General features: G+C 33.8%; 165 protein-coding genes, 2 pseudogenes and 1 other annotated feature (1 of these 168 cut by a window edge). Of the genes and pseudogenes, 22 read left to right on the top strand and 145 right to left on the bottom strand.

The window, feature by feature from the left end:
• The 6 genes from LC076_RS09515 to LC076_RS09495 all read right to left on the bottom strand — a co-directional run.
• Nucleotides 1-1,078 carry the 5' portion of a flotillin family protein gene (locus LC076_RS09515; protein WP_226668016.1) on the bottom strand. It extends 410 nt beyond the left edge of the window, so the window shows 1,078 of its 1,488 coding nt (coding positions 1-1,078); the start codon lies at nucleotides 1,076-1,078; the stop codon falls past the left edge of the window.
• A 261-nt stretch (nucleotides 1,079-1,339) separates the two neighbouring features.
• Nucleotides 1,340-2,311, bottom strand: coding sequence for a S8 family peptidase (locus LC076_RS09510; RefSeq protein WP_226668014.1), 972 nt, complete (start codon nucleotides 2,309-2,311; stop codon nucleotides 1,340-1,342).
• Between the two features lie 142 nt (nucleotides 2,312-2,453).
• Nucleotides 2,454-2,582 carry a hypothetical protein gene (locus LC076_RS24140; RefSeq protein WP_264191486.1) on the bottom strand — a complete coding sequence of 43 codons (129 nt, stop codon included), beginning with the start codon at nucleotides 2,580-2,582 and terminating at the stop codon, nucleotides 2,454-2,456.
• A gap of 1,157 nt (nucleotides 2,583-3,739) precedes the next feature.
• The gene (pruA, locus tag LC076_RS09505; RefSeq protein ID WP_226668012.1) at nucleotides 3,740-5,287 is read right to left on the bottom strand and encodes an L-glutamate gamma-semialdehyde dehydrogenase; all 1,548 of its coding nucleotides are present in this window, start codon (nucleotides 5,285-5,287) and stop codon (nucleotides 3,740-3,742) included.
• Between the two features lie 119 nt (nucleotides 5,288-5,406).
• Nucleotides 5,407-6,324: a proline dehydrogenase gene (locus LC076_RS09500; protein WP_319005506.1), complete on the bottom strand. Its 918-nt coding sequence runs from the start codon at nucleotides 6,322-6,324 to the stop codon at nucleotides 5,407-5,409.
• A 507-nt stretch (nucleotides 6,325-6,831) separates the two neighbouring features.
• Nucleotides 6,832-8,271, bottom strand: coding sequence for an RNA-guided endonuclease InsQ/TnpB family protein (locus LC076_RS09495; RefSeq protein ID WP_226668545.1), 1,440 nt, complete (start codon nucleotides 8,269-8,271; stop codon nucleotides 6,832-6,834).
• 257 nt (nucleotides 8,272-8,528) lie between these two features.
• Here LC076_RS09495 and LC076_RS09490 point away from each other — a divergent pair, with 257 nt between their 5' ends.
• From LC076_RS09490 to LC076_RS09480, 3 genes are all read left to right on the top strand, one after another.
• Nucleotides 8,529-8,714 carry a hypothetical protein gene (locus tag LC076_RS09490; protein WP_226668007.1) on the top strand — a complete coding sequence of 62 codons (186 nt, stop codon included), beginning with the start codon at nucleotides 8,529-8,531 and terminating at the stop codon, nucleotides 8,712-8,714.
• Between the two features lie 294 nt (nucleotides 8,715-9,008).
• Entirely contained in the window at nucleotides 9,009-9,188 is a 180-nt protein-coding gene (locus LC076_RS09485; protein WP_226668006.1) for a hypothetical protein, read from the top strand.
• 126 nt (nucleotides 9,189-9,314) lie between these two features.
• Nucleotides 9,315-9,491: an SE1832 family protein gene (locus LC076_RS09480; protein ID WP_226668562.1), complete on the top strand. Its 177-nt coding sequence runs from the start codon at nucleotides 9,315-9,317 to the stop codon at nucleotides 9,489-9,491.
• A gap of 160 nt (nucleotides 9,492-9,651) precedes the next feature.
• Here the strand turns inward: LC076_RS09480 and LC076_RS09475 are convergent, their stop codons facing one another.
• From LC076_RS09475 to LC076_RS09420, 12 genes are all read right to left on the bottom strand, one after another.
• Nucleotides 9,652-10,287 carry an FMN-dependent NADH-azoreductase gene (locus LC076_RS09475; RefSeq protein ID WP_226668004.1) on the bottom strand — a complete coding sequence of 212 codons (636 nt, stop codon included), beginning with the start codon at nucleotides 10,285-10,287 and terminating at the stop codon, nucleotides 9,652-9,654.
• Between the two features lie 244 nt (nucleotides 10,288-10,531).
• Nucleotides 10,532-10,681: a hypothetical protein gene (locus LC076_RS09470; protein ID WP_226668002.1), complete on the bottom strand. Its 150-nt coding sequence runs from the start codon at nucleotides 10,679-10,681 to the stop codon at nucleotides 10,532-10,534.
• Nucleotides 10,682-11,135: 454 nt separating this feature from the next.
• Nucleotides 11,136-13,898 (bottom strand): phosphoenolpyruvate carboxylase, encoded by a 2,763-nt coding sequence (gene ppc / locus LC076_RS09465; RefSeq protein ID WP_226667999.1) that lies wholly within the window; start codon nucleotides 13,896-13,898, stop codon nucleotides 11,136-11,138.
• 225 nt (nucleotides 13,899-14,123) lie between these two features.
• Nucleotides 14,124-14,870 (bottom strand): alpha/beta fold hydrolase, encoded by a 747-nt coding sequence (locus LC076_RS09460; protein ID WP_226667997.1) that lies wholly within the window; start codon nucleotides 14,868-14,870, stop codon nucleotides 14,124-14,126.
• A 136-nt stretch (nucleotides 14,871-15,006) separates the two neighbouring features.
• Nucleotides 15,007-17,211: a sensor histidine kinase gene (locus LC076_RS09455; RefSeq protein WP_226667995.1), complete on the bottom strand. Its 2,205-nt coding sequence runs from the start codon at nucleotides 17,209-17,211 to the stop codon at nucleotides 15,007-15,009.
• A complete protein-coding gene (locus LC076_RS09450; protein ID WP_226667994.1) occupies nucleotides 17,189-17,881 on the bottom strand; it encodes a response regulator transcription factor in 693 nt (230 codons plus the stop codon). Before LC076_RS09450 ends, LC076_RS09455 begins: the two co-directional genes overlap by 23 nt.
• Nucleotides 17,882-18,082: 201 nt before the next feature.
• Nucleotides 18,083-19,105, bottom strand: a complete 1,023-nt coding sequence (locus LC076_RS09445; RefSeq protein WP_226667992.1) for a Gfo/Idh/MocA family protein — start codon at nucleotides 19,103-19,105, stop codon at nucleotides 18,083-18,085.
• A gap of 24 nt (nucleotides 19,106-19,129) precedes the next feature.
• Complete coding sequence (locus LC076_RS09440) at nucleotides 19,130-19,951, bottom strand: carbohydrate ABC transporter permease (RefSeq protein ID WP_146948624.1); 822 nt, start codon at nucleotides 19,949-19,951, stop codon at nucleotides 19,130-19,132.
• Nucleotides 19,948-20,895, bottom strand: coding sequence for a carbohydrate ABC transporter permease (locus tag LC076_RS09435; RefSeq protein WP_226667990.1), 948 nt, complete (start codon nucleotides 20,893-20,895; stop codon nucleotides 19,948-19,950). Before LC076_RS09435 ends, LC076_RS09440 begins: the two co-directional genes overlap by 4 nt.
• Nucleotides 20,896-20,947: 52 nt before the next feature.
• Nucleotides 20,948-22,258, bottom strand: a complete 1,311-nt coding sequence (locus LC076_RS09430; RefSeq protein WP_226667988.1) for an ABC transporter substrate-binding protein — start codon at nucleotides 22,256-22,258, stop codon at nucleotides 20,948-20,950.
• 26 nt (nucleotides 22,259-22,284) lie between these two features.
• Nucleotides 22,285-23,049 (bottom strand): sugar phosphate isomerase/epimerase family protein, encoded by a 765-nt coding sequence (locus LC076_RS09425; protein WP_226667986.1) that lies wholly within the window; start codon nucleotides 23,047-23,049, stop codon nucleotides 22,285-22,287.
• 105 nt (nucleotides 23,050-23,154) lie between these two features.
• On the bottom strand, nucleotides 23,155-24,186 hold the full coding sequence (locus tag LC076_RS09420; RefSeq protein WP_226667985.1) for a LacI family DNA-binding transcriptional regulator: 1,032 nt from the start codon (nucleotides 24,184-24,186) through the stop codon (nucleotides 23,155-23,157).
• A 336-nt stretch (nucleotides 24,187-24,522) separates the two neighbouring features.
• Here LC076_RS09420 and LC076_RS09415 point away from each other — a divergent pair, with 336 nt between their 5' ends.
• From LC076_RS09415 to LC076_RS09400, 4 genes are all read left to right on the top strand, one after another.
• Entirely contained in the window at nucleotides 24,523-25,554 is a 1,032-nt protein-coding gene (locus LC076_RS09415) for a LacI family DNA-binding transcriptional regulator (RefSeq protein ID WP_226667983.1), read from the top strand.
• An 88-nt stretch (nucleotides 25,555-25,642) separates the two neighbouring features.
• Nucleotides 25,643-26,806: a Gfo/Idh/MocA family protein gene (locus tag LC076_RS09410; RefSeq protein WP_226667981.1), complete on the top strand. Its 1,164-nt coding sequence runs from the start codon at nucleotides 25,643-25,645 to the stop codon at nucleotides 26,804-26,806.
• 21 nt (nucleotides 26,807-26,827) lie between these two features.
• Entirely contained in the window at nucleotides 26,828-27,556 is a 729-nt protein-coding gene (locus LC076_RS09405) for a ThuA domain-containing protein (protein WP_226667979.1), read from the top strand.
• Between the two features lie 51 nt (nucleotides 27,557-27,607).
• Nucleotides 27,608-28,684, top strand: a complete 1,077-nt coding sequence (locus LC076_RS09400; protein ID WP_226667977.1) for a Gfo/Idh/MocA family protein — start codon at nucleotides 27,608-27,610, stop codon at nucleotides 28,682-28,684.
• Between the two features lie 268 nt (nucleotides 28,685-28,952).
• On the opposite strand, the gene LC076_RS09395 is transcribed toward LC076_RS09400, so the two are convergent.
• From LC076_RS09395 to LC076_RS09370, 6 genes are all read right to left on the bottom strand, one after another.
• Nucleotides 28,953-29,987, bottom strand: coding sequence for a SepM family pheromone-processing serine protease (locus LC076_RS09395; RefSeq protein WP_226667975.1), 1,035 nt, complete (start codon nucleotides 29,985-29,987; stop codon nucleotides 28,953-28,955).
• A gap of 191 nt (nucleotides 29,988-30,178) precedes the next feature.
• Nucleotides 30,179-32,935, bottom strand: a complete 2,757-nt coding sequence (locus LC076_RS09390) for a GTPase domain-containing protein (protein ID WP_226667973.1) — start codon at nucleotides 32,933-32,935, stop codon at nucleotides 30,179-30,181.
• 701 nt (nucleotides 32,936-33,636) lie between these two features.
• Nucleotides 33,637-34,104: a hypothetical protein gene (locus LC076_RS09385; RefSeq protein ID WP_226667972.1), complete on the bottom strand. Its 468-nt coding sequence runs from the start codon at nucleotides 34,102-34,104 to the stop codon at nucleotides 33,637-33,639.
• Nucleotides 34,105-34,541: 437 nt separating this feature from the next.
• Nucleotides 34,542-34,946: a DUF350 domain-containing protein gene (locus LC076_RS09380; RefSeq protein WP_226667970.1), complete on the bottom strand. Its 405-nt coding sequence runs from the start codon at nucleotides 34,944-34,946 to the stop codon at nucleotides 34,542-34,544.
• A complete protein-coding gene (locus LC076_RS09375) occupies nucleotides 34,943-36,217 on the bottom strand; it encodes a glutathionylspermidine synthase family protein (RefSeq protein ID WP_226667968.1) in 1,275 nt (424 codons plus the stop codon). Before LC076_RS09375 ends, LC076_RS09380 begins: the two co-directional genes overlap by 4 nt.
• Nucleotides 36,217-36,564, bottom strand: coding sequence for an aminotransferase yhxA (locus tag LC076_RS09370; protein ID WP_226667966.1), 348 nt, complete (start codon nucleotides 36,562-36,564; stop codon nucleotides 36,217-36,219). Before LC076_RS09370 ends, LC076_RS09375 begins: the two co-directional genes overlap by 1 nt.
• Before the next feature lie 87 nt (nucleotides 36,565-36,651).
• Here LC076_RS09370 and LC076_RS09365 point away from each other — a divergent pair, with 87 nt between their 5' ends.
• Complete coding sequence (locus LC076_RS09365) at nucleotides 36,652-37,092, top strand: hypothetical protein (protein WP_226667964.1); 441 nt, start codon at nucleotides 36,652-36,654, stop codon at nucleotides 37,090-37,092.
• A 20-nt stretch (nucleotides 37,093-37,112) separates the two neighbouring features.
• Here the strand turns inward: LC076_RS09365 and LC076_RS09360 are convergent, their stop codons facing one another.
• The 14 genes from LC076_RS09360 to LC076_RS09295 form a co-directional block, all read right to left on the bottom strand.
• Nucleotides 37,113-37,868 (bottom strand): LamB/YcsF family protein, encoded by a 756-nt coding sequence (locus LC076_RS09360; RefSeq protein WP_226668542.1) that lies wholly within the window; start codon nucleotides 37,866-37,868, stop codon nucleotides 37,113-37,115.
• Complete coding sequence (locus tag LC076_RS09355) at nucleotides 37,855-38,889, bottom strand: biotin-dependent carboxyltransferase family protein (RefSeq protein WP_226667962.1); 1,035 nt, start codon at nucleotides 38,887-38,889, stop codon at nucleotides 37,855-37,857. Before LC076_RS09355 ends, LC076_RS09360 begins: the two co-directional genes overlap by 14 nt.
• On the bottom strand, nucleotides 38,889-39,599 hold the full coding sequence (gene pxpB, locus LC076_RS09350) for a 5-oxoprolinase subunit PxpB (protein WP_226667960.1): 711 nt from the start codon (nucleotides 39,597-39,599) through the stop codon (nucleotides 38,889-38,891). The genes LC076_RS09355 and pxpB overlap by 1 nt, the downstream gene beginning before the upstream one ends.
• A 282-nt stretch (nucleotides 39,600-39,881) precedes the next feature.
• On the bottom strand, nucleotides 39,882-41,129 hold the full coding sequence (locus LC076_RS09345; RefSeq protein ID WP_226667959.1) for a glutamate-5-semialdehyde dehydrogenase: 1,248 nt from the start codon (nucleotides 41,127-41,129) through the stop codon (nucleotides 39,882-39,884).
• Nucleotide 41,130: 1 nt separating this feature from the next.
• On the bottom strand, nucleotides 41,131-42,246 hold the full coding sequence (gene proB / locus LC076_RS09340; protein WP_226667957.1) for a glutamate 5-kinase: 1,116 nt from the start codon (nucleotides 42,244-42,246) through the stop codon (nucleotides 41,131-41,133).
• A 242-nt stretch (nucleotides 42,247-42,488) separates the two neighbouring features.
• Nucleotides 42,489-42,722 (bottom strand) — a binding site (T-box leader).
• A 130-nt stretch (nucleotides 42,723-42,852) separates the two neighbouring features.
• Nucleotides 42,853-44,193, bottom strand: a complete 1,341-nt coding sequence (locus tag LC076_RS09335) for an MATE family efflux transporter (protein WP_226667955.1) — start codon at nucleotides 44,191-44,193, stop codon at nucleotides 42,853-42,855.
• Between the two features lie 261 nt (nucleotides 44,194-44,454).
• Nucleotides 44,455-45,027: a TetR/AcrR family transcriptional regulator gene (locus LC076_RS09330; RefSeq protein WP_226667953.1), complete on the bottom strand. Its 573-nt coding sequence runs from the start codon at nucleotides 45,025-45,027 to the stop codon at nucleotides 44,455-44,457.
• Between the two features lie 103 nt (nucleotides 45,028-45,130).
• The gene (locus tag LC076_RS09325; protein ID WP_226667951.1) at nucleotides 45,131-45,841 is read right to left on the bottom strand and encodes an MBL fold metallo-hydrolase; all 711 of its coding nucleotides are present in this window, start codon (nucleotides 45,839-45,841) and stop codon (nucleotides 45,131-45,133) included.
• A gap of 310 nt (nucleotides 45,842-46,151) precedes the next feature.
• The gene (locus LC076_RS09320; RefSeq protein ID WP_226667949.1) at nucleotides 46,152-47,825 is read right to left on the bottom strand and encodes a glycoside hydrolase family 13 protein; all 1,674 of its coding nucleotides are present in this window, start codon (nucleotides 47,823-47,825) and stop codon (nucleotides 46,152-46,154) included.
• A gap of 297 nt (nucleotides 47,826-48,122) precedes the next feature.
• Nucleotides 48,123-49,142, bottom strand: coding sequence for a LacI family DNA-binding transcriptional regulator (locus LC076_RS09315; RefSeq protein ID WP_226667948.1), 1,020 nt, complete (start codon nucleotides 49,140-49,142; stop codon nucleotides 48,123-48,125).
• 146 nt (nucleotides 49,143-49,288) lie between these two features.
• Nucleotides 49,289-50,104: a carbohydrate ABC transporter permease gene (locus LC076_RS09310; protein WP_226667947.1), complete on the bottom strand. Its 816-nt coding sequence runs from the start codon at nucleotides 50,102-50,104 to the stop codon at nucleotides 49,289-49,291.
• Complete coding sequence (locus tag LC076_RS09305; protein WP_226668540.1) at nucleotides 50,104-50,964, bottom strand: carbohydrate ABC transporter permease; 861 nt, start codon at nucleotides 50,962-50,964, stop codon at nucleotides 50,104-50,106. Before LC076_RS09305 ends, LC076_RS09310 begins: the two co-directional genes overlap by 1 nt.
• Nucleotides 50,965-51,249: 285 nt before the next feature.
• Nucleotides 51,250-52,572 carry an ABC transporter substrate-binding protein gene (locus LC076_RS09300; protein WP_226667945.1) on the bottom strand — a complete coding sequence of 441 codons (1,323 nt, stop codon included), beginning with the start codon at nucleotides 52,570-52,572 and terminating at the stop codon, nucleotides 51,250-51,252.
• A 597-nt stretch (nucleotides 52,573-53,169) separates the two neighbouring features.
• On the bottom strand, nucleotides 53,170-53,421 hold the full coding sequence (locus LC076_RS09295) for a GlsB/YeaQ/YmgE family stress response membrane protein (RefSeq protein ID WP_226667944.1): 252 nt from the start codon (nucleotides 53,419-53,421) through the stop codon (nucleotides 53,170-53,172).
• Between the two features lie 178 nt (nucleotides 53,422-53,599).
• Here LC076_RS09295 and LC076_RS09290 point away from each other — a divergent pair, with 178 nt between their 5' ends.
• Together LC076_RS09290 and LC076_RS09285 are read left to right on the top strand one after the other, a co-directional pair.
• Nucleotides 53,600-54,214 (top strand): YesL family protein, encoded by a 615-nt coding sequence (locus LC076_RS09290; RefSeq protein WP_226668538.1) that lies wholly within the window; start codon nucleotides 53,600-53,602, stop codon nucleotides 54,212-54,214.
• Between the two features lie 427 nt (nucleotides 54,215-54,641).
• Nucleotides 54,642-55,349: an SGNH/GDSL hydrolase family protein gene (locus LC076_RS09285; protein ID WP_226667942.1), complete on the top strand. Its 708-nt coding sequence runs from the start codon at nucleotides 54,642-54,644 to the stop codon at nucleotides 55,347-55,349.
• Between the two features lie 289 nt (nucleotides 55,350-55,638).
• On the opposite strand, the gene LC076_RS09280 is transcribed toward LC076_RS09285, so the two are convergent.
• Nucleotides 55,639-56,391 carry a sugar phosphate isomerase/epimerase family protein gene (locus LC076_RS09280; protein WP_226667940.1) on the bottom strand — a complete coding sequence of 251 codons (753 nt, stop codon included), beginning with the start codon at nucleotides 56,389-56,391 and terminating at the stop codon, nucleotides 55,639-55,641.
• A 304-nt stretch (nucleotides 56,392-56,695) separates the two neighbouring features.
• Here LC076_RS09280 and LC076_RS09275 point away from each other — a divergent pair, with 304 nt between their 5' ends.
• Together LC076_RS09275 and LC076_RS09270 are read left to right on the top strand one after the other, a co-directional pair.
• On the top strand, nucleotides 56,696-57,466 hold the full coding sequence (locus LC076_RS09275) for an AraC family transcriptional regulator (RefSeq protein ID WP_226667938.1): 771 nt from the start codon (nucleotides 56,696-56,698) through the stop codon (nucleotides 57,464-57,466).
• Between the two features lie 82 nt (nucleotides 57,467-57,548).
• On the top strand, nucleotides 57,549-57,752 hold the full coding sequence (locus tag LC076_RS09270; RefSeq protein ID WP_226667936.1) for a TMEM199/VMA12 family vacuolar ATPase assembly factor: 204 nt from the start codon (nucleotides 57,549-57,551) through the stop codon (nucleotides 57,750-57,752).
• 300 nt (nucleotides 57,753-58,052) lie between these two features.
• Here the strand turns inward: LC076_RS09270 and LC076_RS09265 are convergent, their stop codons facing one another.
• The 22 genes and pseudogenes from LC076_RS09265 to LC076_RS09160 form a co-directional block, all read right to left on the bottom strand.
• Complete coding sequence (locus LC076_RS09265) at nucleotides 58,053-58,310, bottom strand: DUF6171 family protein (RefSeq protein WP_226667934.1); 258 nt, start codon at nucleotides 58,308-58,310, stop codon at nucleotides 58,053-58,055.
• A gap of 123 nt (nucleotides 58,311-58,433) precedes the next feature.
• Nucleotides 58,434-59,918, bottom strand: a complete 1,485-nt coding sequence (locus tag LC076_RS09260) for an alpha-N-arabinofuranosidase (protein WP_226667933.1) — start codon at nucleotides 59,916-59,918, stop codon at nucleotides 58,434-58,436.
• Between the two features lie 161 nt (nucleotides 59,919-60,079).
• Nucleotides 60,080-61,564: an L-arabinose isomerase gene (gene araA / locus LC076_RS09255; RefSeq protein WP_226667931.1), complete on the bottom strand. Its 1,485-nt coding sequence runs from the start codon at nucleotides 61,562-61,564 to the stop codon at nucleotides 60,080-60,082.
• A 24-nt stretch (nucleotides 61,565-61,588) separates the two neighbouring features.
• On the bottom strand, nucleotides 61,589-62,302 hold the full coding sequence (gene araD, locus LC076_RS09250; RefSeq protein WP_226667929.1) for an L-ribulose-5-phosphate 4-epimerase: 714 nt from the start codon (nucleotides 62,300-62,302) through the stop codon (nucleotides 61,589-61,591).
• Between the two features lie 23 nt (nucleotides 62,303-62,325).
• Nucleotides 62,326-64,035: a ribulokinase gene (gene araB / locus LC076_RS09245; protein ID WP_226667927.1), complete on the bottom strand. Its 1,710-nt coding sequence runs from the start codon at nucleotides 64,033-64,035 to the stop codon at nucleotides 62,326-62,328.
• Nucleotides 64,036-64,330: 295 nt separating this feature from the next.
• Entirely contained in the window at nucleotides 64,331-65,644 is a 1,314-nt protein-coding gene (locus LC076_RS09240; RefSeq protein WP_226667925.1) for an arabinan endo-1,5-alpha-L-arabinosidase, read from the bottom strand.
• Between the two features lie 10 nt (nucleotides 65,645-65,654).
• On the bottom strand, nucleotides 65,655-67,136 hold the full coding sequence (locus LC076_RS09235) for an arabinan endo-1,5-alpha-L-arabinosidase (RefSeq protein WP_226667924.1): 1,482 nt from the start codon (nucleotides 67,134-67,136) through the stop codon (nucleotides 65,655-65,657).
• A gap of 251 nt (nucleotides 67,137-67,387) precedes the next feature.
• Nucleotides 67,388-68,347, bottom strand: a complete 960-nt coding sequence (locus LC076_RS09230) for a family 43 glycosylhydrolase (protein WP_226667922.1) — start codon at nucleotides 68,345-68,347, stop codon at nucleotides 67,388-67,390.
• 62 nt (nucleotides 68,348-68,409) lie between these two features.
• A pseudogene (locus LC076_RS09225) lies at nucleotides 68,410-69,911 on the bottom strand (alpha-N-arabinofuranosidase).
• Between the two features lie 367 nt (nucleotides 69,912-70,278).
• Nucleotides 70,279-71,130, bottom strand: coding sequence for a carbohydrate ABC transporter permease (locus LC076_RS09220; protein ID WP_226668536.1), 852 nt, complete (start codon nucleotides 71,128-71,130; stop codon nucleotides 70,279-70,281).
• 69 nt (nucleotides 71,131-71,199) lie between these two features.
• Entirely contained in the window at nucleotides 71,200-72,093 is an 894-nt protein-coding gene (locus LC076_RS09215; protein WP_226667921.1) for a carbohydrate ABC transporter permease, read from the bottom strand.
• Nucleotides 72,094-72,379: 286 nt separating this feature from the next.
• Nucleotides 72,380-73,696: an ABC transporter substrate-binding protein gene (locus LC076_RS09210; RefSeq protein WP_413465969.1), complete on the bottom strand. Its 1,317-nt coding sequence runs from the start codon at nucleotides 73,694-73,696 to the stop codon at nucleotides 72,380-72,382.
• 659 nt (nucleotides 73,697-74,355) lie between these two features.
• The gene (locus tag LC076_RS09205) at nucleotides 74,356-75,048 is read right to left on the bottom strand and encodes a YesL family protein (RefSeq protein ID WP_226667917.1); all 693 of its coding nucleotides are present in this window, start codon (nucleotides 75,046-75,048) and stop codon (nucleotides 74,356-74,358) included.
• 45 nt (nucleotides 75,049-75,093) lie between these two features.
• Nucleotides 75,094-75,795 (bottom strand): HAD family hydrolase, encoded by a 702-nt coding sequence (locus tag LC076_RS09200; protein ID WP_226667912.1) that lies wholly within the window; start codon nucleotides 75,793-75,795, stop codon nucleotides 75,094-75,096.
• A complete protein-coding gene (locus tag LC076_RS09195; protein WP_226667911.1) occupies nucleotides 75,788-77,002 on the bottom strand; it encodes a sn-glycerol-1-phosphate dehydrogenase in 1,215 nt (404 codons plus the stop codon). Before LC076_RS09195 ends, LC076_RS09200 begins: the two co-directional genes overlap by 8 nt.
• Nucleotides 77,003-77,187: 185 nt before the next feature.
• Complete coding sequence (locus tag LC076_RS09190; RefSeq protein ID WP_226667908.1) at nucleotides 77,188-78,318, bottom strand: GntR family transcriptional regulator; 1,131 nt, start codon at nucleotides 78,316-78,318, stop codon at nucleotides 77,188-77,190.
• Nucleotides 78,319-78,669: 351 nt separating this feature from the next.
• The gene (mmsB, locus tag LC076_RS09185) at nucleotides 78,670-79,893 is read right to left on the bottom strand and encodes a multiple monosaccharide ABC transporter permease (RefSeq protein ID WP_146948721.1); all 1,224 of its coding nucleotides are present in this window, start codon (nucleotides 79,891-79,893) and stop codon (nucleotides 78,670-78,672) included.
• Nucleotides 79,894-79,895: 2 nt separating this feature from the next.
• Complete coding sequence (gene mmsA, locus LC076_RS09180) at nucleotides 79,896-81,431, bottom strand: multiple monosaccharide ABC transporter ATP-binding protein (RefSeq protein ID WP_226667906.1); 1,536 nt, start codon at nucleotides 81,429-81,431, stop codon at nucleotides 79,896-79,898.
• A 99-nt stretch (nucleotides 81,432-81,530) separates the two neighbouring features.
• Nucleotides 81,531-82,610, bottom strand: a complete 1,080-nt coding sequence (chvE, locus tag LC076_RS09175) for a multiple monosaccharide ABC transporter substrate-binding protein (RefSeq protein WP_319005501.1) — start codon at nucleotides 82,608-82,610, stop codon at nucleotides 81,531-81,533.
• A gap of 389 nt (nucleotides 82,611-82,999) precedes the next feature.
• Complete coding sequence (locus LC076_RS09170; RefSeq protein WP_319005500.1) at nucleotides 83,000-84,220, bottom strand: response regulator; 1,221 nt, start codon at nucleotides 84,218-84,220, stop codon at nucleotides 83,000-83,002.
• Between the two features lie 12 nt (nucleotides 84,221-84,232).
• Nucleotides 84,233-86,044 (bottom strand): sensor histidine kinase, encoded by a 1,812-nt coding sequence (locus tag LC076_RS09165; RefSeq protein WP_226667904.1) that lies wholly within the window; start codon nucleotides 86,042-86,044, stop codon nucleotides 84,233-84,235.
• A gap of 26 nt (nucleotides 86,045-86,070) precedes the next feature.
• Nucleotides 86,071-87,081 (bottom strand): substrate-binding domain-containing protein, encoded by a 1,011-nt coding sequence (locus LC076_RS09160; RefSeq protein WP_226667903.1) that lies wholly within the window; start codon nucleotides 87,079-87,081, stop codon nucleotides 86,071-86,073.
• A 323-nt stretch (nucleotides 87,082-87,404) separates the two neighbouring features.
• Here LC076_RS09160 and LC076_RS24355 point away from each other — a divergent pair, with 323 nt between their 5' ends.
• The gene (locus LC076_RS24355; protein ID WP_226667901.1) at nucleotides 87,405-89,222 is read left to right on the top strand and encodes a methyl-accepting chemotaxis protein; all 1,818 of its coding nucleotides are present in this window, start codon (nucleotides 87,405-87,407) and stop codon (nucleotides 89,220-89,222) included.
• A 478-nt stretch (nucleotides 89,223-89,700) separates the two neighbouring features.
• Here LC076_RS24355 and LC076_RS09150 read toward each other — a convergent pair whose 3' ends face one another.
• Complete coding sequence (locus LC076_RS09150; protein ID WP_226667899.1) at nucleotides 89,701-91,980, bottom strand: glycoside hydrolase family 127 protein; 2,280 nt, start codon at nucleotides 91,978-91,980, stop codon at nucleotides 89,701-89,703.
• A gap of 150 nt (nucleotides 91,981-92,130) precedes the next feature.
• On the opposite strand from LC076_RS09150, the gene LC076_RS09145 reads away from it, so the two are divergent.
• Nucleotides 92,131-93,003, top strand: coding sequence for a helix-turn-helix domain-containing protein (locus LC076_RS09145; protein ID WP_226667897.1), 873 nt, complete (start codon nucleotides 92,131-92,133; stop codon nucleotides 93,001-93,003).
• A 177-nt stretch (nucleotides 93,004-93,180) separates the two neighbouring features.
• Here the strand turns inward: LC076_RS09145 and LC076_RS09140 are convergent, their stop codons facing one another.
• Entirely contained in the window at nucleotides 93,181-94,467 is a 1,287-nt protein-coding gene (locus LC076_RS09140) for a glycoside hydrolase family 27 protein (RefSeq protein ID WP_226667895.1), read from the bottom strand.
• A gap of 287 nt (nucleotides 94,468-94,754) precedes the next feature.
• Between LC076_RS09140 and LC076_RS09135 the strand changes: the two genes are divergently transcribed.
• Complete coding sequence (locus tag LC076_RS09135) at nucleotides 94,755-95,645, top strand: helix-turn-helix domain-containing protein (protein WP_226667892.1); 891 nt, start codon at nucleotides 94,755-94,757, stop codon at nucleotides 95,643-95,645.
• Nucleotides 95,646-95,939: 294 nt separating this feature from the next.
• On the opposite strand, the gene LC076_RS24350 is transcribed toward LC076_RS09135, so the two are convergent.
• Nucleotides 95,940-99,470 carry a LamG-like jellyroll fold domain-containing protein gene (locus tag LC076_RS24350; RefSeq protein ID WP_319005498.1) on the bottom strand — a complete coding sequence of 1,177 codons (3,531 nt, stop codon included), beginning with the start codon at nucleotides 99,468-99,470 and terminating at the stop codon, nucleotides 95,940-95,942.
• A 426-nt stretch (nucleotides 99,471-99,896) separates the two neighbouring features.
• Between LC076_RS24350 and LC076_RS09120 the strand changes: the two are divergent.
• Nucleotides 99,897-100,811: pseudogene (locus LC076_RS09120) on the top strand (glycoside hydrolase family 43 protein); the annotation flags it as partial.
• 18 nt (nucleotides 100,812-100,829) lie between these two features.
• On the top strand, nucleotides 100,830-101,258 hold the full coding sequence (locus LC076_RS09115) for an RICIN domain-containing protein (RefSeq protein WP_226668522.1): 429 nt from the start codon (nucleotides 100,830-100,832) through the stop codon (nucleotides 101,256-101,258).
• Between the two features lie 94 nt (nucleotides 101,259-101,352).
• On the opposite strand, the gene rhaA is transcribed toward LC076_RS09115, so the two are convergent.
• The 14 genes from rhaA to LC076_RS09045 all read right to left on the bottom strand — a co-directional run bounded on the left by rhaA (nucleotide 101,353) and on the right by LC076_RS09045 (nucleotide 122,194).
• On the bottom strand, nucleotides 101,353-102,606 hold the full coding sequence (rhaA, locus tag LC076_RS09110; RefSeq protein WP_226667889.1) for an L-rhamnose isomerase: 1,254 nt from the start codon (nucleotides 102,604-102,606) through the stop codon (nucleotides 101,353-101,355).
• A gap of 5 nt (nucleotides 102,607-102,611) precedes the next feature.
• Nucleotides 102,612-104,027 carry a rhamnulokinase gene (gene rhaB / locus LC076_RS09105; RefSeq protein WP_226667887.1) on the bottom strand — a complete coding sequence of 472 codons (1,416 nt, stop codon included), beginning with the start codon at nucleotides 104,025-104,027 and terminating at the stop codon, nucleotides 102,612-102,614.
• A gap of 465 nt (nucleotides 104,028-104,492) precedes the next feature.
• Nucleotides 104,493-105,455: an AraC family transcriptional regulator gene (locus LC076_RS09100; RefSeq protein ID WP_226667885.1), complete on the bottom strand. Its 963-nt coding sequence runs from the start codon at nucleotides 105,453-105,455 to the stop codon at nucleotides 104,493-104,495.
• A 292-nt stretch (nucleotides 105,456-105,747) separates the two neighbouring features.
• Nucleotides 105,748-106,512 carry a DeoR/GlpR family DNA-binding transcription regulator gene (locus LC076_RS09095; RefSeq protein ID WP_226667884.1) on the bottom strand — a complete coding sequence of 255 codons (765 nt, stop codon included), beginning with the start codon at nucleotides 106,510-106,512 and terminating at the stop codon, nucleotides 105,748-105,750.
• Between the two features lie 391 nt (nucleotides 106,513-106,903).
• The gene (locus LC076_RS09090; protein WP_226667882.1) at nucleotides 106,904-108,973 is read right to left on the bottom strand and encodes a bifunctional aldolase/short-chain dehydrogenase; all 2,070 of its coding nucleotides are present in this window, start codon (nucleotides 108,971-108,973) and stop codon (nucleotides 106,904-106,906) included.
• A 107-nt stretch (nucleotides 108,974-109,080) separates the two neighbouring features.
• Nucleotides 109,081-109,800, bottom strand: coding sequence for a LutC/YkgG family protein (locus tag LC076_RS09085; RefSeq protein ID WP_226667880.1), 720 nt, complete (start codon nucleotides 109,798-109,800; stop codon nucleotides 109,081-109,083).
• A gap of 3 nt (nucleotides 109,801-109,803) precedes the next feature.
• Complete coding sequence (locus LC076_RS09080) at nucleotides 109,804-111,228, bottom strand: LutB/LldF family L-lactate oxidation iron-sulfur protein (RefSeq protein WP_226667879.1); 1,425 nt, start codon at nucleotides 111,226-111,228, stop codon at nucleotides 109,804-109,806.
• A gap of 1 nt (nucleotide 111,229) precedes the next feature.
• Nucleotides 111,230-111,952: a (Fe-S)-binding protein gene (locus tag LC076_RS09075; protein ID WP_226667878.1), complete on the bottom strand. Its 723-nt coding sequence runs from the start codon at nucleotides 111,950-111,952 to the stop codon at nucleotides 111,230-111,232.
• A gap of 407 nt (nucleotides 111,953-112,359) precedes the next feature.
• Nucleotides 112,360-115,137: a glycosyl hydrolase 53 family protein gene (locus LC076_RS09070; RefSeq protein ID WP_226667875.1), complete on the bottom strand. Its 2,778-nt coding sequence runs from the start codon at nucleotides 115,135-115,137 to the stop codon at nucleotides 112,360-112,362.
• A 176-nt stretch (nucleotides 115,138-115,313) separates the two neighbouring features.
• Entirely contained in the window at nucleotides 115,314-117,380 is a 2,067-nt protein-coding gene (locus LC076_RS09065) for a beta-galactosidase (RefSeq protein ID WP_226668520.1), read from the bottom strand.
• Nucleotides 117,381-117,405: 25 nt separating this feature from the next.
• On the bottom strand, nucleotides 117,406-118,257 hold the full coding sequence (locus LC076_RS09060) for a sugar ABC transporter permease (RefSeq protein ID WP_226667874.1): 852 nt from the start codon (nucleotides 118,255-118,257) through the stop codon (nucleotides 117,406-117,408).
• Nucleotides 118,258-118,260: 3 nt separating this feature from the next.
• Nucleotides 118,261-119,517 carry a sugar ABC transporter permease gene (locus LC076_RS09055; RefSeq protein WP_226667872.1) on the bottom strand — a complete coding sequence of 419 codons (1,257 nt, stop codon included), beginning with the start codon at nucleotides 119,515-119,517 and terminating at the stop codon, nucleotides 118,261-118,263.
• A gap of 112 nt (nucleotides 119,518-119,629) precedes the next feature.
• Nucleotides 119,630-120,913 (bottom strand): extracellular solute-binding protein, encoded by a 1,284-nt coding sequence (locus tag LC076_RS09050; RefSeq protein WP_413465966.1) that lies wholly within the window; start codon nucleotides 120,911-120,913, stop codon nucleotides 119,630-119,632.
• A gap of 288 nt (nucleotides 120,914-121,201) precedes the next feature.
• The gene (locus LC076_RS09045) at nucleotides 121,202-122,194 is read right to left on the bottom strand and encodes a LacI family DNA-binding transcriptional regulator (protein ID WP_226667871.1); all 993 of its coding nucleotides are present in this window, start codon (nucleotides 122,192-122,194) and stop codon (nucleotides 121,202-121,204) included.
• 542 nt (nucleotides 122,195-122,736) lie between these two features.
• Here LC076_RS09045 and LC076_RS09040 point away from each other — a divergent pair.
• Nucleotides 122,737-123,354: a LysE/ArgO family amino acid transporter gene (locus LC076_RS09040; RefSeq protein ID WP_226667869.1), complete on the top strand. Its 618-nt coding sequence runs from the start codon at nucleotides 122,737-122,739 to the stop codon at nucleotides 123,352-123,354.
• A 492-nt stretch (nucleotides 123,355-123,846) separates the two neighbouring features.
• On the opposite strand, the gene LC076_RS09035 is transcribed toward LC076_RS09040, so the two are convergent.
• From LC076_RS09035 to LC076_RS08935, 20 genes are all read right to left on the bottom strand, one after another.
• Nucleotides 123,847-126,417, bottom strand: a complete 2,571-nt coding sequence (locus tag LC076_RS09035) for a rhamnogalacturonan lyase (protein WP_226667867.1) — start codon at nucleotides 126,415-126,417, stop codon at nucleotides 123,847-123,849.
• A 945-nt stretch (nucleotides 126,418-127,362) separates the two neighbouring features.
• Complete coding sequence (locus tag LC076_RS09030; RefSeq protein WP_226667866.1) at nucleotides 127,363-128,739, bottom strand: alpha-glucosidase/alpha-galactosidase; 1,377 nt, start codon at nucleotides 128,737-128,739, stop codon at nucleotides 127,363-127,365.
• A gap of 28 nt (nucleotides 128,740-128,767) precedes the next feature.
• A complete protein-coding gene (locus LC076_RS09025; protein WP_226667864.1) occupies nucleotides 128,768-130,753 on the bottom strand; it encodes a beta-galactosidase in 1,986 nt (661 codons plus the stop codon).
• A gap of 64 nt (nucleotides 130,754-130,817) precedes the next feature.
• Nucleotides 130,818-131,495 (bottom strand): rhamnogalacturonan acetylesterase, encoded by a 678-nt coding sequence (locus LC076_RS09020; protein WP_226667862.1) that lies wholly within the window; start codon nucleotides 131,493-131,495, stop codon nucleotides 130,818-130,820.
• A gap of 50 nt (nucleotides 131,496-131,545) precedes the next feature.
• Nucleotides 131,546-132,580, bottom strand: coding sequence for a glycoside hydrolase family 88 protein (locus LC076_RS09015; protein ID WP_226667859.1), 1,035 nt, complete (start codon nucleotides 132,578-132,580; stop codon nucleotides 131,546-131,548).
• 22 nt (nucleotides 132,581-132,602) lie between these two features.
• A complete protein-coding gene (locus LC076_RS09010) occupies nucleotides 132,603-133,853 on the bottom strand; it encodes an ABC transporter substrate-binding protein (RefSeq protein WP_226668517.1) in 1,251 nt (416 codons plus the stop codon).
• A 191-nt stretch (nucleotides 133,854-134,044) separates the two neighbouring features.
• Complete coding sequence (locus LC076_RS09005; RefSeq protein ID WP_226667858.1) at nucleotides 134,045-134,710, bottom strand: YesL family protein; 666 nt, start codon at nucleotides 134,708-134,710, stop codon at nucleotides 134,045-134,047.
• Nucleotides 134,711-134,785: 75 nt separating this feature from the next.
• Nucleotides 134,786-135,619 (bottom strand): carbohydrate ABC transporter permease, encoded by an 834-nt coding sequence (locus LC076_RS09000; protein WP_413465968.1) that lies wholly within the window; start codon nucleotides 135,617-135,619, stop codon nucleotides 134,786-134,788.
• A gap of 62 nt (nucleotides 135,620-135,681) precedes the next feature.
• Entirely contained in the window at nucleotides 135,682-136,581 is a 900-nt protein-coding gene (locus LC076_RS08995; protein ID WP_226667856.1) for a carbohydrate ABC transporter permease, read from the bottom strand.
• 421 nt (nucleotides 136,582-137,002) lie between these two features.
• The gene (locus LC076_RS08990) at nucleotides 137,003-138,319 is read right to left on the bottom strand and encodes an ABC transporter substrate-binding protein (RefSeq protein ID WP_226667854.1); all 1,317 of its coding nucleotides are present in this window, start codon (nucleotides 138,317-138,319) and stop codon (nucleotides 137,003-137,005) included.
• A gap of 602 nt (nucleotides 138,320-138,921) precedes the next feature.
• A complete protein-coding gene (locus tag LC076_RS24345) occupies nucleotides 138,922-140,460 on the bottom strand; it encodes a response regulator transcription factor (RefSeq protein ID WP_319005497.1) in 1,539 nt (512 codons plus the stop codon).
• A complete protein-coding gene (locus LC076_RS08975; protein ID WP_226667851.1) occupies nucleotides 140,453-142,219 on the bottom strand; it encodes a sensor histidine kinase in 1,767 nt (588 codons plus the stop codon). The genes LC076_RS24345 and LC076_RS08975 overlap by 8 nt, the downstream gene beginning before the upstream one ends.
• Before the next feature lie 287 nt (nucleotides 142,220-142,506).
• Nucleotides 142,507-142,878: a sensory rhodopsin transducer gene (locus tag LC076_RS08970; RefSeq protein WP_226667849.1), complete on the bottom strand. Its 372-nt coding sequence runs from the start codon at nucleotides 142,876-142,878 to the stop codon at nucleotides 142,507-142,509.
• A gap of 75 nt (nucleotides 142,879-142,953) precedes the next feature.
• Nucleotides 142,954-144,309 (bottom strand): MATE family efflux transporter, encoded by a 1,356-nt coding sequence (locus LC076_RS08965; protein WP_226667847.1) that lies wholly within the window; start codon nucleotides 144,307-144,309, stop codon nucleotides 142,954-142,956.
• Nucleotides 144,310-144,595: 286 nt separating this feature from the next.
• Nucleotides 144,596-145,531, bottom strand: a complete 936-nt coding sequence (locus LC076_RS08960) for a glycosyl hydrolase (RefSeq protein ID WP_226667844.1) — start codon at nucleotides 145,529-145,531, stop codon at nucleotides 144,596-144,598.
• A gap of 676 nt (nucleotides 145,532-146,207) precedes the next feature.
• Nucleotides 146,208-147,038 carry a 5-dehydro-4-deoxy-D-glucuronate isomerase gene (kduI, locus tag LC076_RS08955; RefSeq protein ID WP_226667842.1) on the bottom strand — a complete coding sequence of 277 codons (831 nt, stop codon included), beginning with the start codon at nucleotides 147,036-147,038 and terminating at the stop codon, nucleotides 146,208-146,210.
• Between the two features lie 230 nt (nucleotides 147,039-147,268).
• Complete coding sequence (gene kduD / locus LC076_RS08950) at nucleotides 147,269-148,024, bottom strand: 2-dehydro-3-deoxy-D-gluconate 5-dehydrogenase KduD (protein WP_226667840.1); 756 nt, start codon at nucleotides 148,022-148,024, stop codon at nucleotides 147,269-147,271.
• 129 nt (nucleotides 148,025-148,153) lie between these two features.
• Nucleotides 148,154-148,918, bottom strand: coding sequence for a DeoR/GlpR family DNA-binding transcription regulator (locus LC076_RS08945; RefSeq protein ID WP_226667838.1), 765 nt, complete (start codon nucleotides 148,916-148,918; stop codon nucleotides 148,154-148,156).
• A gap of 136 nt (nucleotides 148,919-149,054) precedes the next feature.
• Nucleotides 149,055-149,696 (bottom strand): bifunctional 4-hydroxy-2-oxoglutarate aldolase/2-dehydro-3-deoxy-phosphogluconate aldolase, encoded by a 642-nt coding sequence (locus tag LC076_RS08940; protein WP_226667835.1) that lies wholly within the window; start codon nucleotides 149,694-149,696, stop codon nucleotides 149,055-149,057.
• A gap of 15 nt (nucleotides 149,697-149,711) precedes the next feature.
• Nucleotides 149,712-150,662 carry a sugar kinase gene (locus LC076_RS08935; protein ID WP_226667833.1) on the bottom strand — a complete coding sequence of 317 codons (951 nt, stop codon included), beginning with the start codon at nucleotides 150,660-150,662 and terminating at the stop codon, nucleotides 149,712-149,714.
• 263 nt (nucleotides 150,663-150,925) lie between these two features.
• On the opposite strand from LC076_RS08935, the gene LC076_RS08930 reads away from it, so the two are divergent.
• On the top strand, nucleotides 150,926-151,573 hold the full coding sequence (locus tag LC076_RS08930; RefSeq protein WP_226667831.1) for a pentapeptide repeat-containing protein: 648 nt from the start codon (nucleotides 150,926-150,928) through the stop codon (nucleotides 151,571-151,573).
• Between the two features lie 333 nt (nucleotides 151,574-151,906).
• Here LC076_RS08930 and LC076_RS08925 read toward each other — a convergent pair whose 3' ends face one another.
• The 28 genes from LC076_RS08925 to proV form a co-directional block, all read right to left on the bottom strand.
• Entirely contained in the window at nucleotides 151,907-153,616 is a 1,710-nt protein-coding gene (locus tag LC076_RS08925) for a SulP family inorganic anion transporter (RefSeq protein ID WP_226667829.1), read from the bottom strand.
• 192 nt (nucleotides 153,617-153,808) lie between these two features.
• The gene (locus tag LC076_RS08920; RefSeq protein ID WP_226667827.1) at nucleotides 153,809-154,480 is read right to left on the bottom strand and encodes a serine/threonine protein kinase; all 672 of its coding nucleotides are present in this window, start codon (nucleotides 154,478-154,480) and stop codon (nucleotides 153,809-153,811) included.
• A gap of 640 nt (nucleotides 154,481-155,120) precedes the next feature.
• Nucleotides 155,121-155,309: a hypothetical protein gene (locus LC076_RS08915; protein ID WP_226667826.1), complete on the bottom strand. Its 189-nt coding sequence runs from the start codon at nucleotides 155,307-155,309 to the stop codon at nucleotides 155,121-155,123.
• Nucleotides 155,310-155,336: 27 nt separating this feature from the next.
• Nucleotides 155,337-155,822 carry a nitroreductase family protein gene (locus LC076_RS08910; protein WP_226667824.1) on the bottom strand — a complete coding sequence of 162 codons (486 nt, stop codon included), beginning with the start codon at nucleotides 155,820-155,822 and terminating at the stop codon, nucleotides 155,337-155,339.
• A 427-nt stretch (nucleotides 155,823-156,249) separates the two neighbouring features.
• Nucleotides 156,250-156,456: an L-rhamnose mutarotase gene (locus LC076_RS08905; RefSeq protein WP_226667823.1), complete on the bottom strand. Its 207-nt coding sequence runs from the start codon at nucleotides 156,454-156,456 to the stop codon at nucleotides 156,250-156,252.
• Between the two features lie 225 nt (nucleotides 156,457-156,681).
• Complete coding sequence (rhaS, locus tag LC076_RS08900; RefSeq protein WP_226667821.1) at nucleotides 156,682-157,734, bottom strand: rhamnose ABC transporter substrate-binding protein; 1,053 nt, start codon at nucleotides 157,732-157,734, stop codon at nucleotides 156,682-156,684.
• Between the two features lie 70 nt (nucleotides 157,735-157,804).
• The gene (locus tag LC076_RS08895; RefSeq protein WP_226667820.1) at nucleotides 157,805-158,827 is read right to left on the bottom strand and encodes an ABC transporter permease; all 1,023 of its coding nucleotides are present in this window, start codon (nucleotides 158,825-158,827) and stop codon (nucleotides 157,805-157,807) included.
• Between the two features lie 3 nt (nucleotides 158,828-158,830).
• A complete protein-coding gene (locus tag LC076_RS08890; protein ID WP_226667818.1) occupies nucleotides 158,831-159,868 on the bottom strand; it encodes an ABC transporter permease in 1,038 nt (345 codons plus the stop codon).
• A 27-nt stretch (nucleotides 159,869-159,895) separates the two neighbouring features.
• Nucleotides 159,896-161,407 carry a sugar ABC transporter ATP-binding protein gene (locus LC076_RS08885; protein WP_226667816.1) on the bottom strand — a complete coding sequence of 504 codons (1,512 nt, stop codon included), beginning with the start codon at nucleotides 161,405-161,407 and terminating at the stop codon, nucleotides 159,896-159,898.
• A gap of 267 nt (nucleotides 161,408-161,674) precedes the next feature.
• The gene (locus LC076_RS08880; RefSeq protein WP_226667814.1) at nucleotides 161,675-163,330 is read right to left on the bottom strand and encodes a response regulator transcription factor; all 1,656 of its coding nucleotides are present in this window, start codon (nucleotides 163,328-163,330) and stop codon (nucleotides 161,675-161,677) included.
• A complete protein-coding gene (locus LC076_RS08875; protein WP_226667812.1) occupies nucleotides 163,323-165,137 on the bottom strand; it encodes a sensor histidine kinase in 1,815 nt (604 codons plus the stop codon). The genes LC076_RS08880 and LC076_RS08875 overlap by 8 nt, the downstream gene beginning before the upstream one ends.
• Entirely contained in the window at nucleotides 165,127-166,173 is a 1,047-nt protein-coding gene (locus LC076_RS08870) for an autoinducer 2 ABC transporter substrate-binding protein (RefSeq protein ID WP_226667810.1), read from the bottom strand. The genes LC076_RS08875 and LC076_RS08870 overlap by 11 nt, the downstream gene beginning before the upstream one ends.
• A 235-nt stretch (nucleotides 166,174-166,408) precedes the next feature.
• A complete protein-coding gene (locus LC076_RS08865) occupies nucleotides 166,409-168,232 on the bottom strand; it encodes a heparinase II/III family protein (protein WP_226667808.1) in 1,824 nt (607 codons plus the stop codon).
• Nucleotides 168,233-168,278: 46 nt separating this feature from the next.
• Nucleotides 168,279-170,117, bottom strand: a complete 1,839-nt coding sequence (locus LC076_RS08860; protein WP_226667807.1) for a DUF2264 domain-containing protein — start codon at nucleotides 170,115-170,117, stop codon at nucleotides 168,279-168,281.
• Nucleotides 170,118-170,282: 165 nt separating this feature from the next.
• Nucleotides 170,283-171,893, bottom strand: coding sequence for a response regulator transcription factor (locus LC076_RS08855; RefSeq protein ID WP_226667805.1), 1,611 nt, complete (start codon nucleotides 171,891-171,893; stop codon nucleotides 170,283-170,285).
• A gap of 7 nt (nucleotides 171,894-171,900) precedes the next feature.
• Nucleotides 171,901-173,706, bottom strand: coding sequence for a sensor histidine kinase (locus LC076_RS08850; RefSeq protein ID WP_226667803.1), 1,806 nt, complete (start codon nucleotides 173,704-173,706; stop codon nucleotides 171,901-171,903).
• A gap of 370 nt (nucleotides 173,707-174,076) precedes the next feature.
• A complete protein-coding gene (locus tag LC076_RS08845; RefSeq protein ID WP_226667802.1) occupies nucleotides 174,077-175,201 on the bottom strand; it encodes a glycoside hydrolase family 88 protein in 1,125 nt (374 codons plus the stop codon).
• Between the two features lie 464 nt (nucleotides 175,202-175,665).
• Nucleotides 175,666-177,030 carry an ABC transporter substrate-binding protein gene (locus LC076_RS08840; RefSeq protein ID WP_226667800.1) on the bottom strand — a complete coding sequence of 455 codons (1,365 nt, stop codon included), beginning with the start codon at nucleotides 177,028-177,030 and terminating at the stop codon, nucleotides 175,666-175,668.
• A gap of 152 nt (nucleotides 177,031-177,182) precedes the next feature.
• Complete coding sequence (locus LC076_RS08835) at nucleotides 177,183-178,016, bottom strand: carbohydrate ABC transporter permease (protein ID WP_226667798.1); 834 nt, start codon at nucleotides 178,014-178,016, stop codon at nucleotides 177,183-177,185.
• Nucleotides 178,017-178,198: 182 nt separating this feature from the next.
• Nucleotides 178,199-179,137: a carbohydrate ABC transporter permease gene (locus tag LC076_RS08830; RefSeq protein WP_226667796.1), complete on the bottom strand. Its 939-nt coding sequence runs from the start codon at nucleotides 179,135-179,137 to the stop codon at nucleotides 178,199-178,201.
• A gap of 393 nt (nucleotides 179,138-179,530) precedes the next feature.
• Nucleotides 179,531-180,154 (bottom strand): YesL family protein, encoded by a 624-nt coding sequence (locus LC076_RS08825; RefSeq protein WP_226667794.1) that lies wholly within the window; start codon nucleotides 180,152-180,154, stop codon nucleotides 179,531-179,533.
• A 277-nt stretch (nucleotides 180,155-180,431) separates the two neighbouring features.
• Nucleotides 180,432-180,959 (bottom strand): ThuA domain-containing protein, encoded by a 528-nt coding sequence (locus LC076_RS08820; protein ID WP_226667792.1) that lies wholly within the window; start codon nucleotides 180,957-180,959, stop codon nucleotides 180,432-180,434.
• 183 nt (nucleotides 180,960-181,142) lie between these two features.
• Nucleotides 181,143-184,937 (bottom strand): S-layer protein, encoded by a 3,795-nt coding sequence (locus tag LC076_RS08815; RefSeq protein WP_226667790.1) that lies wholly within the window; start codon nucleotides 184,935-184,937, stop codon nucleotides 181,143-181,145.
• Nucleotides 184,938-185,447: 510 nt separating this feature from the next.
• Nucleotides 185,448-186,440: an alpha/beta hydrolase gene (locus tag LC076_RS08810; protein ID WP_226667788.1), complete on the bottom strand. Its 993-nt coding sequence runs from the start codon at nucleotides 186,438-186,440 to the stop codon at nucleotides 185,448-185,450.
• A 150-nt stretch (nucleotides 186,441-186,590) separates the two neighbouring features.
• On the bottom strand, nucleotides 186,591-187,694 hold the full coding sequence (locus LC076_RS08805) for a glycoside hydrolase family 105 protein (protein WP_226667787.1): 1,104 nt from the start codon (nucleotides 187,692-187,694) through the stop codon (nucleotides 186,591-186,593).
• Between the two features lie 455 nt (nucleotides 187,695-188,149).
• Nucleotides 188,150-189,061, bottom strand: a complete 912-nt coding sequence (locus tag LC076_RS08800) for a glycine betaine ABC transporter substrate-binding protein (protein WP_226667785.1) — start codon at nucleotides 189,059-189,061, stop codon at nucleotides 188,150-188,152.
• Complete coding sequence (locus LC076_RS08795; RefSeq protein WP_226667783.1) at nucleotides 189,061-189,909, bottom strand: ABC transporter permease; 849 nt, start codon at nucleotides 189,907-189,909, stop codon at nucleotides 189,061-189,063. Before LC076_RS08795 ends, LC076_RS08800 begins: the two co-directional genes overlap by 1 nt.
• 1 nt (nucleotide 189,910) lies before the next feature.
• Nucleotides 189,911-191,143, bottom strand: a complete 1,233-nt coding sequence (gene proV / locus LC076_RS08790; protein ID WP_226667781.1) for a glycine betaine/L-proline ABC transporter ATP-binding protein ProV — start codon at nucleotides 191,141-191,143, stop codon at nucleotides 189,911-189,913.
• 257 nt (nucleotides 191,144-191,400) lie between these two features.
• On the opposite strand from proV, the gene LC076_RS08785 reads away from it, so the two are divergent.
• Nucleotides 191,401-191,952, top strand: coding sequence for a GbsR/MarR family transcriptional regulator (locus tag LC076_RS08785; RefSeq protein WP_226667780.1), 552 nt, complete (start codon nucleotides 191,401-191,403; stop codon nucleotides 191,950-191,952).
• A gap of 506 nt (nucleotides 191,953-192,458) precedes the next feature.
• Here LC076_RS08785 and LC076_RS08780 read toward each other — a convergent pair.
• The 11 genes from LC076_RS08780 to LC076_RS08730 all read right to left on the bottom strand — a co-directional run bounded on the left by LC076_RS08780 (nucleotide 192,459) and on the right by LC076_RS08730 (nucleotide 214,451).
• The gene (locus LC076_RS08780) at nucleotides 192,459-195,536 is read right to left on the bottom strand and encodes an MMPL family transporter (RefSeq protein WP_226667778.1); all 3,078 of its coding nucleotides are present in this window, start codon (nucleotides 195,534-195,536) and stop codon (nucleotides 192,459-192,461) included.
• 76 nt (nucleotides 195,537-195,612) lie between these two features.
• Nucleotides 195,613-196,221, bottom strand: a complete 609-nt coding sequence (locus tag LC076_RS08775) for a TetR/AcrR family transcriptional regulator (RefSeq protein WP_226667776.1) — start codon at nucleotides 196,219-196,221, stop codon at nucleotides 195,613-195,615.
• 488 nt (nucleotides 196,222-196,709) lie between these two features.
• Nucleotides 196,710-199,037 carry an alpha-xylosidase gene (gene yicI / locus LC076_RS08770; protein WP_226667773.1) on the bottom strand — a complete coding sequence of 776 codons (2,328 nt, stop codon included), beginning with the start codon at nucleotides 199,035-199,037 and terminating at the stop codon, nucleotides 196,710-196,712.
• A 500-nt stretch (nucleotides 199,038-199,537) separates the two neighbouring features.
• On the bottom strand, nucleotides 199,538-201,199 hold the full coding sequence (locus tag LC076_RS08765; protein ID WP_226667770.1) for an ABC transporter substrate-binding protein: 1,662 nt from the start codon (nucleotides 201,197-201,199) through the stop codon (nucleotides 199,538-199,540).
• A 115-nt stretch (nucleotides 201,200-201,314) separates the two neighbouring features.
• A complete protein-coding gene (locus tag LC076_RS08760) occupies nucleotides 201,315-202,229 on the bottom strand; it encodes a carbohydrate ABC transporter permease (protein WP_226667769.1) in 915 nt (304 codons plus the stop codon).
• Between the two features lie 15 nt (nucleotides 202,230-202,244).
• Nucleotides 202,245-203,207, bottom strand: coding sequence for an ABC transporter permease (locus LC076_RS08755; RefSeq protein WP_226667767.1), 963 nt, complete (start codon nucleotides 203,205-203,207; stop codon nucleotides 202,245-202,247).
• Between the two features lie 308 nt (nucleotides 203,208-203,515).
• Nucleotides 203,516-205,063: a response regulator transcription factor gene (locus tag LC076_RS08750; RefSeq protein ID WP_226667765.1), complete on the bottom strand. Its 1,548-nt coding sequence runs from the start codon at nucleotides 205,061-205,063 to the stop codon at nucleotides 203,516-203,518.
• Complete coding sequence (locus tag LC076_RS08745) at nucleotides 205,056-206,843, bottom strand: sensor histidine kinase (protein WP_226667763.1); 1,788 nt, start codon at nucleotides 206,841-206,843, stop codon at nucleotides 205,056-205,058. Before LC076_RS08745 ends, LC076_RS08750 begins: the two co-directional genes overlap by 8 nt.
• Nucleotides 206,844-206,965: 122 nt before the next feature.
• Nucleotides 206,966-208,999 carry a beta-galactosidase gene (locus tag LC076_RS08740; RefSeq protein WP_226667761.1) on the bottom strand — a complete coding sequence of 678 codons (2,034 nt, stop codon included), beginning with the start codon at nucleotides 208,997-208,999 and terminating at the stop codon, nucleotides 206,966-206,968.
• A gap of 25 nt (nucleotides 209,000-209,024) precedes the next feature.
• Nucleotides 209,025-211,373, bottom strand: a complete 2,349-nt coding sequence (locus LC076_RS08735) for a glycosyl hydrolase family 95 catalytic domain-containing protein (protein WP_226667759.1) — start codon at nucleotides 211,371-211,373, stop codon at nucleotides 209,025-209,027.
• 234 nt (nucleotides 211,374-211,607) lie between these two features.
• Nucleotides 211,608-214,451: a glycoside hydrolase family 3 protein gene (locus tag LC076_RS08730; RefSeq protein WP_226667758.1), complete on the bottom strand. Its 2,844-nt coding sequence runs from the start codon at nucleotides 214,449-214,451 to the stop codon at nucleotides 211,608-211,610.
• 469 nt (nucleotides 214,452-214,920) lie between these two features.
• Between LC076_RS08730 and LC076_RS08725 the strand changes: the two genes are divergently transcribed.
• Together LC076_RS08725 and LC076_RS08720 are read left to right on the top strand one after the other, a co-directional pair.
• The gene (locus LC076_RS08725) at nucleotides 214,921-215,598 is read left to right on the top strand and encodes a YesL family protein (protein WP_226667756.1); all 678 of its coding nucleotides are present in this window, start codon (nucleotides 214,921-214,923) and stop codon (nucleotides 215,596-215,598) included.
• A 1,124-nt stretch (nucleotides 215,599-216,722) separates the two neighbouring features.
• Entirely contained in the window at nucleotides 216,723-218,840 is a 2,118-nt protein-coding gene (locus tag LC076_RS08720) for a cellulase family glycosylhydrolase (RefSeq protein WP_226667754.1), read from the top strand.
• A gap of 274 nt (nucleotides 218,841-219,114) precedes the next feature.
• Here the strand turns inward: LC076_RS08720 and LC076_RS08715 are convergent, their stop codons facing one another.
• From LC076_RS08715 to LC076_RS08680, 8 genes are all read right to left on the bottom strand, one after another.
• Nucleotides 219,115-220,824 (bottom strand): methyl-accepting chemotaxis protein, encoded by a 1,710-nt coding sequence (locus LC076_RS08715; protein WP_226667752.1) that lies wholly within the window; start codon nucleotides 220,822-220,824, stop codon nucleotides 219,115-219,117.
• Nucleotides 220,825-220,898: 74 nt separating this feature from the next.
• Nucleotides 220,899-222,074: a sugar ABC transporter permease gene (locus LC076_RS08710; protein ID WP_226667751.1), complete on the bottom strand. Its 1,176-nt coding sequence runs from the start codon at nucleotides 222,072-222,074 to the stop codon at nucleotides 220,899-220,901.
• Nucleotides 222,075-222,085: 11 nt separating this feature from the next.
• Nucleotides 222,086-223,606 carry a sugar ABC transporter ATP-binding protein gene (locus LC076_RS08705; protein ID WP_226667749.1) on the bottom strand — a complete coding sequence of 507 codons (1,521 nt, stop codon included), beginning with the start codon at nucleotides 223,604-223,606 and terminating at the stop codon, nucleotides 222,086-222,088.
• Between the two features lie 91 nt (nucleotides 223,607-223,697).
• Nucleotides 223,698-224,816, bottom strand: coding sequence for a sugar ABC transporter substrate-binding protein (locus tag LC076_RS08700; RefSeq protein ID WP_226667748.1), 1,119 nt, complete (start codon nucleotides 224,814-224,816; stop codon nucleotides 223,698-223,700).
• Nucleotides 224,817-225,130: 314 nt separating this feature from the next.
• Nucleotides 225,131-226,201 (bottom strand): sugar ABC transporter substrate-binding protein, encoded by a 1,071-nt coding sequence (locus LC076_RS08695; protein ID WP_226667746.1) that lies wholly within the window; start codon nucleotides 226,199-226,201, stop codon nucleotides 225,131-225,133.
• A 57-nt stretch (nucleotides 226,202-226,258) separates the two neighbouring features.
• The gene (locus tag LC076_RS08690; RefSeq protein ID WP_226667744.1) at nucleotides 226,259-227,800 is read right to left on the bottom strand and encodes a response regulator; all 1,542 of its coding nucleotides are present in this window, start codon (nucleotides 227,798-227,800) and stop codon (nucleotides 226,259-226,261) included.
• On the bottom strand, nucleotides 227,797-229,239 hold the full coding sequence (locus tag LC076_RS08685) for a sensor histidine kinase (protein WP_226667743.1): 1,443 nt from the start codon (nucleotides 229,237-229,239) through the stop codon (nucleotides 227,797-227,799). Before LC076_RS08685 ends, LC076_RS08690 begins: the two co-directional genes overlap by 4 nt.
• Nucleotides 229,236-230,213, bottom strand: coding sequence for a sugar ABC transporter substrate-binding protein (locus tag LC076_RS08680; RefSeq protein ID WP_226667741.1), 978 nt, complete (start codon nucleotides 230,211-230,213; stop codon nucleotides 229,236-229,238). Before LC076_RS08680 ends, LC076_RS08685 begins: the two co-directional genes overlap by 4 nt.
• Nucleotides 230,214-230,686 lie beyond the last annotated feature (473 nt).

Below are 230,686 nucleotides of genomic sequence, written 5' to 3'. Positions count from 1 at the left end.
TTCCTTCTTCTCTGCGAATTTTTGCTTTTGCTTCCCCATCAATTTCAGCTTTACGCGCCTCTGCTTCTGCTTTTCGTGTTGTTTCATAATATTCAGCATCTGCTTTTGTTTTACGAACTTTTGTTTCTTCTTCCTCTAATTTAACCGCGCGCTCTCGCTCTAAGAATTTTAATGTTAATTCTTCTTCTTTTACCTCTTTTGATAATTTTGCTTTTTCTAATTCATAAGATTGTTCAGATTTTGCTCTAGCACGTTCGGTTTCTTCCTTGAATGCAGCATCTTTTATATCCTTTTCCTTCTTAGATTCTGCCACTGAAATTTGACGCTTATATTCTTCTTCTTTTGCTTCTTGATCAGTTTGTGCTCGGTGAATACGTGTTTCGCGTTCACTATTTGCTTCAGCAATTTCGGCTAATTTACGAACTTCAGCAATTCTTGGACGACCTAAGTTTTCTAAGTAACCGTTCTCTTCATCTGCGTCACGCAAATCAGTTAAACCTAAAGATGTAATTTTAAAACCCATTAAATCTAATTGCTTTTGTGCTACCTCTGATACATCATGATTAAACTTTTCTCGATCACTATTAATATCCTCAACTGTCATTTTAGAAAGAATAGCTCGAAGATTACTTCCTAGAACCTCAATAATTTCTGATTCAATTTCATCCTGCTCTTTTCCTAAAAACTGCTCAGCATAGTTTGCAATTCCATTTAAAGTATCTGCAACCTTTACCATTGCAACAGCATCTGCAACAATTGGAACACCACCATTAGTGTATACTCTAGGTGTTGAAAGCTTTAATTGAAATGACGTTAAATTGACTGGTGTTGAGGTTTGAAAACGTCTTAAGCGATAGCCTCCACCTCTAATAATTTTCATCGAACGTCCTTCAAGGTCAGTAAATATATTTGTTTCTTTTTCAGGATCTCCTAGCTTTGGACCTGTAATAATCAAAGCCTGGTTTGATCTTGCCGTACGATAACGAATTTTCACCCAGAAGAAATAACCTATTCCAGCAATAGCTCCGATAATTAATATTGGAATTAAAATCATAAAAAACCCAATAGTCGTTAACATTTAACCATCCTCCTAAATATGTATTGATTAAAGACTCTTTTCTGAAAAATTAAAACATGTAGTACGTTAAAAAGGAATCATAATAGCTATTAATTATCCACAATATGTAATACGAACAGGTCAATGGAAAGTTTCAAAATATTAAAAACTTATGAACGAAAAGAAAAAAGGTGCTTCTTCATTAAATTGAGAAGCACCTGTAATAAACGTTCTATTTGTATTTTAGCTAGTAGAAAATGAATCAAGTAGCTATCAAAAGTTTTATTTCGTAACAGTTAATTCTCCATCTTGATGGGACTTAGATGTAAAACCAATTGATAAATCTAATAATCCATTACCTTGATAACGTCTACTAAAATCTAATTCAACTGTTCTTTTAATCATTTGTGCATAGCTCTCAGTTTCTGTAAGAGAGCGTTCAAATTCTTGTTCACATTGTTGGATGATTAGAGCTGCTGCTGCAGAAATATGTGGTGTTGCCATTGAGGTTCCTGATAATACGGCAAATTCATTGTTAAGATATGTTGAGAGGATTTCTTCACCTGGTGCAACGAGATCAACTTCAGTATTCGTGTTACTGAATTTGGACATTTCCTTCTTTAAATTTACTGAACCCACTTGTACAACTTCTGGATAAGCACCTGGGTATGCATATTCATTAGTCTCATGATTTCCGTCTCCTTCATTACCTGCTGCACAAATCACTAGAATGTTACTCTTTACAGCTTCTTGAATTACTTTGTGAAGCTCTGGACTATCTTCACTGCTTCCAAGTGACATAGAGATGATTCGGATTTTTTCATCATTTGGACCACGCCAATTCATCGCATATCTAATACCTTCTATAACCCATTTAGTTTCTCCATATCCTTTTTCTGTTAACACCTTTACAACTAAGAGTTTCGCATTTGGTGCTACACCAACTACACCATTATCATTCTTGGTAGCACATATTGTTCCACACACATGTGTACCATGTCCATTGTAATCTTCAAAATTCGTTGGATCTCCTTGATCATCTGTCGTAAAATTTCTTCCATCAAAAATTTGTTCCTTTAATTCGATATGATTAGTTTCACAGCCAGTATCTAGAACAGCAATAACTATACCTTCACCTTTATATCCGTTATCCCATGAAGTTGGTGCATTAATTAATTGAATTCCAGGTGGGATTTCCTTTGTACTTTTAATAATCGTTTGTACAGTGTAAGGAATTAAATTAACATTGCTCATCATGATTCCTCCCTTAAAATATGATTAAAGACAATATTCCATAAAATCCTTTAGCACCTAAAAATTTCATCCTAAATAATTTAATATTAATCATTAATCTGTTATAATTTAACTGAAAAATTTTTTATTCCTTTCGCCTTCCTTATAGGAGGCGCTTTTTCTTTTTTTTCCGCTTTAAATCATCTAAATTTTTCATTCCTAGTGTGATGGAAGAGAACAATGTGGCAGCAGCAACTAACACTTTGAGAAGCAGCTCTAACCACTCCAACACTTTTAACACCCCCTTCTTAAGACAAAAATAGCCCTACACAGTGACAAATATGACTGGTAGAGCTAAGGTGTATGATAATGACTAAACTCCTAGGTACTAATAGAGGTTGTTTAAAAAGTTGATAAAAGTATTTCTGATCAACTTTAGCACAACATAATAAGGATAATTATGGAATATTTGTCACTATGATTGTACCACTTTTTATCTTGATAAACATCATGATTCTGAATTTTCGTACAATTATACTGGGTAAAATAAACTCAACTCTACCTAAATTCCTAGTCTTACTTTAGCTAAAAGATAAAAGGGGGATATTTGGTAGATAAATAGAGGTATGCCATAATGCCTTAATAAGAGAATATTTTTAGATTTGATATTTCTATAGGCTCTATCATTTCCTTTTTTATACTGTGATTAGCAGCCTTCGAAATAATTCCCTCTTTTCCTTTCAACATAGCAAAAAGCCTGCTTTCTCAACCAAATAGTAAAGAAGCAGACGCTTTTTTAAAACCCAACTAACAATAACATCTATATATAATATTTACTAAACTTTGTTCATGAAAGACTCTTTTCTGATTGATTGTTGCTAATAGACCTAATTATGCAGTGGAGACATTGTTGTTATAGCAAAATAGGTACTATCTTATGAAGTAAAGATGCCACTATGCTATATATAGTAATGTTTACTTGGAGTTGTTAAAGCAACAAAGTTAACGAAAACAGCCTCATGAAAAGAAGTTTACGTTTATCTGCTTTGGGTCTCCCTTTGACATAAAGAGAATATTTTAGATGCTGGGACATAAGTATTTAAGCTAATGATAAACCCGAAATATTAGGAGATATTTCAATTAATTATTCGCCTAATATTTCGGGTTTTTTATTTACTGTCTTCAATCAGATTTTTTGATTTTGCATACTATTTTTAAGAACTGGTGGAATGAAGCGGAAGACATTTGACTCCTGCGGGTGCAGAGGAAAGGCTGAGACCCCACAGGCGCTTGCGCCGAGGAGGCATAGCTTCCTCCCCGGCGAATCTTATGTCTGCAGCGCAATGGAACGAACTTGTTTCTTTCAACTTAACTGAATTTTGATTTATTCGTCTTTTTGTATGACATCTTTAATTATGTCCCAGCCTTATTCCCGTTATTAAATACTTTTTACAGCATTTCACTTATTGTTTTAGCTTGCATGTGTAGAGCTAAATAATCTGGACCACCGGCTTTTGAATCTGTACCTGACATTTTGAATCCACCAAACGGGTGATATCCAACGATTGCACCAGTACAATTTCGATTAAAATAAAGATTACCAACATGGAATTCTTGTTTTGCACGTTCAATATGTTTTCTATTTCTAGTTATAACAGCACCTGTTAAACCATATTCTGTGTTGTTTGCAATTTTAAGAGCTTCATCAAAGTTTGCTGCATTTGAAAATCCTACAACAGGTCCAAAGATTTCTTCCTGCATTAATCGAGATTTCGGATCAAGATCAGCGAAGATCGTTGGTTGGATAAAGTAACCTTTCGAATCATCCCCTTTACCACCAGTCATTAATCGTCCTTCTTCATTACCTACACGAACATAATCCATGATTTTATCAAATGAAGCTTGATCTATAACTGGTCCCATATAGGTGTCACCATTTTCAGGATTACCGACAATTTTTTCTTCAGTAATTTCTACAACACGTTGAAGAACTTGATCGTAAACATCTTCATGAACAACTGCTCGTGATCCTGCAGAACATTTTTGACCTGAGAATCCAAATGCAGAAGTAAAGATAGATTGAGCAGCAAGCTCTATATCACAATCTTTGTCAACTACAACAGTATCTTTACCACCCATTTCAACAATGACACGTTTTAGATGCATTTGTCCTTCTTGAACCTTAGCAGCACGTTCAAAAATACGTGTACCTACTTCACGTGAGCCTGTGAATGTGATAAGGCTTGTTTTTGGATGATCAACTAAATAGTCACCAACTTCAGATCCACTACCTGGAACAAAGTTTACAACTCCTTTTGGTAAACCAGCTTCCTCTAATACTTCAACAAATAGTGCCGCAATAACTGGTGTTGTACTAGCAGGTTTTAAAACAACTGTATTACCCGTTACAATTGGAGCTGCAACTGTTCCAGCCATAATTGCAAATAAGAAGTTCCATGGCGAGATCACAACTGTTACACCAGTTGGCGTATAGACATATTGGTTAATTTCACCTTCACGGCTATTAATCGGCTTACCTTTAGCTAATTCAATCATTTGTCTTCCATAATACTCTAAAAAGTCAATTGCTTCAGCTGTATCAGCATCTGCCTCTTTCCATGGCTTTCCACCTTCTTTTACTAATAAAGCTGAAAAGTCGTGTTTCTTCCGACGAATAATAGCTGCTGCTCTAAATAGAATATTTGCTCTTTCCTCTGGATTCCAATATCTCCAATCTTCAAACGCTTCAGATGCTGCTTGAATGGCTTGTTCAGCATGTTCTTTATTAGCTTTTGAAACTTTTCCAACAACTTCTTCTTTATTTGCTGGGTTATAAGATATGATCTTATCATCTGTTGAAACTCTCTCACCATTAATAACCAGTGGATAATCTTTTCCCATAATTTCTTTAACATTAGCTAATGACTCTTGAAATTGTTTACGGTTTTCCTCATTACTAAAATCAGTAAATGGTTCATGTTTGTAAGCTGTTGTCATTTAGATCGACTCCTTTGTTGTTTATATGTTTCTTAAGTAAAAGTAGCTAGTCAGTTTTTATAGTGACTTTCATTTTTCCCTATGCTTATACATAGTCATAATTTACATGATTGATAGAATTATTTTTTGGTCATTCCTTTAAGTACAAAAGCAAGATTTGCTGGGCGTTCAGCTAATCTTCTCATAAAATATCCATACCAATCCTGACCATAAGGTATATACACTCGCATGTTATATCCTTCTTTCACCAATTCTCTTTGTGTTGTTGCTCTCATACCGTATAACATTTGAAATTCGAATTGATTTTTAGGGATATTATGTTTATCTACTAACTCTTTTGTATACTCAATAATCGCATCATCATGTGTGGCGATTGCAGTAAAGTTTCCATTTAACAAATGCATTTTAATTATTTTTTTGAAATTATTATCTACATCTATTTTTTCAGGAAATGCTACATCAGCTGATTCCTTATAGGCACCTTTTACTAATCGAAGGGATGGATGATATTGATTTAACTCTTCTATATCATTAGTTGTTCGATAAAGGTATGCTTGTAAAACTGTACTAATATAGTTATATTTTTGTTTGAAATCTTTAAATATATCTAGTGTTTTTTGACAACGTTGTTCATCTTCCATATCAATCGTGACCATAATTTGATGCTTTTCAGCAGTATCAAGTATTTTTGTCATATTTTCATAAACTAATTGTTCGTCAATATCTAGACCTAAAGAGGTTAGCTTTAAAGAAACCTGTGAATTTATCTTTTGAGCTGCAATGGTCTCAATTGTTTGGATACATTCCTCTGTACGTTCCTTTGCAACAGCTTTACTTGTAACAAACTCACCTAAATGATCGACTGTTACAGCTAACCCATTCTCATTTAACTCTTTAATAAATTTAACCGAACTAGGAAAATCAATTCCACCAACAATCTTACCGGAGGCAATTCCACCACCCCAACTTTGAGCGGCACGATTCAACGTTTTATTTTTTGATAGAAATAGGAAGAAATCCCTTGAATTGACTTGCAAAATAAACACCTCCATAAAAGAAACAAAATATGAAATTCACTTCTTAAATATCATTTTACATATGTGCATTAACCGGAACAATGTATCAAAAATACAAAGATTTTGACTGTTCCTTGTGTGTAGAACACAAGATCACTAGAAGCGCTTCTTTTTTAAATAAACTCAAGTACTTGTACAACTCATGAGTGTGTTATATAAATACAATTCCACACTTAATGATAAGTTAAACCCTCATCATTCATTTCTTTTAAACAGGAAACATTGTACCTAAGCATGTTTATAGCAATAAAAGGTGATTATTTACTCATTTTTCAGGAGACACATAATTAGTCAGTTTCTTAGTATAATGAACACTCCCACCACTTAATTCTTTCATAATTTGAAGTGGGGGTTTCTAGGGTATCGACTTGAAACCTGACGATTAACCACTAGTGGAGTTGACACTTTGGTGTGCTAAAAACACCCAACCCCTTTATCCCATTGGTCTTGCCTTTGGGATTACTTTTTTTATTTCAAAACCAATACTTGTGGTCTCAACAATGATTCAACTTCTGAAAACATCTCTTTAAAAGCATAATCAAAGACTTTTCTCATGATGTTAGCCGCACCATTTACATCGGCGTTGATAATTACTCCGTTCTTCGAACGGTAAATTCCACGTTTAATACGCTTACCTGAAAATGATTTTTTTGACTCATTTTCGGAGTAAACGGGAATATTATCACAATCTAGAAAGCTTGCTTTTGAAGTGTATGATTCTTCCGTTATGAGGACTTGAATACCATGTCTTTGGAGTTTATATGTAATCATTTGAATCAAAAGACTGTGCGGAATCGTCACGAATGTTTGATTATTCTTCTTACCCATATTTGATTTTTGTTTCCAATCTTTATTTTGTCCAATAACAATGGTATCTATATCTTCTTCTAAAGCAATTCTCTCAATTTGATGACTTGCTTTATGAAACAAATCTTTGATTTTATTGAAACGTTTATTGTGAATTTTTTCTAACCGTTTGGATGTAAATTGTCCTTCTTTTGGATTTTTACCATGACGAAGAACGCCCGTATAGTGGGCTTTTAATTTATTGTATTGTTGGTTGATTGCTTTGATATTTTCGCCCTTCACTAAAATAGGTCTTCGACCTGTATTTGTGACGATGGTTGCAATATTATCAATGCCTAAATCAATTGACATCAAACGATTTTTAGATGGTTTTACTTCAAGCTCCGAAGGAACTTCAAAAATTATTTCTACTACATAATGGCCATATTTAGGATTTACACGAACTTGCTTTAATTTTCCATTCGTAAAGCCTAATTTACCGATATTCAAACGATCCTTAGTTTTAGGAAACTTTAAGAACTTATCCTCTTTGATCACGCAATCTTGGTTAGAGAACGAAACCTCTTTTTCTTTGGAACGACTGTACCCAGGTATTCTAGGTCTTGCTTTAAATTTAGATGGGTTTGTTTTAAAGTCACGTAAACTAGCATAAAAAGATTTCCAATTTTGAAAGACCACTTTCATAATCGCTTGACTTGATTGAGTTGGTAATGAACGATAATCATTTTGCATCATTACTTTGAAAAGAGAATCTAAGAAATGATAATCAACATAAGGTTTTTCCTTTGAAGGTTTAACAAATAAATTACACTTAATTTCTTTACGTTTTTCAATCGGTTTCATCTTTTCTTTAGTTAAATTCTTTTGGTAAGCTAAAAGCTGATTATCGTTCATTCTTGGGAAAAAATTATCAATATTAGCTAATGCTTCTATTTGAAGAGGTAGAAGCTCCTTTTCTTGCGTTAATCCAGTGTATATTTGACGGATATAAAAATTAGTAACATTGTGCATGTTTTTTGCATTTTCACACATTTTCTGAAAGTAATCGTGCATTCTATGACCTTTTTTTATCCATATTTGCATTGTTTTGTAGTTCGTCATTTGATTTTCACCTCCTATTGTATCAGAACAAGCGTTTCTATACTTCATAATATCAGAAATGGCAGTGAGATTCTGCTTAAAAATTAAAATCACCAATTCACCTCCCACCTATAATTCTAACGAATTTTTGTGGAAGGAGTCCTCTTGGCATTAATGATAGAAATAACTTTAAATATAGGCTAAGATATGATTATGTAATAGATGAATCTATTACTTTGATGCAAAAGATGAAAATATCTGTTTAAAAGGAGTACCTTATGAAAATACTTATGATGTTAGTTGTTATTATTGGAGTGCTAGCTTTATTAGGAACGATTTTATTGGGCGGAAAAGGAGATAATAATTATGATGAAAAAACAAAAGGAAATATTTCAAGGCTGTCACTAATTTATATTATCCTTGCAATATCAATTATTATTGCGTTTGCCGTTTATTTATTTTAGTGAAGGCTCTTTTCTGAAAGATTGATGCATTGAAATAATTATTTCTTAAAATTCTTTTACTTCATAGAAAAAGTACCAGTAGACTTTATACAGTGCTGTTTCCGTATACCGCCTTAGTGAATATTGCTATTCACTAAACAAATTATGAAAACGTATTCACAAATTGTTCATACTTTTTTGAAAGCACTTACACACAATGGTGCCATTTTATTTTATAATGAATTTATTACAAAATATTTAATTTAATACTAAATCTAAATAAAACTTAATACATCTCAGGAGGTCTAACATCAAATGAAACACTTTGTATTTTTAATTGATAATGGTAATGAAACAAGTGAACAGAAAATTAGTGCATCTGGTATGACAGAAGCTGTAAATAGAATTAAAGAATTAAAAAAGAATTTAATGAAAGAACAACAAACGAAATTAACGATCACATTTAAAGGTGTGATTTATGAAAACGCTTACTGATAGAACTCTAATTCAAACCTAAAAAGCAACCAACTAGCAAAGTCTAATGGTTGCTTTTTTACTTATTTCAGATTAGTTGTTACTATTATTATAATCAATTTAAAAACAAGAATAGGAGAATGCCAATTGACTACTAGTGAATTTAATCAAAAAATTGATGAGTTAAAAATGGAGTATATAAGAGTTCAAGGAGATATTGAAAAACTTGAATCTACTGGTCACTCAACTGAGAAACTGGAAATGAAATTAAATGAAATTGAAGAAACGATTAAAGAATATAGGTTAAAGTTAGACTTCAAATAAAGAAACAAATCAACAGCAGGATACAAAGTTACTCAATTGATTTTCTATCCTGCTGTTTTAATATTTTTTTATGTTTGAAAATATGTTATAAATTTATACCTTTCAAAAAACATCTCCCCTAATGTAGTTTTAGGGAAGATCTAAAAATTAGGCTACTTTATTAAAAAGTCTTAGCTAAATCCTTAGCACGAGCAATTCCATTTTCTTTAATTTCTTCTGCTTTATCTGGCATTGCAGCGTGTCCTTCAATGAATAATCCCTCAAATGATGGCACACCAAAGAAATTCATAATAACATTTAAGTAGCGATGTCCCATCTCTAATTCAGCTGCTGGCCCTTCAGAATAAATTCCACCACGTGCTTGAATGTGTAGTGCTTTTTTATCTGTTAATAATCCAACAGGACCTTGCTCAGTATATTTGAATGTTTTACCTGAAACAGCCACTGAATCGATATATGCTTTCATTACTGGAGGAAATGAGAAGTTCCACAAAGGTGTTACGAATACATATTTATCTCCAGAGATAAACTGCTCACACAATTCGCTTAATCTGCTCACCTTTGCTTTTTCTTCATTTGATAATTCATCAAAAGCATTGCCTGTTTGTAGCTTACCCCAGCCACTAAATACATCAACATCAATATGTGGAATATCTTCTTTATACAAATCAATGTGAACAATTTCATCACTAGGATTTGTTTCTTTATATGAATCGATAAAAGCTTTTCCTGCTGCCATACTAAATGATTGTGCTTCGTCGTGTGGATGTGCTGTAATGTATAGAATTTTTGTCATTAGTTATTCTCCTTTTATTTTGTCACCTTATTTTGAATCAAAATTACATAAAAAATACATGTTATATTATATTCAATTAAAATATTTTCAATTCGAGACAATTATATTAAAGGTATTAATTAATGTCAACTATTTCACGTTGAACTTCAACTTATCATTATCCTAACAAACTTTTGCACTATAAAGAGTTGCATAAAATAAAAAAGGGATTTGTCAAAAAAGAAAGACATTCCCCTTTATAATTCTATTCAGTTACATTTACATTGTAAGGATTTACAGCAATATTCTTTCTCATTTCATCTGTGATTTGTAATTCCTCAATTTCATTTACAGCAGTTGATCCAGTATAATCAGCTTGAACACTACCATCATAATGAGATGGTTTACTCTCCATTATTTCAACCTCCTATTTTTTTCATCTTATGTAACTATTTTACTATTTCTACACAAGATAAACGATAGATTTTGGAAAATTCATTAAAATAAACATGTTACTATGTGACATGTTTATTTTTGGGTTATATTCTATATTCTATTCCTACCTCTTAATATTTAGACAAAATCGTTAGAACTGTTTCCAATAAGGCATTCGCACCTTACTTAATATTTAATGCTTGTATATGATTCATTTCCATTTTGTAAGATTTTTCATATGTATATAACTTCATCCTTACAATCAACTAAATTTACGTTAGATTACCTTACACATTTCTATTCATATACATATTGATTTCTTTATAATAGAGAGACATTGCTAAATCAAGTACTGAAATATGATAATGGTGTTTTCTTTAAAAACGTAAAAAAGACTATCGATAATAATCGATAGTCCATAAAATCATATAAAATCAACCAGTATTACGTAAACCTGCAGCAATACCACTAATTGTTAACAATACTTCTGTTAATAATTCATCATTTGGTTCTTCTTGTTCACGAAGTTCTTTAATTAGCTCCACTTGTAAGAAGTTTAATGGATCAACATAAGGGTTACGTCTATGAACAGATTCTTTAATATTCGGCGTGTGATCTAATAATTCTTCATCACCTGAAATTTGGAGTAAAATTGTTTTCGTTTTATTATATTCTTCAACAATATTTCCAAAAATACGTTCTGCAATATCTTTATCTTTAACAAGTGATGTGTATTCATTAGCTGTTGTAATATCAGCCTTCATTAAAGCCATTTGTAAATTATCGATTGTTGAACGGAAAAATGTCCATTCACTATACATTCGTTGTAACAGTTTAAGATTTTCTTCACTTTTTGAAGCAAAGCTTTCTAAACCTGATCCTGCAGCATACCAAGCTGGTAATAGCTGACGACTTTGAGTCCACGCAAAAACCCATGGAATCGCTCGAAGATCTTCAAAACGATTTCGGTTTTTACGCTTCATTGGACGTGATCCGATATTTAGTTCAGCTAACTCATTTAGCGGAGTCGCTTCAGTAAAGTATGTTAAAAAGTCTGGATCATTAAATACTAGTGATTGATATTTCTTAAGAGAAACAATTGAAATCTCTTCCATCGCCTCTTCCCAAGCTTGTTCACGTAAATGTTTTTGTTCTGATCCCTCTGATAAATTAACAGATGCTTCTATTAGTGTAGATGTTGCTTGTTCTAAACTACGGTAAGCAATATCCTCACTTAAGTAGCGTGAAGACAACACTTCACCTTGCTCTGTAATTTTCACACCATCACCTAGTGTTTCAGCTGGTTGTGAAAGAATGCTACGGTTTAATGGACCGCCACCTCGTCCTAATGATCCACCACGACCGTGGAAGAACTTTAACCCAATTTTATGACGTTTTGCCATATCATGAATTTCTAATTGTGCTTTATAAAGCTTCCAATTAGCTGTAATTGTTCCGCCATCTTTACTACCGTCAGAATAACCAAGCATAATTTCTTGTGAATCACCAAGTATTTTTAAATGATTACGGTAAACATCCATTGTAAATAATGTTTCCATAATTTTTGGTCCTGCAATTAAATCATCAACAGTTTCAAGAAGAGGAGCCACATTTAAATCGCTTTCTACACTTCCATCAACATGTAGTCTATAAATTCCAGCTTCTTTAGCAAGTACCAATACTTCAAGTAAATCACTTGCAGATTGTGTCATACTAATAAGATATACAAGAATTGAGTTTTTCCCAAAAGTATCATGCGCTTTTTTAATCATTGTAAATACTTTAATCATTTCTTGTGTTTCTTTAGAATAATCTTCATTTAATAAAAGAACAGGACGTGGATCTTTTAACACTTTTTCAAGAGTTTTAAGTTTTTCTTCCTCTGAAAGTGTTGAATAATCATCTGCAACTTTAACTTTTCTTAAAATTTCTGTTATAGCAGCTTCATGCTCACCACTATGGTTTCGAATGTCTAATGTAGCTAAATGGAAACCAAATAATTGAACTTGACGAATTAATTTCTTTAGCATTTTCAGTTCACGTTGTGCTGGCTGATGCTTGTTAACACTTCTTTGAATTAAGTAAAGATCTTCTAATAATTCATCAGATGATTTATATCCTAAATCTGATTTTCCAACTTCTTCAAGGCGCAATAAAACGACAGCAAGCTTACGACGGTAAACTTCTGTTTCCACCGGCCATTGCTTTCCACCTGATAAATAAAACTTTTCCTCTTCTTCTACATTAGCAAATAATTCTTCACTTACTTCTACACGAGTAATTGAATGACTAAAGCGCTTCATCAATTCGATTAATGATTCTTTATATTTCTTTACAGCTAACTCTCTATGACTCTCTAACGTTTCCCATGATATTTCTGGGGTTACGTTTGGGTTTCCATCACGGTCTCCGCCAATCCATGATCCAAATCTAAGGAAATTCGGAACATTCCATTTGTGATCAGGAAATTGCTCCCCTAATCCTTCTTCTAGATCTTGGTGGATATCTGGTAGAACATCGAAAAACGTTTGATCAAAATAATACAAACCATTTCGAACTTCATCCATTACTGTTGGCTTACGATGACGTAATTCGTCAGTTTGCCAAAGTATTGTTACTTCATTAAGTAAGCTATCTTCTAACTTTTTGCGTTCTTTTTTTGTTAAGATTGGATTATCCAAGCTTTTTAAAATCATACCAATACGCTTTTGGATGTCTATAACCGAACGTTTTGTTGCTTCAGTTGGATGTGCAGTTATAATTAGTTCTAATGATAACGTATTCAGTACATTTTGAATTGTCGCCTCATCAATTTGATTTTCCTTTAGTGACAATAGTGCACTCTCTATTGAGGCAGATTGTACGACATGATCGTCTTGTAGCTGATATTCACGGCGCCTGCGAATTCGGTGATTTGATTCTGCGGCATTAATTAAATGGAAATAGATTGAAAATGCGCGAATAACTTGTTTTCTCATTGGTGGATCTAAATTTACTATTTCATTTTTCATCTCATTGTATGTTTGTTTATCAAAGTTATTTCGAAGATCTTTTGCCATCATTCTAAGTTTTTCTACTTTTTCAAGTAGTTCGGTACCACCATGATGAACAATAATCTCACCTAGTATATGTCCTAGTGCTTTTACGTCCTTACGTAGTGGTAAACTACTATCATTTGTTTCGACTCTTGATGTCATCGTGTCACCTTCCTCTAAATATTTGTTAGTCTATGAAATTTTAAGATAATTCTATCATATCATCTTTTGAAAAAAATTTCATCTTTAAATCTATAAATCTATACTAATATAAGATCATTTATAGTTTTTTCATCTAATAATTGTATTAATTAGATGAATTAACACCTATTTACCATTAATTACCTTAGTGAAGTTTACTATATTATTACAAATTTTAGTGATTAGTCATTTTTCATGTTGGTATTGCACTAAAAATCCTTCATAAATATCTTTGAAGCAATTAGGTCGATATAAGTTTGCGGCATGACCTGCATATTTAATTTCCCTATAAATCACATGTGGAATATCCTTATTTAGATCTTTTAGTGATGATTTATACAAATAATCATGGTCACCCATCACCCATAAAATAGGAACTTCTAATTTTCGAAGCTCACTACGTAGGTCATACGATAATCTATGTTCAATCGCCCTTTTTAAAATCGTTTCTTCTAACTCAAGACCATATTTATAGTAAATTTTCTTTGAAAGTGTTGAATAATGATCAAATAATTTACCTTTCGGATAGATTGCATTTGTATATTTCTTTAACCACGTCGAGTAATCTCCATACCGATTATCTCTATAGTGCATGAATACCTCAAATAACTGTGATGGGAAATTGTAGTGTCCACCAATAAAGCATAAACTACTCACCTTATGTTCCCACTTTGTGGTAAAAATTGTACCAGGATAGCAACCATAGCTAAGTGTACAAATATGAGCTTCATCAATTTCTTTCGTTTCATAAAATTTCTCTAATTGCTTTACTAAATTATCTAGTGAAAAATCAACCCATTTTCCTCTATCATCACCATGTCCTAGTAAGTTATAAGAATATGTATTATATTTACCTTTAAAATAATTCATTTGTTTATTGAACGCTCGTTGATTCCCTGTTAAACCATGAATAAATATAATATTTTCTTTCATTACTCCTCCATAGAAAGACTCCCTACAAATTTTTATTCAATTCTATTTTAGAGAAAGAATGTAAAGGAATTATATGGTACTCGTTAAGTTAATGTAATAAAGGGGCCAGACCCTTGTCTGACCCTAAACATAAAGTTTATTTTTTTTCTTCCATTTTATCCAACAGAATTGTCACTTTATATAAATCACCATCAACATCTATATTAAGTTGGCCTTCATGAAGATCGATGATTGACTTCGCAATGGCAAGACCCAATCCTGATCCCTCCGTTTGTCGTGACTTATCTCCTCTTTTAAATCGTTCAAATAATTCCTCAACATCATCGTTTAGTTCATATTTTGATATATTCTTAAATGTAATACATACTTGATTATTTTCTTCCTTCACTTGAATATAAGCTCTTGTATGCTCTAGTGAATATTTAAGAATATTGCCAATTAAATTATCAAAAACTCTCCAAAGCTTTTGACCATCTACATATGAGAAAACAGAGCTTTCTGGATTCATTACTCTAAATTGAATAGTCGACTCCTGAATACTTTCGTTATACTCTGCTAATGCCTGTTGAAGCAGTTGAACAATATCAACTTTTGCCTTAGATAGTTCAATGTTTCCACTAGCCATTTTTGACGCTTCAAATAAATCATCAATCAAACTCTTAAGTCTTTTAGATTTACGGTCAATAATTTCTATATATGTTTTCCGTTCATCTTCTTCTATATTAGGATTCTTTAATAGCTCAGAATAAGTGATGATTGATGTTAATGGAGTACGTAAGTCATGGCTTACATTCGTGATTAATTCTGTTTTTAATCGCTCACTTTTCACTTGTTCTTTTTGTGATCTTTTCACACCATGTTTCATACTATTTATATCTTCTGCAAGCTTTGCCAACACAGATTTACCAGTTATTTTTAAATCCGGTTCAAAGTGACCATTTGCTAAAGCATTAGTATTACTGGTTATCTCATTAAAATATGCAGTACGTTTCACAATTAGTAAGAAAATCGGCAAACCTAAAACGATAAAAACAGGTATATAAACAAGTAAAATTTCAGGTTCATAAAGTACAAGGCCAAATCCTGCTCCAAACACAAAAACAATTGCTAATAAGATAAATACTTGCCAACCTACAGCTTTATTCAAAAAAGCCACTTGAACCATTTTAATTAACTTACTTGTAAGTGTATTTTCTAGATTCTCTTTATGAGAAAAGACATTTATTACTCTAGGATATAAATAGATTCCTTGAACAAGAGATAAACCTAGAAATAGCGACAACCACCCTAGCTCAAAGACAAACCATACAAAATCATAATACATGTAATCTAGAGAGTCCAAAAATAAGATCCACCAAAAAAATGTTGTACAAACGAAAAAGAAAAATGCTACATCTATAGGTAGTTTGTCAGCGATTTCTTTTATTCGATTTGATTGAATTTGAATAATAACATTTAATTTTTTCCCAATAAAGAAACTAGTAAATAAAGCAATAATTGCGGCAATGACTTTCCCCCAGAAAAGCTTCTGCTGGGTTTTAAATTCTTGGTAATTCGCTAAAACAAAGTTATTATTTCCAGAATTCTTAACAACTGCAATTGTACCCTCATAAAGATCATCTGAATTTTCGTCACCTACATGAAGGTATTCCTCGTCAGGATAAAGTACCCTATTATTCAACGACAAATATGTGTTTTGTTTTGAAGGGTATTCTATCACATGATGTGTTGTTTCTTCATTAATATATTTTTCAATACTTCCATCATCTTTAATTGGTAAATTGGTATAAACATCACCTGATGAGGTATTTTTTAAATAATAGAAAAATGCTTCCTTGTATGATTGATATTCTCCGCGATAGCTCTCAAGATCATCAAAGTGTTCATCAATGGCTTGCTCTTTTTCTTTTATAATTTTTTCTTTAACATACTCATCACTTTCGAAATTCTTCGTAATGTCCTCGATTTTTCCATCTCTTTCTGTACGATATAATTCTGCAACTTTTTCAGATTGAGCCTCTTCGATCTTAGATACATATTGACCCTCAATATTCATTATTTGATCGGTTAAATCACCATAATGAAATCGATGTTCTTCTATTTCTTCATTAGACACTGTAATTAATTTTTTTACTTCTTCCTTAGATTGATATGAAATTTCAAACGAATTCACATACATTAGTAATTCATCAACTGTCTGCTCAAACTGTGATGTTTTAAAATAACTTTGCTTCTCAAAATCGTAGTTATTATTTATAACGGAAAGCACACCACTTACTCCATATGTAAATAAAACTAGCCATACAATTAATAAAGACCTATTTTTCCATTTTGTATCCAATTCCCCATACCACCTTCAAATATCTTGGATTTTTAGGGTCAATTTCTATTTTTTCGCGAATTTTACGAATATGCACGGCAACGGTATTTTCAGCGTTATAACAAGGTTCTTTCCATACTCTTTCATAAATTTCAGAGATAGAAAATACATGACCAGCATTAACCATTAACAATTCAACAATTTTAAATTCAATTGGTGTTAACTTCACAGGTTCTCCACCAACAGCAACTTCTTTTGCAGACTGATCGATTGTTAGTCCATTAAGATCAATTGATTTATTTCTTCCTTCAAAAGGACCTAATGTTACATATCTTCTAAGCTGTGATTTCACCCTAGCAATAAGCTCTAAAGGATTAAATGGCTTTGTTATGTAATCATCTGCTCCAACCTGTAATCCTAAAATTTTATCTGTATCTTCACTTTTAGCACTCAGAATAATAATAGGGATGTTTTTTTGTTCTCTTATTTTAAATGTTGTTGAAATACCATCCATTCTAGGCATCATAATATCTAATAAAATCAAATGAATTTCATGTTCGTTCAGACGTTCAATCGCTTCAACACCATCTTGAGCCGCGATAACTGTCATACCTTCATTTTTCAAATATATCTCAATCGCTTCGCGAATTTCTTTATCATCATCTACTACTAAAACGGTATAATTAGTCATCTTTTCATCCTCCTTTCCAAAGTATACCATGAGTTATATTTGTTGAGATTGTTCTTAGTATAAACAAGAGTTCTTAACAGAAGGGTAGGGAAATTTTGAAGAAATTCTTAAGATTAGACTTTCTTTTATTTGAGGGTTGTTTAGCATGGTGTTTAAGTCAAAAAAATAGTGAGCCACTAAGGACTCACTTATTTTTGATGCCTATATCTTCACTACTTTTTTCGTCTCATTAGATTCAAGTGCTGCTAAAATTACTTCAAGTGATCTTTTACCTTCTTCTCCAGTTATAAGTGGTGTTTTTTTATTTATGATAGAGTCGATAAAGTGATCAATAACATGTGTATTCGTTTGACCCCCTTCATCATTTGTTTGAATTTTATCTAATTGATACTTCACAACCTCTCCTGTCTTATATTGGACAATTAGTGAATGGCCTGGGTCATCTTCTAATCTTAAAACAGCATTTTCAGTATATATAATAGTAGAGTTGTCACCACCGGTTACATATGACCAACTAGCTGCTAATGTTCCAATTACACCAGACTCCATTTTCAAAATCACCACTGCGTTATCGTCTACCTTTGTATCTCCCTTTGAGGATGTCTCAACAAATGCACTAACCTCCGCTACATCTCCCAATAAATAACGAATTAAATCTGATTTATGGACACCTAAATCACCTAATGCACCAATGAATGCCTGTTCTTTTTCAAAGAACCAGCTATTTCTCCCATCAATGCTCCACCTCTCTGGTCCAGGATGACCAAATGTTGTTCGAAAACTATAAATCTTTCCTATCTCACCGCTTTCGATTATTTGTTTTGCTTTCTGGTGAGATGATACAAAGCGTTGATTATGCGCAATCATTAATATTTTGTCATTTTGTTTAGCTGCTTCTATCATTTTTTCTGCTTCTTCTCTTGAAGTTGCCATAGGTTTCTCACAGAGAACATGTTTACCGGCATTTAAAGCAGCAATTGAAACTGGAGCATGAAGATTATTAGGTAAACAAACACTTATCACATCTACTTCTGCAAGTTTAATAACTTCTTCGTATTGTTCAAATGCATTTGCACCATATTTTTCAGCCATTTCAATTGCACGTGACTTCACAACATCACACACTGCTACGATATCTACATTCTCATTTTTTGCATACTCAATTAAATGACGTCTTCTTGCGATACTTCCACAGCCAATAACTCCAACCTTGATTTTTGTCATCATTACCTACCTCCATTTTTTGTTTTATCCTTTTACGGCCCCACCTGCTAAACCTTTTACAACTTTCTCTTGAGAGAAAAGATAAACAACAAGAATAGGCAAGCTAGCTAATGTTAAGGCGGCCATAAGTCCTGGTATATTTACTGAGAATTCTCCTTTAAAGTCTTGTAATCCTAAAGGTAATGTCATGTTTTCTGGGCTTGAAATTAAAACAAGTGCAAAAATAAATTCGTTCCAAAGATGGATAAAGTTATAGATCAACACCGTCATTAAAGCTGGTGTTAACATAGGGAGAATCACTCTCCAGAAAATCCCGAAGTGGTTACAACCATCCATTTTTGCTGCCTCTTCTAATGATTTAGGAATTTCCTGCATAAATTGAGTTAAAATAAAAATTGAGATAGGGAGACTAAATGCAATATAAGGTCCCAATAATGCCCATATCGTATCGAATACTCCCATGCTTTGTGTAAGTTTAAAGATCGGAATAAGCGTGGCATGAATAGGTAGCATCATTCCTGATATAAATAGTAGGAATAGAACTTTGTTTAATTTGAATTTCATCCTACTTAAAGGGTAGCTTGCCAATGCAGCTACAAACATGACAATAATCACAGCTATAATTGATACAAAAATACTATTTATGAAGTATCGGGTTAATCCCATTTCAAAAACTGATGTGAAATTTTCTAAACTAAACGATGAAAATAACGCAAATGGTTCCTCAAAAAAATGACTACGTGATTTGAGAGAAGTTGAAATCATATAAATGAAAGGAAAACCCGTGAAAATTAACAACATAAAAGCAATAATATAAAGGGGTAGTTTCTTTAACCTCATTATCATATTCCGTAGGCTCCTTTCTTTTTGCGAAAATGATCCATAACCTGAATAATAATAGTAACGAATAGAGCTAAAAAGAACATAATAAAAGCAATTGCACTTGCATAGCCCATGTTAAAGTTAATAAATGCTTGCTTAAACATATATGTTCCCAGTAATTCCGTTCCGTGATTAGGACCTCCACCTGTCATAATATAGAAAATATCAAATGCTTTTAATGATCCTACAATAGCTAAAATAGAGGAGCTTACGATCGTTGGCATTAGAAGTGGTAATGTAATGTTAAAAAACTTTTGAAAAGAACTAGCACCATCAATTTCAGCTGCTTCATATAATTCGCCAGGTATTCCAACAATCGCAGCTTTAAAAAGAATCATATAAAATGGGGAGAATTGCCAAACAATAACTAATAACACAGCAAATAATGCGGTATTCGTTTCACTTAGCCATGAAACGTTTTCAAAACCAAATACATTTATTATGCTATTAATTACCCCATTTAACGGATCAAACATTAGTACCCATAACAATCCGATGGCTACAGTTGACATGAGAAATGGAAAGAAATAAACACTACTAAAGAATTTTATACCTTTAATAGGTGCAAATAACATTAATGCCATGATTAAACCAAGAGGAATTTGAGCAAAAACTGAAGTTAATACTACCCATGTATTATTTGTAAGAGCTTTCCAAAAAACAGCATCTTTGAATAGATCAAGATAATTCTGCAAACCTACAAATACTCCTACACCCATTCCATCCCATTCATAAAAGCTATACATAAGAGTGGACATAATAGGAAATAAAACATAAACAGCATATATAATAATCGCTGGTGCAACAAATGCGCTAATCGTTAATGCACTTCTAATTTTTTTATACTTTGTAACTGTATTAAGCTCAACTACTTCATGTCTATCAGCTATTTTTACAGGTGTATTCATTGCAGTCACTCCTTTTCTAAAACAGGAGGGGACAACCCCCTCCTACTTTTTATTACTTTAAAACTTCTTTAGCCTTTTCTTCCATTTTTTTTGCTGCTTCTTCAGGTGTCATGTCTTGCCCAAAAATCGCTTGAGTTGTATCTTTGTGTAATTCTGCTAATTCAGGAGGAAGTGTTTGGTCATAAGGCATTTGTAAATGAGTTGCTTGTTGTACCACATCATAAAATCTTTTTGTGAATTCATCTACTGGAACAACGTCTTTAATTGCTGTTAGAGAGCCTGTTCTATCTGTATAATTTTGAGCTGTTTCTGCACTAGTTAATTCTTTAACAAGTTCAGAAGCTAAATCGTGATTTTCACTGTTTTGTGCTATTGACCATACAGGTCCAGTTGCTGCTCCCACATGTGTTTGATCTCCTTTACCATTAGGAAGTGTTGGGAATAAGAAGAAATCTAATTTCTCTTTAAATTCCGGAGCTTCTTGTTTTACATTATTTAAAAATGAGATAGTCATATCCATCATTGCAGCCTGACCAGTATACATTAACTGACGACCTTGACCTTCATCATATGGAACACCGTTAAATCCAGGATTGAAGGCATCTCTTTCTACTAACTCTTGAATATATTTTCCAGCCTCAACATAAGCAGGATCATCAAAACCTTTTCCTTGTCTATTAAAAGCACTCTCAAACAGTTCAGGACCGGCAATTCTGCTTGCAAAATTCATTAGATAATAAGCACCTGGCCATTTTGTTTGGTTTGTTAAAGCAATAGGGATAATTTCGTTTTTGTTTAACGTATCAATAACATTAAGCCACTCATCATATGTTTTCGGTGCTTTTAATCCGTATTTATCAAATATCTCCTTGTTATAAAAAACAACATCTATCGAAAGGCTTAAAGGCATACCATATACCTTACCATCAAAAGTGGCATTGTTTAGCGCAAGTTCATTAAAGTGAGATTTATCCGTTTCTTCTGTGATATCGTACACTTTTCCTTGATCAACAAAGTTCTTTAACCAGCCGCCTCCCCAACTATGAAATACGTCTGGGGCATCATCACCAGACATAGCAACTGATAACTTTTGTTTGTAAGCATCATTAGGAATTTGTAGGATCTTTACTTCAACATCTGGATGCTTTTCTTTGAATCTCTCAACTGCTTCTTCATAAACTAACTCTTTTTCCCCTGTGTCAATATGCCAGAATTCTAATGTCTTTTTCTCATCATTTGTTTTACTTGAATCTGCATCTGATGTAGTCTCCGCTGTTGACCCACCCCCGTTAAGTCCACAAGCAGTTAGTAGTAATACAGCCATAATTGTTAAAATGGATAGTAATTTCTTCAATTCTTCCATCCCCTTTGTTTTCGTTATTATAGACTTTAAAAAGTGATTAATTTCTTACTTTTCAGATAATTCATACTAATTTCTATGCTATCTAGAGGTAAGATTCTTGATCTGTCCTGCTCAACAATAAACCACTCTACTTTCGATTGTTCCCCTTGCTTAAGTACACCATCTAGATTTACACCACCAGTTCCTAACTCAGCAAAAAATTCTTCTCCATCTGTTGTCATATCCTTTATGTGAACAAGCGGTGTTCTTCCTTCATATCGTTTTAACCACAGAACTGGATCCTCTCCGGCTTTAGTTAACCAATAAACATCAAACTCTGCCTTAACCCATTCAGAATTTGTTTCCGCTAATATGAGTTCTAGAGGCATTTTGCCATTATCTAACTTCACTAATTCAAAGTCATGATTATGATAAGAAAGAGTTATTCCTGCTTCATGACACTTTCGTCCAATTTCATTTAAGATTGGAATGAGCTCAAAGTAAGCCTCTTTTGATCTTCTTTCAGTTGGCAGTACAGGACATACAACATGTTGACTACCAATTATTTGCTGATATTCAATTACTTGCTCTAATTCGCTTTCAAGCAATGATAGTTGCACATGGCTAGAACTTGCTTTCAGTCCTAGTCGGTCAAGTTCCTTTCTCATTTGATATGCTCTTATTCCCCCATATCCAGCAAACTCGACCCCTTGATAACCAAGCTTTGCTACCTTTTCCAATGTACCTATAAAATCTTTTCCAGTCTCTTCACGTAAAGTGTATAACTGTAAACTGAATTGAATATTTGCCAAAATGATTCCCCCTTTCCAACAGATGTTTGTAACCGGTTACATTTATATTTACGATTACTAACGACTTCAGCTACTCACCCCCTTAAAATTGTAACCGATTACATTTTATGTGCTAATTTCCTCATTCATTACCTTTTCTTTTATTTTTCCACCACATGAATCTCTAACAATTAAATCACAGTCTAATATATATTGTGACTTAAGCATAGGCTTTCCTTGAATTTGCTGTAATAGTAATTTCATAGACTTTTGACCCATTTCAAAAAGTGGTTGCGCTACTGTCGTTATGGCTGGATCAAATTTAGATGAAAATGTTATATTATCGAATCCTACAACGGCTATATCTCGAGGAACATCAAATCCAAGCTCTTTTGCAGCTTTTACTGCTCCCATAGCCATTTCATCATTTGCTGCAAATATAGCAGTTGGTGCTTTCTCAATTGCCAATAATTTCATCATTTGGTTATAGCCAGATTCAAAAGTGAAATCCCCCTCTTGGACTAGCATATTCCGAACTTCAATATTATTTTGCATCAACGCTTGTCGATAACCATTATAACGACCTTTAGAAATCGCAAATTGCAATGGTCCAGTTATATGAGCAATTTCTCTGTGACCAAGTCTAATAAGATGTTCAACAGCTTCTCGACTACTACTAACATTATCGATTGATACAGATGGAACCTTTAATCCCTCAATATATGCAGTAGCTAGAACTAGAGGATATTCTTCACTTAAAGACTTTATATAGTTGGGATCCATCCTTTCTGATAATAGAATCATACCGTCTGTTTGCCTTTTCTTTAGTAAATCAACTAAGTTATATTCGTTTTCAACTTTTCTATTTGTATTCCCTAGTAACACCCTATATCCATGATTTGCTGCTTCATATTCTATCCCTTCTATAATTCCAGAGAATACGGTATTTGTAATACTTGGTACAACTACGAGAATTATATTAGTTTCATTTCTACGAAACTGTCGAGCTAGCATGTTAGGCTTATAATTTAACTCATCAATTACATTTAGGACTTTAGTTCTCGTTGCCTCCTTTACAGTTTCTGGATTATGTAGAACCCTAGAAACTGTTGCAACTGAAACATTTGCTAATTTTGCTACATCACGCATTTTCACCATATACCATTCTCCTTGCGGATAACTTATCCTTCTATGTTTGTTTCAGCTTTAAATTTTGTAAACGATTACATTTTTGATTATAAATCCTACCAAACTATGTTTCAACATCATTTTCCAAAACAGGTAATAAAGCCCATAAAAGAACCTCCACACAAAGTATGAAGGTTCCTCAAGTTTTTCATATAGAAAGTATCAGGGGGGATACTGTCTTTAGGAATATACCCTAATAAAAATATCTTAAACATAAAAATTTTTTTTATATTTAATTTTTATTTTTCATTGACATTCCATCTAGAAACAGAGAAAATGAACGCGTGTACATAATTGTTACAGGGGGTGAATACATTAACTAGTAGAAAAGATGTTGCCAGATTAGCAGGAGTCTCCGAAGCTACTGTTTCTAGGGTATTCAACAATATCTCGCCTTTGCGAGAGCAGACAAAACAAAAAGTATTACAAGCAGCGAAAGAGCTAAATTATCATCCTAATGTCATTGCACAAAACTTTGCAAAAGGAAAAAGCAATAACATAGGTGTGATCGTTCCTTATCTCCCAAAAGTAAACTTACTGTCTACTCATTATTTTTCAGAGCTAGTTAGTGGGATTGGCGCACGACTTGGTGAATTAGGTTATGGTTTATTGTTAATATTTCAAACACCTGATGAACGAAAAGATTATGTTCAGCTTTTTCACTCACAAAGAGTAGACGGCTGTATCATCTTAGGTGCCAGACATAACAAAAATGAACTAGAGGCACTTGAAAAACTTCATCAATTGAAATTGCCCTACTGTCTTATTAATCAAACCTTTTCTGAGCAGCATTTTCATTTTATTGATGCAGATCATGTGGATGGTAGCTATCAAGCAACAATGTCTTTATTAGAAAAAGGATTTCAACAGATCCTCTTCTTAAATGGTCCACTTGAATTTTCTAATAGTCTAGACAGACTTCAAGGATATAAAAAGGCCCTAAGTCAAAAGGGAATACACTTTAACGAGAAGTTAATTTTCGAAGGGAATTATAGTCGAAAAAGTGGATATAAAGCTGCGGATCAAATCTCTTCTTTATTAGCTAAATCGAAAGCTATTATTTCAGCAAATGACCGAATGGCTATTGGCCTTATGCAAAGGCTTAATGAATTAGGTTTTCATGCTGGTAAGGATTATGCGATTATCGGCTATGATAACTCTGAAATCGCAAAAATGACCACTCCATCATTAAGTTCTGTAAATGTTCCATTTTATGAAATGGGACAATTAGCAGCTGAGAAGGTTCTTCAATCCATCACACATGATATAAATGAGCAAATTATGATTAAACTACCCGTTTCATTAATTGAAAGAGAATCTTCATTACATGTGCACTAATATTGTGCTAATAATCGGCATTAATACTTATTTTAGATTTTTTTGTTTATAAAATACTTTCTATCAAACTTTGAAAAGAGGAAATATTATGGACAAAATAAACATTGGAATGATTGGTTACAAGTTTATGGGGAAAGCTCACAGTCATGCTTATCGTGATTTACCTCTTTTTTTCCCAAACACAATTCGACCTGAAATGAAGGTAATTTGTGGTCGGAACACCAAAGGAGTTGCAGAAGCAGCGAAACAATTTGGTTGGGAAGAATATACAACAGATTGGAAAACCCTTATCAAGCGAGAAGATATTGATTTAATTGACATTAATGCACCAAGTGATGTACATAAAGAAATTACAATTGCCGCAGCTAAAGCAGGTAAGCATGTTTTTTGCGAAAAACCGTTAGCGCTTACATTAAAGGATTCACGTGAAATGCTAGAGGTTGTTGAAGCAGCAGGTGTAAAGCATATGGTTGGCTTTAATTATCGCTTTGCTCCTGCTGTTATGTTAGCAAAAAAATTAATTGAAGAAGGAAAATTAGGAGATATTTATCATTATCGTGCATGGTTTTTACAGGATTGGCTAGTGGACCCTAACTTCCCTCTTGCATGGAGACTTCAAAAGGAAATTGCAGGCTCTGGTTCTCATGGTGATTTAGGTGCCCATTTAATTGATTTAGCACACTATTTGATCGGTGATATGACAGAAGTTATTGGGATGAGCGAAACATTCATTAAAGAACGACCTATCGCAACGAATACAACTGGATTATCAGCAAACAGTAGCAATGCTCAAGCTGAAAAAGGCAAGGTTACTGTTGATGATGCCACTTTATTTATGACTCGTTTTGCTAACGGGGCGTTAGGAAGCTTTGAAGCTACCCGTTATGGTACTGGACATCGTTGCACGAATTCATTCGAAATTAACGGAAGCAAAGGCAGTGTCATTTTTGACTTTGAACGGATGAATGAGTTACAAGTGTACTTCACAGATGACCATGAAGATGTGCAAGGTTTCCGTCGTGTGTTAGCAACAGATCCATCACATGCTTTTGCTGAAAATTGGTGGCCACCAGGACATACAATCGGCTATGAGCACACCTTTATTCATGAAGTGGTTGAACTAATGGAAGCATTTAAAGAAAATCGACAACCTGTACCGAATTTCCATGATGGTGTTAAATGTCAACAAGTGTTAGAAGCAGTTGATCAATCGATCGAAAAACGTCAATGGGTTTCTATTTCAGAAGTTTAATAGAATAAAGGAGTGGTTGAAATGAAAAAAAGCGCACAAATTGTATGGGGTGGATGGGATGGTCATGAACCAGAACAAATTTCACAAATCTTTAAAAATATTTTAGAAGAAGAAAATTTCAATGTGGAGGTTTCTTCTTCATTAGATGTGTATGCTGATGCTGAAAAACTGAAATCATTAGACTTAATTGTTCCACATTGGACTATGGGAGAGATACCCAAGAAATATGTTCTCAATATTTCTGAGGCCGTCATTAACGGTGTAGGATTAGCAGGCTGTCATGGTGGAATGTGTGATTCTTTTCGAAACAATGTTGACTGGCAATTTATGACTGGTGGAAACTGGGTGGCACACCCAGGAAATGATGGTGTGGAATATATCGTCAACATGAAGGATACGACAAATCCTCTATTAGAAGGTCTCTCTGATTTTAAGGTTGTGAGTGAGCAGTACTATCTTCATGTGGACCCAGCGGTTGAAGTATTAGCGACGACCCGCTTTCCTGTTGTGGATGGACCACATGCAACAAATAAACCTGTCGATATGCCAGTAGTTTGGACAAAACGTTGGGGACATGGTCATGTCTTTTATAACTCATTAGGTCATAAAGCAAATATTGTTGCCATGCCAGAAGTTTCACTTATTATGCGTAGAGGATTTTTATGGGCCGCTGAAGGTAAAAAACGCACTACAGGGTTAGCCACTTCAACAAATGGTCGTTCTTATACTGGAATGGGAGATAGCCAATAATCTCTTACGTTATTAATTTAATAATCTTTATAAAATAATGGAGGGTTCAATATGAAGAAACTCAAAATAGGTATTATCGGTTGTGGAAACATAAGCTCTATCTACATGGAAAATTGTCAAAAATTTGAACATCTCGATCTGGTAGCTTGTGCTGATTTAGATGAACAGCGCGCTCAATCACAAGCAGCTAGATACGGTGTTCCTAATGCATACTCTGTTGAAGAATTACTCGCTGATCCTGAGATTCAATTAATTATTAACTTAACCATTCCAAAAGCTCATGCCACAGTTTGTATCCAGGCTCTTGAAGCTGGGAAACATATTTATACAGAAAAGCCACTTGCAGTGACTAGAGAAGAAGGAAGACACATTCTAGAAACCGCTAAAAAGCACAATCTCCTTGTAGGCAGTGCACCAGATACTTTTTTAGGTGCTGGAATACAAACGGCTATCCATTTAATTGAGAAAGGAGAAATCGGTACTCCCATAGGAGCTTCTGCTTTCATGATTGGACGTGGCACTGAGCATTGGCATCCAGATCCTGCCTTTTTCTATGAAATAGGTGGTGGCCCTATGTTTGATATGGGACCGTATTATTTAACAGCTCTAGTAGCACTATTAGGACCAATTGAAAAAATATCTGGATCAACTCGTATTAGTTATCAAAATCGAACAGTGACGAGCGAACCAAAAGCTGGAACAATAATCAACGTTCAAACTCCTACTCATATCTCTGGAGTAATTGATTTTGCATCAGGTGCAATCGGAACGATCACAACTAGTTTTGATGCTATGGGTGGATCTTCCCTTCCTCCTATCGAAATTTATGGCAGTGAAGGAACTTTACTCGTTCCAGATCCAAACACATTTGGTGGACCAGTTCGTATTAGGAAAAAAGATGAAAAAGAGTTTATAGAAATTCCATTATCAAAAGGCTATGCTCAAAACAGCAGAGGACTTGGTGTAGCAGATATGGCCAAAGCTATTTTAAATGGAGAAAAATACCGTGCAAATGGCGAATTAGCTTATCATGTATTAGAAGCCATGCATGCATTCCATGACTCATCTGACAATGGTACCCACTATCGAATGGAAAGTACATGTGAAAAACCAGAACCTCTAGTTTAAGATTCGTCATATGATTAAGTAAGCGTTTAACTATTCGTTGAACGCTTACTTTCTTTATTGTTAAAAATTCCAATGAGAATACTTAAATCATGAAAAAAACTTTACTTCAAATAAGAGAAGTAGAAAGTGGTAATCTGTCTTATACCTAGGAAAAAAAGCGCTTATTATTTCCTAGGAAAACGAATGCCTTTAACAGAAATCAACAACAAAGTTAACAAAGTCTAACAAAAAAGAGAAACCTACATGGCTCCTCCCACTCTAAACTCATTCACTTCTTCTGATCTAGCTTCTCTAAGTAATCAACAGCTTCACTCAATGTAGCTACAGGTACAACCCGAATATCATAACCATTTTCTTTTACCGCAGCCACAATATCCTTTTGATTTCGATCATAGCTTGTTATATCTTTAGGTGTAAAGAAAATCTCAACACCTTCTTCGGATGCAGCTGTGATTTTGTGTGTAATTCCGCCAATTTGACCTACCTTTCCAGTATGATCAATGGTACCTGTTCCGGCAATTTTGTAGCCTTTTGTTAAATCCTCAGCAGTTAATTGATTGAGGATTTCTAGTGAAAACATTAGCCCTGCAGAAGGTCCACCTATATCTTCACTATTAATTTTTACATCCTTTGATACTGTAGCAGTAAATTCCTCATCTGGTACTATTCCTATTCCAACTTTATCTGAAGATGAATCTAAGGATATCATTTCAACAGATTCCACAAGCTCCTTTTTACCTCGTTGAATTGAAAGTTCTGCAAAATCACCCGCTTTTTTATTATCTTCGATATATGAAATGAAATTTGGTACATCGCTCAGCTTTTCACCATCTATGGCTGTGATGATATCTCCTACTTCAAGAATATCTTTTGCTGGAGAATTAGATAAGATTGATCTAACAAAAATTCCATTGTAACTAATTTCTACATTTTCCCCTGCTTCTGTAAATCCTGCAACTAATGCATTTTGTTTTGAATCCTGCATCATAAAATCTAATAAATTCGTATATTCTTTATCTGTTAAATCACCTTTTACATCTTCTTCTTTTTTAATATCAGTGTGTGGTGCGACTAAACCATATGCTAATATATATGGGTTAAATGCCTTAACAGATAATACAGTAGTTAAATTAAAGCTTCCTTGTTCATCTTTATGCGCACCCTCTATCGTAACCTTTGGTTCAAGATCTTCAATTGTCCCTGGCTGATAAAGATAATATGGAGTTGGAATAAAAGCAATAATAACTAAGATTAAAAGAAGAATCAATAATCTATTTATATAACGCCTATTCATTTTTTTCATATGTACTTTCTCCTGTCAGTCTACTATTTTTTTACTCCATTATACTCCTTAACAAAAGAAATTTGGTTTTTTTTACATAAATTTTTGTGAAGATCACCTATGTAACGTTTCGTATACTATATTTATCTGATGTAAATAAAAAGACTTATATCTACGTTTGAATACCACGTAGATATAAGTCTTTTAACTTCTTAAAAACTTCGACTATACCCTTTTTTTGCCTGAAGCATAAATTCTTGTTGCAATAGGTTGACCTCAAAAAGTTTTAATGGATCATAAAAAATTTCCGGGTTTTCTTTCATTCTACTTAATTCATCTTTATCATTTTGAATATTATTTTCAATCTCAACTATGATATTTTCTACCTCATGTATAGAGCTAGTAAAGAAAGTTGTTATATCTTTCCTCAACCCCTTTTCAAATAATTCTAGAGGTAAAAATAGCTTATTTGTAATTGTATTTGCGACTTCTTCATAAGATTCATTTTCTACATATTTTTTATATTGATTATATAAGACACTATTGTTTTGATTCATAGCGCCAAAGATTCTTCCGGCTCCTTTTAAAAGAATCTGGGTCGGTTTGTTTTTTAACATAATATTCTCATTATCATAAAAAATTCTTGCCATCATTCGGTCTATATCTCGGCGCCAATCATATAAAATTGAAAAGTCACATTTTAATGAAAACTTTTCTTCTTGATAGATATCATTAAATGTTTCGCTCATTTCCACTAAATATGTTTGACTTTCATGAAGTTCATCATGAGATGCCGAAACCCAAGTTTCAAGCTGGTGACTAACCGTCTGGAGTAGGTTCTCCTCTACATATTCTTTGACTTTATTGTTCATATGATCGTTAAGGGCTATATGAATTTGTTTAAAGTCACTATCTTCTTTGATAATCTCAGCACTTTCCTTAAGTAACTTCGGTAATGTTTCTTGTAAGTCAACTTTAAAGTTCGTTATTACCTCATGGTAGGCGGAAATCAGTGATTCCACTTTTTCTAGTTGTAGATCTGTTAGTTTATTGTTAAAGCCTTTTAAACGACCTAAAATATCTTCATTCCATTGAATAGAATGAACATACCCTTTTTCCATATCTTCCCGCTTTTGTAGTAAATCTGCTATGACTTTTCTTATCACAGTTAAGATTTTTGTCGTTCTTTTTTCCTCTATTTGTTGCAATTCACTAGGAAAGTTAGTATCTAAAAATCTATTTAACTGACTATTTTGCTGGCTATATGGATATAAAGATGAATAAGGTAAAATTTCAGCATTTGGGAAAAGCGAGTGAAGTTTAGATTTGATTTCAGTTATAATGATCTCCGTATCTGCATCACTTGCCACTAAATCAATTTTATTTAATAAAAAATGAACCTTGAGAGTTGGTACAAAATTTTTCATTTGATATAACATATCATATTCTTTATCCGATAAAGATTTGGAACCATCTAAAACAAAAACAACTCCGTCAGCTAATAATAACGAATCAAAGAGTTCATCTCTTACAACGCCACTACTATTAATCGGTGGTGTATCAATAAATGCGCACTGTTGTTCATGTAAGGTAATACAAGGTTGTTTTACTTGAAAAAGAGAATCTGGGTTGGATTCCATCTCTTTCAGTAATTCTGTTTTATTATCTATCTCTTGATCTCCAGACTGAGATATTTGATTGATAAATAACTCCTCATGGTCACGAAAAACAACAAAAGATTGTGTTGCACCAGTGTAAAGTTTGTCACCAAATAAAGAATGAATAAACGTTGTCTTGCCACTACCTTCATTCCCCAATAGAAGTATATGCTGTTTTACACTTCTATCAATCAACTCTTCCGCCCACCATCTAAGCTTATAATCTATATCTAGAGTATGGCTTCCTGCCCAACTAATAATAGTATTAAAGAGCTGAAGAGCATCACTCAAACTATTTCGCTTATTATCTGCATCAAATATAATGGTTTCTGCTTTTGAAATTGCATCTTGATCCATTGTTGCTGGAAAAATTTCATTCCAAGCAAGTGCAATAGCTGATGGAAACAAGGCATTTGTCTTAGTAGCAAGCTTTAACCAGCTTGCTACTAATTGTGGAATCACAGATTTCAGCTTTTCTAACATATATGTACCATCTGTAAGTTCAAGAAATGTTTCTTCAAATAATGGAATCAATTGCTCCCAATGATATTCATCATCAGTTTCTACAGTTAATATCATTTCATTTAACATGTTAAGCCAACTAATGTATTCTTTTGTTCCTCTATAACTCTTCCATAAAGCTTTTACATAATCAACATACATTACTTTATTTATATCAAACATTGTTAGCATCGTATCAGCAAAATATTCAGGAGAAAAATCCTTCATTTGATTTGCTTTTACATATGAAATTAAGATAGAAAACCATTCTTCTTTTCCTGTACGTAAAGTTTCTGAAACAGCTAGCATCACTGCATGTTGATCATCTTGATATTGTTCATAAAACGCGCGGGCAATCATGGTTACTTCAGGATAATCAGGATTTAGATTAATTGCATGCTTTATCGTTTCATAAGCATTGTCTATTTTATCCCTCTCTTTATAAAGTGAAAATAGTTTCAAAGCTACTTCACTATTTAAAGTAGAATCTTCTGTATCAATTGAAGTATACATATCTTCAGCAGCAGAAAGTAAGCCAAGCCTATAATAGGCATCACCAATATTCATTTTTGCCCATTGCTCTAATTCATTTTTTATATTTTCCCATTTAAAGATAGCTGTTTCATAGTCATGATATTGAAAATAAATTTCTCCTTGTGCATAACGAATATATGACAAATCATAGCTTTCTTCCGTGTTTTGTTCATTAAAATATGCTTCCCCCAGAATCTCTACTGGCATTTTCTGATTTTCATCTGATAAAAATGATTCATAAAACGTTTTATGAATTAACTGATTTTCACTTATCATCTTAACCTCCCGCAAACCATTATTTGTTATGATGTATAAACTTTTGAACCTTCACCCATCACATTGACTTGTTTGCATGGTTCTTCTATATGAATTTAAGAGAAGCTCAAGGTGCTTAACCTTAGGCGATATGCATAAGGCTAGGTTAATAAGGAAGATGTACTTAATATCCATTCCTATTTGACTCTATACAACTTATGCTTTCTTACCTTGATACAAATTCAACTATCTCTTATGGTTTATTTTAACAAAAATAGTTAATTTTAAAAGAATGTTTTTAATTACCTAACTACATAATATATGATTGAATACTTGTTCTTAGGCTTCATTGTAATCAATTCAAGGAAAACTTTAAACACTTCTGCGGAAACACATTGAAAGCGCGTCGATTGGGTGGAGATTTTGCAATTAATACATGTAAAAGTGATTTATGGCCCACTAAGAGCTACATAGCCATAAAAGCAAAAAATAAAACCAACATCTTCATAAATCATACGTTTGAAGAGTTAGTTTTATTAGGGTATCCTATCTATTCTTTCCACTCTGAATGAAGGTAAGTAATTAAACTAATTATACGGTAAAAACAGAGTACGAAAGGTATCTTTTTCAGAGAAAAATATACCTACTCTTGACTTATACAATTCTGTTTTACGTTTATAAAAGTAACAAAGTATGCCGATAACTACCTTCAAATAAAAAACTTAAGAAGCTCTTTTCCTATTAATGAGTATCTTAATAGTAAAACCAATTAATAATCCTGGAATAAGTGCAAGTATTGGCAACCAAATGGGACCTAATAAAACACCATTAATCTTGAAAATTGGTGAATACATTAATCCAACCGTAACTGTGTAAGCACTACACACAAACGGAAGAAATGAAAAGGGAGACACTTCACCTTCTGCATCCTTAAATGCATCCCACATAGCAAACATATACACACACGGATAAAACATTAACCATTGAAAATTCAAAACATCAAATGCTCGGTCAATTTCACCTAAAAAACTTGCCATGATCGCTTTGTTAAAATTACTATTAACATTTATTAGAAATTCTAAGAATATAAAAATGAAACCCTTCACAATTTTCCCATTCAAAAATTGCGCAAAACCCGGTAACGCAATACTCCATAAAATTGCTTCTGTTTTTGATGTTTTTAATGTCATAAAAAAGCGCTTCCTATTCATCTTTTTTAGGGCGGGAATTGTTAAAATAACAGTGCCTTTATAACATTTACAAAGACTTCCATATTTATTCCTATATTTATAAGGTACTAAAAATTTCACCTTATTATCTTTCATGAATTATTTTCTTTTTTTCGCCATTTGATGGGATGACTTGTATTAAGAATGGAATGGAGGGAAGATTCGGGTCTTTTTAAATGTGTTTTGGTTTTTTCTATTGTTAGAATCATCGAGGAATTTATAAGCATAGTCAAAGGAAGATTCCAATAGCGCAAGCGCTGTGGAAGCTCCCTGACTTCACTAAGAAGAACAGCTTTTAAACAAGGATGCCCGTTGAAGATCTTTATATCCATAAAAATCGAACATTTCAACTCATTTTCAACAAGCTACTTTAAAAGCCAGTAAAAAAAGAAGATATATCAATATGTTAATGAAGCTGCAATGATTAATCCGATTGATACTGATAAAAACAGCAAAAATAACCCGACCGCTTGATTGTCTTCATCAATCGCCTTTGTTATATTAAATTTAGGTGTGAGAAGCTCTGCTAGATAAAAGATGATAATTTGCATGATGATCGCTAAGCTACCCCATATAATCATATCCAAAATATTTACAGAGTTTGCTATGGCAGAATATAATACAATGGCTAAACCTAAGATTCGACCTCCAAATGCATACACTGCTGCTTTATTACCATTTTTAATCAGTTCAAATTCTTTATTCTTTGTCGTAACCTCAAAAAGGATAATTCCTACAAATAATAGGAGACACGCCAAACCAATATAAGATAAAGTTGATAAAAATAAATCCGAAAAATTCATACTTTAAAATCCCTTCTTTCCTGTTTTATTCCTACTGGTAAAAAATACGCATGATTATCCGTAATTTGACTTCCTGCTCTTAATCCAATTCCACAGGCTTTTCCATTTATTAAGAAACTGCCAATTAAAATTTTGGCTTCTTTTATTCCATTTACTGTTCTAATATCCTTCGATGGAAGATCAACATATTTCTGGTACACGGGTAGTGAATGTTCATATGAATGATTTCGATCTTCTAGTAGTTTTTTTGTTCCATGATAGATTGAAACTGTATCTCCTTCTCTTCCAAAGCTTGGTTTTTTTACATATTTCCACCCTTCATCTAAAAATACATCTTCTTCCAAGTAAGTTGGTAGGAAATAATCATTGATCCATTGTTTTTCTTCTACAGTGAAATACGAAGAATCTACCTCTTTCATTCCCCAAATCACTGCTTGCACAGCTTTTGATTGCAATAGGAAGGCTGAAATTGGATTTAGCATGATCAACTTATTCGAATAAACAAGCTCAATAAGTTGCACGCCTATTTGTTCTTCTGTTTCGTCAGACACATCTTCTACTAAATGTTCTAATGGATAGGTTTGTCGATAAAGAACATCGATTTTATTGCCCTGATCATCATACAACCCTTCATCCTTTTTAATTGATAATTTATGTAATGGTACATATTTTGCTGAAACATTGGACGTTTCCATTAAAAATTGTGTTGTAAGTTTATCTTCTTCATTCTGATCATGTGATGTAAATACAATATGAGGGTGACCATTACATTTTGTACGATGGAGAGCTTCACCTAAAGCTTTTCTCATTTCTTTACCTACTATGTTTACTAACCCATCATTTGGATCAATTGCACCAAACTCGCGACAGAGGTGTCCATTTACATGAAATACTTCTTTTTCAAAAGTAGGAGTATCGCTGTTTAGTTCTAGAACCTTTAACCCCTCACTTGTTTGAACAAGATCAACTCTAGCGATAATTGTTTCAACTGGTAATGCTCTATGTCTTATATAAGGAAGAGCACTTTTAGGAATATCTAGTTGAAGAAGTGTTTCATCTGAAGAATCACGTAATAAATCAGCTATTTTAAAAAAGATTTTCCCGACTCTTTCAGTTACCAATTGAATATTTTCAAGCTCTTGTTTTTTTATGAATTCAATATCATATAACGCATATTCATTGTCATTTAAATCATGCCAGAAGGAGCTAATTTGATTATAAATTTCTGCACGTTTTTTTATATGATTATGCTTATTAAAAACCTGTGACATTATCCACCAAAACCTCCGCTTGAGCCTGATCCAAATCCAGAACTAGATTTAGATACAGCACCTCCACCTTTAAATGTGCTACTTGATTTATAATTTTTATAAGCTGAACTCGTTCGTAAGCTACTTTTTGACGCAAACCAACTGCCTCCATAATAATAATGTCCACGATGTGTGGAAGAATCATCATCACATTCCCACACTCCTTCATCAGATTCCCATTCCCAATCACCACAATCTGTTCCTTCTGGGACTGGTGGAAGTGATTCATCATTTCCACAACCAGCAACAGCAATCATAGAAGCTGAAATCACACCAGTTAGTAACATTTTCGTTTTTTTCTGAGCCATTACACAACCCTCCTCTCACATAAAAAAAGTTCTATCAGTATCACCTTATATAGTATAGTAAATATAACCATATATTTGGAGGTAAATATGAAAAAAAGTTATAAATTGGAATACAGAATAAATGACGAACGAAATAATTACCCAGCTTTATATCATTATGAATTTGAAGATCCTTATGAAATCTATTGTCGAAGATTATGTGAATTCTTCATTAAAGGAAAACAAGTTTATAAGCAAACCTCATCAAGTCTTGAGGAAGAATACTATGTTATATATGTAGAAAAAGATACTGATGAGTACATATTTGAAGATGCCGAAACCTACTCCCATGTCACACTTGAAGTACGTGATTACAAAGAATATAGTGTTTCACCTTTAATCTTCACATATGATTTATATTCACACGAAGAAGTTCTATCACTAATAGGAAATGATTATTTATGGATCGAGAACGAAGAATACGAAAAAATCTCCGCCGAAATTGACGAAGATCGATCTACTTATGTACTCTATATGGTTAAAACGTAAAAGGGGGTCTGCCCCCCCTTTTACATACTCTTTACACTAATTTCATGTTCATGTAATGCATAGTGGATTTTTTTCGCAAATTTAGCTGCGTTTTCTCCATCACCATGTATACAGATTGTGTTTGCAGTAATTGGGATTTCTATGCCACTTGTTGTTGTGACTTTTTGCTTTTTCACCATGTTGAGAACTTGTTTTACCGCATCATCTTTATTTTTGATTAAAGCATTCTCTTTTGTTCGAGGAGTTAATGTTCCATCTACTTGGTATGTTCGATCTGCAAACACTTCACTTGCCGTTCGTAAACCATGTTTTTTTCCAGCTGTAATTAATTCACTTCCAGAAAGACCATATAATATTAGTTCAGGATTTACTTTATATACAGCTCTAGCTATTGATTCGGCCATTTCTTTGTTAACAGCTGCTGAATTATATAAAGCTCCATGAGGTTTCACATGGTGTAACACTCCACCTTCTGAGATGACAAAACCATTTAAAGCACCAATTTGATAAGTAACTAAATCATAAACTTCCTCAACTGATAGCGTCATATTTCTTCTTCCAAACCCACTTAAATCATCAAAACCAGGATGTGCACCGATACTAACAGAATGATCCAAAGATAATCTTACCGTTTTTCTCATCGTTGTAGGATCACCAGCATGAAATCCACATGCTATATTTGCTGATGTAATTGATGATATGATTTCTTCATCTGAACCAATTGTATATGCACCAAAGCTCTCACCCATATCACAATTTAAATCAACCTGTAGCACCATGAACCATCCTCCTAATTGCTAAAAACAACCCTATCTTCAATTGTTTCACTAACTTTTCTCTATTAATTAATAATTTTTGTGCGTCACCAAGTGATATCTCTTCAAAGGAAATTTTTTCACCAGGAATCACTTGAGAAAGAATTGGTAAATCAACAGTTGCAACATACCCAATTTTAGGATATCCACCTATTGTTTGACAATCTGCCATTAAGATAATAGGCTGACCATCATGAGGTACCTGAATCGTCCCCTTCGTAACAGCCTCTGATAAAAGATCCTTTTTTTGATTATATTCTAATTTAGTAGATTGCAAACGATAGCCCATCCGATCAGAATTTGTTTTAACTTGAAAAGGAATAGTCTCAAAATTCTCCAAAGATTTTTTCGTAAAATCAAAATATTGAGGACCTTTCATAAAACGAATAACTGATTTCCTCCTGTAAATTTCTTTGATTTGAGAACTAACTGTCCATGAAACAGATGTAAAACCAGATTTAGAGCAAGATAATTCACTTAAATACCTTAAGAGGATTTTATTGTTTTCACTACTAAATTCATTTATCTTCAGTAGATCATCTTTTTTAAGAGGTCTCCCGTGATATCCGCCTATAGCACCTCTACTGTATGTACTACTGCTGTTCATTACTATTGGAACATCATATCCTCCAGCTACAGCTAAATAGCAACGACAGCCTTCGATTGGTCTGCCAAACGTCAATACGCTTCCTGGTTTTATATAAACTGGTCTCCATAAAGTTATGTCCACTCCATCAATTTTCGCAGATAAATCAGCTCCACAAATTGATATAATCGCTTCACTCTTAAATACCAAAGTAGGCCCTATCAAGGTTATTTCTAACAAAGGGTCGTCATCATTATTACCTACTAAAGCATTTGCTATTTTTGCGGCATATTCATCCATAACACCACTAACAACAACCCCATATTCTTGAAAACCATATCTACCTAGATCTTGAACAGTAGTGGATAAACCAGGTTCAAGTACCTCAATTGTCATCAAATCACCTCCCAATTCTCAAATTGCTCTTCAGTAATTGGTGTAAAGCGAACAACGTCACCTGCTCTTAATAAACTTGGTTGATCCCTATCTGAATCAAAAAGAGTTAGTGGTGTACGACCGATTAATTGCCATCCTCCAGGGCTTTCAATTGGATAAATCCCTGTTTGCTCTCCTCCAATTCCAACACTTCCAACAGGAATAGTTTGTCTTGGGGTCGATTTTCGAGGTGTAGCAATTTTTTCCGACATCCCACCTAAATAAGGAAATCCTGGAGCAAAACCAATCATATAAACAAGATAATCCTGTTCAGTGTGAAAATTTATAACCTGCTTTTCTGTCAAGTTATGAAACCTTGCTACTTCTTCTAAATCTGGTCCATATTTCCCACCATAACAAACAGGAATAGAGAGCGTATTTGTTTCCATGGTGTTTGACGAAACATTGATAGCAGTGATAATGGTAGAAAGTACTTTCACAACCTCACGATAAGGTGTTTCGTTAAAATGATTTAATGTGATCTTTGTAGGATCATAGAAAACAGTGACAGATGTATAACTAGGTGTTACCTCCACCATACCTTTAAAAGGATTTGATTTTAAATGTTCAAAAAGCAGTTTTACCTTTTTATGTGTATCTATATGTATTTTCTTACCTAATTGAACAGTTACGGCTGAATCACCTTGTGAAAGAAAATTAAATTCATCCATAATCATTCTCCTCCCTTTATTTATTATGATATGGATATTAGTTAAGAAACTCATCTTGCAAATTAATAATATCTCTTTCCTTTATCTTAACATTTTCTTTTATTTTTTCTCTATTCATACCCTTTGATGATGTTAACTCTCACATTTTGCACATGCTTAGAAAATATTTTTCTACTTCTTGTTTAAGTCAATTGTAAGGATAACCCAGCAAACTTTACAAGCCAAAATAAAAAGAAGAAGCTCACTAAAATTAAGTGAAAACTCCTTCCTACATTTACATCATTAGTGGCGAGTTTGTCCGGTGCCGTACACAAAGAATTTACTAGATGTAAGGGCAGGCAATCCCATTGGTCCTCTAGCATGTAATTTTTGTGTGCTAATCCCAATCTCAGCTCCATAACCAAATTCTGATCCATCTGTAAAGCGTGTTGATGCATTATGATATACCGCAGCAGCATCTACTTTGTTTAGAAATTTCTTCGCATGATTCTGCTCCTCTGTCACAATGGCTTCTGAATGATTTGTTCCATATTTATTGATATGAGCAATTGCTTCATCAATACCACTAATAACCTTCACACTCACTGTTAATGCTAGATATTCTTTATACCAATCTTCTTCAGTTGCGAGTTTTGCAGCACCAAAAATGCTGCTAACAACTTCATCTCCATATATTTCTACTTGCTGACTGTTTATAGCGTCTAATAAATCCTTCCCATACTGCGCAAACCATTTTTCTTCAATTAGTATTGATTCAATTGAATTACACACTGATGGACGTTGAACCTTCCCGTTTAAAACAATACTTTCAGCCATTTTATAGTCAGCTGTTTTATCTATATACACATGGCAGTTTCCAGCTCCAGTTTCAAGCACTGGTACTGTTGATTCTCTTACAACTGTATCTATTAAATTTTTTCCACCACGAGGAATTAGTACATCAAGGTATTCTTTCAGGTGGAAAAGCTCTTTTGCTGTTTCTCTGCTCGTATCCTCAATTAACTGCACAGCATCAACAGGGAGATTACTTTTCTTCAGTGCATTATGAATAGATTGCACAAGAGCTTGATTAGAAAAACTTGCTGAAGAACTACCTCTTAATATAACTGCATTTCCGGTTTTTAATGCAAGTGTTGCAGCATCCACAGTTACATTTGGTCTTGCTTCATAAATCATACCTATCACACCTAGTGGCACCCGTTTTTTCTTAACCAACAGTCCATTGTCCTTTTGGATTGTTTCTAGTACCTCACCGATCGGATCTTGTAATGTGATCAGCATTTGAATCGCTTCTGATATATCAATAATTCTTTGTTTGTTCAGCATAATTCTATCAAGTACACTGTCTGTTAATCCATTTGTTTTTCCTGATTCAAGATCTTTTGCGTTTTCATTAATAATATACTCTTGATCAATCAATAATTGATCAGCTATTAATGCTAACGCGGCATTCTTTTCTTCTGTTGAAATATCGACCATAACAAAGCTAGCTTCCTTGGCTGCTTTGCCTTTTGCTATCACTTCACTCATTTCATATTCCTCCTTTTACTTTCACCCATTTATTTCGATGAATAACAACAATTGATGAAATAACTTCTTCCTTAGTTAACTCATCACTTCTCTTCCCTAACATTTTCCGTAATTCTTCTGCGGAAAACAAAACCTCACCTTTACCAAGTAAACCATTTGGACCAACAACTTCCACAACATCACATTGTGCAAAATCACCTTTAAAATCATATACTCCAGCAGGTAAGAGACTTTTCCCTTTATATAAAAGTGCATCTTCAGCACCTTGATCAACATAAAGTGTACCTGTTACTTCTGAATGAAATGCAATCCATTGTCTACTATTGTTTATTGACGATAACCCATCTTTTTTGCCAATATATGTACCGTCACCTTTTCCTTGTAGAATTTGAATTAGCTTTTGCTTTCCTTCACCTAGTCCGATAAACACCTGTACACCAAGAGATTTAGCCGTTTTAGCTGCCATAAGCTTAGATTTCATTCCACCAGTTCCTACCTTAGATCCAGTACCCTGTGCAGCTTGGAGCATATCATCAGTTACTTCATGTAAATAATCGATTTTTTTCGCTAACGGATTTGTGCGAGGATTAGAGTCATATAAACCATTAATATCTGTTAAGATGATTAACTGATCAGCATGTATAAGACCACTAACAAGAGCTGATAGCATATCATTATCTCCAAATGTTAACTCTTCTACAGAGACAGTATCATTCTCATTAATAATCGGTAGAATTCCTCTTTCCAAAAGTTCACTTATCGTTGCATATGCATTTTTGTATCGCTCTTGCTTAGAGAAATCATTTCTAGTTAACAAAATTTGTGCTGGCTTTATATCAAATGCACCAAATTTTTCAATATACGATTGCACTAATAAACCTTGTCCTACAGCAGCAGCAGCTTGCTTGCCTTTTAATGTAATTGGACGTGAAGGATATCCTAAATGTGCAAATCCAGCTGCGACTGCACCTGATGAAACGAGTAAAACCTCATGCCCAGATTCACGAAGTGCTGCAACTGCTTGAACATGATCAGATAATTTCGTTTGATCAATTTGTCCTTTCGCATTCGTGAGCGAACTACTTCCTATTTTTATGACAATTCGCTTTTTCTCCATTTCTACTTTCCTCCGCTACTGTATTCTTTATTAGAACGTTTTATTTTAAGGCTCTTTTCTGAAAAAATTGTTGCTAATTGCCTAAATTATCTTTTAAAAAAAGAGACTTTATAAAGTGCTGTTTCCTTCAAAATTGTCAAAGCAAAAAAGTTTACGAAAACAGCCTATATTAATGATCGAACTTATACTTAAGCAAATAAACCCGTTATTTTTTCTATACAAAAAGCCCCAATCATCCTAAAAATAAGGACGAAAGGAGCTTGCTTCCGTGGTACCACCTTGATTGGATGTATTATCTATATGTAAATAAATAATACATCCCACTTCATCCTAATAACGCTAGGAACACGCTTATGTTTGCACAAGACTCAAAAGGTAGGTTCAGTGGCTTTTACATTATGAAGTCTTTCAGCTAATAAACTTCACTCTCTGAAAAGAAAAGTCCCACATACTAGTCCTTTTTTATTCGTTCTTTATATTTTTTAGCATTACAAAATGCAGAAAATCTTATCGTAATATGACTGCTCAATTTTACATTATTATGCCGAGTATTTTTAATACTGTCAAGGGTATAAAGAGTATTTTTCGAAAATTTAAAATTCAATTTTAGCTACCTTCATGAATAACTTCTTTCTTATCCCAATTTCCAAACTTATAATAACTAAATGCAATCACACTGCTAACGATAAAGCTAATTCCCATGCCAATTGCAATACCATCTTCTCCAAGCCATTGTGAACATAAATAGGATAGTGGATAACGGAGTAACCAGAATGAAAGAATGTTTAATAATAGCACTTGGAACATGGCACCAGCAGCTCGAACAATTCCATTAAGAATGAAATTAATGCCTAAAAAAGGATAAAAGAAAGCAACTAATTGCAAATAGGATTGTCCAAAAAGCAGGGATTCTTTGTCATCTATAAATAATCTAATGGCCGATTCCGCAAAGAAAAATACAATTGAACTGATAACTAAAATAATACCAAAGGTAAACATCACACCAAATTTGGCAATTTTATGCACACGCTCCCATTTATTTGCACCAATATTTTGGCCTGCCATACTATTAACAGCAGTTCCTAACGCCATTGCCGGTAACATAATTAAACTATCAAGTCGTTGTGCTGCTCCAAATCCAGCAACAACATTGTCCCCAAATGAATTGACAACACTCATAATTGCCATAACACCTGCAGAAATAACCATCATTTGTAATCCAGATGGAATTCCTAACTTCATAATTGTCTGCGCTTCATTCATTTTAGGAACCTTCGGAAAAGTAAACGGAACTAACTGACGTTTTATCGTATCGAAAATACCATAAAGAAAGGCAATACCTTGAGACAATATTGTTGCATATGCAGCTCCCTCAATTCCTAGTTTAAAAACATATAGAAAAAGTGGATCAAGAATAGCATTCAATATAACTGCAATCACAACATATCTCACTGGTGATTTACTATCACCTAAAGATCTCAATACAGTACTTACAAAATTATAGCCAAATAAAAAGATAATACCGATAAAATTAATTTGTAAATAGGCGCTTGCATCTGCAATCATTGATGGCGGAGTACTGAGTAAAACTAAAATCTTCTCTGATGAAAAGAAACCTAATACACCAAGAAGACAAGATAGAAAGAATAGAAGGACGACGAACGCATTAATATAACTTTTTAAACCTTCATCATTGCCTTTTCCTTTTTGTTGAGAAAGAATTGTTAAAGCAGCATTATTCACACCGATAATAAATGATAAAATTGTAAAGATAACCGTGCCTGATACAGCTATCGCACCAAGTGCATTTGCACCCAATAAATTCCCAACCCATAAGCTATCAATAAACTGAAAAGATATTTGTAGCAGATTTGTCAGCATGATCGGCAATGAAAAAATCCATATTTGCTTAATTATATTACCGCTCGTAAAATCGTGTTGATTCATGCTTTACATCCTCTCACTTTGATCCTTTCATGTTATCACAGCGGCCTAGCTTGTTGCACAGCAGATGCTCTGGAATATATTATCGGTTTCAAATGACGATAAGATTTTTTTAATAATAATGTTTGCTATAAAACTACTAGTTAATGAAATTTGTCCAGTTGATTAGTGAACCAGACCCAGAAAAAAAGAACTACATTTTTTTCCTGGAAAGCGAATGACTGTTGAGGAAATCCAAACGTTTAACATAATAAAGTAGCTACCCTATTTTTGCTTCATTATATGAATACCAGCTAAAAAACTCTCAATTAACAGAAATAAACTTTTATCCAAATCAGTCGGTAATCCGAATGCACCTTTTTGTTCAAGAGATGAAAAGCCATGTAATATACTTCTTAACCCTCGAACAGCATGAATAACCTCTTGATCCTCTAATCCATATACACTTAAAATACGAATAGAAAAATCAACAATTTTTTCTCCTGCTAACTGAATTTCACTATCCTCTGGATTTGGTGCAGATAATGTTAATTCATATAATCCTGGATGATTCCGCGCAAATGAAAGATAGGCTTTTGAAACCGCATGAACAGCTTCATCTCTTGAAAGACCCATTGCAGACTTTGATATGTGACTATACAACTCTTCTAACCCATGGAGAGCTAACTTCTTCTTTAATCCTGTTAATCCATCGATATGATTATATAAGGATGGAGACTTAACTGTTAATTGTTTTGCTAAAGTTGCAAGTGTTACGGCCTCAATGCCCTGTTCATCTGCAATATTTGTTGCTGCTTTTAAAATAGTTTGTAAATCAAGACCAATTCTTGGGGACATGTTACCTCTACCTTTCTTTAATTGTTAGTTTTGAAGTGTTAATCACTTAATAAAACAATTGTACATTCTTAGATTTTCAATTTTAATTAAGGAATCTCATGAATTATTTATTAAGGTTTTCCTCTGCTTTGTCAATTGATTTTTGTAAATGAACTGAAGGAGCTTCAATCATATGTCCGTGTCCTACTGCTAATAAACTAGGAGATAATCCCTTTATTTTTTTCACACTTTCAAGTGCTTGTTTTTTATTCCAAGTGGCCATTGCTGGGAAAGGAAAAAGTGGGCGAATTTGTCCACTTACCGCTACTCCCCCTCTAGTTTGTATTGCATCACCAGCAATAATAGCACCACTTCTAGTATCAAAAAGACTGATTGAACCTGGTGTATGGCCAGGTGTTAAAATAACCTGTAACGAACCTATTTCATCGCTATCTTCTAAAAGCTTTTCCGGTGTTACGTTAATATCTTTAGGAATTCCGCCTTTAATAGGTGTTTGTGGTTCATGTTGATCTAATGAAGTATCTCCTTTTAACAACCGACTGTCTCGTAGTGAAATCGATAACGGAACCTTCGGGAAGTTACTCTTTAATTTATTTAAAGAACCAACATGATCACCATGTGCATGTGTAAGTACTATATTTGTTAGTGGTTTTCCTAATTCTTTAATGACTTTTACAATTCCTTGATAACTGCTCGGTATTCCTGTATCAATTAAGGTAAGTTCATTATCTTCTTCGAGAATATAGCAGTTTACAGGAAAAAATCCTGGTAAAAAGGTCAATTGAATGAGATCCCCATTTCTTGTTACTTTCATTGAAATTCCATCTCCCTTAATATAATCGCTCATTAAAACTAATATCATTAGTTTTAATATATACTAAGACCATTAGTTTCGCAACTAATATTAAAATGTTTCCAGCCTATTTAAGAAAAGAATATGGTGACTATGAAAATCATTAATATTAATTTCCAGGGAAAAAAGCACCTTTTTCCTTGGAAATCTAAAAATATGAATTTTTTCCCTCTATGGATGATTGTTAGATGGCACCAACAAAGTATAAATTTAAAATTTGAGATACTAAAAAACACAAAGATGGAGTCTCATCTTTGTGTTTCTTAACCGATTATACGCGATATACTCTTGTCTCGAAAGGCTTTAAAGTTAAAATGTTCATGAAATCATGGGTATCTACTTCATAGTTTGAAAGAAGTAGTTGATTCGATTTTAAAGCCAAGTCAAGGTCCTCATCCCATGTCACAGTCTCAGTTGTTAAATTTGAAAAAACAACTACTTTTTCATCACCTAATGTACGTGTATAAGCATAGATAGAAGGATGTTTTTCAAGAATCAAATCATAAGTTCCATACGTAAAAATGTCATCGCTTTTCTTGAGTTTGATCATTTTTTTATAAAAATGTAGAACCGAAGCTTCATCTTGTTGTTGTTCTTCCACATTGATTTTTTTATAATTCTCATTTACACCAATCCATGGTGTACCTGTTGTAAAACCAGCATTTGGTGCACTTGACCATTGCATAGGTGTTCTTGAATTATCGCGACATGAAGCCCAAATAACTTCCATGATCTCATCATGTGATACACCTTCTTCACGTTTAAATCGATACATGTTTTTTGCAGCTACATCGTTATATTCCTCGATCGATTCAAATTTAACGTTTGTCATACCAATCTCTTGTCCTTGGTAAATAAACGGTGTACCTTGCATAAGAAAATACATAGTTGCAAGAGATGTTGCACTTTCAAACCAATATTCTTTGTCATTTCCCCAAGTTGAAACAGCACGAGCTTTATCATGATTTTCTATGAAGAGTGCATTCCAACCTTTGTTTTCAAGTGCTTTTTGCCAGTTGGTTAAAACTTGTTTTAAGCCAAGAATATCTAAGCCTTTTTTCGATTCCGCATCCCATAATGCTAAATGTTCGAATTGAAATACCATATTGAATTTACCTTTATCTTCACTAACCCATAACTCTAAATCTTCTTTATTATCAACCTTTACTCCATTTGCTTCACCAACAGTCATAATATCGTATTTTGCAAAGGTTTCTTTCTTCAATTCATCAAGGTATGTGTGAATACCTTCAACATTCATATGTTTATCAAATGAAGAAACATATTTTTGACCCTCAGGGTTGGGCATATCCAATAAGCCTTCTTCTTTATTAATATGACTAATCGCATCAACACGGAAGCCATCAATTCCCTTATCAAGCCACCAGTTTATCGTATCGTATAAAGCTGTACGTACCTCTGGATTTCTCCAATTAAGGTCAGGCTGCTTCGTTGAGAATATATGAAGATAATACTGGTTCGTTTTTTCATCCAATTGCCATGCCGATCCACTAAAGATACTTTCCCAGTTATTCGGCTCTTGACCGTCTTTTCCATCACGCCAAATATACCAGTCACGTTTAGGACTTTCTTTTGATGATCTTGATTCAATAAACCATGGATGCTCATCACTAGTATGATTGATTACTAAATCAATAATTAATTTCATTCCACGCTTATGAACCTCTTCTAATAGGAGATCAAAATCTCCCATAGTACCAAAATCATCCATGATGTCTTGATAATCACTAATATCATAACCATTATCATCATTTGGAGATTTGTACATTGGACAAATCCATATTACGTCAATTCCTAGATCTTTTAAATAATCTAACTTTGAAATCATTCCCTGAAGATCACCTATACCATCTCCATTAGAATCCATAAAACTTCTAGGATAAACTTGATAGGCTACTGCCTCTTTCCACCATAATTTTTTCATAACTATGCCTCACTTAACAATGACTTATTTTTTTAAAAAGATATTTAATCAGCTTTTAACTGTAGATAGATTTCGGATTTCATAAAATAAAACTTTATTATTATAACCATATTTCTATACAATCAAATGTTACAACTAAATTTTAAGATTTCTTTATAATGAGATTTTCTGTAAGATTGTTCCTAATTGACTAAATGATGCTTTAAAGTAGCTAAAATAAAAAGCAAGAGGATAATTGATAAAATGTACGTATCATTACATTTTTATCACTCATCCTCAAGAAAGTATATGATATAGTTATTTCTTCTGTTCACATGACTTGCGCTCAATGAACTTTGTAGGAATCGTAATCCTTTTTGGTAATGTATCTGGTATACTTATTTTTTCGAGTAAACATTTTGTTGCTTCATAACCCAGCTGATAAATACAGATATCAACAGAAGTTAATGGTGGTTTTGAATGCTCAGATAACATCAAATTATTAAAGCTAACAATTGAAATATCTTCTGGCACACGAATATTCATATCCTCTAGATGGCTTATCATCTCATATGCAATCAAATCATCTTGAGTAACAAGAGCTGTCGGGGGATCACTTAGGTTCATAAGTGATGCAATTGCTTCCCTGCCATTTTCTTTAATAAAGTCTTCATGCACCATATACTCATCATTAAATGGGATTCCTGCATCTTTCAACGCCAACTTGTATCCATTTAAGCGATCTATTGTTACAACAAAGTTCGTACTACCTCCAACAAAAGCAATATTACGATGACCTAGGTTGATTAGGTAATTCGTTACTTGTTTTGTAATATGAATATTGTCGTTATCAACATAAGATACCCGTTCTTCATCTTCATCTGGCCTACCGACAACAACGAATGGGAAATCCGATTTTTGTAAAAACCTCATTGTTTTATCATTAATACGAGAATAGAGAAGAATAACTCCATCGACTCGTCTTCCTAACACCATTGAAGTCACTTCATGATAAATCTCATCTTCCGTTGATCCGGTAGAAAGATATATACCATACTTATTATCATGTGAACTAGTACTTATCCCTCTAAGTACTTCTGGGAAGAAAGGATTTTGAAAAGCATAATATGCTGAATTAGGCATGATTACGCCTATTGCTTGTGTGCTTTTTGCTGCTAAACTTCTAGCTTGTAAATTAGGATGATAACCTAATTCCTCCATCACTTCTCGAACTCTTTTTTTGGTTTGTTCACTTATGCGGGAACTATTAGCAATAACCCTCGAAACTGTTGATGGTGCTACATTCGCTAGCTTTGCTACATCTTTAATTGTAACCATTGGTGCCTCCTTACCAATTACAGGGTGATAAACAAAATGTGATATCTATTTGATTCACCATTTGTCACACCCTTTCCTGCTTGCAAAGAAAAATACTTTAGCCGTCGAGAAGGATGTGGGAACGATTTCTCATTCTTTAATTTAGATTATTTAACTGCACCTTCAGATATACCTTTTATAATTTCACGTTGTGCAAAGAAATAAACGATAATTACTGGAATGATTGCTATAGTTAGACCTGCAAGAGCTAAATGCCATTGTTTCGTATACTCTCCAAAGAAGAAGAACATTTTCAATGGAATCGTTTGTAAACCTTCTTGGTTAATAACTAGTGATGGTAATAAGTAATCATTCCAAATATAAATGATGTTTAAAATCGCAACTGTTACAGTGATCGGTTTTAAAATCGGGAATATAATATGCCAAAACACTTGAAATTTGTTACATCCATCAATAATTGCAGCTTCATCCAAGGATTTAGAAATACCAGTTAAGGTACCGTGGAATAGGAAAATTGATAAACTACTTCCAAACCCTAAATACATAAAGATTAAGCCTACACGATTTAACATTTCTACCTGACCAAAAACTGTTACGAGTGGAATCATAACTGATTGAAAAGGAATTAACATCGCTGCGACAAATACCATAAATAAAATTGTACTAATTTTACTTTTGTTACGTGATAAAGCGTAAGCAGCCATAGATGAGAAAATAATAATGATTAATACACTTGTTACTGTAATAACTAATGAATTAATAAATGTTTGAATAAAATCAAGTTCTTCGAAAGCTTGAATATAATTATCAAACGTAAATTCTTCAGGTAAACGAATAACATCTGAAAATATTTCTCTTTTTGTTTTCAAAGAGTTAACAATCATTAGATAGAAAGGTGATAGCCATAAAAGACCTAATAAGATTCCTAATATCTCAAGTGAAAATGGATATTTGCTTCTCATTACATTTCAACCTCCCTTTTCTTATTAATATAAACTTGAGTCAAGGCTATTACTGCAACAATGATAAAGAACACAACAGCTTTTGCTTGTGCATACGCCATATCTCTTTCACCAAATGCTGTTTTAAAGATTTCCATCGCAACCATTTGTGTAGAGTTATAAGGTCCACCTGCTGTTAATGAAAGGTTTTGATCATAAAGTTTAAATGAATTTGATAATGTTAAAAACATACTAACAGTAAATGCTGGTGCAACTAATGGGAAAATAATATATCTTAAGCGTTGGAATGGCCCAGCACCATCTATTTCGGAAGCTTCTAACAATTCACTTGGAAGTCCTTCCAAATATGCGATATAAATAATCATGATATAACCTGACATTTGCCAGCTCATTAAGATAACTAATCCCCAAAAACCAGTTTCAGTTGTAGATAACCAGCCTTTTAGACTTTCGATACCAAACATATCTCCAAACCCAGAGAATACTTTAATAAAGATAAACTGCCAGATAAATCCTAAAATTAGTCCACCAATTAAGTTTGGCATAAAGAAAACTGTACGTAGGAATTTACTAGATTTAATTTTTGTTGTTACAATTAACGCTAAACCTAGTCCGATTATATTCGTTAACATAACCGATACAACTGAAAATTTCGTCGTAAACCATAGTGAATCTAAAAATTCTTCGTCCTTAAAGGCGTCAATGTAATTTTCAAATCCTAGGAATGACCCAGCTTTTATTCCATTCCAATCAGTAAATGAATAGTATACCCCTATTAATAAAGGTAAAATAATAACCAATGCTAATGCTAATAGGACCGGTGCTAAAAACAACCAATATGATAGATCCTTTGTACGCATCATGTTTTATCCCTCCAACATATGATAGCTTTTTTAAGTTTCTCTGTTAATCTTATTGTGGATTTTTTAATGCGAACTAGAAATCCGCTCTGTTTTTTCCAATAAAGAAGGTTAACAAAGGTATATAACGTCCATTTCATGCTGTTCTATAAGACGCTTCATAATAGAAGGTGAATGCTACCTTCTATTATGAAGTGGCTTATACAATTTTCTTCATTAAGGTTATTAGTTTGTATGAGCAAACAAAGTAGCAAAAATCGCTACTTTGTTTGCTCAAATTCTAACTTATTCTGCTCTTGCTTCTTCCCAAGCAGCTTTTGAATCATTGATTACTTCTTCCCATGTAGCTGCATCGCTCAAATATTTTTGGATGTTAACACCAAGTTCATTTTGAGCCCAGTTTAATGGATATCCACTGAATGTCCAACCAATTGTTTTTCCTGCTTCTGCATACTCATAAATTGATTTTGAAAGTGGATCTGTAATTTTTGAAGCATCATAACCTTCATAAGCTGGAATGAATTTAAAGTCGCTAACTACAGCTTCTTTACCTTCATCAGAAGTGTATAACCAGTCTAAGAATTTTTTAGACTCTTCTACTACTTTTTCATCTTTGTTCTTATTTACAGCCCAGTACATTGGAACACCTACTGGAATTGAATCTTCTTTATATCCTGGAACTGGAATTGGTAAAATACCAACTTTATTGTTAGCTAACTCTTCATCAATACCTGCGATTGATCCGTAAACCCAGTTACCTTGTTGAATAATAGCTACTTTACCTGTAGAGAATAATTCTTCTACTTGTTGTGAATAGTCAAGACTTACAACAGGTTGTACTGAGAATTTATTTTGAAGATCGATAAAGTTTTTCATTGCATCTGCATATTCAAAAGCAATTGTGTCAGACTCATAAGCTTTAGTCACATTGCCGTCAAATTCAGGAGCGATGAATGCATTCGCTAAATGTTGACCAGTTACCCAAGTTTCTTTAGCAGGGAAAGCAAATACTGCATCTAAACCTAAGTCACCTTTTTTCTCATCTAACGTTGCAACAGCTGCTTCTAATGAAGCCATATCTGTAATAGTTGCAGGGTCAACTCCTGCTTTTTCGAAAATTTCAGTATTGTAAATTAAACCATAACCTTCTTGGTTAAATGGTAATCCATATGCTTTATCTTCTTTAGTAACACCGTCAAGAGTTCCTTCAAGCGCAACTTCTGCTGCAGCTGTATCTGTTAAATCAGCTAAACTATCTTCCCAGTCAATAACATCAGTTGGACCACCGATATTAAAAATTGCTGGCTCATCACCTGAAGCAAATTTAGATCTTAATGCAGCACCATAATCTTCTCCGCCACCAACAGTTTGGATATTGATTTTAACGTTTGGGTTTGCTTCTTGATATTGCTCAGCAACCGCTTCAAACTGGTCTTTAAATTCTACTTTAAATTGGAAAATATCTAATGTTACTTCTTCTCCTTCTGTTTCTTTACCACCGTTGTCTGTACCTTTTGTTTCATCTGAACCGCCAGAACAACCAGCAAGTACAACGCTTACAAGAAACATAATAGAGAAAAGCCCCAAGAATAATTTTTTACTACTCATTGTTTTACCCCCATTTTTTTATTTCGCTTTAAGTTAGAAAAACGTTTGCACAAATTTCGAAAAAAACATAGATTCTACTGTAATAAGTTAACCATTATATATTAGTATAATACTAGTTATCTTATTTTATATTTATGTAATCTATGTGCAAAATGATGTGAAATCGTTTGCACTAACCTTGCAATAAAAATATAACACACAATTTTTATCTGTACAATATTTTTTTGAAAAAAATTTAATAGTTTATTAGTTTATTAATAAATAATAAGAAAAGAACATGATTTTAACCTCTAGATTCAAGGAAAAAGAGGGTTCTACTTTTACATGAATCATATAATGAATAAAAGATCTTTAGAATTTACTTACATTTTACGAACTGTGTGACTATTTACGTAATCTACAAATTAGCTCCTAAACGATGATATAATTTCTTAAACAATTGGCCATGTTAAAGCTTATAATTTATTTCTGTTGCTTTTATGGTGATTTCCCGGAGAAAGTATATGTCTTTTACGAAATTCAACAAAGTTCAACATAGCCATAGAATAAAAAAACACTTTAATTTTTTAGAAATTAAAGTGTTTTTTATAGATCTTATTATTTTTTTCTAACTGCTTTCATAATAAGAGCTACTACGAAAACGACGATGATCGCTCCAATTAATGCAGGGATAATTGCGATACTAGCTAAAGTGGGACCAAAATCTCCAAATAACTCTCCACCTAACCATGCTCCAATTATTCCTAATATAATGTTACCAATAACTCCACCTGGAACATCTCTCCCAAGAATTAAACCAGCTAGCCAGCCAATGATACCACCGACGATTAAATAAAGTAAAAATCCCATTATTACAACTCCTCATTTTTTCTTATTTATGTTCGTTATATTCCCAGTTTACGATCTAAGAAAACCTCTATATAATACGTAGAGTAATAAAATTTATTTTTTCGAAAAAAAGACCTAAAAGATTTCAGGATAAATAACCCTTTAGACGATATGAAAGGATGTTTTAGATTTGGGCTCAATGGACAAGTTATACAACGTAGCTGAGTGGATTATGAGACTATGTATTGTGAATTTATTATGGATTTTATTTACGATATGTGGATTCGTTGTTTTTGGATTGTTTCCTGCTACAGCAGCTATGTTCTCTATTACACGAAAATGGACGTTAGGAGATTTTGATGTTCCTCTTTTCAAAACGTTTTGGCAAGCATATAAAAAAGAGTTTCTTCAAGCTAACGTATTAGGTATTATTTTTTATATTATCGCTGGTTTACTATATATAAATTTTATGTATACTAAATCACTTACAGAAGGATCTTCAATATTATTTATTGGTGGATTTTTCTCACTATGCTTATTTTTTATTATTCTGCTTATTCATATCTTTCCACTTTTCGCACATTATAAATTAACAACTTTTCAATATATAAAGCGTGCTTTTCTTATTGGACTAATTAAACCACTAAACACTTTATTAATGATTGTTGGCTCTTATGCCATCTTCTATATGTTATCTTCACTACCTGGTCTGAATTTTTTCTTTCTTGGTAGCTCAGTTAGCTTTTTCTTATCTTGGGTGTCAGTAAGAACTTACAAGAAATTAGAGCAAAAAGAAGCTGAAAGCAGTTTATAAAAAAGGCGCTAGAACTAAACACTTAATGATAAAGCATATACGATCTGATCTTATTCATTCAAAGAAGGCTATCTGTTCATTAGAACAGATAGCCTTCTTTTTAATTTCTCAATCAAAAGAATGATGAAAAATACATCCTTTCACTGTCGTTAAATATGAAATTTTTCCCTAAAATGAAATCAAGATATCATTAAGGAGGACTTTCATATGAAGCTACTTAAAATAATAAACAATTCCAATAGTAATATTTTACTTAGTATTTTTTATGTCACATTGATTTCTTTCTTATCCTTCTTATCTCCATAAAGGTAGAAAGTTAATACAAGTTTCGAGTAAGAGCAAATTAGTTTACAGAATTTTAGTTTTCGTTATGATTGAAGTAATGCTAATGGATTAAAATTGACTTACAATTAAAGAGGTATGATAAATGAAAATTGTGTGCTTTGGAGATAGCCTTACAAGAGGTGTCTCACTAGTAAAAGGGAGATTAAGAATCTTAAAAGATAGTTATCCAACTTCCCTTCAAGATTTATTTTCAAAAAATAAAGATCATGTTAACGTCATTAATAAAGGTGTTTTTAATGATAACTCCGACTTACTTTTAGAAAGACTTGAAAAGGATGTTATTCATGAAAATCCAGATTATGTGATCGTTGGTGTAGGAGGCAACGACTGTAATTTTAATTGGGAAGAGGTTGCAAAAAAACCTCTAGAGGAACACAATGCAATCGTTCCGCTTGATCGTTACTTGAATAATATAAAAACAATTATTGGACAAATCCATCAAAGTGGAATCACACCCATCATTTCAACTCTACCACCGTTAGATCCGGTTCGATATTATAAAAATATCTCAGAAAGATATAGTCCTGCAATTAGTCACTGGATTAGCCAGGTCGGCGGGATAGATTATTGGCATGGTATTTATAACCACCATCTAAATTTATTAGCTGAAGAATTGAATATTATGAAAATCGATGTAAGAACAGGTATAAAAAAAGCAGGCAACTTAGTAGATTTAATCAGTGATGATGGTATCCACCTTACTGCGGAAGGATATAAAGCTTTAAGTACTGAAATTCATCAAAATTTGACTCAACTAACTAGCTTAACAAACAAAATCAAGTATAACTAAACAAAAAAAGGCTGGGACATAATTTAATAATTAACAAAAATTCCGAACAAATTATTAGCATAGCGGATGAATTATACGTAGACTCCTGTGGGATCAAGCATCGGCTAGATCCCACAGCGCTTAGCACGAAGAGGCTTGACTGCTTCCCCTGGGAATGCGGAAGATATATCCGGAGCTACGCAGCTAAACATACAACCATTGCTCGGTTTCTATTTTGTTAAAGTACTTTTGTCTCAACCTCTTTTTTGTTTTAATACTTAGTTGGTTATTTCTAACCGAAAACCAAAAATTATTTTAAGCCCCTTAGATAATTCAAACTAATCTCAATACTTTCAAAAACAGGACGACGGCATACATCTTGCTCGACAATCCACCACTTCACATTCACTTCATCACCTACTGCGAGGATTGCTTCAAGATCAACACCACCAGTTCCAAGCTCTGCAAAGAATTTCTCTTCATCTGTTGTCATATCTTTCAAATGAACTATAGGTGTACGAGCTTTATAACGTTTTATCCACTCGACAGGATCTTCATTAGCTTTTGTTAACCAATAAACATCTAGTTCTGTCTGAACATTCTCTTCTTTTGTATCATCAAATATTGATTCAAGTGCGCTTCTTCCATCTTTTAATTTCTCAAGTTCAAAGTCGTGATTATGATAGCAAAGTGTAATTCCTTCACCCTTAAGCTTTTCGCCAGTTATATCTAAAAAGGAAATGAGTGATTGATAATCCTCTTCACTTCTTTGATCTTCTGTTAAATATGGACAAACTACATACTTGCTTCCAATGATTTTTTGATCTTCAATTACTTGATCTAAGTTATTTTTTAATTCATCTAATGAAATGTGACTTGATGCTGCTTTTAAATTGTTACGATCTAACAGCTCTTTTACTTCTTTAGCACTTAACCCTTCAAATCCAGCAAATTCTACACCTTCAAAACCAATCTCAGCAACTCTTTTAAGAGTTCCAGCGAAATCTTTTTTCGTTTCCTCACGTAATGTATATAATTGAACGGCTACAGGAATTTTTGACATGTGTTTTATCTCCTTTTTTCACAAATATTTTTCTTTATTAAATAGATAGCAAGATAATTTTAAGAGAAACCTTTCATGTTTTTTCCGAAAAAATTTTAGAAATGAATTCTCTATCAAAAATGGTGATTAACAACAATGAATAAGACTAGAGCCCATTTTTATTGTTATTACCAGGTATTAACCGAATTTATTCAGTTATATCTTATTTACCTTAAGCTTAAACAATAAATCACTATTTGCAAATAAATGATATAATTAAAACATCTACTATCTTCCTATTTTCTTCAAAAGGAGTTATTAATAAATGATAAATATTGTACTATGTAGTTTCTCCTATCATACAAAAAACTTTCATTCAGTAGATAAATCTGGATTTGATGATTATTTATTTCGATTACAAACTGAAGGCACCTGCCAAATCATTGTTAATAATAAAAAACACTCAATTGAAAAAGGAGATCTCCTTCTTCTTAAACCACAGGAACACTATGAACTTAAAATAACAGAAGGACAAAATAGTGGTGACTACTTTATCTTTTGTAACGGAAAGTGGATCGAACAATGGTGGAATCGTTCTAATAAACCAACAATTTCACGAATTAATATAGATGAAAAAATTCTAAATTTGTGGCGTTATCTAATTATTGAAGAACAACGACCTTCTACTGAACAAAATCACGAGCTTAACAAATATTTAATGAAATCCATGTGTTTGTTATTGGAAAGGTCTGTTAATGAAACAAACTTTTATTTCAATCGTCCACCTGCTGTGACTAGAATGATGCGCTTTATTGAAGAAAATGCATTAACCTCCCTAAGAATTGAGGAAATTTCGCAGCATGTTGAATTAAGTGTTTCACGAGCTTCCTTTTTATTCAAGAATAGTGTTGGAAAAACAATGATCGAATATGCACAAGAAATTCGCCTATCTTCTGCGATCGACCAAATGAAATATACATCAAAATCACTTGAACAAATTGCTGAGAATTGTGGCTTTGGAAGTTACCCTTACTTTCATAAAGTATTTAAGAAAACATATGGATTAGCACCTGGCATGTATCGGCGAAAAGAATAAGCTGTTACAAGCAAAAGTCAAAAAATAACGTTTTTTATGTTATTATAAAGACAAAAAGATTGAAGAAATAAGGATGTGCCAAATGAATAAACGAATGACAACGATTATAATGACAATGATTTTTGTTGCGATTCTTTCACTATGGATTTTAGCTAAAGATCACTCAGCTGTACCGCTTCATTTTCGTATTTTAATAGCAATTGGTGGTTCACTATTATCAGGAGTATTAGCGTATTTTCTATCAATTGAGAAAAATGATGCAGAAAAGTCGAAGTCGAATAAATAAACTTAAATGTCCGATAAAAAAAGCAATCCTTTATAATAAAGGCTCTTTTCTCAAAGATTGTTTCTAATTACCCTAATATTGCAGTTTAATCATTGTTCTTATTGCATAATAAGCACTATTCTACTAAGAAAAGATGCCATCATACTTGATAAAGTGCTGTTTACTTGGAGTTGTTAAAAGCAGCAAAGTTTGCGAAAACAGCCATAATACAACAAATAGCTCCAATCTCGTTCCAAGAGATGGAGCTATTCTACTTTTATGAAAGATATTCTTAAAAACTATAGCTAGTAATACATACATTTACCACCTAGAACCGTGTGGACTTGGACAATGTTTATGTGTGAATTTTGCACGATACTCAACAAGGCATCCACTATGTGAGCATGTGGTGCCATAAACAATTGATGAACATGTTTTACATGCACTCATACGTTTCTCAAAAACTTCTTTAGAAACTAATTGATTTTCGGATACCTTGTTTTTAGAGAGGATTCGATCAACTTCTTGTTTCTTTAAGATGACATTTCTTGTACACCCTTTACAGATATTTGTTGTCATTAGATCCTCCCTATCTTTTGTTTTTATGATATTTTCTCTAAATGTAGTTGATATTAAATCCCTTCTATTGCGCCCCACTATAATGGTTTCTAAAGTAAGAATTCTTAGGACACCAACGGATTTTTAAATCGTTAGTAATACAACTGACATTGGTGGTAATGTTACTACTAGTTGATCATTTTCAATCTTAAATTCTGTAAATTCAGTTGTTGTAACTAAGTCAGGTTGTTCAAATGAATTGTGTGCATCAATTGTATCAGCTGTAAGGATGGTACCAGTAATACCTGAAATCTCTTCCTTCAATCCACGAAGCTGAAGTGTGATTGTTGATGATTCTTTATGGTCAATATTATATAAACTAATATTAACTTTTCCTTCTTTATCTTTAGACGCTGAAACAGATACTTGTTCAACTTCCTGATCATTGTATTTGTATGTTCCTACAGTTGCATCAACAGAAAGTAATGTTGCATCTTGGTGTACCTTATACATATCAAAAACATGATATGTTGGAGTTAAAATCATTTTATCTCCTTCAGTTAACACCATTGCTTGAAGAACATTTACCGTTTGTGCGATATTGGTCATTTGTACACGATCACAATGCTTATGGAAAATATGGAAGTGAACAGCAGCAACTAATGCATCACGTATTGTATTTTGCTGATAAAGGAATCCAGGATTTGTTCCAGGCTCTACATCAAACCATGTACCCCACTCATCAATAATCATACCTACACGCTTTTCTGGATCATATTTGTCCATAATTGTACCGTGCTTTGTAATCAATTCATCCATATGTAAAGCTTTCTGCATTGTAATGAACCATTCATCTTCAGGGAAATTGGTTGCAGATCCTTTACCTAACCAGAAGTCACCAGGAATTGTATAATAATGAAGACTTAAACCATCCATTAGGTTACCTGCTTCACGCATTAATACTTCAGTCCAATTATAGTCATCTACATTTGCACCACCAGCAATTTTGTAAAGCTTGTTGTCGCCATAATTTCTGACATATGTTTGATAACGACGATATAAATCTGCATAATATTCAGGTCGCATATTTCCACCACAACCCCAGTTTTCGTTACCAACACCAAAATATTTAAGGTTCCAAGGTTTCTGTCTACCATTTTCTTGGCGCCAGTTTGCCATTGGTGATTCACCATCAAATGTCATATATTCAACCCACTCAGACATTTCTTGTACAGTCCCACTACCTACGTTTCCACAAATATAAGGCTCAGTATTTAACAAATCGCATAGTAGCATAAATTCGTGTGTACCAAAATGGTTGTTTTCCACAACTCCACCCCAATGAGTGTTAACCATACGTTTACGTTCGCTTCTTGGACCGATTCCATCCTTCCAGTGATATTCATCAGCAAAACAACCACCAGGCCAACGAAGCACAGGTATATTAATTTGTTTTAATGCTGCTAATACATCATTTCTAATTCCTTTAGTATTTGGAATCGGTGAATCTTCTCCAACCCAAATTCCTTCGTAAATACAACGACCTAAATGTTCTGCAAAATGTCCATATATATTACGATTAATTGTTCCCTTGTTTATATCAGTATTAATTACAACTGTGTTTGTCATCTTTTAACCCTACTTTCACTTTTTAATTTGGTTATTATAGTAAAGTCTGTTGCTCCTATTAAACTAAAAGCAGCAATTTTGTAAAAAGAAGCCTATAGTTAAAAAACGAGGTAACCCATCAAATTGAAGTATGATCGTTATCCTCGTTTTCACAATAAATATTATTTAAACACTACGTCATTCCAACGTAATTCGTTTTTGAAAGCATGTTTATTTGTATCATTATTAATAAGAACACATTCTATTCCTACTAGTTCAGACCAGTCTCTTAGCTGATCAACTGTTACTTTATATGAATACACTGTATGATGAGCTCCACCAGCAACAATCCAGTTTTCTGCACCTTCACTTAATGATGGTTGTGGAGTCCAAAGAACTCTAGCAACAGGTAGATTTGGCAGATCAATCTCAGGTTGAATTGCATCAACTTCATTTACGACAAGACGGAAACGATGTCCAAGGTCAATGATTGAAGCATTTAATGCTGAACCACCTTTTCCATCAAAAATCATACGTGCTGGATCTTCTTTTCCACCAATACCTAATGGATATACAGCAATTTTTGGTTTTGTAGCTGCTATTGTTGGGCAAATTTCAAGCATATGAGATCCTAATACTAATTCATTACCAGGCTCAAAGTGGTACGTATAATCTTCCATGAATGAAGTATCTTCATTATTTGCAATGATTTTCAGAATACGAAGCAGTGCTGCTGTTTTCCAATCACCTTCACCAGCAAATCCGTATCCTTGTGCCATTAAACGTTGAACAGCAAGACCTGGTAACTGCTTCATACCATGTAAATCTTCAAAAGTTGTTGTGAATGCTGTGTATCCGCCTTCTTCTAAAAATGCTTTCATACCTAATTCAATTCTTGCTTGATAGCGAATTGATTCACGTACTGGACCATCTTCTTGACCTTCAGCAACAATGTCATATTCACGAGCATACTCTTCCATTAAAGAATCTACTTCTTGTTCTGAAATGTCATTCATGCGTTGAACTAAATCACCAACACCATAACCATTCACAGTCCAACCTAGTTTAATTTGTGCTTCAACTTTATCACCTTCAGTTACAGCTACTCTACGCATGTTATCACCAAAACGGGCAACTTTTAAGTGCTGTCCTTCAGAGAATGCTGCAGCTGTTCTCATCCAGCTACCAATCGTATTTCTTACTTCACTATTCTCCCAATGTCCTACAACAACTTTTCTTTTCACATTAAGTCTAGTAGCCATAAAGCCAAACTCACGATCACCATGAGCAGATTGATTTGTGTTCATAAAGTCCATATCAATACTATCCCAAGGAATATCACGATTAAATTGTGTATGAAGGTGTAGCATTGGTTTTTGTAATGATGATAATCCAGCAATCCACATTTTTGCAGGTGAAAATGTATGCATCCAAGTAATGATACCCGCACAATTTTCATCAGCATTTGCTTCTAAGCATAATTTACGAATTGAATCTGCTTCCTTTAGCACGGATTTAAATACAAGCTTATAAGTAAGCGTTGGATCCTGGTCAAGACCTTCTGTAATCACTTTTGAATTTGCTTCAACTTCTCTTACTGTTTCTTCTCCGTATAGATCTTGACTTCCTGTTACGAACCAGAATTCATATGGTTTTGCTGTTAACATTTTGATTTCCCCCTAGTCAGATAATTACTGTTTCACTTCTTTAGATTTTTGACCATAATAAGCATTTGCTCCATGCTTGCGTAAATAATGTTTATCTAATAAAAATTGATCAATTGAATTTACATCTGGATTTAACTGATACGTATGCAAAGCCATTTTAGCTACTTCTTCTAACACTACTGCATTATGCACTGCTTGATTTGCGTTCTTTCCCCAACAGAAGGGTGCATGACCTGACACCAAAACTCCAGGAACAGCCACAGGATCTATTTCAGCTTTTTCAAACGTTTCAATAATGACATTACCTGTTTCTAATTCATATCCACTAGTAATTTCATCCTCAGTTAGTGTTCTTGTGCAAGGAATTTCTCCATAATAATAATCTGCATGTGTTGTGCCTAAAGCAGGAATAGAACGTCCTGCTTGTGCCCAGCTTGTCGCCCACGGTGAATGTGTATGAACAACACCACCTATTGTAGGAAAAGCCTTGTAAAGCGCTAAATGTGTTGACGTATCTGAGGATGGACGTAAGTCTCCTTCAACAATTTCGCCTTCAAGATTTATAACAACTAAATCTTCGAGCTTTAATTCCTCATATGGAACTCCACTAGGTTTAATAACGACAAGTCCTTGTTCACGATCAATGCCACTTACGTTTCCCCATGTAAACGTCACCATATTGTATTTTGGCAATAGAAGATTTGCATCAAGAACTTGCTTCTTTAATGATTCAAGCATAATCATCTCTCCTCTTATTAACATCACTTGGCTTTATTAAGTGACTTCTGTTCTTGTTTTAAGTTGTTAGTTTGTTTAATTTTCTTTAGGTTTTTCATTACACTATTTTCGCCATTACCAAAGTAGTCATATAGCCTTGAATACTCATTGTATAGCTGCTCATATACTTTTGAGTTATCTTGAATAGGTTGGTATTTATAATCTTTTAATCTAGCCATTTTCTGTGCAGCAACTTTAATGTCATCATAACCACCGCGCTCCTTACCAGCAGCAACAGCTCCAAACATCGCTGAACCTAGAGCTGGTGTTTGTGAGGTAGCTGATATGCGGATATCCATGTTTATTACATCTGAGTAAATTTGCATCATAAGATCATTTTTCTCTGCAATACCACCACATGCATACACTTCATTTATTGGCACTCCACTATTTCTAAATGCTTCAATAATTTTACGTGTACCATATGCAGTTGCTTCAATCAATGCACGATAAATTTCCTCAGGCTTAGTTAATAACGTAGCACCTAGTAGTACACCTGTTAGATCTGCATCATTAAGTGTTGAACGATTGCCGTTCCACCAATCCAGTGCTAGTAAACCGCTTTCACCAACATCAAGTTTTGCTGCTTTATCTGTTAACAATTGATGTATTCCTATTCCTTTTTCTTTTGCTTCTGCATGGTAGCTTGCTGGAAGACAGTTTTCAGTAAACCATTCAAAATGATCACCAACACAAGATTGACCAGCTTCATAACCCATTAATCCTGGAATAACACCATCTTCAACAACTCCACAAATACCTGGTACAAGCTTTTCTTCATCACCTAGTAAAATATGGCATGTAGATGTTCCCATAATCATTAATAGTTTACCTGGTTCGGTTATCCCAACTGCTGGTAATGCAACATGAGCATCTACATTTGCAATAGCTACTGCTGTTCCTGGATTCAAGCCAACTAATTCCGCAGCACGTTTTGTTAATTCACCAGCTTTTGAACCAATCGGAAATATATCATATGAAAGCTTCTCTTCAACTATATTTTCCAAACGAGGATCTAATGCTTTAAAAAATTCCTTTGAAGGATATCCTTCTTTTTTATGCCACATTGCTTTATAACCTGCTGTACAACTATTTCGTTTTAGTTCACCTGTTAGCTGATATATAACCCAATCAGTTGCTTCAACAAATGAATCTGCTGCTTTGTATATTTCAGGTGCTTCATTTAAAACTTGCCATAGCTTAGGAAATAGAGATTCCGAGGAAATTTTCCCTCCAAATCTTTTTAAGAACTTTTCTCCTCTTGCTACTGCTATTTCATTTAATCTATTTGCTTCTTTTTGTGCAGCATGATGTTTCCAAAGCTTTACATAACTATGTGGATGATTCTTAAATTCTTTTAATTGACATAATGGCGTACCATATTTATTTATTGGCAAAACCGTACAAGCTGTGAAATCTACTCCAATACCAATTACATCATTTGCTGAAACATTAGCTTGTTTTAAAACATCAGGGATGGTAGTTACTAATACTTCAATATAATCTGTTGGATGTTGCAAAGCCCAATCACTTTCTAACTTTGTACACCCATAAGGTAAAAACTCATCCATTACTCCATGTGTATAGGGTTTAACAGCTGTTGCAATTATTCTCCCTGTACCTACTTCAACTAGTACTGCTCTACCCGATTGTGTACCATAGTCAACACCAACTGAATACTTAGTTATCTTCATCCCCCCAAATCATCGACCCTTAGAAAAACTTTTCTATGTTTCATATTTTAGATATTCATGAGTTTAACATTTTATACGTACAAGTTATTAATTCTAGCTCCTTACTTTCGCTAAAAAAACAGAAATACTAGAAACTTAGAGTACATTACAACTTATACGTATGACCTTAAATAAATTTTAGCACTTGTTAGATAAATTTCAATACAAATTTTAAATATTTTCGTAATTTTAATGAAAAATCTACTAATTTCCTCTAAAAACAGCAATAACTCATCCTTACAAGTTATAAAAACAATTACTCTTTCATTTTTTTTCCTATAAGAACATTTCCTTCTTTGTCTTTTCCTGTAAAAACCAATGTAGAATTCCATCTACTCCAGTCCCAAGCTGGTAGCACATATAAAGTAAATTTTTTTTCCTCTAAACTAAGCTCAAACTGATTATGATCTTTACAAACCCAATGTCCATTATGAATATCATCTACTTTTCCTTCTGACAAAAGATGAATTGGTTTAGAAGCAAGTTGATGATTGTCGTTCCGATCCATTTCTATCACTTCCCATAAGCCTACTAATTGACTAGGGTTAATCTTTTGTTCCTTTTCACCAGCATAACGCTCAGGTGAAATAAGTGGCCATCCATCATTTGTCCAGACAATTTTACGAATATGTAAAGCATGATGTTTCTTTGTTTTCTCACCTCTAGCATGATGACAAACAAAATAATCGTCTCCATCTTTTAATACGGAATTATGTCCAGGACCTATCCAACCCTCAGCTTCTCCAAATTTATAGCCACCAAGTATTTTCAACCCTGTATCATTTGGAGAAATCTCTATATCTGTCATATCATTTCCATTGTAATCTAGATAAGGTCCTTCAATACGATCAGCACATGCAACCCGGATATTGTAATCTCTAAATAAAGAGTCATAGGAAACAAACAGATAGTACTTTTTAAATTCTGGATGATACACGATATATGGACCTTCTACTGCGGCTTCAACACTATGATGTCTTTTTGATATTAAGATTCCATCATTTTGTTCTATTAATTTTCCAGTGGAGGGATCTACTTTTGCAACAAATATCCCACCAAAAAAAGATCCATATACCATCCAAGGATTCCCTTCTTCATCAAAAGTAATATTGGGATCAATGGCATTTGGAATACTTTCACCATGCTTAGTTTTAATAACCTCCCCCTTATCTATCCACGGACCTTCAATATTATTACTTGTTGCAACCCCGATAAATGACTGATTTTTTCCAAATTGAGAAGCTGCATAATATAAATAATAGGTTTCACCATATTTTGTTACATCAGGAGCCCATAATCCTTTTGCACCTGTCCACTCATGTGCTTCTGTTGGAATTTGCTCAAACGCATGTCCAACCCACTCCCAATGAATTAAGTCTTTAGATTTTCTTACTTGAATTCCACCTGTTGGTTCGCCACCAACCTTGGCATCAGTTGAGAATACATAATAAGTGTCACCATCTTTATACAGAGCAGGATCATGAACATTGTGAATTGTCCATGATGATTCATCATCTGCTATTGCTTGGTCATATAAATCATACTTAACTGGCGCTTTTGGAAACATCATTTCTTTTCCCTCACTTTCCAATCTCATTTGATATTTTCTTACCCCATACTGCTGTACCTTCTTCATTTAATCCAGTGAATACCAAAGTAGGTTTCCAATTTTCCCAATCCCATTGAGGAAGAACAGTTACAGTATCAATCCAATAATTGTCAGGCGCTTCGGTATCATACCAATATAATTTAAGGGTATTAGTACTAGATAATTCCCAATAATCCTTACCATCTTTTTCATTTATCTTTCCATCTTCAAATAATGTTAGATCACTAGAAGTAGCCATCGCATCATCAATACGACTTAAAGTTAGATACTCCCATTCTCCAACAATATTCTTTTCAGTTAATTCTTCTGTCGACTTTTCAGGAATACCTGCATACCGTTCTGGTGAAACAACTGGCCAGCCATCTTCTGTCCAGATTATTTCTCTTACATGAAGATGTGACCAATATAAATCCTCTCCAGCTCTTGCATTATGAGTGATATAATATTTGTCACCATCCTGAATTAAGCCATTATGACCTGTACCTAACCAACCAGTATCATTATTAAATGAATATGAACCTACAATTTTTGTCCCTGTGTCGAATGATCCTTCTGTAAGATCAACCATATTTTTGTCATTATAATCTAAATAAGGTCCTTCAATATTCGCTGATCGGGCAACACGAACATTATAGGTATCTTCAAGCCAACCGTACGAAAGTGTTAAATAATACATTTCCGTATCATCGTTATACATGATCGCTGGTCCTTCGATTTCATAATCATTGTTTTTACGCTGAGCGATTAAAGTACCCTCTTCTTCGGGTGATTTTAATTTTCCAGTGCTTTTATCAAGCTCGACAATAAAAATTCCACCAAAATACGATCCATAAGTCATCCACGGATTTCCCTCTTTATCAATGATGATTCCTGGATCAATGGCATTAACTGTCTTTTTATCTTCTTCCTGCGTTTTCACTACTGCACCTTGGTCCTCCCAAGGCCCTTCAATGGAAGTACTTGTCGCTAGCCCTATATAGGAATTTCTAGTGCCAAAACCAGAGACAGAATAATAAAGATAAAAAGTTCCATTCATTTCAATAACATCTGGTGCCCAAAAGGTGTTACCACCTTTAGTCCACTCAGCAGCCTCCATTGATACAGAATTAAACACTCTGCCGACAAATGACCAATTTACCATATCTTTTGATTTTCTTATTTGGATACCTGGACTCGGTGTACCTGCCACCATATAATCAGTTGAAAAAGTGTAATACCAATCATCAACCTTTATAATTTCAGCATCATGAGTATTATTTGTTGTCCATTCTGACTCTGAGTTTATAATATCGGGATTAATTTTTTCATTAAGAGTTTTTGGTGGAGGAGATGGATATTGACTTTCATTTAGCGCAACGCCATTTTGATTACTGCTTGTCAGAAAAAGAGTTAATCCGCCAAAAATTAAAATAGAGATCGTAACAATAATTGATATAACTACTTTTCTTCTCAACATATTGAACACCTTCCTTTGCTATTCTGTTAGCTTCCTAGTAGTTAGAATGCGTGACAATAGAGAGAGTTTTTCTTATCAATCTATTGAAAGTAATTATGTTTAAATTATGAAATGACACTGTCGTAAAAAACATGATCATACCTTTCTTCCTTTCGAGGTAACTCTAAATTAAGCAAATATTTTGTAGCTTAATAGAAATTTAATCGAATAAAAAAGGCTGACTATATATCAGCCTTTTTTCCAACTCATTATTTGCTATCTGGAACAGGAATTCCAAAGTTCGGTGTACCATCTTCGTTCCACTCTAAAACTTGAACACGTGTGTGTCTGTTAGGATCATATAGTGGATCACCTTCAATTTCTTTATAGTTTCTAGCATGGTAAACAAGGATATCCTGTGACCCATCTTCAGAAACTGTAAAACTATTGTGACCAGGACCATATTGACCAGTTTCTTCATTTGTTACAAATACTGGTTCAGGCGTTTTATGCCATGAAGCTGGATCTAATAGATTACTATTTTCATCTGCAGTTAAATAGCCCATGCAATAGTTAAAATCTGTTGCACTTGCTGAAAACGATATGAAGATTTTACCGTTTCGTTTTAAAACAGCTGCTCCTTCGTTAACTAAGAACCCAATCTTCTCCCAGTCATATTCAGGTGTTGTAATACATACTTGTTCACCTTTTAATGTCCATGGATTCTCCATTTCTGAGATATATAAATTAGAATTACCAAAGATTTCAGGATCTTTCTGAGCCCATACTAAATATCGAACTCCATTATGCTCAAAAGAAGTTGCATCTAGTGCAAAGGATTCCCACTTTGTGATAATTTGACCTTTCTCAATAAACTCACCTTCTAATGGATTTTCTGATGAGTTTTCAAGAACAAACATACGATGATCAAACAAGCCATCTTTTGTTTCAGATGTTCTTGCAGCAGCAAAATAGATATACCATTTACCATCAATAAAATGAATTTCTGGTGCCCATATATTCGCACTCATCTTCCCGCTTTCATGTTTTACCCAAACGGTTTTCGTTTCAGCGTTTGTTAATCCTTGAATTGTTTCAGAACGACGAAGTTCGATTCTATCATATGCAGGTACAGAACCAGTGAAATAATAAAACCCATCAGTATGTTTATAGATCCAAGGATCTGCTCGTTGTTCGATTAGTGGATTATTAACTTTAAATTCTGCCATGTTAGACAACTCCTATATTATAATTTTGGATATTTCCATATTTTTTTACTAGAATCTGATTTTCATAAACTTGTTTCACATTGAAGACGGATCATATTCCATGACATTTTAGGAAGCGTTATTTCTAGCTGTTCACCCGCTTCGCTTGAGATGTCATACTTTTTCGGTTTAACGTTTTCTGGTGAGTCAAAATTATTAGTTGCATAAAGATCAGGTCCATCCATAACAAGATGATCAATGATTTTAACTGAACCAAATGAACGGAATTGAGCATCTAGTAAAAGATCATCATTTTCTGAACAATTTAAAGCAAAGATACTTAATGTATTATCTTCGGGGTTATATGTTGTCGATGATTGAACGACTGGAATTTCACCATGTTTATTCGTATCCATTTTTGGTGCTTCAACTAACGTATTTGCACCTCACCTCTTCCATAATTAGAAACTTGGAAGAAAGGATAGAAGATGGTTTGTTTAAAAGCTGGCCCACCTTTTTGAGTGAAAATAGGTGCAATAACATTTACTAATTGTGCTAGTGACGCCATTTTCACTCGATCAACGTGTTGCAATAATGTACACATCAACCCTCCAAAAACAAGTGCATCTAATAATGAGTAATTATCTTCAAGAATGGGTGGAGCAATCTCCCAATCTTTTAATTCTACCTTTTTCTGATACCAAACATTCCATTCATCAAATGAAATGTACATCTTCTTTTTACTTCTATTTTTCGCCTGTACATAATCTGCTGTACTTGCAATTGTTTTAATGAAATTGTCCATATCAGCAAATGATCCCAAGAAATCATTAACATTCCCAAGATTCTCGTAATATCTATGACATGAAATATAATCAACATGTTCATATAAGTGTTCTAATACAACGCGATCCCATTCTGGAAATGTTGGCATTTCTGCAGATGAACTACCACAAGCAACTAATTTAATCGTTGGATCTACCCATTTCATAATTTTTGCTGCTTCTCTTGCTTTTTTTCCATAATCTTCTGCACTTAATTGACCGATTTGCCAGGGACCATCCATTTCATTACCCAGACACCACACCTTTACATTATGTGGGTCTTTGTGGCCGTTTTTGATACGTAAATCACTCCAATATGTATTACCTGGATGATTACAATATTCAACTAAATTCCCAGCTTCCTTCGGAGTTCCAGTACCTAGATTAACAGCTAACATCGGTTCGATATTGGACTTATTGGCCCACTTCATAAACTCGTCTATTCCTACTTCATTTGGTTCTGTTGTACGCCATGCAAGATCAAGTCTTGTTGGTCTTTTATCTATTGGTCCAATTCCATCCGTCCAATCATAGCCTGATAGGAAATTACCTCCAGGATAGCGAACAATCGGAACATTTAATTCTTTTACTAATTCCATTACATCTTTACGAAATCCATCTTCATCAGCTAGTGGATGATCAGGTTCATAAATACCTGTATAAACAGCACGCCCCAAATGTTCAATAAATGACCCGAATAAGTTTGGATCTACCTCTCCTACTTTGTAGTTTTTATCAGCAAAATAAGTAACACGCTTCATTTATTTAACCTCCCTTGCTTTTATAAGGCTATTTTCGTAAACTTTGTTGCTTTTAGTAATTTGAAGTAAACAGGACTGTAAATAATCTAGTGGCATCTTTTCTTCTTGGATATCGTACTTTTTATGCAATAAAACACTGTTTTTAACAGATACTAAGATCATTTAGCAACAATCTTTCAGAAAAGAGCCTTTTATAAAGGAAAAGTGGCCATTACATGGTGACTAGCTAGCCTAATCTAAATCTAAATCAAGTTAAAGTAGATTAGGCTAGCTAGTTCATTCCATTTAGCCACTATAGTAGAAATATTGGAGTTCTATAACTTTCTAGAATACTAGAGTTTATTTATGCTCCATAATTTAAGCTTAGTTATCCTTTAACACCAGAAATTGCAACAGATTCGATAATCTGTTTTTGGAAGAAAATAAAGACAATTAACATAGGTAATAAAGAAACAACTGATGCTGCCATAATTAATGGATAATCACTTTGTATTGCATAAGTAGAGTTAAAGTTTGCAATAACAAGCTGTAATGTTTGTTTCTCAGGTGAGTTTAAATAAAGAATAGGACCTAGATAATCATTCCAAATTGTCATAAACCATAAAATTAGCTGTGCAGCAACTGCTGGACGAACTAATGGGAATATGATTTTATAGAAGATTTTAAAATAAGAGCAACCATCAATCTTTGCTGCCTCAATAATTGAATTTGGAACACTTGTTAAATATTGTCTTAAGAAAAACACCATGATGATATTCCCAAATAACCCTGGAACGATAAGCGGTAAAAGAGTATCTACCCAGCCAATTTGTGAAAAGATGATAAATTGCGGGATCATAACAACCGGATATGGAATCATCATCGCAGTCAATAATAGTAGGAAAATTGCATTTTTAAACGGAAAATTCATTTTACCAAATGCAAATGCTGCTAAACTAGATGTGAACGTACCAATAACAGTAACGGACACAGCTACAATTAAACTATTTATTATACCTTGTAACAAAGGACCTTTTTCCCAAATTTCTACATATTTGACAAAATTAAAGGATTCCGGGATCCATACAGGTGGTAGTGCATACACTTCTTCAATTTCTTTAAATGAAGTTGCCACCATCCACAAAAGAGGTGCGACCATGAAAATTGCTCCAACTGATAACAAGCAGAAAACAATGATATTCGTTATTCTTGTTGTTTTCTTTTCAGATTGATATTTCATTTTAGGCTCCGGTTTTTTATCTAATACAGTATCCATCATTTCCACTCCCTTTTACTCTGACTGACATGATTAATCAAGTTCATAAGATGATTTTTCATTAACCTTAAATTGTATATAGGTAACAAGGAAAATACCAATACCTAAAACAACTGCCATTGCAGAGCCATAACCCATTTCAAAGTTACCAAATGCTTTTTGCCAAATATAGAAAACAACCGTTGCAGATGAATACTCTGGACCACCAGTTGGTGTCATTACGTTAATTTCAGTGAAAATTTGCGCTCCACCAATGATTGATGTAACAACAATAAAGAAAGTTACTGGTTTCACCATCGGTAATGTGATGTTTTTAAACATTTGGAACCCATTAGCTCCATCTAATTTTGCTGCTTCATAGTACGTTTTTGGTACACTCTGTAATGCAGCTAAATATAAAAGCATGCTATATCCTAAGCCTTTCCAGACTGTCATAAGAATTAAAGCTGGCTTTACAGTGTGCTTATTCATTAACCAACTTGGTCCATCTATTCCAAAAATCGCTAAAAATTGGTTAACTAAACCATAATCACCATTGTAAGCCCACTGCCAAAGGATTGAGATAGCAGCAATTGAAGAAATGACTGGTACATAGTATAAAACTCGGAAAACTTGAGTTCCAAAGATCGCTCTGTTTAATCCTAAAGCTAATAATAGAGCTAATATTAATCCTAATGGAATACCAAGCATCATGAAGACCGTATTGTAAAGAGCTTTATGGAAAGATTCATCGGTTAGTAGAAAAACATAATTTTGTAACCCAATAAAGTCCATTTGCCCTAAACCATTCCAACTTGTAAATGAACCATAAACTGAATAAATAGTTGGCGCTAAAATAAATACTAAGTAGCCTAATATTGGCAATGCTACGAACATATATGCATTTCTTCGCTCACTTTTATAAAGTTTTGACGTTTTGTTTTTCATATTTTTCTCCCCATTTCTTTTAAAAGGGCTTTAACCTTAATCTACTATCAGAGAGTTAGTAAAAAGTGCAAGCGCCTTGATTTACCTAGGAAAAATAAGGCAATTTGGAACAGAAGGCTCACCTTGCCTTCAATTCCAAATTGCCTTATGACCTAGGAAATGTTTTCCTTCGAAGGCACTGGAGCTGTAGACACTGAATTTAAGTACATATTTCTATTCTTCCAATACTTTAAGATAAATGGTGCTAGAATATTGCCCCAGCACCATATTATCTATGTTTGTTAAATTAGTTTTTAGCTTTTTCTTCTTGTTCAATTGCTTTATCAAGAAGTTTTTGCATTTTTGGTTGTGCTTCTTTTACATATTCTTCAGCTGTTTTCTTACCATCAATTACTGGTTGGATATTCTTGAAGAACTCATCATACCACTCACCTGTATAAGTGAAGTTTGTTGGTAAATCACGACCATATGTTTCAATAATTTGTAAGAATTCTTCTTTATTTGCAGGCTTAATTGAATCATCTGCAGCCCACTCAGCAGCAACATCTGTATTATTTGGTAATTGAACTTGTTGATCTACTAATGCTTGTTGTCCTTCTTCATCTGCAGATAAGTATAATGCTAGTTCAGCAGCTAATTCAGCATGCTTCGTTTTTTCAGATACACCAATTCCTAAAGAACCGATCCAAGCTTTTGTTTCTCCTGTAGAACCAACAGGCCAAGGTAATAAATCATATTCGAATTTCAAATCTTTGTATGCTCCCATATCCCAAGGACCTACTGGGAAGAAACCGATTTGACCTTGCATCCATCTTTGGTACGTATCAAGAGTTTGACCTTCTGCAACTGATGGTGTTACTTTATGAACATTTTGTAAATCTGCAAAATATTGTAATGCTTCAGCAAATTTAGGATCATCAACTGTAACTTTTGTATTTGTTTCATCTAACCAATCTGCTCCATTACTCCATACAAATGGTTGTAATGACCAGTTAACATTAAGTCCAGTACCCCATTGATCTATTTTGCCATCGCCATCTTTATCCTTTGTTAACTTTTTGTTAACTTCTAAGAATTCTTCTAGCGTATAAGGCTTGTCTGGATCTGGAAGAGGAATTCCAGCTTCTTCAAACATTGTTTTGTTATATCCGAAAGCGAAAGGCCCTAGATCTTTAGGTAAACCGTAGATTGCACCTTGACCAGCAACTTCACCATCATAACGATATTTATTAATACCAGTTTCCCAAACCTTAGTTAAATCTACACCTTCAGCATTTTCAACTAATTCTGTAATATCCTTTAAAACTCCAGCGTTTACATAAGCTTTTAAATTACCAGGATTATAGAAGAAAACATCAGGAACACTGTTTCCAGCAATTGCAGCTTGTAGTTTCGTATCATATTGATCACCAGCTGTTACTACTGTTTTTACTTTAACATTCGGATTAGCTTCTTCGAATTTCTTAACTACGTTTTTATAAGCTGTTTGTTCTTGAGGCTGACCACTAAACATGAAAGTTAAATTTACTTTACCACCACTATCGCCGCCAGAACCTTCACTGCTACAAGCTCCTAAAACTCCTCCTACAACGACTACTAACATCGAGATTAACAAAAACCTACTTAGTTTATTTTTAGACTTCTTAAACAACTTAATCCCCCCTAAAGCTATTTTAATATAAAAGTAGACTTACAGAACAAAGGTGGCTTAATCTTTTTTATTAGTTTGAATATTTTATCTTTGTTATGTAAGCGCTTCTTTAACTATATATTATTACACCTGTTCGTACATGTCAACGAGTTTTTATAAAAAATTTGTATTATTTTGTTTTTTATTGCTTTATAGGTACGTACGTGTCTTTATTCACCTTAAAAATCCCATGATATCAACCTTTCTATATTCTTTGTAACTTTATTTTACATAATATTGAGCAGTTGGAGAAACTTATAAACGTATTTACTAGTAATTTCCATCATTTGTTCTACAAATTTACATTAAATTTCCAAGTGGAATTAATTAGTATAATTCTTTATTCTTACTATTTTTTCTGCTCTTCTTGATTCTAACTCTATTTGTCCGAACAAGATAGTTAAAATAAAGGTTATATTTTACATAAAATCTTATGTTTAAAATATAATAAGTAAAATCACGAGAATACGATTTAATTCAAAGGAAGGCGACATAAAGAAAGATACAAACTAATAAAAATTCAGGTATAAAAAAAGCCAGAGTTTCTATAATAGAAACTCTGACCCACTTGTTTACTTTTCTTGCATTTCTTGTACCTTACTAAATTTTTTATTAAATGTGTAATAAGATAGGAATGCGATAGTCGATCCTGTGAAAAATGGAAGTAAAAAAGTATAGCTCGTCAGACTAAGGTATAAAATAAACAAGTTGATCATCGCTATCACCAAGCTATTTAAGGGTTTTATCAATGTAAAGCTTAGTGCATTTCTTAACGCTGACTTAAAGCTTACTGAAAAATTAACATTAATCGAAAATAGATTTGTTGTATATATAAATAGGAATATTAGCATAAATATAAGAATAATACTTACAATTAAGTTCAGTTGAAAAAAGTAATAAATATCTAATACACATATTATCCATATTGGAACAAGTAAAGCACCACTAGCTATGCTTCTTTTATAATTTTCTCGATAATATCCCCAGAATGTGCGGATGATAGATAAATCACGTTCTCCTAATATCCACTTCCTAGCCACAGCATACATAGCTGTCGTTGCTGGGAAAAAGAAAAAAGGTGCCAAAAGTGCAATAATAAACCAAGTGGTCACAATAACTGCCACCTGATTGGTTAAAGCTAAAGATATGACAAGAACACTTATTGGTAAATTAAATGCTACCCAAAGTAAATTTAAAACAGCAAATCGCGCAAACCATTCTAATACACGATTTATGCCTTCAAATACGCTAAAATTCTGCTGCATATAAACCGAACCCCTCAATTAACTTCTATAAAAATTTTTGTTCGTCTATACCATGAAATTTTTATACTCTACAATTTCTTTAATAGGTGAGTGATTTGTTTCCGGGTCTCTATTTCTATGATTGAACCACACGGTTTTCCAACCAGCTTCAATGGGAGAAATTACGTCATTTTCCCAGTTATCACCAATATAACAGCATTGGTTTGAGTTAACTTCTACTTGCTTTTGAACATAATGAAAAATCCTTTTGTCTGGTTTAGCTATCCCAATACTATCAGAAATAAATATTTTATCTCTAGATATTAACCGATGTAGCTGCAGTGCTTTTATTTTTTTATATTGATGCTCTACAGGACCATTTGTAATAATTCCAACCATTTTTTTGTATTGATGCAAATTTATTATTAATGACTCTACATCTGAGAAGGGTTTTATAGAATTCTGTTGTTTTTCATATGATGCTTGTATCATTTTAGCTTTCTCAAGAGATAGATCAACATTATAATCATTGCATGCCATTATAAGTCTTTTTGTTCTTAACTCATCTAAATCTATTTTTCCATTCGTATATGTTTTCCAGAGCAAATCGCTATAAAAACGTACCTTCTTAAATAAAGGTTCAATTAATGAAGGTTCTATTGTTAAATTTTCAGACTCTAGAGCTAAGCTGAAAGGTTTGAGTTGATCATATAATGTATCATCAAGATCAAAAAACACAGCCTTTACATCTTCTAACTCTTTATACATATTGATGTTCACCTATATGCTCGTTCCAAAATTTCAACAATGTATAGCGATTTCTTAATTCATGGGCTTTATTTAAACTGTCTTGAACAAGTGCTGGCTCTATTCCTAAATCATAAGGAGTAACAGAACCTTCTAACATCGATAACATATTTGCAATTTCTTTCGGTTTAGGTAACAATTCTAAAATTGTGATGATTTCATGCTGTTTATCAAAAATTGCCTTTGCTTCAGCTGTAGAGAAATTCTTTAATTGTTCTTTGTTACCTATTAGATCTAGCACATTGTTTTTATAAAGATCTAGAATAATTTGAGAAGAAACCCCCACCTTAGCTCCATGAAGGACCTGTGATTTATTCTCTTTTATAAAATCCATTTCCCAAAAATGTGATAAATGATGTTCACCACCAGATGCAGGCGAAGAATAACCAACAAGAAGCATTGCCAAACCAGATTGTATAAGAGACTCTATTAATACCTTTATGCCTTCTTTGTCACCGTTTTCAATTTGCTTTACAGCATTCACGCAATTATTTAGTGCTTCTTTAGTAAGTTGTGCGGACAAAGAACAATATGGTTCTTTTGCTATGAGGTGTGAAAACTTCCAATCTGCTAAAGATGTGTATTTTCCAATCATATCCCCAAAACCAGCAGCGATCATTTCTTTAGGTGCCTTTTGCAAAACATTGATATCTGCAAAAACTGCGATTGGAGAATGCATTTGATAAGTTGTTTTTACACCTTTAATGACAACAGGAGCTCCCATGGAATTAAATCCATCAACTGAAGGGGCTGTTGGTATTGAAATAAACGGTTTAGCCATCTTATAGCTAGCAAATCTAGCAATATCATGAATTGTACCTGCACCTACAGCAATAATACTATCAGCATTTTGTGGTATACCTAACATAGCCTCAATTAAAGCCTCTTCATCAGCAATAACATCTCCTTGATTGTTAGCACTAATAATGGTAATACTATAATCTATTTTTTCATCACTTAATATCTCAGTAACTCTTTTGCCTGCTACTTCAAATGTATTTTGATCTGCTATTATGACTACTTTTTCAAACTGGCTTTTTTCTATATATTTTACTGCTTTAATTAATGCATCATCACTTATAACAATTTCATCTATTAAAATATCATTATGATGGTTTCCACATGTGCATTTGTTTGCTAAGTTAGTAAGCTCATTTAAAGAAATCAAACAACTTCCTCCTCACTGATACATATAAGCACTTTTAATATGAAATAAAATCTTTACTATTACACTTATCATGATAAATAAACACACTGAATGCACTTACTTTAAATAAATGCACTCAGCAGAATTTAATTAATTTACTTTATTTTCGATAGACATTGTATTTTTTATGAACACAATAGCAGTCCTTAAATAATGATCTTACTATCTTCTACTTTAATTAATGAGCTAGTAGAGTTTCTTACCTTTAGTTCAGGTTCATAAACTTTCTGCCTACTTGTATTATCTTTATTGTCTCTTTTTTCCACTTCAGCTACTATCCATTTTGCTGCTTCAATACCCATATCCATTTTTGGATGGTTAACAGAAGTAAGCTTTGTCTCTGTTGCTATAGACAAGTAAGAATTATCGTATCCTATGATGGATAGGTCCTCTGGAACTTTTATATCATATTCTCTTAAAACATTTAAAACTTGAACGGCAATTTCGTCATTATAACAAACTATAGCTGTTGGTCTATTTGTAGCATCTTTTAATACCTCTTTTAATTTAGAAAGAAAATCTCTCTCTTTTGTTGTGAAAGTAATAAACATCTCTGGAAAAAACGGGATATTATTTTCTCTGAAGGCACGAATAAACCCTTCCATCCTGTTTAATCCCTGCAAATCATCACTTTTAAATAAACCAATTATTTTTTTATGTCCTAACTTGATCAAATGATCTGTAGCAATAAATCCTCCTTTTTCATCATCTAATATAATGTAAGGTGGATTTAGCTGAGGATAATATTGATTTATCATTAGAAAAGGTGTATTATTTTGCTCCATTTCTAAATAATAATGAAGATTGGGATTATAACTACTACTTCTTGTAGGCTCTACTATCAGACCATCTATATTAGAATTAATCATTGTTTCTAAACACTGCTTTTCCTTTTCAGGATCATTATCCGTACAAGCAAATGTTAAAGAATAACCGTGAGAAGTTAGGTATGATTCTATCCCTTTAATAATTGACGGGAAAATATAATCAGAGATATATGTTGTAATAACACCAATGTTTTTACCTGTTGAATTAGCACTTTGAGGTTGAACTTGATTTGAGCGATTTGAACAAAATGTTCCAGCACCTTGCTCTCTATATAACCAACCTTCATGAACAAGATCTCCTACAGCTTGTCGAACTGTATGTCTACTTACCTCAAACATTTTAACTAACTCATTTTCAGAATAAATTTTATCTCCAGGTAAAACCTTACCGTCTATGATCCACTCTTTAATTTTTTCTTTCACCATACTAACTTTTGTTTGTTGTGCCATTTGTTCCCACCACTTTCAACTTGTATGTTTCTAATAAGTACTTATTCGTACAACTGATTTTATTATACACTAAAAGTGAATAAAATTAAAAAAAGAATTATTTTGTATTTGTGTTTGTTGCTCGTTATGTTTTGATTGCATTATTTGCAAAATTTTTAGTTTCTTTAGTGGACTTTTTATCAACAAATATACTCCTTTATTAAAAAGAGATTAGTACATAGTCATGTTCTTGAATAACAACAAGAGGATTTACCATGTGATAAAAGTAAATGTATTAGAAAAATCGTCAAATATTCTAGTGAAATAAACTAGATTTTTGACGATCCTTATCTCTTCCTATCTTTTCAATTGTTATAAATTTTTATTCTTATTATAAATATCAAACGCTACAGCAGCTAATAATACTAAACCTTTAATAGCCTGCTGCCAATCTATACCCAATCCAACTAGTGACATACCATTATTCATTACACCCATAACTAACCCACCAATAATAGCACCTGGAACAGTACCAATTCCACCATACGCAGATGCCCCACCGATAAAACATGCTGCAATTGCATCAAGTTCAAATAAATTCCCTGCTTTAGGTGTTGCTGCATTAAGCCTTGCAGCAAAGATTAGTCCAGACAGTGCAGATAATACACCCATATTAACAAACACTAAAAATGTGACTCGTTTCGTTTTCACACCTGATAACTGTGCTGCCTTTTCATTTCCACCAATAGCATAAATATGTCTTCCTATCGTTGTTTTCCTCATTACAAAAGTATAAATTAAAATTAATATTCCTAAAATGATAAGTATATTTGGTAATCCTTCATAAATTGCTAATACATAAGAAAAGATGTTTATAACAACGACTAATGAAACAAGCTTAACAATGAAGATTCCTTTTGGCTGTACTTCAAAACTATACTTCTTTTGATTACTTCTAGCTTTTATTTCATTGAACACGTAGATTATAGATAAAAATATACCTATTAATAATGTTAATAAATGAACATTTCCTCCGCCAAAAACATCCGGAATGAACCCAGAGCTAATCTTCTTAAATGTCTCTGGGAAAGGTGCAATCGATTTACCTTCTAAAACAACTAGTGTTAATCCTCTAAATAGTAACATTCCTGCTAATGTCACAATAAAAGCAGGAATCTTTACATAAGCAATCCAGAAACCCTGCCAAGCTCCTATTATTGCTCCTAATAATAATGAAATAATAACAGCTAAATAAGTAGGCATTGAATAGTCTACCATCAATATAGCTGCTATAGCTCCAACAAATGCTGCTATAGAACCTACTGAAAGATCGATATGTCCAGTAATGATAACTAAGACCATGCCTATGGCTAGAACTAAAATATAACTATTTTGCAAAATTAAATTCGTTATATTTAAAGGCTTTAATAATATACCTTCTGTTAATATCTGAAAAAGTAACATGATTAAGATAAGCGCTATAATCATACTGTATTGTCTCATATTGCTTTTTATCATTTGTGATAATATTTGTTTATACGATCTACTGTCAGGTTGTTGTTTACTGTTATGCTCTTTTTGCGTCATTGGCTGCATAGTTATACTCCTCCCCTAGCCTTACTTTTTGTCATATACTTCATTACAGTTTCTTGTGTCGCATCTTGACTATTTATCTCCCCTGTTATCCTACCTTCATTCATCGCGTATATCCGATCACACATTCCAAGAATTTCAGGCAGTTCGGATGAGATAATTAAGATGCCTTTCCCTTCATTTGCTAGCTGATTAATAATCGAATAAATTTCATACTTTGCTCCTACATCAATACCCCGAGTTGGTTCATCTAGAATTAGAATATCTGGTTGTGAGAAAATCCATTTACTTAAAACAACCTTTTGCTGATTACCACCACTTAAATTACCTGTTTTTTGAAAAACACTAGGGGTTTTAATTTTCATCTGCTCACGAAATTTTTCTGCTTCTATAACTTCTTGGTTGTTATTAATAACAAAACCCTTTGAAATCTTTTTTAAATTAACTAATGATATATTTTGTTTAATATCATCCATTAAAACTAAACCATTACCCTTTCGATCTTCTGTAACATATGCAATTCCGTTATTGATGGCTTGATTTACATTATTAAGTTGAATTTTCTTGCCATCTTTATATAATTCACCAGTTATTTTTTTCCCAAAAGACTTTCCAAAAATACTCATAGCTAGTTCTGTCCGACCAGCACCCATTAACCCAGCAATTCCGATAATTTCACCTTTTTTAATGTGAAAATTAGCATTATCAATTACCTTCCGCTCATTAGTATGATATACATTCCAATTTTTTACTTCAAAAATTATTTCACCAATTTTAGGATCCCTTTTAGGATAACGATTTGTTAAATCCCTTCCCACCATACCTTTAATAATCCTATCCTCATCTACATTATCTTTTTCCATATCTAACGTTTCGATTGTCTGTCCATCACGTAAAATCGTTACTGAATCAGCAACTTTAGAAATTTCATTCAGCTTGTGTGTAATAATAATTGCTGACATACCCTGTCTTTTAAATTCTAGTAACAACTCCAATAGGTTTTCACTATCATCCTCATTCAACGCAGCTGTTGGTTCGTCTAGAATAAGTAATTTAACTTTTTTAGATAAGGCTTTTGCAATTTCTACTAACTGTTGCTTTCCAACTCCTATTTCCGTAATTAATTTATCAGGGGACTCTTTCAGACCAACCTTTTCTAATAGTTCCTTTGTTTTATTCGTTGTTTCATGCCAATTTATAATGCCTCTTTTAGAATTTTCATTTCCTAAAAATATATTTTCTTTAATTGATAAATCGGGGATGAGTGCTAGTTCTTGATGGATAATAACAATTCCTAATTCTTCACTTTGCTTAATATTTTTAAATTCACAAACCTGATTTTGAAACAAAATATCTCCTGAATATGATCCATGTGGATATACCCCACTTAACACTTTCATTAGAGTTGATTTACCTGCACCATTTTCACCTGCTAAGGCATGAACTTCACCCTGTTTCACTTTTAAATTCACATTTTCAAGCGCTTTAACGCCTGGAAACTCCTTCGTTATGTTTCTCATTTCTAAAATAATTTCAGACATATTACAAACACCACCTTTAAAATGTATTTAGACTTGCTTAGAAGAGCCCTTTTATTAAACTTGACTCTTCTTAAGTAGCCTAAATCCATATCATGTAAATTATTGTGTCAATTCATCTTCTGTATAATAGCCGCTATCTACTAGTACTTCACTGTAATTGTTCACATCAACTGATACTGGCTCCAATAAATACGCTGGTACAACTTTTTCACCATTATCATATGTTTCTTTGTCATTTACTTCTGCTTCTTTTCCTTTAAGAACAGCCTCTGCCATTGCTACTGCTTTTTTAGCGAGCTCTCTTGTATCCTTAAATACTGTTTGTGTTTGTTCTTTAGCAATTATCGATTTTACTGAAGCTAACTCAGCATCTTGACCTGTAATAATTGGCATTGGTTTATCTCCTGAACCATAGCCAACACCTTTCAAAGAAGAAATGATACCAATACTTATACCATCATATGGTGAAAGAATAGCATCAACTTTTTCTCCTGAATAATAAGCACTCAATAAGTTATCCATTCTAGATTGAGCCACAGATCCATCCCATCTTAAAGTTGCACCTTGATCAAAAGAAGTTTGACCACTTTGTACAACTAATTTGCCAGAATCAATATAAGGTTGTAACACTGACATTGCTCCATCAAAGAAGAAGTAAGCGTTATTATCATCAGGTGATCCTGCAAATAACTCGATATTAAAAGGTCCCTTTCCATCTTTTAATCCAAGCGATTCCTCAATATATGAACCTTGTAAAACACCAACTTGAAAGTTATCAAATGTAGCATAGTAACTAACATGCTCTGTATTTTTTATTAGACGATCATATGCAATTACTTTAATTCCCTGTTTATCAGCTTTAGCTAATACGTTTGAAAGTGCTTCTCCATCGATAGGTGCTATAACTAAGACATCTACCTCTTTTGTAATCATATTCTCAATCTGAGAAACTTGATTTTCAACTACGTCTTCAGCGTATTGTAGATCTGTTTCATATCCTAATGATTCAAATTCTTTCACCATATTTTCACCGTCGTTCACCCATCTTTCAGAGGATTTAGTAGGCATCGCAATTCCTACAGTTCCACTTTCTCCACCACTTGCTCCCTCGTTTCCTCCACAAGCTGCTAGTGAAGCTAACATAAATATTAAAATAAATACTGAAAATAAATTTCTCATCTACTCTTCCCCCTGTTATTCTTTTTTCTTGTATCAGGTTGTTCACCATTGAATAAAATATATCACCTTGTTAATTTTCAGTCTTTTCAATAAAAATACAATTTTTATAATAATTAAACTTTAATTTAAGCGCTTTCATTTTTTTATTGTGTATTAATAATTAAAGTCTCTTTTCTGAAAGATTGTTGCTATTTGACATCTTTATCTGTTGGTAAAAAGTGTTTTATCGCATAAAAGGTATAATTTTTAGAAGAAAAGATGCCACTAGACTTTATACAGAGTTTTTTCCAATAGGATTCTAAAAACAACAAAGTTTACGAAAACAACCTAATTAAAACAACCCTTTCTCATAATTGAAAAAGGGTTGTTAAAGATAGGACGTTGTAAGGTTATTCATTAATAAATGTTGGATTTTTCCTATACTTGTTTGGTGAAACTCCAACTACTTTTTTAAAAGCTGTACTAAAATAATGTTGTGTGTCATAACCTACTTCTTCAGCTATTTGGACAATTGGGAGGTCAGTATTATTTAAGAGCATAATAGCCTCTTTAATCCTTAAGTTAGTTACTAAACTAACAAATGACGTTCCTAAATCTTGTTTAATAATTCGACCTAAATAAACAGGTGATACTTGTAAGTTGTCTGCTACTCGTTCAATTGTTATATCAGAATCTGTAAAATTTTTTTCAATATAATGTCTAGCTCTTCTAACAATTGGTGAGATGGTTGTTTCACTAACTAATTTCTTTTTACAGTTTTCATATCCTTCAGCAATGGATCCAATGTCATTTTCAATGTTTTCAATATAAATATTTATAGATATTTTCAAGTACTCTTTTATTTTCATTTTCACTATATTATATAGATTCTCAGAAATACTATCCCACAGCAAAACGATGATTAGGTCTGTTTCATCTCTGAAACTCACTTTTGAACAATGATCAAATACTTCTGAAGTTATATTCTCTATTGAAAACAGTAGGATTTTTTTATCTTTATCAGACAACAATGGTTTATTAGCTACGTATTCTGGGCATTGAATGACTAAAATATGTTTTGGGCTACTTAATGGGAGGTCAAAGAATTTTAACTGATTTATAATGCTTTCCCTATTCTTTATTGTTCCATTTATCCATTTATTAAAAAATTGTTCACGTAATATTGATAGATTATTCTCTATTTGTCTTGAAGCCATCTCTAAAAATTCATCTTGTTTTGTATCACTTTCCAATTCCTCAACAACTTGATTTAAAACTTCATTTAATTTATTTGGTTCAACTGGTTTTAGAATATAATCGGTGACATTTAATCTTAAGGCTTCCTGAGCATATGTGAATTCATCATGACCAGTTATAATAATAATCTTACATAATGGTAGTTGTTCTCTTATTTTTTTTATTAAAGAAAGTCCATTCATAATCGGCATATTCAAATCCACTAAGATTATATTAACAGAGTATTTTAAAGCAAGCTCCAAAGCTTCTTCACCATCTTCAGCTTCAGCTTCGACAAACATGTTAAATGATGACCATTCAACAGATTGACGGATTCCCTCCCGAATAATAGGTTCATCATCGGCAATTAATACTTTCCATATAGAATTAATCACATTTCTCCCTCCTTAAGCTCTAGCATCATCAACTATAATATCTCTCTTTATAGGTAGGAAAATTGTTACTATTGTTCCCTCCCCTACTTTACTATCAATCTTTATTCCATAATTGTTTCCATATGTTAACTTGATTCTTTCCTGTACATTCATCATGCCGTACCCAATATCAATTTGTTTACTTTCTTTATTATCATATAAAGCATCCATAGTCTTTCTGAGTTTTCCAAGCCTATCTTGCTCTATACCTTTCCCATCGTCTCTAACAGTAAGTACCAAAAAATCCTGCTCTTTATTTGCTTGGATATAGATATGCCCAGGACCTCTTCTTTCTTTAATTCCATGGTAAATTGCATTTTCAACTATTGGTTGTAGCACAAGTTTGAGAGTCATAACATCATGTATGGCTGGTTCAATTGTAATAGTAAAATTTAATTTATCTCTGTATCTAGCTTTTTGAATACTTAAATAACTTTGTATATGTGTTATTTCATCAGTTAATAAAATATGATCTTGTCCCTTATTTAATCCAATACGAAACAACCTAGACAAAGAGGATACCAATTCTGAGACATCTTCAGCTCCTTGATTTCTTGCCATCCAATTTATCGTATCTAATGTATTATAAAGAAAATGTGGCTTAATATGTGCTTGAAGACTTCTAAGCTCAGCCTCTCTTTTTTGACGTTCATGATGTTCGGTTAATGAAAGGAGATTTATAATCTTAGAAATCATGTGATTAAAACTCTTACCCAACATACCAATTTCGTCTTTTCGATTACCTTCATAACGAACTGTCAAGGTACCTGATTCGACCTGTCTCATGATTGACATGAGGTGAACAATAGGTTCAGACATTGATTTAGAAATATAGTATGATGCAGTTATACCAAACAAACAAACGAAAAAGAAAAAAGATATAACGAATAAATGTATTTTCCTAACTTCCACCACAGAATCGTTCATGGAAAATATACCGACTGTTATCCAATTTGTAAACGCTTGCTTTTGAAAGATAAATTGAAGGTTATTTCCGTTTATTTTCTCTGAAAAAGATCCCGAATCTTCCTCATTTATAAGCAGCCTTTCAGGGACATTTTCAATTAAAGGAGTTGGTGGAGTATAAATCCCCTGTCCTTTTTCATCAATAACCATTAAATAACCATATTTCCCTAACCTAACATTTTTGGTTGCTTCAGCAATTACTCTCAACTTTAAATCAATTAAAACAACACCAAGAACTTTTTGTGTTTCTGGTTGGAGTATTGCTCTTACAACTGTTACTACTTCACTATTCTTATATTTAACATGACTTGTAATCTTTCGATCTGTTGGATGACCTATAATTTTAAATATTCCCTCGTTTTCAACTGCTTCCTTATACCACGCCTCATTTGTTAAGTTGTATTCAAATCTAGGATACAATTCATTACTGACATATCCTCCGTTACTATTAACAACTAATATTCCTGCAACCTCCGGATATAAGGTTGAAAGCCCTTGCATAAATTGACGTATCTCATATTCTTCATTTTCATTCTGATCTTCTATTTCTTGGTTGCTTAAAAATTTTTTAATTTCAGGGTCCATAGATAATAAATAAGTAATATTTTGCATATTGCTAGCATGTGATTCTAAAGTGCGATTTACTTGTTCAATTAGTTGAAGTGTGTGTTGTGTAGCTTGTTTATCTATTATGTGCTCAACTGTATAGCCAGTTAAAAGACCCAATCCGATAGATGGTAAAATACTAATTAAAAGAAGTAACGTGATAATTTTGTGTCTAATCGGTAGATGATTGAATTGAAATAATGGTTGCTTCATACTAGTCAACTCTCAATCTAGTAGCATTAATCAGCATAAAAATCTTCTACATTTTCTTTTGAGACAATTGTTATACCTGTATCAATATAAGCTGGAAATTGTTTCGAATTATCCATTTTTTCTGTAGAAGTTATACCATGGTTATTCTTAAAAAGGATTTGTAAAGACCAATAGCCCATATTCCAAGTACCTTGAGCAATTGTCGCCGCTATAGCATCTTCTTTAATTTTATCTAGAGTTTGTTTATCTGTGTCAAAACTAATAACTTTAATTTCTTCTGTTTTTTTAATAGATTCAATCGCACTAGTAATTCCTACTCCACCATTTGCTTCTGTAGCAAAAATCCCTCTTATATTAGGATACTCTTTTAAGATTTTCTCTGTAACTAATTTTGAACGTAATTGATCTCCTTTGCCATCCTCTATAGCAACAACTTCCATTCCAGGATATTTTTTCTGTACAGTTTCTATAAATCCTTCTGTTCTTTCTATATGGTTAAGTTGATTAGGTAGAGTGATGACAGCAACTTTTCCTTTTCCTTTAAGCAGTTCTGCCATTTTGTCAGCACTTGCATTTCCAGCACTATAATTGTTTGTACCTAAAAAAGTATGAGCATTACTCGCTGGTGCATCAGAATCAAATAGTATAACTGGTATTCCAGCTTCTATTGCCTTATTTATAGTTGAGTTCAATGCAAATGGGTCCATTGCAGATAATGCAATTCCATCTGGTTTCTTAGCAATTACTTGCTCTAAAACAGTCATTTGTTCATGAACATCATACTGAGTTGCTCCTCGATATTCAACTGAAACATTTAACTCGTTAGCTGCGTCTTCAAAGCCCTTAATAGCACTTTTCCAGTATTCAATTCCAGATTGAAATGTCAGCATAACGTATTTTTCATTAATGTCTCCTCGAAATTGATTTTCCTGATTGTCCGCATAAGAACTTGTTATGGTATCTTTCAAATGATAGTTGTATATATAAATAAAGAAAACTGTAAATAAGACTAAATATCCAATCAATAGCCTTTTCAATTGGTAGAGTCACCACCTTAGAGATTGTTTTATTTATTATACACATGTACGGACATTAAACCTATACTATTTATCACTTTTGCATCTACTATTACGGGAATTTTCGACTTTTAAACTATTAAGATGTATAAATTTAATAATTGTTTATAAGGCGTTAACATAGGTCTATTTAGATACGAATCGACATTTTTTTCAAAAAAATCTAAAAAAAGTGTAATTTTTACTAGTAATGTCATTTTTTAAGTTGTAATATGAAGGAGAATATTTTATTACTACCAACGTAATTTGGTAGGGTGGTTTTGGCTTAATCGGGGGAGGTCACCGTGTTTAACCAAAAAGAGAGAAAAGGAAAAGATTCAAAAAAACAGAAACCGATTAAATTAAAGAAGAAAGATTACAACAAGCCTAGAGTTGAGAAGAAACCACTAGGTATTTTCTCCTACATTAACACCATTCGCGGAAAATTAATTATATCTTTTGGTTTATTATCAATTGTCCTACTTTTATCCGCAACAACTTCTTACACAAACATCAACAAGCTAGATAAAGAAATTGATTATTTAATTCAACATGACTTGGAAATAAACACTAGTACACAGGATTTATCAAGAATTTTACTTAGTATGGAAACAAGTCAAAGAGGTTTTGTTATTACTGGGCTTACAGATTTTATTTATCCATTTGAGAATGGTAAAAATGACATTCCTACAGAACTTGAACATTTAAGAAATCTTTTCAAAGGTAATGATAGTCAACTGGCAAAGTTATCAAACATTGAGGAAGCCTTTAACAACTGGGTTGCCTATTCTGATAGCCTAGTTAATACAAGAAAAACTGTTGGTTTAGACGAAGCTGCAATTATTGTTGAAGCTGGTGAAGGAACAGAGTATATGAATTCCATTCAAACTGATGTTGAATTGATAGTTGCTGATCAGCAAAAAAACCAACAAGAAAGAATTAATGACTTGAATAGTCAAGTTTCAATCTTTAAAATAGTCACAATAAGTTTAACCTTATTCGCCATTGTATTATCTATATTCTTTGCACTTAGCTTAACTAGAGGACTAAAAATTAACTTAAATAAAATTAGCACGTCCATTCTTGAAATTGCTAATGCTGGTGGTAACTTAACAAAACGAATTCAGGTAAATTCAAAAGATGAGCTCGCAGATTTAGCAAATGACACAAATCAATTAATCGATGGTATCAGCACTTTGGTACACCAAGTTTCTCATATGGCGCAAAATGTAACCGCAACCACAAGACATTTGCTAACTTCAACAGAAGAAACTACAACAGTGATCAATTCAATTGCGAATGCTTCTAGTGAGATTGCCTCTGGAAGTGAAAAAACCGAAACAAAAATGAAGATATCATTTGAAATCATGCAAAGTCTTGAAAAAGCGGCAATATCTTTAAGTGAACAAGCTGAAACAGTAAAAACTAACTCGATTAAAATGCAACAGGTAGCACAAAATGGTGGAAATTCTGTTAAAGCATCTTCTGAAAAAATGCTATCCATAGAAGAAACTATGTCTAACACAAATAAAACTGTTGAAGCCCTAGGGAAGAAATCTACCGAAATCACTTCAATTATTAGCACAATTACTGACATTGCTGAACAAACAAATTTATTAGCACTTAATGCTGCAATTGAAGCTGCACGTGCAGGTGAGCAAGGTAAAGGATTTGCAGTTGTAGCAGCGGAAGTGAGAAGATTAGCAGAGCAATCTCAGGATGCCGCACGTGGTGTAAAACAAATTATTAGCTCTATTCAAGATGAGGTAAAAGTCATCATCAATCAAAATGATGAAGGTGTCAAAGAAGTCATTTCTGGAGTAGAGCTAACTAAGCAAACGAATAGCTCTTTTGAAGATATCGTCAAACAAACTCAACTGACAACAACTGTCGTCAATACAATGGTGGATTACATTCAGCAAACAATGAATCTTAGTAAAGAAGTGTCAGATGCATTTAATCAAGTAATCGACATCTCATCTACTAATGCATCACATACCGAAACAACAGCCGCTGCATCTCAACAAGGCTCTGCAGCAATGCAAGAAATTGCTGCATCAACATCAATGCTTTCTAAACAAGCAGAAGATTTAATGAAGGTTATCGGGAATTTCAAAATTTAATGTTTCAAAATAATAGCGCTTGGATTCTTATTCAAGCGTTTATTTTTCATTTATTTAAGGTCTCTAATTAAGAGTGTATTTGTAAACTTTTTTGCTTTTTTTGTACCTTTTATACGAAGAAATCTAATTCAACAGGCAATAAAGATAATTTAACACAAATCTTTCAGGAAAATGCTCTAAAAAGGCAAAAAACTTGATAAGTTAAGGCGGAAGCAGCAAGAAAATTGGACTTGTCATCGATTCTTGAGATTTATCTTCGATTATCCAGATTTATCATCGATTTTCCGAATTTATCTTCGATTAGACAATTTACGACAAAACTCCCTATTGTAAGTCTCTTCTATCTTCACTAGCATGCTGCTTTTAAAGTAAAAAAAGTCTACAAAACACAAAACAGACCAATCACAATACGATTGGTCTGCTGATTCATTTATTTATTATCATTAACCAAAACGATTTCTTAACCATTTATGATCAGTTATAATTTATCATTCAGAGTTCTAACCCCATAAACACCACCAGCTATTTTTCCTTCAGTTGATACAAATTTAACTTCAATTTTTTCTCTATTTTCCGTTAAATCGCGCGGAATTGAGTAAGCAATACTAAATAGATTGTCAGACATATCTCCCTTTAATGTTTGGTTTGCAATGACAGTATCGTTAATAGCAATTTGGAAATCTCGTTCATAAGCTATTCCGTCTAAATGTAAAATTTGATCACCACTAAAGTAGGTAACATGTAAATACATATCTTTTTTAGAATCTACCTTCATTTCATAGCTGAAAAATCCATCATTACGACTATCACGCCAGCCTGCATGAACAACATTCAAATATCCAGAATTTGAGTTTTCTGTTTTTAAGCTATGTTCAACTTCTGGTTGTTGCTCATGTGGTTGAACATGATCGACTGTGATAGATGCTAACTTTTCTGATTCACTTTGTTCTTTTGATAAGAATTTCTCATATTCTTCTTTATCCATCACATTCCAATACAGTGTGTAGCGTTGGTGATGAAGCGCATAAAAAGGAATTAGAGTTACTTTCACATTTCCTGGTTGACCTATTGATTCTGTCTCAAATGTTAGAGCACTACCTTCAACTGGTTTAATCCATTTCGTTAAATCTACTTCTCCTGTTACAAGTGTTGGTACACTAATTAAAGGATAGTTATTTAACTTTAGATGATCATCCAATATATCGCTTTCCGGGAAGTTTTCTGTACCTAAAGCTCCCGCGAGGACGATAGGTCCGTACATAAATGAAACGTGTGAAGATTCATCTTTAGCTCTGTAAGTATGCAGCTCCATTGGTAGCTTAATATCAATTACATCCCCATTTTGCCATTGTTTACTTATCGTCAAATACCCTTTTTCACTAGTTGCTGCGACTTGTTCATTATTAACTTCAACAACTACTTCGTTTGATACCCAGTATGGTACACGAATATGAATGGTTAAAAACTCATCTTTGTTAGCTTCAATTGTTAATTTAGTCGAACCAACCTCAGGAAATAAAGTTTCTTGTTTGATTTTCATTTCCTTTTTATTTAAATTAATTTCAGATGCAACAAATAGATTCACAAACAAATCATTTTCTTCTTGATGATAAATACTCCTTGTATAACGTGCCGGATTTTCCATACCTGTACCTGTACAACACCAAAAAGAATCATCTGCAGAGCAATATACTTTAAAATGACCTGGTTGTGTTGAAACAAAATATGTTTTCATACCTGTATCTGGATCTTGTGAAGCAAGAATATGATTATATAAAGCTCTTTCATAATAATCCATGTATTCAGCTTTATGTGTCCATCTAAACAAATGCTCTGTTAACTTCATCATATTATAGGTATTACAGGTTTCAGTTGTTGTAATTCCAAGCTCCTCTGATTTTTCAATCCCAAAATGTTCATTTTTAGAATTTCCACCTATTACATATGAACGGTTTTTGGTAACGATATCCCAAAAGAATACCGCTGCATCACGATAATATTTCTCACCAGTGATTTCGTAAAGTTTTGCAGCACCTACTAATTTAGGAATTTGAGTGTTCGCATGCTTACCTTCTAGCTCATCAATTCCTTTTGATAAAGGATCTAACACAGCTTTATGACAAAATCTAATTGCGAGATCAAGATAACCTCTATTACCTGTAATTAAGTAAAGATCAGCCATTGCTTCATTCATTCCACCATGTTCACATATCAGCATTCTTTGAAATTCGTCATCTGTCAGTCTGTCCGTTCCTTCCTTCGCCCAATCAGCAAGCTTTATTACAACTTCAAGTGCTTTTTCATTATGACAAATTTTATAAGCATCAATTAGCCCTGCATAAATTTTATGAATGCTATACCAAGGTACCCATGAGTCTCCTAAACTAAAATGAGAAACTTCAAAGTCTCCACCTGCAAACACTTTATCATAACAATCTCGTGGAAATCCGCTTACATATCCATAGTGATCAAATGATTGTACATGCGCTAGTTCATCTATCGCATAGTTTAGCTTTTCCTTTAATTTCTCATCCTTTGTTACTGAATACATGGTTGCTGCAGCAGAAAGCCAATGTCCTATAGAATGTCCACTAATACCTCGTGTTTCCCATCCACCATACCGTGGTTTTTTTGGTGTTTGTGAAGCTGCATCATAACAACTAGCAACAAGACGATCTACATCAAGATACAGTAAATATTCTTTCCCTATTCTCTCTGAATCTTTAAAAATACCATCTAATAGCTTTACATTATTCATTAATAGTCACCTGCTTTTCATATTTTATACTATTATTATGAATGTAAAATTTAATAACTGGAATTCACTAAACAATAGATTACATATCTTTTTTTTAGATATTTGTGTTATTCTAAAGTTAATAGATAACATATGATAAAGGTGATAATTATGAACAGTATAAAGATAAACTCATATAATCTTCCGTTAATTAGAGATATAGGTTATATCCATGATAGTAATGGTATATTTCGTCATCCTGATCGAAAAATGGAAAAAATTCATGTATTCATATTTGTCGTTGAAGGGGCTATACATGTTATTGAAGATGAAACAGATTATCGAATTAATAAAGGATCATATCTATTTCTCAGAAAAAACACACCTCATTGGGGTGGAGACTTATATAAGCCTGGTACCAAATGGTTCTATATTCATTTTTATGACTCACCACCAAGTGAATCGTTGATAGAAGAAGTAGAATACAAGTATTATCCTCAGTCCTCTTTAATTAATGAAGATACCTATTCAACTGCAGTAAGTCTTCCAAAGCATGGAATAGTCACAAACGCTAATTATACGGAATCAAAGCTTAAAAACCTTGTTGCTTTATATGAAAATCCACATCCGTTACGCCCTTTACAGCTTTCATTACAAACTTATCAATTTTTTATTGAATTGTATTCAAATCATATAGAAGATCCGCAAGAATCGAAAAATCATTATATTGTCAATCAAATGATCAAAATAATGAGAAGCTCTGAACATAAATTAACAGGAGAAGAAGTAGCTACTACACTTGGTATGAATTATGCTTATTTATCGACTATCTTTAAAAAGCAGACAGGTAGAAGCGTAAACGTGTACCAAAATGAATTGCTTATCGAAAAGGCAATTGAAATGTTCAAAAAGAACGAGGGAAATGTTTCTGAAGTTAGTGATATATTAGGATTTTCTAACCCTTTTTATTTCAGCCGAGTCTTTAAAAGAATTACTGGTGTTGCTCCGACAACATATATTAATGAGAATTATCGATATCAATAATAAGAAATGCTCAAGGGTCTTGTTCAGCCCTAGGTAGCATAAGACGAAGGGTTTATTTTTCCCTCGAGATTCTAGTGGAAAACAAAGTCTGAAGCTTTCTTATTACATAAAAAAGCAGTGTCAAATAAGTAACACTGCTTTTGATCCTGTAGCTACAAAATTAACTTAAATAGATTACTATAAATCTATTTTTAATAGCATTGAAGAATGTGGCAATAATTCATAGCTAATACCACTATCCATAATATCCACTTGCTGTTGCTTCCATAAATCTCTAACTTGAGTTTTTACTATATTGTTCAACCCTAATGCCTCAAATTTCACAGATACTTCCTGCTTATCATTCGATATATTAAATAACGCCACATAGATTTCATTTTCACCTTTAGCTGTCCAAACCACTTTATCTTTTTCCCTGTAGACTTGACGAGCACTATGACTATTTCGATGCATATCAAGGACTTCTTGATTAGTAAGCAAAGATAATGTCCATTCATCATTATCTCTTAATTCCCCACCAAACATTAATGGAGAACGAAAGATTGACCACAACGTCATCATAGTTATTTGCTCATCTTTTGTGAATCTTGTATACCGATCACTTGCACCTCCATCAACTGACCGAATTCCAATATGTCCTAAAGGTAGCATGTCAGCATCTGGCCAATAACCAGGTCCTATATTTTTACTCCATTTATAACAACGATCAAACATGTTATAAAGCAATTCCCACAAATCCCAGAAATCATCAGTCATGCGCCACATATTTGCATTTTCTTCAAGCAAGCTTGCCTGATCTAATGGAGCAGGTCCTGGTGAAAGACTTAAAACCATTTGACGACCACAATTATCTATTGCCTTTCTTATCATTTGGATTTCATCTATGTGTGGACCATATAGCTTTGAATCTGCAATATCATCGACCTTAAGAAAATCGACTTCCCATTCTGCATATAATTTAAAAAGAGAATCATAGTATTCTTGAGCACCTTCTTTTACAAGATCAACACCATACATATCTGTATTCCAAGGACAAATTGAATTAGGTTTAGCTATGTCTCTTGCAGTAATATTTGTGCCAAGGATAGGTGTATTTTGGTGAACAGCCTGACGCGGAATTCCTCTCATAATATGAATACCAAATTTCAATCCAAGATTATGTATATAATCAGCTAATGGCTTGAAACCTTTTCCATCCTTTGCTGACGGAAATCGATTTTCGGCTGGTATTAATCGAGAGTATTCATCCATTTCTAAAGGAACAAATGGACGATAAGCAGAAGAAACAGCCCCAGATTCTGACCACTGTATATCAACAACAACATACTCCCAACCATATTGCTTTAAATGAGCTGCCATATAATCTGCATTTCCTTTTACTTCATCTTCTCTGACAGTAGCACCATAACAATCCCAACTATTCCACCCCATTGGAGGCGTTAGTGCATATTGATGATGTTTCATATTTCTCCCCTACCTTTCAAAAAAGTAATCGTTTACAAAAATATCTGCATTTATTAAAATAAATCTAAACTACAAGTTGAACGAATGTATTTTTTGCTATATGATTATTTGTACGTACATTAAGATTAAGGTACTGAATAGATATTTGTCAAGGTATAAAACAGGGCTATCACCCTATTAAAACTATTATCATCAATGACTTAGATTGTTGTTTTCCTGTTTCTTCATAACAATGTGTACTCTATTATTCCAGATACCCTATGTAAAAAAACTGAGGAGGACCAAAATTGTACGAACAACCAGCATTTAAAGAATATACTTTCATTCCGGATAAGACCTTCCCTCTGAATATATTCAAGGTCTCTCCACCTAATGGAACAGGAATCCCTTTGCACTGGCAGGATCATATGGAATTCATTTTGATCAGGAAAGGAAAATTTCATGTACAGATACAAGAACAGTTCACAGAATTGTATGAAGGTGACGTATTATTTGTAAATGCAAATGAAACTCATGGTGCTTATTCCATGACAGAAGGTTCTGAGTTGATATCAATTGTTTTTAATGAAGCTTTAATCCGTAATCTATCACTTGATAGCACTGAAAAGAAATATGTTCTTCCTATTATTAACCAAGAATTAAAGATTCCTAGTATTATTAAGGCTAAAAATCCCGTAGCTAGTAGCCTAACAAGCTTATTAGAAGAATTGTATTTAGAATACATAGAAAAGAAAAAGGGTTTCGAACTCTTCATTAAAGCAAATCTTATTCATTCTATCGCATTAATTTTTCGATTATCAGAGGCAAAACTTGATTCTATTCAAAGTAATCGAGAAGACACATCAATTCAAAGCATACTCATATATCTTAGTGAAAATTTTCAAAAACAGATTACTATTACAGAAGCAGCAACTTATTGTAACCTAAGCCCTAATTATTTTTGTTATGTGTTTAAGAAAACCACTGGTAAAACATTTGTAGAATATGTAAATATGTTACGTGTTCATGAAGCAGATCGGTTATTAAGAGAAGGCTCTAACTCTATTAGTGAAGTAGCTTATCAGGTTGGTTATTCGAACCTTACATATTTCGGAAGAGTCTTTAAACAATATAAAACTTGCAGACCACGTGATGTTGTTAAGGAAGTAAGAGAAGCAAAGGAAAGTGTTCATACTTAACGAATTCCATTATAAGCAATAACAATAAATATACAAAAAAAGCCTTCTGAACGGATTCAAAAGAATCATGTTCGAGAAAGCTTTTTTGCTATTTTACAAGGGTTTATTCGAATATTTTATTGTTTTTAATGGATTATTTGATAAACATACATTCGTTTCATTTCGCTCCAGACACTCGCTTCACTTTAAAGGAGGCAGTGTCTGGAACTCCATTCCATTATAGTGAGTACATATTAAACAATCTTAAAGAAAACTGTATTAATAAGTGCTCATATAAAAATTTCTGAAAAAATCTTAATTAGCCATACCATTCTTTCTTCTTTGTAAGAAGAAGAATACTCCACCAATGACTAAGATCATAATACCCATTGCTAGGAAGTTAAAAGATGAAGTAGCAGTGTTTGGTAGCTCATAGCTTTCTGTTGAAGCACTTGCTAGTTCTAATACTTCTTCTTCATTTTCAATCTCCACAACTGAATAGATACTCAAGTGATCTGTTGATACATTCACTTTACCATCTTTGTAAACTGCACCTTCGACAATTTCCCATTTCTTTGTGTCTTCATTGAAATATACAACTCTAAGGTTATCAGTATTTTTCACTTTTTTCATATCTACTTCAAACGATAACTCAAGTGGTACTTGGAATGAATGTAACGTTGCATCCCCCACTTTAATCGTAAAGTCATAGATTCCACTAACAAATCTTGAGTCTGTTGTATCCTTTATACGTTTAATTTCGACATCTGCTCCTGCCTCAATCATACTAAGCGGAATGCTGATGCTAGATCCAACACCTTTTGGAGAGAAAAGAACCTGTTCAACGCCTTTGTCTTTTAACAAACTAATGTTCTCTTTTGTCAAAGTAAGCGTAGCCTTAGGCGATTTCTCATTCTTGAATTCAATGATAAGTTGACCATTGTTTTCTTTAATTTTTTCTAATTCTTTGTTATCTATTATTACTTTACCATCTTTCACTTTAGGTGAAACAGTTGCTGGTTTTTTATCTTTCTTTGGTTTCTCTTTTTCAGGACTTGGTGTTGTTGGCGTTTCTCCTCCATCACCTTCACCTGGTTGTTCTGGTGTTGTTGGCGTTTCTCCTCCATCACCTTCGCCTGGCTGTTCTGGTGTTGTTGGCGTTTCTCCTCCATCACCTTCGCCTGGTTGTTCTGGTGTTGTTGGCGTTTCTCCTCCGTCACCTTCGCCTGGTTGTTCTGGTGTTGTTGGTGTTTCTCCTCCATCACCTTCGCCTGGTTGTTCTGGTGTTGTTGGTGTTTCTCCTTCGTCACCTTCGCCTGGCTGTTCTGGTGTTGTTGGTGTTTCTCCTTCGTCACCTTCGCCTGGCTGTTCTGGTGTTGTTGGTGTTTCTCCTCCGTCACCTTCGCCTGGTTGTTCTGGTGTTGTTGGTGTTTCTCCTCCATCACCTTCGCCTGGAGGTGTTGGTTGTACCTTACCTGGTACTTCTCCAGTTTGATAGTAATCTAATATTTCCTCTTCAGATAAAGACATATTATCATAAATTAATAACTCATCCATTAGACCTTTGAATGGAGTATCCCAGAAATTAACTCCTAAAGCAAAGACTCCGTCAGTTGTTGTAAATACATCTCCGAAATTTTCTCCTGAATACGTATTTACTCCGTTAATATAAATGTTTAGTGTCCCATTGTTAACTGTAAAAGCAACATGTGCCCATTCATTTGTGCTTAATGCTAAATTAGTGTTTGCATCAACCCAATTACCATTACTTGTTGACCAAATCATTGTGTTATGTTGTACCCAGTCGCCGCCTTGTGGAACAAAACTTACCCAATTATCCTGATTTCTCGCTCCAAAAAAAGCAGTTGTAAAGTTTGTTTTTTCTTCTGGATTTAACCAAAATGAAACAGTATATTCATTACTCGAAATGAGTCCATTTGGTAACCGAATACCTGATGATCCATCAAATATAGCAGCTTGTCCAACTTTACCAACACCATACGTATTGGTTCCATCAGTACTTTCTATAGTAGCACCAGTTACTGTTCCTTCTTCAACATTTCCTGTACTGTCTTCGATATTATCCTCAAAAGCATAGTGAGCTACTAATTTACCCTCTTTTTGATGTAAAACAACTACTGAGAATTCTTTCGTTGTAGTAAATCCACCTTTTGTAATTGTTGCTGTTAATGTAACCGTAGCATCAGCATCATTTGGACGTGTAACTGCTCCATCCTCTGAAACAATCTCCGGATGAGTTGATTGCCATTTAATTTCAGTATTACGATAACCTTCTGTTGGAAGTGTTAAGTTACTAATTACCTTGCTTGTATCACCAAGATCTAAGTTATTCTTCACTTGTTCTACAAGCTCTTCATCTGTTTGAGTGATTGCTTTACTCCCCCATATTGCAATACCTTCAGAAGATAAAGTAGTAAAAGTCATTAAATAACTCTGAGTAGTGGGATCCCATTGACGAACAAATACTCCATCATAAGTTTGCCCTTCTACTTGTAACTGTACTTTATTATCATCAATAAACTCCCATGTACCTGTAACTTCACCAGTAATGGTTCCATCACTATTTAAGCCTACAAGAACCGACTTTTTAATTTCTGCAGTAATATCTTTGCCATGATTAATAAGTTTATATTCTCCGATAACATCTGCTTCTGTAACAGTTTCTAATGATTCTCCTGCATACTGATAAGGAGATACTACAGGCCAGCCATTTGAATTCGTATACATTTTATGAACACGAATTTCATGCTGTTCGCCTCTTTCAGGAAAACGAGTATGGAAGATTAAAAATTGTTCTCCAGTTTCTTCATCATAGTAAACTGAGTTATGACCAGGTGAAACATATCCAGTTCCAATACCTGTTCCTGGTTCTCCAACTTTTCGATCAAATAAGAAGTTACCCATCAATTTCACACCGAAAGGCTCTATTGATGCATCATCAAATATAGGAAGATCAGGATTAGCCTTCACATCAATCATGTCATTTCCTTCTGCATCAAGATAAGGACCATCTGGATTTTCTGAACGAACAACTCGCATATTATACCCACCAATTGCATCAAGTCCACCAAATGATAGGTACATATAGTAATAACCTGTTTCTGGAACATATTGAATATATGATGCTTCTATTCTACTATGATTTCCTCCAAGTAGTTTTTTCCCATATCCTTGATCTGGTAAAGGTTTACCAGTTTCCGGATCCATTTCTAAAATGAAAATCCCACCAGAATAAGAACCATAAGTCATCCAAAGCTTACCTTCAGAATCAAAAAATGTATCAGGATCTACAGCATTTGGATGGATTGTTGCATCATAAATTGTTCCATCTTCACTAATTTGGTCCCACATACCTGACTTTAAAATAATTCCTAAATCTTCATAAGGACCTTCTACTGAGTCTGCAACAGCAATACCAAGTGCAGAACGTGGAGAGTCTCCTTTACATGCATTGTAGTACATATAAAACTTTCCATCTTCAAGCTGAATAACATCTGCTGCCCATAACGTATCTGTTTCAGCCCATTCAAAAGTTTCTTTTAAGTTCTCTCTTACATCATCAAATAACGGATTATCTGCATTAACTTCAGATGCAAACTTGTCCCATTTCATTAAATCTGGAGATTTTGCAGCTGCCAAGTGTGATCCGAATACATAAAACATGTCATCAACCTTGATAACAGAAGGATCATGTACAGATGCATTTTGAAAAACAGGTACCTCTGCTGCTTGAACCTTAGGTACATGTTTAAATGCTGAACTAGGAATAGCAATGACGAATACAAATAATAAAATCAAAAACTTTTGCAACAACTGTTTCTTCATTTTCTCCTTCACCTCTTCTTTTATGACGAAGCTTTATTTATGTAATTTATACGCTCCACCAATTAAGTTTTTTTAAAAAACCCTTACAAAACTGAATTTTCAATTTGTAAGCGCTTTTCCTTTACGAAATTTATCGTATTATACACATACGTACATGTCAATATATTTTATCTCATGTAAGGTTAACTTTTTATAAAATCATTGTTAATTGTACGAACCTATTTTATAATTGAATTCAGTCACCAAGTGTTTCATACATAACGCAAAAATGATAGCGCTTACTTTAGTGGTTATCAATCTAGTTAAATGACGAAAGGAGGTTTCCTAATAGGAAATAGTATTAGATAACAAAATAACGGAGGGATACTTTTGATTAAACAAAAACGCTGGAAAGTAAAAGGAAAGTTTATTTTATTAACCGTTCTAATGGTTTTTACACTTACTCAAACTGTTTCTGCTTCTTTTTGGAATTTATCAGGAGATGTTATGTTACACGATCCGTCAATCATTAAGGAAGGTAACACATGGTGGGCTTTTGGTACTGGAGAAGCTGATAAAACCGGCATACGAGTTTTGAGATCTGACAATGGTACCAATTGGTCTGCAACACCTGTTATTTTCCCACAGCCTTTATCGTGGTGGAGCAACTATGTTCCGGGCCATACAAGTGCTCAATGGGCACCAGATGTTAATTATTATAATGGTAGATACTGGGTTTACTATTCTGTATCTAAATTTGGGACAAACACATCTATGATTGGGCTAACCTCTACAGAAAGTATCAATTCTGGTAACTGGAGAGATGACGGATTGGTGATAAGATCCACTTCTACAAATGATTATAATGCAATCGATGGTGATCTGGTTATTGATAAGAATGGAGATCCTTGGCTTTCTTTTGGTTCTTTCTGGAGTGGAATTAAATTAACTAAATTAGATAAAAACACTATGAAACCAACTGGTCAGCTTTATTCAATTGCTGCTAGACCAAACCATCCAGAGCATGCTATTGAAGCACCTAATATTACCTATAAGGATGGTTATTACTACCTGTTTGTTTCTTTCGATAAATGCTGCCAAGGTGTTGACAGCACTTATAAAATTGCTTATGGACGATCAACCAATATTACAGGTCCTTATGTAGATAAAAATGGTGTAAACATGATGAATGGTGGTGGAACAATCCTTGATGCTGGTAATGCTCAATGGATCGGACCAGGTCACCAAGATGTTTATAACAACAACATCATTGTTCGTCACGCATATGATGCGCAAAATAACGGAATGCCTAGATTGCTGATTAATGACCTCTATTGGGATGCTAACGGCTGGCCGACTTATGATAGTAATGATGCAGGTATTCTCACTGGATCCAAGTATAAGCTAATCAACCGTGGAACCGGTAAAATTGCTGAAGTTAACGCTAAAAGTACAGCTGATGGTGCAGATGTGATTCAATGGTCTGATAATGGTGGCACTCATCAGCAATGGACAATCACCAATCTTGAAAACGGTTACTATAAATTAAAAAATGTAAATAGCAGTAAAGCTTTGGAGATCTTTGGCTGGGACACAAATAACAGTGGTGATGCTGTTCAATACTCAGATCTTGGTGGAAACAACCAACAATGGAGCTTTGTTCCACTTGGAAATGGTTACTATAAAATAATTAACCGTCATTCTGGCAAAGCACTAGATGCTTTTGGCTCGACAAATGGCTCAGATATTATTCAATATGATTACCATGGTAGCACTAATCAGCAATGGCAATTAGTAAAGGTGAATTAAGTTTAGTATCGATAAGCAAAATAAATTAGAAAAGTCGTAATTTAAAAAGCACAGCATAAATTAAATTATGCTGTGCTCTTCTATACCTTATATTTTATCTTTGAGAAAGAACGTCCTTCTCATATTTCTTCACATCTTCCAACCAAGCTTCCTTCACAGGTACCCCCATTTGCTCACAATAATAATCCCAAATTGCGCCAAATGGATATGTTTTGAATTCTTCTATTAAAGCTAATCGTTCTGTAAAGTTTCCTTCTTCTTGTAATTGTTTTAAATGCTCGTTTGGTATAAGCATTGCATTCAGTAAAGATTTAATCATGTTACGAGTCCCAATTGTCCAAGCCGCCACACGATTTATACTAGCATCAAAGAAGTCTAGTCCGATCATAACTTTATCTAGTGCATCATTACGTACGATTTCTAGAGAAATTTCTTTAAGCTCATCATCAAGTGTCACAACATGGTCGCTATCCCAACGAACTGGTCTTGATACATGTAATGCTAATTTATCACTATATAGCAGCATGGAAGAAATCTTATTTGAAACCATTTCTGTTGGATGATAATGCCCTGTATCCAGTAAACAAAGTTTATCGTTTTTCAAAGCATACCCTAAATAAAATTCATGTGAACCAACAACATAAGATTCAGATCCGATGCCAAATAATTTACTTTCCACGGCATCGATATTAAATTGCTCATCAATTTGCTCTTCAAAGATTTTATCTAATGACTCTTTTAAACGAACTCTTGGTGTTAATCGATCACTTGGTACATCTTTATACCCATCAGGAATCCAGATATTTGTTAAAGTTGGAGTTCCTAGCTCTTTACCGAAGTACCCAGCAATTTTACGACTTGCAATACAATGGTTAATCCAAAACTCACGAATTTCCGGGTTTGGATGTGATAATGTTAAACCATCTGAGGCTTTATCATGAGAAAATAATGTTGGATTAAAATCAAGTCCTAATCCATGTTCTTTTGCCCAATTCACCCAATTCTCAAAGTGTTTAGGCTCTAATTGATCACGCTCTACCACTTCACCATTTGTTTCAGCATAAATAGCATGTAGATTGACACGATGTTTCCCCGGAATTAATGATAATGCCTTTTCTAAATCACTTCTTAATTCTTCAGGTGTTCTTGCTTTACCAGGGTAATTTCCTGTAACATCAATTCCTCCAGATAATTCACCTTTGTTTACTTCAAATCCACCAACATCATCTCCTTGCCAGCAATGAATTGATATTGGTACTTGCTTTAACTTTTCTAGTACGTCCTCAACATTAATGCCCCATTTTTCATACTGTTTCTTTGCTAATTCGTAGCTCTCTTTTACTGACATATTTATCATCCTCTCACGTATTGTGATTTATATGTTTTTACTTCGAATGAATTCTTTATTAACGCTCTTGCTTGCTGAATATCTTCTACTTCTCCTAATGTCATAAGCTGTGCGACAAGATTTCCAATCGCTGTTGCTTCAATTGGACCTGCGCAAACTTCTTTATTCGTGACATTCGCAATCATTTGGTTGAGCATTTCATTTTGGCACCCTCCACCAATAACGTTTATTTTTGGAAAGCTTTTTTCAAAGATTTCTTCAATTTCATTGATTGCTCGTTTATAGCTATTTGCTAAACTATCATAAACACATTTTGCTACTTGTCCTGGAGTTAGAGGTATTTGTTGATTAGTCTCCTGACAATATTGTTGAATTTCTTTTACCATATTTTCTGGTTTTAAGAATCGATCATCATCTACATTAACAATAGATTGAAAGTTTACTTCTTTTTCAGCAAGGGTAACAAATTCGGCAAATGAATAATTGTCATGATAATTTCTCTTTACTTCTTGTATCATCCAAAGTCCCATAATGTTTTTCAAAAACCGAAAACGATAATCCAATCCACCTTCATTTGTGAAGTTATACTTAAGAGCTTTCGGAACACAAATTGGGAAATAGTTTTCCACACCTATTAATGACCAAGTACCAGAGCTAAGATAAATTGTTTCTTCTAGTTCTGGAACAGAAATAACGGCAGAACCTGTATCATGTGTAGCAGGTAAAACTACCTTCATATCAAAGCCAAATTCTGAAACAAGCTCCTTTGATAAAGTGCCTACAACCTCTTTTGGTGGCTGTATTTCAAGAAACATCTCTTTGTTAATTCCTAACTTAGCCAACAATTCATAGTCCCATTGTTTTGTAAATGCATTAACAAGCTGTGTAGAGGTAGCGTTTGTGTACTCATTTGCTTTTTTACCTGTTAATAAAAAATTCAGATATTCTGGAATCATTAAAAATGATTTTGCTTTATCAATTACTTCGGGTGACTTCTTTTTTAATGCGAACAACTGATAAATCGTATTAAACTTTTGAAATTGAATACCAGTCTCCAAGTACAGCTTTTCCTTTGAAATAATCTCAAATACTTCTTCCATGATTCCATCTGTTCTTGGATCACGATATGCTACAGCATCTGTTAATAAATTGTCATTTTCATCTAATAACACAAAATCAACTGCCCATGTATCAATACCAATACTTTCAGGCTTAATATTTAGCTCATTACACTTGTTAATTCCCACTTTTATTTCTTGAAATAAAGCTTCAATATCCCAACAGAAGTGTTCATTTCTTTTTACTATATTATTGTCAAATCGATGAATTTCATTTAATTGTAATTTCCCATTTTCTACATGCCCAAGGATTAACCTTCCACTTGAAGCCCCAATATCTACGGCTAAACTATATTTAGTCATGATTACCACCCTTTTTTTGGAGGCTTTTTCTGTTAAAGTAGTGTTTTTATTACATAAAAATTACTATTCTAAAAGAAAAAGATGCCACTTGACTTTATTCAATGCTGTTTTCTTCAAGTATCTAATAACAACAAAATTTCCGAAAACAGCTCTTATCGAAAACGCTTACTTATTTACATTTTAAAATATTATCTCCCCCTTTACTATAACTTGATTAAACTCTTTTATTGTCCTTATTTGCCATTTTAATGTTGAAAAAATATGTAGTTAATAATTTATGTAGACCTTTGCCAAAAACATTCGCTTTTAAGTGACAACTCTTAAATATTCACCATATTTTCTCTCTTTGACAACCTTTGGATATAAGAAAGACATATATTTCACTACAAATATACAATTCATTTATGCACTTAATAACCTAAAATAAAATAGCCATATCATCTACTTTTATAAGTAGTAATATGGCTATTTTTTCAATATTTCATCTCTATATTTTTTTGGAGTATATCCGTATTTGCTCTTAAATACACGGTAAAAATAACTTATATTTTCATATCCAACTTCTTCTACAATTGAAGTAATCGGTAAAGATGTGTTAACCAATAATTCTCTTGCTACACTTAGCCTTTTCTCCTGAACTAGTTCTTTAAATGTAAATTTTGTTGCCTTTTTAATTTCTTTGCTTAACGTGTAATGTGGAAGACTTAATTTATTAGCCAATTCATACAATGTTGCATCTTTAAATTTCTCGTCAATGTACTTTAGTGACTCAACAATTGTTTGCTGCTTATGGCTCTCCTCTTTATATTTCACTTTATCAGAGTTCTTAATAAGCTCTACCATTAATAACCCCATATATAACTTTATAGTTGATTCTGACATCATCGAAGGATTCATAATTTCAATGATCATTTTTTCGATAAGCTCTTGAACACTTTCAATTTGTGATACAGCAAAATAAAGATATTCTCCATTTTGTGTTTCATTAAAAATACTACTTATTAAAAAATTAGAAATCATATTTTCCGTTGTTAAATATGAAAAGATAAACGAAAAAAATTCTGGTTTAATGATAAAGTTAATGATAATATCTTCTTCTGCACATGCTTCAAGTTCATGTTCAATATGTTGATTAAGGAAAAGAATATCTCCCTTTTTTAATTCAAGTTTTTCATTTCCTACGGTTTGATTAAGTGTTCCATTATAAACATAGTTAACTTCAATATAATTATGCTTATGTTTAGGAAATGGAACAAATCTTGTATGTTTTCGCACCATGATCATTCTATTATTTAAGAATTTTTCCCCTTCAACAATAAAACTTTCCTGACTCGTATAAATCTCTTTTTGCACTTCTCTCTTTGGTTGAAGAACTAATTTCTCTTCTTCATTTAACACTAATAATTCTTGGAAAAGATCATGTTTCATTAATATCCCTCTTTTATATCAAACAGAATCTAACATTGTATTTGCTTTTATTGTAAGGCTCTTTTCTGAAAGAAGGTTGCTAATTGACGTCTTTATCTGTTAGAACTAGTGTATTATTGCTTAAAAGTTATGATCTGTAGAAGAAAAGATGCACTAGACTTTATACAATGCTGTTTCCATCAGGTTTCTAAAACAACAAAGTTTTCGAAAACAGCCTATTATAATTTTATCCCGAATTTTACTTATAAGAAAAACGGCATAGGCTATGCTATCCCGTTTAACCCTTATCTCTTTATACCTTAACAATATGGAGCTGCACACCTTTTTCTTCTAACGCTCGAGCATACGAATCATTCATACGATCATCTGTAATAACACGCTCAACATTTTGGATATCTTTAATTTGGGCAAATGTCCGTACACCAAATTTAGTAGAATCGGCCATTAATATTGTTTGATCTGCAATAAACATCATCTGCTTTTTCAACAAAGCTTGCCACTCATTTGAGTCACTTAACCCTGCATCTATATGAACGCCTTTGCAGGATATAAAAGCCTTATTCACATGATACATATTTAGTGATCTCTCTGCTAGTGGACCAACATATGAAAGTGATTTGGGCTGTAGCATTCCACCAGTAGAAATAACACGAACTTGCTCTTTTTTACTTAGCTCTATCGCTACTTTTATTGAGTTCGTTAAAACCGTTAACGGTAAATCTGGCATCTCTTTTGCCATATACCAAGCAGTTGTACTAGCATCAAGGACAATTTGATCTCCTGATTCAATTAATTTAACTGCCTCAATGGCAATGGCTCTCTTTTGTGCTGCATTTGTAATTTCTCTTTCTGTATATGAAACTTCTGTTTGTTCATCTTGTATACTTACAGCGCCACCATGACTTCGGCGTAATAGGTTTTCTTTTTCTAATTTTTCTAAATCTCGTCTAATAGTTTCTTCTGTTACCTTAAAAATTTTACTTAGTTCTGTTACTCTAACACTTAATTTTTCATTAACAACATCGACAATTTTACGGTGTCTTTCTGCCACAAGCATGTGTATGTGCCTCCTAGTTCTCACAATGAGAAAATAAATTATGAGATTGAGCTTACTTGCCAAAAGAGTCAGCTCTTATGCTTGTAGGCTCTAGATATTATTATGACATAGTATAAACTGAAACGCATCGTTTTTAGTACTTTTATGCTTTCAACTATTAGCTACAAAACAAGGTGTAATAGAATTTTAATCTTTTACACCTTGTTTGTATCCTTATTATTTAGGCTCTTTTCTGAAAGATTGTTGCTAATAGACGTCTTTATCTGCTGTACCAGTAACAGTGTGTTATCGCATAAAAGGTGCGATTTTTACAAGAAAAAAGCACTAGACTTTATACAGAGTTGTTTCATCGTAATTCTAAAAACAAGTTTACGAAAACAGCCATTATTTATTATCTAGTAAATGCAGCTGGAACTCCACCATCAACGGTTATCATACATCCAGTTGTTCTATCTGATTTTGAAGAAGCAAAGAAAAGAATAGATTGCGCAATATCTTTTGGATAAATATTCACTAATAATGTCGTACGTTTACGATAGTGTTCTTCTAATTGATCTGGGTGGATACCATATGCTGCAGCACGTTCTTCTCTCCAGCTTGATCCCCAAATAGCTGATCCTTGAAGAACTGCATCTGGAAGAACAGAGTTTACACGAATACCGAACTCTCCACCTTCTGCTGCAATACATCTAGCAAGATGAGTTTCCATCGCTTTTACAGAGCTATATGCGGCTGCGTTCTTTCCAGCATATACAGAGTTTTTTGATCCGATGAACACCATATTTCCACCAGTGCCCTGTGTTTTCATTTGCTTGAACGCTTCACGAGCAACTAAGAAATAACCAGTTCCAAGAACATTCATGTTTAAATTCCACTCTTTTAATGAAGTTTCATCAAAAGGACTTGAAGTGGCAAGTCCAGCATTATTGACAATTGTGTCAACTCCACCATAAGTTAAAGCCGTTTGTTTGAATGCTTCTTGAACAGCTTCTTCACTGGTAACATCCATTTTCACTGCAAATGCACGTTTTTCACCATATTGTTCATTGATTTCCGCTGCTACCTTTTCCGCACCTTCCAAGTTAAGGTCAGCAATCACAACATGTGCTCCTTCAGCTACAAATTGACGACAAGTTTCACTACCGATTCCACCTGCACCACCCGTTACAAATGCTACTTGTCTTGAAAATTCAGCTTCTGCTGGAGCTAATGATAATTTATAAAGCTCTAAAGGCCAATATTCAACATTGAATGACTCATTTTCATTTAAAGAAACAAAGCTTCCTAGTGTAGTAGATCCTTTCATAACTGCAATTGCACGATGGTATAAAGCACCACTAACATTAGCCATCGGAATATTTTTTCCGCTATTAACCATACCAATACCAGGAATTAAAATAACTCGTGGTGCTGTTTCAGAAATTTTGTCACCTTCGTTTTTATTTCTTTCAAAATATGCTTTGTATTCTTCTTTAAAGTCTTCAATTCCAGCTTTTACTTTTTCTACTAAACTAGCAACATCTTCTGATTGTGGATTCCAATCAATGAATAAAGGTGTCATTTTTGTATGAACTAAATGATCAGGACATGCTGCTCCAACTTGTGATAATTCAGAAGCGTCTTTACTGTTTACAAATTGTAGTACATCTTTTGCATCATCATAAGTTAATAGCATTTTCTTTTCTTCACTAACAGCACCACGAATAACAGGCATCACTTGAGCTAAAATATCTTTACGATCTTCTTCTGGTAAAGCTTCATATTTTTGTCCACCAAATACATTTTCTTCAACAAGTTTTGATTGAATATATTGCTCAGCTTCATTGATAACAGAAATTGTTTTTTCATAGCTTTCTTCGGCCGTTTCTCCCCAAACAACAAGACCGTGTTTTTCCATTAATACTAATTCAGCATTTGGGTTATTTTTCACACCTTCTGCAATCATTTTTGATAAAGTGAATCCTGGACGAACATACGGTACCCAAACAAAACGATCTCCATAAATTTCTTCTGCAATTTGTCTACCATTGTCTGCACAACAAACGCTAATAATCGCATCTGGATGTGTGTGATCAACATGTTTATAAGGTAAGAATGCATGTAATAGAGTTTCAATTGAAGCACGTGGATGCTTACTGTCAATCATACAATGTGCAAGATATGCAACCATCTCTTCATCAGGCATTTCATCACGTTCAATTAAAGGACGAATATCTTCCATTTTTAATCCAGTGAAGTTATGAGCCTTCATTGTTGCTAAATCTGATCCACTTCCTTTAACATACATAACCTCTACATCACGGCCACGGAAATCTTTTTCGATTGTTTTCATTGATGTGTTACCACCACCCCAGTTACATACAGAACGATCTGTTCCAATTAAGTTAGAGCGGTAAACTAATTCTTCAACACCTTGAGATAATGAAGCTGCTTTTTCTTTATTCCATAAACTTTGTACCATTTTCGTTTCCTCCTCTATTGTTTATATCTGTTTTTGTTTGATTATCTGTTTTTAATTATAAACTATGTTTGTTTATTTTTGAAAGTGTTTTTTGTTTATTTTTGAAATTATTTATCATTCACAAGAATATAGGTTGCTTTAATTGGACCATGAACACCAACAATTAAGTTTAATTCAATGTCAGCACTATTACTTGGTCCTGTTATAAAATCAATACAAGACGAAATTTTTTTACCTTCTTGAACTTGTTTGTTGATATATGCAGTTGCTTGAGTCATCCTTGGCACTAATGTACTTTTTGGAACAATAGCAATATAGGTTTTCGGTAATAAACTAACAGATCTGCCCTTGTTTTCACTACTAAATAAAACGACTGTGCCTGACTCTGCTAAAGTCATATCACTAAATGTAATGCCAACATCAGCTTTTTCTGCTGCTTGGATATTTTTTTCTTTTAGTGCCGGATCCCAAATATGAACATCGAAATTCTCTTTAGGTAATTCCTTCAATAACTCATCTTCTAACCCGAACTGTTTATACCGCTCATCTTTCCAAGTTACAACACTTTCAACTTCATATTGTTCGAAAACATCACGGATTTGTTTCGTAAGATTCTCTGAATTTGTTTCGATAAATTGAGTATGAATTACTTCACAATGTTTTTTTAGGACTTCAACTAACTCATCTTTTGTTGCGTCTTTTAATACGTCATATTGTGGAGTTGTTGTCCACTCTGGTTTTGTTACATTCTTTCTTCTTTGTCTTCCTAGTTTTTCAGCAAGATTATTAAGAAATGTTTCTTCATTATGAATTTGTCCTTCTGTCATTATTTATTCGCCTCCTTTGTTCCTCTTTTTATACCAGTCTCTAAATCTCTCTTTATTAGGAGCAGGAAAATCACGCACGTCTGTCCAAGGCTTCATTGGTCCTGGCCCTTTATGAATACTATTATCTTGAGTAAACGGAGCCATAACAGAGGAAGCTGATTTTGTTCCCGCTTTATAAAGACTTGGAGAACTTGCTGCTAATTGATAGCCCTTCATTGCAAGCTTTTCAGCAAAAGGTGACTTTTTCTCATCTTCTACAATTTTTCTACGATGCTTAATTAATAGTTCATGTAGAGGTATTTTTACAGGACATGCATCTGTACATGCTGCACATAAAGATGATGCATATGGAAGCTCTTTATAATCTTCGTATCCACCAAGTAATGGTGTTAAAACTGCACCAATTGGTCCGGCATAAATTGATCCATAAGAATGACCACCAATATGACGATAAACTGGACAAACATTAACACACGCAGCACAACGAATACAGTTGAGTGCACTTTGGAATTCTGTTCCTAATATGTTTGAACGCCCATTATCAACAATCACAAGGTGAAATTCTTCTGGTCCATCTACATCTCCCTCGTCTTTTGGTCCTGTTAAACCAGTAATATAGCTTGTTAGTTTTTGGCCTACTGAGCTTCGACATAGTAAACTTACTAGAACATCTAGCTCTTCCCAAGTTGGAACAATTCGTTCCATCCCCATTACTGTAATTTGCGTTTTAGGTAAAGCGGTTACAAGTCCAGCATTTCCTTCATTTGTGACAAGACTTATAGAGCCTGATTCCGCCACAGCAAAATTACAGCCTGTAATACCTAAATCAGCACTTAAAAATTCCTGACGAAGCTGTTCTCTTGCAAAAAGTGCGAGCTCCTCAGGGATTTCTGATTTATCATAGCCTCGTTTTTCTTTAAACGTATCGCGAATTTGCTCTTTATTTTTATGAAGAGCAGGAACAACAATGTGTGAAGGTGGATCATGATCATCAAGCTGAAGGATATATTCCCCTAGATCTGTCTCAATCACTTCACAGCCTGCTTTTTCAAGTGCACTATTTAAATGAATTTCTTCTGTTACCATTGATTTTGATTTAACAACTTTCTTTGCTTTTTTTTCTTTTGCTACTTTTGATATATACTCATTTGCCTCTTCCTTTGTTGAAGCAAAAAAAACATGTCCACCACGCTTTTTAACGTTTTCACTCAATTGCTCTAAGTAGTAATCAAGGTTTTCAAGCGTATGAGTTCGAATTTCTTCTCCAAGCTTACGCCATTCTTCCCAATTTCCAAGCTCTTCTGTAGCTAAAAGACGCTTTCCTTGCATTCTCTCTTGAGCTGAAACAACTGCATTTCTCATGAACGTATTATTTACACCTTTATCAACACGTTCAAAAAATTTCTCATCACCAATCTTCATCGCCATTTTACTTCACCTCACTATTTAATACTTCTGCTATATGCATAACCTTGATTGATTTACCTTTTCGATTAATTCTTCCGCCTATATTCATTAAACAACCACAATCAGCTCCAATTAATACTTCCGCCCCGGTTTCTTCAATATGTTTAACTTTTTCATCAACCATTTGCTCTGAAATCGGAACCATTTTCACTGAAAAAGTTCCACCAAAGCCACAGCAATCATGACTATTTGGAAGTGGTTTTACATCTAATCCTTCAACTTGATCTAATAACTTACCAGGAGCATCTTTAACACCAAGTAAACGTGTCATATGACAGGATTTATGATAAGTCGCACATGCTGGTAAACTAGCATTTACGTTTTCTACTTTTAATACATCTACGATAAACTGTGTTAATTCATATGACTTATTTGCTAGCTTTTTAGCTCTTTCCTTCCAAGCAGGATCTTGCTCAAATAAGTGACTATATTCCTTAAGCATCGCCACACATGAACCCGATGGACCTACAACATAATCCGAATTTTCAAATGTACGAATCATATGTTTTGCCACTTCTTTTGTTTCTTTATGATAACCACTATTATAAGCAGGCTGACCACAGCATGTTTGTTGTTCAGGAAAATCCACTTCACAACCAAGCTTTTCTAAAAGTTCAACTGTATGTTGACCAACATTTGAATAAAATACATCTGCTAGGCATGTAATAAATAAAGATACTTTCATTCTCTACTACCTCCCGTTACTGTAAAAAACTGATCTTGTTCTTATTATACTACTTTTCTATTTTAATAACACCCGTTTTTGTTTGTTTATATTTATTTATTATTGATTATATGTTTGTTTTTCTTTTTTTGTTTGTATTTTTTGAAAAATTACGCTCTGTTAAACTTGTGATAATTATGTATTTGCACAGTAATTAGTTATTCTGATTTTTTTGCGTAAGATGTTTTTTTGTCGAAAATTATCTAAACGAAGATAAATTCGGAAAATCGAAGATAAATTTGCAGAATCGAAGATATTTTCGAAAAATCGAAGATAAATCCCAAAAATCGAAGATAAAATTTATTTGTGCTTCTCAACAAGCTTTAAAAAGCCCTAATCTACTTCGGATTAGGGCTTTTTTCGATCTATTAACTATTCATTTTTAAATATTTACGTTTTCTCCATACAAATCCAAATCCAATTACAATAAAAAGCAATCCTATGATCAGATTGTTGTATGTTGTTGTTGCTGTATTTGGTAATTCTTTATCTGTTGAAGCATTTACTAGCTCTGTTTCTTCTTCTCCATCACTTGTTCCTGGTTCTGGCGTAGTTGATTCTACATCACCCACACCTGATTCTGGTGTTGTCGGTTCTCCTTCACCGGTCCCTGGTTCCGGTGTTGTCGGTTCTTCTCCTTCACCTGTGCCTGGTTCTTCCGGATCTGGAATTGGATCAACTTCTGGCTCGTCAACTACATAATCACCTGTACGTTTTAAGTAGAAGTTATCTAGCGTACCCCATGCGCCTGGATTTGCTTTAATTTTTGCTCCAATAGTCAAAGTACCATCTAATACAAGTATTTCTTTGATCTCAGGGTTACTCCAATTCACCCAACCATTCACAGAAGTATTCTGTTTATATTCTTGATCTTCTGTTGTTGCATAAAGATACATGTCAGATTCGTCTGCATCTCCACCTTGCAAAAACATTGATAAGCTATAATAACCTGGCTTTAAACCTGTGATTTTTTGTGTAACATCAAAGTCAATTTGTTCACCTGAATAATAATGTAATGAATATTCTCCAGATTTTGCATCAGATGCTTTTTGTTGGAAAGTAGCGTATCCAGATGTTTCACTATCATAAGTAATTTCCCACATACTTCTATCACTATTTTCAAAACTAGAATTAACAACATAATTTTTTGCATTTATTTGTAGATGCGCCTTAACAGCACCGTCACCTTCAACCGTACCGTCAATTTCATATGACCCTTCTCCAGCTTTAATAGCTGCTGCTAATGCCGATTGATCCCAAGCAACATTTACAGATCCTTCACTTCCATCATTGTAAATAACCGTAACTGTAGCAGGTAATGAAATATCTTCACCTACATTTGCACTTACAGATATATCTTTTATTTCATCAATCTCTAAAGGTGCAACTGCTCCTGTATCAACATATTTGAATACATTTAAGGAAGAAAGAGGTTGTCCATTAAAATCAAATAATGCTTGATTATCTACAGCACTTCCCCCAAACCATTGTCCTGCATCATGTGGATCATATTCTGTAGCATAACTAGTAGCCCAACCTGAGCCATGCTCTTCCCAAATTAATTTATTTTGCTCTAAATCTGATCCTACTGGAAGCCATGCTGGTTCCCAATAAAACACACCAATACCTGCATCTCCTACATTAGCAACTGCTTCAATCACATCTCTTACAGAATTAGCTTGACCTTGAACAGTAATTGGATAGTTTAATGTTTGACCCGAATTCTTTGGTGCTGTATTACCATGACCATCACCATCTTTAGCAGTATAAGCATAAGATGTTTCAGCAACCATCACTTTTTTACCGTAGATATCAGCTACATTTTTCAAAACTGTTGTTAAGTTATCCAACGTTCCATGCCAAAATGGATAATAGGAACTAGCAAACACATCATAATCAACTTGATGATCATCTAGAGTTTTAGCTATTGAACTATATCTTCCAGATGTTTCTGGGTTGGTAAAATGTAATGCTACTAAGATATTTGGATCAATTTCTCTAATTGCTTTACTACCTTCATTAAATAATGCGCTCATTTTTGACCAATCAGATTCTCCAGCAATCGCGCCATTTGTTTCATTACCAACTTGAACCATACCAACATCAATACCTTCATCTAATAAGGTTTGAAGGCTTTCTTTTGTATAGTTATAAACTGCTGTCTTTTTATCTTCAAAGCTTAAATCCTTCCAAGCCTTTGGTGCTTGTTGTTTTGCAGGATCTGCCCAGAAATCTGAGTAATGGAAATCTACTAACAACTTCATGCCATTTGCTGTTGATCTTTTTCCAATCTCTATTGCCTTTTCTAAATCATTATTTCCGCCACCATAGCCATTACCTTCTGAATCATATGGATCATTCCAAATACGTACACGACTATAATTAACTCCTGCTTCTTTCATCGTTGTAAAAATATCTTGTACATCTCCAGCTTCGTTATAAAATTCCACACCACTGTTTTCTAAAGAAATGATACTTGAAACATCCACACCTTTAATAAATTCGTTATCTAATCCTTCCACTTTTTCTACGAAAATATCAGCTTCCACTGGCTGTGAACTATTATCCTTTGAAACTAGATTAAAGCTATCTATAAAACCATAAGAATTAGGGGCACCGGTGATTGTAGCTCCTATTTCAAAATCAGTCGCTTCTTCTGTCAAATCAAATGAAAAGGTAAGCGTGTCCCAATTGTTGTAGCCCTTAGTCATAACTGGATCTAACTTATTTTCTCCAGCAAAAAGAGTGACATTTCCTGCTTCAGCAGCTTCTCCCCCCATCGAATGAACCGATAATTGATAGCTTCCAGCAGGAAGGCTCTCAATTGTTTGTTTAACCGTGAATACCTGATTTGGAGTTGCAGTATCTTTTACCCAATATTTAAAAGCTTGTTCTCCTTCAAGAGGAGTTATCCACTCGTCACTTGCATAATTAAAATGCTGTAAATCAACACCATCCCAGTTTTCAGTTTCAACAGCCCATGAACCATCTTCCCAAAAATCTGTTTCAAATCCACTATTCACTAAAAGATTGTCTACTGAATCTACTGCAAAACTTACATTAGATTGTCCTAAAAATGAACTCAATAACAAAATTATTGCTAAAAACATTGATACGATCATTCTATTACTCTTTCTTCTACGCATATTATTACCACCTTCCGATTGATATTTGTGTAAACTTAGCCATTCTTGATTTCTTATTTCATCACTCCCTTCAAAGTAAGCGTTTACTTTTATGTAAAAAAAGGGAATTGATTGTATAACAAGGAAAGAGACATCCATTCTACATTCGAACGGATGCTCTTACCTATAAGAATTCATTAGCTATTCTTTTTCTCAATTATTCGTACTTCATATCTCTCTAACATTAAATCTCCAGTGATTACATCTCCAGATACCATATCTTTCCCTTGGAAATCAAAGCTAATAGGTTGTTTTTCTTCTGTAAAGTTCATAATGAAAATATAATCACAATTTTCTGCCTGTCTGACTTGAACTGAAACACCTTGTTCATGTTTAATTTCATGAACAGCTCCAAGACTTAATTCATCTATTAATCCACTATAAAAGTCTCTGTGAAATTGTTCATCTAAGCGTGCACCAATATAATATGATTTTCCTTTTCCATATTGATGACTTGTCACTGCAGGTGTATTTTCATAAAAGTCCTCTTGATAGACTCCTTCTACATTAGCAGAATTAAGATCAATAACTGTTGCATAATCTTTCATCTCATATGACTTGTTTTTGTAAGTTACATGATTTCTATCTTTTGGATACAAAGTATCTGTTTCAAGAGGCTTCATACCAAAGATCTCTTGAAGGTCTTTATGCCAGCCACCCATATAAGTTAAATCATGTTCATTCACAAGACCACTGATATAAGTCATGACTAATTTACCACCATTAGCAACAAATGCTTTTAGTCTTGAAATTGTTTCCTCACTTACTAAATACAGCATTGGCACAATAAGTAATTTATAATTAGAGAAATCTTGCTCTTTCGTTATAACATCTACTGGTATATCTTGTTCCCAGAAAGTGCGGTAATGCTGTTGTAACGTTTGTGGATATAGCTTCGTTTTAAGGCCAAAGCCTTGAGCATCATTTATTGCCCAGTTGTTTTCCCAATCATAGAAAACCGCTACCTCAGATGGGCGATTTGTTCCAACTACATCTGATAGCTTTTCTAATGTTTGACCAACCTTTGCAACCTCTTTAAACACTCGATTTTCTGGACTATTATCATGATCAACAACAGCTCCATGGAATTTTTCTGAAGATCCTCGTGATTTTCTCCACTGGAAATACAAGACACTATCAGAACCATGTGAAACCATTTGCATAGAAGAAAGCAAATGCATACCTGGGCGTTTCGCTTTATTTACTTCATGCCAGTTCACTCCACTTGGTGTTGATTCCATTAATAAGAATGGCTGCTGTTTAAGGCTTCTATACAAATCGTTAATAAAGCCAACTTTCATTGCTAACTCAGCAGTACTCTCCCAATCATTATGCCAAGCAGGGTATGCATCCCAGCTAACAACATCAAGATGTTTTGCAAACTTGCTATAATCTAGTGCTTGAAATGGTATTAAGTCAAATGTATCTGCCATAAAATTTGTCGTAATCGGGATGTTAGGTGTTAATTCTCTTAATGGCACAATTTCATTTTCATAAAAGTTTATCGTTTGGTCTGTAACAAATCGACGCCAATCCAAGTTTAATCCATGAACGGCACTCTCACCTATCGGAGAAGGAGGTTCAATTTGTGACCAATCATTATAAGTATGACTCCAGAAAGGACCCCACCATGCATCATTTAGAGACTTCAAACTATGATTATATTTTTCTTTTAACCAATCTCTGAACGCATGTTGACATGAATTACAATGACATTCCCCACCATATTCATTGGAAATATGCCACATTAATAAACTTGAATGCTGACCATATCTCTCTGCTAATAGTCGGTTCATTTCCTGCGTTTTTTCACGATAAACTTTTGAGGTAAAGCAGTGGTTATGACGACCACCATGTAACTGCTTTAATCTGTTACCGTTTACTCTTAAAACTTCAGGGTATTTTTGAGACATCCACGCAGGACGAGCACCACTTGGTGTAGCTAGGATAACTCGACCACCAATACTAGTGATGTTTTCAAATATCTCATCTAACCATTCGAAGTTATAAACTCCTTCTTCTGGTTCAAGTGCACTCCAAGCAAAGATTCCTACTGAAAATGTATTTGTGTGTGCAAGCTTCATCAGTTTTATGTCATCAGCTAAAATGTCAGGTCGATCTAGCCATTGATCAGGATTGTAGTCTCCTCCGTGAAGCATGAATTTCGCTTTTGATGTATATGTTTTATTACTCTTAGACATAATTCTCTCCTTTTAATACAGAATTTCGTTAACCCTTTGTGCCACCTGCTGTTAACCCTGAAACAAAGTTCTTTTGTAAAAGGATAAAAATAAGAGCAATTGGAATACTTATTAAGATCGCTCCTGCAGCAAAGGTTGTATAACTTGCACCCATTACATCGTTTACTAAGTTAAATAACCCAATTGGTAATGTATAGTACTCAGCTGATCTTAAAATCGTTGATGATAAGATAAAATCGCCAAGAGGTCCTGTGAATCCTAGCATGGCAACTACAGCAACCATTGGTCTTGAAAGTGGCATTATAATTTGTATAAAGATTCGTGTATTGCTTGCACCATCAATCCTTGCGCTTTCATCAAGATCGATTGGAATCGAATCCATATAACCTTTCATAAGGTACGTATTCATTGGAATAAGACCACCTATATATAGCAGAATTAATAACCAATGATTATTCATCATTCCTAGAATTTGCGCTAAAACAAATAGAGCAATTAACGCTGAAAACTGAGGAATCATTTGTAATAGTAAAAATAACGTTAAAGCATTTTTTCTCCCTTTAAAACGGAATCTAGAAAAGGCATAGGCTGTAAAACAAACACTAGCAACAGTACCTATCATCGTAAACACACTAATTTTTAATGAGTTTAAATACCATTGACCGTATTGTAAGCTTTCTTTACCAGCAAACAATTCTCTATAATGATCTAATGTTGGATTTTTCGGTATGATTGACGTACTAATTAAACTATTACCTGGATTAAAGCTTGCGCCTACAGTCCAAATTAACGGATAAATGATGATAACAGACGTAAAAATTAAGATAGTATAAGAAATTAGGAGACTTATAAATTTTCTCGTCTTCGTATTTGACAGCATCTTTTAAACCTCCTCTTTAAACGATTTCGTCCGTCTGAACTGCCATAATGCGATCACAATAACAAATACAGACAGTAAAATAGTTAATGCTGCTGCAAGAGAATACTGACTCGATTGCATCGTTAATTTATAAATCCAAGATACTAAAATATCAGTTCCACCAGCATTTGACCCAGGTACTGCTGGACCTCCACCATTAAATAGATAGATAATATTAAAGTTATTAAAATTAAACGTATATTGTGTAATAAGTATTGGAGCCATTGCAATTAATATCATTGGCATAGTAATATTTTTAAATTTAGCAAACATCGACGCACCATCGATTGTAGCTGCCTCATAAAGATCTTCAGGAATTGATTGTAGAACACCTGTAGTTACTAAGAAAATATATGGAAAACCTAACCAACCCTGCATGAGGATAAGTGCTAATTTAGACCAATTTTGATCTGTTAACCAAGGAATCGGATCAATGCCAAATGCTGCTAAAATATCATTGTTTATTGCACCAAAACTATCATTAAATAATCCTGCAAAAATTAAAATCGTAACAAAACCAGGTACAGCCCAAGGTAGAACTAAGATTGTTCGAAACAACCTCTTAAAGCGAATTGCTTTTTGATTGACTAAAACAGCAAGGAAAATACCAATACTAATTTGAAGAGTTGATGCTACTAGAGTCCAAATAACAGTCCAAGATAAAACATCAAAGAAAGTTGAACGCCAAATATCAACTGTGAAAATCTCTGCAAATGTTTGTAATCCAACCCAATCAGCTAGATTAGCAGGAGGAGAATGATATAAATCATAATTGGTAAATGCTAAAGCAAAGCTAAATAGGATAGGAAAAATAACAGCAAAAATCAAGATAAATAAAGATGGACCACTAATCACATATGGATAACCATGTGCCATTAAATTATGGTATTGTTCCTTAATTGAGCTTAACTCTTTATTCTCATCTCGTAATTTTCCATTACTATATGCATCTTTCAAATTAAGATAATAAATTGCTAGACCAAAACAAGTAACTATAACAGCAATAATTCCTTCTGCTAGAAGGAAAACAGAGTTATCACGTGGTACTTCTGTTCCTAGTGTAAATAGTCCCCAAAAGCCCATATTCAATAGATCTTTAAACACAGCAATGAAAGATACACCTAAAATTAAATAGATAAGCCCTTTAACCCATTGCTTATTATAAAATTGTCCAAGACCAGGAATAACAGATAATAATAAGGCATTTCTACGATGTTGCATTTTATTCACCTCTCTAAATAGACAGGAAATCGACATTCCGTCCGTTCTTTAAAACTTATAATAAATGGTGTCAAACGAAGAGTTACGTTTGACACCATTATTCAAACCTTAATTATTTACCTGAATGTTTTGCCTCAATTTGCCCTTTAATTGTTTCAACAGCTTGATCTAACGCTGCTTTTGGTTCTGCTTTTCCAGTAGCAATTGTTTGTAGTGCAGAATCTGTTGGTGTCCACACTTCATTCATTTCAGGAATGTTTGGTGTTAACTCAGCAAATTGTGATTGCTCTGCTACTGCTTGTGCTGATACATCTTCAGCAACGACTGGATCATTTGCAAGAGACGCTACAGCTGGAACTTCCTTCGTGATTTCAAATCTTTTTCTAGAATTTTCTTCATTTGCAAGGAATACAACTAATTCTTGTGCAAGCTCAGCATTTTTTGAATAACCACTTACGTTATAGCTTTTCACACCAACGAATGAGCTCATATTATCACCGTTTGATAATTCTGGTAACTTCACAACTCCATAATTAATACCTGCTTTTGCATATGGTTCAGTATTCCAAGGGCCAGAAATAACCGCTGCCGCTTTTCCTTCTGTAAATAATGTATCTAAGACATTAATTCCTTGTTCCCCAATGATTCCTGCTGGGAATAAACCTTCTTTATAAAATTTTTGAATATATTGTGCTCCCTCAACAGCGCCTTCATTGTTTAAGCCGATATCAGTTGGATCATAATTTCCATTATCGTCTTTACCAAAGATATATCCGCCATAACCACTCATAATACTTTGTGCATAATAAATTTGATCAAACAATGCTAAGAAACCAAATTTGTTACCGTCAGTCATTTCTTTAGACAAGTCATACCATCCATCTAATGTTGTTGGTAATTGATCTTCAGAAACTAAATCTTTGTTATAGAAAAGTACTGTTGTTTCAACAGCTTTTGGTAAACCGTAAACTTTACCTTCTACTGTTTGTGACTGCATTGCAACATCTGTATAAATAGATTGAACATCTTCACCAACAGTTAATTCTTTTACTAAACCTTCAGTTACAGCTGTTCCAATTTGATCACCAGGCATAGTTAATACATCTGGACCTGTTCCAGCTGGACCATCTAAACGTAAATCTTCAATTTGTTGAGCATATGTTTTTTCAACCACTTTTACTTTTACATCATGTTCTTTTTCAAATGCAGCAACAGCATCTGCAATTCCAGCAGCTTTATCTTGATCTTCCCAAACTAATAGTTCTGTTGTTCCTTTAGCAGCATCTTTCTCAGTGCTTGTCTCTCCACTATCACTTTCCTGTGGTCCACAGCCTACTAAAGCTAAACTTAAAGCTATACCACTCATAAGACCTAAAAACTTTTTATTTTTCTTCACTATATTTGTCCCCCTTTAGTAATATCAGCGGTTTCTATTAATGGAAACGCTTTACTAAAAATAATATATCACGAGAGAAAAAATAAGTAAACAAATATTTTACTATAATCAGTAAAAATATTTACGAAATTAATAAGAACAAATTTTCGTAGTATTTTCACACGTTTCTTTAAGGTTCTATAAATCATTATCATGTACTAGTATTTAAGTATTTCTCGAAAAAAACAAAAAAGTGGTGAATCTTAACTTAATAAGATTCACCACTTTAATTAATATATTAACCTTTATCTAATTCGTACTTTTTCTCACAACTAAATTTGAACCTATATATAATGTTTTAACAGATTTGCGTTTTTCAAGTACTTGTTCGAGCAATAATTCAATCGCATTTTTGCACAATTCCTGAATATCTATATGAAACGTTGTTAAAGGAGGTGAAACATATTTTGCCACACTAATATTATTAATACTAACTATGCTCACTCGATTTGGTATCGCTATACCCATTTCATTCAATGCCTGTAAACAACCTACTGCAATAGCATCTGATGCAATAAAAAACGCTGTAGGTAATTGATCTGCCAAATTATCTACTGCATTTTTCATTAAATAGTAGCCATTATCTACAGAAAATCCTCTATGACAAAATATATATTCTTCCTTAAGTAAACCTTTTTCCTCCATATACTGACGAAATATTTTTTCTCGGAAATCCATCTCATCTTGATCATTATTTGGGTTATGATATGTTCCCCCGATAAAACCTATTTCTTTATGACCTTTTTCTATAAAAAGATCAACTGTTTTTGTTGCAACCTGCGCTAAATCTGGTTTAACTGAATCAAAATGGTTTGGATCAGGCGTTGAATCTATAAAGACACCATTAGAAGTTAAGCTTCTAAGATGAGCTAACTCTTTATCAGAAAACGTACCTACTGCAATAAAACCTTCAATATTATCAGGTATGATGTCAATTCCATCAGTAATTTTATAGGTTGTTAATTCTACATTGAATTTTTTGGCCAATTTTTCTATTTCAAGTCTCATTGTCTTGAAATAGACATCCTCTAGTTCCTCTTTATCTGTTAACCAATAGAGAAAAGCTATATTTTTCACTAATAACCTTACAGTGTTTTTCTTATAATTTAACTTTTCTGCAACATCATAAATTTTTTCTCTCGTTTCATCCGGAACAGAAAGGCTTTGATCATTGTTTAGAACACGAGATACAGTTGAAATAGAATACCCCGCTTCTTTCGCAATATCTTTGATTGTAGCCATTCTCTTCACCTCCAAATCATCTTCCCTTTTCCTAGTACAACACCAACACTTCACTAGTAAAACATTTTACTTTATTTTACTACATTTTACGAATATGTAAAGTATTAAAATTCTTCGTATTATTATTTTGTTAATTAATTAGCAAAAATTCCATTATTTATGATACGATAAAATAAGAATACAAGCTTACTATAATATCAATTAAAGTAATGGTGGTTTTCATGAACAATATGAAAAAAATTTACTTCATCGGTTATTTTATTTTATTTCCAATAATTTTTTTGATAAGTTTTTTTATATGGACATATTTTATCAAAGATTTTAATTTATTTACCATTATACAAGACTGTTTCGGTATTTTAGGAATTTACTATTTAATCACGAGTTTTCTTTTTTTAAGATATTTACCTAATCAAAATAAATAGAAATCATATATGTAGTATTTTTTTTACAGGAATAGTTGTCGAGAATTTCATCCAATAGATTGGAGACAAAATGATCCTTTTTCGTTATTCTATTATGAGAGAAAAGGAGGGAAAGTTTTGGAACCATTTCTTCACGGAATAATTTTAGCATTTGGTCTAATTTTACCTTTAGGAGTACAAAATATTTTTGTATTTACACAAGGAGCCACCCATAAAAAATTCACAAACGCCTTACCTGCAATTTTTACTGCAGCCATTTGTGATACATTTTTAATTTCATTAGCTGTTACTGGTGTTTCACTTATTGTTTTTAATTTTATTTGGTTAAAAACTATTATTTTTTTTGTTGGATTTTTGTTCTTAATTTATATGGGATGGGTAATGTGGCGGGATTCTTCTCAAATAAAAAAACATCAGGAGCTAAATCAATTTTCACCTAAAAAACAGATAACATTTGCAGCTTCTGTATCACTATTAAATCCCCATGCGATTATGGATACAATAGGAGTGATTGGTACTAGTTCATTAGCTTATAGTGGAACAGAAAAATGGCTTTTCGCACTCTCCTGTATTGCTATTTCTTGGCTTTGGTTTCTTGCACTTGCTATTACAGGTAGAAAAATCGGACAGCTAGATACAAATGGGAAATTTTTAAGGTACATAAATCAAATTTCAGCAGTAATTATTTGGATAATGGCTATTTATATTTTCAGTCAGATTTTTCAATCGTTATAAATAGGCATCAGCCACAACTAATATATACAAAAAGATCAAGAAAACCTGTTACTTTGATTAGTTTAAACTATCTTTGAGTAAGGCTCTTTTCTGAAAAATTGTTGCTAATTGACGTTTTTCTCTGTTAGAACCAGTGTATTATCGGATAAATAGTGCGATCTGTAGAAGAAAAGATGCCACTAGACTTTTTACAGAGTTGTTTTTATCAGTATTCTAAAAACAACAAAGTTTATGAAAAAAGCCTTGATTAAGGCTCTTTTCTGAAAGATTGTTGCTTATTGACGTTTTTCTCTGTTAGAACCAGTGTATTATCGGATAAATGGTGCGATCTGTAGAAGAAAAGATGCCACTAGACTTTTTACAGAGTTGTTTCTATCAGTATTCTAAAAACAACAAAGTTTATGAAAACAGCCTTGATTAAAAAGCTTTACAAAAAAACTACCTTAAAATAGAAAGTCTTGCAATCTATTCTAAGGTAGCTGTTAAATTGATTTATTTTTCAGATCGTTCATTAATATTGATTATTATGCTTTCAGCTTTAGCTGTTAAAATTGATTTTGCATTTTCGCTAACTTCTTTTTTCTTCTGTTTTTGATCTAACTGTTTAATGAATTTCTCTAAGAAGGAAATTCCCTTTTTATCAGAGCCTTTGTCAATATGATGTTGAGCTTGTTTTAACGTATTTTCAAGTTTACGTATAATTGAGCCATTCAGCTCTCCATTTTCTTCATATATGTCTACTAGATTGCTTAAAGAAGTTAACTCATTAGGCATTTTCATATCAGGCTGTGGAACACTTTGCCAATCAGTGTCAGAAGCAAAATAATAGCTTGGATATGCTGGTTGATTATATCCTGCGTTTTGCCAAGCAATACCTGTTCTATATTGTGCATCATGCATCAATGTATATAATTTACGATCTGTTACTTCTGTGTTTAAATATATTCTAATTGATTGACTATCATCCGTTCGAACAAGCAATTCCTCACGCCAATCTCCAAAAATATCAGCAACTAATGATGGATTTCCTTTTGTACCATTATTTGTTTTTGTACCTGAGGCAGTTAAAACTGTTCCTTTTTTCCAATCATCGATTGTTGGTGTTTTATCTCCTGATCCATTCACGATCTGTGTTGTCATATCAGCAGACCATTTTATATTCATATTCGTTCCAGGTGAGCGTGTATCAAGCTGTGTTCCATTAGCAGTCCACAAACCAACAGCCCATGTTTCTAATCCACTTTGATCAGGATCAATATCACCTACCATTCCTCTACCAGTATCTCTACCAGTATAGCCACCATATATAACTTCTCCAGTTGCAGCATCTCTAAGTGCATAGCCGTAAGGAGCATAGCGTCCACCTTCATGAACCATAAATATTTCTAAGCCTTCTCTATTAGGATCGATATCTGCAACATGTAATGCATCACCATGTCCTAAGCCAGCTGTTACACCTGGGGTAGCACTTTGAGGTGGCATCACATCACTTGAGCTATATAACAAAGAACCATCATGATCAATTGTAGAAGATCCATAAATCACTTCCTGCTTACCATCTCCATCAACATCAGCTGTACTTAAAGAGTGTGCCCCTTGAGTTGTAAGTGAACCAAATTCCTCACTTGTACCAAGTCTTCCATGTGGTCCATCATTAAATGGATTCGTCATTGGTGTCCAACCACTATCAACATCCCATTCTTCTTTAAGATGTTTACCATCCCAGCTATATGAAACGAGTGTTGCTCTTGTATAATATCCTCTTGAGAAAATAGCGGATGGTTTCTTCCCATCTAAATAAGCTACTCCCGCTAAAAAGCGATCCACTCGATTTCCTGGCTCAATTCGCGACATCGCGTAATCTCCCCACATTAATCCGTCATCATGACGTTCATGTTTATAACGAATAGTCTCCATTTCAGAGCCGGTTTCTCCATTAAAAACAGTTAAATACTCAGGACCTTTCACAATAAATCCTTCAAAATCTCTTAAATCATTACGGCTACTTCTGCTTGGAGCATATTCATCAATAAAGTAATCTGCTAAACTTTCAGCATCTTCAGTTGATAACGGGTAATCATATTTCTTTTCAATTCCGAAGGCTTCTTCAAGTGATGCAGGCCAATTACCATTTACAACTTCCTCATGATTATGCCAATTCTTAAACATATCAACAACATGATTATAATAATCCTCACTACTCATTCGATAATCATCTTGATGACTGTACCCTTCTTTTTTATCTTCTTTGAGCATTGTAATAAATTCTTCAGATTTAACATTTCCTTTTGCATCAAACTTTATCACTTTTGTACCTGGTGCTGTTTTGAACATTAATTCTGATTTTCCATCCCCATCAAAATCATATACTAAAAATTGGGTATAATGAGCACCAGAGCGGATATTAACTCCAAGATCAATACGGTACAACAATTCCCCATCAAATGTATAGCAATCAATATACGTATTTCCTGTATAACCTTTTTGTGATACATCTTTAGAATTTGTCGGATCCCATTTCACAAAAAATTCATACTTGCCATCTCCATCAACATCCCCAACACTCATATCATTAGCTGTATAAGAATAAGCTTCACCACTTGGTGTGACACCATCAGAAGGCTTTTTTAACTTCAAATCAACATATGTATTTTCCCATGGTGTTGTTTCAGAGCTCTGGTCAATTTCCTTCCCATTTTTAACGGCAGCCACATAATATTTAGATGTACTTGTACCATTACTATCTAAAAAGTTTGTACTATCTTCAACTGTTCCGAGCTTCTTACCATCACGATAAACATTGAAATTAACACCCGTTAAACCAGTTTCAGAATATCCTGACACTTCATCAGCTAAAAGTCGCCAACTTAAAAATACACCCTCTGAAGTATTTGTAGCGACAAGACCTCTGTCTAAATATTCGAGCTGAACAGAACGATCTTGGACGTTATGTTTATTCGTTTGAGATGTTACGGCTGAAGCACTACTTTGAAAACCTGTAAAAAGAAGTGGAGCTGCTAGAGATAAAGTAACTAGTTTTTTAGTAATAGATTGTTTCCTCAAAATTGATTCATCACCCTTCATTAGTAGTAGAAAAAGTGCAAAATACAGTGAGGCTAATATTACTTTGAATTCTATTTGATTTTAACTAGATTGGTTAGTATATTCATTGCTAGCTATTTAATTAAGTAACTTTCTTAAATAAATTCAAGTACACCAATTGAAATAAGCTTCTCCGTGGTTATACGTAGGCTCCTTTCTTAACTAGTTTTTTTGTAAGCCTTTTCATTAATTAGTGTGATCAAGAAACTATTTCAATTATAAGTAATTCATTTTCTTAGATACATATAAAAAACCGTTACATTATATTAAAAATCAGTGTTGTTTAATAGATTTCTAATTGTCGGGAAGATTTTTGGAAAAAATAAGGTTTTTCTTTAGATTGTGATTAAGAATAACGACCTTTTCCTCCAGCTTTCCTCTCGATTTTGTCCTTCATGGGCTCTATAACGGACTTTTGCTCGGGCTTCCCTCTCAATTTTGTCCTTCATTAGCTCTATGACGGACTTTTGCCCAGGCTTCCCTCTCAATTTTGTCCTTCATTAGCTCTATGACGGACTTTTGCCCAGGCTTCCCTCTCAATTTTGTCCTTCATGGGCTCTATGACGACCTTTTCCTCAGGCTTCCCTCTCAATTTTGTCCTTCATTAGCTCTATGACGACCTTTTCCTCCAGCTTTCCTCTCAATTTTGTCCTTCATGTGCTCTATGACGGACTTTTACCCAGGCTTTCCTCTCGCTTTTGTCCTTCATGTGCTCTATGACGGACTTTTGCTCCAGCTTCCCTCTCGCTTTTGTCCTTCATCAGCTCTATGACGGACTTTTCCTCAGAACTTCCTCTCGTTTTTGTCCTTCATCAGCTCTATAACGACCTTTTGCTTAGGAATAAAGATCTTACCACAAAAAAACAAGGCACCTTAACAGAACCTTGTTTCTTCCACTATAAAAAACTAAATAGCCCAACCTGTTAAATAATTTTTCGTATTTTCTAGCATTTCATTAAATAATTTCTCTGCGTCTTCTCTACTTACTGATGATAGTAGTGGTTCATTAACAAATGTATTAAATGCTAGTTGTTTATCTTTAGTTAATGATGCTTTTAAAATTGATTCTTGATTGATCACATGTCTACTGACCATATTATGAATGTCTAACGGAAGCTTTCCTGCAAATACTGGTTGAACAGAGTCTTTTTTGAATAAAGCATTTGTTTCAACAATTGTTCCTAGAGGTAAGCCTTCAATTTGACCTTTATTTGGGTAATTCACATTTGTTACTAAATCTTCAATACCTAGTAGTGCAAGAATAATGTTTACTCCTTCTTCACTTGATTGGGTAAGATTTAGCTCTTCTTTTCCTTGTATTAAAGCTTGATTATGATTCACTTTTTCTATTGAATCTTTCTTTCTAAAATCTACATGTGTTAAATGAAATTTCCAATAAGCGACTGTTTCCGGATTTTTCAAATACGTTGGAGGCATGAACTCTGCTAAATGTCGATCACCTGCAGCAGCTATTAAGCCATATTTCTTAAATAAATCGAACTTTACTTTATTGCAAGATGAGAAAACACTTTTTTTCCATTCCCCTTCTTCTTTTTCAAAACCTGTTTCTTCATACTTTTCTACAAATTGTTTATAATAAGGCATTATATCAATATTTTGATAGCTAGCTTGATTAATCCATGTGAAATGGTTAATACCTAGTACATTCACTTTAATATCAGTGCGATTTTGCACTTCTTTATTGAGAAATTCTTTTACAACTTCAGCTAGCAAATTCTGTGTTTCAAATACTTCATGACAGCAGCCAAAGGCCTTTATTTCTGGAAATACCTCATAAAGTGTTCGAGTGCAAAGTGACATCGGGTTTGTATAATTAATTACCCATGCCTCTGGTGCATACTTTTTAATAGATTCAGCCATTTCTACAAACATGGGTATTGTCCGAAGCGCCCTGACAAGCCCACCAGGACCAACTGTATCTCCTACAGATTGATACACTTCATATTTTTCAGGTGTATGAACATCAGATGCCATTTCCTCAAATGTACCTGGTAAAATAGAAATGATAACAAAATCACTTCCTGTTAATGCTTCTTCCATTGTTGTAACAGCTTCATACTTCCAATTGCTTTTTGCTTTTTCATGCTTTGAGATTCTATTTCCTATCTGCGCATTGCGCTGTGCAGCATCATAATTAATATCATATAAAGCGACAGTTCCTGAAATTCTACTTTCTAAAGCAAGATCATTCATTAAATTTATTGCCCACCCCTTAGATCCCCCGCCAATATAAGCAACTTTAAGTGATTGTAAATTCGTCATGTTGATTCCCCCGTGTTCTTCATTAATTTTATTGAAAAGAAATCACTTTATGTTCATAAGCGTTAACTTCATATGTTCCTTTTGAAATGAATTCTCCGGTAATTCCATCAACTGCATCATAAGGAATTGTAACCGAGCCTCCGTTTCCATCCATGTTAACAATTATCCACACAACTTCATTGGCTCCTTGTCTTGGAACAACTATTGTACCCTCTGATACATCTGATTTTAGTACAACATTCGCTTCTTCAGCATAATGATTTAGACATTTTACAAGAAGTTTTTCTCCTGATTCTTCTATTGGCAGTGACCCAAGCATAACAACTTTTCCTTTTCCAACAGTGTGTTCTGTCATAAATGCCTTACCTTTAGAAATTCCATCATTGATGAATCCAACTGCTTTAGCCTCTTTTGGCTCAAAAATTGAGCTCCATAAGCTTAGCGGTGCAACTTCACCCATGAATTCTCCAGTTGTTTGAGTTCCATCCATTGGGTATGTAAATAATGTTTCAACACCAGCTATTTGGTCCAACTCCCCTAGCGCTGCATCTGTATGAATTGTATGATGCTCTGTCCGCCCTCCTGTTATAGGCCCGACTATCCATATTCCTCCGTTCTTTACAAAATCTTCTGCTCTATTACGATACTCGGTTGTTAGATTGTGAATAAATGGCGTAAATAATAATTTGTATCCCTGTAAATTCGCACCCTCTGGAAGAAGATCACGATGATATCCTGCTTTTACAAATTTCTCATAAAATTTTACTACTAATGAACGATAATCTAAATTTCGGTGTGGTTCTGTTTTCATGTAGGCTTTTGCAATGTCAGAATAGGTTATTGCTACTTCAGCCTGTATTGGTTTTGTCGATAAAATGATAGACTCTATTTCTTTTCTTGCAGCCTCGACTTCCTTTACATTTTCAAATCCAACTGTTGGTTTACCCCATGCACTAATAACAGATCCGTGAGGCTGTTCACATCCTGTTCGCTGCTGTCTCCAAAGCCAATAACAAAATGCTTCTCCTCCTAATGCGTACGCAGCAACCGCCTCGGCTTTTAGATAACCATTTGGATGTGGAGTTGCATGACTTTCAAGTGAAGCACTATATGATGGACTTGTCTCCATAATCCAAAAATCCCTGTTTTTTTTAAAATTTCTCCACAAATCACAATTGAATAAATAAGCTGCAAAATTGCTTTGTTCTGCGTATGTATCAAATGAAGCAAAATCTAAATTTTTATATAGTCTCTCATTATCAACATGAAAAAAGGTTGTGCTATTGTGAGTAATAGGTGCAGCAGAATATTTTCGAATAATTTCAGCCTGCTCATCAGCAAATTCTGCTATTTTTTCATAAGAGAAAAGCTGGTACATTGTTTTTAACGATGAATTATGAAGAAATGGAGTTGAAATGGGTTGGGGAATTTGGTCAAAGCTATGGTAATATTGACTCCAAATATGAGTACCCCAAGCTTCATTCAATTGATCAATAGATTCATAACGATTTTCTAACCATTTATGCCATAAATCTTTACAGTTTTCACACATACATTCACTAACATGACATTTAAATTCATTATCTAATTGCCAACCAATGACACTTTGATGATTTCCTACTGCTTTTGCAATTTCCTCTGTAATAATCGCAGCTCTTTCTCGAAAGTACTCATTATTCGTGCATATATGTTGTCTTGAGCCATGACTCATAATTTGTCCATCTTCATTAACATGCATTCGCTCTGGATGGTTGTGCGTTAACCAAATTGGAGGTGTTGGAGTCGGTGTACACATCACCGTTTCAATCCCATGCATACTCAACTTTTCAATAATATCTAGAAAAAATGTCACATCAATTTGTCTCTCTTCTTTTTCAACGATTGACCAAGCAAACTCTCCCATCCTTACAACATTGATGCCAGCTTCAATCATATATTTTATATCTTCCTCAATCGCTTCCTCATCCCACAATTCTGGATAGTACGCAGCTCCATGATATAACTTTTTACTCATAAAACGCATCTCCTACTATTTGGATTTTAATCATCATAACAAAGTAAAAACCACAGGATTGTGGTTAAGTTTTTAAATAGGCAACAACAGGTAATTCTAATTCTTTCATCCCTTCTACAACTAACTTTCCAATTTCCCTAGCACCTGTTTCTGAAAAATGCGTGTTATCTTCAATACCATCTGGGTAATTTTGATGAACGTTAGGCTCTAGAATCGTAAACAATTTTTTTGATTCTTCTATACCAAGATTTTCATAAAGACACTTTGTTTTAGACCATAAATCAATAAGGGGGACTTTTAACTTCTCCGCAAGTTGAATCATTGCATTTGGGTAATGTCCTAATGTGTTTTCTAACTTACCTGAGCGATCAAACTTCCTTCGATGCACAGAGGTTAATAAAACTGGATATGCCCCCTTTTCACGAGCCCCAAGAACATACTTCCTTAAAGAAGATTGGTACGTTGTATAAGGTTCAGTTCCGTACGATTTTTGATCGTTATGTCCAAACTGAATGAATAGATAATCATTTTGTTGAATTCTCTCCAATATTCCTTGAAGTCTGCCTTCTTCTATAAAACTATTTGAGCTTCTACCACCCATTGCTTCATTATGAATTGTCACATTATCATCAAAGAAAGATTGAAAAAACTGACCCCATCCAGCCATAGGAGATTCGTGCTTAGGGCAATTAGCAGCTGTAGAATCTCCCGCTAGGAAAATTGTATATTGATTTTGATTCACATATATTCTCCTTCCACCAATCAATATTTGTAGAGAAATATATTAGAATATTAGTTATATATTTTTTTACTATTTTTTAGTAGTTCAGCTAAAAATACGAGTGTTAAACCTTGACCCCATCCTTGGATACGTTTATATGGGACATTTTTATATCCTTCAGCATCATTCATGACTGCTGTACCAGCTGAAACTTTAGATACCTTTCCATCATCTTCAATTTCTCTTAAAATACCTTCTATTGATTTTTGAATATACTTATTGTAGAGTGATCCTCTTGTAAGTAACGCAGCTGCAATGGCTGATGTTCCTGAAATTTCACCATATGAAGACGGATCATCTACAATTGTATGCCATAACCCATCTTCTCCTTGAAGCCTAACTAAGGCACTTAATTGATCACGTAAAGAGCAATCAATAATCATATAAGAAGGATCTTGCACTTCAACTAAACTCAATGCTTTTGCCATTGTTAATGCAGCCCATCCATTGCCTCTTGCCCAATAAATGGATGACATATGGTTTTTCGCAATATTATCCCAGCCATGATAGTAAAGATTTGTTACCGGATCCTGAAGAAAATCTTCATGTCCATGATATTGTTTAAGTCCATCTCTGAAATAATCCTCACGATCTAGTAATCTTCCAACTCGTAAAAGAAACAAGCCTGCCATCATCATCGTATCAACCCATGCCTGTTCAGGAAAAACATCTTTCACTGAGTTTACCGTATGCTGAAAAATTCCATCTGCAAAACGTGGGGCATCATTTTTTAGATATTCAGCCATCTCTTTAATGACATTCAAGTACTTTTCATCCTCTGTTACAGAGTAAAGAGTAATTAATGTATGACCAATGGAAACTCCATTAATAGATAACTTTGGTAAACCATCCTCAAGCCATTCATCTACCCATGTTTTTAATAGATCAATATATTCCTGTTTTTCTGTTGCTTCAAATGCTGCCGCTATTCCATAAAATGCAACACCACCAGGCCAATCCCAATTAAAATCCATTTCAAATGTTCTTTTTACAACTTTATCAATTACTTCCTGAATTTCTGATTCATCAAATTGTAGTTTTGGCATATCTTTTCCCTCCATATACAATTTAGCCATTTTTCAATATCTCATCTGCTTGTTTTCTGAACTGTTTGGCTCCTTCTTCAGGCGTAATTTTCTCAAACAATATTTGATCGGAAATATCCTTTAATATTTTCATAACCTGTGAACTCCCAACTGGATCAGGGGGATAAAATTCTTCTGTTATCCCTTTTGCTCTTTCGACATAATTTAATATCTTAACTTCTCCATCAGTAAGTAATGGTTTAATAGCTTCTGAAACTTCTGATGAAACAGGTACTCCACGCTCACCTTTCATTAATTGGTTAGCTTCTACATTATTAATAAAAAAATCAATAAACTTTGCAGCTTCTTCTTTCTGTTTAGAGCTTTTAGGTATAGAAAAAAGCATACTTGGCTTTAAAAACAGTGCTTTGTTTTCATGATTCTCAGGTGGTAGATTCAACGTTAATGATGCATCTGTTAATTGATCAAATCCTGCATATTGATTTGAGTAGTTCCAAGTAATAGCTGTATTGCCTTTTACAATAAAATCACTTTCCATTCCTCTAACTGCTGAAACTTCATCTGGTGTTGGAAATGCCCCTTCATTTATTAATCGTAACTGCATGTTGAAATAATCAATAAATAATTGATCATCTTTGTAGGCCAGACCTGTTCCTGCTTCATTATAAAATTGCTCACCTTTAGTTCGTAAATAATAGGGGAAGAAAATATCTGGTGGATGCATGCCATTTGATCCATATACACCAACTGTCTTTTTGATATCCACTGTCATTCTCTCCATATCTTCCCATGTCCAAGTATCATCATTAATGTCAACACCTGATAAATTCAGCAAAATGTCATTTGAGATAACAGAAAGAACATTTATTCCAATTGTAAATCCATATAATTGGTCTCCTATTTTGCCGCTATTTACAACACTTTTATCAATTGAAGAAATATCGATCGTACCTTTTTGAATATAAGGTGATAAATCTTCAAGTAAACCTTTTTGGCCATATTGAGAGATATACGCCATATCCATTTGAATAACATCTGGTAGCTGATTTCCCGCCGCCATTGGAGCTAAGTTCTTCCAGTAGTCATCCCAATTCGCAAACTCGGGTTCAATATTCACGTTCGGGTGCTGTGCTTCGTACAATTCAATAATCTTTGTTGTGTATTCATGTCTAGCTTGACTTCCCCACCATGCAACTTTAATTGTAATAACTTCTTCTTGATCACTTCTTCTAGGTTCATGATCTGAACTGCAAGAAGTGGTAAACAATAGCATGAGAATGAGGGTAAAAGGTAAAAGCTTATTCACAATAACCACCCTTTTGTAAGTGTTTACAATATTTAAGTTTAATAGGTTTTAGCTTGAAGTGTAATTCATATATTAGACAAAACTGTTTAAAAAACAGAGGTAATTGGCTTAAACCTAAATTAATTGTAATTATTTACATTCAGTTGGTCTACTTAAAATCACTCATTTAACAAATCTTTTTCATTTAAATTTCTTGACATGTTCATTTCGCTTTTTTTACTTATGGCATTAAAAGCATTGATTGCCGGTTTTGTCATAACTAATGCAAATATATTGCCACTGCATACTAAAAGTAAAGGTGGACCAAAAGATAATAAAATAGCTAACCCAACACTACTCACAAAGATCATGATTGTTGAAAAAGGTCTCATAATCATAATGAAAAAGGAATTTTTAAACACCTGTAATATCTTCAGATCATAATGAACATACATTGGAAAAATATAAAATAATACACAGACAAAGAGTATTGAAATGATTAAAAAAGGAACGGATAACAGATTTTGAATCTGTGGTGAAGCTTGTTGTAGAAAGTGATAGTCAATTACTAAAACCGTTCCTACCAATAAGATAACCGCTCCTAGAATGTTACTTTTTATAAACTCTTTTTTATACGATCTCCAAAAAACTTTTGTAATAGAAATATCCATTTCTCCCATTGCCCATCTTCTGACCACAGCAAACATTGATACTGTTGCAGGAAAGAATCCTAAAACAATGAAACCAAGTAAAGAAAAAAAGATCCAAAGAATATTTAAAAGTACTAATCTTGTTATCCATTCTAGAACGTTATTTACACCACCCATAACCCCATGTGTTTCCATCATATATGCACCATTCCTTTTTCAATAATTTCTACCATTCTACGTATTAAAAATAGAGGGTTAGCTTTTCTAAGCTTAACCCTTTAATCCACTAGTACTAATCCCTTCAACTACATGTCTTTGGAACAAGAAGAAAATAACAAAAACTGGTATTAACGTAACAATTGACATCGCAAACATCGCACCCCAGTTAGACACTGTTTCATTACTTAAAAACATGTTAAGGGCCATTGAAACTGTATATTTATCTGGACTATTTAAATAGAGTACTGGTCCTAATAAGTTATCCCATGTCCAATAGAACGAGAATATTGCTGCTGTAGCCAATGCTGGTCTAATTAAAGGTAGAATAATTTTGTAAAAGATTTTAAATGTATTACATCCATCTATAGTAGCCGCTTCATCTAATTCTCTTGGAATTGTTCGAATAAATTGAACAAGCAGGAAGATGAAAAATGGATGTCCGAAATATGCAGGAACGGCAATTGGTTTGATCGAATCTAACCAACCTAGCTTTGCGAAAATGATATACTGTGGAATCATCACGACTTCATATGGCAACATTAACGTTACCATCATGATTGCAAACCAAAAGCTTTTTCCAAAAAATTCTAACCTAGCAAATCCAAATGCTATAACTGCTGAAGATATTACTTGACCTACCATTGTAAAAAATACAAGTACAACAGTATTTTTTATAAATACTCCAAAGGAATTTCCACCGATTCCTTCCCAACCTTGTGCAAAGTTATTAAAAACCCATGGATCAGGAATTAGTGATTGTGCAGTAACAAAGATTGTTTCACTTGGCTTGAATGAACTCATTAAAAGCCAAATGACAGGATAAAGCATTAGTACAGCAAAACCACCAACAAGTATGTGATAAATCCACCATTTTGGTTTTTTCATTTTCCGAACTTTCATTCCTGTTGTACCAGGATCATGTTTTAATTTCGTTTCTGGTTGCATAATTATTTCCCCCCTTCAGATTCATAATGAACCCAATACTTCGATGAGAAGAATATGATTGCAGTAAGTATACCGACAATGATCAACATCACCCATGCCATTGCTGATGCATATCCCATATTAAAGAATTCAAATCCTTGAATGAACAGATATAGTGAATAAAGAAGCGTACCATCTAAAGGTCCACCTGTACCTTTTGAAATGATAAAGGCTGGCACAAATGTCATAAATGCTGCAATTGTTTGCATAATTGTGTTAAATAAAATAACAGGACTTAACATTGGTAGAGTGATTTTCGTGAACTTTTGCCAAAATGTAGCACCATCAACACTAGCTGCTTCATAATAAGTAACCGGTATGCTTTTTAATCCTGCTAAGAAAATTAACATCGATGATCCAAATTGCCATACTGATAAAAGGATTAACATCCAAAGAGCTGCCGTAGGATCTCCAAACCAGCGAACATCTGGTAAACCAAATACACCTAATAAGAGATTTATAATTCCTTCGTCACCAAAAATATTTCTCCACATAATCGCAACTGCTACACTTCCACCAATTAGAGAAGGTAAATAGAATAATGATCGATAAAGACCTACTGCTCTTGATGCGGTGTTTAAAATCATCGCTATAATAAGAGCAAATCCTAATCTTAATGGAACACCAGCAAACACATAAATGAGTGTAACTTTAAGAGATTGCCAGTATCTTGGATCTTCAGTGAACATTTTATTATAGTTTTCTAGTCCTACCCACTGAGGAGCTCCAAACAAGTTATATTTAGTAAACGAAAAATATAAGGAGGCTAGTATAGGGATAAACGTAAAGGCCAGAAATCCTATTATAAAGGGGCTAATAAATAAGTAGCCTCTTACATTTTGCTTGATAGCCCGTGTACTCATACAATCATTCCTTTCTACGGAACACTTTATTTAAGATAAGGCTGCTTTCGTATACGTTGTTGCTTTGACAATCTTGAAGGAAACCGCACTTTATCAAGTCTAGTGCATCTTTTCTGCTAGAAAAGGTCCATTCATTCAATAAAAAGACTGGTTTCAACAGATAATTAAGGCAAGTAGCAACAATTTTTTAGAAAGCTATTTTTGCAAACTTTGTTGCTTTTAAATACCCGAAGCAATCAGCACTGTATTAAGTCTAGTGGCATCTTTTCTTCATAAAACAGTATCCTTATAGTGAAAAAACACTGTTTTCACTCCAAATCTTGGTTACATAGCAACAATCGTTCAGAAAAGAGCCTTTAAAAAGAGCCTAAGATAAAGTCTGATAGCTGATCGAATATGATCAGCTACCAGTCTCTACTCTTTATTTATTTTGAGACAAAATACTCTCTGCTTGTTGTCTAAATTGTTTTGCAGCATCTTCAACTTTAAGTTGACCATAATTCATTTGTTCAGATAAACTATCAAGCATTTCAATGATTTCACCAGCACCAATCGGATCTGGACCATCAAATGCTGAACTGTTTTCCTCAGCCCACTCAACACTATCAAATACTTGAACTTGTTCAGGAGTAAGAACTGGTTTTAAAGCTTCTTTTACAGCTGATGAACCTGGAATACCACGATCACCTAAGATTAATTTATTTGCTTCTTCATTATTCACAAAGAAGTTAATAAACTTAGCTGCTTCTTCTTTATGCTCAGAATTATTTGATACTGACCAGAACATACTAGGTTTTAAATATAAACCGTCACTTGTGTTAGGTCCTGGCATGTTTTGGATTTTTAATGGTCTGTTAGCTACTTGTTGTAAACCAACAAACTGGTTAGACCATTGCCAAATACCAATTGCTTTTTCTTTCACAACAGGATCATCTTCAATACCTTTAACCTGAGCTAAATAATCAGGAGTTGGAGCTGCACCATCTTTAACCAAATCAGAAGTCATTTTAAAGAAATCGATGAACATTTGATCATCTTCATAACCTAAAGACGCTCCATCTTCACCATATAGTGACTTTCCTTGTGTTCTTAAGTAATAGTTAAAAAACACATCTGCTTTCATACCAGTATCAACAAAAATTCCAGCATCTTTTGCTTTTTGTGCTAATTCTTTATAATCATCCCATGTCCAACCCTCTTTAAGAGAATCAACACCAGCTTTCTTTAATAGTGCTTCATCATAATGATAACCAACAACATTTACCCCTAAGTTAAATCCATATAATTTATCATCAATTTTTCCACCATCAACATAGTTATCAGTGAAATTTGTTACATCAATTTGATCTCCAATATATGGAGTTAAGTCCGCTAACTGACCATTTTCTGCATATTGTGAGAAGTAAGAAAGATCCATTTGGACAATATCAGGTAATTTTTGAGCAGATGCCTGTGGTGCAAGCTTCTTCCAATAATCATCCCAGCTTGCATATTCAGCTTGGATTTTTACACCTGGATTTTCTTTTTCATACATTTCGATAACTTTCAATGTGTAATCATGTCTGGGTTCAGATCCCCACCAAGCAATACGAACTGTCACTTCTTCATCCTTTTTGTCTCCAGAGTCACCAGATCCGCCAGAATCAGAAGTAGATCCGCCAGAAGTACTATTGCCACTACATGCAGCTAGAGAAAATACCATGAAGACCGATAAAAACAACATCAACCACTTTTTCATTTTTTTATCCCCCTTGTTTCACATATTGTGTTAACGCTTACAACCCTTATTTTATAGGGTTTATTAAACTATTAAAATGCAAAAAACAGATAACAGTGTTCAAAAATCAGTGTATTCTGATACTTTCTTATCAAAAATAAAGAAATAATCCACATAATAAAAAAATAGGCATTATATTTGATTGTTAATGTCTATCTTTTGTCATATTATAGAGAATCTCTCTGGGAAACTTAATGACTATTTAATGATAATTTTCTATTTTATAATGAAGTAAACCAATCCAAAACAAAGAGAATTGATGATGTTTTTTAAGTTGATCGTTTCAATTGGACATGCGTTTGGCCTCCTACACGTCTACATCATTAGGTCTCATAAATAAGAAATCAATTAATAGTTCTATTTTCTATAATGTTTTAACAATAGAAAATAATAAGAGACCGAATCAGATAAGATTCGGTCTTGAATAGGTGCTAAAAAGATATTCTTAGCACATGCAATTTAGTTAATTTATGAACTTACTTTATTAGATAGCCGTATAAAAGCTCTCTTCTACATTTATTCAAAATTAGAAACAAAAACGATCATCTAGTAATGGAAATTTATTAATTCACTTTTTTATATTCTGAAGGAGAGTAACCGGTAAACTTCTTAAATACCTGGCTAAAATACTGAGGATTATCACCAAATCCTATCATTTCAGCAATTGTAAATACTTTCACATCATCCATTGATTGAATTTGTTCAATTGCTTTATTTATTCTCACTTCTGTTACATAGTTTGAAAATTTCTGACCGGTTTCTTGCTTAAACAATTTACCTAAATAATCGGCATTCATGAATACCTTATTTGCCACCCATTTCAATGATAAATCAGCATTCCCAAGATTTTCTTCTACTAAATCAATCATTTTTTGTATAATCGCAGAATGATTTGATTTATGGCGATCATAGTGAACCTGTGTGATCTCTTTGGCTGTTGAAACGAAAAACTCCTTCATTTGTTGAATTGTATCCATATCAATTAAAGAAGACATTTTCCTCATATATCTCTGCATACTTTTGGAATCAGCATTCTGTATCATCACTAAAAAAATCTGCATCACATAAGAACGAACTAAACTAATAGATAACCGACTTTGTGTTAAATCATGAAAAAAACAAGTAAGCTCACTTTCTACCTTTTCTAAATTCCCTGATTTTATAAACAGACAAAGACTTTGACCGTCATATTCGTATCCGTTGATTTGATCTTCTTGATAAATATCACTTTTTGTTATGATACTTCCTTCACCTAAATAAAATCGGTGATTCAAACATTCAAGTGCTTCTAAGTACAACCTTCTAACCTGTGTTATACAATCAACTTCACTTATCGCTACTGTCATATCCATTTCATAAATATCGTAAAAGTGATCTCTTAATTGTTCAATTTTTGTTTGTAAATTGGTAAACTCACATTTATTAACAAGAAATAAAACATATTCTCCTATACTTGTAGATAATATCGATTGTGAAAAAAGATCTTCACCTAGATTTTCAATAACAAACATATGTTCATAATGATATTCTCCTTCTATACGAAAAATAATCAGTCGAATGAACTCTTCCTGAAAATTCACTCTTAACAATTTTTCATAAAATTGAATACCTCTGTTACTATCCGGTTTACTTGAAATAAATTCCTTTAATAATTGCTTTTTAACATAAGGTTGTACTTGATCAAGACGATTTTTTGTTTCTAAAAGAAATTGCTCTTTCTTTGCTTCTCGTTCTAATTCAACAATCACCTTAGTTAAGGCATCCGCAATACTTGTTTCATTACAAGGCTTTAATAAATATTGCTTTACACCAAATTCCATTGCTTTTTTAGCATAGTTAAAATCGTTGAAACCTGACAAAATAATAAATTTAATGGATGGATGCTCTTTTGCCATTAATTCAACTAATTGCAGTCCATTCATCCCAGGCATTTTAATATCACAAATAACAATATCTGGTTTTTGTTTATGAATAAAATCATATGCTTCAAGACCGTTTCTTGCCGTTCCAATTAATGTTGTCCCAAGGTCTTCCCAATTAATAATACGAGAAATTCCTTCTAAAATAATTCTCTCATCATCAACAAGTAATACTTTATACATGATCCCACCTCATTTGATATGGAATGACTATGAGCACCTTTGTTCCTTTTGTCAGTTCACTACTAAGTTGTAGACCATACTCCTGACCGAATACAAATTTAATTCTGCTGTCAATATTACTTAATCCAATACCATTTCCTCTTGTTTTCATTTCACCATTTCTTACCTGCTTAAGATGTTGTTCATCCATTCCTGGTCCATTATCCTCAACTAATAGATGTAAATAATCACCTTGTTTGAAAGCTGAGACTTTAATTTCACAAGGCTCTATCATCATTTCCAACGCATAATGAATGGCATTTTCAACAAGAGGTTGTAAAATAAGTTTTGGAATAACACAATCCTTTACTTTTTCATCTATTAATAATGAAAAAACCATTCGCTCTTCAAATCGAAATTTTTGAATGGTCACATAGTGCTCAACCATTTCTATTTCCTCTCGAACTTTAATCACATCATTTTTTATACTTATAGCATTTCTTAATAAGTAGCCTAGCGATTCGACCATCTTGGATATTTGTTGTTGCTGATTTACCTTTGCTAACCAATTAATGGATTCAAGTGTGTTATAAAGAAAATGCGGATTGATTTGAGATTGTAGGGCTTTAAATTCTGTATCCTTAATAAGAAGCTGTTTTTCATAATTCTCTTTTATTAAGTCATTGATCTGCTCAATCATAATAAAGAAGTTTCGATGAAGTATTCCAACTTCATCATGATATTGTGAAGGTGTAAAGCTTTCAGCTACTTGAAAATCTCCCTTTTGAACAAATTTCATTGCTGATACTAAATTTTCTATAGGATTTGTAATTCTTTTTGAAAATCGGATAATTAATAAAATTGCAGAAATTGAAATTGTTAGAAATAAAAAGATGACCATAAATTTTATCATTGTAACCTTTGCAAACATCGTTCCAAAGGGCAATACATTCCAATATGTCCAATTGGCATAAGGTGATTTAGAATGAGTAACGAAAAAGCTTCTTCCATAGACACTTTGTATCTGGTAGCCTTGCTTACTTTTTGTTTTTAATTGCAATTTATTAAGATTCATTAATGACGTATCCTCAGCGAAGAAAATATCTTCCCCTTTAGAAATCGCAATAAATCCTTCTCCTTCCCACTCACGTGGAAGTTCTTTAACAATGTCATTTAGTTTCACTTCAACAATTAATGTCCCGAGCTTTTCTAGGCTTAAATTATCGTATGATTTAATCTGTCTAGCTGAAAAGATAGACGTATTCGCATCTTCTAAAGACATCCAAATGTTACTGCCGTTTTCATCTTCAGCTTTGTTCATTATTAATTCTTTCTGATCATATAAAACAACGGATGAAACCCCGCCAGCGCGAAACTCTTTTCCATTATGATCAAATAGATGAATGGATTGTATATACTTCTCAGATCCTATATAACTAGTAAGCTTTTCCCAAATTTCTTGTTCTATTTGATATTTTTCATATTTTGATAAATCTTCTTTAGATCGAGTTAACGAACGTTGAATAACATCATCTGTCAAAATTTTATATGTCACTTCTTCGATATTCTTAAGTTCATCTTCAATTCGATTAGAAGACATAATTAATACTTGTGAAGACTGACGATATATTTGTTCATCATAGCTGTTAAATGCATATTGAAATCCAATAATAATAAAAGACAAACAAACAACTAATAAAATAGAAATAAAGACAATTAGCTTGTATTTAATTTTTAAATTTTTATATAAATTTGCAATCAATACGTTTAAGTTCTTCATCGTTTTAGAACTCCAATGCACTGTAATAAGTCTTGGGGTGATTATTCATTCTTTTAAATGGTCATTTTCCTCGGAGAAGATGGTTGAGATTTCTCGTTATCAAAAACGATATGATCTGTACCAAAGAAATTTTTGAGCCTCTTCTCAAATTTAATCTAAATGATTTTATTTAGAAGAATGAATTTTAGTCCTAAGAATTGAAAGCGTTTACTAAGGGCATTAAAAAAATAACCTTCAGATTTATTAAAATAGAAACACAGTTTTTAAAAACACCTAATCTTTAAAACTTATTTCAATGGATACCCCATTGTCGACATAAGTGCTAATTGAGACTGTGTAGAGTCTAATCGACTATACTGAACAATAATTGGGATATCACTTTCTACTTCTATCGAATAAGGAACACCTACAGGAATAGAGTCTCCATTTAATTCCAAAGAAGAAGTTCGTAAGTGATTACTTCTCTTGCCTTGGACAGTAACTGGTATTTTTTCAATTGGTTTTCGATCCTCAAAATAAATTGAAATAGAAAGCTTAGCTTCATGTTCATTTAGATTTAATATACAGATCGATTCATGACTTAGCTGTTCACCTGAACTTAATGGTGGAATAAAGCCGTCTGGGATAATCCAATGCATTTCACCTTTTCGTGTATTCATATAACATATCCTCCTTATATATTTAATAAATCTAGCAATTAGACATAATATTTTGATAGTTTACGACGCATCAGATTATTGTTGTTTAGAGATCGTCATTTGACGCCACTTTCCTTGTCGCCAGCGCCAAAGCATAAGTATACCTCTTAACCATTCGTCTACAATAAAAGCAATCCATATTCCAACAAGTCCTAGGCCGAAATAGATTCCAAGAATATATGATAATGGAACGCTTACTCCCCACATGGATAGAATTCCGACGAAAACAGGAAAATTCACATCACCTGTTGCACGCAATGAGTTAATCACGACAGCATTAAAAGCACGTCCTGGTTCAACAATAGCCGTCAATAGCAGGAGAATACTACCTGTTACTATAATATCATGATTATTTGTAAAAAGACGGAAAATTTGGTTACTAAAAAGATAAAGTGTTATCCCAATCACTGCTGAAACAATAATTGCGATGATAAGACTATTAATGCATCGCTTGTATGCTTCATCAAACTTTTTAGCACCAACTTGATGACCGATCATAATTTGAGTCCCTTGTCCTATGGCTAAAGAAAAAAGAAGAACAAACATCCCGATATTTTGCGTATAAACCTTCGTTGTAATGGCCTCTGTTCCAAGTATGACAATAAAAGACGTAATCACAAGCTGTGATCCATTAAAAGATAGATGCTCACCTGCTGAAGGAACTCCTATTTTAAGTAATTTTTTTAACTCAACATGTGGAAATTTTTTAAAAACAGATAAAAATGGTAAATTCGGTTTTACTTTCTTAAATAAAATGAAAAACATAATGAGTATTCCAATAAACCTACAAAAAATTGTTGAAATCGCGACACCTGTTATTCCTAGTACTGGAAACCCAAATAAACCAAAAATAAACAGCGCATTTCCGAATATATTAATCAAATTCATTCCAACAGTAACGTACATAGCATCTCTAGTGAATCGATAACTACGTAAAATAGCTCCCATTGTCATAAGACCTGATTGAAACAAAATACATCCTCCAACAATTTGTAGGTAAAGTGTAGCATCAGAAATAAGAGTATCCTCAACACCCATCATGTTTATTATTTTTGATGCAGCAAAAATAAGTGTAAGACCAATAAGTAAACCGAAAATAATATTTGTCACAATTGACACTACTGCTATCCGACTAGCTTCCTTTAAAGAACCTGCTCCAAGATTTTGTGCAACAAGTACACTTGTTCCTGTTGCAACAAACCCAAACATCACAACGATAAGGGATAAAATTTGATTCGATATTCCTACGGCTGCCACAGCATTATCTGAATATTGACTGAGCATAATTGTATCAGCGTTTCCCATCAACAAATGTAATGATGTTTCAATAAAAATTGGCCAAGTTATCGCAAATAACGAAAGCTTCTGAATAGACTTTTCTTTCGATTTCATGTTGAACTCACCTTCGTGACAAGTTTAAATTCAAGCTTTCGTACAACTAGACATCAAAAATGCAACGCTTTCATTTTGGTTTGTGCTGCAAATTAATTACTATTATAAGGAAGTAACGATAAATTAAACATAAAAAAATCAGACTTCATGTGTTAGAAAACAGTGCAATATCTTAAAATATCAGTACAGCAATTGATGAAACTCCAGAATTTGATTTCTTCAAATAATTAATATTTCTCAAAATGTAGAGTTTCTATTTTTGATAACAATTCTTTTGAGACCATAACTAGGATGACAAATTTAATATAAAGGAACCATTTCGATCACAAATAAGCTTCCCATCTAATACATCTAATTTTGCAACCTGAAGTGACGTTCGTTTACTTTCATATGCTTCCGACGACATTCCTTCTTTTCTGTCCGGATGGGTAAAATAAAAGATAAACGCTTCTTCTAGATGAACATGAACGTCAGCATGATAACCATAAGAACTATCATCATGGCGTTCTCCTGGGTTTTGTAGAATAGTATTATTATAGTGCCAGCTTTCACAATCTTCTGATCTATAAATTGCTTGACCAGCCCATTTATCAACGACCATCCAATAGTAATCTTTGAAATAAAATACATTTGGTCCTTCATGGGGAAAATCTGTTAAAACTGGTCCTACAACTTCCCAATGATATAAATCAACACTATCTGCAGCATAGGTATAAGAGTGATTTTTTTCATCTTTGTACCACATCCTATATCCTCCTTTAGGTAACTCATACACACATGCATCAATAACATAATCCGAACTCAGCTTAAGGTTTGATTTAAACGTCCAATCCCATAGATTATGACTTGTATAATGAAGTATTTGTCTTTTGTGACCTTCCCATTGATTAGGAACACCTTGTATATAACTTACATACATATGATAAACACCTTCGTGAAAGATAATTTCCGGTGCCCAAAATGTATTTCTGCCTCTTTCAAAATCAAGACCTTGGATTATTCCCCGGTAAACCCATGTCTGCCCTCCATCTGATGATGATGCTATCCCTATATCTGTTCCGTGAACCCATGATACACCTTCACATTGAACATTTGCTCGACGGCTTGTGTAAAGAATCCACCATTGCTTTTCTTCATGATTCCATATAATTGTTGGATCAGCAGCACCATCAAAAATAGGATCTCGAAATATTGGTGATTTCGGTGTGTTTGTTTTGGCCAATATTCTTACTCCTTTCTAATTACCTTAAACAGTTGGTTCTGTTAATGATACTTTGTTTATTTCCGGTTTAAAAAAAGTTCGTTCCATTGCGCTGCAGACACTTGCTTTCCACGGGGAGGAAGCTGAGTCTCCTCGGCTACGCCTGCGGGGTCTCAGCCTTTCCTCTATTCCCGTAGGAGTCAAGTGTCTTCCGCTCCATTCCACTAAGTTCTTAAAACTAGAATACAAAATCAAAAAATCTATTAATGACAGTAAATGACACGAATGATTAAGCAAAATATTCATTGAACTATAATTCCGGTTTATCATTAGCTCAATTACAGAGACTCCTGCTGGTATTGCGGTTTTAGGTGAGCCCCACAGGAGCTTTGCGTTGTGTAGACTACCTACCGCCCTAGGAAAAATCGCTCTTGAAAAAGACAACAGTTGGGCTTTTATTATATTTTCCCCTGAGGAAAGCGAGCAAACTGGAGTTCAATCAACCATCCCCTAAAATGAAAGCAGCACTACTTTAATTTAAGGCTATTTTGGTAAGAATTTTTGTTGTGTTAACTAATTGATGTAAAAATTCTTATCATAGCACTCCTTTTTAAAAATACTGCTATAAAAAAAGTGCCTTCACTCCTTACTAGGAAGTCTAGTAAAGTGAATGGCACTCTCTAATTAATGAGATGTGTTATTTCAAATCTTCCATTTTAACAGCATCCATATCTGTAAATGTATAATTTTCTCCTGCCATTGCCCAAATAAATGTATAGTTGCTTGTTCCTACACCTGAATGAATAGACCATGGTGGTGAAAGAACAGCTTGCTCATTTTGGACCACTAAATGACGAGTTTCCCCTGGTTCTCCCATGTAGTGGAATACTCTTGATTTCTCATCCATATCAAAATAGAGATAAACTTCCATACGTCGATCATGTAGATGTGCTGGCATTGTGTTCCACATATTGTTGGGTTCAAGTAGAGTCATCCCCATCATTAATTGACAGCTTTGAATTCCATCTGCATGAATATATTTATAAATTGTTCGTTTATTCGATTCACTATCAGAACCTAAATGTGTTGGTTCCGCATCTTCAATAGGAGCTTTTTTCGTTGGATATTGCTTATGTGCTGTGGTTGAGACAATGTAGAATTTAGCTGGATCTGAAGCATTACTGCTTTCAAATAATACTTCTTTATTTCCTAAGCCTACATATAGACAGTCACGTTTATTTAATGTGTACGCTTGACCATCGACTAAAACTGTTCCTTCTGCCCCGATGTTGATAATACCAACTTCACGTCTTTCTAGGAAATAGTCAGTTTTTAATGTTTCTTGATCCTCTAGCTTAAGAGATTGACTTGTTGGAATTGCTCCACCAGTAACAACACGATCATAATGAGAATACGTCATATTAATTTCACCCTGTACAAAAAGTGATTCAATTAAAAAATCGCTTCTTAGTCTCTCCGTTGTATATGTTTTAAAATCTGTTGGATTTGTGGCATGTCTGATTTCCATTATTATTTTCCCCTTTCAAGTTTGAGAATTGAGTTATTATTTTAAACTTTTTGTTACTTTAGTTAAGTATTAAATTCTGTTGTTTACGAAACAATCGTATTGTATTTAGGCTTTTCCCTTTATAACAACCAGTGAAGATGAGGTTGATTTTCGCTTCAATCAGCACAACAAGGATCTGCTCACAGAACACAGAACATCTTAAACAACAACATTCAGAAAACAGTACTCATTTAAGAGCTCATCCAGCCTCCATCAACACATAAAATATGACCATTAACATAACGTGAAGCATCTGAAGCTAAAAAGACAACTGCACCTTTTAAATCATCAGGTGTTCCCCAACGACCTTGAGGAATTCTTGATGTAATATATTCATTTCTTTCTTGATTAGCACGTAGCTGTGCCGTATTATCAGTTTCCATATATCCAGGGGCGATAGCGTTTACATTTATCCCTCTACTTGACCATTCATTAGCAAGAGATTTTGTTAATCCAGCAACAGCATGTTTACTAGCTGTATAAGCAGGGACTCTTAAGCCACCTTGATAAGAAAGCATAGAAGCTATATTCACAATTTTTCCAGACCCATTTTCAAGCATATGTTTTCCTACTTCTCGACATAGCTGGAAAACCGAATGTTGATTTACTTTTATCACTTCATACCAATCTTCATCAGAAAATTCCTCAGCATTTGATCTGCGAATGATTCCTGCATTGTTTACTAAAATATCAATCTTACTTGTAATTGCTAGAGTCTCATTCACTAACTGCTTTGCTGCATGATCTTGAGATAAATCAATTTTAAGATCATGAAATGTACCACCAACTGCCTCAATTTTTTTTCTCGTTTCTGACATATTGCTCATTCCAGCACCAATAACTGTTGCACCAGCTTCAGCAAGACCAACTGCCATCCCTTGACCTAGCCCCCGGCTGGCTCCAGTTAGTAATGCGACTTTCCCTTTTAAGGAAAAAAGTGATTCCATTTCAGTACCTCCTTTAGTGTAACTTTGTTTTAAATTGTTCGTTTATGTTCATTATAGTTTGATTATAACATAAATAAAAAAGATGACAACGATTAATTAACCGTTTATCATCTCTTTTTGTTGTAACCCTTATATTTCTGCAAGGTGTAACTGAATTTGACTGCTTTTTAATTTTTCAATAACAGCTTCATCTAAATTACTATCTGTTACGATTTCATTTACATCATTAATTGACGCAAATTGAATTAATGCCACTTTTTCAAATTTTGTAGAGTCAGCTAATAATGTAATATGATCAGCACAAGCAATGATTTGTTTTTTCCAATCCGCATGTATACTGTTAAATACAGTTAAACCATGTTCAATTGAAACACCTGTTGTTCCAAAAAATAATCGGTTCACCCTCATTTTAGCTAGCATTTCAGTTGCCTGTGCTCCCATTAAAGATGATGATGAATCAATTCTTGTTCCACCTAAAACCATTAAACGAACATTAGTTTTAGGAAGCAATACATTCGCAATCTTTAAATCATTTGTGATGACAGTGATGGGGATATCTCCAAGTAGCTTTGCAATACTAATTGTTGTACTACCACCGTCCATTAGTATCGTATCATTTGGTTTGATCAATTCTACCGCTTTTTTGGCAATGGCATCCTTTACATCAACATGTCCTAATTGGCGTTCAGCAATTGGCAGCATTCTTCCCTCATCCTCAGCCAACACAGCACCACCATGAATTCTTTTTAACAGTCCTCTTTTTTCTAAAATTTCTAGATCTCCTCGGATTGTTTTCTCTGTCACATCTAAATGTCTACTTAGTTCAGAGACTTTTATGATTTTATTTTTATCTAATTGTTCTAATATTCTTTCATGCCTTTGTACAGCAAGCATTATTTGTCCTCCGTTACTTCTTTGATTCTGCTGTTTCATTGTTGATCGTATAAGGTGAACTCATTCTCCACTTCACTTTATTAGTGATATTAGTATAATCGATGTTCGAACAAAATCAAACCTCTTCATTATATCATCATGTTACTTCCCTTGCTTCCTGAACCGCTTTGATAAAAGTTGATGCTGTTTCTGTTATTTCATTTAAATAATCTTCTGTAAGCTCTTTTTTTGTATTAACTAAAGAACTACCAACACCAACTCCTGTTGCACCAGCTTTAATGTATTCACCTACATTATTAACTGAAATACCACCTGTTGTAATTAATGGAATTTGTGGAAGAGGTCCGTGAATATCCTTTATATAAGATGGACCAAATACGTTAGCGGGAAAGACTTTGACAAGATCTCCACCATTTTCATAGGCTGATAGAATTTCTGTAGGTGTTAACGCACCAGGAATGCTCACTACACCATATCTTTTGGCCATTTCAATTGTTTTCACATTTATCGTTGGGGAAAAAATAAACTTTGCTCCTGACATAATGGCGATTCTAGCTGTTTCAGGATCTAATACCGTACCTGCACCAACCAATACATCGTCAAACTCCAGAGAGGCTTTTTCAATGGCTGCACAAGCACCTGGTGTTTCTACTGTAATTTCTAAAACCTTCACTCCACCTTTACTTAGAGCTTCACCTATTGCAACAATATTATCTACTGTTGCTCCACGAATCACTGCAGCAACTCCAGTTTCTTTAATAATATCTATATGACCCATCGTAATTCTTCCTCCTTAGCGAATAACATCTTCACGATTATTTGATAAAAGCTGCTCAACTTCATCTCGTTCAGGTAATCCGTCCACATCACCATTTACCATTGTTACAAGAGCTCCAACTGCATTTGCTCGTTCAACTGCTTTTCCAAGTTCAAGACCATCAAGCAATCCTGATAAAAATCCTGCAGCGAAACCATCACCAGCACCTATTGGATCTACCACTTGTTTAACTGGGAATCCAGGAATTAAACCGCTTTCTTTTTCAGTAAAATAAAAAGCACCTTCAGCTCCTACTTTCATGACAACAACAGATGATCCTTGATCTAAAAATAATTTTCCAAGCTTATGAGGATCATTCTCTCCGAAAAGAAATTCACCCTCAGCAACTCCAGGTAAAATAATATCAGCTTCTGCAGCAATTTGTAGCAACGTTCTTCTCGCTTCTTCTTCACTCCAAAGCTTCGTTCGTAAGTTAGGATCAAAAACAATGGTTGATCCATTCCTTTTAGCCATTTTAATTGCAGTAAAAATTGTTTCTTTACAGCTTTCACTTAATGCTGGAGTAATACCTGTAATATGGAGATATTTTGCTTTTGCCAAGTACTCTTGGTCAAGATTATCTGGTGAAAGCTTACTAGCTGCAGACCCTTTTCGATAATAATATACTCTTGTGTTATGTTGTCTTCTAGGTTCTTTAAAGTATATCCCTGTTGGTGCCTGTTGATCGAAAGTTACTTGACTAACATCAACGTTTTCACCCTTTAAAAAAGCAAGAATTGATTTGCCAAATTCATCATCTCCAAGCTTACTTATCCAACCTGTTTTATGACCTAATCTCGCTAACCCAACCGCAACATTCGATTCTGCCCCACCAATTCTATTTGTAAATTGAGTCGCATTTCTCATAAATCCGTCACTTGTTGGAGTAAAAACAACCATTGATTCACCAATTGTGATAACATCCATCTCAATTCTCCCCTCATTTCGCAAAAGTTCGAAAAATCCCTTTTTTGTTCGTTTATGTCCACTAGTATATAATGTTTTGATGATTTTCTCTATACTTTTTGATGATATATTGCAATTTTCATACAAATTAAATTAATGAGAGATTTATAATTCATTAAGTGTATGACCTGTTTGCACACAAGTTGCTTAAAAAATAAAGACTTATAATTTAACTTGATTTTATATAGCATAATAGATGGTAATAAACTAATTAGGGGTGTAGTATGGCTAAAAACATAAAAATTGATTCGCCAAAAACCGGATCAGACTTAGACAAGATAAATTTTCAAGATATTTATTATGAAGAAGATCCTCAATTAATGAATGGTATAGTGAGTAATGCTCAAGTTGATCATGAGGAAATTGATCGAGTAATTTTTTCAAAGGTTATTTTTAAAAATGTAACTTTTTTAAATTCTTCCTTTTATAACATTGATATGACTGATGTGATTTTTGAAAATTGTAATCTATCCAATGCACGTTTTTGTGAAGGTATTATTCATAGAGTAACATTTAAGGATTGCAAACTCGTTGGATTAGACCTTTCAAATGCTAATCTAGGCAATGTTTCTTTTGAAAATTGTGATCTTAATTTAAGTAGTTTTGCAGAAGCACGCTTAAAACAAGTAGGATTTATCGATTCTTTATTAAGTCATACCAATTTTTATGATTGTAAATTGAATAAAGTCAGTCTTAAAAATTGTGATCTTAATGATGCTGATTTTACTGAAACTTCACTTAAAGGAATCAATATTAGTACTTGTTCATTTGAACAACTCACTGTATCTTTTGAGAATTTAAATGGATGTGAAGTTTCACCTAATCAAGCTATTGGATTTTCGAGGTTGCTCGGGTTGAAGATTGTTGAGTAGAAATTACTTTCTCGATTCAATGAATTGAGGAAGAGGCTGTGACACAAGTATTTAAGCTAATAATCAATCCGAACTATTAGGTGATATTTCAATTAATTTTCCGCCTAATAATTCGGGTCTTTTAGTTTCTGTCTATAGATTTATATATAGCCTACTATTCTTGACAGAAGACACTAAGGCTACAACGTGTTAGAGATAGAACTGAGACCTAAGCAGGAGTAACCGAGCATCAGTAAGCTCATCTTCCTCCTCGGCGAGTCGAGTGTCTGTAGCGCAATGGAAGGAACTTATTTTTCCAGCTTATTAGTGCTTATCTTTTAAATAATTTATACATTATATTTGAAAATCCATAATATGAGGATCTGCCTTTTCTGATTTCTCTATGTTAAGTCCTTTCGCTTTTAACAACTGTTCTAATGTTAAATGATTCATTTGTTCTGTATATTTCTCGTTCCATCTTGCTTTATTTACTGTATCTCGAATAGAGCCTTTCATACTTGCAAACAACACCGTAATCCCTTTTTGATCACTCTGATCAATAAGCTCTTCAAGAGTATCGATCGAAAGTGTATCAACATCATTAACACCTGACATATCAATGATTAACCATTTTACTTTTCCATAGTTTTTTAAAAACGATTTGATTTTCTCTTCAATATAGGAAATATTTGCGAAATGTATACTTGAATCAATTCTAAGTATTAATACTTCATCTGAAGTAATGGCCTGAGTATATCTCTCTACATTACGAAATGTTTTCTCATTTTTCACATAGCCCATCTCGACAATAGAAGGACGTGAACTTTTATTAACTAATAACACTAATGTAAAAACCGCTCCAATAATAATTCCCCATTGAATGCCTATAAATAATGTCACTAAAAAAGTAATGATCCAGATCCATCCTTCCAATCGTTTCACTTGAAAAAGATGTTTTAATTCATTAATATCGACCAATTTATAAACCGCAACAAGAATAATAGCCGCTAAAACTGCATTTGGTAGATAATAAAAGAAAGACGTAAAAAACATTAAAGTGATAATCACAAATATCCCAGTTATAACAGACGTTATTTGTGTAGCTCCGCCTGATTGATGATTAACAGCCGTTCTAGAGAAGCTTCCGTTAACTGGGAAGGATTGAAACAATGAACCTACCATATTAGATAATCCTAATGCCACTAGTTCTCGATTTGGATTTATTCTATATTTCTCCTTTTTAGCAACAACTTTTCCTATTGCAAGTGATTCCATAAAACCTAAAAGAGCGATGGTGATCGCCATAGGAATTAACAGCTGAATCAGTTCTAAAGAAATAGATGGAAGTGAAAATAAAGGAAAGCCCTTTGGTACACTACCAACAATTTTCACACCGCTTTTATCTAAGTTCAAAAATGAAACGACGACAATAGATAAAATAACAAGAAGTAACGCTCCAGGGAGACGAGGGGCAATTCTTTTCAACAACATCAACAATGTTATACTTACAATACCTATTACAACTGTGATGATATTCGTTTCATTTACTACATTAACAATATCCATTAAAATCTGATGAATTTGAAGGTGATTTCCAATGTTAATGCCTAATAGATGTTTAATTTGACTCAAGCCTATGACAATGGCAGCTGCAGAAGTATATCCATTCATAACTGAATGAGGAATAAATTTTACAATAAATCCCAATCTAAAGATTCCTAACAATAATTGAATAATACCTACCATAAAGGCTAGTAGTAGAACAAGTGATATGTAAGATCCTAAACTAGGTGCTTCAAGGGTAGAAACCCCAGAAAACACTAGTAAAGAAGTAATTGCAGTTGGACCTATAGACAAATGTTTTGACGAAGCAAAAATGGCATAAATAAATAAGGGAACAGTTGCAGCATACAAGCCCATTACAGCCGGAAGCCCAGCTACCATTGCATAAGCCATTCCTTGAGGCACTAACATGATGAATAAAGTGATTCCTGCTATTAAGTCTCTTTTAAAAAGATGAATGTTATAGTTTGATAGAAGAGCTAATTTTTTCGGCTTAAGCAACAAAGTTGTCACTCTCCTCCCTTTTATACGTCAAAGTTTTTTTGCATTTACTCCACCAAATTATCTATTAATAAGTATAGTTAAAGAAACAAAGAAAATCCAATCTCTATGAAAGAAGATTGGAACACTTATTTAAACATTCTGCTTTTTATCCTCTGTTATATTTGCTGTTCATTGTTATTTTCAGTTCATTTATTTCCAAAAGAATTTTAGTTTAAGAACATCTTTCATAAATTCATCAATTGATGAGAAGTTCCTTTGATTATACCACCTTTGTACTGTTTCCATTAACCAAAAAGGAAGAGCCTTTCCATCAATTATATCGTAATATGCAAGATAAGCTTTTTTTAGATGCTCCCAACGATGGTCATCTCCCGGCTTAGAGTATTCTGATACATCAATTACTTTCGCTCTTCCATCTTGCAACAAAATATTTTTCAAATGAATATCACGTGGATTTAGATTTTGTTTCTTAGCATATTTCCTTGCATCCTCTACATCTTCAATCACTTGATAAGGTATATGAACTCCTTGAAGTAAACAATCGTATAGTGTAATGCCAGATTCAAAACTTAAAACTAAATATCGATCATATGCAGCATAACAAGTAGAGAAATACGGTGATCCATTTAATTTGTTATAAACTTGTGCTTCTAGTTGAATTTTATCTTGCTTCTCATCTGCAAACAGTTTAAATGCATAGTTTGGTAGATGAATATATTGAAAAACAGCAGCATCTGTACCAATTCCAATACATCTCAAATCCTTAGAATGCCCATTAATTGTTACAGGTTTATTTTTTGGATTTGACGCTATTCTTATCTCTGATAAAAGTTCATCCACTATTATCCATTGCTCTTCCATCATCTTCACCCTATCTTCTTAGATTACATTCATTATTCTCAGAATCTATCTAGGTATTAATATATATATGCTCCGTTTAGGGTTGTGATCTTTCCTCAAGGCTATTTTCGTAAACTTTGTTGTTTTAACAATCTTGAAAGAAACAGCACTGTATAAAATCTAGTGGCATCTTTTTTGCTAGAACGTATGCAATAATAAGACTGTTTTCAATAGATAATTAAGTAAAGTAGCAACAATCTTTCAGAAAAGAGCCTTCCACAAAGTAAAAAGCAAAATGAATTCTGCAATATCCCCAAATATATTTTCATCTATCTTAAAAAGAACCTTTACTTACTCATGTAAAGGTCTAAAAAAAAGACCTTCACCAATTAAAAAGAATTGGCAAAGGTCTCGCTAGCAATTATCTTGCCAACAAAGCCGGAGTAGTCATACCCGAAATGACGACTTTGTTTAACAGCTACTCCCCTTTGGAGTAATCACGATTCAGTTAGCTTTATATTAACAAAGATTATATATGCGGTCAATTTATGATACCTACATTACTAACAGTGGCTAACGCATTAATAAGAAAAATATTTGCATGAATTAGGGAGCCTCCCTCGGCTCGAGCGTCTGTGGGGTCTCCCCTGGACACGCTCCTCTAAGTAGAAGGCTCATGCCTTGCACTCCGATCAACAAAGTGCCAAAAATCAACATTAATCTTTAACATAGCCTTTCCTTTAAGAAAAATTGAGTCAACGAGCATTTTCCTGTCATGTGTTGTTTGTGTATAAAAAGAAGGCTGCTCCACTTTAGGACAGCCTCTACTGTGATAAAACTTAATAACCATTTACTTATTTCTTCTTATCACCATACATTAAGGTAAGTACTTAATTTTTTCTTCAATTGACGTTCTTTCTTTTGGAGAATTTACTTCCTCTGGGTAACCCACTCCAAATACGCCAATCACATCATATCCCTCTGGAACACCGAGAATGTCACGGTTTTTCTGAGCATTTCCTACAGAAGACCAGAATGTACCGACTCCTTCTTCCCAGGCAATCAAATTGAAATTTTGTACAAAGCAAGCAGTAGCTAAAGCGTTCTCTGCTTTTTCAACTTCTGTACTACCATGCTTTGATAAAACTGCCATTACAACAGGAGCATTGAAGAAATTAGCTTTATGATTTAAAGCTGCTCTTGTCTCAGGACCTACCACATACACTTCCCATGGCTCAGTCATTTTGTGATTTGGTGCCATAGTGCTTGCTTGTAGCCATTTACTAATGTGTTCCATGGAGACTGAGTCGTCTTTGAAGCTTTTAATTGTTCGTCGTGAATAAATGATATCAGTGATAGTCAAGTCATGTTCCTCCTTAAGAATATAGAATCCTCATATTTTTAGATGGCATCCTCTATATATCACAGAAGTTCCTTATCAAAATAAGAGAATGGTATGTAACTAAGTAAGATATTAGTTGTTAGTTTGATTATAACAGGAAAATAGGTATAACAGTTATCCTCCCCTTTCTAAAACTAACATCTTTTATCTAAAAAAAACAATCACAAATCATGAATTTCCTTCGAAAGAGTTGTCTATTTTAAATAAAGGCTGTTTTCGCAAACATTGTTGCTTATAAATACCCGAAGAAATCAGCATTGTAATAAGTCTAGTTGCATCTTTTCTTCATAAAATAGTAGCTCTTTTGCGAAAATACACTGTTTCTCCTATATATTTTTGTTTACAATGCAACAATCTTTCAGAAAAGAGCCTAAATAAAAGACTTCATTCATAGGTTGAATGGTTCTGCTTCTTTAAAGTCAAAGGAACCTTCCACCATTTTAGAGGTAATAGCATTCCATTTATTACATACTTCACTTTTGGCAATATAATTGAATACTGCCTCAACATCATTACATTCAAAGCAAAAAAAAAATTGATTTCCATTTTGGAAAATTGAATAGTTTCTTATACCAGCTTTGCTATGCTCTTCCATAATTATGGATTAAGATGTAAGTCAACGTATTCTTCTAATACTTCCTCTTTTATCTTCCACGTCCAGGCAAATTTTTTTCTATTCATCATCATCCCCTGCTTTCATAGTGATTTAATAGAAAAACCTAAGCATACTCGTGTTGAGCATGCTTAGGTTTTTAAATCTACTATTAATTTAGACCTTTTTCTTACGTTTTGTTTCTATTATTAACTGTCCGAACTTGAATTAGTAAACATCCTTCCAATCAGCAATGTTTTCTGCGTCAAATTTGAATGGGTCGCCAAGCATAATTTGAGTACCGTCACCATCTTCCACTACTTCCTGGCTTCCAAGGTCACCTGCATCAAAAGTATCACCAACTGCTCCTGTAATCTTTCCTTCTACTAATGAATATGCAGTATAACCAGCAGCTTCGCCAACTTCAATTGGATTCCATAAGTACATCCATGGTGATACACCACTTTCAATATAACTAGCCATTTCAGAAGGAAGTCCTAAACCTGTTAAAGCTACTTTACCTTCAAGTCCTTTATCAGTTAGAACTTTACCCGCTGCAGCAATACCCACTGTTGTTGGTGCAATAATTGCTTTCAAATCAGGATAAGATTTTAACAATGCTTCTGTTTCAGATACACTTTTATCTCGTAAATCATCACCATAAGCTACTTTTACTAATTCAATATTTGCATATTCTGGTTTTTCTAATTCTTTTTTCATCCATTCAATCCAAAGATTTTGGTTCGTTGCTTGTGATGTTGCACTTAACACGGCAATTTGCCCTTCTCCATCAATCATTTCATTAACAGCTTCAATTTGAACACGACCAATTCTTTCAGGATTGGCTTGATTAACATGGATATGACGACTATTTGCATTTACAGCTGAATCTACTGAAAGGACTTTAATTCCTTGATCCATTGCTTTCTTTAATACAGGCTCTAATGCATCTTGGTCATTACCTGCAATTGCAATAGCAGCTACTTTTTGCGTAATTAATTGTTCAATAATTTGAATTTGTCCCTCTGCTGTTGGTTGATCTGGTGAACGAAGAATTACTTCCCCACCAAGCTCCTCTACAGCTGACTTAAATCCATCCATCATTTTTTCCCCATATGGATTTCCAGTGTTTTTAAAAACAAATGCATATTTATTGGAAGAACCACCATCTTCTCCACCTTCACTACTAGACCCACCTGTTTGAGGTGCTCCTTGACTACACGCTACAAGAATAGAAGAAAGGAATACAACTGACAATAAAATAGATAAAAATTTTCTCATGCTTTTTCTCCCCTTTTTTGTAATTTAATTTATACATAACAGTTAAAAACTGGCGTATAACATGGTTGTATTACTTCTTTTTAAGAATACTTGGCATTTTGATTTTTGGTACTGCCACTGACAGTATTAACAATGCTCCAACAACAATAAGCAATGTTTGAGCAGGTATATTAATAAGCCCTAAACCGTATTGAAGGTACCCAATAATAAACACCGCAATAACAGTTCCAATGATTTTCCCTTTTCCTCCAGCTGTACTTATCCCACCTAGTGCAGCCATTGCAATAACATCTAACTCATACATTGTAGCTACATTTGGTCGAGTGCTTCCCATTCTTGATGATAGAAATAGAGCGGTTAAACCAGCCATAAGACCTGCTAATGTAAAAACAATGATCTTAATTCGGTCAACTTTAACTCCAGAAAATCGACTTGCTGTTGGGTTTTTTCCCATTGCAAATATTTGACGTCCAAATGTTGTTTTGTGCAGTAACAATCCAAACAGAACAGCCATTACAAGAAATAATATTAAAATAAATGGAATACCAAACACATAGCCCCATCCAAAAAAACCAAACCATTCAGGAAAATTACCTGCTGATTGATCTTCTAAGATGATGTAAGCGATACCACGATAGAGAATCATTGTTCCTAATGTGACAATAACAGCTGATAACTCCTTGAACTTAACTATAAGTATTCCATTTATTAATCCACAAAGAGCACCTACCGCTAAGCAAATGACAATAGCTAGTTCCATCGGCACACTTAAATTGTTGTACATTGTCGCCATAACGACGGATGATAACGCAACTGTTGAACCAACAGATATATCAATATCACGTAGAATCATGATCATAGCCATTGGAAAGACAATATATGCTTTGTCTAAAAAGATCATCGTTCCATCTCGTAAACTAGCATAATTAAGAAAATATGGTGATAAATTAGAGTTAATAATCATAACAGCAACTAAAATGATAACTAACATCCATTCCCATTGTAGGAAAAAGCGTTTTATGCTGAAGTCTTTCTTATCTAGGAGATTTCGCTGAATATATCCTTGATTATCAAGTGATGTTCTCTGTTCCATAGCTTATATCTTCCTCCTCATCAAATTATTTCGATCAACACCTCTTTTAACAAGAGTGTTTATGATAACAGCAACGAGGATAATAAAACCTTGAATACCTGTTTGCCAAAATGGTGAAACATTTAAAAGTGGTAATGCATTATTTAGGATTCCTAATAAAATTGATCCAAGGATAATACCTGAAATCTTCCCTGATCCACCTGCAATGCTAACTCCACCAAGGATACAAGCTGCAATGACAGTTAACTCGTAACCTGATGCTGTATCTCCTTGAGCAGATGCGAATTTTGAAACCCATAAAACACCTGAAAGCCCTGCAAACCCACCCATAATTGTATAAACTAGTAATAGAATTCGCCCTTCTTTAATTCCACTTACTTTTGCTGAATCTGGATTGCTACCAACTGCATAAATTTGTCTACCTGTTACTGTGTGATTAATAAGGTAGTAGAATAACAGATAAATAACGATCGCAATCATTATTAAATTATTTAACCCAAAGGTTGTGCCTGTTGCTATAGACACAAAGCTTTCAGGCATTTGATAGGAACTAATCCATTCTCCTCCACTAACCTTGAAGGTAATTCCCCTGAATATATTCATCATTGCAAGTGTAGCAATGATAGGAAGTAAGCCGACTTTTGCGATAAGAACCCCATTAATAGCTCCACATATCATTCCAATCCCAATACCCAGTAAGATGATGAGAAAAGGATTCATATCCTGATACGTACTAACAGTCTGAGCAACGATCATCCCCGAGAGAGCTATGGTTGATCCTATCGACAAATCTATTCCTCTTGTTATTAAAACTAGCATCATCCCTAGTGCCAATATACTTAAAATGGCTGTATTCGTTATCATGTCATTTATGTTTTCTCCACTTAGAAAACTCGGGTTTCGTAGTTGAACTGCTATTGATAAGATGACAATGAAAGCTAATAAACCCAATTCCCTGAATTTGTAAACATTTGCTAATTTTGATATTTTCTTTTCTAGAGTTTTTATTTGTGTTGAGTTTTGTATAACATTTCCGGGCATACTCCTCACCTCTTTTCCATATATAAACTAACTAATTTCTTCTTCTATTTTTTCACTCATGGCCGCTTCTAGAATAACTTCCTGAGTTGCATCTTGTTTGTTTAATACTTTTGTAATTCTTCCTTCTCTCATAACAACAATTCGGTCACTCATTCCTAATATCTCTGGCATTTCTGAGGAAATCATAATGATTCCATAACCTTGTGCTGCTAGGTCATTAATAATTTCATAAATTGCCGATTTCGCCCCAACATCAACACCCTTTGTTGGTTCATCAAGAATAATAATATCTAAATCGGCTGTAAGTAATTTTGCAACAGCCACCTTTTGTTGATTACCACCAGATAGTGAGCTAACAAGATCGAAAATGCTGTTAGCCTTCACATTTACTTTCTCAGCTAATTTCTTTGCTAGTAAGGATTCCTTTTGATCATTTAACCATCCTTTACTTGAAAGTTCCTTCAAAGCTGGCAAAGTAATATTTCTTCCTATCCCCCAATCCAATACCAAGCCTTGCAATTGACGATCTTCTGGTAAATAGCCAATTCCTAGATTCATTGCAGCTTTTGGGTTTTTTAAATCTATTTTTTCACCTTTTAAAAATACTTCTCCTTGGTCAAAGCTTGTGATTCCAAAAAGTGACTGACATACTTCGGTTCTTCCGGCCCCAACTAATCCCGTTAACCCTAGAATTTCACCTTTATGAAGGGTAAATGAAATATCAGCGTAATAGCCCATTTTTCCTAAATTCTTCACTTCTAATAATTTCTCACTAATCTCATTATTTTTATGTGGATATACTTGAGTAATTTCACGTCCAACCATCGCCACAATTAGAAGGTCGTTTGTTATTTCATTAACTCCCCATGACCCGATATATTTTGAATCTCTAAACACGGTCACCTGGCTGGCAAGACGGTACATATCTTCAAATCGGTGTGATATAAATATAATTGAAGCTCCCTGATCTCTTAAGCTTTCTGTAATTTTATACAACTCTTCACTTTCCCTTGCTGTTAAAGCGGCTGTTGGTTCATCCATTATGATAATCTTTGCATTAGTTGATATTGCTTTTGCAATTTCTACAATCTGTTGTTGAGCCACACTAAGAGATCCCATTTCCACTTTTGGATCGATTGATGATCCTAGATCTTCTAGAATTGCTCTCGCCTCAGAATGCATCTCCTTCCAAAGTAATCGCTTCGTGAGTTTATGAATTTTTTCATGACCCATAAATATATTTTCAGTTACACTTAAGTCAGGATAATTTGTTACATGCTGATAAATTGCTGCAATTCCTTTCTTCTGAGCATCCTTTGGGTTTGTAAATTGAACTTTTTCACCATTTAAAAACATGTCACCTTCATTTGGTGAATGAACACCTGTGATCACCTTAATAAATGTAGATTTTCCTGCTCCATTTTCCCCCATTAACGCATGGATTTCTCCTGCTTTTAACTTAAAATGAACATTATCAAGTGCTTTAACTCCTGGAAACTCTTTCGTAATTCCTTTTAACTCTAGAACATAGTCAGACATAATCTCACTCCTTACTCGATAACTTTTCTTGCAAATATAATCATCAGAATTGTAATTGATGGTTTATTAGGTATATTTGGTATCGCTTACATTAATCTTAATAAATAGTAAGATGTTCGAGTAGGAGACAACTTTCGGATTAGGGTGATAATTCTCTGATGTTTCTAAATTTTCCTACAACTAAAATATTGAGAAGTATTGCGAATAAAGGTAGCAATGTAAAGGTCTAGAGAAAAAATGTACCAACATACACAAAAAAACTCCCTTCTAGAAAGGGAGTTTTCTTTGGTCTAGCATCATCTTATCTTTATACTTTGAAGGTGTTTCGCCATATTGTTTTTTAAATAATTTACTAAAATATTTCGTATCTGAATAACCAACTCTTTCTGAAATATCATATATTTTCAGATTTGTAGATAACAAAAGGTCTCGAGCTTTTTCGATTCTAATTCGTGTAACAAAATCAAGTACAGTTTCTCCTGTTTGAGTTTTAAAATATTTACAGAAGTATGTTGGATTCATATATACTTGATTGGCAATGTTTTGAATGGTGATATTTTGATCAAGGTGAGTCAAAATCCACTTTTTAGCTATACCAATTTGATCTGGATTTTGTTCTTCATTTTTACTTTCTAAAATAAGAAGAATCTTTTTAATCCAATCGTAGACTTCGTTTGTTAATTCACTTAGATTTCCTATTTTCTTTGTTAAGACAAAGACCTCATTCATTAATGAAATGGTATCTTTTTCTTGTGTATGTTTAATCAAATAATTAATAATTTGAAAACCCAATAAATGGAAAGACTTCTCGATTTCTTCTGGATTATTCAGTATTTTAATCATTTTTAAAAGAACTGATATTTCCACCTTGATTTTATCACTATCCTTACTATCAAGAGTAAAGATAATCTTGTTAACTTGATTCTCTATTTCTTGGCTCTTATTTGCTTTTATTCCTGCTTTCAATTTTTCTATTTCTTCACTTGTAATCACTTTATTTCCACCTAATAATAACCGAAATTGCATATACATAAGTAGCTCTTCCCTCAAACTTGTTAATAAGGTGAGCTCATTGAATTCCTCGCTTATAGCTATAGAGCTTGTAAATGGAGTGTATTTTTGAATATTTATTTTTATGTTTTCTGAAAATGTCACACATATTTTCCCAAGTAATTTCTCTTCATTTTCTTGAACATGAAGAAGTAACCAAAAAGATAAATCATCTCCACTCCACCTCCATGAAGTAAAAGTTGATGAATCTAGGTTGTCTTCCATCTCTTTACAGATGTTATCTAATGCAAATCTCCATGCTTTCCAATCTTCTTTTTCAAAAGATTTAGTCCTACTGTAAAGATTGTCAACACTTATAAAGATTAAACGATAACTCCCATCTGGAAAATCCTTAGTCCATTCTAACTGTGATAAATCAATATCATGATTCCACGTGATTTCGCTTAATAACTGAAGTTGTTTAACATGCGTTACTTGTGAAGCCTTAAATTCAATTTCCTCTATGTGCTCAGTGTCATTCCACTGAGAGATAATTTTACTTTTCATTTCTTCTAACTGGATTTTAAAATCATCACGATCAATTGGTTTAATTAAATAATCACTTGCCCCTTCGCGTATGGCTGTTTGAAGAAATTGAAAATCATCAAATCCACTTATTACCATTGCATGAAAAGAGGTTAATTGCTTTAACTTTTTGATAAGTGTTAAACCATCCATACCAGGCATCTTGACATCAGTAATTAACAAATCAAACAGCAATCCTTCTTTCTGAAAAGCATTTAAACATTCGTCACCACTACTAAAACTACCTACAACTTCCCAAGAATCACCATTTGTTTGAACCAATCTTTCAACTCCACGTCTAAGCCTTGCTTCGTCATCAACAATAATCGTTTTAATTCGTCTAGGCAATTTCCTCACCCCCATTCAACCCTTCTACATTTTCTCTAGTTATCATTGGTAATCGAACAATAACCTCTGTACCTTCTTTCATCATACTATTAATTTCTAAACCATACTCATCACCGAAAATCATTGAAATTCTTGCATGGACATTTATTAATCCAAAGCTTGAATCTCTTCCTTCCATTGGATCTTTTTTTAGAGACTCATTTAATTTATTTAATACTTCAGATTCAATCCCAGGTCCGTTGTCCTTTATCGTTAAAAGAACTTCATCATTTTTCGTTTTATAAATATTTATCATTATCATCGTTTTTTTATGCTGATCTAATCCATATTTAATGGAGTTCTCAATAATAGGTTGTAGGATAAATTTAGGTATATAGAACTGATTGGTATCAATTTTTTCCTGTATTTCAAAATAAATTCGATCTTCAAATCTAAACTTTTGAATCGTTAAATAATTTGTTGTATGTGTGACTTCAAAGGAAATTGGCACTAATCGATCTTTATTGTTTAATGAGTACCTCAACATTTTCCCGAGTAGAGTCACCATTTTTACGACAGATTCTACTTCCTCTTCTTCAACTGCATAACCAATTGTTTCTAACGTATTGTACATAAAATGTGGATTAATTTGAGACTGTAGAGCATATAATTCTGCATTTTTCTGGCGTAATTCTATTTTGTAGTTTTTTTCTATCAAAGTATTAATTTCTTGAATCATAGAATTAAAACTTTGTGCTAGAGTCCCAATCTCATCTTTCGAGTGTATGGACAGATCTACATTAAAATTTCCTTTTTCAACTTGTTTCATTAACCTTGTTAGTTTTTTTAAGGGATTTGATACATTCCAAGCAAGAACAATAGAAATAACAATGCTTAAGAAAACAACTAGAATAAATACAATGATTGTCCCATAACGAACAGCGTCTGTTTCTTTTGTAAGATCACTTAACGAAATACTATGAAATATTCTCCAATCATATCCTTCAAAACTATCAGTACTTATTAAATGATTTTTTTCCATTAATGTTGCTTTAAAACTTCCGTTAATGTTCGGATAGAGATTATACTTATCATCGTACTCTCCAATTAATTTTGGATCATTATGAAAGATAATTCTTCCTTCTTCATCTGTAATCCATATTTTAGAGTTGTTATCTTCATTCAAATTGATCAAAGCTTTCTCAAAAAATGTTAAGTCTATCGCTATTAATATTGTTCCAAGGTTTTCTTGATTTTCATAGTCTCTTAATTGCCTCATTAACATGATAAAAGGTGGATTTCCTTTAAACTGAAGATTTGTTTGATATGATAGGATGATCTCTTCCCTACCATTTAGTTCAATATCCTGTCCATATGGCAAAGCAGAAGACTCTAGTGCTAAGCCCTTATAAGAAGTTCTGGTACTAGTAAATAATCGATTTTTTGATAAAAGGAATACTCCTAAGATATCTGAATTTCCACCATTAATATATGTTCTAGATAGATAGCTATTAACTAAAAATTCATCCTTTAATATATTTGATTTACTTTGAAATGAGTCTTTACGAAGCACTTCAATAACTTGGGAGGAATTATAAAGAACATCAGGAAGTTGCTTCATTTCATTTAATTGATTCTCGATATTTTCATTTGCTTGTTCTAATAATTTTGGGATATATTCTCCCACTTGTTTTTCTATAGACTTTGTATATTGGCTATATGCTATATAACCTAAAATCGATATCGGAATAACAGTAAGCAAGATATAGGTTATCATGAGTTTTGTCATTAATTTATAGTTTCTTAATCTAAGATGTTTAAAAATCATATTGATCAACATTTTCCTTTGTGAAGTCAATTGGTTCACCCATAATTATCATGTCATTTGACATCCTAATCTTTCCTACCCCAAGAATTTCTTGATTATCATATGGAAATGAACCAGTAACAATATTCTTACTAAGCGCTACTGTTAAATAACCTAATTTTTTTGGGCTCCATAAAGTGATGATTTGAGCAGAGCCTTCCTTTAGATATTCATTCATTGGATTTGGTGGGGATAAACCAACCACAGCAACTTTTCCAGACTTTCCTGCTTCTTTTACAGCTTGGGCAGCAGCAGGTGGTCCAACAGATGAATTACCAATAATTCCTTTTAAGTTAGGATAATCCTCAAGCAACTGTTTTGCTTTTAAATAAGCTTTATTCGGATCATCATCTGTTGCTGAGATTTCCACCAATTTCATATTAGGATAGTATTCTTTTTTATGTTGTTTAATCCACTTTAGCCATTCATTTAAATTCGATGCAGATTTAGCTCCTGTCATAATAGCAAATTCCCCTTGCTCATCTACATTCCATGCAAGGGTATCCATTAAATGTCTTCCCAAAGTTTCAGGGTCTACCATATTAATGAAGAACTCCCTAGCTTCGGGCATTGTGTCAGCATCCCATGTAATCACTTTTATTTGGCGGTTTTGTGCCTTTTTTAATACAGGCACTAACTTTTCAGGGTCGTTTGCAGACACAGCAATCACATCAACCTTTTCAAACTTAATCAGATCATCGATGATTTTAATTTGCTGCTCAGAATCAGCTACAGTGGGTCCTTTATATATCACTTTAACGCCCAAATCCTTCCCCGCCTCAATTGCACCTTCTTCAACAGCATTAAAATAAGGAATATTTATCACTTTAGGTACAATTGCAATTGTATAATCTGTTGCCACTTCTTGTTCATCTTTTTGTTGTGAGGACTCATTTGTATAAACAACCGTATATTCGTTTTGATTTGATGTCCCATAACTGCAACCGCTTACAAGTAATAACAAAAAAATATTTAAAGAAAAAAGCTTATTCACCATCATTGTCCCCCTCTATGAGACTTCTTATCTATATATTATACTATTTATTTTTAGTAAAAAAATACCTGATGTTGATTTATCTTTGAATATTCTGTATTTTCATTTGATTGTTATGATAAAAATATACTTTATTTTAATTTCCCATAGAATCCCACAATCAAGATCATTAAAAAAACCCTTATCAATAAGAAATGATAAAGGTCTCATCTATACTTTTTGTATCCATCCCAAATGTCTACATAAATCGAAAACACAATTCTATAGAAGTGAATTTACTTGGGTTCCTAACTCTAAAATCTAATTGATACAACTCTTCTCTTTCACCAAAATGATTTATAAATTCATTTTCTCGAATAATTAAATCTAATTGCTCATGATCAAAATACACTTTTATTTTCTCAGCTCCTTCCAAAATTACCCCTGTAGAATCTTCAATGACCTTCATGACAGGTGTAATAAATCGTTCAACGATTGAAGTTGGTTTTTCTGTAAATTGAAATGTATCAATTAGAATCAGTTCTGGAGTATGATCTTTTTTCCAATGGAATTTCCTAACTAAATGCTCTAAGCTCTGAATGTCATATGCTTTTTTAAGATCCATTTCGATTAAATCTTCTGATTGATTACTAGAATAATCTATAACCGTTGCTTTGTGAGAGTGCCCTTCAGTTTGAAATTGATTGTTGATGATAGGTACCGAATGTCCCTGGGATCCGTTACACAAAATGGTATAACGTTTTTGATTAAAATAATCCTCACAATACATCCCGCTGCCTAAGTCCTTAAAAAAGGTTTCTCCTTTAGCTTGTAAAATAAAATGTCCGATATCATTATGATTATGCGGCTCATCATTATGTCCACCTTTACAGGCAAATACATACCCATCATGTCTTGAAATAAACCATTGTGAATCATTAAGATAATACGTTTCGTTACACCAAGGATTACCACTTAATTTTTCATCTAACCAAAGTAAATTCCTAAAAGCTGGTGCCCAACGACTACAATGATCATCATCATATGAAGCACGTAATTCTGCTTCAGGAACTTCAATATCATGATAAACATTTTTCAAATAATGACTAAGACCTAAAAATACAGATCCTTTTTCAGTAGAATCCGAGAAATTCACTACCTGATTTTTGTAAATAAAACATTTTTGCTGAAAAAGTGCAATTTGATGAACTTTTTCTATTTGAAACAAATTTAGTTCATCATTTGTCTTTTTCTTGAGTAAATCTGCAAAATAGACATAAAAACCAAAACCATATTGCCAGTATCCATATCCTTCTAAGCATGCACCATCATTGTTAAATCCATTTAAATAATAAGCAATAGCTTTAAGCACTTTATCAAGAATAGAGGATAATATTTTCTCATCTTTTATTAGATGTAATGCAGCTGCCCCTATTGATCCTGCACAGACTGCTGACCAATTATGAGTGGACGTCTCCCAATCAAATGATTGATGTTGAAAGGGAACTAGTACCCGACGATGTACCTCTTCCACCATTCTTTTTTGAATGAGTGGATCGATAACATGTTCCGTCAATTCCAAGATTTCACTGAGCGTAAATGCTGTTTCAGCAGCAAACAAATCAATAGTAAAAAGAGAATTGTCCATTTTTTTATAACTCTCATCCAGTTTTGGATCCATCTCAGCACGATCTTTTAAGTGAGCTGGTAAACACCAAGTGTATTCATTACAAATAGACCAAATGGTTTCATGAAGTTCCTTCAAATAAATAGATTCATCCGGCTCTATCAACGTCATTAAGGCAAATGTATTTAATCGTCTTCTTTTTGCAAAATAGCTTCTCTCGTATTCGAGTCTTGACCCCGTTTCTCTAAAAATAGCAAACTCATAAAATGTGAGCTCTTGAAGAGGTGTTTCGAGGAGCTTTTTTGCTTCTTCTTTTATTTCCAGTAGTACGGTTTTAAAAACTGTTTTCTCCTTTATTTCTTTAAACCAGTTTTCCTGTTCCTTTTTTGATGAAAATAAAAGAGAGGACTTATTTTTTTTTATCAATTCATTTATCTGCTCATATTCTAAAATCAACAGAATTTCACCTCACAATTTTGAACAACATACTATTTTTCTCTTTTTATATTGTAATAGTCATTGCTTTCTCATCAGAGTATTGAACAAAAATTTTCCCCTTTACTATTTCTACATTAGGAACTTCTTCCCATCTATATTCATCACGATTACATGCCCCATACACCGCACTTACTAGGAAACTAGTTCCTGGCATAATTTTCGTTTGAATCGTTGGGATAACAGTACGAGAATGCAAAATATTTGTATTTGAATTTGGATAAATAAACTCTGCTTTTCCTTCTCCATAAAGACTTTTGATGCCACTTGCTTCCCTTGATATTTTCGCAATACACTCTTGATTTTTTTGATCCATTTTTAATGGACTTTCTCCTTCAATTGCCAATGCAAAGCCACCATCAGCACTATCTAGTGTTCTGCTTGTTTTTATACAATGTATTCGAATATGCCAAGGTGTTCCTGGCACGATCCATGTTTGCACCTCTACATCATTCCAAGGCTTCCATTTCGTATAAATATAATCTTCTTCAACTCTAGTATCTTCACATTTTCTTTTTACTCGGTAAATATTATCACCTTCACTCAAAGCTAACATAGAATCAAATGCTCCTTGTGAAAGCCCCCATTCTGCACGGGGTACACTAAAACCAAAAGCAGTAGAATAAACAAACTTTTCATATTTCGCTGAGGTATGAGTATGTTCGTTTGTTGATAGATGTCCTGAATTGAAAGCAAGAACATGATCTTTGTTTTGATTTCTACAAATGATCATATGTGGTTCTTTCTGAATACTTTTTTCCTGTAATAGAGGGAGGGGCTCTTCTTCTGCTTGCCAGAAAGGGTGATCACCATCAAGTGCTAAAGGTAAAAAAGATTTTAGAGCCCAATAAGGTGAACCTGGTGAATTATAATTTTCAGCCACAATTAAGTTAGGATAAGAATATCCTATTGTTAAAATACCATTATCATGAAAGATAGGCTGTTTTAACCACCATCTTAAGTTTCTAAGGATAATTCCTTTCATTACTCCTAATGAAAAAGGCTCTATACCAGTATAAACTGCGGCTCCCCAAAATGAGGACATGGCAAATCGATACGTTAAACTTCGACCATAAGGAACAGAAGACCCATCTGTTGAAAACCAGTAAATAAACTCTTTTGCAAACACCTCTGCGCGCTCTTTATATTCTTTAGAACGGATAGGATCTTCTTTTTCCATAAACTTAGAATAGATAAGGCCATAAAAATGAAGAGCAAAAGGTACATAATAATCTGAATGACCATCAATACCATCAGAATACCAACCATTAGAAACATAAAATTGGTCAATTCTATCTAAATTTTCTTCAACTTTACTTTTATCATAGTGCTGCCCGACATTTTTCAAGCCTATGTTAACAAGCACAGAAAAAAACAGCCAGTTACAATCATGTGCTTTACATTGATTAATTTGAGATAACCAATTTGTTAGATTTTCTTTTTCTTGTAGATTAAGAGGATCCCAGATCTTGCTTGGAATGAGTAATAGAGATACACCAAAAGCAGCCATTTCAACTATTTTTTGATCAAAGTGTTCTATTTCTCCCCAATATTCCTCATGATTAGGGTTTGTTCCATTTTTTATCCCTTGTAGGTGCATTTCCCACATATAAGATTCTTTCTCTTCACAAGCAAGTAAGGGTGCTAAACCCCATAATAATCTTGAAAAGGCCTCAAATTCAGATGTAGAATCAGCGTAAGCAGCACTTGTATCTCCAAGTTTTAACCTCGTAAACCCCTTACTGTAATAAGACTTTAGTGGATCAAAAATTTGTTCTAGTGCTTCTGATACATCATCTCTAGTTTTAAGAGGATTTGTTTTAATCGACTCAATAAATGTTAGCATATAGAAATGATCCCCCTTTCAATTCATATGAAAAAATAAACCTCTAATCTACTTTTTTTCATCAAGAAACTTGATTTTTTTGCTTATACGAATTACCTTTTTATAAGGAATTAGAGATAATCACCGCCGATTAAACGCTTACAAAACAAAGGGTGATTTAACCGCTTACCTCTTTTCCCCTCTATATTCAATAGGAGTGACACCGACGTAGTTTTTAAATACTTTAATAAAGTAGCTTTGGTTGTCGTATCCTAATCTCTCACATATTTTCCCTACAGAGTCTACAGTTTGTTCGAGCAATTCTTTTGCTCTGTTCATCTTGGCTTTTGTTACATACTCAACAAAAGTACCACCAACTTCTTTCTTAAAAAGTCTGCTGAAATAACTAGGATTTAAGTAAAGGATGTTCGCAACTTCATCAAGTGTTATCTTCTTTTCTAAATTACCTTCAACATATTTACAAGCCTCAATTACTTCTTTTCGTCTAGACTTTGAAGTAGTACTGTTAACTGCAGAAAGAAGCATTTCAAAATAATGAATCAACCATGTTCTTAGCTCGATTAAGGAATCAATTCCAATCACTTCTTCATGAAGAATTTCATTCGAAGTGTTTGTTCCAAAAAACTGTAAAGCTTTCATCTTTACCTTAAGATCCAGTAAAAGTTTGAGAATCCAGTCTTTAACAATTTCTGATGAATATTTCTTTTCCTTGAAGATATTCATCCACTTACATATAAGTGGACTAACTTCTGAAACATCTTTATTCAAGATCAGCTGTCTTATCTCATTTGATGCCTTATCATACCATTCAAATAAGCTTTCATTTGTTTTTGTTTCAAGTCGTTTTTTTTCTATTCTACATGTTTCCATATAAAATCTTTGATTTGAACTATCAAGCAATTGATGAAGTGATGTTTTAAAAGAATGATAGGTATCAAACGGTTTATCTACTATAAAAGAGAGGGAAATATTTAAAGAACTAAAAACGTTTCTCTGAATTTTCTCAAGGCACTTTGTTGTTACTCCATAACTATCTGATTTTAAAGTTGCGCTATAAGGAAAGAATAAAAATGATTCTTTCTGACTAAATGTAAAATGAACTGCTGTGCTTTCATCTTTCTTCAATACTTCACTAATTACATTTTGAATGGAGAATAATAATGTATCTTCTGAATGATAAGATATCTTTGCTGAGCGATAATCTTGTATGAAGCATAGTACAGGTATAAATGTTTGATGAGTTAAATCCAATCCATAAGATCGTGCTTCATCGATCACACTTTTCGTTTCATAGAGTGTTTGATCAATCGTATGACGTATAAAATCTCTTTTCATTGATTCTCTATTTCGTTCAACCAAACTCTCTAACTTGAATTCTTTTATTTTTTTCTGATCTTCACTTTCTTTATTTTGCTTTAATTTTTTCAGTACTTCAGCTAAATCTTTAGGATTAAGTGTATCTTTTAAAAGATAATCTTGTACATTAAGCTTTAAAGCCTGATGTGCATAATCAAACTCATTGTGGCACGTTAACATACAAACCTGTATATTGGGATTTAGTTCTTTTAATCTCTTAGTTAATTCTAAACCATTCATTTTAGGCATACCGATATCAGTTATTAATATGTCTGGCATTTCATTTAAGGCATGGGTAAGAGCGTTAGCCCCATTTTCATGAGTACTTTGAAGATTTAATCCTAATTGGTTCCAGTTGATCGTCTCAATTAATAATTCTAAAACTGGATAATCATCATCTACTAGCATTACGTTATACATTCTCCATTCAACCTCCCCTTAAAACAGACAGTATCACTTTTGTACCTTTTCCGACTTCACTATAAACTTCCATATTAAATGCATCACCAAATGTCATACACATTCTTTCATACACATTGGTTATACCAATACTTGAGAATCCCATCTTATTCTGAACATTACTAAAGCCTGCATTTCTAGTTAGCCTTGCTCGTAGATTTAATAGTGTTTGTTCACTCATTCCCTCACCATTATCTTCAATAATAATGAAAAAATCATTCCTTTTTAAGAAGGCTTCTACCGTAATTTTTCCAGCACTTTGATTTAATCCATGTATAATAGAATTCTCAATAATTGGTTGCAAAATAAAGCGTGGTATCGTCTCTAAATAAGCTGTATCTGATACATTAACCTTAAATTGAACTTCTTCTCTTTGACGCATATTCATTAACCGAACATAATCTGTAACAATACCTACCTCATCTTTAAATGTGATCATACCTTTATCTTGGTCAATAGTCATTCTTAGCAGTTTAGATAAAGAACTAATCATTTCAGCACTCTCATAATCACCTTTTTTCATCACTTTCATTCGAATGGAATTTAATACATTAAATAAGAAATGTGGATTAATTTGAGCCTGAAGCATAGATAACTCGGCTTTTCGTTTTCTTATTTGAGTCTCTGTAATTTCTCTGATCATTTCATTTATTCGATCAAGCATTAAGTTAAAAGAGTTAGATAATTTACCTATTTCATCTTTATTTTGAACGTTAGAACGAACCTTTAAATTACCGCTCTGTACAGTTTCAGCCACATTGCTCAAATGGACTAATGGTTTTGTAATCGTCTGTAATATATAAGCTAATAATAGGAAAAAGATAACAAATGAAATCAATTGAACAAGAAATACTTTTTGGAAAATTGAATTAATTTTAAAGATTGCTTGTTTGTATGGGTTTATTGATACTAGCTTCCATCCCATATTCATTATTTGATGATCTGCATAAAGGTAATTCTCTTTTTGTGCAGTTATGATATTTGTAAAATTCGGATCTTGAATCTCCTTAATATAAGGAAATGATTCTCCAATTTTCTCGTTTTTTCGATGAGATAAAATTTTATACGAAGAATCTACAAGCATCATCTCTTCTTTTCCAGGCATACTCTCAAATGCCTGTTTCACCTTATTTTCCATTATTGTTACAATGACATATCCATAGATTTTCAGATTAGAATCTCTTAGAGTTCTAGCAACTGAGATTTGATATGGATTTCTCTTTTGTTCTGATTTGAAAACTGTTGGTTGACTCCCAATCCAAATGGCTTCATATCCAAAAACTCCATCTAATTCTTTAAACCAGGGCTCACTAAATAGTTTTTCCGGGTTATAATCACTTACAGGATAATTTGTATAGTGTTTTCCATTTTTCAAGAGAATAGTTACATATGATTTTTCTCCAAGTAGTGTAACGTTTTCGATCGTTTTAGACACTTTACTATACTCGACAAAGCTTTCATATACTTCTTGTTGTTCTATAGAAGTATCATCTATTTGAGCATTCTTCTTTAAAATAGTGTTAAGTTCAGAATCAAGTTGAACAAAATTTGCAGCATACAACATATCCTCAAAGATTTTATTGACATATTCTCCTGCTAATTTCAATTCTCGATTAGCATTTGACATAGCTTGTTCCTTCATAGCATCCTTCGTTAAATAGTTATTAATAAAAAGTGTAATAATAGCAGGTATAACAATACAAATGATCGAAGTTAAAATAACTTTGTAGCGAAAGGAATGGGGTGGTAGCTTCTTTTGTATCTGACTCCACATAACTTACCTCCTCATGTAAAGGATAAGATTTCGGGTATAAAGAATTCCCTCTACTTATTATCTTATCAAAAATTACTGATGAGAAGATAAATCTTATGCCTTGGTATAAATGCTATAAAGAAATTCACTATTTTCAACTGTAATAAATTTACTATTTTAGTAATTTAGTATCCTCTTCCTTTTGAACACACATACATACTAAAAAATTTACACTCAACTTATATAACAAAGTCTCTTTTTAATAGATTGTAATTATTTAACCTAATTGTTTGTAAGAATGTATTTACATCGAAAAGTAATCTCTAATTTAGATAAGGTGCCTCTTTGCTTCAAGCTACTATAAGCAAGAAGTTTAGCGCATACAGCTTTATCAAAAAAGTTGCGTATATCCTCTTAATTTGGCAAGACCTTCAACAAAATAGTAATCTCCATAAATAAGAGGTACATCAATATTCTTCCCTTCAGGATAGTGACTAGTTCCACTAAGAATTAAGCCTTCTTCATTATGGTTATCCCAAGCACCATAGTTCTCGTAAAGGGATTTAAGTATTCTAGCACCAGCATTCCTATAAATTGCAGATTCTGTTGAACTTACTTGATCAGCCAATAACAGTAAACCTGATGCTGCAATTGCACCAGCTGAAGAATCACGATATTTTGTAATGTGATCAGGAAGCCTAAAATCCCAATGTGGTACAGCATCTTCTGGTAGATTGGCAATAAAGAAATGTGAAACATTTTTTGCTGCTTGCAGATATTTATCATCACTTGTATATTTATAGAGCAATGATAGACCATAAATTGCCCATGCTGCTCCTCTAGACCATGCTGAATCAGGATTAAAGCCTTGACCACCAATAGCTTCTACTCTTTCCCCAGTTTCAGGATTAAATCGAACAATATGATGTACAGAACCATCTTTTCGTATAAAATGATCTAAAACAGTTTCTCCATGCTTTTTAGCAACAATACTATATCTAGGATCTCCCGTTACATCTGTAGCCCAAAATAATAATGGTAGATTCATCAAGCAATCAATAATTGCCCAGCCTGAATTATTTTCTCCTTCATACCATGGATTCCAAGCACGAATATAGTTTCCTGAAGCATTAAACCTACCCATTAATAAATTTGCTACTAATAGCCCTCGTCTTTTAGAGTCTTCTTCATTTAAAAGTTTATATCTTGCAACACTTGTTAACGTCCACATAAAGCCCATATCATGATCTAGCTTATAATAATCTGTGATAACAGTATCCAATTTCTTTTCACATTGTTCCGCTAATTCTTTATAGGAACCATTTTTTGTACCCTGATAAAGCAGCCAAAGTAATCCAGGCCAAAATCCTGCTGTCCACCATGAAGGAGCTTCTAATTGGTAAGTTCCTTCAACGCTAGCATGCGGAAAATTCGGACCAATTTTCTCACTTGTTCTCTCAATCTTTGAATTTACTTTTTTCCAAGCCTCATCAACCCAAACTAACTCTCTATTCATTCTATCACCCTACCTTATTTCACTTTTGTTCTTAAAATTAACAAACGTGCTCTACTAAGAAAAGCGCAAGGCGCCCGCCTATCGGCGACAAGCATAAGACGATCCGGCTGGAAGGTTGTTCTTTAACCTTCTTGACGGATTGGCTTATGACCTCGAGCCGATGGCGCCTGGAGCTAGACACCAAAACTACGTGCAGAATTCTATACTTTCTTATCTTTTAAAAAAAGCGCAAGCGCCTTAGTCAGCCCCCACAAGCATAAGACGATTTGACATGAAAGGCGTTCTTGGCCTTCAATGGCAAATTGGCTTATGACCTAGGAAAAAAGGGGTTTATTTTTTCCCTCGAGGGGCTAGGCGCTGGAGCTAGACACCAAAACTACGTACAAAACATATAAATTCTGATATTACAAAAAGAAAAAGGCGTCAGCTTTTGCTGCAGCCATTTCCTTTCCAATTTTCAACAATTATTTATTATTATCAATAATTTCTTGTGCTCTCTCTTGTGTTGCCTTTAATGTTTTCTCAATTTCTTGTTCACCTAAAATTAATTTTTCATACTCTTCATTTACAACTTTGTAAAGCTCTGCTTGATAAGGAACAGGCGGAATGATTTTAGACGATTTTGCTCCTTTTAATACATTCACTAATGACTCTCTATCTACCTTTTCAGGTGTTGCAGTATCTGCTAAGATTCCATCGATGATAGATCCTAATTCTTCTTCACTAACACCATTCCAAGAAGGGATATTTTTCCCTTGAACGATTTGACCTTCAGAGGTGTACCAACGAATAAATGTATAAGCTTCTTTCTTATGCTTCGAATTCGCAGCGACAGACATAAAGTCAGTTGTAACTGGAGTATATCCACCTGCATCTCCTTCTTCATTCTTAGGGTAAGGAGCTACAGCCACATTAAAGTCTAGTGGAAATTGTTCTGTTCCTCCTAATTCTGTATTCATCCAGCTACCAATTAACACCATGCTTGCATCTTGACCAAAGAACTGATTACGATAATGAAGCTTCTGTGAAATAATATCTGTATAAGGTGTTGCAGATTTATCTACCTTTTCCATTTGAACACGCATTTCTAATGTCTTCTTAAACAGAGGACTATCAAAATTAGATGTACCATCAGCTTTAATAAATTCTGTATTATCTTCTTCACTAGCGAGAGCCAATTTCATGAACTCCAACCAGCCTCCACCTTGTGGACCGTGGAAATATGTTCCATAATGATCATCAGTTGTAAGCTTTTTCGCATAATCCATGTATTCATCCCAGGTCCAATCAGTTGGTACTTCTAATCCTGCTTCTTCTAAATGATTTTTGTTTAACAATACATACCACGGATTGAATTTACCGGGAAGTGCATAATAGTTATCATTAAGCTTTGTATCCACTTTATATTCTTCACTTAACGTGTATCCTTCTTCTTCAATAAATTCATCAATTGGCGCTACCATACCCAACGCTACTCGCTGAGCATAACTAGCTGGATCACTAAACATTAAAACATCTAATTGTTCACCAGAAGCAGCAGCCAAATCTAACTTCTGAGTTGCTTCTTGGGTATCTCCTTTTTCACTAAGAATAACAAGATCGACATCTATTTTAGGGTACTCTTCCTCAAAAGCTGCTATTGTTTTTTCCCAATTATAGCTTGCTTCATTTCCATGTGTGTGGAACTTAATTGTCACAGCTTCATCAGTTGCTTTTTTATCCTTATCATTTTCTGTTCCAGAGGTACTTTCTCCGCCACCTGTACAACCGGCTAGGATCCCAACTAACATTGTAGAAGCAGCTAATGTAGACCAAAACTTCTTCTTCATCATATTTCTCCCCCTTATTTAGTTCTTCCTCAATGAAAACCCTTACACGAAAAAGTATAGCAAAGGCTTTTATCTTTAATATAATAATTATTTTACTCATATCGGAAAATATTTGACTTTTCAAAAATTTCTTCTACTACATCATTGATTTGTTAACCCTTTACTCCACCTAGAGCAATTCCTTCAATTACTTGTTTTTGTCCGATCATGAAGACAATCAATAATGGTAGAATAGCAGACACTGCAGCAGCCATAATTAATGAATAAAACTCCCCGTTGATTGTTGTAAACTTTTGCATGGCCAATTGAATAGTATAAAGAGCATCTGATCGTAAGAAAATTAAAGGGTTTTGATAATCATTCCAAGTCCAAATGAACCTTAAGATTGCATATGTTGCAACTGCAGGACGCACGATAGGTAAAGCAATTGACCAAAAAATCCTCCAATGACCTGCACCATCAATTTTTGCAGCATCAATGTACTCGTTATGAATTCCCATAAAAAATTGTCGGAGCATAAAAGTTCCTAATACACTAAAGCTACCTAATAATATTAACCCTAAGTGACTATCAAACAACCCAATGTTTCGATAAAGAATAAATTGTGGAACTAAACTAGCTTGTGGTGGAACCATATAAGTTGCTAAAACGATAATAAATAACCATTTACCTGCAGGAAATTTCACTTTAGAAAAACCATAAGCTGCTAAAGCTGAGACTGTACAAGAAACGACTGTTGTGAGGACTGCTACTTTTATAGAATTCCAATAATAAATATAAAACGGAAATTCTCCAAACCAAACTTGTTGATAGTTATTAATACCGTTCCATCTCTCAGGTATCCACTGAATAGGAAACTTAAAAACATCAGCTTCTATCTTAAATGATGTTGATAGCATCCATACAAATGGTAATAAAAACAGAATACTAACTAAAAATATGATAATTGTAAAAAAAAGTTTTTGGATATTTAGTTTTTTACTCATCAAGTTCCCCCCCTTAATAATGGCTGTTTTCGAAAGTTTGTTGCTTTTAAATACTCGAAGCAAACATCACTGTATTAAGTCTAGTGGCATCTTTTCTTCATAAAATGAAACCCTTATAGTGAAACAACAATGTTTTCACTCCATGTTTTAGTTACATAGCAACAATCATTTTGAAAAGAGCCTTAATAATTAACCCATCTTTTTTGTCCAACCCATTGTAATATTGTAATTAAGAAGACAATAAAGAATAAGATAACAGCCATTGCAGATGAATATCCAATATCTAAATTAACGAATGCCGTATCATATAGATGCCATACAAGCATGCTAGTTGAATGCAAAGGTCCACCTTTTGTTAAAACTGCAATTAAATCGAATACCTTAAACGTCGAAATAATTCCTGTGATTAGTAAGAAAAATGAAGTTGGAGAAACCATTGGGAAGGTAATATGACGAAACTTTACCCATGAATTCGCTCCATCCATATCAGCTGCTTCATATAATTCTTTTGGAATCGATTGAAGACCAGCAATATAGATAATTAAATTAAAGCCAACCGAAATCCATATTTGAATTAACATAACAGATATCAACGCAAAATTCGGATCAGCAATCCATAATGGTGGATTCTCAATACCTAATGACATTAATGTTTGATTAATAGGACCTGAAGAAGGATGGAATAATACTTGCCAAACAACCGCTATTGCAACAACACTTGATATATAAGGCATAAAAAATGCAACTTTGAAGTAGCTTTTCATGTAAACGCTTTTATCAATAACCACAGCTAAAAACAATGAAAATGCCATACAGATTGGTACTGTAAATAAGAAGATTCCATTATTTAATAAGGATTTTAAAAATACCTTATCTTCAATTAAATCTTTAAAATTACTAAATCCAACCCATCTTAATTGATCAATTCCTTGAATGAACTTCCAATCTGAAAAACTTAAAATAAATGTAGCAAAAATCGGCAGTAGCACTAATACAGAAACTCCAATAAGCATTGGAGATACAAATAAAAACCCTGCTAGATTTTCACTTCTTTCTGTCTTAACTTTGTTTCTTCTTATCTTCAATTTTGAGGATGTGGATACTTCAGTCTTCGAACTCATCTGGTCTCACCTCTCTTTTAATATATCTTCATTATAAAAAAAGAACTGTTTCGATACTTAACAGTATTTTGATAGAAATTGCAATAATTTTTACTTCTTTTAAGAAAGGCTCTTTTCTGAAGGATTGTTGCTATTTAACTTAATCACCCGTTAGTATCAATGTTTTTATCATATATAAGTACTATTCTAAGAAGAAAAGATGCCATTAGACTTTATACAGTGCCGTTTTCTTCATCTGACTAAAAGCAACAAAGTTTTTCTTAAGAAAAAACAAGAATCCACAAACAAAAGATCACCTGTTTCATCTATCAATTTTTTATGAATAACAAAAATAACACCGTTATATTTGCTTTGTGTAACATGGCAGATATATGGTGTCTAAAGATTAACGATCTATGAATTTGTGCTTAAATTCATACTTACAAAGATTGAGTATGAAAGGTACATTAAAACAAAAGCTACGCCACTCCCGAAGAATAATAACGCGACTCCTGGGAAGATCAAACTTATTAATATACCTGTTCCCACCGCAAGAATCATTGTGAAGGTACGAAATGGAAATGAGGTACCTAGTAGAATGGCTGATTTATAGTATTGAAGGATGGACCCTTCAAGATGTACATACACCGGAAAAATATAGATAAGGACAATAGAAAATATAAAAGTCATAATAACAAAGCAAGTTAAAAAAATGTAGTGAAGTATTCCTTGCATAGAATTAATTAACACCAAATCAATATACATGAAACCTATGATACCTACCAATGTACCAAACAGTAAATTTGCCTTTTTAAACTCAGTTTTATAAACATCCCAAAATGTGGAAAAAATTGAAATGCTATGCTCTCCCATAATCCATTTACGTACAATCGAAAATAAAGCTACAGTTGATGGAGCGATTCCAAAAAAGATGAAACCTATTAGTGTAAAAAACATCCATAGTAGATTAAGATAGGCAAATTTGCTAATCCAATCACATATTCGCAATATCCCTGAAGTCCAACCTGCTGATTCCAAAATGTTCCCCTCCATTTGTTGTAGCAGCTATTAACTTAATCATAATTTGTATGTTTTTACATAAATATCACTATTTTTACTACTTTTAGAAAAATTTTTACTTTATGATTTTTTCAAAGTTAATAAAATGAAGTAAAACCCAAGATCCTCCTCGGAATCATAAGTAAGATAGTTTTAGAGATTTCTCCAATAAGTCGACCATTTCGTTGGAAACCAATGCTTCTTTGTTATGTGCAGGTGTTAAACAAACAACTCTTCCCATTCCATAAGCATGAGTTCAGCCTGCAACAGTATTGCCTTTAACTGAAACAGCTCTAAGAAACACATCTGTGTTGCTTTCATCACACGTCACAAAATAATGTTCATCCACAATCCTAAATTGGTTTCTTATTGTTGTGACTTTTCCTGTTGGTTGATAACTAACAAGCTGGTGTTCACTCGGATGACAATCAAATTTACCCCGAACCATTTCATTATATTTCGCTAAATGTTCATAGGAAGATAATCCAGAATGCCAAACAAACCAACTACCACCTTGCTGAACATATTGACAAATTTTCTCTTCAAGTTTTTCACACATCCAGTATCTTGGCTTTTCATCAGTTGGATTTAGTCTATTTGCTTTGTATAGCACTACAATATCAGGGTGTTCTTGTAGCTTTTCAGGTAATTGTTCTGTATTTATATATTCAATTTCCATTTGCTCACCTTCATTTTTTAACTTTATTAAAACATGATTAAGAGCAGGAGAAATGTTAACTTCTTGATGATAATAATCACCTAGTAGTGCAATAACTTTTTTCATCATACCCCTCCAGAATTAATTTTATCTTAATTGTCTACTATCCATTGTCTAAGTAGCAATGGATTTTATCTCTAAACAAAGAGACTGTCTCATAAGGTAAAGACCTAATGAGACAGCCTCTTTAACATTATTTATATTTTACTTCTAATAGAGAAGAATCTGAAATCTCAAAGTTAGAACTTCTTACTCATTTTTTTCAACTAAACCTTCGACGGCATCCTGTAGAGAAACTCTTGCAGCAACTACTTTATCTGTAGTAGACTGTGGGTTCTTCAGTACAGATTTTGCTTTCATGAGTGCTTTATGGAAGTTTTTCCAGCTTTCCTTTGTATAGGTTTTATGATTTTTCTGTTCATGCTCATCGTATAACTTTTGCAAAGTTTCTTTATTTACTTCTACTTTGTTTTTTCCATTAATCACATCAATACCGTCTAAAACAAATGTTCCACCTTTAATCACAACTTTAGCTGTATGTTTTTTATCTTTAAATCCTCGAATATGATAAGAGGTTTGTCTATCACCTTTAGCATATATCCTAAAATCCTCATCAACTAATTGGTCATCAACATACACATCAATTAAGGCATCAGGAGTAGCACCAAATAAGTTGAATCCTGATCCTTCAAATCCAAAAATCATACTACTACTAGGATTATCTGTATTAGGTTTACTATAGATATTTACTCCACGATAATCCATGAATGTTTCTAGCTTTTCATTATCTTTTAGTGACACTTTAAGGGTGTGTGGTTTTTCTTCAAGACCTCTTACTGAATATCTTACGCCTGTACTTGAATCTACACCAAAATTCCCCATATCAACTCCATCAAGCTCGAAATTATAGAGTGTTTTTTCTTCATTACCAGCTAGATAATCTATACCTGAACCAGTAAAGTTTATGAAAAGATATGGATCATCATTAAAATTAGCCCAGGCATTTGTATTGTTTGATCCCCAAGAAGTATTTTTTCTAAAAGCGTAAACGGTATTTTCTTCGTTTCCGATGAGCGACTCATCAGAAATTTTAACAATCTCATTAGGACCTAATTTTTCAACAGCTAAAATAGGATCAGTTGTTTCAATTTCTGCTTTACTAAAGCTGATATACTTTTCTTTTGCTACAACTTTTAATGTATGTTCTTTATCTTCAAGATTTTTTGAGGACCATACCATTTGATTTATTTGACTGTTATTAAGGTAATTCGCTTCACCGACTAATTTTCCATCTAAATATACATCGCCTATGCCATTTGAAGGATTTGTAACACCGAACAGCCTAATTTCAGTTCCCTTAAATTTGATCTCGAAAGAACCACCCACTGAGCTCCAAGCATTTGAACTATTGGAAGACCAGTTGCCCGAATAAAATATTTTATTTAATGTTCCTTGCGTTGTTGTTGAATCATTATGAGCTACCGTCACTCCATTCCAAACAGGGACATCTGTTGCTGCGGTCATTTGTGTGCGGTTAAAGTGTGCATAACCAGCTTGTGTATAATTCCATTTACCAATATAGCTAATTGGATTTAACAAGTTAGTATTATTTAGAGCTTCTTCCTCGGTTTTATATAGATTTCCCTGTGCACTATCTATCTTCTCTGATTCATAGGTATATCCCTTAATTGGATCTACACGTAAATTATCGATAAGAGTTTCATAGTATCCAGATCCGAGAACAATTCTTCCAGCCATTACTGTTGAATCCTCATCAGTATATTGATCAATTTCTTTTCCATCAAGGTAAAGTGTGAACACATTTTCCTTTGCTTCAAGAGCTAAATTATGCCAAATCTCGTTATCGAATTGTTCAATTTCTCCACTCTTTACAACATTACCTAATTTAAGAATTTCGTACTTGCCATCTGAATACACTCGAGCATTATATGGTGCATGTGAATCTACACCACCGGCTTTCATTTGTCGTACTCCAATTAAAGCATAATTGCTTCTTCCTTCTACTTCAGGAGTATGAGTATCTAATAAAAAGTCATAAGAAACCTTATAATTCACCCAACGATGATCACCAAGTGTTGTATTTGGATTACTAGAAGATTCTGAACCGTCTTTTCCACCCCAAACGGACCAATCTGATCCGATAATATTAGGATTTATTTTCTGCTGTAGCATATTCCCATGCTTTTTGGCATCTGGAATCGTTAAATTTGTACGCACTACACTGTCATCAGAAACAGGCTTAGTCGCTTTTTTCACAACTTCAAAAGCACCAATTTGGTCTGTTGTATAACGGGGAGTTCCTCCTCTTCTTTCAACGTAATCTCTACCTTTTTCATCAACACGATATTGTTTATATTCAAAATCATCTTTATAAGGTAAAGGTAAAATTGTGTCTTCAGACAAATCAACTGGCTGTGATTTATATTCAAAACCTTCTACTTCTGACTCTTTATCTAATGTAGAAATCGTTACAATTGAATAAGGTTTCACTTCAATTTCATATTCTCCATTTTGGGGTGATATAACATTAATGTTTTTAAACCAATTCGCATCATATGCTTGTCCTTCATCTGCACCACGCGTTTCCCAGACATAGATTGGTGCATTTTCTTTACCATTTAAGTTTTTAGTATTTATTTTATATTTTCTAGTATTCTTTGTATTATTTGCAAAAACAGTTGTATAGTCATCTGTTTCTGGATCTTTTAATGTAAGGTAGTTATGAGTACTTGTGTCTACATCAACACCACCATCAAAGAAATTCCCATCACTAAAAGTTGCATCCTTTACATACATCCAACGCTCATTTTCGGGTGTGGTGTGATCATCATATCCAACAAAATTCATCACATGACGAACACCTTGCAAACCACCATCTACTTCATAAAAACCAGACCATGGATCAAATGCACTAATTAAATGCTTCGGATTGTATGCTGAACCTTCATAAAAAGCAGCAACTGATGGCTGGAAATCAAATGAAACAGCATTAAGTGGATTGCTTGCTGCCCCTGTCCATGAGTACACTGAAATGATACGTGAGGTAACATCGATAATTCCTGCTTTACCTCCAAGTCCTTGATAATTCGGCTCCATATTTTCGCGATAACGTGCATTGATCATCGGTGCTATGCCTTCTGATACCCAAACTTCTTTTGGTTTCTTTCCTACTTCTATTAATTTGTTTTGTAATTCAGTAAGCTCATTAGAACCAGTGAGCCCATAATGAGAACTAATAACATCAATTTCATCCATTAAATCTGGATGATCAAGCAAAGTCCTACTTATAGTTTTTGTATCTCGGTATCCATCAGAAGCAACTAGTTTAATATTTTTATAGTCAGCTTCATAATTTGGTTCTTCTTTAATAGAAGTAGTAAAATATTTAAGCCAATCAAGTTCGTTTTTACCATTATTTTGCGCTCTTTCATTCTGGGAAATCCCAATGTAATCTAATTTAAATCCATATTCATCTTTTACCGCGTCCATTGTCTTTTTGTACCATTGATATCTATTTTCATAATTATTGGTCGCAGCACCAGTCCAAGTAAACCTGGGTTCACCCCAACGTAAAATCTCAGTTGTGATATCAGGATTAATTGATTTTGCATCTGCTGCAAACTGGAACCCAGCTCCTCTTAATACATTCGCTGGCTCATCACTATAACGCATTGTTGCCGGTTCTGTTCCAGAAGAAGAATTCACATCAGCACCTAATTCTACTTTCACATGTGTTAAACCAGCACCTGTTTCTTTATTAAATAATAAATTCATAATTTCCCAATATTTCTCTGGGTGTTCTTCTTTATAATCTAACATCAACCGAGATGTATTATTTGCTGTAACAGTTCCAAAACCTTTAAACCTGTTATATTCATCTACATTTTGACCATCAATTGTAATATTTTTTGTGATTACTTCAGCTTTGGATTCATTCGGACTCACGGTAATGACTGACCCCACTAATAGGGTAGTAATAGCTACAGAACCGATTAGTTTCTTCATTTTCTTTTTTCTGAGCATTATTTTATCATCCCCTCACTTTGATTATTCAATTAGCTAAATCAACTTCTTAAATGGGCAAAACTAGTGTTGCCATGATTCTTTTTTATCTAATGATTACCTCACCTCCTTAAATATATTAACCAACTCAACAGGTTTATGGTCTTAGAATGCAATTAACTATTTGTTTACTCTATCTGTATTTTTTTGTAAATAGAAGTGTTATTTGTCTAGTAATATTTCAAGAAGAAATTGCAAGGTGAATGTTGGAAGTGATGTATTATAATATAAATATTAGCGTTTACATTATTTCATATAATTTGTTACTCTTTATACTATTATATTGACTAAATATATTAATTTTTTTACATCTTCAGTTCGTTAATCTTTCTAAAGAAAATAAAAAAGCTCTAATCCCATCAAAGGAACTAAAGCTACTCATATTATGAAGATTCAAGAGGTATTTGAAAACTAATACTCCATTAATATAAATTAAATAACGCACCTAGCCTTTTACTTAAAATTCCTAAACTAAAGTACTTTCTTCAACCACTCATGAGCAAGAATAGGCCAAATAGCAATACCTTTATCATGTTGACGCTGTGGAAAATTCTTTATTCCTTGAATGATACTTTCTTTCAAACTCATTTCATTTGAAAATTCACCTATCATTTTTAAGGAAGGTGGAAGTTCAATGTTATTTTTCACACAGAACTCTATCGTTTCTATATATTGCTCCATAGTATAAAAGCCTTCATAATTCCCACTAGCCCAATCTTCGTTTGCTAAAGACAAACCATGCCCCCCATTACCAAATACATGAAGTTCAAATGGGACTCTTTGTTCCTTACATGCATTAGCAAATAAATAGCTATTTTCTACTGGTACAGGTTGATCTGTAGCTGTATGCCAAAGAAATGTTGGAGGTGTATCTTGAGACACATGTTTTTCTACTGACATGTATTCCAATTCCTCATTAGTTCTATTTTCCCCTAGTAATGCTGAAAAAGAACCTTTATGCACATAAGAATTAGATGAGATAACAGGGTAAGATAAAATTACAGCATCTGGTCGATTACTGATATTTTCATATTCACCACCGATTTTTAATTCCTTCGCATCATAGTGAACAGCAAGGCTAGCACTTAAATGTCCACCTGCTGAAAACCCACAGATCGCTATCTTATTTGGAATGATTTTAAATACTTCAGCATTTTTACGAAGAAACATAACTGCTTTGGATAAGTCCTTTAAAGGTTGCAGTTTTAAAGGATTTTGCGCTAATAAATTTGTTGTATATGTGATGACAAAAGTATTGTAGCCTTCGTTATAAAATTTCTTAGCAACAAGCTCTCCTTCAGAAGGAGATACCATTTGATATCCCCCACCAGGAACGACGATCATTGCTGGCCTTGTTATCTCATCTTCATCGTGAATATATGTAACAACATTTGGTATGAAAAGGCCTTTGACAGGGTATGTATACTCCATTTTTGTCCAAAGATGATATGTATTAGTAAGCAAACTACTTCCCTTCTTTCAACAAAAAAATTTATCATTATAAGCAAAGAGTTCTGGCAAAATGATTCCTCAACTGAACATCTTTATACTAGACTTAGCTAGAACTTCTAACTAAATCTATTATAAAGATGAAACACAAGCATAAGTGAATATTTAGATAAACTCATGTAAAAACTCAGATAAACTTAGAACTGCTAACGATTGTCCATATGGCATTGTTGTCGTTTTAATTTCCTTATAAAAATCTAACGTATCACCCATACCAGTACCTACTGATACTTTTTGCAGAGCTCCTTCTTCATTTATTTCGTCTACAATTCCCTGAATGGCTTTGTAAGCAGTTTCTCTATATTCTTGCCCAATATAACGTTTATGAATGGATTTTAAAATACCATATGCAAATCCCGCTGTTGCAGAAGCCTCCAAATAAGATGTTTTGTCAGTAATTAGTGTATGCCATAATCCGCTTTCATCTTGAAGCTCAGCCAATGCTTCGATTTGTCTTTTTAATGTATCAATAAGGAATTCTCTTAGAAAATCTCCTTCTTTCAGATCAAGAATTTCAATGAATTCCGGAATAGCAATGGTAATCCAACAATTACCTCTGCCCCATAATGCTTCTGCATAATTGTGATTTTCTTCAAATGTCCATCCATGAAACCATAATCCTGTTTTACGATCACTTAGATACTTAATATGAATTAAAAACTGTTTTTTGGCTTCTTCAATATATTCTTGTTTATGAAACAGTCTCCCGATCTTAGCTAAAGGTAAGACTGTCATCATCAACGTATCATCCCAAAGCTGATTTTTATTTTCTGGACCATATGTCATATGTTGAAGACCATCTTCTTTTGTTCGTGGCATATCATGCATGACCCACTCTGCCCAATTTTCTAAATAAGGTACAAATGTCTGGTCCTTCGTTTCCTCAAATAAATATGCTAACGTTAATAACGGGGCCATTGTGTTTACGTTTTTTGGCGGAACTCCTTCTTCAAATCTAGCTTTAAACCAATCTGTCATAATATCTAAAGCTTTTTGACTGTTTGTTAGTTTCCAATATTTAAAGATTCCATACAAGCCAACACCTTGAGGCCAGTTCCAAACATTCCAACTCTTATCATCAACAACTAGACCATCAAAATTCAATAAAAATTCCCCTGTGTTATCTTTTATTTGTGAAAGGTTATTCATTAACACATCTATATAGTTTGTAATGTCGTTTTTCTCTAGAATAGCTTGTTTTTGAACCATAATATACCTCCTAATAATTATAGATATAGCTTTTAATCCTACAAACCAAAAATAAAGCGCTGTCAAATTAATCTTTTAAATTCCTCTTTATTTTGAATTACTTTTGCTTTACTGTAATTTAGTGTTTATTTTTTACCACTTTTGTTTGTTTATTTCCACTTTTATTATAAAAAATTAATTCGCTATGGTCAATAGCATTATTCGCTTTGTTCTTCCGCCACATCTTAAGCTAACGTATGGTACTATCTCACCTGGAACAAATTTATGTAAGCAACAGTTTTCCCTCCCGCTAAAGAGTTTCATCAACAATATGACGAACTTTTGCTTGTCTCTCCTCCCCCGCAAGGCTTACTACAAGGAGAATGAACAGTTTAGGAAGAAAAAAACAATAAAAAAGACTGTAAACAAACTCAATTTTTCTCAAGTTTGTTTACAGTCTGAAAGAAATACTCTATTTATTCTTTTAAATTCTCAATTGAATCAATATCCATATATGCTGGTACAACTAACCCTAGCTTAGTTCCAGTAAGGTTTGCACCTAGATCCTCAAAGTTTCCTTCATATTCAGCATAATAATCAGCATGTGTTGTTGGTAACCATGCGCCAACCATTGCGTCAGCACTACCGTCTGCAATACCAGCCCACATTGGACCTGCATCAACTTGAACTAATTCTACTTCATATCCAACACTTTCTAGAACATTTCCAACAACATGTGTGCTTGCAATTACGTCATCCCATGCTACATAAAGAAGCTTAAGTTCTTCACCTTCAACCTCGTTAACACCTTCCGTCCATGCGCTAACTACCTCTTCATTTTCACTTACCCATTGCTCTGCTGCTTCAGCCGGTTCATTACCTTCTTGAATTAAGTTCATAACTGTTTCAATATGTTCTGGCTCCCAGTTAAATTGATCAAGAAGCTTATGAGCATCAGGATGATCTTCCTTTAGTCCTTGACGAGCAATCGTGTTCACATCTTCAGCTCCACCATAGATACCTTTAGGATCTTCAAGGTATTTTAAGTCATAGCTTGCAAACTTCCAGTGTGGGCTCCAACCTGTTACAATGATTGGCTCCTCTTTGTCATATGCCTTCTTCAAAGCTGCAGCCATCGCAGCACTTGAACCTTCTACTACATCCCAGTCATCTAATCCGTATTCTGGTAGAACTTCATCAATTGTTAGCTTCATTAAACCTGCACCAGGATCAATACCTACTATTTCATAATCAAGCTGTTCTCCTACAGATGCTGTTGATCCTTCTGATTCTGAAGACGTTGATTCGCTTGTTTCATTTCCTCCACACGCAGCTAAACCTAACGTTAGTGTTAGTGCTGATGTAATACCTACTAATTTTTTTATCATTATACTGTTCCTCCTTGTTTTTTCTTACCTATATTTTGTGTGATGCGGTCTAGTAAAATAGCAATAACTACGATTGCTAGACCAGCTTCAAACCCAACACCCGTTTTAATTTGTGTTACAGCACGATAAACCTCTGTACCAAGTCCTGGAGCTCCTACCATAGAGGCAATAACAACCATTGATAAAGCTAGCATGATACTTTGATTAATTCCTGCCATAATCGTTGGCATAGCTAGTGGCAGTTGTACCTTTAAGAGCTTTTGCTTTGTTGTAGAACCAAATGCTTCTGTTGCCTCGATTAAATCTGCTGGCACCTGTTTAATTCCAAGTACTGTTAAACGAATTGTTGGTGGCATCGCAAAAATAACTGATGCAATAACGCCAGGTACCACTCCAATACTGAAGAAAAAGATCGCTGGTAGTAAATAAACAAATGCTGGCATCGTTTGCATCAAATCAAGTATAGGTGTTACTACTTTTCTTACTCTTTCACTTTGTGATGCCCAAATACCAACTGGAATCCCAATCACTATCGAAATTAACACAGCGGTTAACACCAGAGCTAAAGTTTCTAACATCTCTTCCCAATAACCTAAATTATCAATAAGAAATAAACCTATTAATGCAAATAAAGCAATTCTTATATTACAAACCTTCCAAGATAATAAACTCATAAGAATGATCAATAGAATAGAAGGGATAAAGCCTAAACCAGATACGATTCCTTCAACAAAAAATTCAACACCAGTAGATATACCATCAAACAATCCATCAAAGGTATTTGTCATCCAATCAACTAAAGCATCGATCCAATCTGCTAAGGGAAGCTTCGGTAAAAATCCTTCCATCTTACATCACCTCCTTAGTTTCTGGTACTTCGGTCTCATTTATATATTGTTCATTTCCCGTAAGTGCACCGATAACAGCACCCTTAATTAAAATTCCTTTTAATCGGTTGTTTTCATCTGTAACCGCCACAGGAATAGTTGCAGCTGACACTTTTTCAAATAAATCTATTAATAAAGTTTCCGTTCCAACGACAGTTGTATCTTTTTCTAGGAAGTACTCTATCGACTGATTTTCTTCAGCTGCTTTTGATGCATCTTTTGCCGTAATAACACCAAGAAGCTTCTGATGTTTATCCACAACATATATAGACGAAATGCCTAAGTTCTTCATTAATTTAAGCGCAACACGTGGACCTTTATCAATTTGAACGGTCTCAGCACGCTTCATAACATGTTGTGCAGTTAATACCTTCGAAAGATCAACGTCTTCTACGAATCTCTCAACATATTCATTAGATGGACTCATTAATATTTCTTCAGGTGTACCTATTTGTACAATGTTACCATCCTTCATAAGGGCGATTCGGTCACCAATACGAAGAGCTTCATCTAAATCATGGGTAATAAAGACAATGGTCTTCTCCATATTAGATTGTAATTCTAGCAACTCATCCTGCATGTCTTTTCGAATCAATGGATCCAATGCGCTAAAAGCTTCATCCATTAAAAGTACATCAGGATCATTTGCCAGCGCTCTCGCTAATCCAACACGCTGCTGCATTCCACCACTAAGCTGACTAGGGTATTGGTTTTCATAGCCTTTTAATCCAACTAACTCTAGTGCTTCTAATGCTTTTTTACTTCTTTCTTCCTTTACCACACCTTGAATTTCTAATCCATATTCCGTGTTTTCAAGGACTGTTTTATGTGGAAACAGAGCAAATTTTTGAAAGACCATACTTATTTTCTTTCTTCTTACTTCTCTTAGCTCTTCTTTGTTCATCTTTACAACATCTTTACCATCAATTTGAACTTGCCCTAATGTTGGTTCAATTAGACGATTAAGTAATCGAACTAAGGTAGATTTTCCACTTCCAGATAACCCCATAATAACGAATATTTCTCCTGCCTTTACTTCAAAGGATGCTCGGTTAACTCCAACAGTTGAGCCTGTTTCCTTTAAAATTTGTTCCTTTGACTTCCCTTCCCTAACTAACTGTAAGGCCTTTTTTGATGATTTACCAAAGATCTTGGTAACATCATTGACCTTAATCTTTATATGGTTTTCTTCCATTCTTTCACCTCATTTAATTAGCCTCTTAGGACTTTCTAATTATAAACCAAATAACATTTTCAGTTCAAACGGTATATATCATCTTATTTGTATGTATAGTACGTACAGAAATAACTGTACGTACTATACATACAAATCCCTTATAAATACTCCTTAATGCTCCCATTTCTCAGATAAAGGTAGCCTTTACATTTCTTTCATTAATAGGTAGTGTAGTATTAAAATACTACTAAAAAACATTTTAGGATGTGAAATAGTTGAGAGACAATGAAACATTAGAAAGTACCAGAAATGTGGTTATAGATGCCATTGCTCAAAATATGAACCTTTATGGAATAACTCCTTCTGCGGGTCGATTATACGGACTTCTTTTTTATTCAGATAAACCACTTACACTTGATGAAATGAAAGAAGAGCTCGGGATGAGTAAGACCAGTATGAGTAACTCAGTGAGAAGCTTACTTGATTTGAATATGGTTGAAAAGGTTTGGGTAAAAGGAGAAAGGAAGGATTTATACACAATCAAAGAAGATTGGTATCAATGTTTTTTTGATTTTTTTACAATCAAATGGAGAACCGCCATTGCAACAAATAGCAGTGCAATGGAAAAATCTATAACCAAACTACAAGAACTTATATCTGACCCAAATACTTCTGAAGAAACCCGTGAGAATGCCGAAATGGATATTCAAAAGCTAGAAGAAAGACTTGATTATTACGAATGGCAAAACAGACTCTTCGACACCTTTGAATCAAAGGAAATTTTGAACTTTGTACCAATTGAAAAAAAGAACAATAAGGAAGGATAGTATATATTGAGAAGTCGGAATTCACATACCAGTCCGTCAGCAGCAACCAGTTATAAACTTCTCCTTTCATCTCATGACCATAACGGTGCCAATACTGACACCGTTATGTATTTCTATGTCTACTTTAAACAAAAATAGATGCGACAAAAGTATTTAAGCATATGAAAAACCCGAATTATTAAGTGTTAGATTAATCAATCTTTCAACTAATAATTCGGGTTTTTATTTGCTATCTTTCAATCGTTTTTTTTTGAGTTTGCCTAGTTTGCCTACTAAGAAGACACTAAAGATCCTCCGAGAAGTAGCAGATGAACTGAGACTTAAGCAGGCGTATCAAAGGAGAATAAAGCTTCTTCCCTGGCGGACCGAGTGTCTAAAGTGCAATGAAACGAACTTATTTTCCTAGCTTAACTGAATAATAGAAAACAGTATAATCTTATTTTTTTATGTCTTTTTTGTTGATTTCTTTAATTAAATCTAAGTCTCTTTTATCTTTCTATTATTTATTATTTCATATCTTTACGCTTTGCAAAAGCTTCTGGAAGCATAATTAAAGCTGGAACAAGCATTGGTAATAAAATAAAACAAAGAACGATTAAACCGATAATAACGGCTGAAGCTAATTCAATTAATAAAACAAGTCCAGACGGTATTAACGTTGCGAAGGTCCCGCCGAGGATAATCATGGCTGAAACAATAACTCCACCTATATTCTTCGCTGACTCTACTAAAGCTTTTCCTGGATTAATATCATTATATTCTTTAAAGCGCATCATAAAGAATATGCTATAATCAACGCCTACAGCGACTATAATTATAAAGGAAAAGAAAGGCACAAAGGATGATACTCCGTCCGCTCCAAGTATTTGATAGGTTACAAAGTTCGTTCCTGCCATTGCGATAAAGTAGGATGCAAGTAGAGCTGCTATGATATAAATTGACGGTAGTATCGACTTTATCACAAACAACAAGACGATAAAAACTCCGATAATCACTAAAATCGCTGTGCCATTAAATGATTCTACTTGAACTTTGTTTGTATCGTATGTGGTTGAGCTTGGTCCAGCGGCTCCATACGTAGCATTCTCTAATATTGTTCCTTTCACATTTGTAGCTAATGTCTCATTTATTTTCTCAATTGTATCCATTGCTTCCATCGAATAAGGATCATCCTCAAGAACAACCATAAGTTTGGTAATTTTACGATCATCAGACATAAAATTACCTAGCACTTGTTTAAATTGATCTTGTTCTAATGCTTCTCTTGGAATAAAGAATGTCTTAGTTGATTCATATTGAGTTAAGAAGCTATTGGCTTGTCCTAGTCCATCGGCGATATCTAAAAGTCCGTTACTACTTTTATTCAGCCCATCTTTTAAACTGCCCATTCCAGATGAGAGCTTCCCTAGGCCATCGTTTAATTCTTGTTGTCCATTTTTCACTTGTAAAAGAGCGTCATTTAACTTTTTCATATTTGAAGTGATTTCTGTAGATCCACTTGCACCTTGACTTAGACCAGACGCTAATTTCTGTGCTCCTGTTTCTAATTCTGATAGTCCATCAACAATTTTCGATTGTGCTTCGTTAATCTGTGTTAAACCACTGTTTGTTGTATTGAACGCTGTGTTTAATTTCGAGTAATTTTCATTAAGATTATTTAACCCTGAAGTAAATTGTGTTATTCCACCTTGCAGAGCTGTACCTTGTTTTTGCAAACTAATAAATGTTTCATCATCTTTAAGCTCGGTATGAGTTTCACCTAATTTTGTAATTAATCCATTCAGACCTATCATACCGGATTCTAGGCTCGGAAGTTGCTGAGCTAGTGTTTTATATCCTTCATTTAATGCAACATATTGACTCTGAATCTCTGTTAAACCAGCTGAGATTTTGTTTGTATTGGTAGATATTGCTGACAAACCATTGTTAATTTCTTTTATCCCATTTGCTAATCCATCAGCTCCTGTTGCGCCCTCTTTCATACCGCTACCAAGCTGTCCAACTGCAGATGTTAATTTTTCATAACCTGATTGAATTTCGCCTGTTCCTGAAACAAGTTGATCAACTTCAGAAAAATCAGGTGCTTCTAACTGCGAATCCATTTGAGATAATCCATTTTGGATCGTTTCAATTCCTTCAGTTGAAGCAGCAATTCCATCTGTAATAGTTTCTGTTTGGCTATCTGTATAGAAATCCTCGATTTCTTCTGATTGTGGTTGCGTCACACTAGAGACCATATCTACTCCATCGATATTTTTTAACTCCTTAGTAATATGGTCGAGAACTGCTAAGGATTCATTGTTATCCATCTTTTTGTCATTTTCTATAACCACGTTTGTAGGTAAAGCCTGTCCCTTACTAAAGTTTTCAGCCACAAGACTAAAACCTTTTGTAGAAGGATAATCATTTCCAAGTTCCTTCAATTGATCAAAGGAAAGTGTTTGTTTGCTAAAAAACAAAACAGGAATGATTGCTAATATAATGAGGATCGTTGTAATAATAGGATAGCGAACAGAAATGGATGTTAGCTTCGTCCAAAATTTGCTATCTTTATGTCCTGTATCATGCTTTGCTGGCCAAAATAATTTCTCACCGAACGTTTTCATAAAAAACGGTGTGAACGTATATATTTGTACGATTAATACAATCGTTCCAATCGCAACTACATTAGCAGATTTATAAATACCAAAGTCAGAAAAGCTAAGGGCTGCAAAAGCAATAAATACAGTTAAAGTACTATAGAATATTGTTTTTCCTGCCGTTCGATAAGTTGTATAAATAGAATCATCAATCGTTGAACCATTGGATAGTTCTTCTTTAAAACGATTAAAAAGAAGAATATTATAATCAGTACCAATTCCAAATAAGATTAAAACGAGCAGCATTTGCGTCACACTTGTTACTGGAAAGTTTAGCTTATCAATAATTTGTGCTGCAATACCCATCGATACTAAGTAAGTCACACCCACTGTTAGTAAAGAAATAATCGGAATCAGAGCGGATCGAAACATAAAAATAAGCACAGCTAAGATAAAGCCAACCGTTAATAATGCACTCTTCTCAACACCAGCAGTTGAGGCCTCTAAATAATCATTTTGGATAAAATCCTCGCCGCTTAAATAGAAGTCAGTTTTAACATTTTCTAGCTCATGTTCTAATTCTTCTTTTATATCTTTAACTTCACGATCACCTTTATCAAGGCTAAAACTAACCATTAATGTTGTGTTATTTTCTGATATTAATGATGATTTTGCTTCAGGGGTATCAAACGGATCAATCATATCTAGGATTCCAAGTTTCGATTTATTTTCCCGTAAATTTTCAATACCCTCTTCAATTTGATTCATGTCCTTGTCAGAAAGTTTTTCTTCATTATGGAAAACGATAATATTACTTGTACCCTTTTCACCAGACATTTTCGCCAAAAGTTCACTTGCTATTTTTGAAGGACTTTCATCTGTTAAAGGATCCTGCCCACGCTCATGTAGAATTTTATTAACATCAGGCTGGAATACTGTTAACATGACCGCAACAATAATCCAAACAACCATAAGTATCCAACGCCATTTTAGTACATTTCTCATTTTAAAAGCTCCTTTTTTTACAAAAAATATTAGTAAACGCTTGTTCATTTTTAACACAAAAAGATATTGCTAAAAGCTATTTTAGTTTTTCAGCAATTCCTACAGAATATATGTGAATCAATTCATCAACTAATTGTTTAACTGTCTCACCATCATCATAATTACGAAGTATCATACACATTCCTTCAATAATTGATGTAGCTAGCATGTTAACAATGTTTTGATCTAATGTACTAAGCTTGTCTGTTTCTTTACTAATTGTGAAAATTATTTCAAGAATTTGAATGGTAAGATCAATCAAATGCTGCCTTGATTCTTCATAGATTGAACCTTCACTCAAATTTAATAATATTTTAATTTCAATACTATCTTCCTTTAATAAGGCAACAACTGTTTCATCGACTAACCGAACATATTGAAAGGCTTTTTTCACATCCTTTGTAAAGGTTGTATCAATCTCATTCTTTATCACTAACATGTAAGAAATGAATTTTTCATAAGATGGTTCAAGTAGTGCTTTGAACAGATCATCTTTATTTTTAAAATAGCGATAAATATTTCCTGTTGTGATACCTGCAGTTCCTGCAATACGCCTCATTGAAGAACTAGCATAGCCATACTGCCCAAACTCTTTAAGTGCTGCTTTAAGTATATTATTTCTAACTTCTTCTTTTAAAGTTTGCATTAATGAACACCCGTTTACTATTAGTTGTTATATTTACAGTATAAAAGATGAAGTTTTATACTTCAATGATTTAACCATTTTCTTTGTGAACATTTTTTGAATATATTCTATGAATGTTAAAAATCAATTTTAGTTACATATATATTCCTTTAATTCAAGACAATAAATAGCTTTAAACTCTTTGGCTATTTCTATTGCTTAAAACAAATACTGTGTTGAATTGGAACGATTACCAACTATCATACTAGATTTAAGTTATTTTGATCATTTCAGAGTCTTAGCCTTTCCTCTATTCCCTTAGGTGGCCCTAGTGTCTTCGCTCCATTTCACTAGTTCTTAAAAATAATATGGAAAATCAAAAAAAACATTGAAAACGGCAAATAAAACCCGAACTATAAGGCGAATGATTAATTGAAATATCACCTTATAGTTTGGGTTTAGCATTCTCTTAAATAATTATGTCACAGCCTCGTCTTAATAACATTAAATTAAAGAATAACTGTAAAGCTCTTAACACCTTGTTCTGGAATCAGTTTAATTCCTTGATTAGTTGATTCAATCTTAACATGACTAGCTCTAGTTATTTCTGTGATTCCACGTAATAAAAGTGACCATGGTTTTCCGACTGTTTCAGAGACATTGATTGTTAGCTCATTTTCAGTACGAGTTGCTGTAATCGATAGTTCAATGTCTGATTTAGTGTTACGAATAGTCGTTGTTGCTTCATGACCATCTCCAAGCTGGAAGAGGTGCAGTTCTACATCGTTTGCATAATCATAAGCAGCATCATTTTCATTTGAACCAAGTGCAATGAGAGAATTAGGGCGAGCATATAGTGGAAGACTTAAATATCCATGATTTTCATTTCTCCATGCTCCTCCATCAATCACTTCATTCGTAAATAGATGTGTCCATTTTCCTTTTGGAAGATAAAATGATACATCTCCTTCTTCGTTCAATATCGGTGCGACAAGTAATGAATCACCAAACATATATTGTCTTTCCAATGTTTCGACAGCTGGATCGTCTTGAAACTCGAGAAGCATTGCTCTCATCATTGGAATCCCTAGTTTGGCTGAATCATTTGCTGAATTAAAAATATATGGCATTAATTTTGATTTTAATTTTGTGAAAAATCTCGTTACTTCAACAGCTTCTTCATCGTATGCCCATGGCACACGGTATGATTTACTTCCATGTAAACGGCTATGGCTTGAGAGAAGTCCAAATGCTACCCAACGTTTAAACAAATCAGTAGGAGCTGTACTTTCAAATCCACCTATGTCATGACTCCAGAATCCAAATCCAGTCAAACCAAGTGATAATCCCCCTCTGATACTTTCTGCCATAGATTCGTATGTAGCATCACAATCACCTCCCCAGTGTACTGGGAATTGTTGACCGCCAGTGGTTGCTGAACGCGCAAATAAAGTAACCTCTCCTTCGCCAAGCTGATCTTTTAGTACTTCAAATACAACCTTGTTATATAAGAATGTATAATAATTATGCATTTTGTCAGGATCAGAGCCGTCAAAGTAAACGACATCTGTTGGAATTCTTTCCCCGAAATCGGTTTTAAAAGAATCAACCCCCATATCTACTAATCTTCTAAGATGATTAGCATACCATTCACATGCTGAAGGGTTTGTAAAATCAACGATTCCCATTCCAGGCTGCCATTTATCCCATTGCCAAACATCTCCATTAGGTCGTTTAATTAAGTAGCCATTTTGAACGGCCTCGTCAAAAAGCTTTGACTCTTGTGCAATATAAGGATTGATCCAAACACAAATTTTCAAGCCCTTCTCTTTCATGCGTTTTAGCATTCCATCAGGATCTGGGAACATGTTTCTATCCCATTCGAAATCGGTCCAATTTAACGCTTCCATCCAGAAACAATCATAATGGAAAACAGATAATGGAATATCTCTTTCACGCATTCCCTCTACGAAACGATTCACTGTTTCTTCATCATAGTTTGTTGTAAAAGAAGTTGATAACCATAAACCAAACGACCATGCAGGAGGCATAGCAGGTTTACCCGTTAAAGTTGTGTAGTTTGAGATAACCTCTTTTAATGTTTCTCCACCAAAAATCATGTAATCCAACGATTCACCTTTCACACTGAATTGAACCTTGGATACTTTTTCAGAAGCAACTTCAAGAGATACATTTTCCGGTTGATTGATAAAGATCCCGTACCCTTTATTTGATACATAGAAAGGGATATTTTTATAAGATTGTTGTGATGCCGTACCTCCATCTTGATTCCAGATCTCGATTTCTTGTCCGTTCTTTACAAACGAAGTAAACCTTTCCCCAAGACCATAGATATTTTCACCAACTCCTAAATTTAGTTCTTCGCGAACATAGGTAGTCTTCGTTGCTGTTTCAGTAATATGAGACATTGACTTTTGACCACTGCCAGTTATTTTTTTACCATCATAAAGGTATTGGACTCCCCATGGTCCCTTTTTGTTAATAACTGCACTTGTTTTTCCGCTGATAAATGTAATCGTTTCTTCCGTTTCCTGTATTGAAACAGGTGCTTGCTCGTGGTCATAAAGCTGAAATTCTGGACCACGCTTTTTTGTTCCCTTATGATGAATGATCTTTACCCGAATCGCATCTTCCATTGGAGATGAAAACTCAACTGTTAATAACGGTGTATCGAGTTGATATCCTCTGTTTGAAATATCCTTCGGTGCCACTAATACTTTTAGTGTGTTTTCTGTTGAAGTTGCTTTAAAGAATTGTACTCCAGAAATCAATTCTAATCCCTCTCGTATAAGCCAATATCCATCTGTAAATTTCATCGTTACACTCCTTCATATCATTACATCTATCAACCAAAAGAATGTTTATTAAATTGACAAACTTTGATTTTTAAAAATTAATTAAAGCACTTTGACATGTTTACTATCTTTAAAAAGAGTCTGGGCATTACGTATTTAAGCTAATGATAAACCCGAATTATAAGGTGATATTTCAATTAATCACTCACCTAATAGTTCGGGTTTTTATTTGCAGTTTTCAATAAATTTTTGGATTTTGTATACTATTTTTTAGATCCAGTGGAATGGAGCGGAAGACACTAGGGCACCTACGGGAATAGAGGAAAGGCTGAGACCTCAGCAGGCGTAGCTGAGGAGGCTTAGCTTCCTCCCCGTGGAAAGCGAGTGTCTGCAGCGCAATGAAACGAACTTGTTTCTTTCAACTTAACTGATTTAGATTTATTCACCTTTTTGTATGATGTCTTTATTTATGTCCCAGTCTCTCTTTTATAATTGTCTTGAAAACAACTTCGTGTATACTACTAGTTATTCCAAAGTTCTACTCTTTCTTTAATTAAATCAGTTCTCATTTTTTCTGCATCTTTTGCACCAGCTTCATCAATTTCCTTCAAGAAATTATCATAAAGCTTATCAAAGTCAGAAGGTTTTGCAAGAATTGCTTCAGGTATACGTTTCTTCACGATATCTAGTACCTTTTGTTCAATAAGCACTAATTCTGAATCACCTGGAACTTGAATATTAAAGGATACACCCCAAGGTTTTACAGGGAACTCATCTTCCTGTGGATATAATTCCTTCCACATCTCAACACCATAGTTTGATAAAACCTCTTTTTCTACATCTGTATAAGCATCTTTAATTTGTTGTGGAGAAGCTATTGTATATGTTTGACCATTAGAATCAACGACCCCATCTCCATAGGCAGGCGCAAAACCTTTTAGTACACCAATACCAGTTTCTTTCACATAGTTAGCATTGTTGTTTCTTTTATTCATTTCTTCATCAGAGATCACACGTTTACCATCTTCAATTGTGTAGTGCTCTCCTTCAATTCCCCAGTTTTGAAGAATTTGACCTTCATCAGAAGCTAGATAATCTAAGAATTTAATTGCTGCTACTGGATCTTCACAATCAGTGGTAATACCAACACCCCAACCAGCTAAATAACCAGTACTTTGGAAGTTCGCATGCTTCATATCTTTTTCCAATGTTGCAGGATATAATCCATACATTCTCTCTTGTTGACCTTGTTCACGTAATGCACGTTGTGCTTCATCGAATTCCCAATCATCATCAATAATCCCTAAAACACGTCCTGAAGATAATTTAGCTAAATATTGATCATATTTTTGAACAAAGCTTTCTGGATCAAGTAATCCTTCATCATTCATATGATTTAACCAACGGAAGTACTCTTTCTCCTCTGGTCGCTTGTAATGGAAAATTGCTTCATACGATTCTGGGTCAATATAGTATTCTCCATCATCAGATACTCCAGTTGACCAGAAAGCTGGATTTGTCGTCGAAATCATAATGCGCCAGTCATCTGCTAATAGTGATAAACCGATTGTGGATTGCCCATTTACTTCTGGAACCTTCTCTTTATATTCTCTAATAGCGCTTTCAAAATCCTTTAACGTATTAATTTCAGGATATCCAAGTTCTTTTACAACTGCATGCTGTAATCCCACACCATGACTAGGCTTAAAATATTCTGTATCTACAGCAGATGTAGGTAAAATGTAAATTGACTCATCTTCGTTGCCCCATTTCAAACGGTTCATGTAGTCGCCATAAATTTTTTTCAAGTTAGGAGCATGTTCTTCAATTAGATCTGTAAGATCAATAAGTGCACCAGCATCAACTAATTTTCCCGCTTCACCTTTTGGTGCTACAAGATCAGGATATTCTCCACTCGCAATCATTAAAGCAATTTTTTGAGTTCCACCGTTTACATCAAACTCAGGATTTAACGTAACGCCTGTTTTTTCTTTTACAACTTTACTTACAGGACTTTCCATATTATCCCATTGTGTATGTGGATCTGCACTAAATAGAGTAAGCTCTGTCAGTCCATCTTTATTCTTTTCAGCTTCACTACCTGATTTATTACTACACCCTGAGATGATAAGAACAAAGCTTATTGCCATGAACAAAATCATTTTGCTAACATTCTTTTTCATGTTTTAATCCCCCTAGTTTGAAATTGTTTACATAGAGCAGAAGTCAAATCTACTAATCTCTCACCTAGTTAGTTGGATCACCTCCTACAAGTTTTAAAAATGTGACATCAACTAATTAACTTTTAACAGCTCCAAGTGTCATTCCTTGAACAAAATATTTTTGAACAAATGGATAAACGATTAAAATTGGAACGATCGTTACAACAGATATCGCCATTTTAATTGATTCAGGAGAAACAAAGGTTTTTAATTGGTCTGCTGTCATTCCCTTCATCGCATTTGGATCTGTACTACCCACTGATGTATTTTGCAAAATTTTCATTAACTCATATTGTAATGTTGTTAAATTTTCATTCATGCTGTTATATAAATAGGTATCAAACCAAGAATTCCAATGCATTACAGCAACAAAAAGAGCAATAGTCGCTAGAACTGGTTTACATAAAGGCATGATAATTTTCCAAAAAATCATAAAGTCATTTGCTCCATCAATTTTCGCTGACTCTTGGAGTGCGTATGGAATTCCATCAATAAACGAACGTACAATAATAATATTGAACGCATTTACAAGGCCTGGGAGAATGTAAACCATATAGCTATTAATTAACCCCAAATCTCTTATTAACATGTATCCAGGAATTAATCCGCCAGAGAAATACATTGTTAGTACAATGATCGTTGAGAATAATTTCCGACCTTGAAAATCAGCTCTACTAAGCGTGTATGCTACCATTGCTGACGAAATAACACCTAGGACTGTTCCAATAATGGTACGGGTAGTTGAGTTTATAAAACCTGTGATCAAGTTATCGTATTTGAATATTTCCACATAATTGTCTAATGTAAATGACCTTGGCCAAATATGAATACCACCTCTTACTGTATCAATAGATTCATTGAATGAAATGGCCAGTACATTCAAAAAGGGATACAGTGTAACGATCGAGATAAGGATTAAATAAATATAGATAAACCCATCAAACAGGCGATCTGTACCAGTTGTTTTAATTAGTGACTTTTTTCTTCGCATTTTTATTAGTCCTCCTTACATTACGCTGGAGTTGGAATATTTCTTAAAAATTCCATTTGCCACAAAAAGTAGAATAATACTTACTACAGAATTAAATATACCAATCGCGGTACCGTATGAGAAACGACCTAATCCTATTCCGTAATTCAAAGCATATAAATCTAGTACCTCTGCATAATCAACAACTAAGTTATTTCCGAGTAGCAATTGTTTCTCAAAACCAATGCTTGTTAAGTGCCCAATGTTTAAGATTAATAGAACGAGAATGGTTGGTCGTATTCCAGGTAATGTGATATGCCATATCTGTCTTATCCGGCCAGCACCGTCTACCTTTGCTGCTTCGTAGAGCTGAGAATCAATCCCTGACATAGCAGCGAGGAAAATGATCGCGTTCCACCCCATTTCTTTCCAAATGTCAGATGCTACAACAATTCCCCAGAAATATGATCCTTCTGCCATAAATTGAAAGGGCTTGTCTACTACACCTATTCCTACTAACAAATCATTAATTACTCCACCGTCTGTTGAGAGCATTTTTGTCACGATACCAGCAACAACAACCCAAGACACAAAATGGGGTAGATATGTTATTGTCTGAACTGTTCGTTTGAACAAATTTACTCGAACTTCATTTAAGAGGACAGCAAAAATGATTGGCATCACAAAGCCGATGGTTAATCCAAGAAGACTCATCGCTAATGTATTTCTAAGTGCTCGATAAAACCGATCATCTGAAAATAATTCAATAAAATGCTCAAATCCAACCCATTCTTGCTGAAAAAGAGATAGACCCGGCTTATAATTTTGAAAAGCCATTGTCCATCCCCATAATGGAAGATAATTAAAAACAATGACTAAGATGACAAAAGGAACAGCCATCATATATAAATATTTTTGCTGAACGAAAGTTTTCCAAAAGCTTTTTTTCTGAGTTTGAATAATTACAGCTTCTTTTTTACTGCTAGTAACTGTTTTCATGATGATCCCCCCTTCTTACTTATAAGCTAATGATAGCGCATACATAATAGATAAAATACCTCATAAATTAACACAAAAATCATATAAATTTTTCATATAATGTATCTTTAATTCAATACTATTTTCTAAAAAGATTGTTACTAATTAACCTAAATTCCTGTTAGTAACAATGTTTCTATCAGTTACTATTCTAAGTAGAAAAGATGTCACTATACTTTATAAAGTTCATATGACTAAAAGCAATAAAGTTTAGAAAACAACTTTAATCATCATGCATAAAAAAACGTACAACGAAAAAGTCGTGTACGTTAAGGTGTTTTTCTTCTGAATTTACTAGGAGACATACCAACATATTTTTTGAATTTATTATGAAAATAATCGACATTAGAATAGCCAACCTTGTCTGCTACTTGATAAACCTTCATGCCTTCAGTTAATAATTTTTTTGCATTTTCCATTCGGACCTTATCTAGATACGTGTTAAAATATTCGCCAGTATGATTTTTGAAAATTTTCCCTAAATATGCACTATTATAATCAAATATCTTTGCTAAAGTCTCTAACTTTAATGTTTCATGATAGTTGCGATGGATGAAATCCACAAGTTTTACTAATTGACCTTCTTGGTCACCAATGTTTTGACTTGATATTACTTTTAAAAATAAGTCATAAATATAATCGAACAGTACACTTATAGAAGTCTTGTCATTTATTTTATGAAGATCTGCTGTTATATCTGAAACCGTCTCACTTAGCTCTTGTTTATTCACTAAGCATTTATTAAGTACCATTGATAGTAAGCGAATAAAACTTGTTTTTATTTGCTCCTCTGAATAGTTTCGATCAATCATTGTTTGAGTAGCTTCCATTAGAACATTTTTAAGTGCCTGATCATTCAATGCCTCAAGAGCGAAATATATCCTTTCAGTAAAGGAATGGATTGGAAACTCATGTGACTGTATTTCATGGTTTGGTAGATTGTTAGGGTTAAGAAATCGCTCTGAATCTGATCTAAGAAATTTAGAATCTTTATAATAAAATTGATCATCAAGTATCTTTTTTGTTTTCCTAAATTCCTCGCCTATCTCACTAATTACTGTAAAAACGTTACTTACAGACATCACGATTTTAATATTTTTTATCCGACTTTTTACTAACTCATACAACTCGTTATAATGAACAAGGTTAGGTCTTATGTCCTTTAATACAATACAAAGATATTGGTCTCTACTGAACAAATACCCCCATGTTTCTTCAATCTCTTGCGTTAAGAGTAGTCTAATCTCTTCAAGATCTATATTTGTATGATCTAAAAATTTCATCAGTACTAACTGATAGTTATTTGCTTGTAAATCTAATTTTATTATCTCTTCATTTAAATGATGAACTGCGGCATTTTCACAGGTTTCAATCATTTCCTTAAAAAAGGCATGTCTACCTTCTTGCAAGCTTTTATCTTGTTGTTCGGTAAAAGATTGTTGTTGATCTAGATTTTTCTTGATTCCTTTTACATATCGAATCAATTCATCTTCTTCTACTGGTTTTAATAAATAACCAGTCACATTTTGCCTGATTGCTTTTTGTGCATAGGAAAAATCGGCATACCCACTTAACACAAGGAATTGTACAGAATCATCATCTTTTCTGATAGTTTCAATAAGTGTTATACCATCCATTCTCGGCATTCGTATATCAGCAAGTATTAAATGAATTTCATATTTCTTATATTTTTCCAAACCCTCTTGACCATCTTTTGCTGTATCTATTACCTGGTAACCTAAGTCTTCCCAAGGAATTAATGTTCTTAAACCTTCTCGAATCATCGGTTCATCATCAATAATTAACACGTTATACATGTTCACTCCCCCTTACTGGTATGACAAATGCAACCTCTGTCCCAATATTAGGTTGGCTTTTTATTGTTAAGCCACTTCTCTTTCCAAACGTAAGTATAAGTCTTTGATGAACATTAACTAACCCAATTCTATTTGCTCTATTATCTTCTATATTTTCTAATGCATTATTTATTGATTGTAACTTTTCCTCAGCAATGCCATTTCCATTATCAGACACGCATACATGTAATTCATCATCTATCACCTTTGTGATAATTTCTACTCGTCCCTCGAGTGATTTATCTTCGAGACCATGAAGAACACTATTTTCTACAAGAGGTTGAATGATAAGAGGATGAATATAAATCCCCTCAGACAAAGGATCAATAGTTAATGAGTAAGATAAACGATCACCATAACGGAATTTTTGAATTTCTAAATAACATGTAACCAATTCAATTTCACTTTGTAGCGTGACCATTTCACCTGTAACAGATATGCTTTTTCTCATTAATTTACCTAGCAACTTCACCACACCTGCGATTTCTCTTTCACCCTTCATATGGGCTTTCATTCTGATCGATTCTAACGCATTAAAAAGAAAATGTGGGTTAATTTGACTCGCCATCATTTTTAACTTAATTTCCTGTTGACGCTTTTCCAGGATATTATTTCTTCTATGAGCCTTATCTACTTCGTCGATTAATTCTTTAATATTTTTAACCATATAATTTAATTGATAAGATAATAGTCCGATCTCATCTTCCCCATCAACTTGTATATAGACGTTTAAATTTCCTTCAGATACAATATCAATCTGTTCCCCTAATTTAAGAATTCTTTTTGATAGAAGTTTTGAGAAAAAAGAGATTAATAGTATGGCAATAACTAAACTAATGACAATAACAATCAATCCAAGACCGAGAAATTTATTCGCATCCTCCATAATGACTTTCTGAGGTATAACAGAGACAAATCTAAGTTTATTTGAACTAATTTCAGGTAATAAAATATCAACAAGAACTTCAGATTCCTCTCCATCAACCATCCCAGTAATAGAACCTGACCATTCATTAGGAGGGAGATCAATATTTACAACTTCATTTAACTTTTTGCCAATAAATTCACTACGGTTTGAAACAGCAATATAGTTATTATCATCGATAATCATAACCGGTGTTCGTTCTTGACTGAGCATATCGTATAGGTGATTATTGTTCACATTAATCACTAAAAGAGCATTGAGTTTATAATCGGTATAATTTATATTTCTAACTAAACTTAAGTATTTTTCATTATATTTAGTTTCATCTTGTATATAATACCAGCCGATCAATCCATTCGTATCTTTGGCTGAATGATACCAAAATTTATCTTCTATAAATGTCTCAGGAATAAATCTCCAATTATTTAACATTGTTTCATTCTTTGTGTAAACACGTATATTTGAAATTTCACTAAATGTCTCAAGATACTCTTCAAATTTATGATAGCTATTGTATGTAGAAACAACTTCTTGAATCGTTTTATATTCCGTATTAAGGATTTCTTTAAGTTCAGTATCTAATGTTAAATTATTTGATACATAGATCGCCTTTTCTAACGTCTCGGCAGTACGCTTTTTTACTCTTTCTAAATCAGAAGATACTTGTTCTTTTGCATCAATGAGGGCATTTGATCTTAATTCATGGGTTAAAAAGGTTCCAACGATAAGCAGCGGAATAATAACGGCTATGACAAAGGAAAATACTAGCTTTGAATGAAGCTTCATATTATTAAAATAATTTTTTAAACGATTCATAAAATACCACCGCCAAGATCCGCAATGTAAACGCTTTAATTTTTATTTTTGATTTAATATTTAGGAATAACGATAAAAAGTTTAGGAGATAAAGAGGCTTGAAAAAAATAGCCTCTTCATAGTCATTTACTCTGCTCGATAATTGCTACATCATAGGAAGCTAATTCAATTGATTGAAAGACCTCTTCTCCTGTTAACAAATTTAAACCAGTTACAGAAGGAAGCTCAATATGAACAGTATCACTATTATGGTTTAAAACAAATACGTAGGTTTTATCGCCTTTAATACGTTTTGTTATTTCAACACCAGGCTCATTCCCTGAGAAATCATTTCTTATTCCTTTTTCCTTAATCATTTCGTTTATTAGTCCTTGTAAAAAAGCATCATCAGGACTTGATGCAACATACCATGCTTGCCCTTTACCAAATTTATTCTTCGTTACAACTGGACGGCCCTGATAAAAATCCTCTCCATAGGTAGCAATGACCTCTGCACCCTCCGAGTGAATAAGATCGAATAATAAAGAGCAAGAATACACATCCTTTAAGAGCCCATATTCTTTTTCCATGACAATTTTATTTGTATGCTCTGGAGCAAGTGCATCGATTTCCTCTGACCATATTCCAAGTACATGACGCAATTCACCAGGATAACCACCTAAAGTGACCAGATCATTTTCATCCACAATCCCGCTAAGGAAGGTGGTTAAAAATGTCCCACCTTTTTCTACAAAATCTTCAATCTTCTTTGCATATCCCGGCTTAACCATGTATAAAACAGGGGCGATCACAACTTCATATTGACTTAGATCCTCTTGAACACCGATCATATCTACCTGAATATTTCGATCAAACAAAGCCTTATAGTATTTATGAACTTCATCTACATATTTCAAAGATATAGATGGACCTGATGAGTATTCAACTGCCCACCAATTATCCCAATCAAATACAATCGCAACTCTTGATTGTACTCTTGAATTTAATAGAGTATTAGATAATTGGTCAAGTTCTTTTCCAAGCTCCGCTACTTCTTTGAAAACTCGTGTATGTTCATGGCCAACATGGTCAATAACTGCCCCATGGAATTTTTCACACGCTCCACTTGATCGCCTCATTTGAAAAAACAATACGGTATCAGAGCCATGGGCAACTGCTTGATAGCTCCACAAACGCATGACACCTGGACGTTTTAAGGCATTATATGGCTGCCAATTTTGCTGACTTGGTGTTTGCTCCATTAACATAAATGGTTCTCCATTTTTCAAACCTCGCATCAAGTCATGCATCATCGCTGTATAGCTAGTAGGTGTGTCAATAGAAGGATAATTATCCCATGCGATAACATCCATATATGGGGCCCACTTTTGATAGTCTAGTGGTTTATAAGCACCCATTATATTTGTTGTTACAATGGTATCTGGTATAGATTTCTTAATAATATCATACTCCATTTTATGGCATTCTAACATACTATCAGAATTAAAACGTGCATAATCTAATGAAATGCCTTGGAACATTGTGTGTCTTTCTCCAAAATGCTCACTAAGAAGATTTGGTGTGACAATCTCGTCCCAATCATAAAACGTGTGTCCCCAAAACGTTGTGTTCCAAGCTTTATTCACATGATCTAATGTACGGTATTTTTCTTTAAGCCAAACACGGAAGGCTTTCTCACAATTTTCACAATAGCAAGCCCCACCCCATTCATTGGAAATATTCCAAAGTAGTACAGCCGGATGCTTTTGATAGCGTTCAACAAGTTTCTTCACAAATAAAGAAGCATATTTTTGATAGGTGAGACTATTTGGACATGAATTATGCCTCCCTCCAAATTTCCGTTTCTTTCCGTCAAATTCAGTTCGAAGAACATCAGGATACTTCTTTGCAAGCCATGCTGGATGAGCGGCTGTACCTGTTCCAATTCCAACTTTGATTTCATTTTCATATAACGTATCAATTACTTCATCTAGCCATTGAAAATCATAAGAAACTTCATCCTTCTGAGATTTTGCCCATGCAAAAATATTCACTCGAACAAAATCAATTTTTGCGCTTTTAAACATTCTTATATCTTCATTCATCGTTTCACGGTCATATTGTTCCGGGTTATAATCTCCACCATAAATCATTTTCGGGATTTTTGTACTAATCATCCTATTTCCTCCTATTCACGTTAATTTATTCTTCAACTAATGAAACTTTTATTTTTGAATGACTTTCTATTTTTACTTGATTGGTCGTAACAAAGGTCCCTTCTTTCGATTCAATCTTTATTACTTTATTTTTATAGGAAACCCTTACATTATTTTGTTTAGTAGACATGATTTCTGCTATTTTTAGTTCTCCATCAGCCCATTCAATAGTTACTTCAAATCCTCCTCTTGCTTTTAATCCCCTTACCTTGCCATTTTTCCAAGCAGCTGGTAATGCAGGTAGTAATTTAATTTCACCTAAATGGCTTTGAACCAACATTTCAGCCATTCCAGATGTCCCACCAAAATTACCATCAATTTGGAATGGTGGATGATCATCAAATAAATTAGGATGAGTAGATCGTGCTAATAGCGTTTGCAAATAGAAATGTGCATTATGTTCATCATAAAGGCGAGCAAATAAATTGATGAGCCAAGCACAGCTCCACCCTGTGTGTCCTCCACCATGTTGTAAGCGGTATGTTAAGGAATTTCTTGCAGCTTCAACTAAGTTTGGTGTTTGATTACTATTAATTTGATTGCCTGGGTAAAGTCCATATAAATGTGATACATGTCGATGACCAGGTTCATGCTCTGGGAAATTTTCTATCCATTCTTGCAATCGTCCATCTTTGTTTATTATGAAGGGGACTAACCGTTCTATAGCACCTGACAGTTCTTCAAGAAAGTCATCTTCAATCGTTAATAGTTTGCAACTCTGTATGCAGTTTTGAAATAGCTCTCTAATTAACGTCATATCCATTGTGGAAGCATAAGATACAGCTGTTGGTTGACCATCATCGGTGAGAAATTTATTTTCCGGTGATGTGGAAGGGTTTGTGACTAGATATCCATCAGGTCCTTCTATTAACCAATCCAAGCAAAATTGTGCAGCATCTTTCATTAATGGATACGCTTTTTCTTCTAAGAATGCATGATCAAGTGTGAACAGATAATGCTCCCATAAATGACTTGCCAGCCATACTCCTGCCATTGGCCAAAAAGCCCAAGAAGCTTGACCCGAAGATGGTGTAGACATCCTCCATAAATCAACATTATGGTGAACGGCAAAGCCTCTCGCACCATATAATTCTTTGGCAGTACTTTTACCCGTAATGTTCAAATCTTCTATTAAATCAAAAAGAGGATCGTGGCATTCTGTTAAGTTACAAACTTCTGCTATCCAATAATTCATTTCCGTATTTATATTCGTTGTATAATCACTATTCCATGGAGGCTGAATAAACGGATTCCAAATTCCTTGAAGATTTGCTGCCTGAGTGCCTGGTCTTGATGAGGAAATTAATAAATAACGACCATATTGAAAATACAATGCTTCAAGAGATAAATCGTCTTGTCTGTTTTTATAGATTTCTAGCCTTTCATTTGTAGGAAGTTTTTCATAGTGGTGCTCCGTGTCTAATGAGAGAGAGACTCGATTAAACAAACTTTGGTAATCTTGTATATGGACATTCTTTAATTTTTCATATCCCTTAATTTTGGCGTTGAAAAGGATATTCTGGCATTGAGTTTCAATAGATGATAAATCCGATTTTGGCACCTCATGAAAGGTTATAAAATTCGTTTTCGCTGTTAGTAGTAACATCACTTCATTTTCACCGGATATCTCAAGAGCCCCATCTGTAATAGATACTTCACCCTTTTCCGACTGCCCTTGTATATGAACTTGAAATTTTAAACCTCGATGATCGTCATATAAAATTTCACCAGGATTTTTTACGGAAATTGGACTTTTCCCACTCAAAATAAGAGACTTATCTTTCCCTTCGTTAATCACATGAGGATGTAATGAATTCAGGTGTATTCTTAAACGAATTGGAGAAGATTCTTGACCAAAGGCCTTTACCCTTACTACTAAAACCTGATCGGGGTGACTAACAAAGGTTTCTCTTCTATACGTAACATCACTTATCTTATATTCCGTTTGTGCAACAGCTGTTTGCAAATCAAGTTCACGCCGTAAATATTCCACATCGCCTTCGTTTATATGTTCAATAATGACATCACCTAAAGGCTGATAAGCTTCACAATCTTCTCCAACCATCTTCTTTTCTATTAGCTGTTCAGCTTCAACATTTTTCCCTTTAAAAATAAGCTCTCTTGCTTTTTCCAAAGTATGTTTAGCATCTTTATTGATTTTTTGACCGGGTTCCCCCGACCACAACGTATCTTCATTCAATTGAATTTTTTCAACCTTTGCATCTCCAAACACCATTGCTCCTAATCGACCATTTCCTAAAGGCAGTGCTTCCTCCCACTTTGCTGCAGGAACTTTATACCATAATTTCAAATCCTTATTATTAGCATTCGTCATCATTTCACCCCATTTTTCCAAAGGCTCTTTTCTGAAAGATTGTTACTAATTGAGTTTTTTTCTCATAAAAAGAACGATTCTAGAAGAAAAGATGCCACTAGATTAATATAGTGTTGTTTCCTTCAGTTCCTAAAAACAACATAGTTTACGATAATAGCTTTTCTAAAAAAAGGTCAGTTAGCACCAACTGCCAGCCTGACCTTTTCATGTTAATAGAAAACACCCTTACTTTGACTACGCAATGAAACGGAAGTAACTTACTAAAACTTCACCCTTACAAACAAAATAAACCTTAGTATGTTCAATAGATTCTTTTAGTTGAACAGCTCCTGTTACTGTATGCCAATTTTGTTTGTCTCCCGTATTATTAACAACAATTTCACCGATTTTCTCTCCTTGAGGATGTTCAAGATGGATATCAATCTTCGTTTGTTCTGAGTTATTTGATACACGAGCTTCAATAGATTGTATGCCTTTACTAAAATCTACATCGCTGTACATCATCCAGGATCCGTCTTTTGTTTGAACAGAATGCCCACCTTCTTTGCATTCGTTGATCACTACATCCTGATAATCATCATAGTTTTCTGCTTTTGTATTGATATACAAATTACGTGGAGGAATAATCTCACCATTAACCTTAAGTGTTTCTTGTAACATGATATCCGCTGATGATTGACCTATCATCAACTCATATTCTCCTGTTTCAACACAATACTTATCTCTAGTAACATCCCAAACTGCTAAATCACTTGCTTTTACGTTCAGTTCTACTTCTTTTGTTTCTCCTGCTTCAATAAAGATTCGTTTAAAGCCAATTAGTTGTTTAAGAGGTCTTTTGAATCGAGACTGTAATGAACGGAAGTATAGCTGAACAACCTCATCACCTGCATATGTGCTATTGTTTTTCAGCTTTACTGTTACCGTTACCTCACCATGTTCATTCATTTCATTTTCACTAAGTCTACAATCGCTATATTCAAAATTGGCATAAGATTTCCCATGACCAAATGGGTATAATTCATCACCATCAAAATACATATACGTTCGTTTGCCTTTAATAATATCGTAATCTAATATACTAGGTAACTGATCTACAGAGCGATACCATGTCATATTTAAACGACCCGCAGGATTATAGTCTCCAAATAAAACATCACTTATCGCATTTCCTAACTCTTGACCCCCATGAGAGGTATAGAGAATGGCTGGAATATGTTCATCTACCCAATTAATCGCAAATGGATAGCTTCCAATAACAACAACAATTGTATTAGGATTCACTTTATAAACTTCTTTAATGAGTTGTTCCTGAGCTTCAGCTAATGAAATATCCGGGCGATCCATTTCTTCCTTGCCATTAACTACAGGATTATTTCCAACAAAAACAATGCTCACATCAGATTCTTTTGCCGCTTTAATGGCTTCTTCCATTCCATTTTCTATTATTTCTTTTTCTAGTAAAACAGAATTTGTAACATCTGTGTCTTCAGATATCTTCAGTTTTCCATCTTCGTCTTCAACAACTGCTTGATTATTCCAAGTAGAAAGTTTAAATTCGTTTTGGCTTTCTGGTTGTAAGTGAAGAACTTCTTTTACAAACCATCCATATATTTCATCAGCAGAAGCCGCTATGTTTTTATCATCTGCACTTGTTACGTACTTACCATTATCTAGTGAACGAGCTGTATAGCTACCCCATCCCCAATCAGAAAGCTCAAACCTTGCTGCATCTTCTTTCTTCTGTTTATTTGCTAGTAGGAGATTATTTTCATCCATTCCTAAGCCAATAAATTTACTAGCTTTCTTTAAAATAACCTTATCATTTCCACTATGGAATGTTACCTGTTTACCTTCTAGCTTATTTTTTATACCATCATAAGGTGTAATAGAATATGGGAAATCCCCTGAATACCAATCTCGATAGACAATGTTTCCTAACGGTCCTATGACTGATACTTTGTTTAACTTTTCCTTATTTAAAGGCAATATATTGTTTTCATTTTTTAATAGTACAATCGATTCCTTAGCTGCTTGAGATGAAACCTCAGCGTGTTTCTGGTCACAAATCATTGATTCAGGTATAGCTGAGTATGGGTTATTCTCAATTGGATCAAATTCTCCTAAACGAAAGCGAACCCTGAATGTATTTCGTAATGCACGGTCTAAATCATTTTCTTTTATTAAATTCTTTTCTAACGCTTCAAAAATTGCCTTGGTTGTTTCATCAAAATCATCTGTCATGCTGTCAATTCCGTTTTTAATGGCATCAGCCACAGATTGATAATGGTGCTCATAATACCCATGATCACGCACAACTCCTAATAAATCTGCTGCATCACTTACAACAAATCCATTCATTCCCCATTGCTCTTTAACAATTTCCTTTACATAAGGGTGAAGAATAGCTGGCGTACCATTGATCGAATTATAAGCTGTCATCATAGAGTTGGCACCACCTTCTTTAAAAGGCAGTTCAAAAGCTTTCAAATAATATTCATGCATATTTCTCGGATCAATACTCGCTGAACAGCTTCCACGATCAATTTCATTATTGTTTGCTAAGAAGTGCTTTAATGTGGCAACCGCTTTGAAGAAAAACGGATGGTCACCCTGTATACCTTTTACAAGAGAGGAAGTTAGCTTTCCTGTTAAATAGGGATCCTCGCCATAAGCTTCTTCCGTTCTTCCCCACCGCGGATCTCTTTCCATATCAACTGTAGGAGCCCATAAAGTTAATCCATTTATCTCTGGATTTTTCTTATAAAAAGCTCTAGCCTCAGTACTTATGACATCTCCAATTTCTTTCATTAATTCCTGATTCCAGGTGCAAGCTAATCCGATTGTCTGCGGAAAAGTTGTTGCTTTACCTAACCAAGCCATGCCATGAGCAGCTTCAGTACCTTGTTTATGAGCATTTATTTCCAAACGTTCAATAGCCGGCTGATATTGACACATTAAATGAACCTTTTCTTCTAATGTAAATCTTGAGGTAAGATCATTAACTCTTGTTTCTAAAGGTAGGTTGGGATTTTGAAAAGGAAATTTGTAACTCTTTTTATCCGCTATTTTTTCCATATAATTCTCATCCTCGCTATGTATTCATTATTTAATACCAATTTAGGAAGCGATTACAAAAACTTCAATGTAAACGCTCTCTTAACTTTATCATTCTTCCCTTCCCCTTAAACACCCTAATTATTATAGAAATAATCCATTCTAATTTAGAGATAATTAATAGACTGTAAATAACTTTGACACCTGTAATGTTTCTACTTTATTATGAAATAATAGCTCTATTTTATTGGAATTATTATGAAAATAGTTTTTTATGATGACCAACACTTTTAATCTCTTTTTAAACTTTGTTGCTTTTAGTCATAAGAAGAAAACAGCACTGTATAAAGTCTAGTGGCATCTTTTCTTCATAGAATAGTACCTTATATATGATAAAAACATTGCTACTAACAAAAAATGAGGTAAATTATCTATAATCCTTTAGAAAAGAGCCTTTTTGAAAGCAGAAGCGATAGAGGAGTTGAAGCAATTGAATAATTTTCTCGGTAGATTACAACCCGTTTTTGAATGGATTATTAATTTAGCCACACTAAACCTCACATGGCTAGTCTTTATTTTACCAATTGCGTATTTGAGTTTACTTCTAGTTCTTGTTGAAGATTTTAGTCAGATGATATTGTTACTAATCTCAATTATTGTCTTATCTCCGGTTTTGTTATTTCCGGCTACGACAGCTTTATTTGGAGTTGTTAGGAAATGGTTCATGAAAGAAGATATAAAAATTATTCGTTCCTATTGGAAATTTTACAAAGAAAATTATAAACGAAGCTTTTCAGGAGGACTCTTTATCTCATTTCTATGGCTAATAGGAAGTGTTGACTATCTTTACTTTAAGAATACTTCACCTTTTTTAAATTTTTTATTTTTGTTCATATTAGCTCTTTTACTTCTCTATACACTATACTTTTTTTCTGATACTGTTCATACAGAATCTAAACTATCTCAGAGCTTAAAGAACGTACTCATTATCAGTATTACAAACCCTGTATTTTCCTTTGGAATCATCATTTTATGTATTTTTATTATTTATATAAGTTTCACATACTTGCCATTTTTGCTTCTACTCTTTACTGGTGTCTTTGTCGCAATCCTTAGTTATTATGGCTACCATAAAATATTTACGACAATAACGCGCATGAACAAATAGACTATCTTTTTTCTTATTTTTAGACATTCATGAGAGGTTATTATTTCATGAATGTCTTTTTTGCGCGCCAACCAGCCTTTTCCTGACCATCAAATGCATTTTATCGACCATTATTCCACTTTTGCACGCCAACCTATGCGGACTTTTGATCCTGCTTTTATCTCGTTTATGTCCTTCATCACCTCTATGACGGACTTTTGATCCTGCTTTTATCTCGTTTATGTCCTTCATCACCTCTATGACAGACTTTTGATCGGACTTTCCTCTCGCTAATGTCCTTCATCACCTCTATGACGGACTTTTGATCGAGGTTTCCTCTCGCTTATGTCCTTCATCACCTCTATGACGGACTTTTGATCCTGCTTTTAAGTCGTTTATGTCCCTCATCACCTCTATGACGGACTTTTGATCAAGGTTTCCTCTGGATTATGTCCCTCATCAGCTTTATGACGGACTTTTGATCGAGGTTTCCTCTCGCTAATGTCCTTCATCACCTCTATGACGGACTTTTGATCAGACTTTCCTCTCGCTAATGTCCTTCATCACCTCTATGACGGACTTTTGATCCTGCTTTTATCTCGTTTATGTCCCTCATCACCTCTATGACGGACTTTTGATCAAGGTTTCCTCTGGATTATGTCCCTCATCAGCTTTATGACGGACTTTTGATCGAGGTTTCCTCTCGCTTATGTCCCTCATCACCTCTATGACGGACTTTTGATCGGACTTTCCTTTCGAATATGTCCCTCATCTCCTCTATGACCGACTTTTGATCGAACTTTCCTATGGCTTATGTCCCTCATCAGCTTTATGACGGACTTTTGATCGGACTTTCCTCTGGATTATGTCCTTTTTCATCTCTATGACGGACTTTTGATCGAGGTTTCCTCTCGCTTATGTCCTTTATCAGCTCTTTGTTAACTCCTAAAAATCTCCATATTCAAAAACATTATTTTAATAATCAAATAATTCTATGAAAATACATCTAATTTTCCATGTATTAACACTTAAGGTGTTTTGCTAACATTTTATTGTAAACGTTTACAATAATTCTATTAAAAGATGGAAAGAGGTGAGTACCTGTATTTTTATCCCTTAGTCTACTAAAATTGGAGGCGAGTTAATTGAGATACTTAAAGTTATTATTACCCGTTCTTTTGTTAATAGGGCTAACCATCCCTACGATTGGTTTTGCTGAAGAAGCAGAAAATGTCATAACCTCAACAGAAACCCCAACTTATGACATTGTTCAATACGCTAATGATATGCAGCCTGGTTGGAACTTAGGAAATACGTTTGATGGTTTTGATACGAATAAGGTTGTGCTTGATGAAACTGCATGGGGAAACCCTGAGGTGACAAAAGAACTTATCACAAAAATTAAGAATCAAGGTTTTAATAGTATCCGAATTCCAATTACATTTGATACTAGATTAGGAGACGCCCCAGACTATACGATTAATCCTGAGTTTCTAAGTAGAGTGGACAAAGTGGTTAATTTGTCACTCGAAGCAGACTTAAAAGTCATGATTAACATTCATCATGATTCATGGAGCTGGGTTGCTAATGGCATGCCTTCAGATCATGAAACCACCTTGTTAAAATTCAATTCAATTTGGATGCAACTATCTACACACTTTAAAGATTATCCATCAAATTTAATGTTTGAAAGTTTAAATGAACCACAATTTTGGGGAGACGGCGGAGACGTTCAAGGTCAACAATTTTTGAATGAACTTAATGATTCCTTTTACGAAATTGTGAGAAATTCGGGTGGAACAAACGAAACTCGTGCACTTGTTATACCTAGTTATTATACTAATTTCGAAAATCAGGTACATGTGGATAACCTATATAATTGGATTATAGAGAAAGAAGATCCATATATTATCTCAACTGTTCATTATTATGGGTATTGGCCTTTTAGTGTGAACATTGCTGGAACTTCTACTTTTGATGAACAAACAATAAATCATATTAATGAAAATTTCAATCGAATTTATGACAAGTTTACTTCGAATGGAATTCCTGTCGTTGTTGGAGAGTTTGGCTTATTAGGCTTTGATCAAAATACTGGTACAATCCAACAAGGTGAAAAATTAAAATTTTTCGAGTATATGATTTCCTATGCTGAACAAAAAGGAATCATCCATATGCTTTGGGATAATGGACAGCATTTTAACAGATCAACTCTAGAATGGAATGATCCACAATTATATGACATGATGAAAGCAAGCTGGGAAGGTCGTTCTTCAACAGCTGACACTGACTTTATCTTCATGAAACAAGGTCAAGAAATAACAGACGTTACAAGAACATTCAACTTAAATGGAAACCAATTCGTATCTCTAAAGAATGGTGATAGAACTTTAGTTGCCGGAGAAGACTATGTTTTAGAAGGTGACAAGCTCACCCTAAAAGCAAGCTTGCTTTCCCAATTCTCTTCAGATAAATTAGGGGAAACATCGGTATTAACTACAACATTCAATGAAGGAGCAAATTGGTATTTCACCATATATAATCATGATACTCCTATTGTGTCTGACTCATCAGGGGCGATAAGCGATTTTTCCATTCCGATGCAATTTAATGGAAATTCACTAAAAACAATGGAAGCCATATATGTAGATGATAAAAGTGTAGCTGGACCACAAAACTGGACAAGTTATAAAGAATTTGGATATGCGTTTGCTCCTAGTTATGAGGATAATGCAATAACATTTCCTTTTGGAAAAGATCGATTCTTCAAAGAAATTGAGGAAAATCGTTCAGTACAACTTACATTCCACTTTTGGAGTGGCGAAAAAGTAGAATATATAATTAAAAAAGATGGAGACACGGTTGTTGGAACTACTGTAAACCCACCTGGAGAAGATGATAACAGTGATACACCAGATGATGGTGATAACACAAATGAACCTGGGAATGATGATAACAATGATTCACCGGATGACGGAGATACCAACGATCCAGGGGATGATGATAACAATGGTTCACCTGGTGATGATAATAGTCAAACACCGGTTGATAAGAATACAGGAACTTCTGGAGAAAATGGTAGCAACGATCATTCTAATCAAGGTAACACCAATGAAAATACAAATGGAGGAGAATCTAAAGGTAATGTCCTTCCGAATACGGCAACTACAGATTATCATTCATTAATCCTTGGTTTTGTATTCCTTATTTCCGGTTCCATATTTGCCTTCTTTTCAAGAAAAAAAAGTTCATTATATAATTAATGGCTGCTGTTTTCGTAAATTCTGTTGATTTTTGTGATATGAAGAATACAGCACTGTATAAAGTCAATTAGCAACAATCTTTCATAAAAGAGCCTAATTAATTGAGTAGGAGGCGCACCACAGCGCCTCCCATTCACTTCTTATTACGAATCGTTCAATATACCGTGATTCAAATCCATTTCTCCAAAAGCAAATGCCCCTTTTGAAATAGAAAATGAATAATAGCAACTGGAAAGATTCCTATAGTAGACATCACTCTTTTACTTATCCACCATCAAATTTTAAATCGTGCCACTTGTTTTTGTAAGGATTCAGCTGACTTTGCCAATCGTTCGGAACTTGCGGCAACTTGCTCCATAGAGCTGCTTGTTTGTTGCACTGAGGCAGCAGTTTCTTCAATTCCTGCTGCAGATGTTTCTGAAACTTCTGCAATTTCTTCAATGGATTTATTAATTTCATCACTATTATTCTCAATCGTGCTTAAATTTCCTGAAATCAGTTCCACACCTTTTGTCATGTCTAATAAGGCTTGATTTATTTTCTCGAATGTTTCTCCAGTTGTTTTGATTTGATTTGTTCCATTTTCAACTTCCACATAACCAGATTGTAGTGACTCTGTCACAAGAGTAGAGTCAGCTTGTATACTCCCTACAATAGAAGTAATATCCGTTACAGAGAAGGATACTTGTGCAGCTAGTTTTCTCACTTCATCAGCAACGACCGCAAAGCCCTTTCCATGTTCTCCAGCTCTAGCTGCTTCAATGGCAGCATTCAACGCTAGTAGGTTTGTTTGGTCAGCAATGGATTGAATCACTCCGACAAGTTGAGAAATTTCTGCTGATTGCTTTTCTAACGTTTTTACCTTTTCTACTGCATCTTCAACAATTGTATGAATGGCGGACATCTGTTGGACAGAAGAAAACATTAAATTCCTTCCTCTTTCGGTTAATTCAATTACATGCTGAGAAGATCGATAGACTTCTTTACCGCTTTTATTCGCTTCGTATACTTTATTGGAAAAAACCTTCATCGAAGCTGCTAATTCATTTGTTGAATTTGCTTGTGTTTCTGAATCTGAAGATAGCTCTTGAATCGTTATGGCAACCTGACTACTTCCCTCTTTTACTTCACTTGCAGATTGAGACAATTCTTCACTTTGAGCTGATACTGATTCTGAGACTGTACTAATTTCTCCTAGCAATCCCCTGATGTTTTCACTCATTTGGTTGGTTGCTTCAAATAATCGACCAATTTCATCAGAAGATTTAGTTATGATCGGTTGCTGGCTTATATCCCCATCAGCAAGCAACCCCATTCTCTTTGTAACAATTGCAATAGGTTTTGAAATGAGTGAGGACATATACATAGCGATGACAAATCCTATAACAGCAACAACAATACTAACCGTTAAACCCATGGTAATGTTTGATTCATTATTAATAAGTAAATTGTTTCCTGCTCCTTCAATCTTTTTTTCTCGATTGTTAATAAGATATCTATAACCGTTCATTATTTCATTTGCAGCTAATCGAACAGAGCCCTCTAGATTTGCACTTGCTAGCTCCTCGTCTCCACTTTTATAAACAGCAAAAACTTCATCTTTAACAAGCTTTTCCCATTCTACGCCTGAAGCGACTAGATGTTTAAAATCTTCGGAATCACTTATCTTTAAAGCTGCTTCTTCTACTTTTCTGCTTTTTTCTGAATACGTATTAAACTGGTCTATATATTCTTGTTTTCCTGTTAACACATATCCCCTAGCAAATCCGATTCGTTCTGCCATGTTTTGTCCTAATGTTTCATCAGCTATTAATAAAGGAATTTGCTGATTTATGATATTCTTTGCATCTGAGTTAATAGATTTAGAAGCAATAAAATTATAAGCTCCAAAAGCAATCGTTAACAAAATGACGATTGAAAATCCAAGTAGTATCTTTGTTCTAATTGACTTCAACTTCATTTTTTTAAAAAGCTTCCTTTTCATCCTATATCCTCATTTCTATAGATATAGAAATGACCCCTTGCCCTCTGGACAAGGGGTCATTCCCCACCGAATTATTAAGCTCTTTGCTTACGTGTCATAACATCAAAAATTACTGCTAGTGCAAGTACTCCTCCACGAATCATATATTGAGGAGCAATTCCTACACCTAATAAGTTCATTCCATTTGTTAAAGTCGCCATTACAATCGCACCAATAACAGCTCCTGTTACTTTACCAACACCACCTGCAGCAGAAACCCCACCAACGAATGCTGCAGCAATCGCATCAAGCTCAAATAATGTACCAGCAGTTGTTGTAGCTGATTGTAAACGGGCAGTGAATAAAATACCAGATAATGCAGAAAGCATCCCCATTGAACCGAATACTAAGAAAGTAATTTTACTTACGTTTATACCAGTAAGATGTGCCGCTTCTGGATTACTACCTACTGAATAAATATGGCGACCAATTACTGTCTTTGTTGTAATAAAGTGATAAACAAGAACAACAAGTAAAATTATCATAACAGTCCAAGAGAAACCGTTGTAACCAGCCAATAACCAAGTGATATAGCCCATAATACCCGATACAAAAAGTAGCTGTAGAACAAAAATAGGTTTTGACACAACATCAAATTCATATTTAATCTTATTTTTGCGATTTTTTATTGAGCTAATAATATAAAATAAAATACCAATTAATCCAACAAGCAGGGTAAGTAAATGAAACCCACCAACTTCAGCAATTGAAGGAATATATCCGTTACCAATAGCATTAAACGCATCATTATCAACGATAATTGTACCTGTTTTTTCTGTTGCTAATAAAATGGCACCACGATAAATTAACCAACCAGCCAGGGTAGCTACGAACGCTGGAATTCCAACTTTAGCTACTAGAAAACCTGTAGCAGATCCAGCACAAATCCCAAGAATAAGAATGATTGGGATAACAATAAATACAGGCATATTAAACTGCATTAACAAAATTGCCGCTACTGCTCCAAGAAAACCTGCCAAAAACCCGATTGATAAATCAATATGGCGAATGACGATAACCAGCATAACGCCGACAGCTAGAACAGCGATATAACCTGCTGAATCTAGTAAATTACTAATATTTCGCGAAGACATGAAAAGTCCATTAGTAAGTATTTGAAAAGTAATCATAATAACAATAAGTGCTATATACATACCATAATCACGTATATTATGTTTTAATAATCCTTTTAACTCGTTAATATATTTCATCTTACTACCTCCTATTGCGTCGCAAGTTCCATGATCTTTTCCTGACTGGCTTGTTCTGATGATAATTCACCTTTGATTTCGCCTTCAGCCATTACATACACACGATCGCTCATTCCAAGAACTTCACCAAGCTCTGATGAAATCATAATAATACTCATACCTTTATTAATCAGTTCATTCATAACTGTATAAATTTCAAATTTAGCACCAACATCAATTCCACGTGTTGGTTCATCTAAAATCAATAATTTTGGTCCAACAAACAACCATTTCCCTAAAGAAACCTTTTGCTGATTACCACCACTTAAATTACCAACAAGCTGCTGTAGTGATGGTGTCTTAATTCCTAATGATTCTCTATAGCCTTGGGCAATGACAATTTCTTCGTTTTCGTTAACAAATCCATTAGGTGAGATATTCTTTAAATTACCAATTGAAATGTTGCTTTTAATATCTTGTTGCAAAAACAATCCGTCACCTTTTCTATCTTCTGTCACATAAGCAATTCCTGCTTTGATTGCTTCACTCGGATGTTTAAACTTACCTGATTGTCCTTCTAATAGTAAATCTCCTTGAATCTTATATTTAGCCGCATTACCAAAGATACTTAATGCAAGTTCGGTACGCCCTGAACCCATTAATCCAGCTATACCTACGATTTCTCCTTGCTTCACTTCAAGGTTCACATTATTTACTACATTACGGCCAAGTAGTGGATCATAAGCTGTCCAGTTAGATAACTCAAGGACATTGGCACCAAAATCTTTCTTAGGACGTTTAGGATAAATATCTTCAATTTCACGGCCAACCATGTTTTTGATAATCGACTCTTCGGTAATTTCTCCTTTTGAGCCATCTAATGTACAAATTGTTTCACCGTCACGCAATACTGTTGCTTTATCTGCAATAGCGGTTACTTCTTTTAATTTGTGAGAAATCATAATTGATGTGATTCCTTGCTTTTTTAATTCAAGTAGTAGTTGTAGCAGGTTCTCACTATCATCTTCATTTAGCGCAGCTGTTGGCTCATCTAAGATCAGTAATTTAACTTCTTTACTTAGCGCTTTAGCAATTTCGACTAATTGCTGTTTTCCTACACCTAGATCTTTAATGAATGTTTCAGGATTAACTTTCAAGCCTACTTTTGTTAGCATTTTCTTCGCTTCTACGATGGCTTTATTCCAATCTAAAATACCACCCTTTTGAATCTCATTACCTACAAAAATATTTTCATAAACAGTTAAATCAGGGAACAACGCAAGCTCTTGATAAATAATCGCTATCCCTACATCAACACTATCGCTTATTTTGTTAAATTGTTGAACTTCATTATTAAAAACAATATCACCTGAGTAGTTTCCATACGGATACACACCACTAAGTACTTTCATAAGTGTAGATTTTCCAGCACCATTTTCTCCTACTAAGAAGTGGATTTCTCCTCTTTCAACTTTAAAATTGACATTAGAGAGCGCCTTCACACCTGTAAATTCTTTTGATATTCCATTCATTTCTAATATATAATCGCTCATCTTTTTGCCTCCTTAACAAGACAACTTAAAATTTAGGAATGAGTGTTAGACAGAAAGTCTAACACTCATTCCTTGAACTTCTATTTTTCTATTACTCTAGTCCTGTGAATTCACTTGCATCATAGTAACCAGAATCGATTAATTCAGCTTTCACGTTATCTTTGTTAACAACAATAACGTCTGTTTGTTTAGCATTAACATCAACACTACCGTTGTCATAAGTTCCAGTTGTTTCTGGAGTATTTCCATCAAGGATTGTAACAGCCATACCCATTGCATCTTCAACAAGTGTACGAACATCCTTGAATACTGTCATCGATTGTTTACCATCAATTACATATTGAATAGAAGCTTTTTCAGCATCTTGACCAGTTATTGTATAGCTTGAAACTGCACTGTCAGAAGCAAATACGTCAGCGATTGAACGAGCAGTACCATCATTTGGAGCTAAAATTGCAATGTCACCTTTTAAATCAGCACCAGCTGCAGTTAAGTTTGTTTGTGCTTTATTTTTAGCTTCGTTTGGATCCCAGTTCGTTGTAACCTGACCTAATACTTTACCTAACTCATCACGAGTAAGAGTTGCTTTATCTTTTAACGCTTCTGCTTCACTAGAGTTAGCGATCACAAAAGTACCATCAGCAATTTTTGGTTGAAGAACTTTCCAAGCACCTTCGAAGAATAAGAATGCATTGTTATCAGATGAAGCACCAGCATATAAGTAAAGTGGTACACCAGTTCCTTCAACATTATCAACTAAATATTGACCTTGTGCTTCACCTACAGCAACACTGTCAAATGTCACATAATAATCAACTGCATCTGTATCAGTGATTAAACGATCGTAAGAAATAACTTTAATTCCTTCTTTTTTAGCTGCTTCTACAGCAGAACCAGCTGCTGGACCATCATGTGGAGCGATAATTAATACATCGATACCTTTACTAATTAACGTTTCAACGTTTTCTTTTTCTTTTGCAGAAGAACCTTGGCTGAATAAAATTTCAGTTGTATATTCAGAGTCTGCTAGAGCTGCTTTAAATCTTTCTTCATCTTGAACCCATCTTGGCTCATCTTTAGTTGGTAATACGATACCAACACTTACTTCACTGCTTCCGCTTCCCCCAGTGCTGCCACTGTTACAAGCTGTTACAAATGTTAATAAAATACCTACTAATAAGACCGAAAGTAATTTAAATCCTTTATTCATTCTATTTTTCCCCCTCTAATTTGGTTGTAAGTGCTTACAAATAGAATATACCATCTAAATTAGGGAATAAGAGCGCTTACTTATAGTACTATTTTATTATTCATCTGTACTTTTTTAACATTGTGAATGAACAAAGTACCAGGTCAAAGCTTTTTTAACAGAAACAAGACTAAATCGAACAGAGTTTTGAAGGTAGGTTATCCTCTAATTCTATTTTTCCTAAAGAACTATTTACAAATTTTAAAAATCATATAAAAAATGGAGCTCGAATTCATTATTCGAAGCTCCATTCTATTGATCTATTTTTAAATTTGCTAATCAGATTTATTATTCTTCACATAAACTTCTTCTCTAGTATGGAAACCGTCAGCAATAATTGTGTCATCTATATTTGTTTGATTAACAATAGTTGGTGAGAGAAGGATCGAAGGCACTTCCATTTTACCATTGTTTACTTTTACAACATCTCCAATTTCCTCGTCCTTTGCTAGCTTGATGGCAAGCTCAGCAGCTAGATCAGTTAGCTCTTTAATTGGCTTATAAATCGTCATTGCTTGCGTTCCATCAACAATACGCTGAATAGCTGCTAAATCTGCGTCTTGACCAGCCACTGGAATTTTCCCGGCAAGCCCTCGGCTCTCAAGTACCTCAATTACTGCACCAGCTGTCGCGTCATTAGCTGCAATCACCGCGTCGATGTTGTTATTATTTGCATCTAAGGCAAGCTCTATATTATCTTTTGCATTTGCTGGCTCCCAATCTTTCGTCCACTGATCAAATACAATAGTAATATCTCCTTTTTCAATGTATGGCTGTAATACGTCAAATACACCTTTTTTCGCCATATGTGCATTATTATCTGTTTCAGCTCCACCGATATAGACGTATTTACCTTTTGGAACAATACCTAAAATGGCTTGCGCTTGAAGTGTACCCACCTGTTCATTATCATAAGATAAATACATATCAACATCAGCATTTTTTACAAGACGATCGTATGATAATACCTTAATTCCTGCTGAATGTGCTTTCTCCACAATAGCTGCGGTTGATTCTGCGTTATGTGGCACAATGACTAATAAATCAATACCCTTGCTAATCATCGTTTCTGCTTGCCATATTTGCAAAGCATCATCTCCATGTGAAGCCATGACCTCAACCTCTGCACCTAAATCTTCAACTGATTTTTTAAAAAAGTCTCTGTCTTTCAGCCATCTCTCTTCAGTTAAAGTATCCATTGCAAAGCCAATTTTAATAGGTTGATCTTCTACTTGTTCCTCTGTCGGCTGAAAGCTTCCCGTATTTGATTGTGGATTCGTGTCATTGTTTCTATTATCCTGTTTTTCACACCCAAGAAGAAATAAAAATAATATAAGTACCAACATTCCTGGATTTCTTAGGGAAAATAACTGTTTAATTTTAATCGCTCCTATACAAAGGTATTATTCAACTTTAGAAAGCAACTTTTTACGGTACTCTTTTGGAGAAGAATGACAGATCTTTTTAAATACCTTGCTGAAGTAATTTGGATCATGGTAACCTACTTCAAATGTTATTTCTTTCAAACTTTTTGACGGATCTCTCATCAATTTCTTTGCTTTTTCAATACGGCATTCAGTTAAAAAGTGAATGTAATTGATCCCTAGTTGTTCTTTGAAAATTTTACTAATGTAAATAGGGCTTAAACCAACTTCTCTACCAATCGCTTCTAATGAGATATCTTTATGAGCATGATCAATAATATATTGTTTTATATGTTGTATGATATCAGCTTCCATTGCTGCATGATTTTCTTCATGTGACTTTCTCAATCTTTCTAACAAATGACTAGTTTCTGCGCGAAGCTGCCTGTAATCAGTTGATTTAAAGGAATACAGCTGTACATCAGATTCAATTCCCATCTCACTTAATACACGAGAGGCGATCCAAAACAGTTCCATCACTTTTTGCTGGGTTTGCTTTAACATCGTACCTTCTTGCTCTAAACGATCAATAATCGTCGTAATTCTGTGGAAGATTTCATCCCATTCTCCATTACGGATATATTCAAAATATTGCTGTTCATTTTGTTTCGTTGTTTCCTCATCAAAGCCAGAGACAAGCGCAGGTAATTCATCGTAAAATTGAAAACTCCTCGGAATTGACGTATCTCTAGTTGCAACTAACGACTCTTGATACGACTGCCTAATTTGATCTAAAGAGCTATATACAGTTCCGATTCCAACAAATAATTTGTTATCTTCACTAGATGAATTTAATGACAAAATCTCCCTAGCTAACATCGTTGCTTGATTACGGAATGATTGATTTTTCTTTCGAAATACAATAATAGGAAGCTGACGTCCATATAAGGCCCCAACCCAAGCACTTCCTGTTTTACTTACTTTTTCTCTTACCGCAGAATAGCAGGCTTCAAAGCCATTTGGTACAATGACACTAATCACAAACTTTTCCGCTGTCGATTGGATGTCTACCATTTCTAATAATTCTTCTAAATGTATTTCATGAACATGATCAAACAACAACTGTGTTACAACATCAGTCTGAAACAAAGACATCGCTTTTTGCAGCGTATATTGCTGCTGTTTGTTTACCTCAAGTCTTTTTTGTTCAACTTTAATTTGCTCAAGTACTTTCTCAACTGTATCAACTATTTCCTTAACACGACTAGGCTTGACCAAATAATCAACTACACCAAGCTTCATCGCTTCTTTTGCATAATCAAAAGTGGCGTAAGCAGTCACTAAAATAAATTTCAAGTCAGGATAATCTGATTTGATTGTTTCAATTGCCTCAATACCAGTTATACCAGGCATTTGTATGTCCATAAATACTAGATCAGGTTGAAATTCTGATACTAATTCAATCGCCACTCTTCCATTTTTTGCTTGTTGAATCGTAATATCGTTAAAATTCTTCTTTAGAATGGCTTCTAATCCATCTCGTTCAATTTGTTCATCGTCTACAAGTAGTATTTTAATCATTTCTCACCTCTCCTTTCTTTCAAAAGCTTGATACTTACTTTCGTACTAACTCCTATGGTACTTTCAATCTTCATCACATCTTCCATACCATTAAAAAGACGAAGCCGCTTCATTACATTACTTAAGCCAATTCCAGATGAATGTCCATTCGCTGTATTTACCTTTTCTTCTAATATTTCTTGGATTTTTTCTTCTGTCATCCCAGGACCATTATCTTCCACTTCAATTGTGACTAAATCACCTTCATCTTTGATTCGAAACCAAATCGTACCTCCTTCTTCATTTGGTTCAACGGCATAAATAACAGCATTCTCTACAAGTGGCTGCAAAGTAAGACCAGGAATTTTAATAGAAAGGCAGGACTCATCGATTTCCATATGAAAATTAAGTCTATCGGTATATCTGGTTTTTTGAATATCAATATATTGTTGCATCACGTAAACTTCATCATAAAGTGTCATAGGCTTATCCAAATGCTTCAAATTATATCGCAATAAACCTGCGACACTAACTAATAAATCACTCGTCTCTTCAGATCCTTCCATATAAGCTTTTTTAGAAAGTGTATTTAACGTGTTAAACAAAAAATGAGGATTAATTTGACTTTGAAGATTTCGCAGCTGGCTTTCTTTAAGTAGTAGCCTATTCTGCTGTAATTCATTTTCTAACTGTGCATTATGATGAATATCTGAAATTAACTTGTTAATATTTAAACGCATACGATCAAACGTCTTAGCTAAAAAGGCAATTTCATCACTTGAATTCACTTCCACTTTTAAATCAAATCTTCCTTTAGACAGCTCGTTTGCCGCAAGTGTTAACTTCTCCACTGGTTTCGTAATTCGTTGTGAAAACCAATAGGTAAAAAGTAAAAGACCAACCGTAATCAATAATAACAGCCATGTACCAAGTTGCTTAAGTTCTTCTGACTGATTAATAATCCCTCGATAAAACAAGTCATATGTTTGTAGCTCAAGATCAATTAACGTCAGTGCCATTTCCGAAATATAGTTAGAGATATGTGTTGCTTCATTGAAAGCTTTCATCGAGTACTCAGTTTCCGCCTCTGAATGGAAAGATAACGCTGAATCAATTGTCTCCACTAAACTCTCAATCAAGTTAATATAATTAGTTAAAGCCAACTCATTCTCCACATTTTTAAAAGTAGCAACTTCACTCTTCATGCTTTGAATGTCTTTTTTATTCTTAGTAACCGCTTTTAAATGATCATTAGAAGGAAGTAATAAAAAGTTATTCAAAGCAGTTACAGTATCTTCACTTTTTCTTGATATTTCGTTCAATACTAAATATCGTTCCAGAATACCGTTATACTGATCGAGCATTTTTTGGTTATAGGATATGAGCGAAACCCATGTTGTCGCCATTATCAAAAGGACGATTAACACAAGTCCCCAAATTTTCTTTTGTATACTGTTCATTTCAAGTCCACCTGTTTCACCATTCGAATATCAGTAAAATAACCATCTAAATTTAGTGGTAAAACCTCTTTGTTTAACCACTTCATCATAAATTCCACACTAAGAATCCCCATCTTTGAAGGAGACTGCTCAATCATGCCATCAATTTTTCCTTGTTCCAATAATGATAGAGATGTAGGATCATCATCAAAAGAATAAATATGATACGTTTCCGCGTTGGAGCGTCTATCAATTTCCTCTACAAGATTATCAGCAAATTTAGCATTTAACGTGATGAAAGCATCTACATCTGGTGATCTGTTTAATAAATCCTTCGTTGTGGCAATCACTTGCTCTCTAGTATCTTCTGTTTCTGCTTCAAGCAGTTCAATATCCTGATAATTGGAGAGATATTCTTTTATACCTTCTAACCTTTGTGTTTGGTAATATTCCTGTCTTTCATCAAGCATGAGAGCCACTTTTCCGGACTTCCCCATATCTTCTACCAGTTGTTCTGCAATCATTTTACCTGCTAATACCTGATCAGAACCTACATATGTCCTACGAAGACTTTCTGCCATTGATACATCATTAGCTATCGTAATAACTGGCACACCATATGAAGACGCTTTCACTTTTGTTAATTCCTTAAATTCCTCTGTATCTAATCCCTGGACAATAATTCCATCTACTTGCGAATATATTGCTATTTCTATTTGTTTCAGAAAATCTTCCTGATTATTGCCATAGCTTCCCCAAATCTCTAGCCTAGCTCCATCCTTCTCGGCTTGTTGCTTCGCTCCAGCACTTACTTGATCCCAAAAAGGTGTATCTAATTCCTGAGTAATCAAAATAATTCGCTTGTCAGTAAGCTCCTCAGTTGATGCCTCTGGTAACTGCCAATTTGTATCAAAAACTTCCACTGCAGAATCTACCGTATAATAAAAAAGGATGATACAAGTAATGACGCTTAAAAATTTAATGATACTTCTCATGAAATGTAACTCCTTTAGAAAGTAAACTGATTTTCATTATAACAGACAATTAAATTAGTGAAATATATATCTAACAAATTTTTGATGATAACTCTTGGGATGGTTGTGGTAAATGAGGCTAGTGATTTTAAGCTAGAAATCCTTGTATTATGCTAACTTTCGAGAATGAAGACTTTTATTGTGATTTTTCCACATGCTTGGACTTTGTGTTGTAGCGCATTCTTAGGTAGCAGAGTTTTTTGAAAGTGGATTTTTCGTCGAAATTTGTCTAATCGAAGATAAATTCGGAAAATCGAAGATAAATTTGCAAAATCGAAGATATTTTCGAAAAATCGAAGATAAATCCATAGAATTCTTTTAAGCCCCCTTAATCACTTGGACACGAAAATCGATAAAGAGTACAATCTTTTTAACCGAAGATGATCGATAAAGGTGGTGAGGGAATGGCTAAGAAGAAGATCGAACTTTTTGAG

Origin of the sequence: Metabacillus litoralis (genome assembly GCF_020524045.1) — a bacterium.
Classification (GTDB): domain Bacteria; phylum Bacillota; class Bacilli; order Bacillales; family Bacillaceae; genus Metabacillus; species Metabacillus litoralis_C.
Note: the sequence above shows the minus strand (reverse complement) of the source record. Positions and strands in the feature narration are given on the sequence as shown.

What these genes read in the sequence shown, in the direction of transcription:
- LC076_RS09510 (WP_226668014.1), bottom strand. Translation starts at nt 2,311, where the DNA reads ATGAGCAATGTTAATTTAATTCCTTACACTGTACAAACGATTATTAAA.
- pruA (WP_226668012.1), bottom strand. Translation starts at nt 5,287, where the DNA reads ATGACAACAGCTTACAAACATGAACCATTTACTGATTTTAGTAATGAG.
- LC076_RS09495 (WP_226668545.1), bottom strand. Translation starts at nt 8,271, where the DNA reads ATGACGAACTACAAAACAATGCAAATATGGATAAAAAAAGGTCATAGA.
- LC076_RS09490 (WP_226668007.1), top strand. Translation starts at nt 8,529, where the DNA reads ATGAAAATACTTATGATGTTAGTTGTTATTATTGGAGTGCTAGCTTTA.
- LC076_RS09485 (WP_226668006.1), top strand. Translation starts at nt 9,009, where the DNA reads ATGAAACACTTTGTATTTTTAATTGATAATGGTAATGAAACAAGTGAA.
- LC076_RS09475 (WP_226668004.1), bottom strand. Translation starts at nt 10,287, where the DNA reads ATGACAAAAATTCTATACATTACAGCACATCCACACGACGAAGCACAA.
- LC076_RS09470 (WP_226668002.1), bottom strand. Translation starts at nt 10,681, where the DNA reads ATGGAGAGTAAACCATCTCATTATGATGGTAGTGTTCAAGCTGATTAT.
- ppc (WP_226667999.1), bottom strand. Translation starts at nt 13,898, where the DNA reads ATGACATCAAGAGTCGAAACAAATGATAGTAGTTTACCACTACGTAAG.
- LC076_RS09460 (WP_226667997.1), bottom strand. Translation starts at nt 14,870, where the DNA reads ATGAAAGAAAATATTATATTTATTCATGGTTTAACAGGGAATCAACGA.
- LC076_RS09450 (WP_226667994.1), bottom strand. Translation starts at nt 17,881, where the DNA reads ATGACTAATTATACCGTTTTAGTAGTAGATGATGATAAAGAAATTCGC.
- LC076_RS09445 (WP_226667992.1), bottom strand. Translation starts at nt 19,105, where the DNA reads ATGACAAAAATCAAGGTTGGAGTTATTGGCTGTGGAAGTATCGCAAGA.
- LC076_RS09440 (WP_146948624.1), bottom strand. Translation starts at nt 19,951, where the DNA reads ATGATAATGAGGTTAAAGAAACTACCCCTTTATATTATTGCTTTTATG.
- LC076_RS09435 (WP_226667990.1), bottom strand. Translation starts at nt 20,895, where the DNA reads ATGAATACACCTGTAAAAATAGCTGATAGACATGAAGTAGTTGAGCTT.
- LC076_RS09430 (WP_226667988.1), bottom strand. Translation starts at nt 22,258, where the DNA reads ATGGAAGAATTGAAGAAATTACTATCCATTTTAACAATTATGGCTGTA.
- LC076_RS09420 (WP_226667985.1), bottom strand. Translation starts at nt 24,186, where the DNA reads ATGGTGAAAATGCGTGATGTAGCAAAATTAGCAAATGTTTCAGTTGCA.
- LC076_RS09410 (WP_226667981.1), top strand. Translation starts at nt 25,643, where the DNA reads ATGGACAAAATAAACATTGGAATGATTGGTTACAAGTTTATGGGGAAA.
- LC076_RS09405 (WP_226667979.1), top strand. Translation starts at nt 26,828, where the DNA reads ATGAAAAAAAGCGCACAAATTGTATGGGGTGGATGGGATGGTCATGAA.
- LC076_RS09400 (WP_226667977.1), top strand. Translation starts at nt 27,608, where the DNA reads ATGAAGAAACTCAAAATAGGTATTATCGGTTGTGGAAACATAAGCTCT.
- LC076_RS09395 (WP_226667975.1), bottom strand. Translation starts at nt 29,987, where the DNA reads ATGAAAAAAATGAATAGGCGTTATATAAATAGATTATTGATTCTTCTT.
- LC076_RS09390 (WP_226667973.1), bottom strand. Translation starts at nt 32,935, where the DNA reads ATGATAAGTGAAAATCAGTTAATTCATAAAACGTTTTATGAATCATTT.
- LC076_RS09385 (WP_226667972.1), bottom strand. Translation starts at nt 34,104, where the DNA reads ATGACATTAAAAACATCAAAAACAGAAGCAATTTTATGGAGTATTGCG.
- LC076_RS09380 (WP_226667970.1), bottom strand. Translation starts at nt 34,946, where the DNA reads ATGAATTTTTCGGATTTATTTTTATCAACTTTATCTTATATTGGTTTG.
- LC076_RS09375 (WP_226667968.1), bottom strand. Translation starts at nt 36,217, where the DNA reads ATGTCACAGGTTTTTAATAAGCATAATCATATAAAAAAACGTGCAGAA.
- LC076_RS09370 (WP_226667966.1), bottom strand. Translation starts at nt 36,564, where the DNA reads ATGGCTCAGAAAAAAACGAAAATGTTACTAACTGGTGTGATTTCAGCT.
- LC076_RS09365 (WP_226667964.1), top strand. Translation starts at nt 36,652, where the DNA reads ATGAAAAAAAGTTATAAATTGGAATACAGAATAAATGACGAACGAAAT.
- LC076_RS09355 (WP_226667962.1), bottom strand. Translation starts at nt 38,889, where the DNA reads ATGACAATTGAGGTACTTGAACCTGGTTTATCCACTACTGTTCAAGAT.
- pxpB (WP_226667960.1), bottom strand. Translation starts at nt 39,599, where the DNA reads ATGGATGAATTTAATTTTCTTTCACAAGGTGATTCAGCCGTAACTGTT.
- LC076_RS09345 (WP_226667959.1), bottom strand. Translation starts at nt 41,129, where the DNA reads ATGAGTGAAGTGATAGCAAAAGGCAAAGCAGCCAAGGAAGCTAGCTTT.
- proB (WP_226667957.1), bottom strand. Translation starts at nt 42,246, where the DNA reads ATGGAGAAAAAGCGAATTGTCATAAAAATAGGAAGTAGTTCGCTCACG.
- LC076_RS09335 (WP_226667955.1), bottom strand. Translation starts at nt 44,193, where the DNA reads ATGAATCAACACGATTTTACGAGCGGTAATATAATTAAGCAAATATGG.
- LC076_RS09330 (WP_226667953.1), bottom strand. Translation starts at nt 45,027, where the DNA reads ATGTCCCCAAGAATTGGTCTTGATTTACAAACTATTTTAAAAGCAGCA.
- LC076_RS09325 (WP_226667951.1), bottom strand. Translation starts at nt 45,841, where the DNA reads ATGAAAGTAACAAGAAATGGGGATCTCATTCAATTGACCTTTTTACCA.
- LC076_RS09320 (WP_226667949.1), bottom strand. Translation starts at nt 47,825, where the DNA reads ATGAAAAAATTATGGTGGAAAGAGGCAGTAGCCTATCAAGTTTATCCT.
- LC076_RS09315 (WP_226667948.1), bottom strand. Translation starts at nt 49,142, where the DNA reads ATGGTTACAATTAAAGATGTAGCAAAGCTAGCGAATGTAGCACCATCA.
- LC076_RS09310 (WP_226667947.1), bottom strand. Translation starts at nt 50,104, where the DNA reads ATGAGAAGCAAATATCCATTTTCACTTGAGATATTAGGAATCTTATTA.
- LC076_RS09305 (WP_226668540.1), bottom strand. Translation starts at nt 50,964, where the DNA reads ATGCGTACAAAGGATCTATCATATTGGTTGTTTTTAGCACCGGTCCTA.
- LC076_RS09300 (WP_226667945.1), bottom strand. Translation starts at nt 52,572, where the DNA reads ATGAGTAGTAAAAAATTATTCTTGGGGCTTTTCTCTATTATGTTTCTT.
- LC076_RS09295 (WP_226667944.1), bottom strand. Translation starts at nt 53,421, where the DNA reads ATGGGATTTTTACTTTATTTAATCGTCGGTGGTATCATTGGCTGGCTA.
- LC076_RS09290 (WP_226668538.1), top strand. Translation starts at nt 53,600, where the DNA reads ATGGACAAGTTATACAACGTAGCTGAGTGGATTATGAGACTATGTATT.
- LC076_RS09285 (WP_226667942.1), top strand. Translation starts at nt 54,642, where the DNA reads ATGAAAATTGTGTGCTTTGGAGATAGCCTTACAAGAGGTGTCTCACTA.
- LC076_RS09280 (WP_226667940.1), bottom strand. Translation starts at nt 56,391, where the DNA reads ATGTCAAAAATTCCTGTAGCCGTTCAATTATATACATTACGTGAGGAA.
- LC076_RS09275 (WP_226667938.1), top strand. Translation starts at nt 56,696, where the DNA reads ATGATAAATATTGTACTATGTAGTTTCTCCTATCATACAAAAAACTTT.
- LC076_RS09270 (WP_226667936.1), top strand. Translation starts at nt 57,549, where the DNA reads ATGAATAAACGAATGACAACGATTATAATGACAATGATTTTTGTTGCG.
- LC076_RS09265 (WP_226667934.1), bottom strand. Translation starts at nt 58,310, where the DNA reads ATGACAACAAATATCTGTAAAGGGTGTACAAGAAATGTCATCTTAAAG.
- LC076_RS09260 (WP_226667933.1), bottom strand. Translation starts at nt 59,918, where the DNA reads ATGACAAACACAGTTGTAATTAATACTGATATAAACAAGGGAACAATT.
- araA (WP_226667931.1), bottom strand. Translation starts at nt 61,564, where the DNA reads ATGTTAACAGCAAAACCATATGAATTCTGGTTCGTAACAGGAAGTCAA.
- araD (WP_226667929.1), bottom strand. Translation starts at nt 62,302, where the DNA reads ATGCTTGAATCATTAAAGAAGCAAGTTCTTGATGCAAATCTTCTATTG.
- araB (WP_226667927.1), bottom strand. Translation starts at nt 64,035, where the DNA reads ATGAAGATAACTAAGTATTCAGTTGGTGTTGACTATGGTACACAATCG.
- LC076_RS09240 (WP_226667925.1), bottom strand. Translation starts at nt 65,644, where the DNA reads ATGATGTTTCCAAAAGCGCCAGTTAAGTATGATTTATATGACCAAGCA.
- LC076_RS09230 (WP_226667922.1), bottom strand. Translation starts at nt 68,347, where the DNA reads ATGGCAGAATTTAAAGTTAATAATCCACTAATCGAACAACGAGCAGAT.
- LC076_RS09220 (WP_226668536.1), bottom strand. Translation starts at nt 71,130, where the DNA reads ATGAAATATCAATCTGAAAAGAAAACAACAAGAATAACGAATATCATT.
- LC076_RS09215 (WP_226667921.1), bottom strand. Translation starts at nt 72,093, where the DNA reads ATGAAAAACAAAACGTCAAAACTTTATAAAAGTGAGCGAAGAAATGCA.
- LC076_RS09210 (WP_413465969.1), bottom strand. Translation starts at nt 73,696, where the DNA reads ATGTTAGTAGTCGTTGTAGGAGGAGTTTTAGGAGCTTGTAGCAGTGAA.
- LC076_RS09205 (WP_226667917.1), bottom strand. Translation starts at nt 75,048, where the DNA reads ATGCAGCAGAATTTTAGCGTATTTGAAGGCATAAATCGTGTATTAGAA.
- LC076_RS09200 (WP_226667912.1), bottom strand. Translation starts at nt 75,795, where the DNA reads ATGTATAAAGAGTTAGAAGATGTAAAGGCTGTGTTTTTTGATCTTGAT.
- LC076_RS09190 (WP_226667908.1), bottom strand. Translation starts at nt 78,318, where the DNA reads ATGGCACAACAAACAAAAGTTAGTATGGTGAAAGAAAAAATTAAAGAG.
- mmsB (WP_146948721.1), bottom strand. Translation starts at nt 79,893, where the DNA reads ATGCAGCCAATGACGCAAAAAGAGCATAACAGTAAACAACAACCTGAC.
- mmsA (WP_226667906.1), bottom strand. Translation starts at nt 81,431, where the DNA reads ATGTCTGAAATTATTTTAGAAATGAGAAACATAACGAAGGAGTTTCCA.
- chvE (WP_319005501.1), bottom strand. Translation starts at nt 82,610, where the DNA reads ATGAGAAATTTATTTTCAGTATTTATTTTAATATTTATGTTAGCTTCA.
- LC076_RS09165 (WP_226667904.1), bottom strand. Translation starts at nt 86,044, where the DNA reads ATGAAGCAACCATTATTTCAATTCAATCATCTACCGATTAGACACAAA.
- LC076_RS09150 (WP_226667899.1), bottom strand. Translation starts at nt 91,980, where the DNA reads ATGAATAATGTAAAGCTATTAGATGGTATTTTTAAAGATTCAGAGAGA.
- LC076_RS09145 (WP_226667897.1), top strand. Translation starts at nt 92,131, where the DNA reads ATGAACAGTATAAAGATAAACTCATATAATCTTCCGTTAATTAGAGAT.
- LC076_RS09140 (WP_226667895.1), bottom strand. Translation starts at nt 94,467, where the DNA reads ATGAAACATCATCAATATGCACTAACGCCTCCAATGGGGTGGAATAGT.
- LC076_RS24350 (WP_319005498.1), bottom strand. Translation starts at nt 99,470, where the DNA reads ATGAAGAAACAGTTGTTGCAAAAGTTTTTGATTTTATTATTTGTATTC.
- rhaA (WP_226667889.1), bottom strand. Translation starts at nt 102,606, where the DNA reads ATGTCAGTAAAAGAGAGCTACGAATTAGCAAAGAAACAGTATGAAAAA.
- rhaB (WP_226667887.1), bottom strand. Translation starts at nt 104,027, where the DNA reads ATGACTAAATATAGTTTAGCCGTAGATATTGGGGCTTCAAGTGGAAGG.
- LC076_RS09100 (WP_226667885.1), bottom strand. Translation starts at nt 105,455, where the DNA reads ATGAAACATGATCTTTTCCAAGAATTATTAGTGTTAAATGAAGAAGAG.
- LC076_RS09095 (WP_226667884.1), bottom strand. Translation starts at nt 106,512, where the DNA reads ATGCTTGTGGCAGAAAGACACCGTAAAATTGTCGATGTTGTTAATGAA.
- LC076_RS09090 (WP_226667882.1), bottom strand. Translation starts at nt 108,973, where the DNA reads ATGGTACAAAGTTTATGGAATAAAGAAAAAGCAGCTTCATTATCTCAA.
- LC076_RS09085 (WP_226667880.1), bottom strand. Translation starts at nt 109,800, where the DNA reads ATGACAGAAGGACAAATTCATAATGAAGAAACATTTCTTAATAATCTT.
- LC076_RS09080 (WP_226667879.1), bottom strand. Translation starts at nt 111,228, where the DNA reads ATGGCGATGAAGATTGGTGATGAGAAATTTTTTGAACGTGTTGATAAA.
- LC076_RS09075 (WP_226667878.1), bottom strand. Translation starts at nt 111,952, where the DNA reads ATGAAAGTATCTTTATTTATTACATGCCTAGCAGATGTATTTTATTCA.
- LC076_RS09070 (WP_226667875.1), bottom strand. Translation starts at nt 115,137, where the DNA reads ATGCGTAGAAGAAAGAGTAATAGAATGATCGTATCAATGTTTTTAGCA.
- LC076_RS09060 (WP_226667874.1), bottom strand. Translation starts at nt 118,257, where the DNA reads ATGCTGTCAAATACGAAGACGAGAAAATTTATAAGTCTCCTAATTTCT.
- LC076_RS09055 (WP_226667872.1), bottom strand. Translation starts at nt 119,517, where the DNA reads ATGCAACATCGTAGAAATGCCTTATTATTATCTGTTATTCCTGGTCTT.
- LC076_RS09045 (WP_226667871.1), bottom strand. Translation starts at nt 122,194, where the DNA reads ATGGCTACAATCAAAGATATTGCGAAAGAAGCGGGGTATTCTATTTCA.
- LC076_RS09030 (WP_226667866.1), bottom strand. Translation starts at nt 128,739, where the DNA reads ATGACGAATTTACAATCACTTAAAGTTGCTTATATTGGCGGGGGATCT.
- LC076_RS09025 (WP_226667864.1), bottom strand. Translation starts at nt 130,753, where the DNA reads ATGAGTAAAAAGTTATATCATGGAGCTGCGTACTATCCAGAATTGTGG.
- LC076_RS09015 (WP_226667859.1), bottom strand. Translation starts at nt 132,580, where the DNA reads ATGCCAAAACTACAATTTGATGAATCAGAAATTCAGGAAGTAATTGAT.
- LC076_RS09010 (WP_226668517.1), bottom strand. Translation starts at nt 133,853, where the DNA reads ATGCTATTGTTTACCACTTCTTGCAGTTCAGATCATGAACCTAGAAGA.
- LC076_RS09005 (WP_226667858.1), bottom strand. Translation starts at nt 134,710, where the DNA reads ATGGAAACACATGGGGTTATGGGTGGTGTAAATAACGTTCTAGAATGG.
- LC076_RS09000 (WP_413465968.1), bottom strand. Translation starts at nt 135,619, where the DNA reads ATGAAAAAACCAAAATGGTGGATTTATCACATACTTGTTGGTGGTTTT.
- LC076_RS08995 (WP_226667856.1), bottom strand. Translation starts at nt 136,581, where the DNA reads ATGAGTACACGGGCTATCAAGCAAAATGTAAGAGGCTACTTATTTATT.
- LC076_RS08990 (WP_226667854.1), bottom strand. Translation starts at nt 138,319, where the DNA reads ATGAAAAAGTGGTTGATGTTGTTTTTATCGGTCTTCATGGTATTTTCT.
- LC076_RS24345 (WP_319005497.1), bottom strand. Translation starts at nt 140,460, where the DNA reads ATGTATAAAGTATTACTTGTTGATGATGAGAGAATTATTTTAGAAGGA.
- LC076_RS08975 (WP_226667851.1), bottom strand. Translation starts at nt 142,219, where the DNA reads ATGAAGAACTTAAACGTATTGATTGCAAATTTATATAAAAATTTAAAA.
- LC076_RS08970 (WP_226667849.1), bottom strand. Translation starts at nt 142,878, where the DNA reads ATGAATACACGAAAAGGTGAAATGCATTGGATTATCCCAGACGGCTTT.
- LC076_RS08965 (WP_226667847.1), bottom strand. Translation starts at nt 144,309, where the DNA reads ATGAAATCGAAAGAAAAGTCTATTCAGAAGCTTTCGTTATTTGCGATA.
- kduI (WP_226667842.1), bottom strand. Translation starts at nt 147,038, where the DNA reads ATGGAAATCAGACATGCCACAAATCCAACAGATTTTAAAACATATACA.
- kduD (WP_226667840.1), bottom strand. Translation starts at nt 148,024, where the DNA reads ATGGAATCACTTTTTTCCTTAAAAGGGAAAGTCGCATTACTAACTGGA.
- LC076_RS08945 (WP_226667838.1), bottom strand. Translation starts at nt 148,918, where the DNA reads ATGCTTGCTGTACAAAGGCATGAAAGAATATTAGAACAATTAGATAAA.
- LC076_RS08940 (WP_226667835.1), bottom strand. Translation starts at nt 149,696, where the DNA reads ATGGGTCATATAGATATTATTAAAGAAACTGGAGTTGCTGCAGTGATT.
- LC076_RS08935 (WP_226667833.1), bottom strand. Translation starts at nt 150,662, where the DNA reads ATGGATGTTATCACAATTGGTGAATCAATGGTTGTTTTTACTCCAACA.
- LC076_RS08930 (WP_226667831.1), top strand. Translation starts at nt 150,926, where the DNA reads ATGGCTAAAAACATAAAAATTGATTCGCCAAAAACCGGATCAGACTTA.
- LC076_RS08920 (WP_226667827.1), bottom strand. Translation starts at nt 154,480, where the DNA reads ATGGAAGAGCAATGGATAATAGTGGATGAACTTTTATCAGAGATAAGA.
- LC076_RS08915 (WP_226667826.1), bottom strand. Translation starts at nt 155,309, where the DNA reads ATGGTTATTAAGTTTTATCACAGTAGAGGCTGTCCTAAAGTGGAGCAG.
- LC076_RS08905 (WP_226667823.1), bottom strand. Translation starts at nt 156,456, where the DNA reads ATGGAAGAGCATAGCAAAGCTGGTATAAGAAACTATTCAATTTTCCAA.
- rhaS (WP_226667821.1), bottom strand. Translation starts at nt 157,734, where the DNA reads ATGAGAAAATTTTTATCTATTTTATTGTCAGTTGTATTCCTTTCTTCT.
- LC076_RS08895 (WP_226667820.1), bottom strand. Translation starts at nt 158,827, where the DNA reads ATGGAACAGAGAACATCACTTGATAATCAAGGATATATTCAGCGAAAT.
- LC076_RS08890 (WP_226667818.1), bottom strand. Translation starts at nt 159,868, where the DNA reads ATGCCCGGAAATGTTATACAAAACTCAACACAAATAAAAACTCTAGAA.
- LC076_RS08885 (WP_226667816.1), bottom strand. Translation starts at nt 161,407, where the DNA reads ATGTCTGACTATGTTCTAGAGTTAAAAGGAATTACGAAAGAGTTTCCA.
- LC076_RS08875 (WP_226667812.1), bottom strand. Translation starts at nt 165,137, where the DNA reads ATGATTTTTAAACATCTTAGATTAAGAAACTATAAATTAATGACAAAA.
- LC076_RS08870 (WP_226667810.1), bottom strand. Translation starts at nt 166,173, where the DNA reads ATGGTGAATAAGCTTTTTTCTTTAAATATTTTTTTGTTATTACTTGTA.
- LC076_RS08860 (WP_226667807.1), bottom strand. Translation starts at nt 170,117, where the DNA reads ATGCTAACATTTATTGAGTCGATTAAAACAAATCCTCTTAAAACTAGA.
- LC076_RS08855 (WP_226667805.1), bottom strand. Translation starts at nt 171,893, where the DNA reads ATGTATAACGTAATGCTAGTAGATGATGATTATCCAGTTTTAGAATTA.
- LC076_RS08850 (WP_226667803.1), bottom strand. Translation starts at nt 173,706, where the DNA reads ATGTGGAGTCAGATACAAAAGAAGCTACCACCCCATTCCTTTCGCTAC.
- LC076_RS08845 (WP_226667802.1), bottom strand. Translation starts at nt 175,201, where the DNA reads ATGAATAGAGAGTTAGTTTGGGTTGATGAGGCTTGGAAAAAAGTAAAT.
- LC076_RS08840 (WP_226667800.1), bottom strand. Translation starts at nt 177,030, where the DNA reads ATGAAGAAGAAGTTTTGGTCTACATTAGCTGCTTCTACAATGTTAGTT.
- LC076_RS08835 (WP_226667798.1), bottom strand. Translation starts at nt 178,016, where the DNA reads ATGAGTAAAAAACTAAATATCCAAAAACTTTTTTTTACAATTATCATA.
- LC076_RS08830 (WP_226667796.1), bottom strand. Translation starts at nt 179,137, where the DNA reads ATGAGTTCGAAGACTGAAGTATCCACATCCTCAAAATTGAAGATAAGA.
- LC076_RS08820 (WP_226667792.1), bottom strand. Translation starts at nt 180,959, where the DNA reads ATGAAAAAAGTTATTGCACTACTAGGTGATTATTATCATCAAGAAGTT.
- LC076_RS08815 (WP_226667790.1), bottom strand. Translation starts at nt 184,937, where the DNA reads ATGCTCAGAAAAAAGAAAATGAAGAAACTAATCGGTTCTGTAGCTATT.
- LC076_RS08805 (WP_226667787.1), bottom strand. Translation starts at nt 187,694, where the DNA reads ATGGTTCAAAAACAAGCTATTCTAGAGAAAAACGACATTACAAACTAT.
- LC076_RS08800 (WP_226667785.1), bottom strand. Translation starts at nt 189,061, where the DNA reads ATGATAAAAAAATTAGTAGGTATTACATCAGCACTAACACTAACGTTA.
- LC076_RS08795 (WP_226667783.1), bottom strand. Translation starts at nt 189,909, where the DNA reads ATGGAAGGATTTTTACCGAAGCTTCCCTTAGCAGATTGGATCGATGCT.
- proV (WP_226667781.1), bottom strand. Translation starts at nt 191,143, where the DNA reads ATGGAAGAAAACCATATAAAGATTAAGGTCAATGATGTTACCAAGATC.
- LC076_RS08780 (WP_226667778.1), bottom strand. Translation starts at nt 195,536, where the DNA reads ATGAGAAATGTACTAAAATGGCGTTGGATACTTATGGTTGTTTGGATT.
- LC076_RS08775 (WP_226667776.1), bottom strand. Translation starts at nt 196,221, where the DNA reads ATGCAAACTTTAAAAGAAGAAGTTAGAAATAATATACTTAAAGCAGCA.
- yicI (WP_226667773.1), bottom strand. Translation starts at nt 199,037, where the DNA reads ATGAAATTTACAGATGGATATTGGCTTATACGAGAGGGATTAGAATTG.
- LC076_RS08765 (WP_226667770.1), bottom strand. Translation starts at nt 201,199, where the DNA reads ATGAAAAAGAATGTTAGCAAAATGATTTTGTTCATGGCAATAAGCTTT.
- LC076_RS08760 (WP_226667769.1), bottom strand. Translation starts at nt 202,229, where the DNA reads ATGCGAAGAAAAAAGTCACTAATTAAAACAACTGGTACAGATCGCCTG.
- LC076_RS08755 (WP_226667767.1), bottom strand. Translation starts at nt 203,207, where the DNA reads ATGAAAACAGTTACTAGCAGTAAAAAAGAAGCTGTAATTATTCAAACT.
- LC076_RS08750 (WP_226667765.1), bottom strand. Translation starts at nt 205,063, where the DNA reads ATGTATAACGTGTTAATTATTGATGATGAACCGATGATTCGAGAAGGT.
- LC076_RS08745 (WP_226667763.1), bottom strand. Translation starts at nt 206,843, where the DNA reads ATGAATCGTTTAAAAAATTATTTTAATAATATGAAGCTTCATTCAAAG.
- LC076_RS08740 (WP_226667761.1), bottom strand. Translation starts at nt 208,999, where the DNA reads ATGATTAGTACAAAAATCCCGAAAATGATTTATGGTGGAGATTATAAC.
- LC076_RS08735 (WP_226667759.1), bottom strand. Translation starts at nt 211,373, where the DNA reads ATGACGAATGCTAATAATAAGGATTTGAAATTATGGTATAAAGTTCCT.
- LC076_RS08730 (WP_226667758.1), bottom strand. Translation starts at nt 214,451, where the DNA reads ATGGAAAAAATAGCGGATAAAAAGAGTTACAAATTTCCTTTTCAAAAT.
- LC076_RS08715 (WP_226667752.1), bottom strand. Translation starts at nt 220,824, where the DNA reads ATGAAAAGGAAGCTTTTTAAAAAAATGAAGTTGAAGTCAATTAGAACA.
- LC076_RS08710 (WP_226667751.1), bottom strand. Translation starts at nt 222,074, where the DNA reads ATGAAATATATTAACGAGTTAAAAGGATTATTAAAACATAATATACGT.
- LC076_RS08705 (WP_226667749.1), bottom strand. Translation starts at nt 223,606, where the DNA reads ATGAGCGATTATATATTAGAAATGAATGGAATATCAAAAGAATTTACA.
- LC076_RS08700 (WP_226667748.1), bottom strand. Translation starts at nt 224,816, where the DNA reads ATGAATAAAGGATTTAAATTACTTTCGGTCTTATTAGTAGGTATTTTA.
- LC076_RS08695 (WP_226667746.1), bottom strand. Translation starts at nt 226,201, where the DNA reads ATGTTGGTACTTATATTATTTTTATTTCTTCTTGGGTGTGAAAAACAG.
- LC076_RS08690 (WP_226667744.1), bottom strand. Translation starts at nt 227,800, where the DNA reads ATGATTAAAATACTACTTGTAGACGATGAACAAATTGAACGAGATGGA.
- LC076_RS08685 (WP_226667743.1), bottom strand. Translation starts at nt 229,239, where the DNA reads ATGAACAGTATACAAAAGAAAATTTGGGGACTTGTGTTAATCGTCCTT.
- LC076_RS08680 (WP_226667741.1), bottom strand. Translation starts at nt 230,213, where the DNA reads ATGAGAAGTATCATTAAATTTTTAAGCGTCATTACTTGTATCATCCTT.